At 69.8% G+C, this 228,955-nt stretch carries 213 protein-coding genes and 3 pseudogenes (2 of these 216 cut by a window edge); 125 read left to right on the top strand and 91 right to left on the bottom strand.

The features are described 5' to 3' along the window. The 3 genes from dxr to ispG all read left to right on the top strand — a co-directional run. Positions 1-341, top strand: the 3' end of a protein-coding gene (gene dxr / locus HCT63_RS09500; RefSeq protein WP_243842965.1) for a 1-deoxy-D-xylulose-5-phosphate reductoisomerase. The gene continues 904 nt to the left of window position 1, outside the view; the window shows 341 of its 1,245 coding nt (coding positions 905-1,245); its start codon lies beyond the left edge, outside the window; the stop codon is at positions 339-341. Beyond that, positions 338-1,639, top strand: a complete 1,302-nt coding sequence (locus HCT63_RS09495) for a M50 family metallopeptidase (protein ID WP_167003517.1) — start codon at positions 338-340, stop codon at positions 1,637-1,639. Before dxr ends, HCT63_RS09495 begins: the two co-directional genes overlap by 4 nt. Positions 1,640-1,701: 62 nt before the next feature. Further along, positions 1,702-2,850 carry a flavodoxin-dependent (E)-4-hydroxy-3-methylbut-2-enyl-diphosphate synthase gene (ispG, locus tag HCT63_RS09490; protein WP_167003516.1) on the top strand — a complete coding sequence of 383 codons (1,149 nt, stop codon included), beginning with the start codon at positions 1,702-1,704 and terminating at the stop codon, positions 2,848-2,850. Here the strand turns inward: ispG and HCT63_RS09485 are convergent. Next, positions 2,847-3,359: a DinB family protein gene (locus tag HCT63_RS09485; protein ID WP_167003514.1), complete on the bottom strand. Its 513-nt coding sequence runs from the start codon at positions 3,357-3,359 to the stop codon at positions 2,847-2,849. The genes ispG and HCT63_RS09485 overlap by 4 nt on opposite strands. Positions 3,360-3,445: 86 nt before the next feature. Here HCT63_RS09485 and HCT63_RS09480 point away from each other — a divergent pair, with 86 nt between their 5' ends. The 6 genes from HCT63_RS09480 to HCT63_RS09455 all read left to right on the top strand — a co-directional run bounded on the left by HCT63_RS09480 (position 3,446) and on the right by HCT63_RS09455 (position 8,510). After that, positions 3,446-4,288 carry a GNAT family N-acetyltransferase gene (locus tag HCT63_RS09480; RefSeq protein ID WP_167003512.1) on the top strand — a complete coding sequence of 281 codons (843 nt, stop codon included), beginning with the start codon at positions 3,446-3,448 and terminating at the stop codon, positions 4,286-4,288. Then, positions 4,288-4,863, top strand: coding sequence for a hypothetical protein (locus tag HCT63_RS09475; RefSeq protein WP_167003510.1), 576 nt, complete (start codon positions 4,288-4,290; stop codon positions 4,861-4,863). The genes HCT63_RS09480 and HCT63_RS09475 overlap by 1 nt, the downstream gene beginning before the upstream one ends. A 124-nt stretch (positions 4,864-4,987) precedes the next feature. Then, a complete protein-coding gene (locus HCT63_RS09470) occupies positions 4,988-5,563 on the top strand; it encodes a hypothetical protein (RefSeq protein ID WP_167003508.1) in 576 nt (191 codons plus the stop codon). Beyond that, positions 5,560-6,126: a hypothetical protein gene (locus tag HCT63_RS09465; RefSeq protein ID WP_167003506.1), complete on the top strand. Its 567-nt coding sequence runs from the start codon at positions 5,560-5,562 to the stop codon at positions 6,124-6,126. Before HCT63_RS09470 ends, HCT63_RS09465 begins: the two co-directional genes overlap by 4 nt. Positions 6,127-6,134: 8 nt before the next feature. Beyond that, positions 6,135-6,686 (top strand): hypothetical protein, encoded by a 552-nt coding sequence (locus HCT63_RS09460; RefSeq protein ID WP_167003504.1) that lies wholly within the window; start codon positions 6,135-6,137, stop codon positions 6,684-6,686. Between the two features lie 63 nt (positions 6,687-6,749). Then, complete coding sequence (locus tag HCT63_RS09455) at positions 6,750-8,510, top strand: proline--tRNA ligase (protein WP_167003502.1); 1,761 nt, start codon at positions 6,750-6,752, stop codon at positions 8,508-8,510. A gap of 75 nt (positions 8,511-8,585) precedes the next feature. Here HCT63_RS09455 and HCT63_RS09450 read toward each other — a convergent pair whose 3' ends face one another. Genes HCT63_RS09450 through HCT63_RS09440 form a run of 3 tightly spaced genes read right to left on the bottom strand, consistent with a single transcriptional unit; the run spans position 8,586 to position 10,781 of the window. Continuing rightward, positions 8,586-9,731, bottom strand: a complete 1,146-nt coding sequence (locus HCT63_RS09450; RefSeq protein ID WP_167003500.1) for a GNAT family N-acetyltransferase — start codon at positions 9,729-9,731, stop codon at positions 8,586-8,588. 52 nt (positions 9,732-9,783) lie between these two features. Continuing rightward, positions 9,784-10,230 carry a ferritin-like domain-containing protein gene (locus HCT63_RS09445; protein ID WP_167003498.1) on the bottom strand — a complete coding sequence of 149 codons (447 nt, stop codon included), beginning with the start codon at positions 10,228-10,230 and terminating at the stop codon, positions 9,784-9,786. Further along, positions 10,227-10,781, bottom strand: coding sequence for a hypothetical protein (locus HCT63_RS09440; RefSeq protein WP_167003496.1), 555 nt, complete (start codon positions 10,779-10,781; stop codon positions 10,227-10,229). The genes HCT63_RS09445 and HCT63_RS09440 overlap by 4 nt, the downstream gene beginning before the upstream one ends. A 155-nt stretch (positions 10,782-10,936) precedes the next feature. On the opposite strand from HCT63_RS09440, the gene rimP reads away from it, so the two are divergent. From rimP to HCT63_RS09385, 11 genes and pseudogenes are all read left to right on the top strand, one after another. After that, positions 10,937-11,395, top strand: a complete 459-nt coding sequence (gene rimP, locus HCT63_RS09435; protein WP_167003494.1) for a ribosome maturation factor RimP — start codon at positions 10,937-10,939, stop codon at positions 11,393-11,395. Further along, positions 11,395-12,393: a transcription termination factor NusA gene (nusA, locus tag HCT63_RS09430; RefSeq protein ID WP_167003492.1), complete on the top strand. Its 999-nt coding sequence runs from the start codon at positions 11,395-11,397 to the stop codon at positions 12,391-12,393. Before rimP ends, nusA begins: the two co-directional genes overlap by 1 nt. Positions 12,394-12,474: 81 nt before the next feature. Beyond that, entirely contained in the window at positions 12,475-12,837 is a 363-nt protein-coding gene (locus HCT63_RS20695) for a YlxR family protein (RefSeq protein WP_167003490.1), read from the top strand. Between the two features lie 115 nt (positions 12,838-12,952). Then, positions 12,953-15,928 (top strand): translation initiation factor IF-2, encoded by a 2,976-nt coding sequence (infB, locus tag HCT63_RS09420; protein WP_167003488.1) that lies wholly within the window; start codon positions 12,953-12,955, stop codon positions 15,926-15,928. A gap of 87 nt (positions 15,929-16,015) precedes the next feature. Continuing rightward, the gene (gene rbfA, locus HCT63_RS09415; protein WP_167004896.1) at positions 16,016-16,465 is read left to right on the top strand and encodes a 30S ribosome-binding factor RbfA; all 450 of its coding nucleotides are present in this window, start codon (positions 16,016-16,018) and stop codon (positions 16,463-16,465) included. Further along, positions 16,462-17,352 (top strand): tRNA pseudouridine(55) synthase TruB, encoded by an 891-nt coding sequence (gene truB / locus HCT63_RS09410; protein ID WP_167003486.1) that lies wholly within the window; start codon positions 16,462-16,464, stop codon positions 17,350-17,352. Before rbfA ends, truB begins: the two co-directional genes overlap by 4 nt. A 34-nt stretch (positions 17,353-17,386) precedes the next feature. Further along, complete coding sequence (locus HCT63_RS09405) at positions 17,387-18,619, top strand: phospholipase D-like domain-containing protein (protein WP_167003484.1); 1,233 nt, start codon at positions 17,387-17,389, stop codon at positions 18,617-18,619. Positions 18,620-18,768: 149 nt separating this feature from the next. Beyond that, positions 18,769-18,924, top strand: coding sequence for a hypothetical protein (locus HCT63_RS09400; RefSeq protein ID WP_167003482.1), 156 nt, complete (start codon positions 18,769-18,771; stop codon positions 18,922-18,924). A 198-nt stretch (positions 18,925-19,122) separates the two neighbouring features. Further along, positions 19,123-19,419, top strand: a pseudogene (locus HCT63_RS09395) (serine/threonine protein kinase); the annotation flags it as partial. A 117-nt stretch (positions 19,420-19,536) separates the two neighbouring features. Next, complete coding sequence (locus HCT63_RS09390; RefSeq protein ID WP_167003480.1) at positions 19,537-19,719, top strand: hypothetical protein; 183 nt, start codon at positions 19,537-19,539, stop codon at positions 19,717-19,719. A 65-nt stretch (positions 19,720-19,784) separates the two neighbouring features. Continuing rightward, a complete protein-coding gene (locus HCT63_RS09385; protein WP_243842962.1) occupies positions 19,785-20,744 on the top strand; it encodes a bifunctional riboflavin kinase/FAD synthetase in 960 nt (319 codons plus the stop codon). A gap of 13 nt (positions 20,745-20,757) precedes the next feature. Here the strand turns inward: HCT63_RS09385 and HCT63_RS09380 are convergent, their stop codons facing one another. Both HCT63_RS09380 and HCT63_RS09375 read right to left on the bottom strand, forming a co-directional pair. Continuing rightward, positions 20,758-22,347, bottom strand: coding sequence for a multicopper oxidase domain-containing protein (locus HCT63_RS09380; RefSeq protein ID WP_208322352.1), 1,590 nt, complete (start codon positions 22,345-22,347; stop codon positions 20,758-20,760). Positions 22,348-22,454: 107 nt separating this feature from the next. Then, positions 22,455-22,661, bottom strand: coding sequence for a hypothetical protein (locus HCT63_RS09375; protein WP_167003476.1), 207 nt, complete (start codon positions 22,659-22,661; stop codon positions 22,455-22,457). 214 nt (positions 22,662-22,875) lie between these two features. Between HCT63_RS09375 and rpsO the strand changes: the two genes are divergently transcribed. The 3 genes from rpsO (at position 22,876) to HCT63_RS09360 (ending at position 27,017) form a co-directional block, all read left to right on the top strand. Beyond that, a complete protein-coding gene (rpsO, locus tag HCT63_RS09370) occupies positions 22,876-23,139 on the top strand; it encodes a 30S ribosomal protein S15 (RefSeq protein ID WP_167004890.1) in 264 nt (87 codons plus the stop codon). Between the two features lie 324 nt (positions 23,140-23,463). Further along, positions 23,464-25,695 carry a polyribonucleotide nucleotidyltransferase gene (locus HCT63_RS09365; RefSeq protein WP_167003474.1) on the top strand — a complete coding sequence of 744 codons (2,232 nt, stop codon included), beginning with the start codon at positions 23,464-23,466 and terminating at the stop codon, positions 25,693-25,695. Then, positions 25,692-27,017 carry a pitrilysin family protein gene (locus HCT63_RS09360; protein ID WP_167003472.1) on the top strand — a complete coding sequence of 442 codons (1,326 nt, stop codon included), beginning with the start codon at positions 25,692-25,694 and terminating at the stop codon, positions 27,015-27,017. The genes HCT63_RS09365 and HCT63_RS09360 overlap by 4 nt, the downstream gene beginning before the upstream one ends. 77 nt (positions 27,018-27,094) lie before the next feature. On the opposite strand, the gene HCT63_RS09355 is transcribed toward HCT63_RS09360, so the two are convergent. Then, the gene (locus HCT63_RS09355) at positions 27,095-27,508 is read right to left on the bottom strand and encodes a TIGR03667 family PPOX class F420-dependent oxidoreductase (protein WP_167003470.1); all 414 of its coding nucleotides are present in this window, start codon (positions 27,506-27,508) and stop codon (positions 27,095-27,097) included. Between the two features lie 132 nt (positions 27,509-27,640). Here HCT63_RS09355 and HCT63_RS09350 point away from each other — a divergent pair, with 132 nt between their 5' ends. The 10 genes from HCT63_RS09350 to HCT63_RS09305 all read left to right on the top strand — a co-directional run bounded on the left by HCT63_RS09350 (position 27,641) and on the right by HCT63_RS09305 (position 38,983). Continuing rightward, the gene (locus HCT63_RS09350; protein ID WP_167003468.1) at positions 27,641-28,339 is read left to right on the top strand and encodes a response regulator transcription factor; all 699 of its coding nucleotides are present in this window, start codon (positions 27,641-27,643) and stop codon (positions 28,337-28,339) included. 50 nt (positions 28,340-28,389) lie between these two features. Then, the gene (locus HCT63_RS09345; protein ID WP_167003466.1) at positions 28,390-29,871 is read left to right on the top strand and encodes a HAMP domain-containing sensor histidine kinase; all 1,482 of its coding nucleotides are present in this window, start codon (positions 28,390-28,392) and stop codon (positions 29,869-29,871) included. 34 nt (positions 29,872-29,905) lie between these two features. Continuing rightward, positions 29,906-30,493, top strand: a complete 588-nt coding sequence (locus tag HCT63_RS09340) for a hypothetical protein (RefSeq protein ID WP_167003464.1) — start codon at positions 29,906-29,908, stop codon at positions 30,491-30,493. After that, positions 30,490-31,548 (top strand): peptidoglycan-binding protein, encoded by a 1,059-nt coding sequence (locus tag HCT63_RS09335; RefSeq protein WP_167003462.1) that lies wholly within the window; start codon positions 30,490-30,492, stop codon positions 31,546-31,548. Before HCT63_RS09340 ends, HCT63_RS09335 begins: the two co-directional genes overlap by 4 nt. Continuing rightward, positions 31,545-32,228, top strand: a complete 684-nt coding sequence (locus HCT63_RS09330) for an ABC transporter ATP-binding protein (RefSeq protein ID WP_167003460.1) — start codon at positions 31,545-31,547, stop codon at positions 32,226-32,228. Before HCT63_RS09335 ends, HCT63_RS09330 begins: the two co-directional genes overlap by 4 nt. Next, positions 32,225-33,421 carry an ABC transporter permease gene (locus tag HCT63_RS09325; protein WP_167003458.1) on the top strand — a complete coding sequence of 399 codons (1,197 nt, stop codon included), beginning with the start codon at positions 32,225-32,227 and terminating at the stop codon, positions 33,419-33,421. Before HCT63_RS09330 ends, HCT63_RS09325 begins: the two co-directional genes overlap by 4 nt. A 44-nt stretch (positions 33,422-33,465) precedes the next feature. Continuing rightward, a complete protein-coding gene (locus HCT63_RS09320) occupies positions 33,466-36,183 on the top strand; it encodes an HAD-IC family P-type ATPase (RefSeq protein WP_167003456.1) in 2,718 nt (905 codons plus the stop codon). After that, positions 36,180-37,412: a kynureninase gene (gene kynU / locus HCT63_RS09315; protein WP_167003454.1), complete on the top strand. Its 1,233-nt coding sequence runs from the start codon at positions 36,180-36,182 to the stop codon at positions 37,410-37,412. The genes HCT63_RS09320 and kynU overlap by 4 nt, the downstream gene beginning before the upstream one ends. 61 nt (positions 37,413-37,473) lie before the next feature. Then, positions 37,474-38,568 carry an acyl-CoA desaturase gene (locus HCT63_RS09310; RefSeq protein ID WP_167003452.1) on the top strand — a complete coding sequence of 365 codons (1,095 nt, stop codon included), beginning with the start codon at positions 37,474-37,476 and terminating at the stop codon, positions 38,566-38,568. A gap of 100 nt (positions 38,569-38,668) precedes the next feature. Continuing rightward, on the top strand, positions 38,669-38,983 hold the full coding sequence (locus HCT63_RS09305) for a hypothetical protein (RefSeq protein WP_167003450.1): 315 nt from the start codon (positions 38,669-38,671) through the stop codon (positions 38,981-38,983). 84 nt (positions 38,984-39,067) lie between these two features. Here HCT63_RS09305 and HCT63_RS09300 read toward each other — a convergent pair whose 3' ends face one another. Further along, complete coding sequence (locus HCT63_RS09300) at positions 39,068-39,271, bottom strand: cold-shock protein (protein ID WP_139106883.1); 204 nt, start codon at positions 39,269-39,271, stop codon at positions 39,068-39,070. Between the two features lie 155 nt (positions 39,272-39,426). Further along, positions 39,427-40,479, bottom strand: coding sequence for an NYN domain-containing protein (locus tag HCT63_RS09295; protein WP_167003448.1), 1,053 nt, complete (start codon positions 40,477-40,479; stop codon positions 39,427-39,429). Between the two features lie 79 nt (positions 40,480-40,558). Here HCT63_RS09295 and dapB point away from each other — a divergent pair, with 79 nt between their 5' ends. Next, complete coding sequence (gene dapB, locus HCT63_RS09290) at positions 40,559-41,311, top strand: 4-hydroxy-tetrahydrodipicolinate reductase (RefSeq protein WP_167003447.1); 753 nt, start codon at positions 40,559-40,561, stop codon at positions 41,309-41,311. 97 nt (positions 41,312-41,408) lie between these two features. Here the strand turns inward: dapB and HCT63_RS09285 are convergent, their stop codons facing one another. Genes HCT63_RS09285 through HCT63_RS09270 form a run of 4 tightly spaced genes read right to left on the bottom strand, consistent with a single transcriptional unit; the run spans position 41,409 to position 43,653 of the window. Continuing rightward, the gene (locus HCT63_RS09285; RefSeq protein ID WP_167003445.1) at positions 41,409-41,708 is read right to left on the bottom strand and encodes an AzlD domain-containing protein; all 300 of its coding nucleotides are present in this window, start codon (positions 41,706-41,708) and stop codon (positions 41,409-41,411) included. Then, positions 41,705-42,466 (bottom strand): AzlC family ABC transporter permease, encoded by a 762-nt coding sequence (locus HCT63_RS09280; protein WP_167003443.1) that lies wholly within the window; start codon positions 42,464-42,466, stop codon positions 41,705-41,707. The genes HCT63_RS09285 and HCT63_RS09280 overlap by 4 nt, the downstream gene beginning before the upstream one ends. Continuing rightward, positions 42,456-43,100, bottom strand: coding sequence for a DUF2461 domain-containing protein (locus tag HCT63_RS09275; protein ID WP_243842961.1), 645 nt, complete (start codon positions 43,098-43,100; stop codon positions 42,456-42,458). Before HCT63_RS09275 ends, HCT63_RS09280 begins: the two co-directional genes overlap by 11 nt. Then, the gene (locus tag HCT63_RS09270; RefSeq protein ID WP_167003441.1) at positions 43,093-43,653 is read right to left on the bottom strand and encodes a GNAT family N-acetyltransferase; all 561 of its coding nucleotides are present in this window, start codon (positions 43,651-43,653) and stop codon (positions 43,093-43,095) included. Before HCT63_RS09270 ends, HCT63_RS09275 begins: the two co-directional genes overlap by 8 nt. A gap of 38 nt (positions 43,654-43,691) precedes the next feature. On the opposite strand from HCT63_RS09270, the gene HCT63_RS09265 reads away from it, so the two are divergent. The 13 genes from HCT63_RS09265 to HCT63_RS09205 all read left to right on the top strand — a co-directional run bounded on the left by HCT63_RS09265 (position 43,692) and on the right by HCT63_RS09205 (position 61,178). Further along, a complete protein-coding gene (locus HCT63_RS09265) occupies positions 43,692-44,504 on the top strand; it encodes a thymidylate synthase (protein WP_167003439.1) in 813 nt (270 codons plus the stop codon). Then, positions 44,501-45,004 carry a dihydrofolate reductase gene (locus tag HCT63_RS09260; RefSeq protein ID WP_167003437.1) on the top strand — a complete coding sequence of 168 codons (504 nt, stop codon included), beginning with the start codon at positions 44,501-44,503 and terminating at the stop codon, positions 45,002-45,004. Before HCT63_RS09265 ends, HCT63_RS09260 begins: the two co-directional genes overlap by 4 nt. Positions 45,005-45,183: 179 nt before the next feature. Next, positions 45,184-46,101 carry a 4-hydroxy-tetrahydrodipicolinate synthase gene (gene dapA / locus HCT63_RS09255; RefSeq protein ID WP_167003435.1) on the top strand — a complete coding sequence of 306 codons (918 nt, stop codon included), beginning with the start codon at positions 45,184-45,186 and terminating at the stop codon, positions 46,099-46,101. 3 nt (positions 46,102-46,104) lie between these two features. Continuing rightward, the gene (locus tag HCT63_RS09250; RefSeq protein ID WP_167003433.1) at positions 46,105-47,796 is read left to right on the top strand and encodes a ribonuclease J; all 1,692 of its coding nucleotides are present in this window, start codon (positions 46,105-46,107) and stop codon (positions 47,794-47,796) included. Between the two features lie 228 nt (positions 47,797-48,024). Next, positions 48,025-49,404, top strand: a complete 1,380-nt coding sequence (locus HCT63_RS09245; RefSeq protein WP_167003431.1) for an MFS transporter — start codon at positions 48,025-48,027, stop codon at positions 49,402-49,404. Continuing rightward, entirely contained in the window at positions 49,401-51,509 is a 2,109-nt protein-coding gene (locus HCT63_RS09240) for a molybdopterin oxidoreductase family protein (protein ID WP_279587731.1), read from the top strand. The genes HCT63_RS09245 and HCT63_RS09240 overlap by 4 nt, the downstream gene beginning before the upstream one ends. Continuing rightward, positions 51,506-53,137, top strand: coding sequence for an FAD-dependent oxidoreductase (locus HCT63_RS09235; RefSeq protein ID WP_208322351.1), 1,632 nt, complete (start codon positions 51,506-51,508; stop codon positions 53,135-53,137). The genes HCT63_RS09240 and HCT63_RS09235 overlap by 4 nt, the downstream gene beginning before the upstream one ends. A 46-nt stretch (positions 53,138-53,183) precedes the next feature. Then, complete coding sequence (gene nirB, locus HCT63_RS09230) at positions 53,184-55,778, top strand: nitrite reductase large subunit NirB (RefSeq protein ID WP_167003429.1); 2,595 nt, start codon at positions 53,184-53,186, stop codon at positions 55,776-55,778. Further along, positions 55,775-56,260: a nitrite reductase small subunit NirD gene (gene nirD / locus HCT63_RS09225; RefSeq protein ID WP_243842960.1), complete on the top strand. Its 486-nt coding sequence runs from the start codon at positions 55,775-55,777 to the stop codon at positions 56,258-56,260. Before nirB ends, nirD begins: the two co-directional genes overlap by 4 nt. Next, positions 56,257-57,381 carry a uroporphyrinogen-III synthase gene (locus tag HCT63_RS09220; protein ID WP_167003426.1) on the top strand — a complete coding sequence of 375 codons (1,125 nt, stop codon included), beginning with the start codon at positions 56,257-56,259 and terminating at the stop codon, positions 57,379-57,381. The genes nirD and HCT63_RS09220 overlap by 4 nt, the downstream gene beginning before the upstream one ends. Next, a complete protein-coding gene (locus HCT63_RS09215; protein WP_167003424.1) occupies positions 57,378-58,082 on the top strand; it encodes a CbiX/SirB N-terminal domain-containing protein in 705 nt (234 codons plus the stop codon). Before HCT63_RS09220 ends, HCT63_RS09215 begins: the two co-directional genes overlap by 4 nt. A gap of 366 nt (positions 58,083-58,448) precedes the next feature. Further along, positions 58,449-59,900 (top strand): basic amino acid/polyamine antiporter, encoded by a 1,452-nt coding sequence (locus tag HCT63_RS09210; protein ID WP_167003422.1) that lies wholly within the window; start codon positions 58,449-58,451, stop codon positions 59,898-59,900. A 21-nt stretch (positions 59,901-59,921) separates the two neighbouring features. Then, the gene (locus HCT63_RS09205) at positions 59,922-61,178 is read left to right on the top strand and encodes an arginine deiminase (protein ID WP_167003420.1); all 1,257 of its coding nucleotides are present in this window, start codon (positions 59,922-59,924) and stop codon (positions 61,176-61,178) included. Between the two features lie 31 nt (positions 61,179-61,209). Here HCT63_RS09205 and HCT63_RS09200 read toward each other — a convergent pair whose 3' ends face one another. Both HCT63_RS09200 and HCT63_RS09195 read right to left on the bottom strand, forming a co-directional pair. Continuing rightward, positions 61,210-62,085 carry an RNA polymerase sigma-70 factor gene (locus tag HCT63_RS09200; RefSeq protein ID WP_167003418.1) on the bottom strand — a complete coding sequence of 292 codons (876 nt, stop codon included), beginning with the start codon at positions 62,083-62,085 and terminating at the stop codon, positions 61,210-61,212. Next, positions 62,082-62,669, bottom strand: coding sequence for a carboxymuconolactone decarboxylase family protein (locus HCT63_RS09195; RefSeq protein WP_167003416.1), 588 nt, complete (start codon positions 62,667-62,669; stop codon positions 62,082-62,084). Before HCT63_RS09195 ends, HCT63_RS09200 begins: the two co-directional genes overlap by 4 nt. 160 nt (positions 62,670-62,829) lie before the next feature. On the opposite strand from HCT63_RS09195, the gene HCT63_RS09190 reads away from it, so the two are divergent. From HCT63_RS09190 to HCT63_RS09170, 5 genes are all read left to right on the top strand, one after another. Then, positions 62,830-65,364, top strand: coding sequence for a DNA translocase FtsK (locus tag HCT63_RS09190; RefSeq protein WP_167003414.1), 2,535 nt, complete (start codon positions 62,830-62,832; stop codon positions 65,362-65,364). A 1-nt stretch (position 65,365) separates the two neighbouring features. After that, entirely contained in the window at positions 65,366-66,997 is a 1,632-nt protein-coding gene (locus HCT63_RS09185) for a helix-turn-helix domain-containing protein (RefSeq protein ID WP_167003412.1), read from the top strand. Positions 66,998-67,076: 79 nt separating this feature from the next. Then, entirely contained in the window at positions 67,077-67,709 is a 633-nt protein-coding gene (gene pgsA, locus HCT63_RS09180) for a CDP-diacylglycerol--glycerol-3-phosphate 3-phosphatidyltransferase (RefSeq protein WP_167003410.1), read from the top strand. Beyond that, a complete protein-coding gene (locus HCT63_RS09175; RefSeq protein WP_167003408.1) occupies positions 67,706-68,203 on the top strand; it encodes a CinA family protein in 498 nt (165 codons plus the stop codon). Before pgsA ends, HCT63_RS09175 begins: the two co-directional genes overlap by 4 nt. Positions 68,204-68,302: 99 nt before the next feature. Beyond that, positions 68,303-68,599, top strand: a complete 297-nt coding sequence (locus HCT63_RS09170; RefSeq protein ID WP_167003406.1) for a helix-turn-helix transcriptional regulator — start codon at positions 68,303-68,305, stop codon at positions 68,597-68,599. A gap of 249 nt (positions 68,600-68,848) precedes the next feature. On the opposite strand, the gene HCT63_RS09165 is transcribed toward HCT63_RS09170, so the two are convergent. After that, positions 68,849-69,670, bottom strand: coding sequence for an Fpg/Nei family DNA glycosylase (locus HCT63_RS09165; protein WP_167003404.1), 822 nt, complete (start codon positions 69,668-69,670; stop codon positions 68,849-68,851). Positions 69,671-69,673: 3 nt separating this feature from the next. Further along, complete coding sequence (locus tag HCT63_RS09160) at positions 69,674-74,305, bottom strand: ATP-dependent helicase (protein WP_167003402.1); 4,632 nt, start codon at positions 74,303-74,305, stop codon at positions 69,674-69,676. Positions 74,306-74,496: 191 nt separating this feature from the next. On the opposite strand from HCT63_RS09160, the gene HCT63_RS09155 reads away from it, so the two are divergent. The 3 genes from HCT63_RS09155 to HCT63_RS09145 are packed head-to-tail and all read left to right on the top strand — an operon-like array spanning position 74,497 to position 77,050. Next, positions 74,497-75,411: an ABC transporter ATP-binding protein gene (locus tag HCT63_RS09155; RefSeq protein ID WP_167004875.1), complete on the top strand. Its 915-nt coding sequence runs from the start codon at positions 74,497-74,499 to the stop codon at positions 75,409-75,411. Beyond that, positions 75,408-76,238: an ABC transporter permease gene (locus HCT63_RS09150; protein ID WP_167003400.1), complete on the top strand. Its 831-nt coding sequence runs from the start codon at positions 75,408-75,410 to the stop codon at positions 76,236-76,238. The genes HCT63_RS09155 and HCT63_RS09150 overlap by 4 nt, the downstream gene beginning before the upstream one ends. Next, complete coding sequence (locus HCT63_RS09145) at positions 76,238-77,050, top strand: ABC transporter permease (protein ID WP_167003398.1); 813 nt, start codon at positions 76,238-76,240, stop codon at positions 77,048-77,050. Before HCT63_RS09150 ends, HCT63_RS09145 begins: the two co-directional genes overlap by 1 nt. Positions 77,051-77,062: 12 nt before the next feature. Here the strand turns inward: HCT63_RS09145 and HCT63_RS09140 are convergent, their stop codons facing one another. Next, positions 77,063-77,884: a TetR/AcrR family transcriptional regulator gene (locus tag HCT63_RS09140; RefSeq protein WP_167003396.1), complete on the bottom strand. Its 822-nt coding sequence runs from the start codon at positions 77,882-77,884 to the stop codon at positions 77,063-77,065. Positions 77,885-77,974: 90 nt separating this feature from the next. Between HCT63_RS09140 and HCT63_RS09135 the strand changes: the two genes are divergently transcribed. From HCT63_RS09135 to HCT63_RS09110, 6 genes are all read left to right on the top strand, one after another. Further along, on the top strand, positions 77,975-80,152 hold the full coding sequence (locus tag HCT63_RS09135; protein ID WP_167003394.1) for an MMPL family transporter: 2,178 nt from the start codon (positions 77,975-77,977) through the stop codon (positions 80,150-80,152). Next, positions 80,149-80,343, top strand: a complete 195-nt coding sequence (locus tag HCT63_RS09130) for a DUF3046 domain-containing protein (protein ID WP_167003392.1) — start codon at positions 80,149-80,151, stop codon at positions 80,341-80,343. The genes HCT63_RS09135 and HCT63_RS09130 overlap by 4 nt, the downstream gene beginning before the upstream one ends. 109 nt (positions 80,344-80,452) lie before the next feature. Continuing rightward, positions 80,453-82,705, top strand: coding sequence for a catalase (locus HCT63_RS09125; protein WP_167003390.1), 2,253 nt, complete (start codon positions 80,453-80,455; stop codon positions 82,703-82,705). Positions 82,706-82,919: 214 nt separating this feature from the next. Beyond that, the gene (gene recA, locus HCT63_RS09120; protein ID WP_167003388.1) at positions 82,920-84,014 is read left to right on the top strand and encodes a recombinase RecA; all 1,095 of its coding nucleotides are present in this window, start codon (positions 82,920-82,922) and stop codon (positions 84,012-84,014) included. A 2-nt stretch (positions 84,015-84,016) separates the two neighbouring features. Further along, positions 84,017-84,604 (top strand): regulatory protein RecX, encoded by a 588-nt coding sequence (locus HCT63_RS09115; protein WP_167003387.1) that lies wholly within the window; start codon positions 84,017-84,019, stop codon positions 84,602-84,604. A gap of 27 nt (positions 84,605-84,631) precedes the next feature. Continuing rightward, on the top strand, positions 84,632-85,570 hold the full coding sequence (locus HCT63_RS09110) for a M28 family peptidase (protein ID WP_167003385.1): 939 nt from the start codon (positions 84,632-84,634) through the stop codon (positions 85,568-85,570). A 30-nt stretch (positions 85,571-85,600) separates the two neighbouring features. On the opposite strand, the gene HCT63_RS09105 is transcribed toward HCT63_RS09110, so the two are convergent. Continuing rightward, positions 85,601-87,034: a CapA family protein gene (locus HCT63_RS09105; RefSeq protein ID WP_208322350.1), complete on the bottom strand. Its 1,434-nt coding sequence runs from the start codon at positions 87,032-87,034 to the stop codon at positions 85,601-85,603. A gap of 35 nt (positions 87,035-87,069) precedes the next feature. On the opposite strand from HCT63_RS09105, the gene HCT63_RS09095 reads away from it, so the two are divergent. From HCT63_RS09095 to HCT63_RS09085, 3 genes are read left to right on the top strand one after another with little or no spacing between them, the layout of a single operon-like run. Continuing rightward, the gene (locus HCT63_RS09095) at positions 87,070-87,615 is read left to right on the top strand and encodes a GNAT family N-acetyltransferase (RefSeq protein WP_167003381.1); all 546 of its coding nucleotides are present in this window, start codon (positions 87,070-87,072) and stop codon (positions 87,613-87,615) included. A 22-nt stretch (positions 87,616-87,637) separates the two neighbouring features. Further along, positions 87,638-88,102, top strand: a complete 465-nt coding sequence (locus HCT63_RS09090; RefSeq protein ID WP_167003379.1) for a hotdog fold domain-containing protein — start codon at positions 87,638-87,640, stop codon at positions 88,100-88,102. 34 nt (positions 88,103-88,136) lie between these two features. Next, entirely contained in the window at positions 88,137-88,439 is a 303-nt protein-coding gene (locus tag HCT63_RS09085) for a hypothetical protein (protein WP_167003378.1), read from the top strand. Positions 88,440-88,457: 18 nt separating this feature from the next. Here HCT63_RS09085 and HCT63_RS09080 read toward each other — a convergent pair whose 3' ends face one another. From HCT63_RS09080 to HCT63_RS09065, 4 genes are all read right to left on the bottom strand, one after another. Further along, positions 88,458-89,378, bottom strand: a complete 921-nt coding sequence (locus HCT63_RS09080; RefSeq protein ID WP_167003376.1) for an amino acid ABC transporter permease — start codon at positions 89,376-89,378, stop codon at positions 88,458-88,460. Beyond that, complete coding sequence (locus HCT63_RS09075; RefSeq protein ID WP_167003374.1) at positions 89,375-90,022, bottom strand: amino acid ABC transporter permease; 648 nt, start codon at positions 90,020-90,022, stop codon at positions 89,375-89,377. The genes HCT63_RS09080 and HCT63_RS09075 overlap by 4 nt, the downstream gene beginning before the upstream one ends. Before the next feature lie 79 nt (positions 90,023-90,101). After that, the gene (locus HCT63_RS09070; protein WP_167003372.1) at positions 90,102-91,004 is read right to left on the bottom strand and encodes a glutamate ABC transporter substrate-binding protein; all 903 of its coding nucleotides are present in this window, start codon (positions 91,002-91,004) and stop codon (positions 90,102-90,104) included. 118 nt (positions 91,005-91,122) lie between these two features. Next, positions 91,123-91,851: an amino acid ABC transporter ATP-binding protein gene (locus tag HCT63_RS09065; RefSeq protein WP_167004872.1), complete on the bottom strand. Its 729-nt coding sequence runs from the start codon at positions 91,849-91,851 to the stop codon at positions 91,123-91,125. Between the two features lie 207 nt (positions 91,852-92,058). Here HCT63_RS09065 and miaB point away from each other — a divergent pair, with 207 nt between their 5' ends. Then, positions 92,059-93,558 carry a tRNA (N6-isopentenyl adenosine(37)-C2)-methylthiotransferase MiaB gene (miaB, locus tag HCT63_RS09060; RefSeq protein WP_167003370.1) on the top strand — a complete coding sequence of 500 codons (1,500 nt, stop codon included), beginning with the start codon at positions 92,059-92,061 and terminating at the stop codon, positions 93,556-93,558. 3 nt (positions 93,559-93,561) lie between these two features. Here miaB and HCT63_RS09055 read toward each other — a convergent pair whose 3' ends face one another. Continuing rightward, complete coding sequence (locus HCT63_RS09055) at positions 93,562-93,780, bottom strand: antitoxin (RefSeq protein ID WP_167003368.1); 219 nt, start codon at positions 93,778-93,780, stop codon at positions 93,562-93,564. Positions 93,781-93,826: 46 nt separating this feature from the next. Then, positions 93,827-94,297: an NUDIX domain-containing protein gene (locus HCT63_RS09050; protein WP_167003366.1), complete on the bottom strand. Its 471-nt coding sequence runs from the start codon at positions 94,295-94,297 to the stop codon at positions 93,827-93,829. 48 nt (positions 94,298-94,345) lie between these two features. On the opposite strand from HCT63_RS09050, the gene HCT63_RS09045 reads away from it, so the two are divergent. Then, on the top strand, positions 94,346-95,032 hold the full coding sequence (locus HCT63_RS09045; protein ID WP_167003364.1) for a hypothetical protein: 687 nt from the start codon (positions 94,346-94,348) through the stop codon (positions 95,030-95,032). A 23-nt stretch (positions 95,033-95,055) separates the two neighbouring features. Here the strand turns inward: HCT63_RS09045 and HCT63_RS09040 are convergent, their stop codons facing one another. Beyond that, positions 95,056-96,192 carry a methyltransferase domain-containing protein gene (locus HCT63_RS09040; RefSeq protein ID WP_167003362.1) on the bottom strand — a complete coding sequence of 379 codons (1,137 nt, stop codon included), beginning with the start codon at positions 96,190-96,192 and terminating at the stop codon, positions 95,056-95,058. Positions 96,193-96,519: 327 nt separating this feature from the next. Continuing rightward, entirely contained in the window at positions 96,520-96,804 is a 285-nt protein-coding gene (locus HCT63_RS09035; RefSeq protein ID WP_167003360.1) for an antitoxin, read from the bottom strand. Positions 96,805-96,869: 65 nt separating this feature from the next. Between HCT63_RS09035 and miaA the strand changes: the two genes are divergently transcribed. Further along, the gene (gene miaA, locus HCT63_RS09030; RefSeq protein WP_182397092.1) at positions 96,870-97,784 is read left to right on the top strand and encodes a tRNA (adenosine(37)-N6)-dimethylallyltransferase MiaA; all 915 of its coding nucleotides are present in this window, start codon (positions 96,870-96,872) and stop codon (positions 97,782-97,784) included. Here the strand turns inward: miaA and HCT63_RS09025 are convergent. From HCT63_RS09025 to HCT63_RS09015, 3 genes are read right to left on the bottom strand one after another with little or no spacing between them, the layout of a single operon-like run. After that, a complete protein-coding gene (locus tag HCT63_RS09025; protein WP_167004869.1) occupies positions 97,781-98,236 on the bottom strand; it encodes an SRPBCC family protein in 456 nt (151 codons plus the stop codon). The genes miaA and HCT63_RS09025 overlap by 4 nt on opposite strands. Then, positions 98,233-98,874 (bottom strand): TetR family transcriptional regulator, encoded by a 642-nt coding sequence (locus HCT63_RS09020; RefSeq protein WP_167003357.1) that lies wholly within the window; start codon positions 98,872-98,874, stop codon positions 98,233-98,235. The genes HCT63_RS09025 and HCT63_RS09020 overlap by 4 nt, the downstream gene beginning before the upstream one ends. Before the next feature lie 23 nt (positions 98,875-98,897). Then, entirely contained in the window at positions 98,898-99,473 is a 576-nt protein-coding gene (locus tag HCT63_RS09015; protein WP_167003355.1) for a TetR/AcrR family transcriptional regulator, read from the bottom strand. A gap of 205 nt (positions 99,474-99,678) precedes the next feature. Between HCT63_RS09015 and dapF the strand changes: the two genes are divergently transcribed. Together dapF and hflX are read left to right on the top strand one after the other, a co-directional pair. Further along, entirely contained in the window at positions 99,679-100,503 is an 825-nt protein-coding gene (gene dapF, locus HCT63_RS09010; RefSeq protein WP_167003352.1) for a diaminopimelate epimerase, read from the top strand. A 31-nt stretch (positions 100,504-100,534) separates the two neighbouring features. Continuing rightward, positions 100,535-101,941 carry a GTPase HflX gene (gene hflX / locus HCT63_RS09005; protein WP_167003350.1) on the top strand — a complete coding sequence of 469 codons (1,407 nt, stop codon included), beginning with the start codon at positions 100,535-100,537 and terminating at the stop codon, positions 101,939-101,941. A gap of 86 nt (positions 101,942-102,027) precedes the next feature. On the opposite strand, the gene HCT63_RS09000 is transcribed toward hflX, so the two are convergent. Genes HCT63_RS09000 through HCT63_RS08980 form a run of 5 tightly spaced genes read right to left on the bottom strand, consistent with a single transcriptional unit; the run spans position 102,028 to position 106,936 of the window. Next, positions 102,028-103,353 (bottom strand): ABC transporter substrate-binding protein, encoded by a 1,326-nt coding sequence (locus tag HCT63_RS09000; RefSeq protein ID WP_167003348.1) that lies wholly within the window; start codon positions 103,351-103,353, stop codon positions 102,028-102,030. 5 nt (positions 103,354-103,358) lie between these two features. Beyond that, positions 103,359-104,447 carry a branched-chain amino acid ABC transporter permease gene (locus HCT63_RS08995; RefSeq protein WP_167003346.1) on the bottom strand — a complete coding sequence of 363 codons (1,089 nt, stop codon included), beginning with the start codon at positions 104,445-104,447 and terminating at the stop codon, positions 103,359-103,361. Further along, positions 104,447-105,337 carry a branched-chain amino acid ABC transporter permease gene (locus HCT63_RS08990; protein WP_243842958.1) on the bottom strand — a complete coding sequence of 297 codons (891 nt, stop codon included), beginning with the start codon at positions 105,335-105,337 and terminating at the stop codon, positions 104,447-104,449. The genes HCT63_RS08995 and HCT63_RS08990 overlap by 1 nt, the downstream gene beginning before the upstream one ends. Positions 105,338-105,347: 10 nt before the next feature. Continuing rightward, positions 105,348-106,067, bottom strand: coding sequence for an ABC transporter ATP-binding protein (locus HCT63_RS08985; RefSeq protein WP_243842957.1), 720 nt, complete (start codon positions 106,065-106,067; stop codon positions 105,348-105,350). Between the two features lie 2 nt (positions 106,068-106,069). Then, positions 106,070-106,936, bottom strand: coding sequence for an ABC transporter ATP-binding protein (locus HCT63_RS08980; RefSeq protein ID WP_167003344.1), 867 nt, complete (start codon positions 106,934-106,936; stop codon positions 106,070-106,072). A 346-nt stretch (positions 106,937-107,282) separates the two neighbouring features. On the opposite strand from HCT63_RS08980, the gene HCT63_RS08975 reads away from it, so the two are divergent. Beyond that, complete coding sequence (locus HCT63_RS08975; protein WP_167004860.1) at positions 107,283-109,190, top strand: ATP-dependent DNA helicase; 1,908 nt, start codon at positions 107,283-107,285, stop codon at positions 109,188-109,190. Positions 109,191-109,304: 114 nt separating this feature from the next. Here HCT63_RS08975 and lexA read toward each other — a convergent pair whose 3' ends face one another. Then, positions 109,305-110,018: a transcriptional repressor LexA gene (lexA, locus tag HCT63_RS08970; protein ID WP_167003342.1), complete on the bottom strand. Its 714-nt coding sequence runs from the start codon at positions 110,016-110,018 to the stop codon at positions 109,305-109,307. A gap of 129 nt (positions 110,019-110,147) precedes the next feature. Here lexA and HCT63_RS08965 point away from each other — a divergent pair, with 129 nt between their 5' ends. After that, entirely contained in the window at positions 110,148-110,711 is a 564-nt protein-coding gene (locus HCT63_RS08965; RefSeq protein ID WP_167003340.1) for a LysM domain-containing protein, read from the top strand. Between the two features lie 37 nt (positions 110,712-110,748). Here HCT63_RS08965 and HCT63_RS08960 read toward each other — a convergent pair whose 3' ends face one another. From HCT63_RS08960 to HCT63_RS08940, 5 genes are all read right to left on the bottom strand, one after another. Continuing rightward, positions 110,749-111,570, bottom strand: a complete 822-nt coding sequence (locus HCT63_RS08960) for a serine hydrolase (RefSeq protein ID WP_167003338.1) — start codon at positions 111,568-111,570, stop codon at positions 110,749-110,751. Beyond that, positions 111,567-111,887: a SelT/SelW/SelH family protein gene (locus tag HCT63_RS08955; RefSeq protein ID WP_167003336.1), complete on the bottom strand. Its 321-nt coding sequence runs from the start codon at positions 111,885-111,887 to the stop codon at positions 111,567-111,569. The genes HCT63_RS08960 and HCT63_RS08955 overlap by 4 nt, the downstream gene beginning before the upstream one ends. Continuing rightward, on the bottom strand, positions 111,884-112,969 hold the full coding sequence (locus HCT63_RS08950; RefSeq protein ID WP_243842956.1) for a beta-eliminating lyase-related protein: 1,086 nt from the start codon (positions 112,967-112,969) through the stop codon (positions 111,884-111,886). The genes HCT63_RS08955 and HCT63_RS08950 overlap by 4 nt, the downstream gene beginning before the upstream one ends. A gap of 91 nt (positions 112,970-113,060) precedes the next feature. Further along, positions 113,061-113,537, bottom strand: a complete 477-nt coding sequence (locus tag HCT63_RS08945) for an SRPBCC domain-containing protein (protein ID WP_167003334.1) — start codon at positions 113,535-113,537, stop codon at positions 113,061-113,063. Positions 113,538-113,566: 29 nt separating this feature from the next. Continuing rightward, positions 113,567-113,905, bottom strand: coding sequence for a metalloregulator ArsR/SmtB family transcription factor (locus HCT63_RS08940; protein ID WP_167003332.1), 339 nt, complete (start codon positions 113,903-113,905; stop codon positions 113,567-113,569). A gap of 156 nt (positions 113,906-114,061) precedes the next feature. Between HCT63_RS08940 and HCT63_RS08935 the strand changes: the two genes are divergently transcribed. Together HCT63_RS08935 and HCT63_RS08930 are read left to right on the top strand one after the other, a co-directional pair. Beyond that, on the top strand, positions 114,062-114,391 hold the full coding sequence (locus HCT63_RS08935) for a DUF1330 domain-containing protein (protein ID WP_167003330.1): 330 nt from the start codon (positions 114,062-114,064) through the stop codon (positions 114,389-114,391). A gap of 81 nt (positions 114,392-114,472) precedes the next feature. Beyond that, positions 114,473-115,723, top strand: coding sequence for a hypothetical protein (locus HCT63_RS08930; protein ID WP_167003328.1), 1,251 nt, complete (start codon positions 114,473-114,475; stop codon positions 115,721-115,723). A gap of 81 nt (positions 115,724-115,804) precedes the next feature. Here the strand turns inward: HCT63_RS08930 and HCT63_RS08925 are convergent, their stop codons facing one another. Continuing rightward, complete coding sequence (locus HCT63_RS08925) at positions 115,805-116,782, bottom strand: winged helix-turn-helix domain-containing protein (protein ID WP_167003326.1); 978 nt, start codon at positions 116,780-116,782, stop codon at positions 115,805-115,807. 202 nt (positions 116,783-116,984) lie between these two features. On the opposite strand from HCT63_RS08925, the gene HCT63_RS08920 reads away from it, so the two are divergent. From HCT63_RS08920 to HCT63_RS08905, 4 genes are all read left to right on the top strand, one after another. After that, entirely contained in the window at positions 116,985-118,088 is a 1,104-nt protein-coding gene (locus HCT63_RS08920) for a hypothetical protein (RefSeq protein ID WP_167003324.1), read from the top strand. A gap of 58 nt (positions 118,089-118,146) precedes the next feature. Beyond that, a complete protein-coding gene (locus tag HCT63_RS08915; RefSeq protein ID WP_167003322.1) occupies positions 118,147-118,794 on the top strand; it encodes a potassium channel family protein in 648 nt (215 codons plus the stop codon). Positions 118,795-118,863: 69 nt separating this feature from the next. Continuing rightward, the gene (locus tag HCT63_RS08910) at positions 118,864-120,108 is read left to right on the top strand and encodes a hypothetical protein (RefSeq protein WP_167003320.1); all 1,245 of its coding nucleotides are present in this window, start codon (positions 118,864-118,866) and stop codon (positions 120,106-120,108) included. A 12-nt stretch (positions 120,109-120,120) separates the two neighbouring features. Beyond that, positions 120,121-121,350, top strand: a complete 1,230-nt coding sequence (locus HCT63_RS08905; RefSeq protein WP_167003318.1) for a hypothetical protein — start codon at positions 120,121-120,123, stop codon at positions 121,348-121,350. Positions 121,351-121,393: 43 nt separating this feature from the next. Here the strand turns inward: HCT63_RS08905 and HCT63_RS20440 are convergent, their stop codons facing one another. The 4 genes and pseudogenes from HCT63_RS20440 to HCT63_RS08890 form a co-directional block, all read right to left on the bottom strand. Next, positions 121,394-121,516 carry a hypothetical protein gene (locus HCT63_RS20440; protein ID WP_243843006.1) on the bottom strand — a complete coding sequence of 41 codons (123 nt, stop codon included), beginning with the start codon at positions 121,514-121,516 and terminating at the stop codon, positions 121,394-121,396. A 280-nt stretch (positions 121,517-121,796) separates the two neighbouring features. Beyond that, positions 121,797-121,889 (bottom strand): annotated as a pseudogene (locus HCT63_RS20435) (maltose acetyltransferase domain-containing protein); the annotation flags it as partial. A gap of 67 nt (positions 121,890-121,956) precedes the next feature. Next, positions 121,957-122,742, bottom strand: coding sequence for a hypothetical protein (locus HCT63_RS08895; RefSeq protein ID WP_167003316.1), 786 nt, complete (start codon positions 122,740-122,742; stop codon positions 121,957-121,959). Then, the gene (locus tag HCT63_RS08890) at positions 122,739-123,305 is read right to left on the bottom strand and encodes a DUF6318 family protein (RefSeq protein WP_167003314.1); all 567 of its coding nucleotides are present in this window, start codon (positions 123,303-123,305) and stop codon (positions 122,739-122,741) included. The genes HCT63_RS08895 and HCT63_RS08890 overlap by 4 nt, the downstream gene beginning before the upstream one ends. Before the next feature lie 83 nt (positions 123,306-123,388). On the opposite strand from HCT63_RS08890, the gene HCT63_RS08885 reads away from it, so the two are divergent. Beyond that, entirely contained in the window at positions 123,389-123,796 is a 408-nt protein-coding gene (locus tag HCT63_RS08885; RefSeq protein WP_167003312.1) for an MmcQ/YjbR family DNA-binding protein, read from the top strand. On the opposite strand, the gene HCT63_RS08880 is transcribed toward HCT63_RS08885, so the two are convergent. Beyond that, positions 123,789-124,448 carry a DUF6318 family protein gene (locus HCT63_RS08880; protein WP_167003310.1) on the bottom strand — a complete coding sequence of 220 codons (660 nt, stop codon included), beginning with the start codon at positions 124,446-124,448 and terminating at the stop codon, positions 123,789-123,791. The genes HCT63_RS08885 and HCT63_RS08880 overlap by 8 nt on opposite strands. Before the next feature lie 114 nt (positions 124,449-124,562). Here HCT63_RS08880 and HCT63_RS08875 point away from each other — a divergent pair, with 114 nt between their 5' ends. Continuing rightward, positions 124,563-125,297 (top strand): M50 family metallopeptidase, encoded by a 735-nt coding sequence (locus HCT63_RS08875; protein WP_167003308.1) that lies wholly within the window; start codon positions 124,563-124,565, stop codon positions 125,295-125,297. A 7-nt stretch (positions 125,298-125,304) separates the two neighbouring features. Here the strand turns inward: HCT63_RS08875 and HCT63_RS08870 are convergent, their stop codons facing one another. Together HCT63_RS08870 and HCT63_RS08865 are read right to left on the bottom strand one after the other, a co-directional pair. Continuing rightward, positions 125,305-126,171 carry an NAD(P)-binding domain-containing protein gene (locus tag HCT63_RS08870; RefSeq protein ID WP_243842955.1) on the bottom strand — a complete coding sequence of 289 codons (867 nt, stop codon included), beginning with the start codon at positions 126,169-126,171 and terminating at the stop codon, positions 125,305-125,307. Beyond that, the gene (locus HCT63_RS08865) at positions 126,168-127,061 is read right to left on the bottom strand and encodes an NAD(P)-binding domain-containing protein (protein WP_167003306.1); all 894 of its coding nucleotides are present in this window, start codon (positions 127,059-127,061) and stop codon (positions 126,168-126,170) included. The genes HCT63_RS08870 and HCT63_RS08865 overlap by 4 nt, the downstream gene beginning before the upstream one ends. Before the next feature lie 99 nt (positions 127,062-127,160). Between HCT63_RS08865 and HCT63_RS08860 the strand changes: the two genes are divergently transcribed. From HCT63_RS08860 to HCT63_RS08840, 5 genes are all read left to right on the top strand, one after another. Further along, complete coding sequence (locus HCT63_RS08860; RefSeq protein ID WP_167003304.1) at positions 127,161-127,535, top strand: helix-turn-helix domain-containing protein; 375 nt, start codon at positions 127,161-127,163, stop codon at positions 127,533-127,535. Positions 127,536-127,702: 167 nt separating this feature from the next. Further along, positions 127,703-127,975 carry a DUF6343 family protein gene (locus HCT63_RS08855; protein WP_167003302.1) on the top strand — a complete coding sequence of 91 codons (273 nt, stop codon included), beginning with the start codon at positions 127,703-127,705 and terminating at the stop codon, positions 127,973-127,975. Between the two features lie 233 nt (positions 127,976-128,208). After that, positions 128,209-128,697, top strand: a complete 489-nt coding sequence (nrdR, locus tag HCT63_RS08850; protein ID WP_139104932.1) for a transcriptional regulator NrdR — start codon at positions 128,209-128,211, stop codon at positions 128,695-128,697. 49 nt (positions 128,698-128,746) lie between these two features. Continuing rightward, positions 128,747-131,746: a vitamin B12-dependent ribonucleotide reductase gene (locus HCT63_RS08845; RefSeq protein ID WP_167003300.1), complete on the top strand. Its 3,000-nt coding sequence runs from the start codon at positions 128,747-128,749 to the stop codon at positions 131,744-131,746. A gap of 344 nt (positions 131,747-132,090) precedes the next feature. Beyond that, positions 132,091-132,303 carry a DUF2188 domain-containing protein gene (locus HCT63_RS08840; protein ID WP_167003298.1) on the top strand — a complete coding sequence of 71 codons (213 nt, stop codon included), beginning with the start codon at positions 132,091-132,093 and terminating at the stop codon, positions 132,301-132,303. Between the two features lie 615 nt (positions 132,304-132,918). Here the strand turns inward: HCT63_RS08840 and HCT63_RS08835 are convergent. The 3 genes and pseudogenes from HCT63_RS08835 to HCT63_RS08825 form a co-directional block, all read right to left on the bottom strand. Beyond that, a complete protein-coding gene (locus HCT63_RS08835) occupies positions 132,919-134,046 on the bottom strand; it encodes a DUF262 domain-containing protein (protein ID WP_167003296.1) in 1,128 nt (375 codons plus the stop codon). Next, positions 134,043-135,137: an adenine-specific methyltransferase EcoRI family protein gene (locus HCT63_RS08830; RefSeq protein ID WP_167003294.1), complete on the bottom strand. Its 1,095-nt coding sequence runs from the start codon at positions 135,135-135,137 to the stop codon at positions 134,043-134,045. The genes HCT63_RS08835 and HCT63_RS08830 overlap by 4 nt, the downstream gene beginning before the upstream one ends. 270 nt (positions 135,138-135,407) lie before the next feature. Beyond that, positions 135,408-136,572: pseudogene (locus tag HCT63_RS08825) on the bottom strand (IS3 family transposase). A gap of 88 nt (positions 136,573-136,660) precedes the next feature. Here HCT63_RS08825 and HCT63_RS08820 point away from each other — a divergent pair. Continuing rightward, positions 136,661-137,542 (top strand): AAA family ATPase, encoded by an 882-nt coding sequence (locus tag HCT63_RS08820; RefSeq protein WP_167003292.1) that lies wholly within the window; start codon positions 136,661-136,663, stop codon positions 137,540-137,542. A gap of 159 nt (positions 137,543-137,701) precedes the next feature. Beyond that, positions 137,702-138,415, top strand: a complete 714-nt coding sequence (locus HCT63_RS08815) for a TOPRIM nucleotidyl transferase/hydrolase domain-containing protein (protein ID WP_167003290.1) — start codon at positions 137,702-137,704, stop codon at positions 138,413-138,415. On the opposite strand, the gene HCT63_RS08810 is transcribed toward HCT63_RS08815, so the two are convergent. Next, on the bottom strand, positions 138,368-140,497 hold the full coding sequence (locus tag HCT63_RS08810) for a DUF3427 domain-containing protein (RefSeq protein ID WP_208322349.1): 2,130 nt from the start codon (positions 140,495-140,497) through the stop codon (positions 138,368-138,370). The two genes, HCT63_RS08815 and HCT63_RS08810, sit on opposite strands and share 48 nt — an antisense overlap. Positions 140,498-140,991: 494 nt before the next feature. On the opposite strand from HCT63_RS08810, the gene HCT63_RS08805 reads away from it, so the two are divergent. Beyond that, positions 140,992-142,077 carry a hypothetical protein gene (locus HCT63_RS08805; RefSeq protein ID WP_167003288.1) on the top strand — a complete coding sequence of 362 codons (1,086 nt, stop codon included), beginning with the start codon at positions 140,992-140,994 and terminating at the stop codon, positions 142,075-142,077. A gap of 23 nt (positions 142,078-142,100) precedes the next feature. On the opposite strand, the gene HCT63_RS08800 is transcribed toward HCT63_RS08805, so the two are convergent. Further along, on the bottom strand, positions 142,101-143,351 hold the full coding sequence (locus HCT63_RS08800) for an exonuclease domain-containing protein (protein WP_208322348.1): 1,251 nt from the start codon (positions 143,349-143,351) through the stop codon (positions 142,101-142,103). 349 nt (positions 143,352-143,700) lie between these two features. Between HCT63_RS08800 and HCT63_RS08795 the strand changes: the two genes are divergently transcribed. The 3 genes from HCT63_RS08795 to HCT63_RS08785 all read left to right on the top strand — a co-directional run bounded on the left by HCT63_RS08795 (position 143,701) and on the right by HCT63_RS08785 (position 145,113). Then, positions 143,701-143,970, top strand: coding sequence for a prevent-host-death protein (locus HCT63_RS08795; RefSeq protein WP_167003284.1), 270 nt, complete (start codon positions 143,701-143,703; stop codon positions 143,968-143,970). Beyond that, positions 143,927-144,391, top strand: a complete 465-nt coding sequence (locus tag HCT63_RS08790; RefSeq protein ID WP_243842954.1) for a type II toxin-antitoxin system VapC family toxin — start codon at positions 143,927-143,929, stop codon at positions 144,389-144,391. Before HCT63_RS08795 ends, HCT63_RS08790 begins: the two co-directional genes overlap by 44 nt. A gap of 533 nt (positions 144,392-144,924) precedes the next feature. After that, the gene (locus HCT63_RS08785) at positions 144,925-145,113 is read left to right on the top strand and encodes a hypothetical protein (RefSeq protein ID WP_167003282.1); all 189 of its coding nucleotides are present in this window, start codon (positions 144,925-144,927) and stop codon (positions 145,111-145,113) included. Here HCT63_RS08785 and HCT63_RS08780 read toward each other — a convergent pair. Continuing rightward, complete coding sequence (locus tag HCT63_RS08780) at positions 145,110-145,649, bottom strand: CGNR zinc finger domain-containing protein (protein ID WP_167003280.1); 540 nt, start codon at positions 145,647-145,649, stop codon at positions 145,110-145,112. The genes HCT63_RS08785 and HCT63_RS08780 overlap by 4 nt on opposite strands. Before the next feature lie 26 nt (positions 145,650-145,675). Here HCT63_RS08780 and HCT63_RS08775 point away from each other — a divergent pair, with 26 nt between their 5' ends. Genes HCT63_RS08775 through HCT63_RS08765 form a run of 3 tightly spaced genes read left to right on the top strand, consistent with a single transcriptional unit; the run spans position 145,676 to position 148,778 of the window. After that, the gene (locus tag HCT63_RS08775; RefSeq protein WP_167003278.1) at positions 145,676-145,870 is read left to right on the top strand and encodes a hypothetical protein; all 195 of its coding nucleotides are present in this window, start codon (positions 145,676-145,678) and stop codon (positions 145,868-145,870) included. 51 nt (positions 145,871-145,921) lie between these two features. After that, positions 145,922-146,848, top strand: a complete 927-nt coding sequence (locus tag HCT63_RS08770) for a MurR/RpiR family transcriptional regulator (RefSeq protein WP_167003276.1) — start codon at positions 145,922-145,924, stop codon at positions 146,846-146,848. A gap of 13 nt (positions 146,849-146,861) precedes the next feature. Beyond that, complete coding sequence (locus tag HCT63_RS08765; protein ID WP_167003274.1) at positions 146,862-148,778, top strand: hypothetical protein; 1,917 nt, start codon at positions 146,862-146,864, stop codon at positions 148,776-148,778. Here the strand turns inward: HCT63_RS08765 and HCT63_RS08760 are convergent. Beyond that, the gene (locus HCT63_RS08760) at positions 148,775-149,140 is read right to left on the bottom strand and encodes a cupin domain-containing protein (protein ID WP_167003272.1); all 366 of its coding nucleotides are present in this window, start codon (positions 149,138-149,140) and stop codon (positions 148,775-148,777) included. The genes HCT63_RS08765 and HCT63_RS08760 overlap by 4 nt on opposite strands. Positions 149,141-149,181: 41 nt before the next feature. Next, on the bottom strand, positions 149,182-151,263 hold the full coding sequence (locus HCT63_RS08755) for a hypothetical protein (RefSeq protein WP_167003270.1): 2,082 nt from the start codon (positions 151,261-151,263) through the stop codon (positions 149,182-149,184). Between the two features lie 148 nt (positions 151,264-151,411). Here HCT63_RS08755 and HCT63_RS08750 point away from each other — a divergent pair, with 148 nt between their 5' ends. Further along, the gene (locus HCT63_RS08750) at positions 151,412-151,996 is read left to right on the top strand and encodes a GNAT family N-acetyltransferase (RefSeq protein WP_167003268.1); all 585 of its coding nucleotides are present in this window, start codon (positions 151,412-151,414) and stop codon (positions 151,994-151,996) included. A 6-nt stretch (positions 151,997-152,002) separates the two neighbouring features. Here the strand turns inward: HCT63_RS08750 and HCT63_RS08745 are convergent, their stop codons facing one another. After that, complete coding sequence (locus tag HCT63_RS08745) at positions 152,003-152,680, bottom strand: hypothetical protein (RefSeq protein WP_167003266.1); 678 nt, start codon at positions 152,678-152,680, stop codon at positions 152,003-152,005. 508 nt (positions 152,681-153,188) lie between these two features. Here HCT63_RS08745 and HCT63_RS08740 point away from each other — a divergent pair. The 4 genes from HCT63_RS08740 (at position 153,189) to HCT63_RS08725 (ending at position 158,767) form a co-directional block, all read left to right on the top strand. Continuing rightward, positions 153,189-153,524 carry a helix-turn-helix domain-containing protein gene (locus tag HCT63_RS08740; protein ID WP_167003265.1) on the top strand — a complete coding sequence of 112 codons (336 nt, stop codon included), beginning with the start codon at positions 153,189-153,191 and terminating at the stop codon, positions 153,522-153,524. Then, positions 153,511-154,767: a type II toxin-antitoxin system HipA family toxin gene (locus tag HCT63_RS08735; protein WP_167003263.1), complete on the top strand. Its 1,257-nt coding sequence runs from the start codon at positions 153,511-153,513 to the stop codon at positions 154,765-154,767. Before HCT63_RS08740 ends, HCT63_RS08735 begins: the two co-directional genes overlap by 14 nt. A gap of 137 nt (positions 154,768-154,904) precedes the next feature. Then, positions 154,905-157,520, top strand: a complete 2,616-nt coding sequence (locus HCT63_RS08730; protein WP_167003260.1) for a LamG domain-containing protein — start codon at positions 154,905-154,907, stop codon at positions 157,518-157,520. Next, on the top strand, positions 157,517-158,767 hold the full coding sequence (locus HCT63_RS08725) for a hypothetical protein (protein WP_167003258.1): 1,251 nt from the start codon (positions 157,517-157,519) through the stop codon (positions 158,765-158,767). The genes HCT63_RS08730 and HCT63_RS08725 overlap by 4 nt, the downstream gene beginning before the upstream one ends. A 12-nt stretch (positions 158,768-158,779) precedes the next feature. On the opposite strand, the gene HCT63_RS08720 is transcribed toward HCT63_RS08725, so the two are convergent. Both HCT63_RS08720 and HCT63_RS08715 read right to left on the bottom strand, forming a co-directional pair. Beyond that, positions 158,780-159,535, bottom strand: coding sequence for a hypothetical protein (locus tag HCT63_RS08720; RefSeq protein ID WP_167003256.1), 756 nt, complete (start codon positions 159,533-159,535; stop codon positions 158,780-158,782). Positions 159,536-159,641: 106 nt separating this feature from the next. Beyond that, positions 159,642-160,199 carry a sigma-70 family RNA polymerase sigma factor gene (locus tag HCT63_RS08715; RefSeq protein ID WP_167003254.1) on the bottom strand — a complete coding sequence of 186 codons (558 nt, stop codon included), beginning with the start codon at positions 160,197-160,199 and terminating at the stop codon, positions 159,642-159,644. Between HCT63_RS08715 and HCT63_RS08710 the strand changes: the two genes are divergently transcribed. From HCT63_RS08710 to ppk2, 3 genes are all read left to right on the top strand, one after another. Then, entirely contained in the window at positions 160,198-161,127 is a 930-nt protein-coding gene (locus tag HCT63_RS08710) for a serine/threonine-protein kinase (protein ID WP_243842953.1), read from the top strand. The two genes, HCT63_RS08715 and HCT63_RS08710, sit on opposite strands and share 2 nt — an antisense overlap. Before the next feature lie 95 nt (positions 161,128-161,222). After that, the gene (locus HCT63_RS08705) at positions 161,223-162,494 is read left to right on the top strand and encodes a DUF4143 domain-containing protein (RefSeq protein ID WP_167003251.1); all 1,272 of its coding nucleotides are present in this window, start codon (positions 161,223-161,225) and stop codon (positions 162,492-162,494) included. A gap of 42 nt (positions 162,495-162,536) precedes the next feature. After that, a complete protein-coding gene (ppk2, locus tag HCT63_RS08700) occupies positions 162,537-163,358 on the top strand; it encodes a polyphosphate kinase 2 (RefSeq protein ID WP_167003249.1) in 822 nt (273 codons plus the stop codon). 30 nt (positions 163,359-163,388) lie between these two features. On the opposite strand, the gene HCT63_RS08695 is transcribed toward ppk2, so the two are convergent. From HCT63_RS08695 to HCT63_RS08685, 3 genes are all read right to left on the bottom strand, one after another. Then, positions 163,389-164,321, bottom strand: coding sequence for a hypothetical protein (locus HCT63_RS08695; protein WP_167003247.1), 933 nt, complete (start codon positions 164,319-164,321; stop codon positions 163,389-163,391). Beyond that, entirely contained in the window at positions 164,318-164,656 is a 339-nt protein-coding gene (locus HCT63_RS08690) for a PadR family transcriptional regulator (protein WP_167003245.1), read from the bottom strand. The genes HCT63_RS08695 and HCT63_RS08690 overlap by 4 nt, the downstream gene beginning before the upstream one ends. Before the next feature lie 96 nt (positions 164,657-164,752). Beyond that, entirely contained in the window at positions 164,753-168,175 is a 3,423-nt protein-coding gene (locus HCT63_RS08685; RefSeq protein WP_167003243.1) for a helicase-related protein, read from the bottom strand. 135 nt (positions 168,176-168,310) lie between these two features. Between HCT63_RS08685 and HCT63_RS08680 the strand changes: the two genes are divergently transcribed. Next, positions 168,311-170,977 (top strand): DEAD/DEAH box helicase, encoded by a 2,667-nt coding sequence (locus tag HCT63_RS08680; RefSeq protein WP_167003241.1) that lies wholly within the window; start codon positions 168,311-168,313, stop codon positions 170,975-170,977. 52 nt (positions 170,978-171,029) lie between these two features. On the opposite strand, the gene HCT63_RS08675 is transcribed toward HCT63_RS08680, so the two are convergent. From HCT63_RS08675 to HCT63_RS08660, 4 genes are all read right to left on the bottom strand, one after another. Then, a complete protein-coding gene (locus HCT63_RS08675) occupies positions 171,030-174,113 on the bottom strand; it encodes a M14 family zinc carboxypeptidase (RefSeq protein WP_167003239.1) in 3,084 nt (1,027 codons plus the stop codon). Between the two features lie 107 nt (positions 174,114-174,220). Continuing rightward, entirely contained in the window at positions 174,221-174,649 is a 429-nt protein-coding gene (locus HCT63_RS08670; RefSeq protein WP_167003237.1) for a TA system VapC family ribonuclease toxin, read from the bottom strand. Continuing rightward, the gene (locus HCT63_RS08665) at positions 174,646-174,879 is read right to left on the bottom strand and encodes a CopG family transcriptional regulator (RefSeq protein WP_167003234.1); all 234 of its coding nucleotides are present in this window, start codon (positions 174,877-174,879) and stop codon (positions 174,646-174,648) included. Before HCT63_RS08665 ends, HCT63_RS08670 begins: the two co-directional genes overlap by 4 nt. 18 nt (positions 174,880-174,897) lie before the next feature. After that, positions 174,898-175,929, bottom strand: a complete 1,032-nt coding sequence (locus HCT63_RS08660) for a hypothetical protein (RefSeq protein WP_167003232.1) — start codon at positions 175,927-175,929, stop codon at positions 174,898-174,900. 75 nt (positions 175,930-176,004) lie between these two features. On the opposite strand from HCT63_RS08660, the gene HCT63_RS08655 reads away from it, so the two are divergent. The 3 genes from HCT63_RS08655 to HCT63_RS08645 all read left to right on the top strand — a co-directional run bounded on the left by HCT63_RS08655 (position 176,005) and on the right by HCT63_RS08645 (position 179,413). Next, positions 176,005-177,108: an NAD(P)H-binding protein gene (locus tag HCT63_RS08655; RefSeq protein WP_167003230.1), complete on the top strand. Its 1,104-nt coding sequence runs from the start codon at positions 176,005-176,007 to the stop codon at positions 177,106-177,108. A gap of 115 nt (positions 177,109-177,223) precedes the next feature. Beyond that, on the top strand, positions 177,224-178,654 hold the full coding sequence (locus HCT63_RS08650; protein ID WP_167003228.1) for an MFS transporter: 1,431 nt from the start codon (positions 177,224-177,226) through the stop codon (positions 178,652-178,654). A 9-nt stretch (positions 178,655-178,663) separates the two neighbouring features. Beyond that, the gene (locus HCT63_RS08645; protein ID WP_167003226.1) at positions 178,664-179,413 is read left to right on the top strand and encodes a hypothetical protein; all 750 of its coding nucleotides are present in this window, start codon (positions 178,664-178,666) and stop codon (positions 179,411-179,413) included. Positions 179,414-179,439: 26 nt separating this feature from the next. Here the strand turns inward: HCT63_RS08645 and HCT63_RS08640 are convergent, their stop codons facing one another. Together HCT63_RS08640 and HCT63_RS08635 are read right to left on the bottom strand one after the other, a co-directional pair. Beyond that, entirely contained in the window at positions 179,440-179,595 is a 156-nt protein-coding gene (locus tag HCT63_RS08640) for a hypothetical protein (RefSeq protein ID WP_167003224.1), read from the bottom strand. Positions 179,596-179,602: 7 nt separating this feature from the next. Next, the gene (locus tag HCT63_RS08635; RefSeq protein WP_167003222.1) at positions 179,603-180,295 is read right to left on the bottom strand and encodes a phosphotransferase; all 693 of its coding nucleotides are present in this window, start codon (positions 180,293-180,295) and stop codon (positions 179,603-179,605) included. 117 nt (positions 180,296-180,412) lie between these two features. On the opposite strand from HCT63_RS08635, the gene HCT63_RS08630 reads away from it, so the two are divergent. Continuing rightward, positions 180,413-180,694, top strand: coding sequence for a hypothetical protein (locus tag HCT63_RS08630; RefSeq protein ID WP_167003220.1), 282 nt, complete (start codon positions 180,413-180,415; stop codon positions 180,692-180,694). Between the two features lie 171 nt (positions 180,695-180,865). Further along, the gene (locus HCT63_RS08625; protein ID WP_167003218.1) at positions 180,866-185,575 is read left to right on the top strand and encodes a family 78 glycoside hydrolase catalytic domain; all 4,710 of its coding nucleotides are present in this window, start codon (positions 180,866-180,868) and stop codon (positions 185,573-185,575) included. Positions 185,576-185,598: 23 nt separating this feature from the next. Here the strand turns inward: HCT63_RS08625 and HCT63_RS08620 are convergent, their stop codons facing one another. The 4 genes from HCT63_RS08620 to HCT63_RS08605 are packed head-to-tail and all read right to left on the bottom strand — an operon-like array spanning position 185,599 to position 189,913. Continuing rightward, positions 185,599-186,570 (bottom strand): SIS domain-containing protein, encoded by a 972-nt coding sequence (locus HCT63_RS08620; RefSeq protein ID WP_167003217.1) that lies wholly within the window; start codon positions 186,568-186,570, stop codon positions 185,599-185,601. After that, a complete protein-coding gene (locus tag HCT63_RS08615) occupies positions 186,570-187,937 on the bottom strand; it encodes a hypothetical protein (RefSeq protein WP_208322347.1) in 1,368 nt (455 codons plus the stop codon). The genes HCT63_RS08620 and HCT63_RS08615 overlap by 1 nt, the downstream gene beginning before the upstream one ends. Then, positions 187,906-189,279, bottom strand: a complete 1,374-nt coding sequence (locus HCT63_RS08610; RefSeq protein WP_167003215.1) for a nucleotide disphospho-sugar-binding domain-containing protein — start codon at positions 189,277-189,279, stop codon at positions 187,906-187,908. Before HCT63_RS08610 ends, HCT63_RS08615 begins: the two co-directional genes overlap by 32 nt. Next, complete coding sequence (locus HCT63_RS08605) at positions 189,272-189,913, bottom strand: TetR/AcrR family transcriptional regulator (protein ID WP_167003213.1); 642 nt, start codon at positions 189,911-189,913, stop codon at positions 189,272-189,274. The genes HCT63_RS08610 and HCT63_RS08605 overlap by 8 nt, the downstream gene beginning before the upstream one ends. 200 nt (positions 189,914-190,113) lie before the next feature. On the opposite strand from HCT63_RS08605, the gene HCT63_RS08600 reads away from it, so the two are divergent. The 7 genes from HCT63_RS08600 (at position 190,114) to HCT63_RS08570 (ending at position 198,012) form a co-directional block, all read left to right on the top strand. Then, a complete protein-coding gene (locus HCT63_RS08600) occupies positions 190,114-191,229 on the top strand; it encodes a spermidine/putrescine ABC transporter substrate-binding protein (protein WP_167003211.1) in 1,116 nt (371 codons plus the stop codon). Continuing rightward, the gene (locus HCT63_RS08595) at positions 191,229-192,128 is read left to right on the top strand and encodes an ABC transporter permease (protein ID WP_208322346.1); all 900 of its coding nucleotides are present in this window, start codon (positions 191,229-191,231) and stop codon (positions 192,126-192,128) included. Before HCT63_RS08600 ends, HCT63_RS08595 begins: the two co-directional genes overlap by 1 nt. Further along, positions 192,125-192,901: an ABC transporter permease gene (locus HCT63_RS08590; protein ID WP_167003209.1), complete on the top strand. Its 777-nt coding sequence runs from the start codon at positions 192,125-192,127 to the stop codon at positions 192,899-192,901. Before HCT63_RS08595 ends, HCT63_RS08590 begins: the two co-directional genes overlap by 4 nt. Next, on the top strand, positions 192,894-193,991 hold the full coding sequence (locus HCT63_RS08585) for an ABC transporter ATP-binding protein (RefSeq protein WP_167003207.1): 1,098 nt from the start codon (positions 192,894-192,896) through the stop codon (positions 193,989-193,991). The genes HCT63_RS08590 and HCT63_RS08585 overlap by 8 nt, the downstream gene beginning before the upstream one ends. Beyond that, positions 193,988-195,382, top strand: coding sequence for an FAD-dependent oxidoreductase (locus tag HCT63_RS08580; RefSeq protein ID WP_167003205.1), 1,395 nt, complete (start codon positions 193,988-193,990; stop codon positions 195,380-195,382). Before HCT63_RS08585 ends, HCT63_RS08580 begins: the two co-directional genes overlap by 4 nt. 11 nt (positions 195,383-195,393) lie before the next feature. Continuing rightward, positions 195,394-196,857, top strand: coding sequence for an aminobutyraldehyde dehydrogenase (locus HCT63_RS08575; RefSeq protein WP_167003203.1), 1,464 nt, complete (start codon positions 195,394-195,396; stop codon positions 196,855-196,857). 417 nt (positions 196,858-197,274) lie between these two features. Then, the gene (locus tag HCT63_RS08570; protein WP_167003201.1) at positions 197,275-198,012 is read left to right on the top strand and encodes a D-Ala-D-Ala carboxypeptidase family metallohydrolase; all 738 of its coding nucleotides are present in this window, start codon (positions 197,275-197,277) and stop codon (positions 198,010-198,012) included. Here the strand turns inward: HCT63_RS08570 and HCT63_RS08565 are convergent. Continuing rightward, a complete protein-coding gene (locus HCT63_RS08565; RefSeq protein ID WP_167003199.1) occupies positions 197,996-198,535 on the bottom strand; it encodes a hypothetical protein in 540 nt (179 codons plus the stop codon). The genes HCT63_RS08570 and HCT63_RS08565 overlap by 17 nt on opposite strands. A gap of 229 nt (positions 198,536-198,764) precedes the next feature. On the opposite strand from HCT63_RS08565, the gene HCT63_RS08560 reads away from it, so the two are divergent. The 3 genes from HCT63_RS08560 to HCT63_RS08550 all read left to right on the top strand — a co-directional run bounded on the left by HCT63_RS08560 (position 198,765) and on the right by HCT63_RS08550 (position 204,761). Continuing rightward, positions 198,765-200,729, top strand: a complete 1,965-nt coding sequence (locus HCT63_RS08560; RefSeq protein WP_167003197.1) for a TetM/TetW/TetO/TetS family tetracycline resistance ribosomal protection protein — start codon at positions 198,765-198,767, stop codon at positions 200,727-200,729. Positions 200,730-201,005: 276 nt separating this feature from the next. After that, complete coding sequence (locus HCT63_RS08555) at positions 201,006-202,199, top strand: epoxide hydrolase family protein (protein ID WP_167003195.1); 1,194 nt, start codon at positions 201,006-201,008, stop codon at positions 202,197-202,199. Between the two features lie 99 nt (positions 202,200-202,298). Then, positions 202,299-204,761: a DUF6351 family protein gene (locus HCT63_RS08550; RefSeq protein WP_167003193.1), complete on the top strand. Its 2,463-nt coding sequence runs from the start codon at positions 202,299-202,301 to the stop codon at positions 204,759-204,761. A 3-nt stretch (positions 204,762-204,764) separates the two neighbouring features. Here the strand turns inward: HCT63_RS08550 and HCT63_RS08545 are convergent, their stop codons facing one another. Together HCT63_RS08545 and HCT63_RS08540 are read right to left on the bottom strand one after the other, a co-directional pair. Beyond that, positions 204,765-205,157 (bottom strand): PIN domain-containing protein, encoded by a 393-nt coding sequence (locus HCT63_RS08545; RefSeq protein ID WP_167003191.1) that lies wholly within the window; start codon positions 205,155-205,157, stop codon positions 204,765-204,767. Further along, positions 205,151-205,435, bottom strand: coding sequence for a type II toxin-antitoxin system prevent-host-death family antitoxin (locus HCT63_RS08540; RefSeq protein WP_167003189.1), 285 nt, complete (start codon positions 205,433-205,435; stop codon positions 205,151-205,153). The genes HCT63_RS08545 and HCT63_RS08540 overlap by 7 nt, the downstream gene beginning before the upstream one ends. Before the next feature lie 116 nt (positions 205,436-205,551). On the opposite strand from HCT63_RS08540, the gene HCT63_RS08535 reads away from it, so the two are divergent. Next, the gene (locus tag HCT63_RS08535) at positions 205,552-206,322 is read left to right on the top strand and encodes a hypothetical protein (protein ID WP_167003187.1); all 771 of its coding nucleotides are present in this window, start codon (positions 205,552-205,554) and stop codon (positions 206,320-206,322) included. Here HCT63_RS08535 and HCT63_RS08530 read toward each other — a convergent pair whose 3' ends face one another. From HCT63_RS08530 to HCT63_RS08495, 8 genes are read right to left on the bottom strand one after another with little or no spacing between them, the layout of a single operon-like run. Next, positions 206,323-206,886: a hypothetical protein gene (locus HCT63_RS08530; RefSeq protein ID WP_167003185.1), complete on the bottom strand. Its 564-nt coding sequence runs from the start codon at positions 206,884-206,886 to the stop codon at positions 206,323-206,325. It lies immediately after the preceding gene. Between the two features lie 53 nt (positions 206,887-206,939). Further along, positions 206,940-208,121 (bottom strand): heparan-alpha-glucosaminide N-acetyltransferase domain-containing protein, encoded by a 1,182-nt coding sequence (locus tag HCT63_RS08525; protein ID WP_167003183.1) that lies wholly within the window; start codon positions 208,119-208,121, stop codon positions 206,940-206,942. Between the two features lie 4 nt (positions 208,122-208,125). Continuing rightward, positions 208,126-208,863: a glucosamine-6-phosphate deaminase gene (locus HCT63_RS08520; protein WP_243842952.1), complete on the bottom strand. Its 738-nt coding sequence runs from the start codon at positions 208,861-208,863 to the stop codon at positions 208,126-208,128. Further along, a complete protein-coding gene (locus HCT63_RS08515; RefSeq protein ID WP_167003181.1) occupies positions 208,860-211,673 on the bottom strand; it encodes a sugar-binding protein in 2,814 nt (937 codons plus the stop codon). Before HCT63_RS08515 ends, HCT63_RS08520 begins: the two co-directional genes overlap by 4 nt. Positions 211,674-211,718: 45 nt before the next feature. Next, positions 211,719-212,528 carry a carbohydrate ABC transporter permease gene (locus tag HCT63_RS08510; protein WP_167003179.1) on the bottom strand — a complete coding sequence of 270 codons (810 nt, stop codon included), beginning with the start codon at positions 212,526-212,528 and terminating at the stop codon, positions 211,719-211,721. Beyond that, the gene (locus HCT63_RS08505) at positions 212,525-213,427 is read right to left on the bottom strand and encodes a sugar ABC transporter permease (protein ID WP_167003177.1); all 903 of its coding nucleotides are present in this window, start codon (positions 213,425-213,427) and stop codon (positions 212,525-212,527) included. Before HCT63_RS08505 ends, HCT63_RS08510 begins: the two co-directional genes overlap by 4 nt. Further along, on the bottom strand, positions 213,424-214,797 hold the full coding sequence (locus tag HCT63_RS08500) for an extracellular solute-binding protein (RefSeq protein ID WP_167003175.1): 1,374 nt from the start codon (positions 214,795-214,797) through the stop codon (positions 213,424-213,426). Before HCT63_RS08500 ends, HCT63_RS08505 begins: the two co-directional genes overlap by 4 nt. 15 nt (positions 214,798-214,812) lie before the next feature. Beyond that, a complete protein-coding gene (locus HCT63_RS08495) occupies positions 214,813-215,931 on the bottom strand; it encodes a PfkB family carbohydrate kinase (RefSeq protein ID WP_167003173.1) in 1,119 nt (372 codons plus the stop codon). 89 nt (positions 215,932-216,020) lie between these two features. Here HCT63_RS08495 and HCT63_RS08490 point away from each other — a divergent pair, with 89 nt between their 5' ends. The 3 genes from HCT63_RS08490 to HCT63_RS20430 all read left to right on the top strand — a co-directional run bounded on the left by HCT63_RS08490 (position 216,021) and on the right by HCT63_RS20430 (position 218,412). Further along, on the top strand, positions 216,021-216,800 hold the full coding sequence (locus tag HCT63_RS08490; protein WP_167003171.1) for a DeoR/GlpR family DNA-binding transcription regulator: 780 nt from the start codon (positions 216,021-216,023) through the stop codon (positions 216,798-216,800). After that, on the top strand, positions 216,797-218,134 hold the full coding sequence (locus tag HCT63_RS08485; RefSeq protein WP_208322345.1) for a 6-phospho-beta-glucosidase: 1,338 nt from the start codon (positions 216,797-216,799) through the stop codon (positions 218,132-218,134). Before HCT63_RS08490 ends, HCT63_RS08485 begins: the two co-directional genes overlap by 4 nt. A gap of 134 nt (positions 218,135-218,268) precedes the next feature. Then, positions 218,269-218,412 carry a hypothetical protein gene (locus tag HCT63_RS20430; RefSeq protein ID WP_243842951.1) on the top strand — a complete coding sequence of 48 codons (144 nt, stop codon included), beginning with the start codon at positions 218,269-218,271 and terminating at the stop codon, positions 218,410-218,412. A gap of 131 nt (positions 218,413-218,543) precedes the next feature. On the opposite strand, the gene HCT63_RS08475 is transcribed toward HCT63_RS20430, so the two are convergent. The 3 genes from HCT63_RS08475 to HCT63_RS08465 form a co-directional block, all read right to left on the bottom strand. Further along, a complete protein-coding gene (locus HCT63_RS08475) occupies positions 218,544-219,668 on the bottom strand; it encodes a sulfite oxidase (RefSeq protein ID WP_167003167.1) in 1,125 nt (374 codons plus the stop codon). A 77-nt stretch (positions 219,669-219,745) separates the two neighbouring features. Continuing rightward, positions 219,746-220,393, bottom strand: a complete 648-nt coding sequence (locus HCT63_RS08470) for an NADPH-dependent F420 reductase (RefSeq protein WP_167003165.1) — start codon at positions 220,391-220,393, stop codon at positions 219,746-219,748. Between the two features lie 47 nt (positions 220,394-220,440). Then, positions 220,441-220,791: a hypothetical protein gene (locus HCT63_RS08465; protein WP_167003163.1), complete on the bottom strand. Its 351-nt coding sequence runs from the start codon at positions 220,789-220,791 to the stop codon at positions 220,441-220,443. 743 nt (positions 220,792-221,534) lie between these two features. Here HCT63_RS08465 and HCT63_RS08460 point away from each other — a divergent pair. Next, a complete protein-coding gene (locus HCT63_RS08460; protein ID WP_167003161.1) occupies positions 221,535-222,281 on the top strand; it encodes an ABC transporter permease in 747 nt (248 codons plus the stop codon). A gap of 6 nt (positions 222,282-222,287) precedes the next feature. Here HCT63_RS08460 and HCT63_RS08455 read toward each other — a convergent pair whose 3' ends face one another. Both HCT63_RS08455 and HCT63_RS08450 read right to left on the bottom strand, forming a co-directional pair. Further along, positions 222,288-222,773: a nucleoside deaminase gene (locus HCT63_RS08455; protein ID WP_167003159.1), complete on the bottom strand. Its 486-nt coding sequence runs from the start codon at positions 222,771-222,773 to the stop codon at positions 222,288-222,290. Between the two features lie 26 nt (positions 222,774-222,799). After that, entirely contained in the window at positions 222,800-223,162 is a 363-nt protein-coding gene (locus tag HCT63_RS08450; RefSeq protein WP_167003157.1) for a hypothetical protein, read from the bottom strand. Positions 223,163-223,332: 170 nt separating this feature from the next. On the opposite strand from HCT63_RS08450, the gene HCT63_RS08445 reads away from it, so the two are divergent. From HCT63_RS08445 to HCT63_RS08435, 3 genes are all read left to right on the top strand, one after another. Further along, positions 223,333-223,485 carry a hypothetical protein gene (locus tag HCT63_RS08445; protein WP_167003156.1) on the top strand — a complete coding sequence of 51 codons (153 nt, stop codon included), beginning with the start codon at positions 223,333-223,335 and terminating at the stop codon, positions 223,483-223,485. 83 nt (positions 223,486-223,568) lie between these two features. Next, entirely contained in the window at positions 223,569-224,075 is a 507-nt protein-coding gene (locus tag HCT63_RS08440) for an NAD(P)H-dependent oxidoreductase (protein ID WP_167003154.1), read from the top strand. A gap of 53 nt (positions 224,076-224,128) precedes the next feature. Further along, on the top strand, positions 224,129-226,060 hold the full coding sequence (locus tag HCT63_RS08435) for a CocE/NonD family hydrolase (protein WP_167003152.1): 1,932 nt from the start codon (positions 224,129-224,131) through the stop codon (positions 226,058-226,060). Between the two features lie 200 nt (positions 226,061-226,260). Here the strand turns inward: HCT63_RS08435 and HCT63_RS08430 are convergent, their stop codons facing one another. Together HCT63_RS08430 and HCT63_RS08425 are read right to left on the bottom strand one after the other, a co-directional pair. Beyond that, a complete protein-coding gene (locus HCT63_RS08430) occupies positions 226,261-226,848 on the bottom strand; it encodes a Rho termination factor N-terminal domain-containing protein (RefSeq protein ID WP_167003150.1) in 588 nt (195 codons plus the stop codon). Between the two features lie 31 nt (positions 226,849-226,879). After that, positions 226,880-228,955, bottom strand: the 3' portion of a protein-coding gene (locus tag HCT63_RS08425) for an elongation factor G-like protein EF-G2 (protein ID WP_167003148.1). 57 nt of this gene lie beyond the right edge of the window; the window shows 2,076 of its 2,133 coding nt (coding positions 58-2,133); its start codon lies off the right edge, out of view; its stop codon occupies positions 226,880-226,882.

Raw genomic sequence — 228,955 nt, 5'->3', positions numbered from 1 at the left:
GGACGAAGGCCTCGCAGTGGGACTTCGCCGCGCTGGACGACGACGCGTTCCCCGCCGTACGCCTCGCCCGTCGTGCCGGGACCGCCGGAGGCACCGCCCCTGCGGTCTACAACGCCGCCAACGAGGCGTGCGTCGCCTCGTTCCTCGCCGGAGAGCTGCCGTTCCTCGGGATCGTGGACACCGTCGGCGCCGTTCTCGACGAACACCTCACCGCCGCGCGCGTACTCTCGGAAGAGGAGCCGCTGACCGTCGACGACGTCCTGGCGGCCGACACGACTGCCCGTACGAGAACCCACGAGCTGATCGCGGGCCACCAGAGTGCCGCAAAGGAGCGCCGATGACGGAGGTGCTGCTCTATACCCTTGGTGTCGTCGCCGTGGTCATCGGCCTCGCGGTCTCGATCGCGCTCCACGAGGTCGGGCACATGCTCCCGGCCAAGAAGTTCGGCGCCAAGGTCACCCAGTACTTCGTCGGCTTCGGCCGCACGGTCTGGTCCACCCGTAAGGGCGAGACCGAGTACGGCGTGAAGGCGATCCCGCTCGGCGGCTTCGTGAAGATCGTCGGCATGCTCCCGCCGCACCCTGGCGACGGCCCCGGGCAGGTCCGCCAGTCCAACACCGGGATGTTCACCCAACTCATCTCCGACGCCCGCTCGGCGGAGTACGAGCACGTGACGCCGGAGGACGAGCCGCGCCTGTTCTACCGCCTGCCGTGGTGGAAGAAGGCGATCGTGATGGTCGGCGGCCCGGCCGTCAACCTCGTCATCGCGTTCGTGCTGTTCGCCGCCGTCTTCATGACGATCGGCGCGAGCACCGTCAACACCACCGTGTCGGCGGTGTCGGACTGTGCGATCCCGTCGAGCGAGGCCGGACGCACCTGCACCACCTCCGACCCGGTCGCGCCAGCGAAGCAGGCCGGTCTCGAGGTCGGCGACGAGATCACGTCCTTCAACGGCACTCCGGTCACGAGCTGGGACCAGCTCTCGCGCGCGATCCGGGCCAACGGCAATGCACCGGCGACCATCGGGTTCGCGCGCGACGGCACCGACCGTACGGTCACCGTCAACACGTCCGTCCAGGCACGGACGTCGCTGGACGATCCCGACAAGGTCGAGGACGTCGGCTTCCTGGGCGTTTCGCCGACGCCGACGTACGAGCGCGAAGGCCTCGGCTATGTCGTCACCACGATGGGCGACATGACGGTCAACACCGTCAAGGCGATCGGGTCGCTGCCCGAGAAGATGGTCGAGGTCACCAAGGCCGCGTTCGGCGCCGAGCGCGCGGACGACACGCCGATGAGCCCGGTCGGTGCGAGCCGTGTGGCCGGCGAGGTGACGTCGGCCGAAGGCACCACGTGGACCGACCGCGTCCACTTCGTCGCCCTGCTGCTGGCGAGCATCAACCTCTTCATCGGCATCTTCAACCTGATCCCGCTCCTCCCGCTCGACGGCGGCCACATCGCCGGGGCGCTGTGGGAGGGGCTGCGCAACGCGATCGCGAGGCTGCGGCGCAAGCCGATCCCGGGGCCGGTCGACGTCGCCAAGATGCTCCCCGTCGCGTACGCCATGGGTGCCGTCCTCCTGGTGATGGGCATCATCCTGGTCTACGTCGACATCGTGAACCCCGTACGCCTGACCTGACCGTCGCACCACCTGATCTCGATCCGCACCGTTCGATCCGTACCGAGGAGACCTGGAACCGCATGGACGTCAACCTGGGAATGCCGGCCGCCCCGCCGCCGGTGCTCCGGCCCCGCCGACCCAGCCGAAAGATCAAGGTCGGCAAGGTCGAGGTCGGCGGAGACGCCCCGATCTCGGTGCAGTCCATGACGACGACGCCGACGGTCGACGTCAACGCGACCCTCCAGCAGATCGCCGAGCTCACCGCTGCCGGCTGCGACATCGTGCGTGTGGCGTGCCCGAGCCAGGACGACGCCGAGGCGCTGCCCGACATCGCGCGCAAGTCGCAGATCCCCGTGATCGCCGACATCCACTTCCAGCCGAAGTACGTCTTCTCCGCGATCGAGGCCGGCTGCGCCGCGGTGCGCGTCAACCCGGGCAACATCCGCAAGTTCGACGACCAGGTCAAGCAGATCGCGCAGGCCGCGAAGGACCACGGCACGTCGATCCGGATCGGCGTCAACGCGGGCTCGCTCGACAAGCGGCTGCTGGAGAAGTACGGCAAGCCGACCCCGGAGGCGCTCGTCGAGTCGGCCGTGTGGGAGGCGTCGCTGTTCGAGGAGCACGACTTCCACGACTTCAAGATCTCGGTGAAGCACAACGACCCGGTCGTGATGGTGCGGGCGTACGAGCTGCTCGCCGAGAAGGGCGACTGGCCGCTGCACCTCGGCGTCACCGAGGCGGGGCCGGCGTTCCAGGGCACGATCAAGTCCGCGACCGCGTTCGGTGCGCTGCTGAGCCAAGGGATCGGTGACACGATCCGCGTCTCGCTGTCGGCGCCGCCGGTCGAGGAGGTCAAGGTCGGCATCCAGATCCTCCAGGCGCTCAACCTGCGTCCCCGCAAGCTCGAGATCGTGTCGTGCCCGTCGTGCGGCCGCGCCCAGGTGGACGTCTACACGCTGGCCGAGGAGGTCACCGCCGGCCTCGAGGGCATGGAGGTGCCGCTGCGCGTCGCCGTCATGGGCTGCGTCGTGAACGGTCCGGGCGAGGCGCGCGAGGCCGACCTCGGGGTCGCCTCCGGCAACGGGAAGGGCCAGATCTTCGTCAAGGGCGAGGTCATCAAGACCGTGCCGGAGTCGAAGATCGTCGAGACGCTCATCGAAGAGGCGATGCGGATCGCCGAGGAGATGGAGCCGGTCGAGGGCGCGTCGCCCGAGGTCGCCGTCTCCTAGGCTTCGGTGCCCGCCCCGGCGAGCTCGGCGACAATGTCGAGGTGCCCGGCGTGGCGCGCATACTCCTGGACCAGGTGCAGCAGGATCCATGCAAGGTTCGGAGGGTCCTCCGAGAACCGTCCACCGAGCTGCGCGACGTCTTCCAACGAGGCATCCGACGTGATCTCACGGGATCGGGCGGTCCGTGCGACGAAGCGGCGACGCAGCTCCTCGTACGACGTGTCGTCTGCTACCGACCATCCGCCCTCCGGCGTGGCGTCGCCCCACGGGTCGGCGACCTGCTCGGCGAGGAACCCCCACTCCAGCCAGCGGCGTTCGACGTGCGTGAGGTGGGTGAGCAGCCCGATCGGCGTCCACCCCGACGGGACTCGCGTACGCCGCCGCTCGTCGTCGCTCATCGCGTCGAGCGTGAGCAGCACGGCGTCGCGCAGATGGTCGAGCTGCCCTTCCAGGAGCCGGAGGGGGTCACGCAGGGCCTGCGGAGGCTCGCCGAGCGGTGTGTCAGGCATCTCCAGACCGTACGTCGTCCGCGGACCATGGCCCGTGCGTGGGTAGCCGGATAGGCTCACCACACGGACCGGCGGGAGGAGGACGCATGCTGAGCACCACGACGGGTGTTCGCGTGCTGTACGAGGACGATCTCCCGCTCCTGCAGACGCTCATCGACCGTGACCCGATAGTCAACCTGTTCGTCGACCACCGCGCGACGACGACACGTCTCCAGGCGCGTTGGCTGGGCGGTGAGGTCTGGGGCTATTTCGAGGACGGCACGCTCGTCTCCGCCTGCCACGTCGGCGCCAACCTCGTCCCGGTGGAGGCGACCGGCCGCGCGGTCGACGCGTTCGCCTACCGAGCCGAGAGCCACGGCCGACTGTCGTCGTCGATCGTCGGTCCCCGTGACGCCGTCGTCCGGCTGTGGGACCACCTCGCACCCGAGTGGGGGCCGGCGCGCTCCCTGCGGCTCGATCAGCCGTTCCTGGAGATCGCCGGGCCACCGGCGGTGACGCCTGACCCGCGGCTGCGCCCGGTGCTCATCGACGAGATCGACCTCCTTTATCCGGCGAGCGTCGCGATGTTCACCGAGGAGGTCGGCGAGAGCCCCGAGCTGCCCGGACGCAACAGCTACCGCGCGCGCGTCACGCAGCTGGTCAGCCGCGGCTGGGCGTACGCGATCATCGAGGACGGCGAGGTGCTCTTCAAGGCCGAGGTGGGGTCGGCGACCGCACGCGGCTGCCAGGTCCAAGGGGTGTACGTGTCGCCCGAGCACCGCGGCAAGGGGCTCGGTACGGCAGGGATGGCCGCTGTCGTCGAGCGCGCGCAGCGTGAGGTCGCGCCGGTCGTGTCGTTGTACGTGAACGACTACAACATCCCCGCACGGCGGGTGTACGAGCGCGTCGGCTTCGTCCAGACCACGACCTTCGCGTCGGTGCTGTTCTGATGCGCGCCGGACGTACGGCGGTGACGCTCGCGATCGCCGTCCTGCTCACGCTCGGCCTCGTCGCCGCACCCGCGCAGGCGGCAGTACGCGACGTGCCCGACGCCCGCGGCGACGCGCTCAGCGCCCTCGACATCTCGTCCCTTCGCGTGCGCAACGCCGAGCACCGGGTCACGGTCGCGCTGCGCATCCCGCGGCTCGAGCGTCGGCGGTTGGGCGGGTTCACGGTCTTCGTGGGCCGCAAGGTCGCGGGGCGCCCCGAGTACGCAGCGTCCAAGGTGCGGCGTGGCTCCGGCTGGGACACGACGTGGCAGCGTCTCGACGACGAGCGGCGGAGCTGCAAGGGCTTGCGGATGCAGGTCAAGCCGCGTCGCGTCGTCGTCTCGATCCCTCAACGGTGCCTCGACGCCAACCGCTCCGCCGTGCGCGTGCAGGTCGCGGTGTTCACCCGCGCCTACCTTCGCGGCGACGTCCCCGACGAGGTGCTGCTCGACCCGTCCCCGGGTCCGACGCTGCCGATCGACGGGGTGCCGAAGGTCCGCGGCACGAAGATGACGCGCTGGGTCGCCTACCGCTGACAGTGACGGCCTCGTACGGGGCCTACTCACCCGAGATCTCGATCGCGTCACAGCGAGCAGACAGCCGTTCTGCCTGACCCTGTGGCGGGCTACGCTGCGGCCACCATCAACGCAGGAGCACCCCATGATCCGTACCCTCCGGGCCCTCGCTGCCGCCGGCGCCGCCGCAGCCCTCGTCGTCACCGCGACCGCCTCGCCCGCCGCTGCGAAGACCCGCAGCTTCACCGACAACAAGGACGACGCGACCTCTGCCCTCGACATCACCAAGGTGAAGGTCACCAACAAGAAGAGCGCCGTCGTCGTGCGCCTGTCGGTGCCGGGGCTTCGCAAGTCGAAGGTGGGCGGCGTCATGGTCGGCGTCCGCACCAAGGCCAAGGGCCGCCCCGAGTTCGTGTCGATGAAGATGCGCATGGAGGGTGCCGGCTGGATGCCGCTCATGCTCATGGACGAGGACTCCGAGGAGCTCGCCGTCGCGTGCAAGGGCGATCGTGTCCGCTTCAACAAGAAGTCGATCACCGTCCGCCTCCCGCAGCGCTGCCTGGGCGCCAACACGAAGGCCGTGAAGGTCGTTGCCGCCGTCTTCGGGCGCGACGACGAGATCCTCCTCGAGGAGGAGCCCGAGGAGGGTCCGGAGGCGCAGATCGACGTCTACCCGAGCCTGACCTCCGAGCGCATGTCGCCCTGGGTGCGCTACCGATGAGGCGCACTCTCCGTACGCTCGCGGTCGGTGCGGCGGTGTCGACGCTCGTCGTCGGCGCGGCCGCCTCACCGGCGGTGGCGAAGACACGCTCCTTCAAGGACGCGCGGGGCGACGCGACGGCCGCGGTCGATATGACCAAGATCAAGGTCGCCAACAAGAAGCGCGCTCTTGTCGTCCGCATCACCGTCCCCGAGCTCAAGAAGTCCGAGCTGGAGGCAGTCACCGTCACGATCGTGACGAAGGCCCGCGCTCGCCCGCTGTTCATCTCCAGCAAGGCGCGCTATCCCGACGGCCCATGGTCGTCGTTGGCCCTCATCAGCTTCCAGGACGAGTCGACCGTACGGTGCCGCGGTGACCGCATCCGTTTCGGTGCGCGCGCGATCACCGTGCGCATCCCGCAGCGCTGCCTCGACCGCAACCGCAAGCCCGTGCGCGTCAGTGTCTCGCTGGTCTCACGCCAGAACGACGGTGTCAGCTCGCCCCAGCCCGGGCCCGACACCTATGCCGACGGCTACCCGTCGCTCGTTTCGCCCAAGCAGCCGCCCTGGGTCCGCTACCGGTGAGCCGCGGGATGCGTGTGCTCGCGGTCGGGATGGCTGCATCGGCGCTCGTCGTCGGTGCAGCCGCCTCACCGGCGGCAGCCAAGACGCGCGGCTTCTCCGACACACGTGGTGACGCGACCTCTGCCCTCGACATCACGAAGGTGAAGGTCGCCAACAAGAAGCACGCGGTCGTCGTCCGGCTGTCGGTGCCAGGCCTGAAGAACTCACAGCTCGGCCTGGTCTCGGTCACCGTCAAGCCCCGGCACCGCCCGATGTTCGCGGTGACCAGGGCCCGCTTCGACGGCCGGTGGCACCGCGCCTCCCTCGTACGCCGCGATGTCGGCGCCGTGGTCCGGTGCAGGGGGGACCAGGTCGCTTTCGGAAGGCGGTCGATCACGGTCCGCATCCCGCACCGTTGCCTCGGCGGCTCCAACACGGCGGTCCGCGTCCGGGCCGAAGTCGTGGAGCGCGAGGACGAGCTGACACGCGGCCCGGCGCCCGCCTCGGCGGCCGTGTTGGGCGGGTCCGACACCTTCCCCGACGCCCGCCACGGGTTGTCCGCGTGGGTCCGCCGCGGCTGATCCGTCTCGTGCCCGGTCGCTAGGCTGGGCACCGCACACCCACCCCGAACCAGGAGTACGCCCGTGGTCACCCGCATGTCTCGTCTCTTCCTCCGTACCCTTCGCGAGGACCCGGCGGACGCGGAGGTCCCGTCGCACCGTCTCCTGGTTCGAGCGGGGTACGTGCGTCGCGCGGCTCCCGGCATCTATTCGTGGCTCCCGCTCGGTCTGCGGGTGCTGCGCAAGGTCGAGGGGATCGTCCGCGAGGAGATGAACCGCATCGGCGCCCAGGAGGTGTCGTTCCCCGCGCTGCTCCCCAGGGAGCCGTACGAGGCGACGGGGCGCTGGCAGGAGTACGGACCGAACCTGTTCCGCCTCAAGGACCGGCGCGACGTCGACATGCTGCTCGGCCCCACCCATGAGGAGATGTTCACGCTCCTCGTGAAGGACCTCTACTCGTCCTACAAGGACCTGCCGCTCGCGCTCTACCAGATCCAGACGAAGTACCGCGACGAGGCGCGACCCCGCGCGGGCCTGCTGCGCGGGCGCGAGTTCATCATGAAGGACTCCTACTCCTTCGACGTCGACGACGACGGCCTCAAGCGTGCGTACGAAGAGCACCGCGAGGCCTACATCCGGATCTTCGACCGGCTCGGTCTCGACTACGTCATCGTCCAGGCCGTCTCCGGAGCGATGGGCGGCTCGGCGAGCGAGGAGTTCCTCGCGACCGCCGTCAACGGCGAGGACACCTACGTCCGCTCGCCGGGGGGATACGCGGCGAACGTCGAGGCGGTGACCACCGTTGCGCCGGAGCCGCTGAGCGACGAGCAGATCGCGTCGCTCCCCGCGGCCCACGTCGAGGACACCCCGGACACGCCCACGATCGAGACCCTGGTGGCGCTGGCGAACGCGCGCTTCCCGCGCGACGACCGTCCTTGGACCGCGGCCGACACCCTCAAGAACGTCGTCCTCTGGGTCCGCCAGCCCGACGGTTCCCGCGAGGTCCTCGTCGTCGGGCTCCCCGGCGACCGCGAGGTCGACCTCAAGCGGCTCGAGGCCCAGGTCGCCCCGGGTGAGATCGACGCGTTCGAGGACGGCGACTTCGCCAAGCAGCCCGCACTGGTCCGCGGCTACATCGGCCCGCAGACGCTCGGGGAGGAGTCCGACTCCGGCATCCGCTATCTCGTCGACCCTCGCGTCGCGCGCGGCACGGCGTGGCTGACCGGCGCCGACGAGCCCGGCAAGCACGTCTTCGACCTCGTGTGCGGACGAGACTTCACGCCCGACGGCACGATCGAGGCCGCCGAGGTCCGCCCCGGCGATCCCGCTCCGGACGGCTCGGGTCCGCTCGAGCTCGCGCGCGGCATCGAGATGGGCCACATCTTCCAGCTCGGCCGCAAGTATGCCGACGCGCTCGGGCTGAAGGTGCTCGACGAGAACGGCAAGCTCGTCACGGTCACCATGGGCTCGTACGGCATCGGCGTCTCGCGCGCGGTCGCGGCCATCATCGAGAACAGCCATGACGAGTCCGGCATCGTGTGGCCCGCCGAGGTCGCCCCGTACGACGTGCACGTCGTCGCCACCGGCAAGGACACCGAGGTCTTCGACACCGCGGCGCGTCTTGCCGGGGAGCTTGAGGCCGCTGGGGTCGAGGTGCTGTACGACGACCGTCCCAAGGTCTCGCCCGGCGTGAAGTTCAAGGATGCCGAGCTCATCGGTGTCCCGACGATCGTCGTGGTCGGCCGTGGGCTCGCCGAGGGTGTCGTCGAGGTCAAGGACCGCAAGACCGGCGTCCGCGAGAATGTCCCGCTGGACCTCGTCGTCGAGCAGCTCGCCTCGCGCTGACGCCTGTCGTGGGCACTGTGCGGTCCATCGGTGCCACATCCTGGCACTGATGGACCGCGCTCCTGCGCCCTTGCCTCAGAAGTCGATGAGGGGGTTGACACGCTCGAGCACGAGCATGTCGGCGAACGTGCCGTTGCGCCGCACCTGACCGGCCCGCTCGGTCCCCGACATCTCGAACCCGCATGCTCTCGCCACCGCGAGCGAGTCGCGGTTGAGCTCGTCGACGCGCACGTACGCCCGAAGCGCTCCCATCCCGCCCATGTCGCGCGGCGTGAACGCGTGCGCGACGAGGGTCTCGGTCGCCGCCTGCGCATACCCGTGCCCTCGGGCGTCCGGGTGCAGCCAGTAGCCGATCTCGACGCTCGTGTCGGTACGGCGCGGGATGCCCACCGCTCCGAGCAGGAGGTCGGTCCGCGGGTCGGCGACCGCCCACGAGAAGGACGAACCGGTCGCCGCCGCGTCGGTCACCAGCGCGCGGAACGCCGCGGCGTCCTCGAGCCGGTACGGGGTGGGGAACGTCGGCATCCAGCGCTGGACGGCCGGGTCGTTGCCGCCTTCGACGATCCGTGCGTCGTCGTCCGCGCGCAGCGGTCGTACGACCACGTCCTCACCCTCCAGCGTCGGCAGCGACCACCAGTGGCCGAGCGGTGCCCGCTCGTCGTCGCGGTGCAGCGTCGCCACCCAGGCGTCCTGGTAGCCGCCGTGCTCCGCGAGCCAGCGGTGCACCGTGCCGCCGAAGGTGAACCCGCAGCGCCACGCGAGCTTGCGCGACCCCCAGTTGCCGCGTACCGCCCACCAGATGACCGTCTGGGTCGCGAGCGTGTCGAACGCGTAGTCGAGGAGCAGGTCGAGCGCCTGGGTCATCACGCCGAGGCCACGTACGGCGGGGTGGGCGACGAAGCCGACGTCAGCCCTGCCGGACCCGAGGTCGCGCAACGAGACGGTGCCTGCGTAGCGCCGGCGCCCGTCGGGGTGGGTGGCCACGACCGCGAACGCCCGCTCGGACCCCGTACGCCATCCCTGCGGGACGGTCGTCGTCAGGAACTCGAGGCCCATCGCCGCGTCGTACCCGCGGGGGATCATCGTCCACGCCACGCTCTGCGGGTCGAGGCACTGCTCGACGAGGGCGTCGAGGTCGTCCTCGCGGTGGGCGCGCAGCTCCACGTCGCCGTCCCGCAGCACGGGGACGTCGTCAGGGAAGGCCGCTGTCGGGAAGGTCATGGACCGCACCTTCGCACACCGGTCCGCGGACGTCTCGTCGGTTTTGCCCGGCTCAGGAGACGCCGGGGAGCGCGCTGGGCTGCCCGCCCCACGCGAGCAGCGTCGTGGCCGACTCCGTGAGCGCGGTGGCCGCGTAGGTGCGTGCCGCGCCCGTCGTCACCCCGACCACCACGAGCCAACTGCGGCACAGCCCGGCCTCGACCGCCTGCGCGACGCGCCGGGCGCCCGCCGCGTTGTCGACCGCGCCGGTCTCGTACGCGGGCTGTGCCTCCACGGGCGTCTGACCGTCGCGGACCAGGCGCGCCATCACGTCGTCGCGGCGCTTGCGGTGCAGGGCGAACGCGGACGCGGCCTGGCGCTGCACGGCAGAGCCCTCCGCGAGCCGACCCGCGATCAGCCCGTACGCGTAGACCGCGGCGTGCTCGCCGGCGAGGGCGTTCTGCCAGGCATCCGTCGGATCGGTCTCGACGCCGGCGCCATGGTCGCCGTCGCGCCTCACGCGGCGCCTCGCTGACGGCGAAGGACCACCACGTCCTGGGCGTAGCCGGCCGCCAGCGCGCCGAGGAGGCGCGCGACCCCGCCGTCGACCGCCGTGCCGCAGTCGCCGCTGCGGGCGGTCTCGGCGGTGCGGGTCTGGGTGATCAGCGCGCTCATCGCGGCCGCCGGACGGGGCGGGACAGCGGGTGAGGTGGGTTCTGGTGCGGTGGCGCCCGGGGATGGCGGGGTGTCGGTCGCAGGGGAGGAGTCGTCGCCGAGGGCCTCGTCGAGTGCAGCGAGGCGCTCCTCGCTGCGTGCGACCAACGCGGCGAGCGACCCGGCGAGCCCTGCGTGGGCCGCCGCGGTCGCGCGGACCGCGGCGAGGAGGGCTTCCTGTTCGTCGCGCGCGGAGACCAGGCGCTCGCGGTCCGGGTGGACCTCGGCGGCGGGATCCTCCGGCTTACGGTCGAGCCACGAGCACCCTGCGACGGCCGACAGCGCCACCGCGCCGGAGCCGAGCAGGAGCGTTCGGCGGCCGACCCCGTGGCGGGGCGCCGCACCGAGAATGGTCACGCCCTCACGCTATCGGAGGCGCCGTGAACACGGTCCTGCGCGACCCGGGTCGGCCGCCGCGTGACGTTCTCGGCGACGCCCTAGACTTGTCCCTGGCTCGGAAGCGCCCCGTGCGTACGACGTACGCGCGGTACAACAGAAAACGGAGGCGTGCCATGGCAACGACACCGGTCCCCGACACCCTCCGGCAGGCGCTGGACGAGGTCGTGACCTCGCGCGGCTTGGACCTCGACGCCGTCGAGCTCACTGGGGGGCGAGTCCTGCGCGTCGTCGTCGACGCCGAGAACGCCCTGAACCTCGACGACATCGCCGAGGTCACCCGGGCCGTCTCGACGGCCCTCGACGACAACAACGACCTGGGGTCGGCTCCGTACACGCTGGAGGTCTCCACGCGTGGCACGAGCCGCCCGCTGACCCTGCCTCGCCACTGGTCGCGCAACGTCGACCGCTGGGTCAAGGTGACGCCTGCAGAGGGCGACGTGTTCGAGGGCCGCATCCTCTCCGCCGACGATGCGGGTGCTGTGATCCGCACCGAGACTGGGGAGCGGGACGTGGCGTACGAGGACGTGAAGAAGGCAAAGATCGAGCCCGAGCTGAAGCGGAAGGACGTCTGATGGACATCGACATGGCGGTGCTGCGCACTCTGGAGCACGAGAAGGACCTGCCTCTCGGCGTCGTCGTGACGGCGATCGAGCAGGCGCTCCTGGTCGCGTACCACCGCACGCCGGGTGCCCGCAGCAACGCGCGGGTCGAGCTCGACCGCCGGTCCGGCCACGTGGTGGTCTGGGCGCGCGACCGGGTGGAGACCGAGGACGGCTTCACCCTCACCGAGGAGTTCGAAGACACCCCCGACGACTTCGGACGGATCGCGGCGACGACTGCCAAGCAGATCATCCTGCAGCGGCTGCGCGACGCCGAGGACGAGCAGCGCTTCGGGGAGTTCGCCGCACGCGAGGGCGACATCGTGTCCGGCGTGATCCAGCAGGGCCGCGAGCCCGGTGACGTCCTCGTCGATCTGGGTCGTGTCGAGGCGCTGCTGCCGGTCGCCGAGCGCGTGCCGGGGGAGTCGTACGAGCACGGCGAGCGGATCAAGGCGCTAGTGACCAGCGTGCGCCGTGGACCGCGTGGTCCGCAGGTCCAGGTCTCGCGCACCCATCCCAACCTCGTCAAGAAGCTGTTCGCCCTCGAGGTCCCCGAGATCGAGGACGGCACTGTCGAGATCGCCGGGATCGCCCGGGAGGCCGGTCACCGGACCAAGATCGCCGTACGCTCGACCGCGCCGGGCGTGAACGCGAAGGGTGCCTCGATCGGTCCGATGGGCCAGCGGGTCCGCAACGTGATGTCCGAGCTGCACGGAGAGAAGATCGACATCGTCGACTTCTCCGAGGAGCCAACCGAGTACATCGCGCACGCGCTCTCGCCGGCGCAGGTGAGCTCGGTCACGGTCGTGGACCCGGACGCCAAGGCGGCCCGGGTGATCGTGCCCGACTTCCAGCTGTCGCTGGCGATCGGCAAGGAGGGGCAGAACGCCCGCCTCGCCGCGCGTCTGACCGGCTGGCGCATCGACATCCGGCCTGACACCGAGGTCGTGCAGGACTCGGCGAGGCGCTGAGAGGTGTCGTCCGCCCTGCTGCGACGGATGTCGAGCAGGGTGGGCGACAGCGCCAGGAGCGACCCGCTAGACTGACAGACGGTGAATCACTCGACTCCAGCCGGTGGCGCGTCACACGACGAGGCTCCGGAGGCTCCGGTACGTGTACGGCCCGTTCGTACGTGCATCGGCTGCCGGGAGCGAGGCGACAAATCCGATCTGGTTCGGGTCGTGGCGATCCACGGCGAGGCGATTACCTTCGTCACGCCTGATCTTCGCGGCGCAGCACCGGGACGTGGGGCGCACCTGCACCTCGACGTCGCGTGCCTCGAACGAGCGACGCAGCGCAAGGCGTTCGCACGGGCCCTCCGCCTGGAGGGGCCGTTGGACATCGGACCGCTCGACGCCTACGTACGAGGATCGACCAGGCAGACGCAGCCGGCACCGTCAACAGGCGGTGCGTAGACAGAAGTGGAGCACACGCTCATGAGCAGTCGATGATTTCCGTTCGATGAGCATGCACATCAACTAGCGGTCTGCGCCCTTTCAGGGGCTCGGATCGCCCCTGAAGAGGAGAACAGTGGCCAAGGTCCGAGTCCACGAACTCGCCAAGGAGTTCGGCGTCACCAGCAAGGACGTGCTGTCAGCGCTGAACGACATGGGCGAGTACGTACGTTCCGCGTCGTCCACGATCGAGGCGCCGGTCATCCGCCGGCTCACCGAGAAGTACGGCGACCAGTTCCGCGCCCAGGGCGCGAAGAAGACGTCGAGGAAGCCCGCGGGGGCTGCACAGTCTGCCGCGCCCGCTGACGCCGCGCCCGCTGAGGGCACAGCGACGGCAACCCCGACCCCGGGTGCGCCGATGCCCGGGCCCCGCAAGAAGCCGGCGCCCCCCAAGGCAGAGCCCGTCCCCGAGCCGGAGCCCGCTCCGGAGCCGGTGGCGGCAGCGCCGGAGGCACCCGTGGCGGAGTCCGCACCGCAGGCCCCGCCCACGGAGGCGCCTGCGCCGAAGCCGTCCGGACCCCGTCCGGCACCACGCCCCGCGCCTCGCCCCGAGACGCCCGCCGCACGCTCGGACGCTCCGCGTCCGGGTGCGTCGGGTCCGCGTCCGGGTGGGGCGGGCCGTCCCGGCCCGCGTCCAGGCGGCGCCGGCGGCGGTCGCCCCGGTGGTGGCCCTCGCCCGGGCAACAACCCGTTCTCGTCGACCCAAGGCATGCAGCGCCCGGGTCGCGGTGGCGACGGTGCCCCTCGCGACGGTGGCGCCCGTGACGGCGGCACCCGTGAGGGTGCTCCGCGCGACGGCCAGCGCGAGGGCGCTCCTCGTCCCGGCATGCCGCCGCGTCCGCCTGCCTCTCGTGAGGGTGGCGCACCCGCGCCCCGTCCGGGCATGCCGCGCCCCAACCCGGCGATGATGCCCAAGCAGAGCTCCATCGGTCCCGCACGCGGCGGTCCCGGTGGTGGCGGTCGTGGTCGCGGTGGCGCCCCGGCAGGTGCCGGTCGTCCCGGTGGCGGCGGTGGCCGTCCCGGCGGTGGCGGTGCAGGTGCCGGTGCCGGTGGCGGCGGTCCTCGTCCCGGTGGTTTCGCTGGCGGCGGTGGCCGTCCCGGTCCGGGTCGCGGTGGCCGCGGTGGCACGCAGGGCGCGTTCGGTCGCCCGGGCGGTCCCGCTCGCCGCGGACGCAAGAGCAAGCGCGCGAAGCGTCAAGAGTTCGACCAGATGCAGGCACCGGCCGTCGGTGGCGTCCGCGTCCGCAAGGGCGACGGTCAGGCCATCCGCCTGCCGCGTGGTGCGTCGCTGACCGACTTCGCCGAGAAGATCGGCGTCGACGCGGCCTCGCTCGTCCAGGTGCTGTTCGCGCTGGGCGAGATGGTGACCGCGACGCAGTCGGTCAACGACGAGGTCCTGCAGATCCTCGGCGACGAGCTCAACTACGACGTCCAGGTCGTCTCGCCCGAAGACGAGGACCGCGAGCTGCTCGAGTCGTTCCAGATCGAGTTCGGCTCGGACGAGGGTGACGAGGATGACCTCGCCGCGCGTCCGCCGGTGGTCACCGTCATGGGTCACGTCGACCACGGCAAGACCAAGCTGCTCGACGCCATCCGTCAGGCCAACGTGGTCGACAAGGAGGCCGGTGGGATCACCCAGCACATCGGTGCCTACCAGGTGGCGACGGACGTCGACGGCACCGAGCGTCGCATCACCTTCATCGACACCCCGGGTCACGAGGCGTTCACCGCCATGCGAGCCCGTGGTGCCCAGGCGACCGACATCGCGGTGCTGGTGGTCGCGGCCGACGACGGCGTGATGCCGCAGACGGTCGAGGCGCTCAACCACGCCAAGGCGGCCAACGTGCCGATCGTGGTCGCGGTCAACAAGATCGACAAGCCCGACGCGGACCCGACCAAGGTGCGCGGCCAGCTCACCGAGTACGGACTCGTGCCCGAGGAGTACGGCGGCGACACGATGTTCGTCGACGTCTCGGCCAAGTCGCAGCTCAACATCGGCGGGCTCCTCGAGTCCATCGTGCTGACCGCCGACGCCTCGCTCGACCTGCGGGCCAACCCGCACCAGGCGGCGGAGGGCATCGCGATCGAGGCACACCTCGACCGTGGACGCGGTCCGGTCGCCACGGTGCTGGTCCAGCGCGGCACGCTCAAGGTCGGCGACTCGATGGTCGCGGGTCCTGCCCACGGCCGCGTGCGCGCCATGCTCGACGAGCACGGCGACAACGTCGACCAGGCTGACCCCTCCCGTCCCGTCCTCGTGCTCGGCCTCACGGCCGTGCCGGGCGCCGGTGACAACTTCATGGTCGTCCCCGACGACCGGATGGCCCGGCAGATCGCCGAGAAGCGCGAGGCGCGCGAGCGCAACGCCGCTCTCGCGCAGCGTGCCGGCCGCCGGACGCTCGAGGACTTCATGCAGCACATGGAGAAGGGCGAGACCGACGAGCTGCTCCTCATCCTCAAGGGTGACGGTTCAGGTTCGGTCGAGGCGCTCGAGGACGCACTCAGCAAGATCGACGTCGGCGAAGACGTCGCGCTGCGGGTCATCGACCGCGGTGTCGGTGCGATCACCGAGACCAACGTCATGCTCGCTGCCGCGTCGAACGCCGTCATCATCGGCTTCAACGTCCGTCCGCAGGGCAAGGCCACCGAGGTCGCTGACCGCGAGGGTGTCGAGATCCGCTACTACTCGGTCATCTACCAGGCGATCGAGGAGATCGAGGCTGCCCTCAAGGGCATGCTCAAGCCGGAGTTCGAGGAGGCCCAGCTGGGCCGTGCGGAGATCCGCGAGATCTTCCGCTCCTCCAAGATCGGCAACATCGCAGGCTGCATGGTCATCTCCGGGTCGATCAAGCGGAACTCCAAGGCGCGTTTGCTGCGTGACGGCGCGGTCGTCGCGGACAACCTCGACCTCGCGAGCCTGCGGCGTGAGAGGGATGACGTCACCGAGGTCCGCGAGGGCTTCGAATGCGGTCTGACGCTCAAGGGATTCAACGACATCAAGATCGGCGACATCGTCGAGACGTTCGAGATGCGGGAGATTCCGCGGAGCTGAGACCGTACGGTCAACGCTGAGTGAGACGGGGTGCCGCACGCGTGCGGCACCCCGTCTCCACGTAAGAAGGAGTAAGTCGTGGGAAGCATGCGGGTCAACAAGGTGGCCGACCGGATCAAGGTCGTCGTCGCCGAGATGCTCGACCGCCGGATCAAGGACCCCCGGCTGGGGTTCGTCACGGTGACGGACGTTCGGGTCACGGGCGATACCCAGCACGCGACCGTGTTCTACACCGTGATGGGTGACGCGGAGGAGCTCGAGGGCACCGCCGTGGCGCTCGAGAGCGCCAAGGGGCTGATCCGATCCGAGGTCGGCAAGCAGCTCGGCATGCGCCACACGCCGTCGCTGGAGTTCGTCCGTGACGCCGTCCCGGAGAACGCACGCCAGATCGAGGACCTTCTGGGCCGTGCGCGCGAGCGTGACGCCAGGGTCGCGGAGAAGGCCGCGCGTGCGCAGTACGCCGGCGACCCCGACCCGTACAAGGTCAAGGACGCCGACGAGCTCGACGAGTCCGACGACCTCGACGGCAGGGAGTGAGCACCGAGGCGACGCCGAGCGGTCTGGTCGTCGTCGATAAGCCTGCTGGCTGGACGTCGCACGACGTCGTCGGGCGGGTCCGCCGGCTCGCCGGCACCCGCAAGGTCGGCCACGCGGGGACGCTCGATCCGATGGCGACCGGGGTGCTCGTGCTCGGCGTCAACCGGGCGACGCGCCTGCTCGGACACCTCGCCGGCCACGACAAGGACTACGAGGCCACGATCCGGCTGGGCGAGTCGACGACGACCGACGACGCGGACGGCGAGCTCGTGACACGCGTGGACGCGTCCGGGCTGACCCTCGCGCAGGTGTGTGAGGCGGCGCTCGCCCTGACCGGCGACATCGCCCAGGTGCCGTCGTCGGTGTCGGCGATCAAGGTCGACGGCAAGCGGGCATACGCGCGTGTCCGAGCGGGGGAGAAGGTCGAGCTCGCCGCGCGACCGGTCACTGTCTCGCAGTTCGCGCTTGCCGGCCTGCGCCCTGCACCCGAGGGCGCGGTCGACGTCGAGGCCGTCGTGACGTGCTCGAGCGGGACGTACGTGCGGGCGCTCGCGCGCGACCTCGGCGCTGCGCTCGGCGTCGGGGGCCACCTCACGCGGCTGCGTCGTACGCGAGTCGGCGGGGTCTCCCTCGATGTCGCCCGTACGCTCGACGAGCTCGCAGAGGAGTTCACGGTGCTGGGCCTCGACGACGCGGCACGCGCGTCGTTCCCGAGCGTCGACCTCGGTGAGCAGGAGGCAGCGGAGGTGCGCTTCGGGCGACCGCTGCGGGAGTTCACGCTCGGCGCGGACGGCCCGGTCGCGGTTTTCGCACCTGACGGCGCGTTCTTGGCGCTTTACGAGCAGCGCGGCGCCGACGCACGTCCGGTCGCGGTCTTCGTCGGCTGAGCCGGCGGCAGTCCCAGCACCTACGCTTGTCCCCATGTCGACGCTGCTCTCGGTGGTCCTCTGGGTGGTCCTGATCTGGTTCGTCCTGATCGTCCTGGTCGCCGCGGTGCTGATGACGGTCGACGCGCGCCGCAAGCGGCGTAAGGAGGATGACGCGGTCACGTTCCCGCGGCTGCCGCCGATCTCGGAGAAGGTCGGCGAGTCGACGTTGACGGTCTTCACCTACGGACGTGACCTGTTTGACGCGATGCTCGCCGAGATCCGAGGCGCCCGTCAGGAGATCCTCCTCGAGTCGTACATCTGGAAGGGCGACGAGGTCGGTGAGGAGTTCAAGCAGGCGGTGATCGCGGCCGCTGAGCGCGGTGTCAAGGTCCACGTCATCTTCGACTCGTTCGCGAACTTCGTGGTGAAGCGTTCGTTCAAGCGCTTCCCGGCCTCGGTGAACGTGCTGCGCTACCCGTTCTTCAACCCGTGGATCCTCGTGCTGCGGCTGCGCAAGACGGGCCGTGACCACCGCAAGATCCTGGTGGTCGACCGCAAGGTGGGGTTCGTCGGCGGATACAACATCGGCTCCGACTACGCGACGAAGTGGCGTGACACCCACCTGCGTCTTGAGGGGCCGCTGACGTGGGAGCTCAACAACGCGTTCGTCGACTTCTGGAACCTCCACCGCGACCGGGGGACGTCCGACCTGCCCGACCCCGGCGCCGTGCAGTGGGAGCCTCGCGTACGGGCGCACCGCAACTCTCCGATCCACCTGTCCTTCCCCATCCGCAACATGTATCTCGACGCGATCGACCGGGCGAGCCGCTCGATTGCGATCACGCAGGCCTACTTCATCCCTGACCGGGACATCCTTGCCGCGCTCCTGCGCGCGGCGCAGCGTGGCGTCGATGTCCGCGTGCTGGTCCCGGAGGTCTCGAACCACGTGCTCGCCGACTGGCTGTCGCGCGGCTTCTACACGCAGCTGCTGAAGGGCGGGGTCAGGATCCTGCTCTTCCAGGGGGCGATGGTCCACGCGAAGACTGCGACGATCGACGGGCGCTGGTCGACCATCGGCACGGCCAACATCGACCGGCTCAGCCTCACCGGCAACTACGAGGTCAACGCCGAGATCGTCGACGAAGGAGTCGCCGCCCTCATGGACGAGGTCTTCGCCAACGACTCCACTGCCACGCGCGAGCTCACCCTCGAGGAGTGGGCGACCCGCCGGTGGGGCGCGAGGTTCAGCGAGGCCGTCCTGGTCCCCTTGCGCCCGCTTCTCTGACCGTCTGGTCCGGTGAACGCGGCATAAGAGGGCTCTCACGGCAGCCTCATAGCGGTCTCACCGCGGGTCGGCATCGTCTCAGATAGCTGCGGGGCGGAGGCAATGCGTACGAGGCCTACCTCGCGTTCGACGAGATCCTGCACGCCCCGGTGGTCGTCAAGGTCGTACGGCCCGACCAGACCGATGACCCCACCACCCTTCGCGGGCTGGAGCGCGAGGCCGACACGCTCGCCGATCTGGCCCATCCCGCGATCGTGCGCCGGTTCGGCGTCCGGCGCGACGGCCCGCGGCACGGCCGTACCTGATCCTCGAGAACCTCGACGGCCCGCGCCTCTCCTCGCTCGTACGCAAGCACGGCGCACTGCCGGTCCAGCAGCTGCTGCCGCTCGGGCTCGAGCTGGCGTCGGCACTGCACTACCTGCGCGTACGCGACGTGGTGCACCTCGACGTCAAGCCCAGCAGCGTCATCATGGGCGCCCCCGCACGGCTACGTCGTCGGGACCGACGACTACCTCGCGCCCGAGCAGGCCGATCCGCAGGGGTACGGTGTGCCGTCGCCCGCCAGCGACGTGTGGGGCCTCGGCGCGACGCTCTACCTCGGCGCGTGCGGCTACGGGCCGTACGAGATCGGGCACCGCGACGACGCCCTCGAGGTCCGCTATCGCCAGCTGGTGAGTCGGCCGCGGCCGATGCCCTACTTCGTGCCGGTCGACGTGGCCGAGGTCATCGACACCTGCATGGCGCCGGGCCCGGACGACCGCCCGGAGCCGCGCGAGGTCGCAGCGCGACCACCCCGGTGATGCTCTGCCGTACGGAGAAGCCTGTGGTCGCGCTCAGTCGTGTTCGCCGGCGTCGTCATCGGTCGGCGACGGGGCCGACGTTGCGGTGGCCGTCGGGGCCGTGGGGGAGGTTGGACTTTGGGTGACCGGACCGGGTCGGTGTCCGCAGGCGACGGGCTGGGGGTGCTCATCGCGGCCATCGCCGCCGTCCCTCCGACGATGGCGATCAGCACACCCAGGAGTGCGAGGGCGATCTTGGTCGACAACGTCATGGCGTTCACCGTCCTTGCTCAGCATCGCAAGAACATGAAGCGAGGATGAGAGGACTCTCATCCTGTCGGGGGGACGAGCGCGAGCCCGTCGGTCGTCCGTGGCACAGTTGCCCTGTGAATGTCTGGCGAGCGATCGAGGGCGCGCGTACTCAACCGCGCACCGAGCCCAGTGTGGTGTGCGTCGGAGTCTTCGACGGCGTCCACGTCGGACACCGGCACGTGCTGGCCCGCGCCCGCGAGCGCGCGGCCGAGCTGTCCCCGGGCACCCCGCTGGAGGTGGTGGCGGTGACCTTCGACCCGCACCCGACGGCAGTGTTCGCGCCCGACCGTGCGCCCGACCTGCTCACGACGGTCGAGCAGCGCGTCGCCCTGCTCCAGGAGGCGGGCGCCGACGAGGTCCGTGTGCTGGGCTTCGGCACCGAGATGGCCTCGTGGAGTCCTGAGGAGTTCGTCGAGCGCATCCTGATCGGTCAGTTGCGGGTGGCGGGAGTCGTCGTCGGCGCCAACTTCACGTACGGGCGCAAGGCGGCCGGCGACGTGGACACCCTCATCAAGAGCGGCGTCGCTCACGGCTTCGTGGCCGAAGGCGTCGGGCTCGACGGAGACAGCGAGACGGTCTACTCCTCGACGTACGTCCGTGCGCTGGTCGCGGAGGGCGACGTCGCCGAGGCGGCGCGCGTGCTGCGACGCCCCCACAGCGTCCGCGGCACGGTTATCGAGGGGGACAAGCGGGGGCGCCAGATGGGCTTCCCCACCGCGAACGTCCTCCCGCCCGTCGGTTGCGCCGTGCCCGCCGACGGCGTGTACGCCGGGTGGCTCCGCCGCTACGACACCGGTGACGTGCTGTCGGCGGCGATCAGCGTCGGCACCAACCCGACGTTCGACGGCAACCAGCGTCGGGTCGAGTCGTACGTGCTGGACCGCGACGATCTCGAGCTCTACGGGGTCGACGTCTCGGTGTCCTTCGTCTCGCGGGTCCGCGGCCAGATCCGCTTCGACGACGTGGAGTCGCTCATCGGCCGGATGCATCGAGACGTCCGCGACGTGCGAGAGGCCCTCGGCACCTCGAGGTGAGGGTGCCTTTCTGTCAGTGCCGGTGGGTGGTCGACGGGGCGACGGGGTCGCCTTCGGCACTGTCGGAACCCTGACCTGGCGGAACGACGAGGAACTGGCCCATCGCGCCGGAGTCCTCGTGGCGCAGCAGGTGGCAGTGGAACATGTACGGCGAGTCGCCCGGGCCGTCGGCTCCGGAGGGCAGGTCGAAGCGGATCGCGATCCGCACCGGCTCGCCCGGCCGTACGTTCACCGTGTCCTTCCACCCACGCTGATCGGGCGCCGGGTCACGGCGGCCGACGTCGAGCACCCGGAACTGGACGTCGTGCACGTGGAAGTTGTGCGGGCTCCCGTCGCGCGCCGACAGCTCCCAGATCTCGGTCGATCCCGCCTCGACCCGGGCGTCGACGCGGTTCATGTCCATCTTTCGGCCGTTGACCTCCAACGCGCTGATGGTGAAGCTCCGGGTGCGTACCGCGTCGTCGGGGTCGACGTCCGGTGCGGCGGCGAGTCGGCGGGGGAGAGGCGCGGACGAGGTCAGCGTGTCGGCGGCGCGCAGCTCGAGGATGTCGAGCTCGTCGTCGTCCCCGGCGAGCCGGTTGCCGGAACCGCGGTCGTCAGGGAGCGGGGCGCTGCGCAGGACGGTGCGCTCGCCCGGTGTCATCGTGACGACGATCTCCGCCCGCTCCCCGGGCGTGAGCACCACCTCGCGGAGCGCGACGGGCTTCTCGACGAGCCCGCCGTCGGTCCCGACGAGCGCGAACTCCCGCCGGTCGGAGAAGGTGAACGTGTACGTCCGGGCGCTCGAGGCGTTGAGGATCCGGTAGCGGGTGCGCTCGGCGGTGACCTCGTCGTACGGCCCCGGCGTCCCGTTGACGAGGGTCGTGTCGCCGAGCAGCCCGACGGGGCTCAGGAACGAGCCGTTCTCGTCCAGCGTGCCGTCGTCCTCGAACCGGACGTCCTGGACGATCAGCGGGACGTCGTCGATGCCGTACTCGTGGGGGAGCACCTGCGCGACGGGGGCGTCCGTACCCACGGCGTCGTCGAGGAGGAACATCCCCGCCAGCCCTCGTCGTACGTGCGCGGCGGTCTGGCCGTGGGGGTGCGGGTGGTACCAGAGGGTCGCCGCCGGCTGGTCGATCGTCCAGTGCGGCTTCCAGGTCGTTCCCGGCTCGATCGACTGGTGCGGGCCGCCGTCCATCGCTGGCGGGAGGTGCATCCCGTGCCAGTGGACGGTGCTCGCCTCGCTGACGCCGTTGGTCACCTCGACGCGGACCTTCTCCCCACGCGCGGCGCGTAGCGTCGGCCCGAGGTAGTCCCCGTCGAACCCCCACGTCGGCGTCGGTCGCCCCGCCCCGAGGTCGGACTCGCCCTGCTGCATCCGCAGCGCGAAGACGCGGGTCCCGTTGGCGTCGACCCGCGACGGGGCGAGCGGCGGGACCGCGAGCGGGCGGTCGAAGGCTACCTCGCCGATGGTGTCGACCTTCGCGGTCACCAGAGCCACCGCGATGAAGACGCCGAACCCACCGACGGCCAGGACGACCAGCGAGACCACGGCCACGAGCGCGAGCACGAGGGGCCGGCGACGGCGCGGGCGGGCGGGAGCTGCAGATCCTGAGGACACGCTCCTAGGTTGGGCCCACCAGGGCGTACGGAGCAAAGGCTTCGGAGCGATCTCAGGGTTCGTTCCGGGGCGACCCCGACCCGGTACGGTGGGTCGTGACGGTCACCTCACCCGCGCTCGGTGTCGTCGTCGAGCACGACCTCCCACGCCTGGTCGATCTGGTCGGCCTCGTTCGCCTCGGCATCCGGATCGACCTCGTCGACGTCGATGCCGGGCTGCGGGTCGACGTCGGGGTCGGGTGTGAGACGTTCGTCGGGCTGGTCCTCGTCGAGCGGCGCCTCGGCGTCGTAGGATTCGGTCTCGAACTCGGACATGCGTCCCCCTCGTTCGGTCGGTACCTCCGATCGTGCGCGCCCGGGGGAGCAGGGGCAAGCGCAGATTAGGGATGCTACGGGGCCGCTGATATCCTGGACGCTGCCGTCAGAACGGCCACGGATCCAGAGTGCCCGGGTGAACCTGCCCCGGCGCGCCGTGCAACGACCACAAGGAGACCGCGTGAGCGCGACCAAGACGTACACCCCTGCCGAGATCAAGGACGTCGACCGCAAGGACATCATCGCGGAGTTCGCGACGACTGAGGGCGACACCGGTTCTCCGGAGGTCCAGGTGGCACTCCTCACGGCGCGCATCGCGCACCTGACGGAGCACCTCAAGACGCACAAGCACGACCACCACAGCCGGCGCGGCCTGCTGCTGATGGTCGGCCAGCGCCGTCGCCTCCTGAACTACCTCCAGAAGAACGACATCGCGCGCTACCGCGGCCTCATCGAGCGCCTCGGCCTGCGTCGATGATCTCGGCGACGAGCGGCCCCTCCGCCACGGACGGGCCGTTCGTCGCATGCACGAGGGGTCCGGGCTCAGGCAGACTGGGCTCAAGGACATCCTCGACCTGACAACTTCATATCGCACCACCTCACAGACGGAGCAGCGCCCGGGTCGACGCTCGGTCCTCGGTAGTGGCTCGCGGATGGCGGCGTACGAGACGCTCGCACTTCGCGGACCTCGATCGAAGACCGGCGCCCATCGGAGCCGGCGCACCCACGAAGGTGCGCACGACCCGCTCGCGTGACTGCTCCGCGAGACCCACGCGCGGATGCGCGTGAGAAAGGGGTACCCATGACGGGACCCGAGATTCACTCCACGACTGCTGTGATCGACAACGGTCGGTTCGGCAAGCGGGAGATCCGCTTCGAGACCGGTGTGCTGGCTCGCCAGGCCGCCGGTGCAGTGACTGCCTTCCTCGACGACGACACGATGCTGCTGTCGACGACCACGGCGGGCAAGCACCCCAAGGACCACTTCGACTTCTTCCCTCTGACGGTCGACGTCGAGGAGCGGATGTACGCCGCGGGCCGCATCCCCGGCTCGTTCTTCCGCCGCGAGGGCCGGCCCAGCGAGGACGCGATCCTCACGTGCCGCCTGATCGACCGCCCGCTGCGCCCGACCTTCAAGAAGGGTCTGCGCAACGAGGTCCAGGTCGTCATCACCGTCCTCTCGCTCAACCCTGACGTCGCCTACGACGTCCTCGCGATCAACGCCGCGTCGGCGTCGACACAGATCTCCGGCCTGCCCTTCTCGGGCCCGATCGGCGGCGTCCGCGTCGCGCTGATCGACGGCCAGTGGGTCGCCTTCCCGAAGCACTCCGAGCTCGAGAACGCCGTGTTCGACATGGTCGTCGCGGGCCGGATCGCGGGCGACGACGTCGCGATCATGATGGTCGAGGCCGAGTCAACCGACGTCACGTGGGACCTCGTCCGCGGTGGCGCCAAGGCGCCGACCGAGGAGGTCGTGGCCGAGGGCCTCGAGGCCGCCAAGCCGTTCATCCGCACGCTGTGCGAGGCACAGGCCGCGCTCGCCGCGTCCGCCGCCAAGCCGGTGCAGGAGTTCCCGGTCTTCCTCGACTACCAGGACGACGTGCACGACGCCGTCGAGGCAGCGGCTTCCGACGACCTGCGCGAGGCCCTCACGATCGCCGGCAAGGCGGAGCGTGAGGAGCGTCTCGACGCGATCAAGGCCGACGTGCTCGACAAGCTCGGCGAGCAGTTCGAGGGTCGCGAGAAGGAGATCGGTGCGGCTGTCCGCGCGGTCACCAAGAAGCTCGTGCGCGAGCGTGTGCTCACCGACAAGGTTCGCATGGACGGACGCGGCCTGGCCGACATCCGTACGCTGCACGCCGAGGTCGGCACGATCCCGCGCGTCCACGGCTCGGCGCTGTTCGAGCGCGGCGAGACCCAGATCTTGGGTGTCACCACGCTCAACATGCTGACGATGGAGCAGAAGCTCGACACGCTCTCGCCCGAGCGTGCGCGCCGCTACCTGCACAACTACAACTTCCCGCCGTACTCGACCGGTGAGACCGGCCGGGTCGGCTCGCCGAAGCGTCGCGAGATCGGTCACGGCGCGCTCGCTGGCCGCGCTCTCATGCCGGTGCTGCCGACGCGCGAGGAGTTCCCGTACGCGATCCGTCAGGTCTCCGAGGCGCTGAGCTCCAACGGCTCGACCTCGATGGGCTCGGTCTGCGCCTCGACGATGTCGCTGCTCAACGCCGGTGTGCCGCTGCGCGCCCCGGTCGCGGGCATCGCCATGGGCCTGATCTCGGGTGAGGTCGACGGCTCGACCGAGTACGTCACCCTGACCGACATCCTCGGCGCCGAGGATGCCTACGGCGACATGGACTTCAAGGTCGCCGGCACCCGCGAGTTCGTCACCGCGCTGCAGCTCGACACCAAGCTCGACGGCATCCCGGCGTCGGTCCTGGCGGGCGCGCTGACCCAGGCGCGTGACGCCCGGTTCACGATCCTCGACGTCATGAACGAGGCCATCGCGGCTCCGGACGAGATGTCGCTGTACGCGCCGCGGATCATCACGATCCACATCCCGGTCGACAAGATCGGCGAGGTGATCGGCCCCAAGGGCAAGGTCATCAACCAGATCCAGGACGACACCGGCGCTCAGATCACGCTCGAGGACGACGGCACCGTCTATGTCGGTGCGGAGTCGGGCGAGGCCGCCGAGGCGGCTCGTGCGGCGATCAACGCGATCGCCAACCCGACGATGCCCGAGGTCGGCGAGCGCTACCTCGGCACGGTCGTCAAGACGACCAACTTCGGCGCCTTCGTGTCGCTGATGCCGGGCAAGGACGGCCTGCTGCACATCAGCAAGCTGCGCGATCTCAACGACGGCAAGCGCGTCGAGAACGTCGACGACGTCGTCAAGGTCGGCCAGAAGGTCATGGTCGCGATCGCCGAGATCGACGACCGCGGCAAGCTGTCGCTGACTCCGGTGGTCGAGGAGACCGAGACCGCCGAGGTCGCGGGCGACGAGGCCGAGGCAGACACCGACAAGTGACCGTCCCGCTCGACCCGGCACAGGCCCCGGGAACCACACGCACCCTCCTCACCGAAGGCGGCCTCGTCCGCCGTACGGTGCTCGCGGGCGGGCTGCGCGTGGTGACCGAGGCCATGCCGGGCGTGCGGACGGCCACCATCGGCATCTGGGTCGGGGTCGGGTCTCGCGACGAGACCCCGACCCTGTCCGGTGCCTCCCACTTCCTCGAGCACCTGCTGTTCAAGGGGACCCGGCGCCGCTCCGCGCTGGAGATCTCCGCGGCGCTCGATGCCGTCGGTGGCGAGATGAACGCGTTCACCGGCAAGGAGTACACGTGCTACCACGCGCGGGTACTCGACGACGACCTCCCGCTCGCGGTCGACGTCCTCGCCGACATGGTCACCGACTCGGTGATCGCAGCCGAGGACGTCGAGGCAGAGCGTGACGTGATCCTCGAAGAGATCGCGATGAACGAGGACGACCCTGACGACGTCGTCCACAACCTCGCGTCGTCCCTCGCATGGGGTACGACGCCGCTGGGCCGCCCCGTCGCGGGCGACCCGCACTCGATCCGCACGCTGTCGCGCGAGCAGATCGTCCGCTACTACCGGCGCCGCTATCGTCCGTCCGCGATGGTCGTCTCGGTCGCCGGCAACGTCGACCACGACCGTGTCGTGGCCCAGGTAGCCGACGCGTTCGGTCCTTTCCTGGCCGCTGCGGGCGACGCCGAGCCGGTGACGCCTCGTGTGCGCGCCACGAAGACACGCTTCCGTCGGGCTCGTGGGCTCGTGACCCGTCCGACCGAGCAGGCCAACGTCGTCGCCGCGCTCCCGGGCCTGGCCCGGGGAGACCAGCGGCGGCACGCTCTGGGCGTGCTCAACGCCGTGCTCGGTGGCGGCATGTCGTCGCGCCTGTTCCAGGAGATCCGAGAGAAGCGCGGACTCGCGTACTCGGTCTACTCGTTCGGCTCCAGCTATGCGGACGCCGGCATGCTCGGCGTCTACGCCGGCTGCGCGCCCGGCAAGCTGCGCGACGTCCTCAAGGTCGTACGGGACGAGCTCGGGACCTACGCCGAGCGCGGACCGTCGGCCGACGAGCTCGAGCGCGGCAAGGGCCAGCTGAAGGGCAGTGTCGTCCTCGGCCTGGAGGATCCGGCGTCCCGGATGTCGCGGATCGGCAAGGCCGACCTCCTCAACGGCGAGCTCGCGAGCCTCGACGAGCTCCTGGCCAACATCGACGCCGTCACGCTCGACGACACCCGCGAGGTCGCCCGGCTGTTCGCCGGCAAGCCCGCGCTCGCCGTCGTCGGACCGTTCGAGTCCCTCGACGCGCTCGACGTCTGAGCCGATCCGCCGCGGGTCAGCGCTGGGGCTGCGTGTCCGGCGCGACGACGCGGCCGTCGGCGAGCTCCGTACGCGGTCTACCAGTGGCGCAGACGAGAGGGCGTCACGTGGATCGGCACCGCGTACGACGCCGCGAACGACTCGGGTGTGAAGCCGAGGCCGGAGATCTGCTGGTCGTACTTGGCCACGTAGGCCTCCCACGCCGCGTCGGGCATCGCGTCCTGGGCGGTGCCCGCGCCGTTGAGGACGACCACGTCGCCGCCCGTACGGTCGCTGTTGAGGTTGAGCGCGACGTGGGGGTTCGCGGCGAGGTGGTCGATCTTCGCCCCCTCGGGTTGGCTGCGGATCCAGACCTCGCCGTCGAACCAGACGAACCACACGGGCGTCGGTGTCGGCTCGCCGGACGCGTTCACCGTCGTCAGCCAGAGCACGTAGTCCTCGGTCAACCGGTCGACGACCGCTGCGGGGATCGTCGTCGGATCGAACGTCATGGGGTCCCCCTGTTCGTCCCGGCGCGTGCCGGAGTCCTGCCTCGACCGTAGCGCGGCGCGGCACCTCAGGTCTTCAGCGAATCTTCAGGTGGTTCCGAGGCGCACGTGAGGTTCGTCGGTGATGCTCAGCCCATGGCCGGGACGCGCGCGCGGATTCTCGTCGTCGACGACGAGCCCAACATCACGACGCTCCTGAGCTCGACGCTGCGTCTCGTCGACCTCGACGTACGCCAGGCGCACAGCGGACGTGAGGCCCTCGCCTCGGTGGACTCGTACGACCCGCACCTCGTGCTGCTCGACGTCATGCTGCCGGACCTGGACGGTCTCGAGGTCGCTCGGCGGCTGCGCGCCGCTGAGCGGACGACGCCCATCCTGTTCCTCACCGCACGCGGCGGCGTGGACGACCGGGTCGCGGGCCTCACGGCCGGGGGCGACGACTACGTGGCCAAGCCGTTCAGCCTCGAGGAGGTCGTGCTTCGGGTGCGTGCGATCCTGCGGCGCAGCGGTCCTGCGGAAGGCGGTCACAGTGCCGTCGTCGCGTACGCCGACCTGACGCTCGACGAGGACGCGCACGAGGTCCGCCGTGCGGGACGCCTCGTGGACCTGTCGCCGACGGAGTTCAAGCTGCTGCGCTTCCTGCTCACCAACGCCGGCCACGTGATGAGCAAGGCGCAGATCCTCGACCGGGTGTGGAGCTACGAGTTCGACGGCAGCGGCGCGATCGTCGAGTCGTACGTCTACACCCTGCGCAAGAAGCTGGACGCGCTCGGCCCTCCGCTGATCCAGACCGTGCGCGGCGTGGGGTACACCGTGCGGGAGCGCCGCTCGTGACCGAGGGGGCCCGCCTCCGGCCGTGGGGGTCGTGGACTGTCCGTGCCCGGATGACGTCGCTGGTCGTCGTGGCCGCGGGGGTCGCGCTGGTGACGGTCACCCTGATCGGCACGGCGCTGCTCCGCGGCTACCTCACCGAACGCGTGGACGATCAGGCGGAGCGCATGTCGGGCGGCGGCCAGCTCATGATCCGGCAGGAGGCCTCGGGCGAACCGCCGACAGGCGGCGCGGGGAGGACGCTCACCACGCAGGTGGATGCCCTCGTGGGGGAGACGCTACGCATCGTCCGTGTCGACGCCGACGGCAGCGAGACCTCGCTCCTGGGCACCGCCGACGGGGGCGGGCCGGAGCTGCCCTCGCTCACGGCGCTGGCCGATCGCGCCGGTGGTGCGACGTTCACCGTGGACGATGTCGACGGCGGCGCAGGCTGGCGCGTGGCGGTCTCGTCCGAACCGAGCCGCGGATACCTGGCGGTCGCGGCCTCCCTCTCCGACGTCGAGGCCACGGTCAGCCGGATGCTGTGGATCGGTCTCGCCGTGAGCCTGTTCGCGATGGTCCTCATCGCCGGTGCGGCGCTGGCCGTCGTCCGCATCGGGCTCCGTCCGCTGACACGGATGGAGACGACGGCGGCCTCGATCGCCGGTGGTGTGCTCGAGGCGCGCGTCCACGACACCGATCCGCACACGGAGCCCGGGCGGCTCGGGATCGCGCTCAACACGATGCTCGGACGCCTGCACGGGGCGCTGACGGCCCGGGAGGCCTCCGAGCGGAGGCTGCGGGGGTTCGTCGCCGACGCCTCGCACGAGCTGCGGACCCCGTTGACGTCCATCCGCGGGTTCGCCGAGCTCTACCGTCACGGGGGAGCGCCCCCCGGCCCCGAGCTCGACGCGACCATGCGCCGGATCGAGGACGAGGCGGCTCGGATGGGGTCGCTCGTCGACGACATGCTGCTGCTCGCCGCGCTCGACGAACAACGCGTGCTCGCGCGCGGACGGGTCGAGCTCGGGCGGATCGCTGCCGACGTGGTCCGCGACGCACGGGTGCGCTGTCCTGGTCGTGTCCTCCGTCTGGAGCTCGTGAAGGGGGAGGAGGCAGGGCCGGTCGTGACCGGGGACGAGGCCCGGCTCCGCCAGGTGGCGACGAACCTGGTCGCCAATGCGCTCGAGCACACGCCGTCCGACGCACGGGTCGTCGTCCGAGCCGGCTATGCAGCGGGCGGTCCACCGAGCCGGGTGCAGTCCGTCGTCGGCGCGCCGCCGGTCGGCCGGCACGCCTACCTCGAGGTCGCCGACGACGGTCCCGGCGTCCCGCCCGAGCACGCCGCGAAGATCTTCGACCGGCTCTACCGTCCTGACCGGAGCCGTGCCCGGGGGACAGGTGGTGGTGCGGGGCTCGGACTGTCGATCGTCGCTGCCCTCGCCAGCGCCCACGCGGGTGCGGTCGTGCTCCGGCGGTCGACGCCGCACGGCGCGACGTTCCGGGTCGTCCTGCCGCTGCCCGCACACTCTGAGGGGACCTCGAGGTTGTCCTGAGGGAGTGCCGAGCCCACGGGACCAGGCTCGCGGCATGCACATCACAGCACCGTCCTCCGAGCGAGGACCTCACACACCATGGCTCCTGGCCGTTCCTCTCGCCCTCATACTCCTTCTCCTCACCGCCTGCGGGTCGTCTGCGGGCGGGTCGGGGGTTCCGTCGGCCGGCGGCTCGTCGTCGCCGACCGCGACCTCGAAGGAGTCCGACGACGACAAGACCGACGACGAGAAGGCGCTCGAGTTCGCCGCGTGCATGCGCGAGAACGGCGTCCCCATGGAGGATCCGAAGCCTGGCGAGGACGGCCAGGGCCCGAAGATCACGCTCAGGAGCCAGAAGGGCAGCGGCCCCACCCAGGCGACGGTCGAGAAGGCGATGGAGGAGTGCCGCGCGCTCATGCCGGGCGACGGGAAGACCCGCAAGCCGACCGAGGAGGAGCTCGAGCAGATGCGCGCGTTCGCGGCGTGCATGCGCGAGCACGGCGTCGATATGTCGGACCCGAAGGCCGACGGCGGCCCGATGCTCCAGGGCTTCAAGGACGACGAGAAGACCCGCAAGGCGATGGAGGCCTGTGCGACGCTGCAGCCCGGGGCCCGCGACGAGGTCGAGGGGTCCACGGCATGAGGCGCCTCGCCCGTGTGGCCGTCGCGGCAGGAGCGGGGCTCGGGATCGCGGGTGCGACGGCCGCCGCGGTCGGGTACGGCGGCGCCGACCCGGAGCCGGAGAGTGCGCAGCCGTCGACCCCAGCGACTGCCGAGGTCGTCCGTACGACGCTGTCCGCCACGCAGTCGCTGGCCGGAACCCTCGGGTACGGGACCGCGACGACGGTCTCGGCGCGGGGGAGCGGGACGCTGACCTGGCTCCGGGGGACCGGCAGGACAGTGGAGCGGGGGGAGCGCCTGTTCGAGGTCGATGCCCGGCCCGTCGTGCTCCTGTACGGCACGGTGCCGGCATACCGGCCGCTGTCCGACGGTGTCGAGGGGGAGGACGTCGAGCAGCTCGAGCGCAACCTCGCCGCCCTCGGATACAGCGGCTTCACCGTCGACGAGGAGTTCACCGAGGCGACCGCCGACGCGGTCGAGCGGTGGCAGGAAGATCTCGGCATCGACGAGACCGGTCGCGTCGAGCCTGGCGACGTCGTGGTCGCCGCGGGTGCCGTCCGCGTCGCGAGCCATTCGCTGGCGGTCGGCGATCTGGCCACCGGCCCAGTGCTCACCACCACCAGCAGGCGGCGATCGGTCGCGGTCGATCTCGACGCGGCCGACCAGGACGAGGTCCGTGAGAGGGACGCGGTCTCGGTCACGCTCCCCGACGGCACGACCGTCGCAGGTCGTGTCAGCGACGTCGGCACCGTGGCGACGGCCGAGCAGGATCCGCAGGGTGGGGAGGAGACCACGACCGTCCCCGTGACCGTACGGATCGGCAAGCATAAGGCGCTCGGCCGTCTCGACGCGGCCCCCGTCGAGGTGACGATCGTGACGGAGGAGCGCGAGGACGTCCTCGCGGCACCGGTGAACGCCCTCGTCGCGCTCGCGGAGGGCGGCTACGGCCTGGAGGTGGTCGCCGACGACGGCACCACCTCGTACGTCGCCGTGGAGGTCGGTCTGTTCGCCGACGGGCAGGTCGAGGTGTCCGGCGAGGGCCTCGCAGAGGGGACGAACGTGGTGGTCCCGTCATGAGTCCCTGGATCGTGGAGACGCAGGATGTGGGCAAGACGTACGCCGGCGGGGTGACCGCGCTGAGGGACGTGTCCGTGAGGGTGGCCCGGGGCGAGCTCGTCGCGCTCGTCGGGCCCTCGGGCTCGGGGAAGTCGACGATGCTGCACCTGCTGGGGACCCTGGACCGGCCGAGCACAGGCACGGTCGTGATCGACGGGCACGACGTCTCCCGCCTGTCCGACAGCGCGTTGTCGGCGCTGCGGGCCCGGCGGATCGGGTTCGTCTTCCAGCAGTTCCACCTCGCGCCCGGCGTCGCCGCTCTGGACAACGTCGCCGACGGGTTGCTCTATCTCGGTGTCGGCCAACGGGAACGACGGCGCCGGGCCACCGAGACACTGGCGCGCGTCGGGCTCGAGCATCGAGTAGGGCACCGCCCACACGAGCTGTCGGGCGGCGAGCGGCAGCGAGTGGCGATCGCCCGGGCGGTCGTGGCCGAGCCCGCGCTCCTGTTGGCCGACGAACCGACGGGCAACCTGGACTCCGCGTCGGGACGCGCCGTGATGGGGCTGCTGCGCGAGCTCCACGCAGCCGGAACCACGGTCGTCGTGATCACGCACGACCGCGAGATCGCCGCAAGCGTCCCGCGGCAGGTGGAGATGCGCGACGGGCGTGTCGTATCCCGTACGGCGGTTGCACGATGAGCGGGCTCGCGCCCGCGCGGATGCGGATCCGCGACGTCGTCCGGGTCGGTGCCTCCGGCCTGGTCACACGCCCGCTGCGGGTCGTCCTGAGTGCGCTGGGGATCGCGATCGGCATCGCGTCGATGCTCGCGGTCGTCGGCATCTCCACCTCGAGCCGGGCCGAGCTCGACCGTCAGCTCGACGCGCTGGGGACGAACCTCCTAACCGTCGCGCCGGGGGAGACGCTGTTCGGCGACGCCTCGCACCTGCCCGACGACGCGGTCGCGATGGTCGACCGGATCGCTCCGGTCACGTCGACCTCGGCGACCGCCGTCCTCGCGGCGAACGTCTATCGCTCCGACCTCGTCCCCGACGCGGAGTCCGGCGGGATCTCCGTACGGGCTGCGCGGACCGACCTCCTCGACACCACAGGCACCTCCGTGGCGGCGGGGGCGTGGCTGAACGCGGCGACCGCGCGCTATCCGGCCGTCGTGCTCGGAAGCTCGGCGGCGCAGCGCCTCGGGGTGAGCCGTCCGGGCACGGGCGTTCAGGTGTGGCTCGGAGGGCAGTGGTTCACCGTCGTCGGAGTCCTCGCGTCGTCGGCGCTCACGCCCGAGCTCGACATGTCGGCGCTGGTCGGGTGGCACGTCGCCGAGGAGCGGCTCGACTTCGACGGCTACCCGACGACGATCTACACCCGCGCGGACGACGCGTACGTGGCCGAGGTGCGCGCGGTCCTCGCGGCGACGGCGAACCCGCAGAACCCGAACGAGGTCGAGGTGTCGCGTCCGTCGGAAGCCCTGGCAGCCAAGCAGGCGACCGACGACACCCTGGGCGGGCTGCTCCTCGGACTCGGTGGCGTCGCCCTGCTCGTCGGGGGTGTCGGGGTGGCGAACACGATGGTGATCTCCGTCCTCGAACGGCGGGCGGAGATCGGGCTGCGGAGGTCGATGGGGGCGACACGCGGCCAGATCCGTACCCAGTTCCTGGCCGAGTCGCAGATCCTGTGCCTGCTGGGAGGCGTCGGTGGACTCCTGATCGGGGTCGGGGTCACGACGGCGTACGCGGCCTCGCAGGACTGGGTCACCGTCGTACCGGTCTGGGCGACGGCCGGCGGGCTGGCCGCGACGTTGCTCATCGGCGCGGTGGCCGGCCTCTACCCGGCGGTCCGTGCCGCGCGGATGTCGCCGACGGAGGCGCTCGCGACGCCGTGACCCCTGCGAGTGCGGGCGAAGACCGGGCAGGGTTCGATGGACCCATGCAGGAGGTCACCGAACAGCCGCCGGTCTGGGCCAGTCCGGTCGACGAGGTCCTCACGCGACTCGACACGTCGCGAGAGGGGCTCACGCACGACGAGGCGCGGCAACGACTCGCGGAGGTGGGACCCAACCGGCTCCCACCTCCGGAGCCGACTCCGTGGTGGAAGCGGGTGCTCGCGCAGTTCCAGGACACGCTGATCTACATCCTGCTCGCGTCCGCCGCGGCCAAGGCGGCGCTCGGGGACTGGGTCGACTTCACCGTGATCCTCGCCGTCGCCGTGATCAACGCCGCGATCGGCCTGATCCAGGAGGGCCGGGCCGAGAAGGCGCTCGCCGGGATCCGGACCATGCTCAGCGTCCAGGCCGACGTCCGCCGCGACGGCGCCTGGGAGCGGGTGGACGCCGATGCGCTCGTCCCCGGTGACGTCGTACGGCTGCGTGGCGGCGACAAGGTGCCTGCGGACCTGCGGCTCGTCGCCGCGTCTAACCTGCAGGCGGAGGAGTCCGCGCTGACGGGGGAGTCCGTGCCGTCGAGCAAGGACGCGGACGTCGTCGCGTCCGATGCCGGCGTCGGCGACCGTTCGGACATGGTGTTCTCCGGGACGCTGATCACCCAGGGCAGCGCGCGCGGCGTGGTCACGGCGACGGGGCAGGGCACCGAGGTCGGCAAGATCCAGACGCTCGTCGACGAGGTCGAGCCGCTGGAGACCCCGCTCAGCCGCCAGCTCGACGCGTTCGGCAAGGCGCTCGCGCTCCTGATCGCGGTCATGGCGGTCATCATGGTCGTGGTCGGCCGGGTCGTGCACGACTTCGCAGGGGAGGAGCTGGTGTCGGCGACGATCGGGTTCGCCGTGGCTGCGGTGCCCGAGGGGCTGCCCGCACTGGTGACGATCATCCTCGCGCTCGGCGTGCAGCAGATGGCGCGCGAGCGCGCGATCACCCGCAAGCTGCCCGCGGTCGAGGCACTGGGCTCGGTGACGACGATCTGCTCGGACAAGACCGGCACGCTCACCAAGAACGAGATGACGGTACGCACCGTCGTGACGCGCGCACAGTCGTACGAGGTGACCGGGATCGGCTACGCGCCCGACGGCGAGATCCGCGACGGCGACGGAGTCGCCACGCTCGCCGACCACGCGGACCTCGGTTCGCTGGTCACCGTGATGGCCCGCTGCAACGACGCGGTCGTCCGTCGCGACGAGGACGACCGGTGGGGGCTCGTCGGCGTCCCGACCGACGGCGCCCTGCGGACGCTCGCGCTCAAGGGCGGCTTCGACGCCGACGGCTGGTCGCGGGTCGACGTCGTCCCGTTCGACTCGCAGACAAAGTACATGGCGACGCTCGACCGCGACCCCGAGGGAGCGGCGGTGCTCCTCGTGAAGGGCGCCCCCGACCGCATCCTCGACCGGTCCGCGCACCAGAGGGCGGCCGACGGCACCCGCGAGGCGCTCGACCGGCGCTGGTGGGAGGAGCACATCGACGCTCTCGGAGCGCAGGGCCTGCGCGTCCTCGCCGCCGCCGTCGGGCCGCCGCCCGCCGAGACCCGCATCACGGACGACGACGTCAGCGAGGGGCTCGAGTTCGTCGGGCTCGTCGGCATCGTGGACCCGCCGCGCTCCGAGGCCATCGACGCCATCAAGAAGTGCCGACGCGCGGGGATCAGGGTGAAGATGATCACCGGCGACCACGCCGGGACCGCGCTTGCGATCGGGCGGGAGATGGGACTGGTCCGCGGCGAGGGGGTCGGCGTGCTCACGGGTGCCGACCTCGAGGCGATGACCACCGAGCAGCTGCGCGAGGTCGTCCGGGAGGTCGACGTCTATGCGCGGACGAGCCCGGAGCACAAGATCCGCATCGTCTCGGCGCTGCAGTTCCACCGCGAGGTCGTCGCGATGACCGGCGACGGGGTCAACGACGCTCCTGCACTGACGCAGGCGGACGTCGGCGTCGCGATGGGCATCAAGGGCACGGAAGCGACCAAGGAGGCCGCCGACGTCGTCCTCGCCGACGACAACTTCGCGACGATCGAGCTGGCGGTGGAGGAGGGGCGCCGGATCTACGACAACGTCCGCAAGTCCGTGCTCTTCCTGCTGCCGACCAACGGGGCGCAGGCGCTGGTGATGCTGATCGCCGTGCTCTTCGGCATGACGCTGCCCCTCGAGCCCGTTCAGGTGCTCTGGATCAACATGGTCACGGCCGTCACGCTGTCGCTCGCCCTTGCGTACGAGAAGGCCGAGCCGGGCGTGATGGACCGGGCACCACGCGACCCCGGTGCCTCCGTGGTCGATCTCGCGTACGGGTGGCGGATCATCGTGGTCTCGGTCCTGATCGGCGGCGCGACCCTGCTGGTCTTCACGAGCACGCACGACGCGGGCCTGCGGCTCGACGAGGCGCGGACGGCGGCAGTGACGATGCTCGCGCTCGGCCAGCTGGCGTACCTGTTCAACAGCCGCTACCTCGACCGCTCGAGCCTCACGCCCGCCGTGCTCCGTGGCAACAAGGCCGTCTGGATCGCCTCGGCGGCGATGGTGATCTCCCAGCTCGGCTTCGTCTACCTGCCATTCATGAACACCTGGTTCGGCTCGGCGCCGATCGGGCTGGACATCTGGGCCTACACCGCCGTGCTCGCCATCGCGGTCTTCCTCCTCGTCGAGGTGGGCAAGGCGGTGGACCGGGCGCGCGGAACACACGCGGCGCATGGTGAGATCAGGGCATGACCCTCACGTACGACGACGCGGTTGCAATGGACCTCGCCGACCCGCTGGCGGCGTTCCGCGATGAGTTCCTGCGCGGTGACGACCCCGTCGCCTACCTCGACGGCAACTCGCTCGGCCGGCCGCCGCGCCGGACGTTGGAGCGGGTCGAAGACGTCCTGCGCCGCCAGTGGGGGGAGGGACTGATCCGTAGCTGGGAGGACGGCTGGCTGGAGCTTCCCGAGCAGGTCGGTGACCGCCTGGCGGCCGCATGCCTCGGTGCTGCCGCTGGGCAGACGGTCATCGCCGAGTCGACGTCGGTCAACCTCTACAAGGCGATCCACGCGGCGTGCGGGCTGCGCGAGGGGCGGGACGAGATCGTCGCGACGGACGCCGACTTCCCGACCGATCGCTTTCTGGTCGAGTCCGTCGCGGGTGCCCGGGGGATGACGGTCCGCTGGCTGAGCCCGGATGTCGTCGAGGGTGTCACCGCCGACCAGCTGGCAGCGGTGCTCTCGGAGCGGACGGCGGTGGTCCTGCTGAGTCACGTCGACTACCGCTCGGGCGTGCTGCTCGACATGGCGGCGGTCACCGAGCAGATCCACGCGGCCGGTGCGGTCGTGATCTGGGACCTCTGCCACTCCGCCGGCGTGATCCCGCTCGCCCTCGACGCGGTCGGGGCGGACCTCGCGGTCGGCTGCACCTACAAGTACCTCAACGCAGGTCCCGGTGCGCCCGCCTTCGTCTACGTGGCCGAGCGCCACTTGAGTGCCGTGCGTCAGCCGATCACGGGGTGGTGGAGCAGCAAGGACCGCTTCGCGATGGGCCCGTCGTACGAGGCTGACCCGTCGATCCGCGCGATGCTGTCCGGCACCGCGTACGTCCCGGGGATCGTCGCCGTGGATGCGTCGGTGTCGCTGGTCGCCGAGGCCGGGATCGACGCGATCCGGGAGAAGGCCGTCGCGCTCACCGAGCACTGCGTCGCGCTGGTCGACGCGTGGCTGGTGCCGCACGGCTTCACCGTCGCGTCGCCGCGCGAGCCGGCGCGGCGCGGGGGCCACGTGACGGTGCAGGGGCCGCGCGCACGCGAGGTCGCCGACGCGATGTACGCGGCCAAGGTGATCCCCGACTTCCGCAACCCCGACATGATCCGGCTCGGGCTCTCGCCGCTGACCACCTCGTACGCGGAGCTGTGGACCGCGCTCGACGTCACGCGTCAGATCGTGGAGGGTGACCGACAGCTCTCCGTGTAGATTGGAGGGATGTGCTCGAGTGATTCTCCCTGGACCTCTGAGAGTTCGTGGAGAGGCAGCCATGGCTGACCGACCGACCACCGCCCTCGACCAGCAAGAGCCTGGAGCCCCGCGCCGAGCCGAGAACTTCGTGAGCGCATACGCGACGCTGCTCAACGACGTCCGCGACCGCGGGCTGCTGCGACGGCGTCCTGTCTACTACCTCACCCGGATCGGGTTCGCGGTCGCCGCGTTCGCCGCCGTCTGGGTCGGCGTCGTCCTCTTGGGCAACTCCTGGTGGCAGCTCGCGCTCGCCGCCGTCCTCGGGCTGGTCGTCACGCAGTTCGGCTTCCTCGGGCACGACGCCGCACACCGCCAGCTCTTCACGTCGGGCCGGGCCAACGCCTGGGCGGCGCGCATCCTCGCGGGAGCCTTCGCTGGACTGAGCTATGGATGGTGGCGCGGCAAGCACAACAAGCACCACGCAGCGCCCAACCAAGAAGGGCGAGACCCTGACATCGCTCCCGGCGCGATCGCGTTCACGCGAGACATCGTCGAGAGTCGCACGGGCTTCGCCGGCTGGTTCGCCCGGCGCCAGGGGTGGTTCTTCTTCCCGCTCCTGACACTCGAAGGCCTCAACCTCCACACCGCCAGCATCCGTACGCTCGTCGAGCGGACCACGTTGCCGTGGCGCCGGCTGGAGCTCGCGATGGTCAGCACGCGACTCGTCGCGTACGTCGCGCTGCTCTTCGTCCTGCTTCCTCCGGGCAAGGCAGTGGCGTTCTTCGCGGTGCAGATGGCGGTCTTCGGGGTGTGCCTCGGGAGCGCATTCGCGCCGAACCACAAGGGCATGCCGATCGTCCCGGCGACCATGAAGATCGACTTCCTTCGCCGGCAGGTCCTGATGTCGCGCAACATCCGTGGCAGCTGGTTCGTCGACGCCGCGATGGGCGGCCTGAACTACCAGATCGAGCACCACCTGTTCCCGAGCATGCCGCGGCCCAACCTGCGCCGGGCGCGGCCCATCGTCCGGGAGCACTGCCTGCGCCACGGCATCCCGTACACAGAGGAGAGCCTGATCGGGTCGTACCGGATCGTGATCGGCTACCTCAACAACGTCGGCCTGCGGGCACGAAGCCCGTTCGACTGCCCGCTTGCTGCCGAGATGGGCCGATGAAGGCCTGGAGGGATATTCATCCCGTGGCGTACAGTCGGGGTTACCGGTTCGACGCGCTCACCCGGGCGCGGCGCCGGCGAGTGGAGAGTCGGTGCCCCCGATGAACGACCATCCTGATCCGGTCGGATCAGCCCCGAGCCGGTCGCGACGTCGACCGCGTGACCTCAGCCGGATGGGCCTGAGCGACAACCGCCCTGAGCGCCCCCGCATCATCGCGTGGAAGCCGGGCGAGGGGCGCAGCTGTGCCCCCATCCTGGCTGCCCTGAGGGCGGAGGGGATCGACACCTGGATCGGGTCTCGTCGAGAGCCCGTGGGCAACTTCGAGGTCGCCTGCCTGCAGGACGACGTCGAGCGGATCCGCGCGATCATCGCTGCCGTCGATCCTGACGCGGCTCCGCTGACCGTCGGCCGCTGACGCGGGTCATCCGCAGACGCGAAAGCCCCCGCCTCCCGTGAGGGAGGCGGGGGCTTCGTCAAACGCGGCTGAGCCGCGTCAGAGTCAGAGCGGGCGGATGTTGGCCGCCTGCAGGCCCTTCTGGCCCTGCTCGACGTCGAACTCCACCTTCTGGCCCTCATCGAGCGAGCGGAAGCCCGAGGCTGCGATCGCGCTGAAGTGCGCGAACAGGTCCTCGCCGCCGCCGTCGGGAGCGATGAAGCCGAAGCCCTTGTCAGCGTTGAACCACTTAACGGTGCCTGTAGCCATGATGTTTCTCCTCTGGTCGTGCGCACGCGACGTTCGCGTGCGACTGGTGTCGCGATCACCTCAACCTGGGAGAAGAACGAGAGGCCTCGATAAACGAGGGTCTTGCATTCGAATCTGCGGCGTGACGGTATTGCAACTACTGACGACCGTACCACCTAGTGCGAAGCTTTCGGACTCAGGCGTACCAGGCGCGCCGTGGAGCTCTCGTCGAGCTCGGCGAGATCGCCCCGTGACCGTACGAAGTCCGAGAACGAGCGGAACCCGAGCGCCTTCTCGTTGAACGACGGGTCCATCCGCTTCATCTGGCTCTTGACCGCCGAGCTGTGCAGCCAGTCGGCGTCGTCCTTCTCGTGGCCCAAACGCAAGGCACGCTCCAGCAGCCGGGTCGCGACCTTCTGGGCGTCCTCCGGCTCCGGCTCGTGCTCTGCACGGTCGTCAAACCCGGGCTCGGCGAAGAGCGGGACCGTGGCCGTGGGCTTGCGTGAGTCGCGCTTGGCGCCCGTCCCGCTCGGCTCCGTCTCCGCGGCCGAGACGTCGTCCGAGGCGGTGTCCGGCTTGGCAGGACGCTCACCCGAGCGCCTCCGCGAGGGGGAGCGGGCCGACTTCTTCGCTGCCGGCTCCGGCTCGGGGGCCGGCTCGACGCCGGGCAGCGCGTCGTACGTCACCATCTCGTCGCACGCCGCCGCGAGGGACTTGCTGGTGGAGCCGGCGACGCCGACACCGACGACGTACCGGCCGAGCCGCCGGCACCGCTGCGCGAGCGCGATGTAGTCGGAATCACCTGCGACGATCACCACATGCGTGAGGTCGGGCAGCCGGAACATGTCCTCGACCGCGTCGACGGCGAGCCTGATGTCGGCGCCGTTCTTGCCGTACGCGGCCGCCGGGAACAGCTGGACCAGGTCGACGGCGCGGCTGACGAGCTGGCCGCGATACTCGGCGTTGACCGGCGCGGACCAGTCCGCATAGGCGCGGGTCAGGACGAGCGTCCCGAACGACGAGGCGAAGTCGATGATCGCGCCGACGTCGACCGTGGCGCGGGCGAGCTTCTCGGCGACGTCGGGGTCGGCGTCACGCTCGGTCGTCGAGAACGCGCGCGCCTTGTCCCTCTGGAACTGGTTGCGTCCGTTCACCTGGTCGTACCGCGAGATCACGATGTTGTCGAAGTCGAGGTACACGGCGACGCGTGTGTCGCCAGGGTCAGCCATGACTGCTCTTCTCGGTAGGGGCACTGGGCTGTCTCCAGTCTGCCGGACCGGCCGCGCACGCGGGTGGGATGATCGGCGCATGAGCGAGACCAAGGTCGGGGTGCTGGGTGCCCGAGGGCGCATGGGGTCGGAGTCCGTACGAGCGATCGAAGCGGCCGAGGGGCTCACCCTCGCCGCGGCGATCGATGCCGCCGACCCGTTGGACCTCCTCGTCGACGCGGGTGTCGAGGTCGTCGTGGACTTCACCAGCCCGGCCGTCGTGATGGACAACCTGCGCTTCTGCGTCGCCAACGGCATCCACTCCGTCGTCGGGACGTCAGGGTTCGACGACGCGCGCCTTGCCGAGGTCCGCGAGCTCGCGGCGCAGTCGCCCGAGGTCGGGGTGCTCATCGTGCCGAACTTCTCGATCGGGGCCGTGCTAATGATGCGGTTCGCGCAGATCGCCGCGCCGTACTTCGAGTCAGTCGAGATCGTCGAGCTGCACCACCCTGACAAGGTCGACGCGCCGTCCGGCACGGCGACACGGACGGCCGAGCTCGTCGCCGAGGCGCGTCGGGCCGCGGGGTCGGCGCCGGTGCCCGACGCGACGACGGCCGACCCGCTCGGGGCGCGGGGCGCGGTGGTGGACGGCATCCACGTGCACGCCGTACGGGCGCGTGGGCTCGTCGCCCACCAGGAGGTGCTCTTCGGTGATCCCGGCGAGACGCTGACGATCCGCCACGACTCGGTGCACCGCGAGTCGTTCATGCCGGGCGTCGTCGCCGGAGTGCGTGGCGTCGCCGCGCACCCGGGGGTCACCGTCGGGCTCGACGGCATCCTCGGCCTCGCCTGACGGCACACCCCGGATCCGTCCGCGTTGTGAAAGCAACCTGACCGAATTCGGGACGCGATTCGGTCAGGTTGCTTTCACAACGCGGACGCGGACGGCGTCAGAGCAGGCGTACGAGGGCGGCCGCGAGGGCGGCTGCGCCCACGACGACGAGGAACGGCGCCCGTACGACCAGGAGCAGCACCGCGACACCGAGCCCGACCACCCGTGCGTCCAGCACGAGCGACTGCCCGTCGCCGAACACCTGCACCGCGATCAGCGCACCGAGCAGCCCGACCGGGATGAGCGCCGCGACACGGACGGTCAGCGGATGCTCGAGGGCACGGTCGGGTATGGAGAGCCCGGCGAGCTTGAGTCCGTAGCACGCGAGCGACGCCGCGATGATGGCCCACCAGATCACGACTCGCCCCTCTCGTGGTGATCGTGGTGGTGCGGCTCCTCGGGGTGCTCGAGCGCGTCGGTGATCTCGGCGTCGGTGCTGCGACGGGTGATCCAGATCCCGAGGGCGACGGCGACGGCACCGCCGATGATGATCGGCGCGCCTGCGGGGGAGAGCGGCACCGTGCCGATGGCCACGAGCGCGCCGACGATCGCGACCGTGCGCTGCGGCCACGCCGTCAGCCGGGGCCACAGCAGCGCCAGGAACGCGGCGCCCACGGCGGCATCGAGCCCGTACGTCCGGGGGTCCCCGAGAGCGTTTCCGGCGAGGGCGCCGACGAACGTCATGAGGTTCCAGAGGATGAAGATCGAGACGCCCGTGACGTAGAAGCCGATCCGAGCGTGCCGGTCGGTCGTGCGGGCGACACCCATCGCGGTGGACTCGTCGATGACGATCTGCGCCGAGAGCAGTCGCCGCCAGCCGTGCACCCGCAGCCGCGGCGCCAGTCCGAGCCCGTAGAAGCTGTTGCGGCTGCCGAGGAGGACCGCGGTGACCGCGCCGGTGAACGGGTTGCCGCCCGAGGCCACCACACCCGCGAACGCGAACTGTGACGCCCCGCTGAACATCAGCAGCGACAGCACGCACGTCTGGAGGACCGTCAGCCCCGAGGCCGTCCCGATCGCGCCGAAGCTGATCCCGTAAGCACCCGTGGCCAGGCCGACCCCGAGCGAGTCGATGACGACGCTGCGGTCGCTGGGCGCGGACGCCTCAGCCGACATGTCGTGCGTGCCAGTCCAGGAGCGGGGTCAATGCCCGCCAGTCATCGGCGACCCGCGTGGCGAGTCCGGGGGTGCCCATCCACTCGGGCGTGCCGTACCAGCGCATGAGCGTGAGCGTGTTGTGCCGCAGGAGCTCGATGCGGGGATGCTCCGCGGACCAGCCGCGCGGCTGGGTCTTGACGCGGTCGCCGCCGAGCTCGAACCCGTCGGCGGTGAGCCGGCCGAGCAGCCGCTCGAGCTCGGCACCCTTGCGCGTGTCGTCGACCGCCGTACGGAAGCGGTGCTTGCGCTCGGCGGTCGCGTCGTACCAGCCGGCTCCGACCCGCAGCCCCGACGCGTCGATCTGGACGTAGTAGCCGTTGGCCGGCTCGGTCGCGACGAAGGCGCCCTGATGGGTCTTGTAAGGGGTCTTGTCGGCGCTGAACCGCACGTCACGGTACGGCCGGAACACCTTGGCCGCACCGAACTCGTCGGCGAGCGCGGCGGTGAGTGCCAGCATCGGGCGCCGCACCAGCGTGTCGTAGTCGTCCTTGTGGGCGGTCCAGAACGTGCGGGAGTTGTCGTTCTCGAGGTCCTCGTAGAAGTCGGCGGCGGCGACGGTGAAGCCGACCGGCACGTGGTCGGTGTCAGTCACCGTCCTCGTCACCGCCCAGCATCGTGTGCAGGCGGACCTGCTTGAGGAGAACGACCCCGTCGCCCACCGGGTCGACCTCGCGGTGCGCGCCGTCAGGCGCCCAGCCGGTGCCGGTGACGAACCCGCGCATCGCGTCGTCGGAGGCGTCGAGCCACATCGTCGCCCGGACGAACCGGTCGGCACGCAGCGTGTCGGCGCAGGCCTGCAGGAGCCGTGAGCCGTGGCCGGCGCCGCGGTGGGCGGGGGAGACGGTCAGCTCGCTGACCTCGCCGTCGGCGACCGGGTCGGCATCGTCGTCGCTCGAGGGCCCCGTGACGGCGAACCCGCGTACGGTGCTGTGCTCGAGCGCGACGAGGACCCGGTTGCGGGCGTCGCCGGGCTTGTCGAGCGAGGCGACCCACTTCTCCTCGAACAGGGCGGGGACGATCTGCGCGACGATCTCCGGCGGCAGCACCGGGCCGTACCGCTCGCGCCACGCGTCGGCCTGTAGGGAGGCGATCGCGGGGGCGTCGGCGCGCCACGCGACCCGGACACTGGTGTCGGCGGTAGTCACTGCTCGATTGTGTCAGGTCGGTGTCGTAGCGTGAGAACGTGCGCGCCTACCTCGACCTCGTTCAACGGATCCTCGACGACGGCGTCCGCAAGGACGACCGTACGGGCACCGGCACGCTCAGCGTGTTCGGCCACCAGATGCGGTTCGACCTGCGTGAAGGCTTCCCGCTGGTCACCACCAAGAAGGTCCACGTGAAGTCCGTCGTGGCCGAGCTCCTGTGGTTCATCGCGGGCAGCACCAACACCGCCTATCTCAAAGAGAACGGCGTCTCGATCTGGGACGAGTGGGCAGACGAGCAGGGTGAGCTGGGCCCGATCTACGGCTACCAGTGGCGCTCGTGGCCGGCTCCGGGCGGGCGGCACGTCGACCAGCTCCAGGGCGTGATCGACGCCCTCGTCGGCGATCCCGACTCGCGTCGCCACATCGTGAGCGCCTGGAACGTCGCCGACCTGCCCGACATGGCGCTGGCGCCGTGCCACACGATGTTCCAGTTCTACGTCGCGCCGGGGGAGGACGGCGGGCCCGGTCGCCTGTCGTGCCAGCTCTACCAGCGCTCGGGTGACGTGTTCCTCGGCGTCCCGTTCAACATCGCCTCGTACGCCCTGCTGACCCACATGGTGGCTCAGGTGACCGGGCTCGAGGTGGGCGACTTCGTCCACACGCTCGGCGACGCGCACCTCTATCTCAACCACCTCGACCAGGCCCGCGAGCAGCTGTCGCGCGAGCCTCGGCCGCTCCCGCAGCTCGAGCTCGACCCCGGTGTCACCTCGATCGACGGCTTCACGCTCGACTCGGTCAAGCTCGCCGGCTACGACCCTCACCCGGGCATCAAGGCGCCCATCGCCGTATGACCCCTCGCGATCTGGGCGCGCAGCGCCACGCCCGCATCACGCTCGTCGCCGCCGTCGGCACCAACGGCGTCATCGGGCGCGACGGCGACCTGCCGTGGCCACGCACCGGCGACCTCAAGCAGTTCAAGGCCCTTACGACCGGCCACGTGCTCGTGATGGGGCGCAAGACCTACGACTCGATCGGGCGCCCGCTGCCCGACCGCACGTCCGTCGTCATCACCCGCCGTACGGGCTGGAAGGGGCCGGACGACGTGGTCGTCAGCAACGACGTCGACGGGGCTCTCGACCTCGCCGCTCAGCTCGGCGGCGAGGTGTTCGTCATCGGCGGCGAGCAGATCTACAGGCAGACGCTCGACCAGGCCGACCGGATGGTGCTGACCCTCGTCGACGCGGCCCCCGAGGGAGACGCATGGTTCCCTGAGGTCGACTGGTCGCAGTGGCGCGAGGTCGACGCCATCCCCTACGACGGCTACCGGATCGTGACGTACGAGCGGGTGTGACACAGGTCACAATACGTGGCTCGTGATCGGCCGTAACGCCGTTCTGGCTTCGGGCGATGTTCTGAGTGTCCCGGTGCTGCCCGGGCCCCCGAACGGGCAGCACCGGGACATTCCATGTCCGGGTTCGCTGGTTTGACCGGCCCCACAGTCCGTCCCGCCCAAGCGGTAGCGTGGGACATATGACCTCTCCGCTCGCCAGACCTGAGGCCCCGTTCGGCCGGGTGCTGACCGCCATGGTGACGCCGTTCACCCCGGACGGCGCCCTCGACCTCGACGCCGCCAAGAAGTTGGCGACCTACCTCGTCGACGAAGGCTCCGACGGCATCGTGGTGAGCGGGACGACCGGCGAGTCGCCCACCACCAACCCCGAAGAGGACGGCCGCCTGCTGGCCGCGGTCCTCGAGGCGGTCGGTGACCGCGCCTCCGTCGTCGCCGGCGTCGGCAACAACGACACGCAGGCGTCGGCGCGGCTGGCCCGCCAGGCTGCCGAGCTGGGTGCCCACGGCATGCTGCTCGTGTCGCCCTACTACAACAAGCCGCCGCAGGCCGGCCTCGTTCGCCACTTCACGACCGTGGCCGATGCGGGCGAAGGCGTCCCGGTGATGCTTTACGACATCCCGGGCCGTGCCGTCGTCCGCATCGCGCCCGAGACCTACGCGGAGATCGCGCAGCACGAGGCGATCGTCGCGGTCAAGGACGCGGTCGGCGATCTCGCCTCCGGGGTGCGCCTCATGCGCGAGACCGGTCTCGCCTGGTATTCCGGCGACGACCCGCTCAACCTCGCCTGGCTCGCGTACGGCGCCGCCGGTGTCGTCTCGGTCGTCAGCCACGTCGCTGCCTCGCAGTACGCCTCGATGGTGAGGGCGGTCGATGACGGCCGCCTCGTCGACGCCCGTACGATCAACGACGAGCTCCTCGACGTCGTCGCCACGATCATGTCGCCGACCTCGCAGGGCGCGATCATGGCCAAGGCGGCGATGCAGCTGCTCGGTGTGATCCAGAACCGCACGACCCGCTCCCCGTACGTGGACGCGACCGACGAGCAGGTGGCGACGCTGGCCCAGGTGCTCCGTGACGCCACTCTGCTGAAGGACTGATCGATGAGCCATCCCCATCCCGAGCTCGGCGCCCCGCCGGAGCTGCCCGCCGACGGCCTGCGCGTGATCGCGCTCGGTGGCCTCGGAGAGATCGGGCGCAACATGACCGTCTTCGAGCACGCCGGCAAGCTGCTCGTCGTCGACTGCGGCGTCCTGTTCCCCGAGGACCACCAGCCCGGCGTCGACCTGATCCTCCCCGACTTCGCGCCGATCCGGGACCGCCTCGACGACATCGTCGCGATCGTGCTGACCCACGGCCACGAGGATCACATCGGCGGCGTCCCCTACCTTCTCCGTGAGCGCAGCAACATTCCTCTGGTCGGCTCCAAGCTCACGCTGGCGCTCGTCGACTCCAAGCTCCGCGAGCACCGGATCAAGGACGTGCCGAAGCACGTCGTCGCCGAGGACGAGACGCTCTCGATGGAGCCGTTCGACCTCGAGTTCGTGGCGGTCAACCACTCGATCCCCGACGCGCTCGCCGTCGCCATCCGTACGGCCGCCGGCCTGGTGATCCACACCGGCGACTTCAAGATGGACCAGCTCCCGCTCGACGGGCGCATCACCGACCTGCGGGCGTTCGCGAGGCTCGGTGAGGAGGGGGTGGACCTGTTCCTCACCGACTCGACGAATGCTGACGTGCAGGGGTTCACCACCACCGAGCGCGACATCTCGCCGGTGCTCGACCGCGTCTTCGCGCAGAGCCAGCAGCGGATCATCACGGCGTGCTTCGCCTCGCACGTGCACCGCGTCCAGCAGATCCTCGACGCCGCGGTGAAGCACGGACGCAAGGTCGCCTACATCGGCCGGTCGATGATCCGCAACATGCAGATTGCGCGCGACCTCGGCTACCTCCACGTGCCGGACGGCGTGATCGTCGACGGGCGCAAGGTCTCCGAGTACCGCCCCGAGGAGCTCGTTCTCGTCTCGACGGGGTCGCAGGGCGAGCCGATGGCCGCGTTGTCGCGCATCGCCGCGAACTCGCACGACTCGGTCCGCATCGAGCCCGGTGACACCGTCGTGCTCGCGAGCTCGCTGATCCCCGGCAACGAGAACGCGGTCTACCGCGTGATCGACGGACTGATCCGGCTCGGCGCGAACGTGGTCCACAAGGGCAACGCGCTCGTGCACGTCTCCGGTCACGCGTCCGCAGGCGAGCTGCTCTACTGCTACAACATCGTCAAGCCGAGCAACGTCATGCCGGTGCACGGCGAGATGCGTCACCTCCACGCCAACGCGGCGCTGGCGCGTGCGACGGGCGTCGAGCCCGACCGCGTCGTGATCGCGGAGGACGGCTTCGTGGTCGACCTCATCGACGGACGGGCGCGGGTCACCGGCAAGGTCGACTGTGGCTACGTCTACGTCGACGGCTCGTCGGTCGGCGACATCACCGAGTCCGAGCTCAAGGATCGCCGGATCCTCGGCGAGGAGGGCTTCATCTCGGTCATGGTCGTCATCGACTCGTCGACCGGCAAGCTGGTCAGCGGCCCGGAGATCCAGGCGCGGGGGTTCGCCGAGGACGACTCGGTGTTCCAGGCGATCGTGCCCCAGATCGAGCAGGCGCTCGCGAGCGCCGTTGCCGACGGGACGTACGACACCCACCAGCTCCAGCAGATCATCCGCCGTACGGTCGGCCGCTGGGTCTCGGGCGCGCACCGGCGTCGCCCGATGATCGTGCCCGTGGTCCTGGAGGCCTGAGCCTCCGCTCTCTGACGTCATACGTTCCGTGGTCCAGGGGCCACGGAACGTATGACGTTGCGGGGGAGCGTCACGTCGCGGGCGCCTCACACGGGGGCGTACGAGGCTGTGCGAGGACGGTTACGGACCCGCCACCCGCAGGGCAACGGGCCGGAAACACGGCGTTCGTAGCGTCCTGGGTACGGTGTCCGGCATCCGGCCGGGCCCCTCCGCCTCCAGGAGCCCGTCATGGCGCTGCCCACCCTCGGCACCGAGCCGAGCACCACGCCCGCGAGCACGACGACCTCCCCGGTACGCCGTCGTACCGGCCGCTGGATCGACCACTGGGACCCTGAGGACGCGGAGTTCTGGGAGGGTACGGGGCGCCCGGTCGCCCGCCGGAACCTGATCGTCTCGATCCTCGCCGAGCACCTCGGGTTCTCCGTGTGGATGCTCTGGAGCATCGTCGCGGTGAACCTCAACGCCGCCGGCTTCTCGCTCACGAACTCGCAGCTGCTGTGGCTCGTCGCCGTGCCGAGTCTCGTGGGGGCGACGCTGCGCCTCCCGTACACGTTCGCGGTCGGGCTCTTCGGGGGCCGCAACTTCACGATTGTCTCGGCGCTGCTGCTGCTGATCCCGACGACCGGGCTCGCGATCGTCGTCCAGCGGCCCGACACCCCGTTCTGGGTCCTGCTGCTGGTTGCGTCCACGGCGGGCTTCGGCGGCGGCAACTTCGCGTCGTCGATGACGAACATCTCGTACTTCTACCCCGAGAAGGAGAAGGGCTGGGCCCTCGGGCTCAACGCGGCCGGCGGCAACATCGGCGTCGCGGTCGTCCAGGCGCCCTTCGTCGTCACAGCGGTCGTCACCGCCGGCGGAGGGCTCGTGCTCTGGCGGGCCGGTCTGATGTGGGTCCCGCTGATCTTGCTCGCCGCGTTCCTCGCGTGGAAGGCGATGGACAACCTCAGCACCGCCCAAGCCGACTTCTCGACCTCCGCGGCGGCTGCGAAGCGCCCGCACACCTGGGTGATGGCCTTCCTCTACATCGGCACGTTCGGCTCGTTCATGGGGTACGCGGCGGCGTTCCCAATGCTCATCAAGATGGAGTTCGCCGACGTGAACCCGACGTCCTGGGCGTTTCTCGGCGCGCTCGTCGGGTCGCTGGCCCGGCCGTTCGGCGGGCGCCTGTCCGACCGGGTCGGCGGTGCGGCCGTGACGGCGGCGAGCTTCGTGGTGATGGGCGTCGGCGTGCTCGCCGCGATCTTCGCGCTGCGGGCCGGTTCCTTCGCGTTCTTCCTGGCCTCGTTCCTGGTGCTGTTCGTCGCGACCGGCGTCAGCAACGGCTCGACGTACCGGATGATCCCTGCGATCTTCCGCGCGACCGCCACCGAAGGAGCGGAGGGCACGCTGCGGGCCAAGCGCGAGGCGGCGGCCGCGATCGGCATCATCTCGGCGGTCGGCGCGTTCGGCGGGTTCTTCGTCCCGCGCGTCTACTCGTGGGCGTCTGAGGCGACGGGCTCGATCGAGCCGGCGATGTTCGTGTACGTGGGGGTGTACGCGGCGATGCTCGCCGTCACGTGGTGCGCCTACCTGCGGCCGGGAGCCGCGATGGCGAAGGCACACGTGTGACCAGCACCGCTGCGTCAACAGACACCCACTGCCCGTACTGCGCACTCCAGTGCGCGATGCGGCTGGCTCCCGAGGCGAGCGGCGACCTGGCCGCCTCGCCTCGGGAGTTCCCGACCAACCGGGGCGGGATGTGCCAGAAGGGCTGGACGAGCGCTGACCTCCTCCGTACGCCCGACCGGATCACCGCACCGCTGCGTCGTACCGCCGACGGCCGCTACGAGGAGGTCTCCTGGGACGACGCGCTCGACGAGATCGCGGCACGCGTGACCGCACTCCAGCAGGCCCACGGACGGGACGCGATCGCGGTCTTCGGTGGGGGAGGGCTGACCAACGAGAAGGCCTACGCGCTCGGCAAGTTCGCCCGCACGGTGCTGCGGACGCGGTTCATCGACTACAACGGCCGCTTCTGCATGTCGTCGGCGGCCGCAGCCGGCAACCGCGCCTTCGGGATCGATCGCGGCCTTCCGTTCCCGCTGGAGGACCTCAACGCTGCCGACGCGGTGCTGCTGCTCGGGAGCAACCTCGCGGACACGATGCCGCCGGCGGTGCAGCACCTGTCCCATGCACGTGCGCAAGGTGGGCTCGTCGTCGTCGACCCGCGGCGCAGTGCGACCGCACGCCTGACCGACGACGGTGCCGGAGAGCACCTCGCGCTCGTCCCCGGGACGGACCTGACGCTGCTCCTCGGGCTGACCCATGTCGTGCTCGCCGAGGGTCTCGCGGACGCGGCGTATCTGGACGACCGTACGAACGGCCTCGACGACGTCCGGCGCAGCGTCGCCGCGTGGTGGCCGGAGCGCGTCGCGTCGGCCACCGGCATCGACGAGGGGCGCCTGCGCCGGATCGCGCGGCGCCTCGCGGCGGCCGCCCCGTGCCACGGCGGCGCAGGCGCGTACGTGCTGACCGGACGCGGCGCCGAGCAGCACACGGACGGTACGGACACGGTGACCGCGGCGATCAACCTCGCGCTGTGCCTCGGCCTGCCGGCGCGGGTCGGGAGCGGGTACGGCTGCATCACGGGGCAGGGGAACGGCCAGGGTGGGCGCGAGCACGGGCAGAAGTCGGATCAGCTGCCCGGTTACCGGATGATCGACGACCCTGCGGCGCGGGCGCACGTGGCCGAGGTCTGGGGCGTCGACCCCGACTCGCTGCCGGGCAAGGGCGTGCCTGCCGTCGAGCTGCTGATGGGCCTCGGCACGGATGACGGCCCGAGGGCGCTGTTCGTCCACGGGTCCAACCTCGTGGTCAGCGCCCCCGACGCGCGGACTGTGACCGACCGGCTGCGGGCGCTCGACCTGCTGGTGGTCTGCGACTTCGTGCCGTCGGAGACCGCGATGCTGGCCGACTTCGTGCTGCCGACGACGCAGTGGGCGGAGGAGGAGGGCACGATGACGAGCCTCGAGGGCCGGGTGATCCGTCGCCGGGCCGCCGTGACGCCACCGCCGGGGGTGCGCAGCGAGCTCGAGATCCTGGCCGGGTTGGGGGCGCGGCTCGGGGCCACGGTGTCGCTGCCGACCGACCCGCGCGAGGTGTACGACGAGCTACGGCGCGCGTCGGCCGGGGGGCGTGCCGACTACGCCGGCATCTCGTACGACCGGTTGGACGCGGGCGAGGCGCTGTTCTGGCCGTGCCCCGATGAGGCCCATCCGGGCACGCCGCGGCTGTTCGCGGACGGCTTCGCCCATGTGGACGGCCGGGCACGGATGGTGGCGGTCGAGCCGACTGGGCGGGTGGACGACCTGACGCGCGCCGCTCCGCTGTTCCTCGTGACCGGGCGGGTGCTCCAGCACTACCAGTCCGGCGCCCAGACCCGCCGCGTCGCGCGCCTGCGGGACGCGGCGCCCGCGGCGTACGTCGAGCTCCATCCGCTGCTCGCCGCGCGGCTCGGCATCGAGGGCGTGGAGGAGATCCGGGTGACGTCGAGTCGCGGCTCGATGGTCGCGCAGGCGCGGATCAGCGCGGACATCCGGCCGGACACGGTGTTCGCCCCGTTCCACTTCGCGGGGCTCGAGCGGGTCAACAGTGTCACCAGCGCGGCCACCGACCCGATCTCGGGGATGCCGGAGTTCAAGGTGTCCGCCGTGACCGTCGAGGCAGCACAGTGACGCGCGAGCGGGTGGTGGTCGTCGGGGCCGGCATGGTCGGCACCCGATTCGCCGAGGAGCTCGCACGCGCCGACCGCGAGGGACGGTTCGACGTGCTGGTGCTGGGGGAGGAGGAGTACGAGCCGTACAACCGGATCCTGCTCACCGAGCTCGTCGCCGGGCGCGCGGAGCTCGCGAGCCTCGTGCTGCCGCGGCCGGCCGGGGTGACCGTACGGCTCGGCGCGCGGGTGGACGGGATCGACCGTGGCGCCCGTACGGTGTGGGTGGACGGCGAGCCCATCCCGTACGACCACCTCGTCCTGGCGACCGGCGCGCGGGCGCGGGTGCTGCGCGTCCCGGGCCTCGACGGCGCTCCGGGCGACCCGCTGCCCGGTGGCGTCTTCGCGCTGCGCTCGGTCGACGACGCCCGCGGCATCACCGCCGCCGCGCTCAACGCCCGGCGTGCCGTCGTCGTCGGGGGCGGTCCGCTCGGTGTCGAGGTCGCCTGCGGGATGCGGCTGCGGGGAGTCGCGGTGGAGGTGATCTCGTTCGCGGGGCACCTCCTCGACCGCGACCTCGACCCCGCGCCCGGCCGGCTGCTCGCCGACGCGGTCTCCGACCTCGGCATCACGTTCCACGGCAACGCCGCGCTCGCGGGCGTGACCTGCGCTCCTCCACGATTTGACGGGTTGTCCCCCCAATCGGTGCCCTCAACCGGTGGAGAACCCGTCAAATCGTGGAGGGGACGAGGCGGCCACGTGGAGGCGGTGGTGCTCGACGACGGTCGTACGCTCGCGGCTGACCTCGTCGTCCTCGCGGCCGGGGCTGTCCCCGAGACCGCCCTCGCGGGTGCCGCCGGACTCGAGGTCGCCCACGGGATCGTCGTCGGCGACGACCTGACGACCACATACGACCCGGCGATCCACGCGATCGGCGACTGCGCGCAGACGCCGTCGGGGGTCTCAGGGCTCGTCGCACCCGGGTGGGAGCAGGCCCGCGCACTCGCTCGGCGGCTCACCGACGGCGGCACCGCGGCCGACCCTGCACCCGTGGTCGTCGACGGCGCCGCCATGCGCCTCAAGGCGGCCGGGCTCAGCCTCGTCGCGATGGGGCGGAAGGCGTCTTGCGCCGACGGGGCGCGGGTGCTGACGATGAGCGACCCGTACGCGCGCCGCTACGTGGAGGTCGTCCTCGACGGCGACGAGCTGGTCGGGATGACCTGCCTCGGAGCCGCCGAGCTCGCAGCGTCGCTGAGCGTCCAGTACGGGCGGCCGGGCGTCGTCCCGCTCGACCCGCTGCAGCTCCTCGCGCCGAGCGCCGGGCAGGCCGACGCCGCCGCCGGGTCGCCCACCACGATGCCGGGCAGCACGACGGTGTGCCGCTGCAACGGCGTGACCAAGCGTGACCTGGTCGCGGCGTGGGACGGCGGGGCGTGCTCCGTCGACGCGCTCGCGGCCACCACGCGCGCGACCACCGGCTGCGGGGGCTGCGTGTCGCTCGTGCGTGGGATCGCGGACTGGCTGGTGGTCTCGACAGGCTCGACCGCCGGTGAGGGCGGCTCGACCGGCGGTGAGGGCGTCTCGACCGGCGGTGAGGGCGGCTCACAGACCGCCACGCCCTCGCGTGAGCCCGTTGTGAAGGGTGCGTAACCCGATGAGTCAGGACCCGAAACACCCCGTTCCTACGGTGATCGACATGGGCTCCGCCACCGACTCCGCCACACGCAAGCGCCTCGTCGTCGTCGGTGCCGGCATGGTCGCGCACCGCCTGGTGGAGGCGCTCGTCGGTCGCGGCGGTGCCGACACCTGGACCATCGACGTCTTCGGCGAGGAGAGCCGGCCCCCGTACGACCGGGTGGCGCTGACGTCGTTCTTCTCCGACCGCGACCCCGACGACCTCGTCCTCGGCGACCCGTCGCTGTGGGCGACCGACGGCATCCGGCTCCACCGCGGTGTGAGGGTGACTGCGGTGGACAAGGACGCCCGTACGGTCACCGCCCGCGGCCGGGCGTACCCGTACGACGCGCTGGTGCTCGCAACCGGCTCGTACGCGATGGTGCCGCCGGTCGAGGGCAAGGACACCCCCGGGTGCTTCGTCTATCGCACGGTCGACGACGTCGCTGAGCTGCGTGCGTACGTCAACGAGCTCGCCGCGCGCCTCGACCGGCCCGTACGCGGCGCCGTCGTCGGCGGCGGGCTCCTCGGCCTCGAGGCCGCGGGCGCGCTCCGGGCGCTCGGTGCGGACTCCACGGTCGTCGAGTTCGCGCCGTGGCTGATGCCGATGCAGGTCGACGAGGCCGGCGGACGGACGCTGCGACGGATCATCGAGCAGCTGGGGGTCGAGGTCCGCACCTCGACGGCGACCTCACGTATCCGAGTCGGCCGCAGCGGCACCGTTCGAGCGATGGACTTCGCCGACGGGGGAGGCAGCATCGACGCCGACGTCGTCGTGTTCGCCACCGGCGTCCGCCCACGGGACGAGCTTGCCCGGGCGATGGGTCTCGCGATCGGCGAGCGCGGGGGAGTGGCGTGCGACGACGCGTGCCGTACGGACGACCCGCACGTGTTCGCGATCGGTGAGGTCGCGCACATCGGAGGTCGCACGTGGGGTCTCGTTGGCCCTGGCTACGCGATGGCCGAGGTGGTCGCGGACCGGCTGCTCGGCGGGGACGCGACGTTCACCGGCGGCGACCTCTCGACCAAGCTCAAGCTGCTCGGCGTCGACGTCGCGAGCTTCGGCGACGCGTTCGCGGGCACAGAGGGCAGCCTCGAGGTCGTGTACGCGGACCCGGTCGGCGGCGTCTACAAGAAGCTCGTGATGTCCGACGACGCCAAGACGCTGCTCGGCGGCATCCTCGTCGGCGACGCGGAGGCGTACGCGTCGCTGCGGCCGATGGTCGGCAGCGAGCTCGGGGGCGACCCGACGGCGTGGCTGGTGCCGGACGGCGTGACGCCGGTGTCCGGTGGGTCGCTGCCCGACGCTGCGGCGGTGTGCTCGTGCAACAACGTGACCGCGGGAGCGATCCGGTGCGCGGTGCGGGGGGAGGCCAATGGTGAGCCCTGCCACGACCTCGGCACGCTCAAGGGCTGCACGAAGGCCGGTACGAGCTGCGGATCGTGCCTTCCGCTCGTCAAGAAGCTGCTCGACGAGGAGTTGACCGCCGCCGGCATCGCGACCTCGAACGCGCTGTGCGAGCACTTCGCGATGAGCCGTGCGCAGCTCTTCGACGTCGTACGGGTCACCGGCATCCGTACGTTCTCCGAGCTCGTCGCCGCCCACGGCACCGGGCGTGGCTGCGACATCTGCCGTCCCGTCGTGGCGTCGATCCTCGCCTCGCTGGAGACCGGGCACGTCCTCGACGGCGAGGCGGCGGCGCTGCAGGACACCAACGACCACGTGATGGCCAACATGCAGAAGGACGGGACGTACTCCGTCGTCCCGCGCATCCCCGGCGGCGAGGTAACGCCCGAGGGACTGATCGCGATCGGGCAGGTCGCCGCGGACTTCGGGCTCTACACGAAGATCACCGGCGGCCAGCGGATCGACCTGTTCGGCGCGCGGATCGAGCAGCTCCCGGCGATCTGGACGCGGCTCGTCGACGCCGGGTTCGAGTCCGGCCACGCGTACGGCAAGTCGCTGCGCACCGTGAAGTCGTGCGTCGGCTCGACGTGGTGCCGCTTCGGCGTGCAGGACTCCGTCGGACTCGCGATCGCTCTCGAGCTGCGCTACCGCGGGCTGCGTTCGCCGCACAAGATCAAGCTCGGCGTCTCCGGCTGCGCCCGCGAGTGTGCCGAGGCGCGCGGCAAGGACGTGGGCGTGATCGCGACCGAGAAGGGCTGGAACGTCTACGTGGGCGGCAACGGCGGCTTCACCCCAAGGCACGCGCAGCTGTTCGCCGAGGACCTCTCGACCGAGGAGCTCGTACGGACGGTCGACCGGATCCTCATGTACTACATCCGCACCGCCGACCGGCTCCAGCGGACCGCCCCGTGGCTCGAGTCGGTCGAGGGCGGCCTGGATCACGTACGATCGGTGGTGCTCGACGACAGTCTCGGGATCGCCGCCGATCTCGACGCAGCGATGGCGGTGCACGTCGAGAAGTACGAGGACGAGTGGGCAGCGACGCTCGCCGATCCCGACAAGCTGCGCAAGTTCGCCAGTTTCGTCAACAGCCCCGACACCCCCGACCCAGACCTGGTCTACGTCGCCGAGCGCGGTCAACGCCGACCCGCCAATGCGCAGGAGCGCGCGACGCTGATCACCGGGACGACGCTGGAGGTTCGCTCGTGAGTGCTGCGTCTCTGACCGAGCGCGAGGTCGCGACGTGGGTACGCGTCTGCGCGCTCGACGCGCTGTTCCCCGACCGCGGAGCGGCCGCGCTGGTCGACGGCCGGCAGGTCGCGCTTTTCCGGCTGGCGGGTGAGCCCGACGTCGTGCGCGCGATCGGGCACCGCGACCCGTACAGCGGGGCGAACGTGATGGCGCGCGGTCTGGTCGGCACGGTCGGCGACGTCCCGGTGGTGGTCTCGCCGATGCACAAGCAGCGGTTCCGGTTCGACGACGGCACCGCGGTCGAGGACCCGGCGGTCTCGGTCGGCGTCTGGGCGACCCGTGTCGTCGACGGCGTCGTCGAGGTCGCCGCCACCCCGCTGCTCGAGCCGCGGCCGTCGTCGCTCGAGCCGCTTTCGTCGCTCGAGCTTGTCGAGACCACGCCTGTCGGGGTTTCGACTGGCTCAACCGTCGGTTCGTCCGCGGCCCCGCCGGCGCCATGACGCCTCTCGGTGCGGTCCTCTCCGGGACATCAGTCCTCGTCACCGCGCAGCGCCGTGCGGACGACCTGGCGATGGCGCTGGGCCGCAGGGGCGCCGTCGTCTCGGTCGCTTCGGCGCTGGGCGTGGAGTCGCAGATCGACGAGGACACCCTGCTGGAACGCACCCGCGAGCTCGTCGCGGATTCGGCGGACGTCGTCGTCGTGACGACCGGCATCGGGTTCCGCTCGTGGCTGGACACCGCCGAAGCCGCCGGACTGGGGGAGGCGCTGGTCGTCGCGCTCTCCCGTACGCGGCTGGTCGCGCGTGGCCCGAAGGCGCGCGGCGCGCTTCAGGCCGCCGGGCTCGTCCCCGACTGGGTCGCGGAGTCCGAGACGTCGGCCGAGATCGCGGACTTCCTCTGCACCGAAGGTGTTGCCGGCCAGCGGATCGTCGTGCAGCACCACGGTGCCGGCGACGACGGCCTCGAGGAGCGGCTACGCGCTGCGGGCGGGGAGCCGGTGGGGCTCGTCGTCTATCGCTGGGGTCCGCCGCCGGACCCCGATGCCGTCGTCGCCTCCGTACGCGACGCGGCCGCGGGAGCGTACGACGCCGTGGTCTTCACGTCCGCCCCGGGCGCTGCCGCATGGATCACGGCGGCGCGAGCGGCGGGTGTCCTGGAGGATGTCATCGCGCTCGGCCGTTCCGGCGTGCTGACCTCGGCGGCTGTCGGCCCGGTCACCGCGGAGCCGCTTCGTGTGGCGGGGCTCGACCCGATCATCCCGGACCGTGGGCGCCTCGGGTCCCTCGTACGCACGCTCATCATGCACCTCGGGGACGACCACGAAGCGACCCAGACCGCGGCTGGCGCGCTCCGGCTTCGCGCGCGGGCAGCGACGCTCGACCACGACGTCGTCGGCGTCTCACCCAGTGGGCTCGCGGTGCTGCGTTCGCTGGTCGCGGTGCCGGGTGCGGTCGTCTCACGCGAGGCGTTGCTGCGCGTGCTGCCGGGATGCTCGACCGACCCGCACACCGCCGAGGTCGCCGTCGCGAGACTGCGGGAGGCGTTCGGTGGGCGTCCGGTCGTGGAGACCGTGGTGAAGCGCGGCTACCGGATCAACCTCGATCAGGGAGGGCGGGCATGACGACGCTGGTGGCGTGCAGCCACGGCACGCGTGACCGCGCAGGGCAGGCAGCGATCGCGGGGCTCGTCGACGCGGTCGCCGGTGCGCTGCCGGGGCTCGCGGTCGCGCCGACGTTTGTCGACGTGCAGCACCCGCAGGTCGCGGAGGTCGTCACGGATACCGGTGGACCGACCGTCGTGGTTCCGTTGCTGCTGTCGTCGGGGTACCACGTCCACGTCGACATCGCCGCAGCCGTCGCGGAACGTGAGGACGTCGTGGCGGCGCCTGCGCTCGGTCCGGACCCGGTGCTCGCGGGGTTGCTCGCGAAACGCCTACGTCAGGCGGGCATGGGGACGAGCGACCGCGTCGTGCTCGCCGCCGCTGCCTCGTCGGACCCGCTGGCGCGCCGTGACACCGAGCGGGCGGCGGCGCTGCTTGCGACGGCGCTCGGCCGCCCTGTCGCGCTGGGGCACGTCGGCGCCGGTCGCGACACGGTGGCTGCCGTCGTGGCGGAGGAGCGTCGGCGGTACCCGTACGCGCGCGTCGCCGTCGCCTCGTACCTCCTCGCGCCCGGCTGGTTCCGTGACCGCCTCGACGAGGTCGGTGCCGATCTGGTGAGCGCCCCGCTGCTCGACGGCGCCGAGCCCGATGCGCGACTCACGGGCCTCGTCGTACGCCGCTTCCTCGACGCCCGCCCGCAGGCGTACGCACACGCGGCGTGACGCGGTCCGGGCGGCGTGAGGTCGTTGGTGTGATCGTGCCCGGGAACCTGTACGAGTTCGCTCGTGCACGTGTCGACGAATGGGACCCTGCTGGACCCGAGGATCGCGACCCAGAGGGTTCCCCGTTGACGCACGGGGGCAGGTGGCGGATCTGTCAGTCCATGGGCGCTACGTCGACCTGGTGACGCTGGAGATCTCGGCGCGGCTGTGGGCCGAACGCGTCACCGTCTCGCTGGATCCGTCGGTGGAGTGACCTTCAGTCGTGGTCGCGCATCCGCCCAGCCCGCCGCCGCCACGTGCGCTTGCCGTGCGGCGCAGCGCCCGCACCCCTAGCCTCACCCCTGACAACACGAGTCAGGGAGAGCCATGAGCGCGACTGACGCAGAGGCACCGTCGACGGCCAACAAGATGAGCCTCCCGACGCTCACCGCGATGGTGGTCGGCGGCATGGTCGGCGCGGGCGTGTTCTCGCTGCCGGCGCGGTTCGGCGTCGCGACGGGCATCCTCGGGTCGCTCATCGCGTGGGCGATCGCGGGTGCGGGCATGCTGATGCTGGCCTTCGTCTTCCAGAACCTCGCGATCCGCAAACCCAACCTCGACTCTGGTGTGTTCATCTACGCCAAGGCAGGGTTTGGCGACTATGCGGGTTTCAACTCCGCGATCGGGTTCTGGGCGAGTGCGGTCGCGGGCAACACGTTCTACTGGGTGTTCATCACCGCCACGCTCGGCGCGTTCTTCGACGGCTTCGGCGACGGCGACACGCTCCTCGCGGTGACGCTGGGGACGGCGGGCGTGTGGTGCTTCCACTACCTGATCGCCCGCGGGGTGCGCGACGCGGCGATCATCAACCGGATCGTCACCGTCTTCAAGATCCTCCCGATCATCGTGTTCATCATCGTGCTGTTCGCGAACTTCGACGCGGGCGTGTTCGCCGACAACTGGACCGCGTACGGCTACGGCGACCTCGGCAACCTCGACGAGCAGGTCCGCAACACGATGATCATCACGACGTTCGTGTTCATCGGGATCGAGGGCGCGAGCGTCTACTCGCGCTACGCCAAGAAGCGCTCCGACGTCGGACGCGCGACGGTGCTCGGGTTCCTCAGCGTGCTGTCGCTGTTCGCGCTCGTCACGCTGTCCAGCTATTCGGTGATGCCGCAGCCGGAGCTCGCCGACACCCGCCAGCCCTCGATGGTCGGCGTCTTCGAGTCGGTCGTGGGCAACTGGGGCGAGGTCTTCATCAGCGCCGCGGTCATCGTGTCGGTGCTCGGGGCCTATCTCGCGTGGACCCTGATGGCCGCCGAGGTCATGTACATCCCGGCACGCAACGACGACTTCCCGCGGTTCCTCGGCCAGGAGAACGAGAAGGGCACCCCCATCACGGCGCTCGTTGTGACGTCGCTCGGCGTCCAGGCACTCCTCGCGCTCACCCTCGTCATCGAGGACGCGCTCAACTTCATGCTCGACCTGAGCACGAGCCTCGCGCTGCTGCCGTACCTCCTCGCCGCCGCGTACGCCCTCAAGCTCGGCCTGACGGGCGGGGCGTACGAGGGTGTCTCCGCCCGCACACGTCGTACGGAGACGATCGTCGCCGGTATCGCCACGGCGTACACGCTGTTCCTCTTCGACGCCGCCGGGCTCGAGTTCCTCCTGCTGTCGACGCTGATCCTCGCTCCGGCGACGCTCCTGTACGTCAAGGCGCGCACCGAGAACGGGCGCCGCCTGTTCACCCCCACCGAGATCGCGCTGTTCGTCCTCATCGTCGTCGGAGCGATCGCCGCTGTCACCGCGCTCTGGACCGGCCGCATCACCCTCTGACCTCCTCAGAAAGGCACCGCCATGACCGAAACGGCCCCCGCAGGCTCGTACGGAGTCCACTCCGAGGTCGGCCGGCTCCGCAAGGTGCTCGTCTGTCGTCCCGGGCTCGCGCACCGGCGGCTCACCCCGACGAACGCCGACGACCTGCTCTTCGACGACGTGATGTGGGTCGAGAACGCGCAGCGCGACCACGCCGACTTCGTCAACAAGCTCACGAACCGTGGCGTCGAGGTCGTCGAGCTGCACGACCTGCTCGCGCAGACGGTCGCCGTCCCCGAGGCACGTGACTGGCTGCTCGACCGCAAGATCGTCGCGAACGAGGTCGGGCTGGGGCTCCTCGACGGCACCCGGTCGTACCTCGAGACGCTCACCCCGGCGGCCCTCGCCGAGCTGCTGATCGGCGGCATGGCGACGGTGGACCTGCCCGAGGACTACCGGACCTCGTACCTGGCGATGGCGCGCGAGTCGACCGGCGTCCAGGAGTATCTGATGCCGCCACTGCCCAACACGCTCTACACCCGTGACACGACGTGCTGGCTGTACGGAGGAGTGACGCTCAACCCGTTGTTCTGGCCGGCACGGCACGACGAGACGCTGCTGATGAAGGCGATCTACGGGTTCCACCCGGACTTCGTCGGCTCGACCGTCTGGTGGGGTGACCCGGAGCTCGACTGGGGGCAGGCGACGTTCGAGGGCGGCGACATCATGCCCGTCGGCAACGGCGTCGTGCTCATGGGCATGAGCGAGCGCACCTCGCGGCACGCGATCACGCAGGTGGCGCAGGCGCTGTTCGCGCAGGGCGCGGCCGAGCGCGTCGTGGTCGCGGGGATGCCGAAGCTGCGCGCCGCGATGCACCTCGACACCGTCTTCACGTTCGCCGACCGCGACGTCGTCACGCTGTACCCGCGGATCATGGACGCCGTCCACACGTTCTCGCTCTTTCCGAGCGACACCGAGCCTGGCGTCGAGGTCGTCGACGAGGGGGAGGGGCGGTTCGTCGAGGTCGTCGCGCAGTCGCTCGGGCTGCCGGAGCTGCGGGTGATCGAGACCGGGGGCGACGTGTATGCGTCGGAGCGCCAGCAGTGGGACTCCGGCAACAACGCCGTCGCGCTCGAGCCCGGGGTCGTGTTCACGTACGACCGCAACACGGAGACCAATGCGCTGCTGCGCAAGGCCGGGGTCGAGGTCATCACGATCGTCGGCGCCGAGCTCGGGCGCGGGCGCGGGGGCGGGCACTGCATGACGTGCCCGATCGTGCGCGATCCGGTGGCCTTCTGACCGTACGGGCGGTGGTGGGCGGGGCGCTGGCTCAGCGCGTCAGCGCGGCCTCCTCGCCGAGTCGGCCGAGCTTGTGCGGGTTCGCGACGGCGTAGAGGCGCGTGATCCGGCCGTCCTCGACCACCACGCTGACCACGCCGGCGGCCGCGCCATCGAGATCGACCCGCGCCGCAGGTGCACCGTTGAGCCACGTCGGCGACATCGTGTACGCGGCCTGCTGCCGCGAGAACGCCATCAGCAGACGCGCCACACGGTCGGCGCCGACGATCGGCCGCTTGGCTGCGGGGGCGAGCCCGCCTCCGTCGCCCACCGCGACGACGTCGGGTGCGAGCACGTCCATCAGTGCTTGCAGGTCTCCTCCGCTCAGCGCCGCCATGAACTGCTGGACGACCGCCTCCTGTTGCCCCCGGTCCACCGTCGCGCGCGGGCGCCGCTCGGCGACCCGCGTACGGGCACGGTGCGCGATCTGCCGCACCGCAGCCGGAGACTTGTCGACGGCCTCCGCGATCTCGTCGTACGGGGCCTCGAACACCTCGCGCAGCACGAACACGGCCCGCTCGGTCGGCGCGAGCGTCTCGAGCACGGTGAGCATCGCGAACGACACGCTCTCGGCGAGCTCGACGTCGTCGGCCACGTCGGGGCTGGTCAGCAGCGGCTCGGGGAGCCACTGGCCGACGTAGTCCTCCCGGCGCCGCGACACTGTGCGCATCCGGTTGAGCGACTGGCGGGTCACGATCCGGACGAGGAAGGCGCGCGGGTCGCGGACCTCGGCCCGTGCGGACGCGTCGAGCCCGGCCCACCTCAGCCACGTGTCCTGGACGACATCCTCGGCGTCCGCAGCGGAGCCGAGCATCTCGTACGCGACCGTGAACAGGAGGCTGCGGTGGGCCACGAACGGGTCGGTCATGCCGGCGACGTTACGCCGCTCGGGGTCGCGAGCGGTGCCAGACCGCAGGCGGCCGCGTAGCCCTGACCTTCGATGCCGAGCGCGACGTTGCCGCGGGCCATCTGGTTGGCGATCGCGATCCAGGTCGTCAGCTCGACGAGCGCCGGCGCGCCGAGCTGGTCGAGCAGCCGTGCGGACAGCGCGTCCGTCACGGTCGGCGGCGTCTGCGACATCGCCTCGGCGTACTCCAGGACGTCACGCTCGAGCGACGTGAACACGTCGGACTCGCGCCACCGCGGCACCTCGCGGGCCTTGTCGACGTCGAGTCCCTCGTGGTGCGACTGGAAATAGCCGAGGTCCAGACAGAACGAGCAGCCGATCAGTGAGGCGACAGCCATGTGGGCGTATGACTTGAGGCTCTTGTCGCACTTGTCCCACTTCGCGGTCTTCGTGCTGAGGGAGAGGCTGGCCTTGAGGACCGGCGGGTTGTTCCAGAGCACGCCGAGCCCTTCGGGGAGGTCACCGAACATCTTGCGGCTGAACCTCTTCACGGCGGCGCCGTACAGGCCGGTGATCTCGGTTGGCGGTACGCGGGTGGTGGTCATGTTTCCTCCTCGGTGGGGTGGTCTTGGCATGAAGACACCGCCCGACGTCGACGTGTGACAGCCGGCCGCGCGCCCGCCGACGGACGGCCCGTACGGAACGGCGGGGACGCCCGGCGTGGGATACCGCAGAACGGCGTGGCGCGCCCTTAGGCTCGCCAGCATGGCGAGCCGTACGTCTTCCCCACCGCGAGGGTCGTCCAAGAAGAAGAGCTCGCGGTCGTCCGGAGGCCAGGACCGACGTCCGCAGCAGCGCGGCCGTGGCTCGACCAAGCGTCAGCCGCCGGCCCCGCCGCCGAGGACCGGCCCTGGTCCGTTCGTCCGTGCCCTCAGCGTGATCGGGCGCGGCATCGGTGCCCTCTGGATGGGCCTCGCCCGCATGACCGGGGCAGTCATCCGCAGCATCGGCACGGCCGCACGCGACCTCGACCCGGAACACCGCCGCGACGGGATCGGTCTCGCGCTCATCGGGCTCGGCGTGGTCGTCGTCGGGGCCGTGTGGTTCCAGGTCGACAGCCCGGTCACCGTTGCCGTCGCCGAGGCCGTCTCCAACAGCGTCGGCCTGCTCGCCTGGACCGTGCCGCTGGCGCTGTTCGTGGTCGGCGCCCGGACGATGCGCGACCCGGAGGCCAACGGTCCGCTCGGCCGCCAGGTGATTGGCTGGGCGGCCCTCGCCGGTGGCACGCTCGGGATCGTCTCGATCGCCAACGGCATCCCCAAGCCGTCCGAGGCGGGTGGCGACGGCATCCGCGATGCGGGTGGCGCGATCGGCTTCGGCGTCTCCAAGCTGCTCGACGACCTGCTCCGCACGTCGTACGTGACCGTTCCTCTGCTGGTCCTGCTGGCGTTCTTCGGTCTGCTGGTCGTCACAGGCACGCCCGTCTACCGCATCCCCGACCGCATCCGCGGCGCACGCGACCTGCTCCTCGGCCGCCGTCACGTCGAGCCCGATGCCGCCCCCGCCGGGCCCGCCCGCAAGCGCGCGCCGCGCGGCGGTGCCGGCAGCGACGTCCCGTACGACAACCCGCTCGTCGTCGGCGCCGACGACGAGCCGACCATCGACACCGGGGCCCGCAAGGGCAAGGCCAAGGCCAAGAACGCGCCGAGCCCCGACGACGACACCGTCGGCGTGGAGGTCCCCGCGGCGGCTGCCCCGCCCGACGACGAGCCGGTCGAGCTGCCGCCGATGACGCCGCTGCCGGCACGCGCCGAGCAGCTCGCGCTGTCCGGCGACATCGTCTACACCCTCCCGGCCAACGACATGCTCCGCGAGGGCACCCCGCACAAGGCGCGCACCGCGGCCTCCGACGCCGTCGTCGCTCGGCTCACGACCGTGCTCGAGGAGTTCGCCGTCGATGCCGAGGTCACCGGCTACACGCGAGGCCCGACGGTCACCCGGTACGAGATCGAGCTGGGCCAGGGCGTCAAGGTCGAGAAGATCACCGCGCTCGCCAAGAACATCTCGTACGCCGTCGCCTCCAACGAGGTGCGCATCCTCTCGCCGATCCCCGGCAAGTCAGCGATCGGCATCGAGATCCCCAACACCGACAAGGAGACCGTCTCCCTCGGCGACGTGCTCCGCTCCAACCGGGCGCGCAGCGACCACCACCCGATGGTCGTGGGCCTCGGCAAGGACGTCGAGGGTGGGTTCGTCGTCGCCAACATGGCGAAGATGCCGCACCTCCTCGTCGCTGGCGCCACCGGCTCGGGCAAGTCGAGCTTCATCAACTCGATGATCTCGTCGGTGCTCATGCGCTCGACGCCCGACGAGGTGCGGATGATCCTCGTCGACCCCAAGCGCGTGGAGCTCACCGCGTACGAGGGCATCCCGCACCTCATCACGCAGATCATCACCAACCCCAAGAAGGCCGCCGAGGCGTTGCAGTGGGTCGTGCGCGAGATGGACCTGCGCTACGACGATCTGGCCAACTTCGGGTTCCGCCACATCGACGACTTCAACAAGGCCGTACGCGAGGGTTCGGTGAAGGTCCCTCCAGGCAGCGAGCGCGTCCTGGCCCCGTATCCGTACCTGCTCGTCGTCGTCGACGAGCTCGCCGACCTCATGATGGTCGCGCCGCGCGACGTGGAGGACTCGATCGTCCGCATCACGCAGCTCGCGCGTGCGGCAGGCATCCACCTCGTGCTCGCGACGCAGCGGCCGTCGGTCGACGTCGTCACGGGCCTGATCAAGGCGAACGTGCCGAGCCGGCTCGCGTTCGCGACGTCGTCGCTGGCCGACAGCCGCGTCATCCTCGACCAGCCCGGTGCCGAGAAGCTCGTCGGTGGCGGTGACGGACTCTTCCTGCCGATGGGCGCCAACAAGGCGGTGCGCATGCAGGGCGCCTGGATCACCGAGAAGGAGATCCGCGAGGTCGTCCAGCACTGCAAGGACCAGCTGCAGCCGGTCTATCGCGAGGACGTCACCGCGCCGCAGGCCACCAAGCGCGATCTCGACGACGACATCGGCGACGACCTCGATCTGGTGCTGCAGGCCGTCGAGCTGGTCGTCAACACGCAGTTCGGATCGACCTCGATGCTGCAGCGCAAGCTGCGGGTCGGCTTCGCGAAGGCTGGCCGTCTGATGGACATCCTCGAGTCACGGGGCATCGTCGGCCCCAGCGAGGGCTCGAAGGCGCGTGACGTCCTGATCAAGCCGGACGACCTGGACGAGGTCCTGGAGACGCTGCGGGGAGAGTGACATGACGGATCGGCTGGAGCAGGGACGAACGCCCGACCCCGCAGGTACGGGGGCGGGAGAAGTGCTGGAGGTACGCCGCAGCGCCGGCGTGCTGGCCCTCGTCGCGGTGGGTGCGGGTGTGCTCGCGATCGCGTACGCCGTGCGCGCCGCCGAAGGGTCGATGCTGCTCTGGCTGGTCGCGGGACTGCTCGCGGGCGGCGGCCTGCTCGCCGGGCGCGGCTGGTTCGACGCCCGGAGCCCGCTGCTGGTCGCGGACTCGCTCGGGGTTCGGGTCCGGCACGGTGACGCGTGGCGGGGCTTCCCGTGGGCGGACGTCGACCACATCGTGCTCGCGGAGCCGCGCGGCCTGCTCGCGGACGGCGCGATCGACGTGGTCGCCTCCGACGGCACGGCGTTCGTGGTGCCGCTCGGGCTGGCCGTACGGGCGAGCAGCGAGGACGTGGCCGCCGCCCTGCGGCAGCTGTCGGGCGACGACGAGATCGTGGTCGAGCCGGACCCGGATCCGCAGGACGGACCCGATCCCGCCGCCCCCGTCCCTCCCGTCCCCGATTCGATCCCTCCCGTCCCCGATCCCGCCCCTCCCGTCCCCGATTCGGTCGATTCTCCACCGAATGACGAGCCGGATCCGGTGGAGAATCGACCGAATCGGGGACGAGAGGGCGGCCCTGATCTTGTCGAACCCACCGTCAGCGCCCCTGCCCGGATCGACCTCGGCCTGGTCCAGAGCGTGGGCAGCTCCGCGCTCGCCCCGGGATACAAGGTCGTCACCGCCCTGCGTGCCAGCCGTGGCCGCCCCGAGCTGGTCATCGATGCCCCGGCGGCACGCGTTGCCCCTCCGCTCGTGGTCGACGAGCCAGCGCCCGAGTCCGAGCCGGAAGACGCGGAGTCTGAGACCGTGCAGACCGTTCCCGGCCTCGGCGACCTCCTCCGTACCGCTCGCGAGAGCGCGGGAGTCTCGATCGACGGGCTTGCTGAGCGCACCCGTATCCGCCCTCACGTGATCGAAGCCCTCGAGGCTGACGACGTGTCGGCCTGCGGGGGCGACTTCTATGCCCGCGGGCACCTCCGCTCACTCGCCCGCGCCCTCGGCGCCGACCCCGCGCCGTGGATCGCCCGCTACGACGCCTCGTACGCCCAGGCCCCGATCCCGGCTCGTGCCGTCTTCGAGGCCGAGCGTGCGACGGGCTCGCAGACCATCCGCGTCGCCCGCGGCGGCCGGAGCTGGCTCGCCGTGACTGTCGTCGTCCTCGTGCTCGCGATCATCTGGGGGATCGGGCAGCTCGTCGTCGGCAACGGGGACGATGCCGGCGCCCCCGCGGCCGTCCCGACCGAGGTCGCGCCGCCGCCTACCGACCCGTCGTCGCTGGCCGGTCTCGGTGCCCCGACCACGAACCATCTCCTCATCCGTGGCAAGGAGAAGAAGCCCACCAAGATCACCGTCACCGACGGGACGGGCGCGACGATCTGGACGGGCGACATCGCCAAGGGGGAGTTCAAGCGCGTCAGCGTCGTCGGGCCCGCCAAGGTGTCCGTCGGCAGGGCCGACGCCGCCACGGTGGCGGTGAACGGTGGCAAGGCGCGGCGCGTCGCAGACGGCTCCGAGAAGGCGTCGACCACGGTCGGTGATTCTTGAGGGTGGCGATAGGCTGGACGGAGGTCATAGGGCAGGGGCACCAGACGACCTGCACCCCCGTCCCAGCCCGAGGAGAGAGATGAACGACTCATCGACGCCCGCTGCCACGCAGGCGCCGAGCAACTACAACATCGCGAACGCGTTGACCGTCCTACGGATCGCGTTCGTGCCGTTGTTCGGGTGGCTCCTCCTCATCGACGGAGGAGACGACACCGGTCTTCGTCTGGCGGCCTTTGCGGTCTTCGTTGTCGCGATGGCCACCGACCGCATCGACGGCAACCTCGCACGCAGCCGCGGCCTCATCACCGACTTCGGCAAGATCGCCGACCCGATCGCTGACAAGGCGCTCACGGGCATGGCGTTCGTCGGGCTCTCGATCATCGGCGCTCTGCCGTGGTGGGTCACGATCCTCGTCCTCGTCCGCGAGTGGGGCATCACCGTGATGCGCTTCGGCGTCATCCGGTATGGCGTCATGCCCGCCTCACGCGGTGGCAAGCTCAAGACCGTCCTTCAGGCCGTCGCGCTCGCCGCGTACGTCTTCCCGATCGAGGCGCTGCTGCCCGACTGGATGATGTGGTTCGCCTACCTGACGATGGGTGCGGCCGTTGCGGTGACGATCGTGACCGGTTTCGACTACATCGCTCAGGCCGTACGCATGGTGCGCGAGTCCAAGGCGAAGGACGCTCCCGAGCAGGTCGCCGGCCGCCCGTGACCGCGCCGGCTGGTGCTGATCCTGCCGCGCTGATCGCCGAGCTCCGCCGGCGTACGGAGTCGCTCGCGCTCGCAGAGTCGCTGACCGGGGGAGCGCTGTGCGCACGCCTGGTGGATGTCTCCGGGGCGTCGGACGTCGTGCGCGGGGCCGTCGTTGCGTACGCGGCAGACCTCAAGGCCACACTGTTGGGTGTGGATGGACGGCTCCTCGAGGAGCGCGGCACCGTCGATCCGGGAGTCGCCGAGGCGATGGCGCAGGGTGTGCGTGACCGCCTCGGTGCCACGTACGGGCTCGCGACGACTGGCGTCGCCGGCCCGGGCCCGGCCGAGGGCAAACCCGCAGGCACCGTGTTCGTCGCGGTCGCCTGGCCGGGAGGAGTGCGAAGCCTGGGTCTGGCGCTCGACGGTGACCGCGGCGCCGTGCGGAGCGCGTCCGTCGACGGCGCGCTGGCGCTGCTCGCCACCGTGCTCGGCGAGGGGCGAAACGCCCGCTGACGTGAGCACGTTGCCGGTGTGCGACCGGGAGCGCATAGAGTGGTGGGAAGAACACGGCTCGACGAGGAGTTGTACCAAGTCTGAGAGCGGAGGTGTGAGATGACGGTGCTTCGACGTTTGATCGGCGAGGTCCTGCGGGCTCGCCGGATGGCCAAGGGCCTGACGCTGCGCGACGTCTCCGCTGCTGCTCGGGTGAGCCTGGGCTACATCTCCGAGGTCGAGCGCGGCCAGAAGGAGCCCAGCTCCGAGCTCCTCGCCGCTCTCTGCGACGCCCTCGACGTGCCGATGTCGCAGGTCCTGCGCGACGTGAGCGCGCTCATGGAGATCCAGGAGCAGTCGACGATCGACGCCTCGATCGCGCTGGCGCCTGAGTCCGACTCCGTCGGCGTCCGCTGAGCTCGGCTGCCTCGGAGCACCTGGCCTCTGCGCAGTCAGCCTTGGCAACTGCGCGGTGCGCCGATCCCGCCTCGCGTCCGTCGACGGTGACCGTCGAACGTATCGCATACGCCGGCCCGCTACTCTCGCCGGACCTCCTGGTCAATTCGTCGCTCTCGGCTGACCGCTGATGGTGCGGCTGTCGCCCTCTGCGTCCGCGTTGTGAAAGCAACCTGACCGTTTCCGCCGGTCAGTTCGGTCAGATTGCCTTCACAACGCGGACGCGACGACGACGGAGGTGGGGGAGGGCTGGCAGTGCGGGCACCAGTACGTGACGCGCTCCTCGACGCCGTGGGTCTGCGTCACGACAGGGGTGCGCCGCTCGATGCGTGTGCCGCAGCGGCGACACGGCTCGCCGCCCCGCCCGTACACCCACGTGCGCTGACCACGCCGGTCGATGCCCGTGGTGACGATCGCGGGGTAGTCGCGGTTCGCGAGGAGCATGCGCCGCGCCGTCGTGACCGTACGGGCGAGGTCGGGGTCGTCGCCGACCGTGGTGTCGGGGTGGAGCCCGCGGACATACAGGATCTCGTTGCGGAAGATGTTGCCGACACCCGCGAGGTTGCTCTGGTCGAGCAGCGCCTCGCCGAGGTTGCGTCCCGGGTCGGAGACCACCCGACGCAGCGCCTCGGCGGCGTCGAACTCCGGATCGAGCAGATCGGGGCCGAGTCGCGCGCGGACCGCGTCGGCCTGCTCGAGCGACAGCAGCTCGACCGTCGGCAGCAGGAAGCCGACGGCCTGGACACGCTCGGTCGCGAGCACCACCCGCGCCTCGTGCGCCGGTCGAGACCAACGGGCACCAGCGTCGTACGTCCGCCACGAGCCGTCCATGCCGAGCCGCGTGTGGAGCGAGACGTCGCCGATCTTGGCGAAGAGGTGCTTGCCGCGGCTCGACACGCCGTGCACCGTCTCGCCGGCGAGGTCGGCGGTCGCGAGCTGCGGGACGCGGAAGTCGGTCCGTACGAGGGTGGCGCCACGCAGCGCCTTGTCGAGCCGGCGTGCCGTACGCCAGACGGCGTCGCCCTCGGGCACCCGTCAGCCCCGGATCCGCAGGCCGCGGGGGGTCGCGTGGAACCCGGCGCGGGCGAGCGCGTCGCCGAGGGCCGTGCCGAGCACTGCCTCGCCATCGGCCTTCTCGACGGTCAGGCGGCCGAGGGCCCCGTCGCGTACGGCGGTCGCGAGCGCGTCGATCGCGGGCTCCAGCCGAGCAGCGCCCTCCGGATCGTCGAGGTCATCGAAGGTGAGCAGCGTCCGGCCTCCGCGCTCGACGTACAGCGACAGTGCTCCGTCGACGAGCACCACGAGTGCTCCGGCCTTGCGCCCGGGCCGGTGCCCGCCGCCGGTCTCGGGCCAACCGAGCGCGGCCCCGTACGGGTTGGCGGGGTCGGTCGCAGCGAGCGTCACGGCGCGGCGCTCGGCGTCCTGGCCGGGTTCGCGGGCGTACGAGCGCAGGCGGTCGACGGCGCCGGCGGTGGCGAACTGTGCCGCCCCGAGCCCTTCGACGAAGTAGCCGCGACGCGCGCGCCCGGCCTCTTCGAACCCGCTCAGCACCTTGTAGACCGCGGCGAACCCACCCGTCACGCGTTCGCTGACGGCGGTCCCGCGCGTGACGATCCCGTGGCGCTCGAGGAGCTGCTCGGCTGTCGCGTGGGCGCGGAGGGTCGGGTTGTCCTCGGGGCGGGGGATGAGCGCCCAGCGGCCGCCGGCGGTCGGCGGGCCCGTACGGGAGGGCATCGTCGGTCGCGCGAACGACGGTGAGCGGCGGCCGCGAATGCGTGGAGCGCTTCGGGCGGTGCGATGGGCCGTACGGCCGGCGCCGATCAGCGTGCGCAGCGGCGCGAGGGTGTCGTTGGTGAGGTAGCCGGCCCAGACGAGGTCCCAGAGCGCGTCCGCGAGCTCGGTGTCGTCGACGCGAGCCGGCTCGGTGCCGGAGCCCAATGCTCCCGCGGCGACCGCGTCGGCGAGCTGGCGGAAGAAGTAGGCCCCCCCGGTCTGGACGACCCCCAGCACGGCTTCCTGGAGCGCGCTGAGCTCGAGCTCGGACGGCGCGGCGAGCGTGAGCGGCGCGGTGTCCGCGAGGTGGAGCGAGATCCAACCGTCGTTGCCGGGCAGTGCGCCGACCCCGGACCAGACGACCTCGCCGGCCGTGGTGAGCTCGTCGAGCATCGCGGGGGAGTAGTCGAGCACGCGTGAGCGCAGGACCAGCGGCTCGAGCGCAGACGCGGGGACCGACGATCCGGCGAGCTGCTCGATTGCGGTCACGAGCCCGTCGACGCCGCGCAGACGCCCACCGACGTGCTGCCAGGCGGGCAGGAAGCGGCCCAGCGTCTCGGGAGAGACCGGCTCGACCTCCTTGCGCAGCGCCGCGAGCGAGCGCCGCCGCAGCCGCCGCAGGACCTCCGCGTCACACCACTCCGATCCGCCGGCGCCGGGCGTGAACTCGCCCTCGGTCACGCGCCCGTGGCCGGCGAGGCGGCGCAGCGTCTCGGACACGACGGCCACTCCGAGGCCGAACCGCGAGGCGACGTCGCTGGCGACGAACGGCCCGTGCGTACGGGCATAGCGCGCCACGAGGTCGCCCAGCGGGTCGTCGACGGGCTCGACGAAAGCATTCGGCACTCCCATCGGGACAGGCGTGCCGAGGGCGTCGCGCAGTCGCCCCGCATCCTCGACGGCGACCCACCACTGGGCGCCCTCGCCGACGCTGGACGGTGCCGCGACCCGGATCACGCGGCGCGCTTCGGCCAGCGACACCAGCCATGCCGATGCCTCGGACGGCTCGGTGCAGCGCTCAGCGACCTCCTCGGACGTCATCGGCCCGAGGACGCGGAGCAGGTCGGCGACCCCCTCGGCGCCACGGGCGCGCCGGTCCGGCACGAGCCGTTGGAGCTCGGCCTCGATCTGCGCGATCACCTCGGCGTCGAGCAGGTCGCGCAGCTCGGCACGGCCCAGCAGCTCCGACAGCAGCGATGAGTCGAGCGAGAGGGCCGCGGCACGACGCTCGGCCAGCGGGCTGTCGCCCTCGTACAGGAACGCGGCGACGTAGCCGAACATCAGCGACTTCGCGAACGGTGACGGCTCCTGCGTCGCGACGTCGACGAGGCGCAGCTGACGGCTTTCGAGGTCGCGCATCATCTGCACCAGCGACGGCACGTCGTACACGTCCTGCAGCACCTCGCGTACGGTCTCGAGCACGATCGGGAACGTCGGGTAGCGGCGCGCGACCTCGAGCAGCTGGGCGGCACGCTGGCGCTGCTGCCAGAGAGGGCTGCGGCGTCCGGGATCACGGCGGGGCAGCAGCAGCGCCCGCGCGGCGCACTCGCGGAACCGCGCGGCGAACAGTGCCGAGCCGCCGACCTCCTCGGTGACCAGGTCCTCGATCTCGTCCGGCGTGAACGCGAACAGCTCGCCGCCGGGCGGCTCGGCATCGGTCTCGGGAAGGCGTACGACGATGCCGTCGTCGCTGGCCATGCTCGCGGAGTCGAGGCCGTATCGTTCGCGCACGCGCGCCCCCACCGCGAGCGCCCACGGGGCGTGTACCGCAAGGCCGAGCGGGGAGTGCAGGACCAGACGCCAGTCGCCGAGCTCGTCGCGGAACCGCTCGACGACCAGCAGCGTGTCGTCGGGGACGCGTCCGGTCGCCTGCTTCTGCTCGTCGACGAGGGCGAACAGGTTGTCGATCGCGTATCGGTCGAGCCCCGCGGCCTCGCAGCGTGTCCGGGCCTGGTCGCGGGCGCCGGTCGCCATCGCGCGGGTGAATGCGCCGAGCGCGCGGCCGAGCTCGATGGGCCGCCCGGGGTTGTCGCCGCGCCAGAACGGGAGCCGCCCGGGCTGACCATACGCGGGGGAGACCAGAACTCGGTCGTGCGTGATGTCCTCGATGCGCCAGCTCGTGGCGCCGAGGGCGAACACGTCGCCGACGCGCGACTCGTACACCATCTCCTCGTCGAGCTCGCCGACGCGCGCACTGCCACGGGCGGTGGACTCGGCACCGACGAGGTAGACGCCGAACAGCCCGCGATCGGGGATCGTGCCGCCCGAGGTCACCGCGAGACGCTGGGCGCCGGGGCGGCCGGTGAGCGTGCCGGCGACGCGGTCCCACACGATGCGCGGGCGCAGCTCGGCGAACTCGTCCGACGGGTAGCGGCCGGCGAGCAGGTCGAGCGTGGCGTCGTACGCCGAGCGGGGGAGTGTCGCGTACGGGGCCGCACGGCGGACCGTCTCGTAGAGCTCGTCCACGTCGAGCACGTCGAGCGCGCACGCGGCCACGACCTGCTGGGCGAGGACGTCGAGCGGGTTGGTCGGGACGGACAGCTCCTCGATGGCTCCCGAGACCATCCGCTCGATCGTGACCGTGGCTTGGAGGAGGTCGCTGCGGTGCTTGGGGAAGACGACGCCGCGCGAGACCTCGCCGACCTGGTGGCCGGCACGTCCGACGCGCTGCAGGCCGCTCGCGACCGACGGCGGCGACTCGACCTGGACGACGAGGTCGACCGCGCCCATGTCGATGCCGAGCTCGAGGCTGGAGGTCGCGACCACGCACGGGAGACGGCCGGTCTTGAGATCGTCCTCGATGAGGGCGCGCTGCTCCTTGCTGACGGACCCGTGGTGGGCGGCTGCCAAGATCGGCGGCGCGACCGTGGGCGCCGGGCTGGCCGCCGTCACCGACGCACCAGCTTGGGCCATTGTCTGCGCGGGAGTACGCGGTGCCGGGTCGACGCCCTGCCTCGCGGCGTGGATCTCGTTGAGGCGGGCGGTCAGCCGCTCGGCGAGTCGGCGCGAGTTGGCGAAGACGATCGACGAGCGAGCCTGCTCGACGAGGTCGACGACCCGCTCCTCGACGTGGGGCCAGATCGAGGCCTGGTCGCGGGGATCGGGGTCGTCGCCGTCGTCTGTGCCCGTACGTGTGGGGAGCGCGGTCATGTCTTCGACGGGGACGACGACCGAGAGGTCCCAGCGCTTCTGCGACTCCGGCGCGACCACGCGCACCGGGGCGGCGCCGCCGAGGAAGCGCGCGACCTCGGTGTGCGGGCGTACGGTCGCCGACAGGCCGATGCGTTGCGCGGGTCGGTCGAGGAGCGCATCGAGGCGCTCGAGGCTGAGCGCGAGGTGGGCGCCGCGCTTGGTGCCGGCGACCGCGTGGACCTCGTCGACGATCACCGCCTGGACACCGCGCAGCGTCTCGCGGGCGGCGGAGGTGAGGACGAGGAACAGCGACTCCGGCGTCGTGATGAGGATGTCGGGAGGACGGGTCGAGAGCGTACGGCGTTCGGCGGGCGTCGTGTCTCCGGAGCGGACGCCGACCGTGACGTCGCGAGGCGCGGCCGACTCGCCGGTGGCCGCGAGGCGCTTGGCGGTCTGGGTGATGCCGACCAGGGGGGAGCGCAGGTTGCGTTCGACGTCGACGGCGAGGGCCTTGAGCGGCGAGACGTACAGGACGCGCGTGCGCTGCTTGGGTTCGTCGGACTCCGGGCCGGTGATGAGCTGGTCGAGCGCCCACAGGAACGCCGACAGCGTCTTGCCGGATCCGGTCGGCGCGACCACGAGGGCGTTGCTGCCCTGGGCGATCGCGTCCCACGCGCCGGCCTGTGCGGGGGTCGGGGCCGGGAACGCGCCGCGGAACCACGCCGCGGTCGCGGGCGAGAAGCGGTCGAGCACATCGGGCACCCGTCCATCCTGCCTCGCGGGGCTGACACGTTCAGGTGGCCCGCCCCGCGATTTGACGCGTTGCCCACCGAATGCGCCCCGCGAACGGTGGGCAAGGCGTCAAATCGTGGGGCGGACGGGGCGCCGGGCGCGCCGATATCGACAAGACAACTGTCAGCAGACATCCCTAAGGTCGAACGGTGACGGAGGCGATGATCGAGGCGCACGGGCTGCGCAAGGCGTACGGGGACCTCGAGGCGGTCAAGGGCATCGACGTGGTGGTCGGGCGCGGCGAGGCCTTCGGCTTCCTCGGCCCGAACGGTGCCGGCAAGTCCTCGACGATGCGGATGATCGCGGCGGTCTCGCCGACCAGCGGAGGCACGCTGCGCATCCTCGGACGCGACCCGGCGACGGACGGGTCCGAGATCCGCGCCCGGATCGGCGTCTGCCCGCAGGAGGACTCGCTCGACACCGACCTCACCGTCTACGAGAACCTCGTCGTCTACACGCGCTACTTCGGGTTCTCGCGGTCGTACGCCCGGGCCAAGGCCGACGAGCTGCTCGCGTTCGTCAAGCTCACCGACAAGCGCCACCAGATGGTCGACGACCTCTCCGGCGGCATGAAGCGGCGCCTCACGATCGCGCGCTCGCTCGTCAACAACCCCGAGATGCTGCTGCTCGACGAGCCGACGACCGGGCTCGACCCGCAGGCTCGCCACGTCGTCTGGGACCAGCTCTACCGGCTCAAGCAGACCGGCGTGACGCTGGTGCTCACGACGCACTACATGGATGAGGCCGAGCAGCTGTGCGACCGGCTCGTGGTCATGGACGACGGCCAGATCGTCGCCGAAGGCGCCCCGCACGAGCTGATCGCGCGCTACTCGACGCGCGAGGTCGTCGAACTGCGGATGGGCGTCGGCGAGAATGAGGCCGCCGCCCAGCAGGTCGCCGATCTCGGCGAGCGCGTAGAGGTGCTGCCCGACCGTGTGCTGATCTACACCGCCGACGGCGAGAAGGCCGCCGAGGCAGCCGTGGACCGAGGGCTGCAACCCCGTTCGACCCTCGTACGGCGCTCGACCCTGGAGGACGTCTTCCTCCGCCTGACAGGACGGGCGCTGGACGCATGAGCACTGCCCCGGCGATCTCGGAGGTGCTGCACGACCGACCGCGCGGCGACGGCGGTCGATGGGCCGCCGTACGCCGCCAGGTCCCGTACTACCTGACCGTGCTCCGCCGTACCTGGCGCGGCTCGATCTTCTCGTACGCGGTCCTGCCGGTGATCATGCTGGCGTCGTTCGGCCTGGGGCTCGGCAGCTTCGTCAATGACGACGCGGCGCTCGGCGGGGTCGACTACCTCGACTTCATCGCGCCGGGCATCCTCGCGACGTCCGCGCTGACGGCGGCGGCGGGGGAGGCGCTTTACCCGGTGTATGCGATGTTCACCTGGACCAAGATGGCGTACGCGATGTCGTCGACGCCGCTCGGTGCGGTCGACGTCGTCAACGGCGTGACGGCGTACGTGACGTTCCGCGTGGCCACGGCGACGGTCGCCCTGACGATCGTGCTCGGCCTCTTCGGCACGCTCGCGTCGGTCGGCGGCGCGTTGCTGCTCGTCCTGGCAGGCACGCTCGTCGGTGCGGCGCACGGGGCGGTCTTCATCGGGTACGCGGCCTGGACCGGCTCCGACAGCGCGCTGACGCTGATGTTCCGGCTCGGCGTGATCCCGATGACGATGTTCTCCGGCGCGTTCTTTCCGATCGACCAGCTGCCGGAGGTCGTTCAGGTGATCGCTCACGTCCTCCCTGCGTGGCACGGCGTGGAGCTCGCGCGGATGTGCAGCACCGACACGCTGACGCCGATGGCTCTCGTGCACGTCGCGTACCTCGTGGTCGTCGGTCTCGCCGGCTGGTGGTGGGCGCGACGGGCGTTCGGACGACGTCTAGGGAGCCAGTGATGAGCACGACGACGGTGCCGACCGAGGCGCAACGCCGCGAGGCGCAGCGGCGGACCGGTTCGGGCCGGTTGGTCGGCCGCAACATCCTGGTCTACCGACGGGCGCCGCTGGTGTTCGCGTCGGGGTTCCTGGAGCCGCTGATCTATCTGCTGTCCATCGGGGTCGGCGTCGCGGCGCTGGTCGGGGACGTGACCCTCGACAACGGCCAGGAGGTCCCCTACACGGTCTTCGTCGCGCCGGCGATGCTCGCGACGCAGGCGATGAACGGGGCGCTGTTCGACGCGACGTTCGGGGTCTTCTTCCGACTCAAGTACGAGCACCTGTACGACGCCGTGCTCGCGACGCCGATGCGGCCGGTGGACGTCGCGGTGGGTGAGGTGACCTGGGCGACGCTTCGCGGGGCCGGCTACTCCGCGGCGTTCGTCGTGATCATGGCGGTGATGGGGCTGACCGAGTCGTGGTGGGCCCTGCTGGCCCTGCCGGCAGCGCTGCTGGTCGCGTTCGCGTTCGCCGCCTGCGGCATGGCGCTGTCCACGTACATGCGCTCGTGGCAGGACTTCGAGCTGATCCAGGTGGCGGTGATGCCGATGTTCTTGCTGTCGGCGACGTTCTACCCGCTGTCGGCGTATCCGGGGTGGCTTCAGCAGGTGGTTCAGGTGACGCCGCTCTACCAGGCGGTGGACCTCATCCGTTCGCTCACGACCGGGCACGTAACGCCGGGGTTATGGCTGCCGGTCGTGTACTTCCTCGTCTTCGGCGCGCTCGGGCTGCGTGTCGCCTCGCAGCGGGTGGGCACGCTGATCCTGCGCTGAGCCGCCTGGGGCTCAGGGTGCGGGCTCGGCTTCGAGCACGTCGCTGACGACACGCTGGAGGTCGGTACGCCGCGCCTGCAGGCCGAGGATCTCGGCGCAGTCGTTCATCATGTCGCGGTAGAGCGCGCCGGTGGCGACGACCTCCTTGTCGATGTGCCCGAACACCTCCAACGCCGTCGTCCCGTACAGGCGAGACCACGCGCGGACGAAGGCCCACGTCGCTTCGGTGGGGACGTCGGTATTGAGCTTCGACGTCAGCGACGTCGTGAAGCTCTCCTCGGCGGGAGCGGGGACCGGGCCGGTCGCCGGATAGCCCTGGCGCTCCCAGATCTCGACGACGAGCCGCCCGAAGAAGTTGCCGAAGCGATGCGCCGCCGCCGTGCACTCCGCTCCGACCACCGTGGCGCCGGACGGCGGCTCGACGGGGCCTCCGAGCAGGTCCGCGCCGAGGTCGACGGACTTGGCGCCGCTCGTGATCGGATTCGCGAAGGTCAGCCCGAACTCCTGAGGGTTCTGCAGCGACCACTGCCGGAACGCGGTAGAGCCGGCGACGACCTGGGCCGCCGGGTCGCCCTCGTACGGGGCGGCGGTCGCCTCGAGCGTGGCGAGCAGGTCGTCGTACACCTGCGCGGCGACGCGCAACGTGAGGTCCTCGAGGCTGCTCACGTAGCGGTAGAGCGCCGGCGCGGTCATCCCCATCGTCTGCGCCACCGCGCGCAACGAGATCTCGTGCGTCTCGACGAGGAGCGCGCGTGCTGTGCGCACGATCTCGTCGAGGGTCGCCTGGCGCTGCTGGTCGCGGCGTGTGGGCCGACCCCTTGACATCGCGTCCATCCGCTCAGCATAGTGAACAGTGTTAGCGGTGAACGCTGTTAACAGTAGTGAACGCCATTCACTGTGTGGTGAAGATGACGGGGGATTCCGATGGAACGGTGGGGACGCTTCGTCGCACGACGAGCGGGATGGGTGCTCGGCCTGGGACTGCTGGTGGTCGTGGCCGCGGGGGCGTACGGCACAGGGGTGTTCGGCGCTCTCAGCGACGGTGGGTTCGACGATCCCGGCAGCGAGTCGTACCGCGCCTCCGAGCTGATCGACGAGACCGTCGGGCGCCACGGTGCCGACGTCGTCGCGGTCTACGAGAGCAAGGACATGACGGTCGACGCGGCACCGTTCCGCGAGGCGGTCGCCGACGTCGTTGCGGGGCTGCCCGCCGAGGCCGTCGAAGAGGTCGTCGCGTACGGCCCGCCGGGGACCGAGTCGCTGGTCTCGCGCGACCGGCACGCGACGAGTGTCCTGATCACCCTGACCGGCGAGGACCAGGACGCGCTGCTCGAGGCGTACGACGAGGTCCGGCCCGCGCTCGACGGCGCCGCTGTCGACGACGGGACGCTCGACCTCGCGGTCGCGGGTCAGTGGGCGGTCTTCGACGACGTCAACACGATCGTCTCCGAAGACATCGCCCGCGCCGAGATGCTGTCGATGCCGCTCGTGCTCGTGCTCAGCCTGATCGTCTTCGGGTCGGTCGTGGCCGCACTCATGCCGGTCGGCATCGGGGCCGTCGCGGTGCTCGGTGCCCTCGCAGTCGTGCGGCTGCTGACCACCGTCACCGACGTGTCGGTCTTCGCGATCAACATCATCACGCTGCTCGGACTGGGGCTCGCGATCGACTACGCGCTGTTCGTGGTGAGCCGGTTCCGCGACGAGCTGGCCGTACGCGACTCCTCCGACCGCGCGCAGGTGCATGACGCCGTCGGCGCGACGATGCGTACCGCTGGCCGTACGGTCCTCTTCTCCGGACTGACCGTCGCCACGGCGATGTCCGCGCTGCTGGTCTTCCCGCAGACGTTCCTGCGCTCGATGGCGTACGGCGGGGTGGCCGCCGTGGTCGTCGCGATGGCCGCGGCGTTGACGCTGCTCCCGGCGACGCTCGCGCTGCTCGGCAGGCGCATCGAGGCCGGCGCGATGCCGTGGCGACGTCGGGCGCGGCGTCCGTCCCAGGGCTGGGCGCGCTTCGCCCGCACGGTCATGCGCAGGCCGATCGTGAGCCTCGCGCTGGTCACCGCCTTCCTCTTGCTGCTCGCGAGCCCGTTCCTGTCGGCGTCGTGGGGGAGCGTCGATCACCGGGCGCTGCCGGCGGACGCACCGTCGCGGATCGCCACGGAGAGGCTCGAGGACGGCTTCGGCGGACCGACGAGCGACGCGCAGGTGTTCCTCGCCACCGACGACCGGGCCGACGTGGCGTCGTACGTCACCGACCTACGCACCGTGGACGGCGTGGCAGACGCACGTACGGTCGCCGCCGCCGACGGCGGCACACTCGTCGACGTCACGTGGTCTGGCACCTCGCAGAGCCAGTCGTCCCAGGACCTCGTACGAGATCTGCGTGCGGTCGACGCGCCCGCGGACGCGTACGTGGGTGGCACGACGGCGCAGACGGTCGACATGCTCGACGAGATCGGTGACCGGCTCCCGCTGATGATCGGGCTGATCGTGGCGGCGATGCTGGTGCTGCTGTTCGTCGCGTTCGGATCGGTGGTGCTCCCGATCAAGGCTGTCTTGGTCAACATCGTGTCGATCACGGCGGCGTTCGGGGTGGTGACGTGGATCTTCGCCGACGGCAACCTTGAGGGACTGCTCGGCTACACGTCGTCGGGCTACCTCGACGGGACGCAGCCGATCTTGATGTTCGCGATCCTGTTCGGGTTGTCGATGGACTACGAGGTGTTCCTGCTGTCGCGGATCCGCGAGCAGTGGGACGTCACCGGTGACAACGAGGTCGCGGTCGCGACGGGCGTCCAGAAGACCGGTCGGATCATCACCAGCGCGGCGCTGCTGCTCGCGGTCGTGATCGGCGCGTTCGCGACGTCGGGGATCGTGTTCATGAAGATGATCGGCGTCGGGATGCTCGTGGCGCTGCTGATCGACGCCACGCTCGTCCGGCTCGTCATGGTGCCCGCGACGATGAAGCTCCTCGGCCGCGCGAACTGGTGGGCGCCGGGCCCGCTGCGCCGGTGGTGGGAGCGGTACGGCCTGCGCGAGGGCGGCGCGGCGCCGGCGGCCGGCGGGGTCGGCAAGGAGCGCACCCGCATACTGGCCGAGTGAGGCACAGCGAGCTCTGGGAGCGCATGGAAAAGCACCTCGGTGGCGGGTACGCCCCGGTGTGGGCCGACCACCAGGTGCTGGCCGAGCTCGGCGGGCGGACCGTCACCGAGGCGCTCGACGCCGGGGTCGCCCCCAAGACGGTCTGGCGTGCCGTCTGGGCGGCGTTGCAGCTGCCGCCGGCCGAGCGCTGACGTCGCCTCGAGATCGGAGATCGCCGGCGGTCGGTGGTGTGCAGGGACCCCGCGCGGGTACCGGCCCCTCGTACGACCGGTAAGCCGTTCCGATCAACGAGGAGAGACGATGGATCTCAAACAGCTGGCCAAAGAGACCTTCGATCGGGTCGTCCACGGCCTCACCGGAGATGCAGAGCGTGCGATCCCGGGCGCTCCGGGTGTGGCGCCGCCGAGTCTCGCCGAGCCGACGGAACCGCGTGAGCCGCTGCCGCCGAAGCCCGACCAGTCCGCGCCCGCGACCCGTACCGCCACCGGCGTGGAGACTGGTGCGCCGCTGACCGCCCGGGCGCAGCAGGAGACCTTCCTGACGACGTCGGCAGGGGTTCGCCTACGCGACACCGACCACTCCCTCAAGGCAGGTGAGCGGGGCCCGACACTGCTTCAGGACCACCACCTGCGCGAGAAGATCACCCACTTCGACCACGAGCGCATCCCCGAGCGGGTGGTGCACGCCCGAGGCGCCGGGGCGCACGGCGTGTTCGTGGGCTACGGCACCGCCGACGCCGTCTGCAGGGCGACGTTCCTGCGCGAAGGCGTGGAGACGCCGACGTTCGTGCGCTTCTCGACCGTGCTGGGCTCCCGCGGCTCGGCGGACACGGTCCGCGACACGCGCGGCTTCGCGACGAAGTTCTACACCGACGAGGGCAACTTCGACCTCGTCGGCAACAACATCCCGGTGTTCTTCATCCAGGACGGCATCAAGTTCCCCGACGTCATCCACGCCGGCAAGCCCCACCCGGACCGGGAGATCCCGCAGGCGCAGAGCGCCCACGACACCTTCTGGGACTTCGTCTCGCTGCACACCGAGGCGCAGCACCACACGATGTGGAACATGTCCGACCGCGGCATCCCGCGCTCCTACCGGATGATGGAGGGGTTCGGCGTTCACACCTTCCGCGTGGAGAACGCCGCTGGGGAGACCTCGCTGGTGAAGTTCCACTGGAAGCCGCGGCTCGGCGTGCACTCGCTGACCTGGGAAGAGGCCCAGATCGCCGCCGGCGTCGACCCGGACTTCCACCGGCGTGACCTGTACGACGCGATCGAGGCGGGTGCCTTCCCCGCATGGGAGTTGGGCCTGCAGGTCTTCCCGGACAACCCAGAGCAGATGTTCGACGGCATCGACCTTCTCGACCCGACGAAGATCGTGCCCGAGGAGCTGGCTCCCGTGCAGCCGGTGGGCCTGATGGTGCTCACTGCGAACCCGACGAACTTCTTCGCCGAGACCGAGCAGGTGGCCTTCCACGTCGGGCACCTGGTCCCCGGGATCGACGCGACGGATGATCCGCTGGTGCAGGCGCGCCTGTTCTCGTACGTCGACACGCAGCTGACGCGGCTCGGGGGGCCGAACTTCAACCAGCTCCCCGTGAACCGGCCGCACACCGAGGTCAACGACATGCTCCGCGACGGCTTCCACCAGCACGCCGTGCACGCGGGGGTGGCGCCGTACCGGCCCAACTCGCTCGATGGTGGCTGTCCGTTCCATGCCGGCGCCGACGTCGAAGGGGCCTTCGAGCATCTCGCGGTGCGCGTGGCCGAAGGCACGAAGGTACGGGCACAGCCTGCCTCGTACGACGACCACTTCAGCCAGGTGCGGCTCTTCTGGAAGAGCATGACGCCGGTGGAGCAGGAGCACATCATCCGCGCCTACACGTTCGAGCTGGGCAAGTGCTACGAGCAGACGATCAAGGAACGTCAGCTGGAGTGCCTGGCGAACATCGACCCGGTGCTCTGCGCCGAGGTCGCCACGGGTCTGGGCCTGCCTGCACCGTCGCCGACGATCGAGCTGGCCGAGCCCGTGCCGAGCCCCGCGCTCTCGCAGGTGGGCGAGACGTGGCCGTCGGACGGACGTATCGTCGGCATCGTTGTCGACCCGGACGGTGACCTGTCCGGCGTCGACGCGATCAGCACGACGATCTTCGAGGCCGGCATGATGCCGCTCGTGATCGCTCCGCACGGCGGGACGGTCGGCGACGGGATCACCGTGCAGCGGACCTTCGCGACGGCGCGGTCGGTGGAGTTCGACGCCGTTCTCCTCGCCGGCGCGCCGGTTCCGGCGCCGGACGCGCTGCCGCTGCGCGACGAGAAGGCGGGTGCGGCCGGGACGACCACGATCGACCCGCGCGTGGTGCTGCTGGTAGAGGAGTGCTTCCGACAGGCCAAGGCCATCGGGGCGTGGGGCGCCGGCGCGGCCGTGCTGGACGCCCTGGGAGCCGACGGCCTCGGCATCGTCCGAGGCGAGAACGGGGCTGAGGTGCTCGCCGGTGTCCAGGAGGCCATGGCGCTGCACCGGGCGTGGGACCGCTTCGCGCCCGCAGTCTGAGCGCTCAGCCGCCCCCTGGGGATCGACGCGACTACCGACACGCGACACGCGCGTGTCGGTAGTCGCATCGAACAGGTGTTCGGACTAGAGTCGTCCCACAGGTCGACGCAGAGACCCGGCATCCACAGGCGCCCGTACGAGCCGTACGAGTGTCAGTGCCGGTCTCTAACGTCGTAGATGACCGGCGGACACGAATGTTGAAGGGACCACGCTGATGGCTGCTGACCCCGGCAAGGGCGCACCGAAGGACCGCGACAAGGCACTCGACGCGGCGATGGCGCAGATCGAGCGCTCGCACGGCAAGGGATCGGTGATGCGCCTCGGTGAGCGTGGCAAGATCCCGATCGAGGTCATCCCCACCGGGGCGATCTCGCTCGACATCGCCCTCGGCATCGGCGGGCTCCCGCGCGGCCGCATCGTCGAGATCTACGGGCCGGAGTCCTCCGGCAAGACGACGGTCGCGCTCCACGCCGTGGCCAACGCGCAGCGCGCCGGCGGCATCGCGGCGTTCATCGACGCCGAGCACGCGCTCGACCCCGACTATGCCAAGGCTCTGGGCGTCGACACCGACGCGCTGCTGATCTCCCAGCCTGACTCCGGTGAGCAGGCGCTCGAGATCGCCGACATGCTGATCCGCTCCGGGGCGCTCGACATCATCGTCATCGACTCGGTGGCCGCACTCGTGCCGCGCGCCGAGATCGAGGGCGAGATGGGTGACAGCCATGTCGGTCTGCAGGCCCGCCTCATGAGCCAGGCGCTGCGCAAGCTCACCGGTGCGATCCACGGCGCCGGCACGACCGCGATCTTTATCAACCAGCTCCGCGAGAAGATCGGCGTGATGTTCGGCTCGCCCGAGACGACGACGGGCGGCAAGGCGCTCAAGTTCTACGCCTCCGTCCGCCTCGACGTCCGACGCATCGAGACGCTCAAGGACGGCACCGACATGGTCGGCAACCGCACGCGCTGCAAGGTCGTCAAGAACAAGATGGCCCCGCCGTTCAAGCAGGCCGAGTTCGACATCATGTACGGCCAGGGCATCAGCCGCGAGGGCAGTCTCCTCGATGTCGGTGTCGAGGCGGGCTTCGTCCGCAAGGCCGGCGCTTGGTACACCTACGAGGGCGATCAACTCGGCCAGGGCAAGGAGAACGCGCGCAACTTCCTGCGCGACAACCCCGACCTCGCCAACGAGCTCGAGAAGAAGATCATGGAGCACCTCGGCATCGGTGCCGTCGTGGACGAGCCGGCCGATGTCGTCGCTGATGCCAAGGGCGGCAAGAAGGCCGGCAAGGTCGTCGAGGTCGACTTCTGAGCATGGCCCGCAGGCAGGGTGCGGGGTCTCGTCGCCGACGAGGCCCCGGCCGCGACGTCGAGCCGGAGGTCGATCGTGATCTCGGGCCGGAGCCGGACCACGAGGCGATCGCCCGCAAGATCCTGCTCGACCGCCTCGCCGAGCGACCGCGCTCACGCTCCGAGCTTGCGACCCAGCTCGGGCGGCGCAACGTCCCGGACGAGATCGCGGAGCGGATGCTCGACCGGTTCGAGGCGGTCGGGCTTGTCGACGACGAGGAGTTCGCGCAGCTGTGGGTGCGGTCGCGCCAGCAGATACGTGGGCTCTCCGGGCGCGCGCTCGCGCTCGAGCTGCGCCGCAAGGGCGTCGACGACGAGATCGTGCGCGACACCATCGACGCGATCGATCCCGCCTCCGAGGAGGAGGTCGCGCGGGCGCTGGTCCGCAAAAAGCTCCGCTCGCTCCGCAACGTCGACGAGCAGGTGAAGGTCCGCCGGCTGGTCGGTGTCCTCGGACGCAAGGGATATGGTCCCGGACTGGCTTACCGCATCGTCCGCGAGGAGATCGGCGCTGAGGTCGACCCGTTCGACGCCGGCGACTGGGACGACTGAGGCGCTGCGTGGTGCCACCATGGGGCCATGCACAGCGTCGTCGCAGGTGCGGCGCTCCTGCTGCTGAGCGCGTGCAGCGGGGGCGTGGACGACGGCGCTCGGACGACCTCCGAACCGCCGCCCCCGTCCGTCGAGACCTCGCCACCTCCGTCGGTCGAGCCCGTCGAGACCTCGCCGACGGTCGACGTCGCCTCGATGCGGACCGCGATCCGCCACCTCGCCGTACGGATCGGGCCGCGCCTCGCGACCTCTCCCGCCTTCCACGAGGCCGCCGACTGGTTCCGTGCTGAGCTGAGCGGCCTCGGCTACACCATCACCGACGAGTCCTTCCGCGTGCCGGCAGGCGACTCGTGGGGCGTACCGGTCGAGGCGGGACGTTCGCTCAACGTCATCGCGGACCCGCCCGGCTTCGAGCCGTCCCGGCCGCACTTGGTCGTCGGCGCGCACCTCGACACCGTCGCGGTCTCGCCAGGCGCTGAGGACAACGCGTCGGGCGTCGCCGTCGTCCGCGAGCTTGCACGCCTCGCCATGGAGAACGGGACCCGCCTCCCGGTGCGGTTTGTCGCGTTCGGAGCGGAGGAGCCGCGCGGACCTGGCGATGCCCTCCACCACTTCGGGTCGCAGCACCGCGTTGTGCAGATGTCGGCGGCCGAGCGCCGCGCCACAAGGGCGATGGTGTCGCTCGACCGCGTGGGAGTGCGCGGACGATCCGTCCCGGTGTGCGACGGCGGCACGAGCACCGGCCGCGTCGTGCGCGCGCTGGTCGACGCCGCAGGCGGCATCCCGACGACCACGTGCGAAGACCGTGCGAGCGACCACTGGTCGTACGAGAAGGCTGACGTCCCCGCTGCACGGCTCGGGAGCATCCCGTACGCCGGCTACCACTCCGAGGGCGACCGGCCGAACGCCGTTGACGACCTGCAGCTGCGCCGCGTCGCCTCGATCACCTGGCGCTGGCTCCGCTGAGCTCCCGCGGACTCGACCGGCGGAGGGCAGTCAGGGGAGTGCGTAAGGACCGCGGCTGGTCTCCCACGCGGTGGCGAGGATGCGCTCTGCCCGACCTCCTCGTACGGGACGCGGGGTGAAGTCGTCGCCGATCACGTACGGGACGAGCTGGGCGCCCTTGACGACGCCGTCCCACAGCACGAGCTCGAGGACGGCCCCCTCACGCGTGCGCTGCTGGAGGTCCATGTCGAACACGAAGTTGCCGAGCGAGTGTGCGACAAGCGTGTCACCGACCTGCTCGAGCCCTTGCAGCCAGTGTGGATGGCCGCCGACGACCACGTCCGCGCCGGCCTGCGCGAGCACGCGAGCGACGCGGCGCTGGGATGGCTCGGGCACGTTCGTGTACTGCGTGCCCCAGTGCGTCAACACGATGACGATGTCGACCTTGCGGGCAAGCGCCCTTACCTGCCGTGCGAGGCGCGCGAGGCGTTCCTCGTCCATCGGCCCGGTACGAGGCGGCATGTCGAGCCGGCTTGTCCCCGCAGACGACCCCGTCGCGGCGGGGCTCTCGCCGATCGAGTCGACCGCGAGGAAACCCACCGACGTGTCGCCACGCTCGACGACCAGCGGACGCTCGGCCTCCGCGCGGTTCCTGCCCGCACCGACGTACGGGAGGCCACCCTCGCGGAGCAGCCGGAACGTGTCGCGCATCGCCGCCGCGCCGAAGTCGCCGACGTGGTTGTTGGCGAGCCCGATCACGTCGAACCCGGCCGCCCGCAACGCGCCCCGCACGTTCGGGTCCGCGCCGAACGAGTCACCGCCCTGCGTCGGTGAGCCGCGCTGCGACAGCGTGGACTCGAGGTTGCCCACGGTGATGTCGGCGGCCGCGAGCCGCTTCAGGAACGGGCGGAACACCGTCGTCGGGCCGCCGGCCTCGCGCAGATGAGCCCCGACCCTGCGACCGAGCATGAGGTCGCCGGTGATCGCGAGCGTCACGATGTCCGGATCGGGCGGAGCGACCTCGCTGCGCAAAGGGTAGGCGGCAGGGTCGCGCAGCGGGTCGACACTGCCCACCCGGACGGGGCGGACGGTCTCGTCGACCGCCGACACAGGCACGTAGCCGATGAGGTTCGGGTCGCGCCTCACTCGCGCAACGACGGCGGCGGCATCGCCGAGACGCTGAGCGGCTGGGACGTCGGAGCGGTCGGTGAGCAGGCGCAGGCCGGACAGGGAGCCCGAGCCGAGAAGCCGTACAGCGCCGTCGGCGGACAGCACACGCAAGGGGGAGTGGTGGTGGGTGACGAGGATGCGGGGGGTCTCGGGGGTCTCGACAGGCTCGACCGGCGGGGTGGGCTCGACCGGCGGGGTCTCGACACGCTCGACCGGCGGGGTGGGCTCGACCGGCGGGGTCTCGACAGGCTCGACCGGCGAGGGCGTGCAGCCGGCGAGCACGAGGCCGGCGACGAGGAGCGCGGTGCGTCCCATGGTCCCGAGGGTAGACGCGCCACTAATCTCGGACCATGCCCTCGATCGTCTTCCGTCCGATGGACGAGAGCGACCTCGGCCTGCTGGTCGGCTGGCGGCACGAGCCGCACGTGCTCGCGTGGTTCCGCGACCCGCCGGCTGATGTCCCCGACGCGCGGAAGTGGTACGGCGCGCGCTTGAGTGGCGACGATCCGACCCGGATGTGGGTGGTCGAGGTCGACGGTGCGCCGGTCGGTTCCTTGCAGGACTACCCGGTCGCCGCCGACGACGACCTGGCCGTACGGGTGCAGCTGCCGGGGTCCGTTGGGTTCGACTACCTGATCGGAGATCCGCGCGAGGTTGGGCGCGGGCTCGGGACGCAGGTGCTCGCGGCGTACCTGCGTGACGTCGTGCTCCCCGGCCACCGTGATGCACGGTGGTTCGTCGCCTGCCCGGATGCGCGCAATGCAGCGTCCTTGCGGGTGCTCGACAAGCTCGGATTCGCGCAGCGGCAGTGGATCCAGATGCCGGGGGAGGAGTACGCCCAGATCGTGTGCCGTGCTTCGAGGGATCACGTCGCTGGACCAGTTACCGATGAGTAACAAACCTGCTAGTGTCCCGACCATGAACCAGACGCTCGCCCTCTACACGCGCATCTCGTCCCTCCCGCTGGGCGACCGGCTGTTCGGTCTCGCCTTCTCGCTGAAGGCGCCCTACTTCCGTACGGTCCGCCCGCGGGTGCGCGAGATGCGTGCCCACCGCGCCGAGCTCGTCGTGCCGAAGCGCTGGGGCGTCCAGAACCACATCGGCACCGTCCACGCCATCGCCGTGTGCAACGGGCTCGAGGCCGCGATGGGGCTGCTCGCAGAGGCGACCGTGCCCGAGGGCTACCGGTGGCTTCCGAAGGGGATGGACGTCTCGTACCTCGCGAAGTCGACCAGCGACCTCGTCTGCGTCGCCGAGACCACCGACGCCGACTGGGCGAACGCGCCCGAGGTCGACGTGACCGTCTACGCCACCCGCGACGACGGCACGCGCGTCGTCGAGGGCGTTATCCACCTCTGGGTCACACCGAAGCCGTCGAAGTGAACCCGCGCTCGGCCGCGGGTGCGACACTGTGCCCGTGACCAGCGAGACCAACGCCTTCAGCACCCTGTCCGTACGCCGCGTCGACGGCAGCCGTGAGCTGCACCCATACGCCAGGGTCCTCGGCCTGCGCGGCGGCTACCTGTTCCTGGAGGAGGGGGTGCTCACCGATCGCTCGGGCAACGGCATCCGCACCGCCGCGGTGCACGCGATCCCGCTCGCCGAGATCGCCGCCGTCGACGTGGAGACCCACGCCGACGGCGACGAGAACAGCGAGACCACCATCGGGCTCGAGTCGGCAGGCATGCTCAACTTCGACGGCAGCGTATACGTGCGCTGAGCGGGTCTCGACTGGCACTCAGCCGGTCGTGCCGCCGACGCCGGAGCCGCCCATCGTCGCGGTCTGACGCGCAGCCTCGACCTGGGCCTGCGCCAACCGTTCCTGCTCGCCGAGTACGCCCACCGCGCTGACGTCGAGCCTGCGGCCGCCGGTGTAGCGGCGCTCGACCCAGCGCCCGAGCCAGTCGAGCAGCAGGTTGATGACCAGGTAGATCACCAGCAGCACCAGCGCGGTCGCGAGGTAGTTGCCGAACTGGCGCCAGATCTGCCGCCCGACCGTGGTCAGGCCCGGGGCGAGGATGACGAAGCCGAGCGAGGTGTCCTTGAGGGCGACGATGCACTGGCTGATGATCGACGGCAGCATGATCTTGACGGCCTGCGGCATGAGGATGGACCCCATCACCTGGTACTTGCGCATGCCCAGCGCGTACGCGGCCTCCGCCTGCCCCTTGGGGACGGCGTTGATGCCGGCGCGGAACACCTCGGCGAGCACGGAGCCGTTGTAGAGCACCAGCCCGATTACGAGCGCTTGGAACGAGCGGTCGAGCTGGAGTGAGTAGAGCGACCAGAGGAAGACGATGAGGATCAGCAGCGGCACGGCGCGGAAGAACTCGACGATGAGCCAGCACGGCCAGCGGACGAAGCGGTGCTCCGACAGCTTCCCGATCCCGAAGATGACGCCGAAGATCAGGGCACCGATGATGGCGAAGACGGCCGCTCTCAACGTGTCGAGCAGCCCACCCCAGAGGATCTCGAGGAAGGCCGGGGTGACGAAGGGCTCCCAGACCCCCTCGTACTCGAGCTGACCGTTGTCGGCGAGCGTGTTGACGACCACGTAGCCGAGCACGATGAGGCCGATGACGGTGAGGGCGCCGATGATGCGGTACAGGCGCCGCGCGCGGGGGCCCGGGGTGTCGTAAAGGACGGTGCTCTGGCTCATCGCTCTGCCCTCCAGCGTCGCTCGAGCAGGGCGGCCCCGAGAGAGATCGCCTCGACGATGATGATGTAGCCAAGGGCGATCCCGATGAAGATCGTCCAGCGGTCGGCGGCGTAGTCGTTGATGAGGCCCTTCATCCGGAACGCCGCCTCGGCGATGCCGAACGACATCGCGAGCGAGGTGTTCTTGGTGAGGGCGATGAAGACGCTGGCCAGCGGCGGGACCACGTTGCGGAACGCCTGCGGGAGGACCACCTGCGTCATCGACTGGCCGAACGTGAAGCCCAGGGAGCGCGACGCCTCGGCCTGCCCGAGGGGGATGCCGTTGATGCCGGACCGTAGCGACTCAGCGACGAACGCGGCCGTGTAGAGACCCATCGCGAGGACGATCTTCCAGTAGAAGCTCGGGTTGATCCCGAGCTGCGGAAGGCCGTAATAGGTGATCAGCAGCAGCACCAGGAGCGGGCTGTTGCGGAAGATCGCCACGTAGACCGCGCCCGTACGGCGCAGCACCGGTACGGGGCTGACGCGGAACATCGCGATGACGGTGCCGACGACGAGCGCGAGCGCGCCCGCGCCGACGAGCAGCTGCAGCGTTTTGAGGAAGCCTTCGAGAATGATGTCCCAGTTCTCGGTCAAAGCGTCCACGTGTCACCTCCTCACGAGGTCGAGGGTTGGACAGGACTGGTGACGGGGCCGGCCGGAGCCGACCCCGTCACCGTCGAGATCACGGGCAGGGATCGAGAGTCGGGGTCTCCGGCAGGTCGATGCCACCCTTGCCCAGGGTGTCGTCGAACGCTGCCTCCCACTCGCCGTCCTCGAACGCGCCCTCGAGCGTCGTGTTGATGAAGTCGCACATGCCGGCCTGGTCCTTGTTGTAGCCGATGCCGTAGCGCTCCTCCGAGAAGGGCTCACCGACGACCTTGAGGGCGTCGGGATCCTCAGCGGCGTAGCCGGCGAGGATCGCACCATCGGTGGTCACGGCGTCGACCGAGCCGGTCTTGAGCTGCTCGACACACTCCGAGTACGTGTCGAAGCCGGCCGGCGTCGCGCCGTACTCCTCCTCGACCGTCTTGATCGAGGTCGAGCCGGTGACCGAGCAGACCTTCTTGCCGGACAGGTCGTCCGGGCCGTTGATCGAGTCGTCATCGGCCGCGACGAGCAGCTGCTGGCCGGTCACGTAGTACGGGCCTGCCTGGCCGACGACCTGGCGACGCTCGTCGGTGATCGAGTACGAGGCGATGACGAAGTCGACCGTGCTGTTCTGGAGGAACGGCTCACGGTTGTCCGAGATCGTCTCGACCCACTCGATCTTGTCGGCGGGGATGCCGAGCTGGGCGGCGAGGATCTTGCCCATGTTGGGGTCGAACCCGACCGGCGTGTCCGACGTGGCCGACTTGAAGCCGATGCCCGGCTGGTCGTACTTCACGCCGATCTTCACGGTGCCGGCGTCCGCGAGCTCCGCCATGCGGGTGCCGTCGTCGAACGTCACGTCCTCGGCGACCTCGGGGGTGAACCCGCCGTTGCCGCCGTCACTGCTGTCGCCGTCGTCGCCGGCATCGCCGCACCCGGCGAGCGTGAGCGCTGCTGCGGCGGCGATCACCGCGATCTTGGTCCTACGGATCTTCATGACTTCTCCCTTGCTAGCGGCGCCCGTGCGGCACCCGTCGTACGTTTCCTGAACTGGTCGTAGCGGTGTCGGACTGGTCATGCATCGGAGTCGAGCACAGGCCCCGAGGCCCGCCGGCTCAGTGCTTGAGGATCTTCGCGAGGAAGTCCTTGGCACGGTCGGTCTTCGGGTTGTCGAAGAACTCCTGCGGAGTCTCCTCCTCGAGGATCTGCCCGTCGGCCATGAAGACGACGCGGTCGGCGGCCGTACGAGCGAAGCCCATCTCGTGGGTGACGACGATCATCGTCATGCCACCCTTGGCCAGCGCGACCATCGTGTCGAGGACTTCCTTGATCATCTCCGGATCAAGGGCGGAGGTGGGCTCGTCGAAGAGCATGACCTTCGGGTCCATGGCCAGGGCGCGGGCGATCGCGACGCGCTGCTGCTGCCCACCTGAGAGCTGGGCAGGGTACTTGTTGGCCTGCGACTCGACGCCGACCCGCGTCAGGAGCTCCATCGCGCGCTTCTCGGCGTCGGCCTTCGACTTCTTGCGAACCTTGACCGGCCCGAGCATCACGTTCTCGAGGACCGTCTTGTGTGCGAAGAGGTTGAACGACTGGAACACCATGCCGACGTCGGCGCGCAGCTGGGCGAGCATGCGGCCCTCCGCAGGCAGCTCGGAGCCGTCGATCGCGATCGTTCCCTCGTCGATCGGCTCGAGGCGGTTGATCGCGCGGCACAGCGTCGACTTGCCCGAACCGGACGGGCCGATCACCACCACGACCTCGCCAGGAGTCACGTGAAGGTTGATGTCCTTGAGGACGTGGAGGTCTCCGAACCACTTCTGGACGTCGTCCATGGCGACCATGTAGGTGTCCGTGGCGGTAGTGGATCCGCTGGATGATGGCACGCCAGCGGCCGAGTCGTACGAGTCATCCGACATGTGAGAAAGGTACGGTGAGCGCTGCGATGCGGCCAACTCGTCGTCCCTCAGGCCTCTCGGTTGTTGTCAGAACGTGACCCCTTGCCAGGAGAGTGTCGGGAGCCACGGCGGGCCCCGTACCCTGGGAGGGCTATGCCTAAGACGTATGAGGTGCGCACCTACGGGTGCCAGATGAACGTGCACGACTCCGAGCGCCTGTCGGGCCTGCTCGAGGACGCCGGCTATGTCGCCGCACCGCCCGTCGGCGGGGCCGAGAAGCCCGCCGACGTCGTCGTGTTCAACACGTGCGCGGTCCGTGAGAACGCCGACAACCGCCTGTACGGCACGCTCGGCCACATCGCCAGCATCAAGCGCGAGAACCCGGGCATGCAGATCGCCGTCGGCGGCTGCCTCGCCCAGAAGGACCGCGACACCATCACGAAGCGCGCCCCGTACGTGGACGTGGTCTTCGGCACCCACAACATCGGCTCCCTGCCGGCGCTGCTCGACCGCGCGCGGGTCCAGGAGGAGAGCCAGGTCGAGATCCTCGAGTCGCTCGAGGTGTTTCCGTCGACGCTGCCGACCAAGCGCGAGTCGGTGTTCGCCGCGTGGGTCTCGATCAGCGTCGGGTGCAACAACACGTGCACCTTCTGCATCGTCCCGAGCCTGCGCGGCAAAGAGAAGGACCGTCGGCCGGGCGAGATCCTCGCCGAGATCGAGGCGCTCGTCGCCGAGGGCGTCGTCGAGGTCACGCTGCTCGGCCAGAACGTCAACTCGTACGGGGTGGAGTTCGGCGACCGGTTCGCGTTCGGCAAGCTGCTGCGCGCATGCGGCGAGATCGAGGGCCTGCAGCGGGTCCGCTTCACCTCCCCGCACCCCGCCGCGTTCACCGACGACGTCATCGAGGCGATGGCCGAGACGCCGAACGTCATGCCCCAGCTGCACATGCCGCTGCAGTCCGGGTCCGACCGTGTGCTGAAGGCGATGCGCCGGTCGTACCGCAAGGACCGCTTCCTCGGCATCATCGAGCGCGTGCGCGCCGCGATGCCCGACGCCGCGATCACCACCGACATCATCGTCGGCTTCCCGGGGGAGACCGAGGAGGACTTCCTCGAGACGCTGGACGTCGTCCGTCAGGCGCGGTTCAGCTCCGCGTACACGTTCCAGTACTCACCGCGCCCCGGCACGCCAGCCGCGACCATGGACGCGCAGCTGCCCAAGGCTGTCGTGCAGGAGCGGTACGACCGGCTGGTCGCGCTCGTCAACGAGATCGCGTGGGACGAGAACAAGGCGCTCGTCGGGACGACCGTCGAGCTGCTCGTCGCCGACACGAGCGCGGGCAAGGGCGGCAAGAAGGACGAGGCCACCCACCGTCTCACCGGACGCTCGCGCGACAACCGGCTCGTGCACTTCTCGAGGCCGGACAGTGTCGAGGTGCGGCCGGGTGACGTCGTGGAGGTCGTCCTCACGAAGGCGGCGCCCCACCACCTGATGGCTGATGGGACGCCGGTCGCGGTGCGCCGGACGCGTGCGGGCGACGCGTGGGAGGCCCGCAACACCGCACCCGTCGCGGTGGGTGTCGGGCTCGGCATGCCGAGCATCGGCGCGCCGGCTCCGCTGCCTGTCAGCGACGGGCCGGCCTGCGCCTGCTGACCGTCAGGTCGTCGGGTCGCCGTCGATCTTGTCGACCCCGTCCTTGAGCGCGTCGGCGCCCTTGTCGATCTTGTCGTCGTGCTTGCCACCGGTCTTGTCGCTGGCGAGGTCGGCGGCCTTGTCGATGCCCTGGTCGATCTTGTCGCCGTGCTCCTTGATCAGGTCCTGAGCCTTGTCCTTCAGGCCGTCGGCGTTGTCCTTGAACTTGTCGAGCAGTCCCATGGGTCCCCCGGGTACGTAGTGTGGTGATCTGCTCAAATCTTAGGCGTCACCGTGCGGCGTGCGACGTCAGCGTGAGGATCGGTGGCACCGGGCCGCGGAGGTAGGTCTCGATCACCACGATCTCGTGCTCGACCCCGGGCTGGGGGAGGTCGCGCAGCCTGAACCACCGCTGGTCAGCAGCCTTCTCGGGCTCCACGATGCGGGGCTCTCCGTCCCAGGCGCGCGCGATCCAGAAGAAGTCGACCCGCTGCTCGAGCGCGGGGCCGCCCTCGACCCACCGGTGCAGCGTCGTCAGCGGTTCCAACGCGTCGGGGGCGATCGAGACACCGGCCTCCTCGTACGCCTCGCGCTGAGCCGCCGTCCGTACGGACTCGTCCGCGTCGACGTGGCCGGCGATCATCGCCCAGCACCCGTCGCGGAAGCCGGTGTTCTGCCGCAGGTGCAGCAGGATCTCCTCCTCACCCAGCGGGCCACGGAGCAGCATCACGTACGAGGCGGGGACGAGCGCGTGTCTCATGCACAGCACTCTAGGCGGCGTGTCCGGCGGTCGCGTTAGCCTCGTGACGTGCTCGTCGCCGTCGCCGTGGTCCCGCAGACACCGTTGCTCGTCCCCGAGATCGCCGCCGGCGCGGCGGGAGAGCTGGAGCCGCTGCGCGCCGCCGCGATCGAGGCCGTGCGCGAGGCGGCGGGGGTGGCCGACAGGGTCATGGTCGTGGCGCCCGGGCCTGGGGAGGAGGCATACGACTCGGTGGTCGCGGACTTCTCGGCGTTCGGGTACGAGTGCCTCGATACGGGCGCCAGCGACGTCCGGCCTGGGTCCGCGCTGCCGCTGGGGGAGTGGTTGCTCTCCGCGGCGGGCGTCACGCTTCCGCGTACCTTCCGCGAGACCACGGGCACCGCGATCGACCTCGGCGGCCACGTCCGTACGGCGTTGCTCGTCCTCGCCGATGGCACCGCGAAGCGAGAAGAATCGGCTCCGGGCCACGTGGATGTGCGGTCACTCGCCTTCGACGCGGTGATCGGTACGGCGCTGGCCGGCGTCGATCTCGACGCCCTCGCCTCGCTGGACCCCGCTCTCGCCGACGCACTGTGGGCGAGTGGCGCCCCGGCGTTCCGAGCGCTCGCCGCGACCGTGCGTGCCGACGCGGCGGAAGGATGGGCGGCGCGACTCCGCTATGACGGGGCGCCGTACGGCGTCGCCTACTGGGTCGCCGTCTGGAGCCGAAAGGACGTATGGAGCCGCCCCGCTTGATCACGTACTTGCTGGCGGCGGGCTTACCGCCCGAGCGGCCCCGGAACACCACGTGGGGGACTTTGCACTAACCGGTAGACGCGGAACATATCGTTCTCGATCGCCAGCACTGCGACGTCGGCGAAGCCTGCCTCGCGGGCGTAGCCGCGGAGCACGTCCAGCCGCATCACCGTCCCTGTGGCGCGGGTTGGGCGGTGTGACATCCCGTCGGGGAGGCAGACGAGGACCGAGTAGCCGTACATCAGCTGCTCGACGGGGTCCCCGGGACCGCTGAACGCGTCGGGCACTCGCTCGTCTACGACCAGCACCCACCCGTCCGGAGCGGCCATCGCGTGCATGCTCGCCAGCACGGACACCGGGTCTGGCATGTCGTGGATGCACTCGAAGGCTGTCACCAGCGTGTAGTCGTACGCCCCATCGACGGATCCCGCGTCAGCGTGGTGGAAGCCCACCCGTTCGGAGACGTCATGGGCGACGGCGTTCCTTCGCGCGGCCGCGACTGAGTCGGCGTCCAGGTCGAAGCCGTCGACGGTGCTCGCGGGATAGCCGGAGGCGATGCCGATCGTGGACCAGCCGTCGCCGCAGCCGATGTCCGCGACACGCGCGCCGTCGGTAAGGCGCGCGTGGAGCTCTGGCAGCGACGGCAGCCACACCTGTGGGAGTGAGGTGAGGAACAGCGCACGGTTGGCATCGGCCTGGCCGCGCCGCATGCGCGGGCCGTAGTCGCGCCACGCGACCCCGCCACCGCTGCGATAGGCGTCGACGAGCTCGGGCAACCGGGCGCCGGCGGCAGCGACGATCTGGGTGACGGGAGTGAGGTATGACTCGAGCGACCGGTCGCACAGCACCTCGCGCTGCGCGGCGCTGAGCCCGTACGTGCGGGTGTCGCCGTCGTCGGAGGGAGCGGCGACCGCAATGAGGCCCGCGACTGCTTGCTGCTCGAGCCATTCGCGGGCGTATCGTGCATCGATCCCTGCGAGGGAGGCCAGTTGCGAGGGGCGGAGCGGACCGTGCTCGGACAGGAGGTCGTACAGGTTGAGCCTGTCGCCGAGGGCGATTGTCAGGCAGTCCATCGCGCCGAGAACGGATGCGAAGATCCGCCCGGCGAACGCGTCGGTCGCTCCGCCGTCGGCTGCAGTCCCGCCTGTCGCTTGGCCCATGCCTCAGGGTCCGGTGGCGCCCGGGGCACGGTCAATCCACATTGTCTGATGTGACCTGGACAACATCGTCGCGGGCCTGCTCGTCGGGTCACCTACCACCCCCGCGCCGGCCGTACCCCCACCTGGGATCCGCACGGCGGTCGACTTCCCTGAGCGCACCGTCACCGGCGCGGCGGGCAACACGATGCTCGCCGATCGCCACGGACGTGCGATGCAGCTGCGTGCGGGTGAGCGACGCGCGGGGCTGTACTGCGCCGATGCTGGCTCGCGTGTCGAAGCCGAGCCGCACCGTCACCAGGCGCTGACCGCGAGCGGACCGACGCCTCGTCAGGTGCCGGTGGGCGAGGGTGGGGTCGTCCCCGTCCCTGGTCCGTCGCCCGGGTCCTTGTCGAGCTTGTGGATCTGCTCCTTCGCGACGGCGTGGGCCTTGTCGATCTTGTCGTCGTACTTGCCCTTGCTCAGTTCCTTGGCCTTGTCGCGCACCGTCACGAGCGCGTCGTCAATCTTGTCGCCGTTCTCGGTGACGAGCGTGCTCGCGCGCTCCTTCATCTCACGGGCCAGGTCCTCGCTGGAGTCCTTGAACTTCTCGAAGGCCTCGTCGAACTTGCTCATGCCGATCTCTTCCTGCCGTGGCCGGATGCGGTGTGATGTGTGTGTTCGAATCTACGTCAGTCAGAATGGTCGCCGTGAGCCCTCCCGTCGTCGCAGTGGTCGGTCCGACCGCCGCCGGCAAGTCCGACCTCGCCGTCGCACTCGCGCAACGTGTCAGGGGCGAGGTGGTGAACGTCGACGCCTACCAGATCTACCGCGGCATGGACGTCGGTACGGCCAAGCTGGCGGAGGCCGAGCGGGGTGGGGTCCCGCACCACCTCCTCGACATCCTGGACGTCACCGAGCCGGCGACGGTCGCTGAGTTCCAACGGTGGGCGCGTGCCGCGTTGGAAGAGGTACGGGGGCGGGGTGTTACTCCGGTGCTCGTCGGCGGCTCCGCGCTGTATGTCCGCGCCGTGCTGGACGCGTTCGAGTTTCCCGGCACAGACCCGGCCGTACGGGCGCGGCTCGAGGCCGAGCTGCGCGAGCAGGGTCCTGAGGAGATGCACCGGCGGCTCGCCGCGCTCGACCCCGACGCCGCGACCAGCATCCTCGTTTCCAACGGTCGCCGGATCGTACGTGCGCTGGAGGTCGTCGAGATCACCGGTCGTCCGTTCGCCGCAACGCTGCCGGCCCACACCGCGTACTACGACGACGTGCGACTCCTCGGCATCGACGTCCCACGCGACGTGCTCGACGAGCGGATCGCCCGGCGCGTGGACCTGATGTGGGAAGCCGGTCTCGTCGACGAGGTGCGCAGGCTCGTGGCCGAGGGGTTGGCCGGCGGGCGCACCGCGAGCCGCGCGCTCGGCTACTCCCAGGTGCTCGCCTTTCTCGACGGCACGATGACCGAGGACGAGGCCCGCGAGGCGACCGTGCGGGGGACGCGGAAGTTCGCGAGGCGGCAGGACTCGTGGTTCCGCAAGGACCCGCGGATCGTCTGGCTGCCGTACGACGCGCCGGACCTCGTTGACCAGGCGCTCGCGGTAGTGGGGGGCTAACGGGCCTCGCGCGCGAGACGGCGACGCAGACGGCCCAGCGCGTGTGCGTACGACAGGCGCAGCAGTGGTGTCGCGACTCGCCAGAGCAGCGGCGCGAACGGACCACCGGGGACGCGGACCACCTCAGACCATCCGAAGTCGGTGCCCGTGCCCGTCGCGTCGGGGCTGCAGACGAATGTCCCGGTGCCGGACACGACCCGCCCGAGGTGCTCGACGTCGCAGCGGTGTGGTGGGTCCCACGAGGTCACGCGCATCGGGTCGTCGAAGCCGAACGGTCCGAGCCCCGTGCGGGCGACAATCAGGTCGCCGTCGGTACGGACCCGGGTTGCCGGGATCCACTCGCTCTGGCGCTCCCATGCCGTCACGTACTCCCACACCGCCTGGACGGGTGCGTCCACGTGCAGCGTCCCCGCGAGGTGACCCGTGCCGTCGGAGCGTACGGTCACGGTCATGTCGGTGGCTCCGACCGCCATCCGGCATACCCCAGGACGATCAGTCGCATCTGACGGCGCGCCTCGGTCTCGATCTGCTCGAGCACCTCGGGCCGGTCCGGCGACTCGATGATCTGCTCCGCCGTCGACACCATGATGTTGACGAACAGCTGTGACGCCGTCCGCACGTCCGCGTCGTTCCACGTGTCGAGGTGCGGGAACGTCCGCAGGTCGATGGCCAGCTCGCTCACGTACAGGCGCAGCTCGTCACGGATGCGGTGGCGGACCGCCGGTACCCCGCCGAACCGCTCGCGGGCGACGAACGCGAAGTGCGACCGGTGCAGTTGGACCTGCTCGACGATGATCGATGCCGAGGCGGTGATCACGTCGGCGTACGTCTGGGGGTCCTGGCGTGCAAGGCGCATCATGCCGCGCAGGGTGTCGAACGACTGGTCCACGAGGGCCAGGCCGAGCTCCTCCATAGTGGCGAAGTGTCGGTAGAACGCGGTCGGGACGACGCCAGCACGCCGCGCGACCTGTCGCAGGCTGACCCCGGCGAATCCGTGCTCGTCGGTGAGCTCGAGCGCGGCGTCGAGGAGAGCCTGCCGGGTGCGCTCCTTCTGCTCGTGACGCGTGACGGCGTCGTCGGAGTCGTGCACCGGGGCACCTTATCGCGACGACGTCACGCGACGATGAGACTTCGCACGACGTCCTTGAGCACGTGGACCGCATCGTCGTCCCACACCGCCTCATCGGTCAGCAAGAGCGCACGCAGACCGCTGATGACGGCGATCAGCAGCGTCGCCTGGTGCTTCACGTCGCGCTCCGTTCGGCGCCCGCCCTCTCGCTCGATCGCGTTCAGCGTCTTCTCCACGTCGACGCGCAGCCACATGCTCCGCTCCACGAGCAGGTCCTCCATCTCCACCCAAGCCTGAGGCCCGTAAGCCTCGGCGTGCGTCAAGAACCACCCGATGATCGCGTCTCGCTCGGTCGACACCGGCGGGAGGATCTGGCGAAGCACCGCGAGGAGTTTGGCATCGGCCGAGACGAGCGAGGGGTCGACGTCAGCCAGACCGAAATCGACAGGGTTGAGCCGACGGCCGACCGCCGAGAACAGCTCGGCCTGGGTAGCGAAGTAGTGGCGGAGCGTTCCGACGGCGATCTCGGCGCGCGCCGCGACAGCGCGGACAGTGAGCGCTTTCCAACCACCCTCGGCGACCATCTGGCTGGCGATGTCGACGATATCGGCGCGATTCATCGTGGCGTCACGTCCTCTGGGGTCGGCGGGAGAGGAGCAGGGTCCGTCCAAAAGTCACGTACGGCGTACGCGTACAGCGTGCGCCTGTTTTGGTCAGACCCCTCCGTCATCCCCAGCGCGCGCCGGCGGCGGCGTCGGTCCACAGGGATGCGTGTGCAGGGACGGCGTTCCGCGGGGCCAGAGGCGGGGCACCTAGACTTGCGGGGTGAGGACCTTCGCGTGGCTCAAGGGCCACGGCACCGAGAACGACTTCGTGATCCTGCCCGACCCGGACGGGACGGTGCATGGTGTGCTCGACGCGTCGTTCGTGGCCGCGCTGTGCGACCGGCGCCGGGGGATCGGTGCTGACGGTGTGCTGCGTGCCGTGCGCGCGACGGATGCCGACGCAGAGTGGTTCATGGATTACCGCAACGCGGACGGGTCGATCGCGGAGATGTGCGGCAACGGGGTGCGGGTGTTCGCCCATTACCTCGCCGACGCTGGACTCGTCGATCCGTCCCACCCGGTGCCGGTGGCCACCCGCGACGGCATCAAGGTCGTGACGTACGCGCCCGACGGGACGATCGCTGCCGACATGGGCACGCCTCGTCTGCTGGGCGAGTCGAAGGTCGTGGCCGAGGGGGTCGCTCGGACAGCGCGGCATGTCGATGTCGGCAACCCGCACGCGGTCGCGTTCGTCGGCGAGCTCGATGAGGCAGGGACGCTGCTGGCGGAGCCCGAATATGACGCCTCTGTCTATCCCGAAGGTGTCAACATCGAGTTCGTCGCCCGACGCGGCCCGCGGCACGTGGCGATGCGGGTGCACGAGCGCGGAGCGGGGGAGACCCGCTCCTGCGGCACGGGTGCGGTGGCTGCCGCCCTGGCGAGCGCCTCGGCCGACGGCGCCGATCCCGTACGGGATGGAGAGGTGACGTACCGGGTGGACGTGCCCGGTGGCACGCTACGCGTGACCTGGCGGGCTGACGGGCACGCTGTTCTCGCCGGTCCGGCACTCATAATCGCTCGCGGCGATCTGACGTGGCTGGGATGATCGACCGCACTGCCGACGTTGCAAGGAACAGATGACTGCACACGAACGTACCGAGACAGACCACGCCGAGACCCACGACGGCGACCAGTTCGACCTTGCCGACCGCAACTCGTTGCGCCGGATCGCCGGGCTGTCGACCGAGCTCGAGGACATCAGCGAGGTCGAATACAGGCAGCTGCGCCTCGAGCGCGTCGTCCTGGTCGGGGTGTGGACCGACGGTTCCGCGACCGACGCCGAGAACTCGCTCGCCGAGCTCAAGCTCCTGGCCGAGACCGCCGGGTCCGAGGTCCTGGACGGACTGGTCCAGCGGCGTCAGCGTCCTGACCCGGCGACCTACATCGGCCGAGGCAAAGTTGACGAGCTCGCCGAGATCGTGCGCGTGACCGGCGCCGACACGGTGATCTGCGATGGCGAGCTCGCCCCGAGCCAGCTGCGCAACCTGGAGGACAAGACCAAGGTCAAGGTGGTCGACCGTACCGCCCTGATCCTCGACATCTTCGCCCAGCACGCCAAGTCGCGTGAGGGGCGCGCCCAGGTCGAGCTGGCGCAGCTGCAGTACATGAAGCAGCGCTTGCGCGGCTGGGGTGGCAACCTCTCGCGCCAGGCCGGTGGACGTGTCGGCGGCGACGGCGGCGGCATCGGCTCGCGTGGTCCTGGTGAGACCAAGATCGAGACCGACCGGCGTCGCATCAACGACCGCATCGCCAAACTCCGCCGCGAGATGGGCGAGATGCGCAAGACCCGCGACACCAAGCGGGCGAACCGCCAACGCCACCAGGTGCCGGCCGTCGTGATCGCCGGCTACACCAACGCCGGCAAGTCGAGCCTGCTCAACCGCCTGACGCGGGCGGGCGTCCTCGTCGAGGACGCGTTGTTCGCAACGCTCGACCCGACGACGCGTCGTACGGAGACCTCCGACGGCCGCGAGTACACGCTGTCGGACACCGTCGGATTCGTCCGCCACCTCCCTCACCAGCTGGTCGAGGCGTTCCGCTCGACGCTGGAGGAGGTCGCTGACGCCGACCTCGTCCTGCACGTCGTCGACGGGTCGCACCCCGATCCCGAGGGCCAGATCAACGCGGTGCGCGAGGTGTTTGCCGACATCGACGCCCTCGGAGTGCCCGAGATCATCGTCATCAACAAGGCCGACGCCGCCGACCCGCTGGTCCTGTCGCGCCTCCTTGCACGCGAGCCGCACGCCGTCGTGGTGTCGGCCCGCACCGGCGAGGGCATCGACGAGCTGCTCAGTGCGGTCGAGGTCGACCTGCCGACGCCCGCGGCGAAGGTCGACGTCGTGCTGCCGTACGAGCGCGGAGACCTGCTCAACCAGATCCACCTGCACGGCGAGATCGACTCGCTCGAGCACACGCCCGACGGCACCCACGTCGTCGCCCGCGTGCACGACGAGCTCGCCGGCGCACTGGCCCAGTACGCCTGACACGCGACGGGCGCCGACCCACCCGCAGGTGAGTCGGCGCCCGTACGGTCGGGGCTAGTCCTTCCCAGGGCTAGTCCTTCCCAGGGCTAGTCCTTCCCAGGAATGCCGGACGACGGCGGGGTGCTGGCGTCTCCGGTGTACTCCTCGATCGGCGCGTCACCGACGTCGGTCTGGAGGACCGGGGTCTTGTCGGCGGTCGTGCCGTTCGCCTGGATCTCGACGAGCTTCAGGCCGCCGATGCCCGCGTGGCGGTCCTCGGAGTAGCGGAACGGCACGTAGTTCGGGCCACCGAGGTCCGCACCGTCCTGCTCGAAGGTCTCCACGATGGACTCACGGCTGAGGTCGTCGCCCGTGCGCTGCAGCGCATCGACGAGCGTGAACGCCTGTGACATGCCGTACACCTTGTAGTTGGTCAGCGGCGAGCCGTCGCCGTACTCGTCCCAGACCTTCTGCCACAGCTTCGTCCAGTCGCTGTCGGGCTCGGAGGCCTGCGGCATGTAGGTGGTCGTGTAGACACCGGCCAGCGGGCTCGCGCCCTTGATAGCGCCCTGCGAGAACTCCTCGAGGAGCGATCCGACGAGCCCGGAGTCGGAGCCGACGTTGGTGTAGAACCAGGTCGGCTTGAAGTTGAGCTTCATCGACACCAGCTGCGACAGCGCGGTGTAGGACGGGACGTTGAACCCCACGACGACGTCCGCGCCCGACTTCTGCAGCTCGGCGATCTGCGGGCCGACATCGGTGTTGCCGGGGACGTACTTCACCTGGGCGACGATCTGGTCGTCGATGAACTGCTCGAGGCCGCGGGTGCCGTCCTCGCCGAGCTCGTCGTCCTGACCGAAGATGCCGACCTTGGCGTCGGGCATGTTCTCGGCGATGTACTGGCCGATGACCTTGCCCTCGGACTCGTAGTCGGGCTGCCACCCGAACGTCATCGGCAGCTCCTCGGCGTTGTCCCACAGGAGCGATCCGGACGACACCGTCAGGTCGGGAACGCCCTCGGCGTTGAGGAAGTTCGTGACCGCCTGGTGGGTCGGGGTGCCGAGTCCCCCCACGATCGCGAACACCTCGTCCTTGAGGACCAGCTCGTTGACGACCTCGGACGTCTTGGCCGGGTTGTAGCCGTCGTCCTTGGCGATGAACTCGATGTCACGGCCGCTGACGCCGCCGTTGGCGTTGACGAAGTCGTAGTAGGCCTTGTGACCGAGCGGGATCTCGCTGTAGCCGGGCGCTGCGACACCCGTGAGCGGGAAATGACCGCCGATCTTGATCGAGTCCTCGGTGAGGCCGACATCGGTCGAGCCGCCGTCGTCATCACCGCCACCGCACGCGGCGACGACCAGTGCGGAGGCGGCGAGCGCCGCCCCGAGTACGAGTCGGCGACTCCTGCGCGCCGGCTTGGGCTGATGAGCCATGGATCTCATCCCTTCTGGGTGGGTGTTGCGGGGTGGAGACGGCGCAGGCGTGCTCGCCGCCATGCCGTCATGAAGGTCCCCATCACTCCTCCAGGTGCGAGGAGCATCACGAGGACGAGGACGATGCCGTAGATCAACGGCGACATCTGAGCGGCCTGGGTGTCCGACAGGCCGCCCGGCCCGGTCGACATCGAGGTCACCCACGGCGGCAGGAAGACCAGCACCGCAGCGCCGATGAACGCTCCGGTGATGCTGCCGAGCCCGCCGATCACCGCAGCGGTGAGCAGCGAGAGCGAGAGGACGATGGTGAACGCGCTCGGTGCCGCGAGGCGGACCACGATCGCCATCACGGCGCCGGCCAGCCCGGCGTACGCCGCGCTGATGACGAACGCCTGCACGCGGGTACGGCCGAGGTTGATGCCGGCAATCTCCGCCGCGACCTCCTGGTCGCGGACCGCTCGCCAGTGGCGCCCGATCTTGGAGCGGCGCAGGTTGAGGGCGAAGAAGAGGGCGACGACCAGGCAGAACAGGCCGAGGTAGGCGACGTACTTCGACGACGTGGCGAACTCGCCCGACACTGTGTCGATGAACGACACGAACCACTCGGGCGGCCGCGGTGAGGCGACGGTCAGACCGACCTCTCCGTTGAACGTGCCCTTGAAGTAGAGCGCGACGCTCGGAAGGGCGACGGCCAGCGCGAGCGTGGCACCGGCGAGGTACGGCCCGTGGAGCCGCGCCGCGCCAATGCCGACGACGAACCCGACGACCGAGGTCACGACGACCGCGGTCAGCGCGACGACGGGGAACGGGAGCGGAGTCTCGGTGTCGAGCATGAGCGCCGTCGTGTAGGCGCCGACGGCCATCAACGCCCCGTGGCCGAGCGAGATCTGACCGTTCAGTCCCGTGAGGGCGGTCAGGCCGATCGCCGCGATGGCGTAGTAGGTGAGCGAGGAGAGCTGGGTGTTCGTGTAGCGGTCGGTGGACTCCAGCAGGAGAACGCCGAGGAGCAGGACGGCGACGCTGATCAGCAGGCTGCGCGTGAGGTTGAGATCGAGCAGGCGCTTTGCGGGCCTCGTGGCGGCATCGGTCGTCATCAGACCCTCCTGGCCTTCGTGCTGGAGAAGAGACCCCCGGGCTTGAGCAGCAGGACGACGATCAAGAGGACGAACGCGGCCATCGTGACGAGTCCGGAGGCCACGTACCCGGAGACGACGGAGTTGACCACGCCGAGCAGGAGGCCACCGACGACGGCGCCGACCGGGCTGTCGAGCCCGCCGATGACCGCGGCGATGAACCCGAACGCGATCAACGTCTCCATGTAGCTCGGATAGATGAAGGTGCCCGTCGCCACGAGGATCCCGGCGACCGACCCGACGAGACCGGCCAGCGCCCACCCGAAGGTGAGCAGGTGCGAGACCTTGATCCCGAGGATGCGTGAGACCTCGCCGTCGAAGGCCGCCGCGCGCATCGTGAGCCCGAGCTGCGTCTTCTGGAACAGCAGCGTGAGTCCGACGACGACGACACCGACCGTGCAGACGACGAAGATGCTGGTCGGCGTGAGCGCGAGGTTGAGGTCGCCGGCCTGGAACCCGGCCATGCCGAAGGGCGACGGGAACGACTGGTAGTCGGACCCGAACAGGATCGCGGCCAGCGCCTGGATCGCCACGTACAGACCGAGGGTAGCGATGACGATGTTGAGCTCCATGCCGCCCTCGAGCGGTCGGATGACGACCCGCTCGAGCAGGGCGCCGATCACGAAGCCGGCGGCGAGCGCGCCCGCGAATGCAGCCCAGTAGGGAAAGTCCTGGTTGAGCAGCGCCAGGGCGATGTACGTGGTGAACATCGCCTGCGAGCCCTGAGCGAAGTTGATGATCCGGGTCGACCGGAAGATCAGCACGAGGGCGAGCGCGAACGCGGCGATCACGATGCCCTGGGTGAGTCCGTTGAGCAGGACGTTGACGAGCTTTTGGATGTCGTCGGTCATGGTCTCCTCCTCAGAACCCGAGGTATGAGTGACGGAGCGCGGCGTCGTTGCGCAGGACCTCGGCGGACTCGGTCACGACGACCTTGCCGAGGTTGAGCACGACACCGGTGTGCGCGATGGACAGGGCGCTGCGGGCGTTCTGCTCGACGAGGAGCACCGTGAGGCCGGAGTCGGCGACCAGGCGGCGGATCAGGTCGAAGATCTGCGCCACGATCCGCGGAGCGAGGCCCAGCGAGGGCTCGTCGAGGAGCAGCAGCGTCGGCCGCGACAGCAGGGCACGTGCGATGACGAGCATCTGACGCTCGCCGCCGGACAGCGTGTGCGCCTGCGCGCTGCGGCGGTCGCCGAGCACGGGGAACAGCTGATAGGCGTCGTCGAGCGAGCGGACCGGAGCCGGCACGTCGTCCGGACGTTTGGCTGCGCCGCGGGCGCCGAGGCGAAGGTTCTCCTCCACGGTGAGCTCGGCGATGACGCCGCGGCCCTCGGGGACGTGGGCCATCCCGCGGTGCACCATCGACTCGACGGGCGCGCCGGTGATGTCGGTGTTGTCGAGCGTGATCGTCCCCGATGTCGGGCGGACGAGCCCGGACACGGTCCGCAGCAGCGAGGTCTTGCCGGCACCGTTGGCGCCGAGCACCGCCGTGATGCGTCCGGTCTCGACCGTCATGTCGACGGCGTCGAGAGCACGGACCGGCCCGTACGTGGTGGTGAGGTTGGCGATCGTGAGCACGGTCAGCCCTCCTTCGTCACGGCGGCAGCCGGTCCGGCATCGAGCGAGGTCGTGTCGATCTCGCTGCCGCCCGTCACCTCGGCGCCGAGGTAGGCGGCGATGACCAACGGGTCGTCGCGGACCTCCGCAGGCGTGCCGCGCGCGATCACCTGACCGAAGTCGAGGACGGTGATCGTGTCGCAGATACGCATGACGAGATCCATGTGGTGCTCGACGAGGAGCACGGACATGCGGTCCGTGAGGCGGCGTACGAGATCGCCGAGCTCGTCCATCTCGCCCTCGGACAGACCAGCGGCGGGCTCGTCGAGCAGGAGGAGGCGCGGCTCGGCCACGAGGGCACGGGCCAGCGCGACCTTCTTCTGGTCGGGGTACGGCAGCATGCCCGGATAGCGCGGCGCGAGGTGCGCGGCTCCCAGGTCGGCCAGCGCCTGCATCGCGCGCTCGCGCAGCGCCTGCTCGTCGCGGCGCCCTCGAGGGAGTCCGAAGGCCGCCGACACGAACCCGCTGCTGGACCGGACGGCAGCACCGGTCATCACGTTCTCGAGCGCGCTCATGCCCGTGAACAGCCCGACGCCCTGCAGCGTACGGGCGATGCCGAGGCCTGCCAGGTCGTGGGCGCGGAGATTCTCCAGGCGTGAGCCTTCCCAGGTGAGCGACCCCTCGTCGGGGCGGACGAAGCCGCAGCAGACGTTGAAGAACGTCGTCTTGCCAGCGCCGTTCGGGCCGATCACTCCGTGGACCTGGCCGGGCTCGACCCGTACGCCGACGTCGTCGAGAGCGACGAGGCCGCCGAAGCGGACGGTCACGCCTTCGGCCACGAACGCGCCGTGCGGCGGCGGGTCGGGAGTGGGCTCGACGGGAGGGGTCATGCGCGTCCTTCCGAGAGGGGGCGGTGTCATCCGGGCAGGGAGGTGTGATCCAGACCACATGACGTCGTGACGCCGAACGCTACCGACCTGAGTGGGGTAAGCAAGCGCTTAGTCCGAGCGGGCCCTCAATCGTTACCGGATGGTGACTCGCCGTCGCGGCGTACGAGCCTGTGAGTCGCCGCCACGGGACGTCCGCGCGGCTCGGTAGGCTGCGTCGGTGACCTCGTCGATCTCGGAACACCCCGCAGCGCCCGACGCCGATCCCGAGCGACGCGCGCAGGTCGGCGCCGTCCTCCATGCAGCCGTCGAGGCCGTGGGTGGCACTGAACGACCGGGGCAGGTCCAGATGGCCGAAGCGGTCGCCGGCGCCTTCGCGCGCGGCGAGCACCTGCTGGTGCAGGCCGGGACGGGCACCGGCAAGTCGCTCGGCTACCTCGTGCCGAGCCTGCTGCACGACCGCCGTGTCGTCGTGGCGACCGCGACCCTCAACCTCCAGCACCAGCTCGTCGAGCGCGACATCCCGGCGCTGCTCGACGGTGCCCGGACCGTTCTCTCAAGCACGCCGAAGCACGCGGTCGTCAAGGGCCGCGGCAACTACGCTTGCCTCCACCGCATCCGCGAGGGCGCGCCCGACGAGCAGGGCGTCCTGATCGAGGCGCCGTCGGGCTCGCTCGGTGAGGAGGTCGTGACCCTGCGGGCATGGGCCGAGGAGGAGACCGACCGGAGCGGCGTGGGCGACCGGGACTCGGCGCCCTCGCACACCGAGCGGGCGTGGCGCCAGGTGAGCGTCCACGCGCGGGAGTGCCTCGGCGCCGCCCGCTGCCCGTACGCGCAGGAGTGCTTCGCCGAGCGGGCGCGCGACGACGCCGCCGATGCCGACCTGGTCGTCACCAACCACGCGCTCCTCGCGATCGACGCGATCGACGGAGTTCCGATGCTCCCCGAGTACGACACCGTCGTCGTGGACGAGGCCCACGAGCTGGTCGCCCGAGTCACCCAGGCCTCGACGGCCGAGCTGTCGCCTCCGATGGTCGAGCGGGCCGCGCGCCGCGCCCGGGCCTTCGTCCGCGGGCGGGAGGCCGATGACCTCGAGGACGCGACCGACGCGCTGCGCGACGCTCTCGAGGTGACCCCGCCGGGTCGCATCGCGTCACCGACCGACCAGCTCGCGGACGCGCTGGCCCTCGTACGAGACACCGCGCGCGCGTGCCACTCTGCGATCCCGAAGGAGTCGCAGGAGGGCGAGACCGATGCGGCTCGCCAGCAGGTCAAGGGGCTCGTCGACGAGGTCCGCAAGGTCGCCGAACGCATGGCGGCGGCCTCCGAGGCCGACGTGCTGTGGCTCGCCGAGCGTGAGGGCTCGCGTGGCGGCAACGAGCTGCGTATCGCGCCCGTCGACGTGGCACTGACGTTGCGCGACAAGCTGTTCGGCGAGAACACGGTCGTGCTCACCAGCGCGACGCTCAAGCTGGGTGGCGGCTTCGACTCCGTGGCACGATCGGTCGGGCTGTGGGCGACGGAGCAGGTCGGGGTCGGCCCCGCGGACAAGGCCGAGTCCGACGAACGCGACTTCGCATGGGACGCGGTCGACGTGGGCTCGCCGTTCGACTACGCGAAGCAGGCGATGCTCTACGTCGCGCGCCACCTGCCGCCGCCGGGGCGCGACGGGATGGCCGACGCGACCGCGGACGAGATCGTCGACCTCGTCCGTGCGGCAGGCGGGCGTACGCTCGGGCTCTTCTCGTCACGGCGGGCCGCCGAGGCGGCGACCGAGGTCGTCCGCGAGCGGCTGCCGGAGATCGAGGTGCTGTGCCAAGGAGACGCGCAGCTGCCCGAGCTGGCGCGCCGGTTCACCGAAGACCCGCACACGTGCCTCTTCGGCACGTTGAGCCTGTGGCAGGGCATCGATCTGCCTGGCACGACGTGTCAGCTCGTGATCATCGACCGGATCCCGTTCCCTCGACCCGACGACCCGCTGATGAGCGCGCGCCAGCGCCTCGTCGAACGCCAGGGCGGCAACGGCTTCATGGCGGTGGCCGCGACCCACGCCGCGCTCCTGCTGGCTCAAGGGGCCGGACGGCTCATCCGCCGCTCCGACGACCGCGGCGTCGTCGCGGTGCTCGACTCCCGCCTGGCCAAGGCGCGGTACGGGTCGTTCCTCGCGTCCTCGATGCCGCCGATGTGGCGGACGGTCGATCGCGGGCAGATCTTGGGAGCGCTCAAGCGGCTCGACGCGGCCGCGTCCGCCAACTGACGTACGGGTGCCGGCTCGCCGGCGAGCGCGGGAGGGGGCGTCGCGGGGCGGGTCCGGACACACATGTGGGCGCGAGACCGAGGGGATCTCGCGCCCACCACACGACACGTGGGGTCAGACGCGTCGCATGACCGTGGTGACCTTGCCGAGGATCGTGGCGTCGGTGCCGTCGATCGGGTCGTACGCCGGGTTGTGGGGGAGGAGCCAGATCTCGCCGTCTTTGCGCTGCAGTGTCTTGACGGTCGCCTCGCCGTCGAGGAGGGCAGCGACGATCTCGCCGTTCTCGGCGGTCGGCTGCTGACGGACGACCACGTAATCGCCGTCGCAGATCGCGGCATCGACCATCGAGTCTCCGCGGACCTCGAGCATGAACAAGGTGCCCTCGCCGACGAGCGTGCGGGGGAGCGGCATGATCTCCTCGACGCGCTCCTCGGCCAGGATCGGCCCACCGGCGGCGATCCGGCCGACCATCGGCACGTACGCTGGCGCGGGGCGCGCGTCGCCGGACGCGGTGTCGTCGAAGCCGAAGTCGAGTGCGTCGCCGATCGAGCGGCGGGCCGCGAGGACGTCGGGAAGGAAGACCTCGATCGCGCGCGGGCGGTTGGGGTCGCGGCGGACGAAGCCGTTGCGCTCGAGGACCTTGAGCTGGTGAGCGACCGAGGAGACGCTCGCGAGACCCACCGCAGCGCCGATCTCGCGCATGCTGGGCGGGTAGCCCTTCTGCTCGATCGACTCGCGGATGATCTCGAGCACGCGGCGCTGGCGGGGAGTCAGCCCGCTCGCGTCCGGTGGGCCGTCGGGGAGCTCGGAAACCTCGGCTTTGGTCATGTACTGACCCTAGTACCGGGCGGCGGTTCGATCAAACATATGTTCGACCGTCGCGTGTCGTACGACACTCGAAAGTTTGTTCGAGCGGGTCCTTCACATCTGTCGGTGCGTGTGGTTAGGTTCGTACACATGTTCGATCGAACGCGTGTTCGGCTCCGGCTACGGATCCACCAGCTGGTCAGCCGTCTCGCCGCCGTCGGGCAGGCCGTACGAGTCCGAGACCAGGAGGACACGATGAGCACCGTCCCCAGCACCTGCGACCGCACCGTGATCACCCTCGACACGCCGCTGACCCGAGCGGTGGCGCGTCACCCCGCAGGCAAGGGGAGGCCGGCGGCGCACACGGCGCCGACGCGACCCACGGCACGTCCGGAGCGTCGTGCCGCCCCGCGCAAGCCGTCGTACCGGCTGACGCGTCGGGGGCGTTTCGTGGTGTTCGTCGCGGCGATGGTCGCCTTCGGCGGGCTCACCGTCGGGTTGGGCACGCAGGTCATCGCGACCTCGGAGGCGGGCGAGCCTGTCCCGAGCCGGGTGGTGACCGTGCAGCCGGGCGAGACCGTCTGGGACCTCGCGGCCGAGGCCAACCCTCGGGGCGACATCCGCGAGACCGTCCAAGACATCGCTGACCTCAACTCGCTCGCGAGCGCGGGCGAGATCGTGGCCGGCGCGACGATCTACGTGCCTCTCTACTGAGAGCGACGGTCTTCGTTGCGATCGTGTCGCAGAGCGCTCAGGCGTGACCGTCGATGACGGCGCGCAGCCAGAGCCCGACCGCGCGCATGTCGTCCAGCACGCGGTCGCGCACGGACGGCTCGGCGTCGTCGTCCCACTCCGCGATCACCGCGTACGCGAGGGTGCGTGCCGGGCTGGACACAAGCCCGACGTCGCCCCGTACGGTCTCGATCGTGCCGGTCTTGTTCCAGAGGACGACGCCGCGGTCCGGACCGGCGTGGGCGAGCGGGTCGAGGCCGAAGGCGCTGGCGACCATGGACAGGTCGGTGTTCGCGCCGAGCCATCCGCTGACCATCTCGCTGATGGTGGGCGACAGGATCTCGCGGCGATGGAGGCGTGCGCAGAAGTGCGCGAGGTCTGCCGCGCACCCGACCGAGAGCGTCGGGGGGTGCTCGGGGCCGCGATCGTTGCGAACCCGGTCGAGGAGCCGACTGCGCTCCATGCCGATCCGCGTCGCCGTCTGTGTGATGGCCTCGAGGCCGAGCCGTCGCAGCAGCACGTTGGTGGCGAGGTTGTCGCTGACCGCGCCCACGAGCGTGCACGCGTCCGCGACGGGCAGGGTGTCCGTCCGCAGGAGGTGCCACAGGCCGGAGTCGGCGACCCCGTCCTCGTCCGTACGGGTGAGCGGCTCGTCCGGGTCGAGCCGCTCGGTCGCGATCTGGTGGGCGGCCTCGACGAGCAGGACGAGCTTGCCGATGCTGGCCGTCGGGAGGATGAGGTCGGGTTCGAAGGACGCGAGCACGTGGTCGTCGTCGGCGTCGCGCACCTCGACCGACCACCGGACGTCGTCGCGCAGCTGCGGGAGGGGTGGGACGGTCACGCGTCCGCCCCGGGTGCGTCGGTCGTACGGTCGGCGTGCCCGAGCGGCCGGTCCGGATCGATGCGGTCGCGCACCCGGCGCTTGAGCTCGGCGGCGTCCGGGAACCCGCCGTCGTCCTTGCGGTCCCACACGAGGTCGCCGTCGACGGCCACGCGGAAGACGCCGCCCGTCCCGGGGACGAGCGCGACCTCAGCGAGCTCGGTGCCGAACGTGCTCAGGAGCTCCTGCGCCATCCACCCTGCACGCAGCAGCCACTGGCACTGCGTGCAGTAGGTGATCTCGACGCGCGGGGTCTCGACAGGCTCGGCCGTCGTCATCCGAAGGCCTTGCGCAGCGCACCGAGGAACGCGTCGACGTCCTCGTCGGTCGTGTCCCAGGAGCACATCCACCGAGACTCGACGAAGTCCGGGTGCGCGCCGGGGCGCCAGTCGTAGAACGGGTGCTCAGCGCGTACGGCGTCCGCGACCGCGCGGGGGAGCGTCGGGAACACCACGTTCGCCTGCGTCGGGTTGGCGACGTGGAGCAGCGGTGCGCCGGTCTCATGCGTACGGCCGTCGCGTGCGAGCTCGGACGCGAGCGTGTCGACGCCCTCGCGAAGGCGCGTCGCGCGCGCGTTCGAGGCGGACGCGTTCGCGAGCCACAGGTCGTCCGCAGGGTCGAGGAGGGCGGCGAGCTGCGCGGAGACGTACCGCATCTTCGAGGCCAGCTGCATCGACATCTTGCGGACGAACTCGATGCCCGCGACCGCCTCGTGGTTGAGGACGACGACCGCCTCGCCGAGCAGGATCCCGTTCTTGGTGCCGCCGAACGAGAGCACGTCGATGCCGAGGTCGGTGGTGATCTCGCGGAGGGAGAGTCCGAGGTGCGCGGCGGCGTTCGCGAGCCGGGACCCGTCGACGTGGACGCGCATCCCGTACGAGTGGGCGGTCTCGACGAGTCCACGCACCTCGTCGACGGAGTAGACGGTGCCGAGCTCAGTCGACTGGGTCAGCGATACGGCCAGCGGCTGCGGGCGGTGCGGGTCGCCGAGGTTGAGCGTGTACGGAGCGAACGACTCGGGCCGCATCTTGCCGTCGGGCGCCTCGACCGTGAGGAGCTTGATGCCGGCCACGCGCTCGGGGGCGCCGTTCTCGTCGGTGTGCAGGTGAGCGACGTCGGTGACGATCGCCGAGCCCCATCGGGGGAGTGCCGCCGCGAGCGAGACGACGTTGGCGCCGGTGCCGTTGAAGACGGGGTACGCGACGGCGTGGTCGCCGAAGTGGTGCCGTACGACCTCGGCGAGGCGCTCGGTCCACGGGTCGGCGCCGTACGAGACGGCGTGACCGTCGTTCGCCGCGGCGACGGCCTCGAGGATCGCAGGATGAGCGGGGGCGTAGTTGTCTGATGCGAACGCTGCCACGCCGGTCAGCCTATGCGTTCCCTCCCTCCGGACGTCATACGGATCGTGGGTCGAAACCCACGATCCGTATGACGTCCGGGCCGGCAGGGGGTCACGACTCGGCGAGATGCTTGTCGAGACGGACGAAGCCCTCCTCCATGCCTCCCTCCATGCCGGACTCGACCATGCCGTCGCGGTCCTCGACCGACGTGAATGCGGTGACGTTGTCGATGCGCGTACGGCCGTCTCCGAGGTCGGTGAAGCGCATCGTCTCGAGCGAGACGTGGCCCGGGACGCCGTCGAACTCGAACGTCCGGGTGATGCCGTTCTCGACGGACGGCTCTCCGTGATAGACCCCGCGGAACCCGTACTCGGTGCCGTCGGTGTCCTTCTGGACCCACTGCCAGCGCCCACCGTCGCGGACCTCGTTGACCGGGATCTCGGTCGTGAGGCGGTCCGGGCCGAGCCAGTTCTTCTGCATGTCGTCGTCGGTGAACGCGTGGTACAGACGCTCGGGCGTCGTGGCGAACGTGCGGGTGATGGTGATCGTGGTCGTGCCGGGTGCGGCGGTGACCTCGAGGTCGGACATGGTTCCCCCTTGGGGTGGTCGGTGATCGGTCAGGAGCCGTCGGACGAGGTGTCGGCCTCGGCGAGGAGCGTCTCCAGCCGGGCGAAGCTGTCTTCCCAGTACGCCCGGTAGTCCGCGAGCCAGTCGGTGGCCTCGCGCAGCGGCGCCGCCTCGAGATGGCTGATCCGCATCGTCCCCTGCTGCGTCCGGGACACGAGCCCCGCACGCTCGAGGACCTTGAGGTGTCGCGACACCGCGGGCTGCGACATCGCGAACATCGCCGTGAGCTCGTTCACGCTGGCGTCATCCTGAGCCAGTCGGGCCAGGATGGCGCGCCGTGTCGGGTCCGCGAGGGCCCCGAACACCGCGTCGAGCTCGTCGTCCGTCATGTTCTATAACCGATCTGTTGTATAACTGGATTGTTTTAGAATGCGCCTCTGAGCACGGCCTGTCAACCCCTCGAAACCATGACCTCCGAGGTCATCGACTTCGCGCATCCCGGCACGTGAGGCTGGGGTGACAGCACACAAGGAGAGGAGCATTTGATGACTGCGTACGCGATCGCCCACATGCGCGAGGTCTCGATGGGGCCGGAGATCGTCGAGTACCTGGAGCGCATCGACGAGACCCTGGCGCCCTTCGGGGGTCGGTTCGTCGTGCACGGCGGCACGGTGACCGAGGTGGAAGGCTCCTGGCCCGGCAACGTGATCATCATCGGCTTCCCGGACCGGGCGCACGTGACGGCCTGGTACACGTCGCCCGCCTATCAGGCGATCCTGCCGCTGCGTATCGAGAACGGGGTGTCGGACGTGATCGTCGTGGACGGTGTCGACGAGCACCACAAGGCGACGGACATCCTGACCGCTGGTACGTAACCAACCAGGCGTGACGAAGACAAAACGGACTGGCCGTGAACCCTGCGGTCCTCAAGGTGGACTGCGAAGGGGGAAACTTCCATGAACAGAACCATCCGTGTGACCGGCGCTCTGGCCGGCACCGCACTTGTAGCGGGGGTGCTGGTCGCCAGTGGCCCGAGCGCCTCCGCCGACAACGTCAGCGTCCCGCCCGTACGGACCATCAAGGGCGCCACCAACACCGAGCTGAACCAGCCGCTCGGGATGTACGTCCGAGGCGGCCACATCCATATCAGCAACTTCGGCGGGGGCTCTGTGAGCGTCTTCGCCGCCAACGCCAACGGTGACGTACCGCCGCTGAGGCACATCGCCGGCGCTGCGTCGGGGCTGTCGTCGCCGCGCCATGTCGCGGCCGACAGCGCCGGGTTCACCTGGGTCGCGAACTCGACGGCGACAGCCGCCAACCGCGTCCTCGCGTTCGGTCCGGCCGCCGACGGGAACGTCGCACCGGACTCGAAGTTCGACCCGGGGTTCGTCCCGTTCGGCATCGCGATCGACAAGAACAACAAGGTGAACGTCTCCGACAACGTGAGCACGATCAAGGTGTTCCCGCTCTCCGCGACTGGCACACCGGCTGCGGAGCGCACCATCACGAGCACCCGGCTGACCAACGCGCGTGGCCTCGCGGTCGACAGCGTGAACCGTCTGTGGGTGGCGAACGGTGGCGGCGACTCCGTCGTCGCGTTCTCGCCGGGCGCGACGGGCAACGCGACGCCGGCGCGAGTGATCAAGGGCCCGAAGACGCAGATCCAGTTCGCCACGGACGTCGCGACCGACTCGTCTGGGCGGGTGTACGTCGCCGACCACCAGGCGCACGACATCAAGGTCTTCGCCGCCAACGCGAACGGTGACGTCGCGCCGATCAAGACGCTCGGCGGACCCGCGGCGGCGCTGACGCTGCCCGCTGGGGTGTCGATCGCGTCTAACGGCACGATCGTCGTGTCCGACTACGACGGCAACGACGTCTCGTCGTTCGCCTCGCTCTTCCGGAAGGCCGCCAAGGTCCCAGGTAAGCCGCGGGCCGTGAAGGTCGCCGGCAAGCGTGGCGCGAAGACCCGCAAGGTCTCGTGGAGGGCGCCGGCGAACAACGGCGGGGCCAAGATCACCGGCTACCGGCTCGTCGTCAAGAAGGGCGGCAAGACCCTGCTGCGGAAGAACTTCGGTCCGAGCAAGCGGTCGTACAAGATCAAGCGCGCCAAGCTGCGCAACGGCAAGAACACCGTCTACATCAAGGCGAAGAACAGCAAGGGCTTCGGCAAGAACGCCAAGAAGTCGTTCCGCGTCCGCAAGTGAGGTAACACTCAGGTGGGGCAGGTCTTCGTGACCTGCCCCACCGGCGTGCCCGCCTGAGAACCTGCCCGACCCGGCGCGACGTCACCGGGTCGGGCGCATCAGCTCGACGCCGAGCTGGGTGACGGTGTGGAGCACGGTCTCCGCATCGCGGCGGCTGCTGATCAGACCGGCCTCGCGCAGGGTACGGGTGTGATAGCTGACCGTGCCGGCCGATACCCCTGCTCGGCGGGCGATCTCCCCGTTGGTGGCACCAGCCATGCACGCCGCGAGCACCGACGCGCGGCTGCCCCCGATGAGGGCCTCCAGGGCCTGCTCCGGGTGCGCGGCGACGTGGTCCGCGGCGGTGCGGAGGAGGGGGTAGACGAGCACCTGAGGCAGTGCCGGGTCGGAGAGGGTCACCGGTCGCTGCCAGCAGAAGTACGAGGGCACGAGATGGAGTCCGCGCCCGTCGAGGTAGACGTCGCGATCGTCGACGTGGTCGAGGACCTGGAGGACCGGCGGACGCCACTGGAGCGACGGGCCGAGGCCACAGAGAAGCCCGTCCACGCCACCGTCGAGGGAGTGACGGATGCGCACCGACCGCTCGCTGTCGAAGACGTCCTGCATCTGTCCGGCGACCGGCTCGATCACGGCCTGGTGGTAGGCGCGCAGTGTCGTGGTCAGGTGGCGACGGTTCTCGAGGCCGGTGAGTGCGCGGAGCGGCGAATGGCCGCGCCTGCGTGTGTCGAGGCGCGCGATCTCGTCCGCGACGCGACGTTCGGGCGCGGCGAGGATCGCCTCGAGCGCTGCGTCGAGGCCGGCCGCGCCCTCACCCGGCGTCAGGAAGTCGGGGAAGTAGCGGGCCCGGGGGAACAGCGGCAGCAGCAGCGTCCGGACGGCACGACCGAGGGACGTACCGCGCAGCGTGCGCATGACGTCCGCGTGCCAGCGTCCGTGCGCACGGCGTCCGTGGCCGGTCTGGAGGCGGTGCAGGCTCGAGGCGACCTCCCACATCGGGTCGGGTGCGTCGGCCAGTCGTGTGCGCGCGAGGTCAAGCTCGCTGAAATGAATGCGGAGCACTGGAATCCCCCTGTCCAGGACTTCCCCAGGCTTGCAGACCTTGCGGTCGACGCGGTTCCGCTTTTCAAGCGTCGTCGAAAAGCCTTCCGCGCTCCCACGCGAAGGTGTGATGCTCGTCCCTTATCTCGGGACGGGCCGGTCACAAAAGAACCGCGCTCGGTGTCGATCCCTCGTACGGACCTACGAACAGGGGAGAACGCGCATGAACCGCACACGTCTTGTCGGTGCCGTGGCCGGCGCCGCGCTCGCTGGCGGGGTGCTTGCTGCCGCTCCGGCGGAGGCGGCCGCAGCTGCCGAGCCTGTCGACGTCCGACCAGAACGCACGATCATCGGCACGCGGGGTGGAGTGAATCCGTGGGACATCCTGCTCACCGCGAGTGGACGCGTCTACGCGTCGGACTATCACCGGCACCGGGTTGTCGTGTACGGGGCCAGAGCGCGAGGAAACGCCAAGCCGCTTTACCGGCTGCAGGGCCCACGGACCAGGATCGTGAACCCAGGGGGACTGTCGCGCGACGCCAAGGGGCGGCTGCACGTCTTCAGCGACAGGCGCATCCTTGTGTTCGCCAAGAACGCCCGCGGCAACGTACGCCCGGTCCGCCAGATGCGCCCGCGTCCCAACCCCATCCCTGACAAGGCGCGCGGAGCGTACGCCACCGAGCGGAACGTCGACGGTCGGCTTTGGGTCGGCTGGGGCGAGGAAGGCTTCATCGAGGTCTTCGCGCCGGGTGCGGGCAAGGACGCCAAGCCTGAGCGAAAGATCACCGTGGACCGGCCCGGACTGTGGGAGCCGGAGATGCTGCGCTTCGACCGCGCAGGTCGGGTGTACGTCGGAACCCACACGGGTGAGGTCGACGTCCTCTCGCCGAACGCGAACGGCGTCACCAAGCCGCTCTTCACCCTCAGCAACGCGCGTCAGTCGCACATCGACGGGATGTCCATGATCCGGTCTGGCAAGCTCGCCGTGTCCGACGGACGCAAGATCGTGGCCTATCCGCGTCTCCTCGCGCCCACGCGGCCGTGGAAGGTCCGGCGGGTGACCGTGGCTCGCTCCGCTGGGGCGGCGAAGCGTGTGGTCCGGTGGCGCAAGCCGGTCGCGGACGGTGGAGCCTCAATCACGCGGTACAAGGTCACGGTCATGCGCGGCGACCGGGTCGTGAAGGTTGCCGTGGTGAAGGGCTCACGACGGTCGTACGTGCTGGCGCGGCGCGATCTGCCCGCCGGGGAGAACACCGTGCGTGTGCGGGCGAAGAACCGCAAGGGGTACGGACCGGTGGCTCAGGCCACCTTCACGGTGCGGAAGTAGCTCGTGGACGACGCGATGGTCCTGCGCACAGACACGTTGAGCCCTAGGCTCACGTGTCGTGGAGGACCAGCGTGTGCCACGAGGAGACCGGTACGGGATCTTGCTGATCCTGCTCGCCGTTGTGGTGCTGCTCGTGCCGGTCGAGAACACGCTGCTGAGACCTGTGGTGGCTGCCCTGCTCGGGGCGGTGCTGTTGTTCGCACAGCGGACGTCGGGGGCACGGCGGCTGGTGATCCTCGTGTCGATGGTCCTCGTCGTGCTGAGCGTGGTGGCGAGCGCGGTTTCGCAGATCGCGGAGGACCGCGAGGCGACGATGGCGTACTCGGCGATCGTCGTGATCCTCTGCCTGGGCACGATCGCGACGATCGCCGCCCACCTCATCCGCGATCCGTCGCTCGACGTGCACATCGTGCTCGGGGTCATCGTCGTCTATCTGCTGCTCGGCTACGCGTTCTCCGGCGTGTACGCGTTCATGGGGGCGCGAGACGGCGTGTTCTTCGCCCAGACCGACGCCATCCACAGCTCGGTCGACTTCTTCTACTTCAGCTTCATCACGATCACCACGACCGGGTTCGGCGATCTCACGCCGCTGACGGACACCGGCAAGATGATCGCCGCCTTCGAGGCGCTCATCGGGCAGGTCTACCTCGTGACCGTGGTCGCGCTCGCGGTGTCGGGCGTGACGAACCGCCGCCGCGCCGCCTGACTCGCGCTCCTCCCGCCGGGTGAGCGAAGCCTCGACACGCACATCCACATCCACACGGACGGAGCACGCATGCTCACACGACGAATCCTCGCTGCGGCAACCGCAGCGATGACAGCGGGCGGCCTCGTGCTCGCCGGCGCTGGACCAGGCATGGCGGCGGAGGATCCGCCGAGCCGTACGATCGCCGGCGACCGGGCGAAGGTCCGCAGCCCTGCGGGGCTCGCGGTCGGGCCGGACGGCACGACGTACGTGCTGCGGGCGACGAACCCGACGACCGTCCGTGTCTTCGGGCCCGGTGCACGCGGGAACGCCCGGCCGGTGCGGGTGCAGAAGCCCACCGTGTACCTCGATATCCTTGATCCGCTCGCGACCGATTCAGCGGGCCGCCTCTACGCCCTGTCAGGGGGGCCGCGGGACGTCGACACCATCGTCAAGGTCTACCCGCGCGGCGCGACCTCGCGCAAGCCGCTGCGGACGCTGGAGCTCCTGGACGACAAGACCTCGATCGCCGTCTCCCCGTCCGGAGAGATCGCGACCAACCTCGGTGGCGACAGCGAGGTCCAGATCTACTCGCGGACTGCCCGCGGCCGCGCGACACCCACCCGGGTGATCGACGTGTCGGCGGAGACGTCGGCGGGTTCGCTCGATCTGGCCCTCGGCGGCGACGGCCGTCTCTGGGTGGCGGGCGCGACGCCCAACACCCTGTTGTCGTACGCACCGGGAGCGCGGGGGAACGTCGCTCCGGACCGTCGCGTCGCCGGTCCTCGGACCGGGCTCGGTGCTGGAGCGGCGCTCGACGTCGATGCGGCCGGACGGGTCTACGTCACCCAGTACTCGGGATCCATCCCACGGATCAGCGTGTTCGCGCCGTCGGCGAACGGCGATGCGGCGCCGCTGCGCGTGCTCACGGTTCCCCCGAAGACACGGCCGCGGTACCAGCGCGGCGACGACGTGGGTCCGCGCGGCGACATCGTCGTCCCCGTGGGTGCCGACGCCGTCCGGATCTACCGGACGATGTTCCCGACACGTGCCTCGAAGGTGCGCGCAGTGCGTGTGACCGGGAAGTCTGCGGCCGCGAAGCGGACGGTGCGGTGGAAGAAGCCGTCGTACGACGGTGGCCGCGCGGTGCGGTCGTACAAGGTCGTGATCCGCAAGGGCACCAAGGTCCTGCGGACGAAGACGCTCGGCCCGAGGAAGCGGTCGTACGTCGTGAACAAGAAGTCGTTGCGCCGCGGCAAGCTCACGGTGACAGTGCGGGCGAAGACCTCCATGGGCTGGAGCCCGAAGGTGGTGCGCCCGTTCAGGGTGCGATAGGGGGAACGACAGATGGTGACGAAACGATCGATCGCCGTAGCGGGGAGCATCGCGCTCGTCGCCGGCGGCGTGACGGTGGCTGGCGCGGGGTCCGCGAGCGCGGACACGGTGGACTATGGCCCGAGCCGGGTGATCGGCGGGCCACGGTCGCTGACGGACCACGCCCAGGGCCTCGCGATCGCGCCCGACGGCACGACCTATTTCGGGTCCGCGGGCGACGACTCCGTGAGCGTGTTCGGGCCACGCGCGGACGGGAACGTCCTCCCGCTGCGGATCTGGTTCGCCGGGGGCCATCATGCCGAGACCACGATCGACGTGGCGACCGATGCCATGGGGAACATGTACACCCTGACGAATGTCGAGGGAGATGCGTCATGGGTCCTGGTGTATCGGCCTCGGTACACGCCGACGACGCCGATGAGGAGAGTCTGGCCCCGGAGGCCGACGACCTCGCTCAAGGTGTCGGCTCGGGGCGCGACGGTTGGCGCGACGCCGACGTCGATCGACGTCTTCGCTCCGGGTGCCACCGAGGTCGGCCCGGTGCGTGTCCTCTCGGGACCGCGAACCGGTCTCGCCGCGGGAGGCGTGAGGGACGTCGCCATGGACGGGCGTGGCTGGATCTGGGCGGCGACCGCCGACGCGGTACTCGGATTCGCACCGAGCGCCAACGGTGATGTCGCGCCGGCTGCGCGGATCGCGGGATCCCGTACGGGGCTGTCGTCGCCGCGCCACATCGGGGTCGACGCGGCGAACCGGTTGTACGTGACGGACGCGACACGCCGGAGCATCAGCGCGTTCGCGCCGACGGCGAACGGCAACGTCCGTCCGCTGCGGGTGCTGCGCGGCAAGAAGGCGAGCATCAACCCGCGTGAGGCCGCCGTCGCCCTGAACGGCCGGATCGTCACGACCCGGGGGTCACGTGCGATCCAGGTGTTCTCGACGATGTTCCCGAAGCGGCCCTCGGCAGTGCGCTCGGTGCGGGTGACCGGGAAGACGCGCGCGGCGAAGCGGAAGGTGCGCTGGGCGAAGCCTGCCGACAACGGCGGCGGTGCGGTCCAGTCGTACAAGCTGGTGTTCCGCAAGGGCTCGAAGATCGTCAAGTCGGTGACGCTGAAGCCCGGGCGGCGGTCCTACACGGTGAAGAAGTCGGCGTTGCGCCGAGGCAAGCTCACTGTCACGGTCCGCGCGAAGAACATCAGCGGCTGGAGCCCGAAGGTCGTCAAGAGGTTCCGGGTGCGCTGACGCCTCCTGGGACTCGGGGCGCCGGGCGCGGGTCGTGCGTGAGTCAGAGCTCGCGGATGATCCGCGCAGGCGTGCCGGCAGCGAGGACCCCCGCCGGCAGGTCGCGCGTGACGATCGAGCCGGCGGCGACCACGGTGTTCTCGCCGATGGTGACCCCGGGGCACACGATGACGCCGCCGCCGAGCCAGACGTTGTCGCGGGAGGACGATCGGTTCGGCCGACTCCCACTTGTCGCGCCGCGGGCCAGGCTCGAGCGGGTGCGTTGCGGTGAGCAGCTGGACGTACGGACCGATCTGCACGTCGTCGCCGATCGTGACGGTCGCGACGTTGAGGATCACGAGGCCGAAGTAGTCGACGTGCAACGGCGGCCGGATGGCGCTGTCCTCCCCGAACCCGCCGAGCAGCTCGGTCAGGAGCTCGCATCGCCGCTCGCGGCCGGTCGGGTCGGCGGTGTTGATCGCGTGGGTGAGGCGCTGGGCACGCTCGTTCTCGCGGATGAGGTCGGGGTCGTCCGCGATGTAGAGCTCGCCGGCGAGCATCCGGTCGCGCATCGAGGGCTCGTCATGCCGACCACGGTATGAGGCCTGCCGGCACGCTGCGGTGTCGTCACTCGACGAGCACGGGGGTGGCTTCTCGGGTGACGAGTGTGGCGGCGGGACCTGCGGTCGTGACGGTCTGCTCGAGGGACTGTGTCGGACCACCGTCGACGCTGTAGGAGATCGAGAAGGTGACGTCGACGCGCGGGCGGTGGGTGCGGTCGGCCTTCGTGTATTGATGGGTGACGTCCATCGCCGGGTACGGGCGGCCGGGGGTCGTGGTGGTCTTGGAAGCGCCGTCGCCGAAGTGCCATGCGTAGCGTGTCGGTTTCGCCGTGATGTGGACGCGTTGCTCGAGGATCGTCACCGTCCGGTCGAACTGAGGTGCGGTCGTCGAGAAGACCGTGTCGAGGTTCACCAACGTGCGGTCGGACGGCTGGATCGCGATCTGCGCCTTGGGGAGCGGGAGACGCCGGACTTCGCGGAGCACATCGCCGGGCGTGACCTCAGGAAGCACGTCGACCTCAGGAGTGTTGCCGCGGCACTCGGAACGCACGATTGACCACGCACCACCCGGCGGACGCGAGTACAAGTTCCACATGATCTCGTCTGGCGGGCATCCATACGCGAGGCTGCAGGTCGCGTCAGTCCCGCCATTCGGTGAGCACATCGGCTGCCAGCGATACTCAATGCTCGGCGCTGTTGGGGGCGGGTTCGAAGATCCGGGCGGCGGGATTTGTTCGGTCTCCTTGTCGTCTTCCATGAAGACTTCATCCCGATCATCATCTGGTGTTGGGACCGGCGGGCTGGCGCCGACCACGAGAGCGATCGATAGAACAGCCGCAGCGATTGTCATCTGGGCACCTTCGCCTGCTCAGTGAGATGGATTACTTTCCAACCGTCAGCTGTGTCCCTGATGCGGAAGAGATGCATGCGTCTCTTCGGGGACACTTCTGTCCATGGCGCGTCTGCGCGTCTCTTATATCGGTAGGACGTTGTCGTGACGTCTGTCGTAACGACGAAGTAGTCCCGTTCCTTCTGGCTGGTGGTCACGGTGGGTGACCACGGGAGGTCCTCGTAGTCACCTCCGGCTTCGTGAAGTCGTTTGTCGTATCCAGCCATCGCAACGCAGGTGTCGCATTCGTCAGTGGAGGCATTAAGGAGGATCTCGCTGTTGCCGGTCGTGGCGGAGTAGCGCATGGCGGCGTAGAAGTACTTCACAAAGGCGGCGGCGCCGTCGGCGCTGTGTTTGGTCGCCTCGGGCGGGATCGTCGGTGCGGAAGGTGTGGGGGAGGGCGATGCGCTGGCGGTGGTCGGCGGTGCCGATGTGGGGTCGCCGCCAGCCGGCTCCTCACCCGTACACGCGGTGACCGACAGCAGAGCGACGGCCGCGGCCAGCGCCGTACCCAGGCGAGTCATGCCGCAAAACGTAGTGGCAACCCAGGTCCTGCGGAAGGCTCCGTTGCACGTCCTGTGGACGAAAGGCTGGTTGACTCTCCTGCATGGCTCACCCGGTGATGTTCAGTGACGACGACCCCGGCCTGGCAGAGCTGCGCACGATCTGCCTCGCCTATCCGGGAGCGGACGAGCACGTGTCGCACGGCCGTCCGACGTTCCGGTGCGGCAAGATCTTCGCCGCGTTCGGTGGCTCCGAGAAGGTGCGCCCCGGCGAGCACCGACAGGTACGCAGTGCGCTGCTCGTCAAGGTGGACGAGTCGGAGATCCCGGCGCTCGACGAGGACGAGCGGTTCTTCGTCCCTGCGTACTACGGCCCGTTCGGCTGGCGAGCACTCGACCTCGAGGATCCCGACGTCGACTGGGACGAGGTCGCCGAGCTCGTCGACGCCTCGTACCGGCTCATCGCACCGAAGCGTCGCATCGCCGAGCTCGACGCGCGCGAGGTCAGCTGAGCAACGGCGAGAACCGCGGGCGGTGCGGGGCCTTCATCGGGAAGTCGGTGTCGTAACCGTCCGGCATCAGAGCCGCCTGGTCGCTGAGGAAGATCATCCGCCACCGGCCGTCGTACCGCCTCGCCCGGAGCAGGTGGTGGTGCTCGGTCTTGCGGACACGGTTCGGTTTGGCGTCGGCGCTGCGGCGGTAGGTGTAAGCGTCCGCCTCGATGTCGGCGGCGGCCACCTTGTAGTCCTGCTCGTCCATGGCGTGCGTGTAGTAGGGGTCCCACCAGAATCCGGTGATGCCCCCGTCCGTCTTGTACGCGCGGTCGATCTGGTCGGCGACGTTGTCGCAGCCGCGGCACTCGGCCGCCGAGGCCTGGCGCAAGGGCCGCGTGTCGCCGGTGCGGGCGGCGTGGTTGATGAGGCGGTAGTAGTGCTCGAAGAAGACCTGTGCCGCCGCCGCGGTGAACTCGTCCGCGGCGCGCGAGAGCGTCGGGACGAGGACGGCCGGCTCGGCCAGCTCGGTCGATGCGCGGGCAACGGTGGTCGTCGGGGTAGGCGTCTGCGCGGAGGCCGGCCGTTCCTGCGGCCCGCACCCGGCGGCGTACAAGGAGACGACGAGGACAGCGAGGACGAGGGTGAACGACGAGCGAAGTCGAAGAGGCATGCGCGGCAGGCTAGGGTGACTCGCCGGTGTGGCGTCGCCCCTCGACACCGCACCTGTGGACAACGTGGGACTGGGGACACGGCCCGGTTGTTCAGAACACCTAGGGTTCATGGCGTGACCTTCGACGATCTCGGCACGCGGCTCGCCACCGTGGACCCCGCCACGTACACGACAGCGGACCTCACGGTGTGGGCGTTCGCGCTGGTGGTCGCCATCCTCGCTCTCACCGCTCCGGCCTGGCGTCGTACGAGCGTCGTCGTCACCGTCGCGCACGAGCTCGGACACGCCCTCGGTGGCGTGTTCGCGGGCCGCAAGCTGACCGCGTTGCGCGTACGGCTCGACGCGTCGGGCGTCACCCACACCCGCGGCAAGGCGCAGGGGTTCGGGATGGTGGTGTGTGCGTGGGCCGGCTATCCGGCTCCGGCGATCGCCGGACTGATCGCGGTGCTCGTTGCGGTCAAGGGCTGGGCGGCGCCGGGGCTGTTCGGGCTCGCAGTGCTGTTCGCGGTGTGCCTGCTGTGGGCGCGCAGCGCGTTCACCGTCCTCGTCCTGGTCGGCTGTGTGGCGGCGTCGGCAGCGCTGTGGTGGTGGGCGCCGCCGGTCGTGCAGAGCGGTGCGGCGGTGGGCGTCGGCGCGTTCCTCGTCCTTGGTGGTCTGCGCTCGGTCGTCGACACGTGGCGCAGCCGCCACTGGCACCGCAGCCGCGGCGAGTCGGACGCCGTGGCGCTCGAGACCCTCACGCGAGTCCCGGCGTCAGTGTGGCTGGCGTCGTTCTGGCTCGCCACGACTGCGTGCGCCGGGGGAGTGGCGTGGATGCTTGCCACCACCATCGGCCGCGTTATCAGTTGAGTCAGTGTCAGCGCGCCTTGATCACCTCGAAGATGCTCGTCCAGTTGTCCGCGCCGTGCCCGGCGGCGATCGCCCGCTCGTAGTGCGACAGCACCGCCTGAGGCAGCGCGGTGTCGACCCCGGCGGACTCGCTCGCGCCGAGGATGTGCGCCGCGGTCGCGCCCATCATCGTGGCCGTGCTCAGGCGACCCGGGTGAATCCCGTCGTCGAACGCGGCCGCGCCGTCCTCACTGAGCCCGGTCATGTCGGCGATGCCCGCGAGGGTGGCGAGGGCGTCGGGCAGGAACTCGGCAGCACCCACACCCGCCGTCCTGACGAGCGCGACCGCGTGCGCGATCCCCGACAGCGCGGTGAGGAAGACGTCGAGCTGCGCCTGGTAGAGCAGCTGCGCCGCGCCAGGATCCTCGCCGACGTAGCGAGGCTCGCCGAGCAGCGCGAGCACCTTCTCGTACGGCGTGAAGGCGTCGGCTGGCCCGCTGTAGTAGACGTACGCGTCCTCGCCGCCGAGCATCGGTGGCGGCGCCATGACGCCGCCGACGAGGAAGGCCGCGCCGTGCGCGTCCGCCCACCGGGCCGCCTCGCGCGTGACGTCGGGAGTGTCCGAGCTGAGGTTCACGAGTGTGCGCCCGGCGATCGCTTCGGGGTCGCGCCCGAGGATGTCGTCCATCGCCGCGTAGTCGGTCAGACTCAGCACGACGAGCTCGCTCGCGGCGAGCGCCTCCGACGGCGTCTGCGCACGGACGGCGCCCGCGGCGACGAGGTCGTCCGCCCGCGAGGCCGTACGGTTCCAGACCGTCACGTCGTGGCCGGCCGCGAGGAAGATCCGCACCATCGCCTGCCCCATCGGTCCGAGCCCGATGACCGTCACCTTCATCGCGCCGCTCGCGTCGTTGCGGGGCGGGCGATGCTCTCGTACACCCGCGCGAACCCGTCCTTGCCGTGCCCCGCGTCGATCTGTCGCCGGATCAGCCCCTGGACGGCCGCGACGACGTCGGGCGCGACACCAGCGTCGGCACTCGCCTGGACCATGTCCGACAGGTCGGAGAAGTCGAGGCTCTGCTGCCCGGCCACGCCGTAGTCGCCGCCGTCGACCACCGCGGCGTAGTCACGGAACGCCGGCACCATCGCCGACACGAACGGGACCGCGCTCTCGGCGAACGCGCTGGCCGAGATCCCGGCTGTCGCGACCATCGCCGCGCCGTGGAAGAACCCGGCGAACATCGCGTACATGCCGGCGAGCAGCGCGAGGTCGTACAGCGCTGCCGCTCCGGCATCCTCGCCGAGGTACGGGCTCTCGCCCCACGTCTCGAGGACGCCGCGCCACTCCTCGTACGCGGCCGGGGATCCGCTGTAGAGGACGAGGGAGCCCTCCCCACCGATCATCGGCGGCGTGGCCATGACGCCGCCGTCGAGGTACGCCGCGCCGTGGCTGTCGGCCCAGGCGGCGAGCGCGCGCGACTGCTCGGGCGTGGTGGTCGTGACGTTCACGACCGTACGGCCGGCGAGTGCGTCGGCGACCGGGTCAAGGACCTCGCGTACGGACGCGGCGTCGAGCAGGCACACGACAACCAGCGACGAGGCGGTCACGGCGTCTCGTACGGACGAGGCTTCGGTCGTGCGGGCAGAGTCGAGGTCGTCGGCGCGGCCCGGCGTACGGTTCCAGACCGTCGTGGGGTGGCCCGCGGCGGCGACGGTGGTCGCGAGGGCGCGGCCCATCGAACCGAGGCCGAGTACGGTCACGGGTGAGTGGGTGGTGGGTGTCATGCCGTCCACGATCGCGGCCGGCGGCGGTCCGCGGAAGAACGCACTTCATTGTGCGGTTCTCACCTTCAGGTAACCGACCACTGACCGACGGGGGACCCGATGACTGGCAGCACGGTGGAGGCAGCGAAGCCCGACACACGGCGACGGGGCCCGTACGTCTGCGGGCTGGACGCCGCGATGGACGTCGTCAGCGGGAAGTGGAAGGCCCTCATCCTGTGGGAGCTGGAGGCGTACGGCACGCGCCGGTTCGCGGAGATCCACCGCGGGCTGCCGGGCGTGAGCCACAAGGTCCTCACGCAGCAGCTGCGCGAGATGGAGGCCGATGGCCTGCTGCGCCGCGAGGTGTTCCCCGAGGTGCCGCCGCGGGTCGAGTACTCGCTGACCGAGCACGGGGTCTCCCTCAACGCCGCGCTCGAGTCGCTGGGGGGCTGGGGAGTGGGGCGGATCGCGCGCCTCGAAGCGGCCGCCGACTGAGCAAGAGGGGTCCGCTCAAAACTCTCGTACACCGTACGCGTACAGCGTACGAGTGATCGCGCCAACGACCCTGTCCACGCAGGTCAGCCCGCCCGTACGAGGTGCGGGTCAGGGGATGGATCGGCGTGCTCGCGGTGTTGTACAGGTAACAGCGAAGGAGGTCCGTCATGAGCTCACACTCCCGCTCCGGACCGCACCTGAGGCGTACCGGCGCTGAGCCCAAGGAGGCCCTCAGTGCGTACGGGATGCGCCTCGGCCTGTCCCTCGGAGGTCTCGTCGTCTTCACCGCGCTCGCGCTGTGGGCCCTGCTGGCGCCGGACGCCACCGACACCCTGGTCGTCCTGGGCGTCGCGAGCGCCGTGATCGCGGTCGTCGCCCTCGCGGACGTGGTGCTGGTCGTACGCGGCATGCGGCGCTCTCGGCCGCGGCACCGCGGGTGAGACCCGCGACACGCCGCGCCGTACGCCCAAAACCGTCTCTGACCTGCGAGGACAGAAATGTCGGCGCGACACGTGAGACTGAGTTGCATGGGCTGGGTCGGACGCGTACGGTAGCCACTACATCTAGTACTTACACGGATGTAGTTATCCACATCTAGTCCACAAGGGCCAGTGGCGAACCCCACAGGAAACCGTGGTTCTCCACATTTCCGTCCACAGCGAGAGGAGCCGAGATGCACTGCCCGTACTGCCGGCACACCGACACCCGGGTCCTCGACAGCCGCGTCGCCGACGACGGGGGAGCGATCCGCCGCCGCCGGAGCTGCACCGCGTGCAACAAGCGCTTCACGACCGTCGAGCAGATTCAGCTCACGGTGTGCAAGCGCTCGGGTGCCACGGAGCCGTTCTCGCGCGACAAGGCCGTGAGTGGAGTGCGCAAAGCGTGCAAGGGCCGCCCTGTGGACGAGGACGACCTGGCGCGACTCGGCCAGCAGGTCGAGCACGCGCTGCGTGCTGCCGGGGGAGCAGAGGTGAGCTCGCACGAGGTGGGGCTCGCCGTGCTCGAGCCCCTCAAGGCGCTCGACAAGGTCGCCTACCTGCGGTTCGCCAGCGTCTACAAGAACTTCACGGACGTGTCGGACTTCGCGGACGAGATCGCGACGCTGATGGCGGCCGACGCCGACAACGAGTTCGCCGCGGAGCAGCGCTCCGCCGGTAGCTGAGACTCAACACCACATTTCACGGGGCAACATGGGGGAGAAGGGGCATCACATGACGGAGACGGTCAGTGGACCGAGCGGGGCTGCGCGGGGGCGCAAGACCACCAAGCGTGCAGGCAAGGGCCTCACGATCAACCGGGTCTACACCACGGAGGGCGTGCACCCGTACGACGAGGTGACGTGGGAGCGTCGCGATGTCGTTCAGACCAACTGGAAGACCGGAGCGACGGTCTTCGAGCAGCGCGGGGTGGAGTTCCCCGACTTCTGGAGCGTCAACGCGTCGACGATCGTGACCACGAAGTACTTCCGTGGCGCGGTCGGCACCGACACGCGTGAGCAGTCGCTCAAGCAGCTGCTCGACCGCGTCGTGCTGACGTACGTGAAGGCCGGCAAGGACAACGGCTACTTCGCGACGGACGCCGATGCCGAGGTCTTCGAGCACGAGCTCACGTACATGCTTCTTCACCAGGTCTTCAGCTTCAACAGCCCGGTGTGGTTCAACGTCGGCACGTCGAGCCCGCAGCAGGTCAGCGCCTGCTTCATCCTCGCGGTCGACGACTCGATGGACTCGATCCTCAACTGGTACAAGGAAGAGGGTCTGATCTTCAAGGGCGGCTCCGGTGCCGGCCTCAACCTGTCGCGGATCCGCTCGAGCAAGGAGCTGCTGCACTCCTCGGGCGGTACGGCCTCGGGTCCGGTGTCGTTCATGCGCGGCGCCGACGCGTCTGCGGGGACGATCAAGTCGGGCGGCGCGACGCGTCGTGCGGCCAAGATGGTCGTGCTCGACGTCGACCACCCCGACATCGAGGAGTTCGTGCAGACGAAGGCGCGCGAGGAGGACAAGATCCGCGTCCTTCGTGACGCCGGCTTTGACATGGACCTCGGCGGGCAGGACATCTCGTCTGTCCAGTACCAGAACGCCAACAACTCGGTCCGCGTGACCGACGAGTTCATGCAGGCGGTCGAGGAGGGTTCGGAGTTCGGGCTGCGTGCGCGGACGACCGGCGAGGTCATTGAGACCATCGACGCCAAGAAGCTCTTCAAGGACATCGCGCAGGCCGCGTGGGAGTGTGCCGACCCGGGCATCCAGTACGACTCGACGATCAACGACTGGCACACCACGCCGGAGACTGGTCGCATCACCGCGTCGAACCCGTGCTCGGAGTACATGCACCTCGACAACTCGTCGTGCAACCTGGCCTCGCTCAACCTGCTCAAGTTCCTGCAGGACGACGGCTCGTTCGACGTCGCCACGTTCGTGAAGGCGACCGAGCTGATCATCACCGCGATGGACATCTCGATCACCTTCGCCGACTTCCCGACCGAGGCGATCGGCGACACGACGCGCAAGTTCCGTCAGCTCGGCATCGGTTACGCCAACCTCGGTGCGCTCCTCATGGCGTCGGGCCTCGCGTACGACTCCGACGGCGGTCGCGCGTTCGCCTCGGCGATCACGTCGCTGATGACCGGCACCTCCTACCGTCGTTCGGCGGAGCTCGCCGGCATCGTCGGTCCGTACGAGGGCTACAAGCAGAACGCCGAGCCGCACGCCCGCGTGATGCGCAAGCACCAGGCCGCCAACGACGCGGTCCGCACGATGCACGCGATGGACATCGCCGTGCACCGTGAGGCCACGAAGCAGTGGGCCAAGGGCATCGAGATCGGCACGAAGCAGGGCTGGCGCAACGCGCAGGCGTCGGTGCTGGCTCCGACCGGCACGATCGGCTTCATGATGGACTGCGACACGACCGGCATCGAGCCGGACTTCTCGCTGGTCAAGTTCAAGAAGCTCGTCGGTGGCGGCTCGATGCAGATCGTCAACCAGACGATCCCGGTCGCGCTCAAGAAGCTCGGCTACACCAACGAGACGATCGAGGCGATCGTCGAGTACATCGCCGAGCACGGCCACGTCATCGACGCGCCGGGCCTGAAGACCGAGCACTACGAGGTCTTCGACTGCGCGATGGGTGAGCGGTCCATCAAGCCGATGGGTCACGTCCGCATGATGGCGGCGGCGCAGCCGTTCCTGTCGGGTGCGATCTCGAAGACGGTCAACATGCCGGAGACGGCGACTGTCGAGGAGATCGGTGACATCTACTTCCAGGGTTGGAAGTTGGGTCTGAAGGCGCTCGCGGTCTACCGCGACAACTGCAAGGTCGGCCAGCCGCTCTCGTCCGGCAAGGGCGAGAACAAGGGCAAGGACTCGAACAAGACCTCCTCCTCGGTGGTTGAGCCTGTCGAAACCAAGGAAACCATCCGCGAAGTCATCGTCGAAAAGCCCATCCGCAAGCGCCTCCCCAAGACGCGGCCGTCGCTGACGACCTCCTTCACGGTCGGCGGTGCCGAGGGCTACATGACCTCCGGCTCCTACCCGGACGACGGCCTCGGTGAGGTGTTCCTCAAGCTCGGCAAGCAGGGCTCGACCCTGGCCGGCGTGATGGATGCCTTCTCGATCGCGGTGTCGATCGGTCTCCAGTACGGGGTGCCGCTCGAGACGTACGTCCAGAAGTTCACGAACCTCAAGTTCGAGCCGGCCGGTCTGACCGACGACCCGGACGTGCGGATGGCGCAGTCGATCATGGACTACATCTTCCGCAGGCTCGCGCTGGACTACCTGCCGTTCGAGGTGCGCTCGCAGATGGGCATTCACTCGGCCGACGAGCGCCAGCGCCAGCTCGACACGGGGTCGTATGCCCCGATCGAGGAGGAGGTCTCCGAGCCCGAGTCGCTCAAGACCAAGGATCCGCTGGTTGAGCAGGGCGACGAAGGAGCCCGTGTCGAAACCACCTCGCCGGTTGAGCCTGTCGAAACCAAGGCCGAAACCAAGGGAGAACTCGCCCGCGAGTCCCAGGTCGACGCCGCCGACGCGGAGATCGTCGCCGAGTCAGCCCGCCCCGCCCCGAAGCAGGCGCACACCAGCGCCGAGCTGTTGCAGGTCATCTCCGGGACCGAGGTCGACGCACCTCTGTGCTTCACCTGCGGTACGAAGATGCGCCCCGCGGGCTCGTGCCACGTGTGCGAGGGCTGCGGAGCGACGAGCGGTTGCAGCTGAAACAGGGCCAAATCCGCGTCGGATGCAACAGGCCCGCTGCGGTTCCGGTTCGCGCCGGAGCCGCAGCGGGCCTCGCGTGTTGGGTCGCCACGTGCGGTAGCGACGTGTCGCCCACTCGCACGTCATTAGTGTCGGGCATATCGCCGAATCTTGTTGGTGACATCCGGAACAAATGGAGCAATCGTTCGTCGAGTCGCCTCCGCTGCAACGGAGACGCCCTCTTCCTCTTCATCCGAGATCAATGACCGTCGGCGCCAGTGTCGGAACAGGCGCGGTGGTCATCGCGGAGCAAATCGGCAGAGGGATGGACCCGGTGCCCGCCACTCGGATTCGAGCGAACCGAGATGGAGGAACCTGGTTGGGACGTTAAGGCGCCCCGTGCGAGCCGAGCTAGCGCCCACACCGATACGCAGAAGCAGGCACAGGACCTCGCGCGGGCGATCGCCGGGAATGCAGGAGGTGGCGAAGTCTGCATCCGCGGCCGCGACGGGAAAGTTCGCGACTCCGACACCGTCCGGCCGGGCAATGACCCGATTCCGCCGCGAGACAAGAGGTGAGGTAGCCGTGGCTAACGCATGGCCCGAACTGGAGCCACGGGTCCGAGAGGGGCTCAGTGCCGGTCCGGGCGGTGATCTGAGCGCCGACCCCGGTGTGGAGCAGCCACGGGCCCTGGTGGAGCAGGTTGAGGTCTGAGCGCCGGGCCTGGTGGCGTCATATCCGCCGGACGGTGGAGATCTGAGTCTGGGCCTGTTGGAGGGCTCAGCAGCGGTCCCCGTCGGAGGCCCGTCGTCAGGACCGCGGTCATCGGAAGCATTCCGTCAATCCAAGTCTTCATACCGATCGTTCGTGAGCGCGGCTTCGGTTGGGCGGCGGACAAGCTGGCTCGGGCTCATAGCCGTAAGTTGTAGCGAGTCGATCAAAGTAGCGAGCGTGAGCGACCTGAACCGACATCAATCCCAGACGAACCGGGGGTTCACTACATTCCCAACGACTTTTGTCGGTCTTCGTCTCTTTTCTGCCAATCAAACGATCGGCAGATCGGATCAGAGACTTGCCACACCGTTGATCTGACAGACCCGAACTGAAGTACCCCCGCTGGAGATAAGGGTGGACCGCGTCGTCGAAAAATGCTTCAGAATGCACATGTGTTCCCGGGTGTCATGGGATCGCCTTTAGAGATCACCTTTGCTGCGGTTGCAGGCGATGCAGAGCATCTGGCAGTTATCGGGGGTGGTTTTTCCGCCCTTGCTCCACGGCACGATATGGTCGGCATCCATGTCGTTGATGTCAAAAGCCATCTGGCCGTCGCTATTGCCGACAGTCTTGCATTTCGTGCCGTTGGTGCATCGGCCCTTCTGTCGGGTGAAGGCTCCGCGGCGGGCGGTATTGTCGAACTGGCGGAGGCTAAGGTGTTTCTCGTTGCGGGTGAGGACGTAGGTATAGATCCCCTTCTTCGCCTTGACCTCGTCGTCGGCCATCAGGTCGTTGATCTCGGCTTCGAGAGCATCGGTGTCCACCGGACCCTTGCCGAACTGGTCGTAGAGCGGGCCCCAGGGGATGCCCTTCATCTCCTTGCGGTAGACGACGAAGGTGTCCTCGACCCAGTTGATGACATTGCGGAAGTAGGTCCACAGCGCGTTGGCGTTCTGGTCATGCTGGTGCGCCGACATGTAGTGCTCGATCGTGCCATCGCTGATCCACTTCAGGGCGGTTTCGAGGTAGTCCTGGCGGATCGGGGCGCCCGTGAGGTACTTCTCTCCTAAACCATAGGCGGCGCCACCGGTCTTGGAGAAGATCACCTTGGCGTGAGTAAGCCACGGGCCGGTGTACACGGCGTTGAGCAGTTCCTGGTCGGTGAGCTTCTCGCCGGCGATGTTGATGATACGGAACCAGTCGAGCTTCTCCGAGTCGGTGCCTTCGCAGTGATAGACCATCAGTTCGTAGTCCAGGAAGCGACTGCGCTCGTCGTTGGTGAGGTTGTGGAAGGCCTTACGGTTGCCGCCGACGTCGACGGAGAAGTCGCCGGCAGCGTACTGACAGACCGAGAGCGTGCGCTGTTGGCCGTCGAGGACCTCGAAGCCGCCGTCTTCTTTGGCGACCCAGTAGAAGACATTGAGAGGAAAGCCCTTGAATACGGTGTCGACCACTGCATCGCGCTGCTTGTCGTTATACACGAACTCCCGCTGGTAGGGAGGCCTGACGTCGAGTTGACCGTCGTAGGCAACGACTCCTGCCTCGGCGTCGTCCCGGTAGCCGTCGACAATCTCGCGGATTACAGTCTGGTGCAACTCGATCTTCACGATGCAGCTCCGATGCGCTTGATGACGATGCGTTCGTAGAGGCGTCGATGCGTGCCGTCGCCGGTGGGGATGTAAAAGCGCATTCCGCCCTGCTCGTAAGTGCCCTTCTTCGCAAAGTCAGCGATTGGCCTGCCTAGCCACTTGCTGTTGCCGATGATCTCGAACTGGTCGGGGTTGTACTTGTCCAGGAAAGTAATGGGAACACCCATCTCCCCGTCGTAGTCGAACGGGATCTCGGTAACCCTGCTCACCTCGATAGCGGGGTAGTTCGTGTAGGTCGGGTACTCCTCTGGGGAGTACCGCTTGTAAAGGGGCAGTTCATCGTGACGCTTCGTGGTGTCGAGGTTTGTGAACCAGTAGGCGCGCCCCATACTGAAGTACTTGACGCCGTCGACGATCTTCTTGCGGGACTCGGTCTTGATCTCGTAGTCCTCAGGGACCCGGAACCACTTGGTGCCGCCGTTGTTATAACCGAACCACAGGTTGTTGGCCAGGATCTGCTCGAAGATCTCGCGGTAGGTGATGAAGTTCTGGTCCCCCAGGACGAGGAACTGCGTCTCGTGCTCGGCCAGCAGTGTGATGAATGGCTTGATGAGGCTCCAGGGTGGGTTGGTCACCACCACGTCGGCTTCGTCGAGGAGAGCGACGCACTCAGGACTGGCGAAGTCGCCGTCGCCCTGGAGCGGGGTGACGACGTTGCCGTCGTGGCGGAGTAAGTCCTCGATGTCGAGAAGGTCGATCGCGCCGTCGTCGTTGCGGTCGGGCACCTCGGTGATTTCGACCTTGAAAACCTTGCGGATGGGTCGTGTGTGACGAAGTCCCTCGAGCTCGAACAGTGGCAGCTGCTCGCCGGTGATCGGTGACCCGGCGTAGCTGGTGGCGATGAGCTTCTTGAGGTCGAGATGGTTGAAGTTCATCGCGAAGTACTTGAAGAAGTTCGACTCATAGGGATCGTCGCAGTTGCAAAAGACCACCTTGCCACGGAGCTGGTCGCGGTAGTGCCGCAGCTCTGCTTCTACATCCCTGAGTGCGGTGTAGAACTCGTCCGCCGAGTTGCGGTTTCTCGCGCTGAGTGTTTCGTTTCCTGCCATGACTACCTCTCGTCGTCCGCGACGGAACTCTATCGAGGCCCACCGACAACCTCCCTGAGCCCAGGAGCGTCGGGCCCTGTACGTGTTCCGCGGGTTGCTGCGTGCTTACGCGCTGCTGCAGATCCAATACTGGGGCACTCGCGGTCGTCGTCGCCCACGCGATTATCGCGTTACAGGGGCAACGGCTCCGGCGCGATCTCGCTGAGATGGCGGTCTAGGGCAGGGCGTTCGTGATGATTTGGGACTGCACGATCAGGTGACAGTGGTTAGTCACGCAGCCTGAGTGGCTGGCGTGGTCATGATTGTCTCGAACTCGATTGGGGTCAATGGACCGAGCCGGCCTTGCCGGCGGCGTCGGTGGTAGGTCCGTTCGATCCAGTTCACGATCGCGATCCTCAGGTCTTCATAGGTCGCCCAGGCACGGCGGTCGAGGACGTTCTTCTGTAGCAGGGCGAAGAACGTTTCCATCGCAGCGTTGTCGACGCATGCGCCGACCGACCCATCGATCCAACCATGTCGTGACGGCCCAGGGCAGGCACGAACTTCCTGCTCCTGAATTGCGATCCTCGGGCGGTGCGGACCGCACAACCGGCCACGTCACCACGCCGAGCAACAGCGTTGTTCAACGCTGCCACGGCCATCTGCGACTTCATCGGGGAGTCAATGGAGTACCCGACGATCCGGTTGGAAGAGGCGTCCTTGAACGCACAGACGTACAACCTCCCTTCACTCGTCCAGTGTTCGGCGACGTCGCCGATCCAGAGCCGATTCGGAGCCCCTGCGGTGAACTGGCGCCGGGTCCGCCCCTTGTCGTCGACCACGGCACACAGGTCGCCGTGAACCGGCGGACCGGCCCTTTTCACACCGCTCGTCTTCTTCCCGAACGCCGACCACCAGCCGTTGCTCGAGCAGATCTTCCACGCCGTCCGGGGCGTCATCGCTACGCCGGCGTCGCGGGCCTCATCGACCAGAAACCGGTAGCCGAATTCGGGGTCGTCACGGTGGGCGTCGAACAGCGCGTTGGCGCGGTAGGCCTCATCGAGTTCCGCAGTGGTGACCGGGGTTCGCGAGCCAACGGTAGTAGGGCTGGCGGGCGATGTTGAGCACCCGACACGTCACCGTGACGGGGATTCCGTCAGTGGCCAGGTCACGGACGAGCGGGTAGCTCATTTTCCCGGCAGATGAGCCTGAGAGAAGTACGCCGCGGCGGCCCCATGAGCACCTCTACTTCTTGTTCGAGGGTCTTGATCCGCCTCTTCGCTTCACGCAGCTCGGCCGACTGGACTTCGACGTCGGCCTTCTTCATCCACGCGTACAACGTCGTGAAGTGGATCCCGAAGTCTTTGGCGATCTGGGAGAGCTCGACACCGGGCTCATGGTTCCTGGCGACGCGGACCACGTCGTCGCGGAACTCCCTGGGGTACGGCTTCGTCACGGCGAACATTCCTTCCAGCCCAACCACCTGGTTAGGCCACTCGGTTGTCACCTATCCGTGCCGCAGACCCGTCGCTACCATTCCAGGTATGCCATCCCGAACTGAATCGCCGCTCGAGGGTGCGCCGATCGGCGCTCCCGTTCGTCTCGTTTCCCTGACTACCAGCGGGTTCCGCGTCTTTGTCGAACCGTGCCGGGTTACGTTTACAGATGGCATCACGGTGCTGGCCGGACCTAACGGCGCCGGAAAGTCCACCGTTTTGGACGTGCTTGGCATGGCGTTCGCTCGAGAGACGCCGTTCGACCTCAACGAGTTTCCCAGCTTTGAGGCCGTGCTCGAATTCGATGACGGCTCTGACATCCGTGTGACGGGTGCACAAGGAAAGGTCGTCCTGGAGGAGAGGGCGTCAGTGCCAGTAGGTTTGCCGAAAGGCGTCTCGCAATCGACTATCCCCGAGTTGAAGGCGTTCGGCGCCACAGGATCGAACAAATCGCAATTGGTCGAGTCGGCAAAAGCGATTCTTTCTAGCCTTTCCGATGACATGCTGGAGAAGGCCTGGATCCCAATCACGGATGATACCTCGAATCGGCTTCCACGGCTCGTGAGATTTGATTCCGAGTCGGCTGAGGACCTCTCGCGGACGGTAGACGAGTTGATCAGACTGGAGTTTCAGCATTACGCGAATGAGGACGACGCTCGGCGACACATAACGGCGCTACGTACCGGCTTCGCGGCGCGCGCGAACGAGTCGATTGCGTCGATCCGTAAGGCCGTCGTGGATGGTTGTGGCGAACTGGTTGCTGGCATTGAAGTGGATCCAGGAATTGAGATCGACCGACCCCGGTTCACGGTGAGCGTTACGGTCCACACCGCCGACGGCGAGGCGAGAACATCGGGCGCATTCAGTCTCGACCAGCGCCGCCGGATGTCGTTGACGGCGCACCATGCACTCGCTGACCTGCTAGAGTAGGGTACCCGGAGGGCAGGCGACGTCATTGTTTATGACGAGCCGGATGCGCATCTGGATTGCGCTGCGCAGGAACGGCTCTGCCTAGCGATGGGGGAGCAAGCGCGAATTGAGGGCGTCCAGGTCCTGCTGGCGACTCACTCCGCGCAGATTATCAATGGCGTGGACTCCACTGCACTGGTTCACCTCCGTCCGGCGACGAAGTCGGCACGAGGGAACTCTGCCGTCTCCTTTGCCGAGTTCGGCGACGATGGCGAAAACGATCCCATGCATGATCTCGCCACGAGCCTCAGCAATCACGAGTTGCTTCACGCGCGTGTTGTCGTTGTAGCTGAGGGCGATACCGAACAGGTGGTGATCCCGTTACTCTACCGGCGGATTCACGGGCGCAGCGCCGCCATCGACCGGGTGCACGTCATTTCGCGGAGAGGTGGCAGCGAGGCGGTGAGGATGGCCGATATGCTCGCGCACCAGCTCCATCGCGAAACTGTGCTCACGCTCGACGCGGACCAGGCCGAAACCAAGGACGTTCGAGCCGCCCTTAAACTCGTTGGCGACGTAGAGAAGCATTTCCTCGGCGTTCGCGAGCTCGAAGATTGTTTCGACGACACTGCGTGGTCGGCTGGGATCATCGCCTACGCCGAAAAGCACCAGTTGCCGTCTGACCACTGGCATCCTGATCGCATCGGCAAGATTCGAACCGAAGCTGCGCTGCGCGGCAAAGGCCTCAGCAAGGCACTCAACGATGTTCTTTATCCGGAGTGGGATCACTCTCCGCGCAAACAGGAGCTCGCAAGACTTGTTGCTGAAAGGGCAGAGTTGAGCTCGCTACACGACACCCTGATCAGGCTGATGCACGCGATCAAGCGGCCCTAGGAGCGAACTGCGGGCGTTATTCTCTGCCGGCATACGCCACCGCACTGACGGCGGCTTCGTGGCCTCGCCTTCACAAGATGGACACGACGCGCGACGGCGCGGAGATGTTACCGCGCCACCGCTGACGCCCGCACGTAAAGGTCTGCCGGCATGGCCCGCCGCAGCCGCCACGTGATCGCCATGGGCCTCTCGCCGGTGTGGTCGGCGTAGTCGACCTGGCCGAGGCACGTGTATGGCGCGCCGGTGCCGAAGTCGTCCTCCTGCGCGTCGCGGAGAAGAGCACGACGTGGCTCCCGCGTTCGCCGTGCTCGCGGTAGGGTCGCGCTGACCGGTCGGGCCGTCGGCGGCGGTCGAGTTCTGTGACTCCCAGTGGAACTGGTCGGCGGCGAACGCGAAGTCCCGATACATCGTGTTCGGTGAGAAGTGGGCCTCGGTCTTGTGCAGCGTCACGAGTAGCAGGTCTGTGCGGGTCGCCTCTGTCCTCGCGACTCCGGTCATGTGCGAGCTTGGCTTGCGATCGAGGGTCGCGTAGTCGAACCCGGCGAGGATCTCCTCGCGCCGATACCGCGCATGACTGGCCAGCGGAAGGTGCTGCAGCCCTTCGCCCAGCGACTTCACGACGTGCCGCGCGCGATCTTCGCTGAGGGCGACGGGCTGCTGCATCTCAGCGCACACGGCGGGATGCTGACGAAGCTGCGCCAGCGCGGTGTCGTACGAGTTGAGCGGCATCCGAGGCGGCCATACGGCGAAGATCAGCATCCGCGCGAGCCGTTTCTCCCGGTCCGGAAGGTCTTCGTACGACGGTCCGTCCGCGGCGAGCAGCATCCGGTACGCGGCGGCGCGCTCGGCGTCGTCGACGTGCAGGACCGAGCGGCGCACCCGTCGCAGCAGCATGTCCTCCTCCGGTCCGGCCGGGGGCGTGGGCAGGTTCGCGGCACGCCGGAGCGGGGTCCAGGTCTGCTTGCGTCCGTAGATGTCGGGGAGGTCGAGCCCCGACTCCGCGAGGACCTGCGCGAGCGTGGCCTCGCCGACCGAGCGCACCTCGCGGGCGAGGTCTTTGGTGCTGAGGCGCAGCTGGCTGCGAACGTTGTCGAGCACGATCCTCTGTGCCACGCGGTCGAGGACGATCTGCGATCCCGAGGGCAGGTAGGGGAAGCCCTGCTCGATCTCGCGCTCGAGGCGCCGGCGGCTGGTGCCGGTGAGCGAGTGGTAGTGCTGGTCGAACCGGAACTCCTTGCGCTGGTTGCCGATGAAGTCCAGCACCATGAGCACCGCCTTGCCGCGCGCGCGACGCAGACCGCGGCCGAGCTGCTGAAGGAAGATCGTTGAGCTCGCGGTCGGACGCAGCATGAGGATCGTGTCGACCTCAGGGATGTCGAGGCCTTCGTTATAGAGGTCGGCGGCGAACAAGCAGTTGACGTCGCGCGACCGCAGCCGGCTGAGCGCGCCCGACCGCTCGTCGCGCGTCGAATCACCCGACACCGCGAGTGAGGGGATGCCGGCGGTATTGAACTTCGCCGCCATGTACTCGGCATGCCGCACTGAGACGCAGAACCCGATTGCCCGCATGTCCCAGACATCGGTGACCTTGTCCTGAAGCTCCCGCAGCACCTTTGCCGTACGGGCATCGTTGCCGGTGTAGACGCGATCGAGTCCCTCGGTGTCGTACGACCCGCGCTTCCACTCGAGGCCCGACAGGTCCACGTCGTCGGCGACACCGAAGTAGTGGAACGGCACAAGCAAGTCCTGCTCGAGCGCGTCCCACAGGCGCAGCTCGTACGCGGCGCGGCCGCCGAACAGATCGCGTACGTCGAAGCCGTCGCCGCGCTCGGGGGTTGCCGTGAGCCCGAGCAGTTCTTGCGGCTGAAGGTGGTCGAGCAGCTTGGTGTACGAGCTCGCGCGGGCGTGGTGGAACTCGTCGATGACGACAACGTCGAACTGCGTGGGGTCGATGCGCTCCACCCCGTACGCGCCGAGCGCCTGGACGGAGGCGAACACGTGCCGCCAGCGCTCGGGGCGTGCACCATCGACGTACATCTCGCCGAAAGCGCCGTCGGAGAGGTCCTCCAGCAGGTGTTCCACCTCGACGTGTCGATTGTAAGAAGTGGGCAGGTTCTGCTCAGTCACGCTCTCATTCCGTCCTTCGCGAGCCGGCCACTTGGGGAAGGCGATGTCTCCGCTCGCTGCATTCTCCAGTAAACCGGCCGTCGTTACTCGGAAACTCTGTGGCGCACGATGGTGGAAGGAGAACCGAACGATGACCGAGTGAGCAAGTACCAGCCGCTATGAGCACCTCGCTCGTCGGACCGGCATCGCGCGCATGACTTTCGATGAGATCGCCGATCTGGTCGGTGGACTCCCGAATTCGGCGTACGAGTATTCGGCGTGGTGGGGGGAACGGTCCGCGGAGCCATGCTCACGCCAGCTCGTGGAACGATGCTGGGTATGACGCGCGTCCGAATCTGGGCAAGCGTTGCGTGGAGTTCCTGCCACGCTGACGCTTGTGACCGCGAGCGAAGTTCCGCGGTCTGCGACTCGTGAGCGCAGCAGTCGTGTCGAGCGGCGAGAATGGACGGATGACGTCCGACGGACTGTTTCATATCGACGCGCGAGGCGATCTTGTCTCGATGGCTGTCACACCCTACGAGGCTGAGGACGTGCTTCAGCAGCTCTTGGAATCGCACCCGGATCTCCTCGCGGGCGGACAGATGTACCCGGATGCAGCGCGGCGATGGGCGCTGATCAAGCGAGAATACGGGGTGCCGGATCGTGACGATGCAGGCGATCGCTGGAGCATCGATCACCTCTTCGTTGACCAAGATGGGGTGCCTACGTTGGTGGAGGTCAAGCGGTCCACAGACACCCGGATCCGACGCGAAGTTGTCGGGCAGATGCTGGACTACGCCGCGAACGGAGTCCGCTACTGGCCCGTGGATCGGCTCCAGTTCGCATTCGAGGAAACGCAGCGAGCTGGTCAGCACGACCCGGCTGACGTGATCACCGCCCTCTGTGGCGACCCCAACGCCAGCGTCGAGGAGTTCTTCGGGTGGGTTGGAGACAACCTCCGAGGTGGGCGTATCCGCATGATCTTCGTCGCGGACGTGATTCCCGACGAGCTCAGGCGCGTCACCGAGTTTCTGAACGAGCAGATGAATCCGGCCGAGGTCTTTGCGGTAGAGGTGAAGCAGTACCGCGCGCTCGGCTACGAGGGCACGGTGATCGTGCCAGCCGTCTATGGGCGGACCGCCGGCGCGAGCCGGAAGACGGATCGACGCAGTGCGGGGAGTCTCGAGGAGCGACTGGCGGCTTCGGATGACGCCACGCGCGCAGTCGTCGAGCGGTTGCGTGAGCTCGCCGAACACGATGAGCATTTCTTTCTGAAGACAACTCCAGGTGGGTTCCATCTGCGCCGTTCCAGCGACCAAGTCACGGTTGCCAGCGTGTGGATTGGATATCGGGCGCTGGACGTACCCGTCGAGAATGCCCGCAGGGCGGGTCGGGGAGACGTGGACGTCATGCTCGAGTCACTCCAGGAGCTGACAGCGAAGCCGTTGAGCCCGCGAGAGCCGAGCATTCCCTCAGCAGACGCCCTTGCCCACTGGGACTCCATTCAGATGGTGATCGAGGCTCTGGCGTCCGGTGCTCTCCAAGCACGTCCGTGATCCTGTCCGCTCGGCGCCGGTCCTCACACCCCTGCCCGCTCCACCACCCCCATCGCGGGTGCCTTCTCGAACTCCTCGAGCGACACCACTCGAATCCCGTACCCGCGTGCCTTCTTTGCCTTGCCCGACAGGCTGTCGACGTCAGCGGCGATGACCAGCGTGACCTTCTTCGTCACCGCGTGGTGGACGCGGAGTCCGACGGCGGTCGCACGCTCCATCCAGACGCTGCGCGGTTCGTCGAACTCGCCGGTGAACACGACCAGGTCATCGAGGGTCAGGCTCAGCTCGGACGTCGTCGCACCACCTGTTGCCCGCACGAGCGCCTCTGCGTCCGTGCCCGCCGGCAGCTCGAGCAGCGTCACGATCGTCGCGAGGTCGGCACGTTCGTCGTCGGTCAGTACGTGGTCGGCGAGCGCAACTCGAGCAAGCGCGTTGACGTAGTCGCGGTGGAGGCGATCGGTGTCCGCGGCGGTGAGTCCGAGCGAACCTGCGAGCGCGCCGAGTGCGGCGATCTCGTCAGCGCTGAGGTAGCGGTCGGCGAGGGCGGCGTCGAGCACCGCGAGGTACGGGTCCGCGACCGCGGAGCCCGAGACGCGTGGCAGGTAGTCGACGATCCCCGCAACGAGGCCACCGCCACCACCACCGCCGGGAATGCTCATCGACCGCGTCGCGCGTGAAGCGGTCGAGAACGCTTGCGGCGCAAGCTGCGGCCACGGCACGGTGATGGCTCGTTCAGCGATCGAGCTCCAGGGGTACGGAGGCTGGGTGCGCTGGAGGAAATGGCTCAGGAGATCGGCAGTGGCGCGGGCGTCCGCGCTGGCAGAGTGCCAACCCCCGAGCGGGATGCCGGCGGCGGCGCAGCACTCAGCGAGCGAGCGGCCGGCGCCGGGGAGGTATGACGCGGCGAGGTTCATCGTGCATAGCCCGTGCGAGCGGTCGACCGGGAAGCCTGCGCCCAGGCGGGCGTACTCGGCATCGAGGAAAGTCAGGTCGAACGGAAGGTTGTGCGCCACGAGCGTACGGCCGCGCAGGAGCTCGATGAGGTGCGCTGCCAGATCCTCGAAGCGAGGGGCCCGGCGGGCATCGGCAGCGCGGATGCCGTGGATGCGCTGCGGGCCGAGGTCGCGATCAGGGTTCACGAGCGTCGACCACTCGTGCTCGATACGGCCGCCGCCGTCAACGAGGACGACGCCGATCTCGGCGATGCGGTGGTGGTACTTCGGGGATAGTCCTGTCGTCTCGGTGTCGATGACGGCGTACATCCTGGTGATCACTCCCGCTATGGCGCTGCGAGGTTGTGGCGGGAACCTATCGGGCTGCGATGGCGCGGGGGCGGGAATCCGAAATGTCGATACGGATCGATCGACAGTCGTCGTCATGAACGGATGCGGTGTCGACAACCCGGCAGACGAGGTCGCTGAGAGCGCGCGGTGCGATTGAGGTCTCCCTCTTGACTGGGGGACAGGCAGAAGCCCCATGTCCACAGGACTTGATCGTCCTCAGCGAGGCCCTATCCCGATGCTGGGCGTCCTGCCAGGCGTGATCCTGGGAGGCATGCCTGATCACAGAATGAGCGTCGAGAACCATGTAGCACCAGGTAGCACATGGTCCTACGATGGAGCCATGGTGTCTTCTGACGAGATCAGCCAGCGTGACCTCCGACTGCGATCGAAGGAGATCATGGACGCCCTTGAGAGCGGCAGGTCGTTCGTCGTGACAAGGAGCGGGCAGCAGATCGGCGAGCTCGTGCCGCTGCGATCCCGACGACGATTTGTGTCGCGTGACGACTTCGATCGGATGTCCGGTGCTGCGCCAGTGATGGATCTTGAGCGGTTCCGTGCCGATCAGCATGCAGCTGCTGAGCAGGGCGGACGCGACCCCTATGCCCACTGACCGCGAACGGGGCCTCCTTGACACGAACATCCTTGTGCTGCGCCGATTGATCGACCCGGGGGAGCTCCCGCTAGAGGTCGCGATCAGCGCCGTCACTCTGGCCGAGCTCTCCGCGGGCGTACACCTCGTGGCCGGTGATGACGCGGAGGCCCGTGCTGAACGGGCTCGACGCACCGACATCCTTCAGCGCGCGGAGTATGCCTTCGACCCGCTCCCGTTCGACGCCGAAGCTGCGCGCGCCTTCGGCAGGATCAGTGCAGCCGTCCGGGACGTCGGGAGAACCCCGCGCCGTCGAGTCGCCGACCTGATGATCGCCGCGGTCGCAGCAGCAGCCGACCTGCCCCTCTACACGACGAACCCCGACGACTTTGCCGGCCTCGACGGAATCGTCGATGTCATCGCGGTGACGCGACCCGAGTGAATCCTGTGGGATGCCGTCGACGACGAGCAGCATCGGTGATCGCCTACTTCGCGCCGCCCGGCTTCCGCGACACCAACGGGTAACGCACGCCTGAAGCCATCGAGAGCTTCGGATGCGAGAGCCGACTCAGGGTCCCACGGGGAAGGTCATCGTCATGCCCAGCTCGCGGGCCCGTGCGGCGATGCGGTCGCGGTGGTCACGCCAGCACGCACGAGCACGGCTGGCGCACGGAGTCCCGCCACGTAATCTCCGAAGGGAAGATCCACCACGTACGGTGCTCCGAGTGCGGCGTACGACGGTCGACCTCCTGCGCCACCCGGACGCACCGCCGACCGCGGTGAGCCGCGAGATGGGGTCCTGAGGAATGCCCCAAAAGCCAGCATATCGGCGTGCGCGTTTCAAGGCGTTGGTCCTTCGTAAGCAACGCGAGGTCTTGACCGTGGCGGTCGAGAGTAACTAGCGTCCGGCTTGCGAATATGAGAGTTTTCACCACGCAACTGGGGGTTGGCGTGACACGTCGCCGAGTGCTGATAATGACCGTTGTTGCGGTGGTGATTGCGGTGTTCGCCACGTGGCTCGTGCTGTTCCTCAGCCGGGGGGAGACGACGTCGGCTTATCGGTCCACCAACCTCCCTGATGAGGCGGACGGCATTGCTTTCATGGACGAGGCGATCGTTTATGACGACCTCGGGCGAATGACAGCAACTCTGAGGGGTGTTTAGGCCGTGAGTGCACGTGCGCGGTGGCGGCGTACGGCGGCGCGGTTGGCGCAGCGGACCGAGCAGTAGCGCTGGCGACCGTTGCGGGTGACGTCGACGACGACGTTGGTGCAGGGATCGTCCGGAGCGTCGCCGGCCTCGCAGCGGCTCAGCCGGTGCATGCCGCGCGTGGTCAGGTGCAGTGCGGTGCCGACGCTGATGACGGCCCGGAGAACGTGGGGGAGGGCGTCGTTGTCGTCGCGGTAGTGAAGGTGCCAGCCCTCGCCGTTGTGGTCGGTGAGTCTCGGGTACGCAGCGACGGTGGCCATCTGCGCGTTGAGCAGCCGGGCGCGTTCGGTCGGGTCGGTGGCGTCGACGATCGTCAGCCAGTCGTCGATGACGCGGCGGGTGACTGCATAGTCATGGGGTCCCACGGGGAACGTCATCGTCATGCCTAGCTCGCTGGCCCGTGCAGCGATGCCGTCGCGGTCGTCGGGCCAGTCGTTCGCGAGCGAAGCGGCCAGCAGCACCGCGTACTCGCCGTAAGGGTTGAGATGCATAAGACCATTACAGCACCGTTGACTTCATGAGTACATGCACAGAAGCCACGTCACGCGAGCAGGCCAGCACCCACGAGCACGGCTGGCGTACGGAGTCCCGCCACGTCACGTCCGAGGGGACAGTCCACTACGTACGGTGCTCCGAGTGCGGCGCACGGCGGGTCGATCTTCTGCGCCACCCGGACGCGGCGCCGGTTGCGACAAGCCGCGAGATCGCCTGATATGTCATATCGCTCTTGTGCACGGAGGATCCGCCCGCGATAGTTCTTGTCATGGCTGTGACCTCCGCCACAGACGCCCCGGCCCCCGACGGCGTCCTCGCGCGCATGCGTCTGCTCCTCCCGGGGCTTCCGGACTCCACGCGCCACACCGCGCAGAGGATCCTCGACGACCCGCGCAGTGCCGTCGCCGGCACGATCAACGACCTCGCGATCAGCGCGGGCACGTCCACCGGTGCCGTCTCTCGCCTGTGCCGCGCGCTCGGCCTCGATGGATACCCGGCGCTGCGCGTCAGCGTCATCACCGAGGCGGCCGCGACGGCGTACGGGAGCTGGAACGCCGACATCAGCCGCGAGATCGGACCGAACGACTCGCTCGCCGACGTCGCCCGCACGCTCGAGGCGGTCCAGGCCCGCGCCGTCCACACCACTCTCGCAGGCCTCGACCTCGACGCCGTCGCGACAGCCGCCGCAGCAATCGCCACCGCGACCCGCGTCCACGTCTACGCCGTCAGCGGCAGCGGCGTGATGGCGCGCGAGCTCGAGCTGCGCCTCAGCCGCATCGGCATCGCGTGCTGGACATACGCCGACGTCCACGACGGTCTGGTCGCCGCCGCCCAGCTCACCGACCGCGACGTCGCGATCGCCGTCTCGTACTCCGGCGAGACCGACGAGACCCTCGACATGCTCGCCACCGCCCGCGAGCACGGCGCCCGCACCGTCGCGATCACCGCCGGCCCGCGCTCGCGCCTGGCCACGCTGGCCGACCACCTCCTCGTGACCGTCGCCGAGGAGACCACCTTCCAGGACGGCCCGCTCGCGTCCCGGCACTCCGAGCTCGCCGTCGTCGAGATGCTCTACCTCGCCGTCGGCCAGCACGACTACGACCGCACCGTCCAGCTCCTGTCCGAGACCGAGCGCGCTGTCCGCCCTCGCCGCCCCGAACGCCGTACCCGCCGCACCAGTCCCGAGCCACGCTGACCCAGGAGGACGCATGACCCCCCAGCACGACGAACCTGACAACGGCCTCAGCCGCAAGTCCTTCCTCGCACTGGGAGGAGCGCTGGTCGCCGCCGGCGTCGCCAACCCGTTCGGGGGCGGCGCCGCCAGTGCCGCGACGGCCAAGACAGGCGCCGCCGCAGCGGCCACAACGACCGCAGCCGCAGCCGCAGCCAGCGCCACCACCGGCGGCCCGCTCATGAACGACGGCCGCTTCCCGATCGGCCTCTTCTGGCCCCCGCCGCCCACCCAGACCACGGTCGCGCGCTACCGCGAGATCGCCGAGGCGGGCTTCACGTACGTCCACGGCGGCAACTACTCCAACTCCGACGTCCAGATCACCACGCACATGCTCCGCATCGCCGACGAAGCCGGCCTCAAGGTGCTCGTCGAGGACCCCGACATCAAGTGGCTCCTCAAGAACATGAACGTCGGCGACCCCGCCGCGCCGAACACGATCAGCGAGGCCGAGCTGCGTCAGCGGATCACCGCAGCGGTCAACCGGTACGCCCCGTCGTGGCGGGCCGTCGGTGGTCGCCTGCACATCTCGAGCGGCAGCGGCGACGGGTCGATCGGCTGGGTCGCGGACGGCGCCAGCTGGAGCGACTACACCTTCGCGTTCGACACCGAACCCCTCCGTACGGGCGCGGGCGGGTACGCGCAGGCCGGCTGGGCGTTCCGGATCCAGGACGAGCGCAACGCGTACGTGTGGCTGCTCTCGACCCAGGGCTCCGACGGCAAGGCGGTGCTCAAGAAGGCGGTCTTCGTCAACGGCAACCCGACGGTCACGCAGGTCTCCCTGCCGTACCAGCTCGAGCCCGGCAAGACCCATCACGTCGAGACGACGCTGAGCGGCGCGACGATCACCACGCGCATCGACGGCGTGCTCGTCGACACGACGACGGACACCCGGTTCACCTCCGGCTCGGCCGGATTCCGCGAGGCCGGGCCCGAGTCGGCGTACTTCGACAACGTCGTCATCACCGGCGCCGGGGGAGCGGAGCTGTTCAGCGAGACCTTCGACGAAGGGCTCAGCGCGTGGCGACTGCCGTCCGGATCCGGATACGCGTCGTTCGCGGGCATGCACCTGTACGACGAGCCGAGCGTCGGCCAGCTCCCGCTCATGGCGAAGGCCGTCGCGATGGCCAACGAGGCCTACCCGGACGCGCTCTCGTACGTGAACATGCTTCCCGGCTTCGGGGCCGGGTACGAGCAGGCCGCGCGCGACCTCGACTCGCCCGTGCTCTCGTTCGACCGCTACCCGATCCTGGCCAGCGGCGAGGACCTCGGCTACTTCGAGAACTGGGCGCAGGTCCGCGCCGCCGCGCTCAAGCACGGGCGCGACTCGTGGGTCTACATCCAGAGCGTCGGCTATGCGAACCACGCGATCCCGACGAAGGCCGACATCCTCTGGCAGATCTCGATCAGCCTCGCGTACGGGTGCAAGGGCATCCAGTACTTCACGTACTGGACCCCAGACCCCGCGCGCGGCGAAGCGTTCACGACCGGGCTGATCACGGTCGAGGGCAAGCGCACGCCGCTGTACCGCTACTCCAAGGACATCAACCGCGACGTCCTCGCACCGCTCGGCAAGCAGATGCTCGGCCTCACGTCGACCGCCGTCCAGCTCGCGGGGGTCGCGGCTCCGCCCGCCGGGCTCGACCCGTTCGCGGCGGACGGGCTCGTCTCCGCGGTCAGCGGCGACCCGGTGGTGCTGGGTCGCTTCGTCGACGGCGACGACCGCCTGCACACGCTGGTCGCGAACTACTCCCGCCACGAGCGGGCGCGCGTACGGCTCACGCTGCCGGCGCCCGCCGAGGCGTACGACCCGCGCCGCGACCGCTGGGAGCGCGAGCGCGACGGTGCCCTGACGCTCGACGCGGGGGAGTCGGTCCTGCTGCGGGCGCGCTAAGCCAGCTCGCGCAGCTCCGAGGTCATCTCGCCGCCGGCGTCCCCGGTGTTGACGGTGCCCTTCGGCTCGATGAGCACCGCTTCCACCTCGGCGCCGGCGATCGGGCAGTGCTCGACGCCCTTCGGGACGACGTAGACGTCGCCGGGACCAAGCGTCACGTCACCGTCGCGGAGCTGGATCGTCAGGTCGCCGCTGATCACGAGGAACAGCTCGTCGGTGTCGGGGTGGGTGTGCCACACGAACTCGCCCTGGAGCTTCACGACCTTCACGTCGTAGTCGTTGATGCTCGCGAGCCGGTGCGGCTGCCACGGATGGGTGATTGTCGCGAGTGCCGCCTGCAGGTTCTGTACGCCTTCACTCATGGGCCGATCGTACGAGGCTCACGGCAGCGGGCGCTTCTTTGTCAGGACACTCCGTCGGCACGGTAGATCGGCTCGAACGCAGGGGTCCCGTCGGCCCTCGAGCCGTTGTGCTTGAGGATGCACGCGATCCCGGTGCCTGGCCGATACAACACCAGGTGGTCGAGCTTGCCGGTGCTGGCGCCGTCGAAGGCGATGATCTGATCGTCGATCGAGGTGAGCTCGTATCCACCGATGCCGGGATCGTGATCGCCCTGCTGATAGACCGCCGTGAACTCGAGGCTTCCTTCGCTGTTCATGCCGGTGCACTTGACGATGAAGAGGATGCCCTTGTACGAGGGGCTCGTGCCGGGCCGGTACATCACCAGGTGGTCGGCCTTCCCGGAGCCGTCGAAGTCGAAGGCGATCACCTGGTCGGTGGTCTCCGACAGGTCGAAGCCGCCGATCCCGCTTCTCCCGATGTAGACCGGGGTGAACTCGAGGCCACCCGACACCTTCTCGCCGTCGTACCTCAGGACGAAGGCGATGCCGGTGCCTGGCCGATACAGCAGCAGGTGGTCGAGGTTGCCAGTGCTGGCACCGTCGAAGGCGATGATCCGATCTCTGCCGGAGGTCAGGTCGAAGCCGCCGATGCCGGAACCGCCCTGAGGTTGCTGAAAGAGCGCCGCGAACTGCAAGGTCCCGTCCGCGCCTGTGCCGTCGCGCTCGACGACGTAGACGGCGCCCTTGCCGGGCCGGTAGAGCACCAGGTGGTCGAGCGTGCCCTTGCTGTCGAGGTCATAGGCGATCACCTGATCGCTGCTGGACGACAGATCGAAACCGGCGATCCCGTCGGTCGCGGAGTAGACGGGTGTGAACCTGGGCGTGCCGTCGGACTGAGCGCCGTCGTGCTTCAGAATCTGAGCAATGCCGGTGCCGGGCCGGTAGCAGAGCAGGTGATCGAGCTTGCCGGTGCTCGTGCCGTCGAAGGCGATGATCCGGTCCGCATACTCGGTCAGGTCGAAGCCGCCGATGCCGGAACCGCCCTGAGGCTGCTGATAGAGCGGCTTGAACCGCGCGTTGCCGTCGGGCCCCTTGCCGTCGCGCTCGACCAGGTAGAAAGCGCCCTTGCCAGGTCGGTAGAGCGCCAGGTGGTCGAGCTTGCCCGTGCCGCCAAAGTCGTGCGCGAACACGCGATCTGTCTTCGTCGTCAGATCGAAGCCGCCGATTCCTGCGAGACCGAGTCGTACGTTCATCACGTCCAGCACGCGCCGGATCGGGGTGCTGAGCCCTGCGGACCCGCCGCCTGCGAACAGCAGTCCGATCACGCGACCGTGGTCGTCGACCACGACCGATCCGGAGTCACCCGGACCTGCGAACGTCGGCGAGGGGTCGACCGCCGCGATGCTGATCTGGTCGGAGAGCGTCACCTTGCCCACACCGTGCCCGAAGTCGATCGTCGTGGAGGTGTGAAGGCCGTCGACTCTCCCGTGCGTCAAGCCGGTGGTGCGCCCCCGCTTGCGGACACTGAGGCCCAGAGTCGCGTCTGCGGTCCCCGTGAGGACCCCGATGTCCTGGACCTCGCAGACCCAGCTGGTGTACCAGCCCTGCAGATGGGCGACGGCGGCGTCGACGTTCTTGCCGAGCGTCCCTCGGAGGATCGGGCCGATGAAGCGAGCCGTGATGGGGTTGTCGACGAGACTCGGCTGGACGATCTGCCGAGACCGGGCGGGCTCGTGCCATCCCTCGTTCACGCAGAAGACGTGGTAGTTGCTCAGCGCCAACGCGTCGCCGGTGTCGTTGTCGACGACGATCGCGCCGAGGGTGCCGGCCCAGATCCCGTCGACGATCCTGTACGGCCCGACGCTGATGCCGCCCTTCACCGGGTTGTAGCTGCCGGTGTCGTCCAGCGGCTCGTAGCGACCCTCGATGACGTCGGTGGGGATGCCCTCGATCTCCGCGGGGATCCACTCGTCCTCGGGAACATCGTGCTTGTGCGCGACGTGGACCCGGATCACGATCTCGTCGGTGCGTTCCCCGTCGACGTACTTGTAACCGATGTCGACCGCGGTGACACCGGGCCTGCTCAGGAGCTCGTCTTCTGCGGCCCGCTTGATGGGCAGGATCTCTTGCACGCGGTCGGTCACGACGCGTCCCCCAACGATCGTTTGTGCCAGTGGATGTCCCGAGTGGCTGTCAGCGTGGCAGATGCGTCAGGTTCTGGCACAAAATGTCACGAGACTGCCGAAACTGCCTCAGGGGGAATGTCGTTGCTGCGCCCTACGCTCGGTGTCCATGAGCATCGAGGTCCGCCCGGCGACGTCGTACGAGGACGTGGCGACTCTGGTCGGGCCGAAGCGTCCCGACGCCAACGTGTGCTGGTGCCTCAGCTATCGCCTGACGACGTCCAAGGAGAACCGCGAGCTCGTCGGGCCCGCACGCGGCGCTCGCGTGGAGCAGCTCGTCCGCGAGGACCCGCCGCCGGGCGTCCTCGCGTACGACGGGGACGAGGTCGTCGGCTGGGCGGCCGTGCACCCGCGCGCCGACACGAGCTTTGCCCGCAACCGCAGGATCCCGCACGTCGACGACCTCGATGTCTGGTCGCTCTGGTGTGTGCGCGTCCGCCCGGGGCATCGCGGCCAGGGCATCGTGCACCACCTCGTCGAAGGGGCGGTGGAGTTCGCTCGCGCGTACGGGGCGCCGGTGCTCGAGGCCTATCCGGTCGACAACGGCGGCGCGAAGGTCGATCTGACGATGGCGTACGTCGGCACGCTCGCGGTGTTCGAGCGCGCAGGCTTCACGAAGGTCGCGGACACGGACTCCGTCCTCAACGGATTCCCGCGCGTCCTCGTACGCCGCGACCTGCGCGCGGACGGCTGAGGCGGGTCAGCCCTCGCGTGCAGCGACGAGTCGGTCGGTCGTCGCGCGCATCAGCTCTTGGAACGACTCGCCGGACGGCCCGCCGAGTCCTTCGGCGCTGACGCTCACGACGTCGTTGCCGATCCGCGCGACGCCGAACGTGATCTCCACCGGCAGATTGGTGGGCTGCTGCGTCCCGGTGAGGTAGACGGTGATCTGCGCGTCGATGTCCTTCGAGGCCGCCGTGTCGTCGGAGATGAGCGTGCCCTTGACGCCGGATCCGTTGTCGGCGCTGACCTCGAAGTCCGCGCACGACGCGAGCGCGTCGGCCGTCTCGTCGAACGAGGCCGCGACGTCGTCGTTCGGGTACGAGGTCGCGGTGCTGGTGATCGTGAGGACGTTGGCGCGGTTGAATCCGGCCTCGGCCCTCGGTGCCTCGTCGGCGTTCGCGAGGTCGAGCCCGGCGAGGCACTCGGCATCGTTGAGACTGGCGCGGGCGTCGTTCCCCCCGCCGTCGCCGCCGCTCGACAACGGGACGAAGCCCTCGGACAGATCGTCCAGCGTCACGAGCACAGACTCGAGCTGCTCCTCGCCCAACGTCGACGCCGCGTCCGATTCACTGGCACCGCATCCGGTGAGAAGGAGCGGAAGGGCCGCGAGGGGGAGGAGTACGCGGCCGACGCCGCCGGTTCGCCAATTCAGCACGCGGCGAGCGTACCGGCCGCGCATTTCATCGCGCGGTGAGGGAAAGGCGTGACATCACCACGCGGCGTCACTAACGTCGCGGAGACCGGTCTGTGCCCTGCGAACGAGAGGCCGCCCCTTGCGTCCCGCCGATGCTCCCGAGCTCGGGCACGTTCGCGGAGGCCGGGACGCAGGACACGGTGTTCGTCGGGCTGGCGAAGGACGCCGACAACTACCTGCTGTTCCGCTATCACAACCGCTTGAACCGAGCCGGCTGGGATCTCCGGGCCGACGGCCGACGTCGGGGGAGTGTTCGACTTCCGCGACCCGGCCGTACGCGCGCAGTTCCGCTACGCCGTCAGCGTCCGCCTCGACGACGGGACGATCACCCTCGACGGCGTCACCGCGAGAGGCACGCGCCGCACCTAGGGGAGCAGCGCCGCGTTGGAGATCATTCGCATCGGTGCGCGAAGCGCGTTAAAGTGACGTTTATAGCCTTAATCATCGCTTTAACGACTGTGGAGAAGTCATGACCAAGCGTACGCGGATGCTCGGGCGCCCGACCCTGCAAGCCGTCGAGGCCCTCGGCCACCAGGTAGCCGCAGCTCGTCGCCGTCGCGGCTGGACTGCGGCTGAGCTCGCCGAGCGCCTTGGTGTGTCTCCCGGAACTGTGCGCAAGATCGAGAGCGGCAATCCAACGGTCGCAGTCGGTCTGATGTTCGAGGCTGCCGTTCTGAGCGGAGTGGAGCTGTACGGAGTGCAGCCAGGAACGCTCGGCGAGGTCGTCGCACGAACGGCCGATCAGCTCGCGCTCCTGCCCCAGCGCGTGCGTACGCAGGAGGTCGAGTTCGATGACGACTTCTGAGCGCGTACCTCGGCAGGTCTTCGTGTGGGTGTGGCTGCCTGGCGCCACCGAGCCCGTCGTCGCCGGGCGGCTCGACCACGCCGGTGACCGCATCGTCTTCACCTACGGGCGGTCGTATCTCGAGCGTGCGGACGCCCTCTCGCTCTACCTCCCTGAGCTCCCGCTGCGCCGGGGCCCGATCGAGCCTGTCGGCGCGCTTCCGATCGCCGGCGCGATCCGTGACGCCGCGCCGGATGCTTGGGGAAGGCGGGTGATCCTCGCCGCTCGCACCGGTCGGCTCTCGGCCGCCAGTGACGTGGGGGAGCTCGACGAGTTCACCTACCTGCTCGACTCCGGGTCGAACAGGATCGGTGCGCTCGACTTCCAGCGGTCGGCGCGGTCGTACGAGGTGCGTGACGATCACGCGAGCCTTGCTGACCTGCAGGACGCAGCACAGCGCCTTGACGCCGGCGAGGTCCTTCCGCCTGACCTCGCCAGCGCGCTCGAGCATGGCACCTCTGTGGGTGGTGCGCGGCCGAAGGTCCTTGTCGACGACGGTGGACGCCAGCTGATCGCCAAGCTCTCGTCGTCGAGCGACGTCCTTCCGGTCGTCAAGGCCGAGGGGGCCGCGATGGAGCTCGCTCGCCGCGTGGGACTGTCCGCACCGCGCACCGAGGTCATCGAGTCACTTGGCCGTGATGTCCTGCTCGTCGAACGGTTCGACCGTACGGAGGTGCCGGGGCGGCGGAGGATGCTCGTGTCGGCGCTGACCATCCTTGGCCTGAGCGAGTTCGAGGGCCGGTACGCCACGTACCCGGACCTGGCATGGCAGATCCGTCAACGGTTCACGGACCCGGCAGCGACCCTGCGCGAGCTGTTCGGCCGGATCGTGTTCAACGTGTGCATCAGCAACATGGATGACCACGCGCGCAATCACGCCGCGTTCTGGGACGGCGAGAGGCTCACCCTGACCCCGGCGTACGACCTCGCGCCGATGGCCCGGACTGGTGCGACAGCCGCGCAGGCGATGGCGATCGACACCGAGGGACGGCGGGAGTCGAGGCTGCGGGTGTGCCTGGAAGCGGCGCCCATCTACCAGCTCACCCGGGCTCAGGCCGCCGACATCGTCGAGCGAACGGTCACGACGATCCGCGAGTCGTGGGATGACGTCGCCGACCTTGCGCGGCTGACTGCGGTAGAGAAGCGGGCGCTGTGGGAGAGGCAGTTCCTCAACCCGGCGATCTTCTTCGACGACGCCGGCTGATCTGCTCGTCGACGGCGTCCGGAGGCGGAAGGACATCAGTTCCCTCACGACACCCTCTGCGACCGCTTCGCGCAATTCCCCTCGTCGGCCGTCAGTTCTCCCTAGCCTGCATGGCACCGACGCACACAGGGGGATCCATGAAAGCGGTCAGCACGGCCGGCCAGAGGTTCATGCTGAACGCGCCCGTCAGCGGTGGCCCGTTCGCAGCGTTCACGGTGGAGTCGTGGGTGCGCCTCGCCCAGCTCGACGGGACGTACGGCGCCTATCCGATCGCGGTGATGACGAGCGGGTTCGCCAAGCTCGCGGTCGGCGTGCGTGCCGTCGCGGTAGGTGCGCGATGGACGGTGCTGGTGGGTGACATCAGCACCGATGCGCCCGTGGCCAACGCCGAGGTGGCGTTCGACGCCCCCGGCGGCACGATCGGGCGGGACGGGCACGGCTTCAGCGCCAGCAGGGAGGTGCCGGCGAACGACAGCTGGGTCCGCGTGTCGGTCGCCGTCGATGGCACCGTGATCGAGCTGTCCCTCGACGGGACGCTGGTCATCAGCCTGCCCACCACGATCGCGGGTGTGGGTCTGCCGATCAATGACATCGAGTTCAGCAGCGTCTTCGGGGACCACTTCTCAGCGACGTGCGATTTCGCCGGTGGCCGACTCTGGACGCGTCGCCTCACCCCGCAGGAGATCCGCCAGACGGCCAATCAGGACTCCGTGACGGATCACGATGTGCCCGCCGAATGGTTGGTCGACTCCGCCGTGCCCTGGATCGTCCGCAAAGGCCCGGCTGCTGACCAGGCGATCAATCTCTACCCGCCAGGGCTGGACCTGCGGACGGTGATCGTCGACGCTTCGGAGCTGGGTGACGTTCCGACCCTCAGCGAGCCCATCCCGGCGCCGCCCGCGCAGCCGCCGGCGCGGACGCCGCTGCCACCCGAGGTTCCGACCGTGCCGGTACCCGAGGGCGACGCCGACCGCATGACCATCTCGCAGAAGCTGCCCGACAACGTCGTCCACACCGGCCGTCGCGTCGTCGAGCTCGCGGTCCAACCGGCAACGGCGCCCAAGCAGGATGTCGCGCCGAGCACGAGCACGAGCACGAGCAAGCCTCTCGTCGCGCCCGCCAGCACACCCGGCCAGACGGGGCCACCCAACGTGATCTCTGGACCCTCGTCCTCAATAGGGTCAGGCCCGGGCGGAGGAGGAGGCGGCGGAGGAGGAGTGCTTCACCCACTCACGACCCACGACGACTACCGCCGCCAGGAGACGGATCGCCCCGCCCGTACGCAGATCGCGCTGCGGGACGACATCGTGCTCGCGCAGACGATCGGCTACCTCAACCCCAACTCCTTCCCCCTGATGGCCGGGTCGATGGACGGCGTCACCATGGCCGGTGTCAGGCTGGCGCTGAAGGGTGTGGACCCCGACAAGCTCGCCACAGCGATCCTGGACTCCAACAGCCAGCTCGTCGTCTATCCGAGCGCGGACGGGTCGTACCTCTGGCGTCTCGTCCCGCCAAGGACGGCGACCGAGCCGCGGCCCCGGCTGCTGTTCATCGAGACCTACAGCCTCACGAGCTTTCTCGGCCGGTACGGCGCCGGCCGCACCCTGAAGACGCTCACCCTGCTGCCGGGCGAGAAGGTGCGCATGCAGGTCCGCAGCTATCACCGCAAGTCCGTCACGTCCGCCCGAGCGTCGTCGGTGCTGGACTCCTCCAGCCGTGAGGCCGAGTCGGAGTTCGAACGTCTCGCGATGCAGGAGGACTCGACGAGCAGCGACATTGCCAGCAGCTTCGAGTACCACGCCGACATCGAGGCGAGGGGCGACGCGACGTGGGGGTGGGGGAGCGCGAGCGTCGACGTCTCCGGCGGCGTGAAAGGCAACAGCACCGCCGATCGGGAGACCTTCGCCAAGTCAACGGTCAACGCGCTCGACAAGCACACGTCACGCGCCTCGGCCGCCCGAGAGGTCTCCGTGACGACCGCGGATGAGGTCGCCGAGGAGTCGTGGGAGGAGGCCGACAACGAGCGGGTGCTCGAGAACATCAACCTGTCACGCACTCTCAACTACGTCTTCCGGCAGATGAACCAGGAGTACCTCACCGTCCTTCATCTGACCGACGTCAGAGTGGCGTACTTCGACGGGCTGCGAGAGTCCCGTGATGAGGTGCCGTTGCACCAGGCAGAGATCCTCATCGCCCGCCACAGCGACACCCTCGACCCCGCGAGCGCACGCGCCGAGGTCACGCGCGAAGTCAACGCGATCACCGGAACGAACAACCTGCAGAGCGACCAAGGCTTCATCCTCTCGAGCGCGGAGACGAGGGGAGATGCGTCGTCCCGCCACTACCGCGTGAACCTCGCGCACACCAGCGCGGTCACCATCGATGGCGAGCCGGCCGGGTTCACCGTTCCCGGCATCGTGCTGTCGACGAACCGAACGGTGATGCGCACCGACGGTGTCATGGTCGACGCCTACATCGGCACGGGCAACGCGCTCGACACCTACTCGACGGTCCTGCAGGAGCAGGAAGCCCGCCGCGTCACGCTGGAGAACGACCAGACGGAGGCGATCACCGCCATCCTGAGGTCGGCCGGCGGCGCGCAGGCCAGCGAACTCGACGGCTACACGAAGCTCGTCGAGGCCGTCGCCCGGTTCCGCAACGGATTCCCGTCACCGCCGCTGCAGATCGCGAACCCACAGCTCGGGGTGCTCTCGGCGCCGCACAACGGCCGGCAGGCGCAGGCACCGTCGTGAGAGCGGTCGACCGCCCCGTGCAGACGGTGAAGCGCACGCCCAAGATGAGCTATGACGTGTACGGCGCGACGCTCGTCCGGACGTTCGGCGCCTACTGTGTCGCCTGCGAGGCGCCTCTCCCGTCCGGCGTCCAGGTCGAGCACCGCGTCGCCAAGCAGGCGAACACCAACGCCGCCGCGGCGGAGTTCGAGACGTTCGAGATCCAGTACGTCGTCGCGTGCGGGGCGTGCAACGTGCGCAAGTCGGCCAAGGTCAAGACGACGACCGGTCTCGGCGCCTACCTGTGGCCGGATGCTGTGAACACGTTCAGTGCGTTCCGGTTCGACGGCGACGGCCAGACCTCCGCCTACCAGGGCCTGGACGCCTTCAAGCAGGACCTCTTCTCCCAGACCAAGATCACCCTGAAGGTCGACAGCGAGCTCGAGGACGCCCTCACCACCCCCGGGTTCGCCGACCGTGCGGACGCCACCATCGGTCTCTGGGGACTCAATGCTCGGACCACCACCAGTGCCTTCAGTCGCGAACTCGCTGCCGACATGCGCGTCGCGAGCCGCAAGAACGCCTTCGCCGCGGCAGCGGCCGTCGAGGCCGGCACACCCGTGATCGCGGGGAACGATCCGTCCTTCCCGGCACCCGTCGCCTACGCGATCATCAGCACCGGGTACTGGACGATCTGGACGCACTGCTTCTTGCGGAAGGGGCGAGCCGACCTCGTTCAACGTATGTTCACCGACCCGATGCTCAAGGTCGCGTTCCCCAATGCTGCCAGCTGCGTCACGTTCGGCGACAACGTCCTCACGCTCACGCCTCACGCGGAGCCGCAGGCACTGGAGGACTTCCGGAACGGCAAGGCGTACAACACGATCGGTTACGTCACGAGCCTCGGGACGGAGGGGTCGGAGACCCGCAAGTACCTCGGCGGCCCCCCCGCTCGCATCGGCGCGCGCGGTGGGTCGAACAAGCGGGATCGTGACGACGACGATGACAACTCCGACACCCGCGAACGTCCCCTCAAGCGGGCGCGCCACGAGCCTGAGAGTGCTTCCTCGTACGACGAGCCGTCGAAGTTCGACGACTCCTCGGACGAGTCGAGCGACAACATGGACCTCGAAGACGGCTCGAGCGACGACAGCGACTCTGATGACGGCGACCGCCAGCGGATCACATCGTCCCCGGCGATCCGCACGACGGCGCTCAAGAACGGCGGGAAGGTCACCCGGCACAAGGCCGGGACGACGCGTCGGTAGGCCGTCGCGTCGCTAGTCGCCGGCGATCCTCGCTGCTTCCTTGGCCAGCAGCTCGACCTTCTTCTCGCCGACCGCGTCGTTGACCTCGAGCACACCGACGCGCTTGCCGACGTTGAACACGGCGTAGCCACCGGCCACCGAGTCGGAGTCGAACGCCGGGAAGTACCAGATCATGTGGTGCGGCTCGGAGGACACGAGCACCGGGTCGCCGTACCCGAAGTCGCCGCCCTGGATCGCCTCGCACTCATCGACCAGCGTCACGATCGTCTCCGCCGCCTGAGCCGCGAGGTTCGGGGTGTCCGTCTCCGCGAGCTGCTCGATGACGTACCGGCCACCGGCACCGACGAGCTTCGCGTCGATGCGCGTGACGTCGTCGCCGATGGCGTCACCTAGCTCGAGGTCGCCGGTGCATGGCCCGAGCGGCAGGAACGAAGTCTGCTCCTGGGTAAACGAGTGGCGGGTCACGTCGTAGTAGAGGCGCTCGCGGATGACGTTCTCCTCGCTCAGGGCGTCGGTCGTGGCCGGGTCTGCGGCCGTTGTGGTGGGGGACGTCGAGGGATCCGCGCTCGCGGGTGCCGTGGTCGCAGTGGTGGCGGCGGTCGTGGTGCTGGCGGTCGGCGCCGAGGTCGAGGTCGGCGCCGGGCTCGTGGCCGACGGCAGCTGCGTGCTCGGGTCAGCGTCGCTGCTCACCTGGACGACGGCGGCCGCGCCGCCGACTCCGGTCAGGACTGCGGCGGCGGCGGCGATGACGGCGTAGTCGATCCTCATGAGCGTTCCTCCTGCTGTGGGGGCGCTTCTTGCGCCCCTTCACTCCCTCTGATGCAGGCGCCAGCACTTTTGTTGGCGAGGGCGGCCAAGAATTTCTCCGCCGTGTTCACAGCGTCGTCCGAAGTGCCGCGCGCATGAACGTCCGCGCCGCGTGGATGCGGTCCCGTACGGTGCCGACCGACGTGCCCGTGAGGGTGGCGATCTCGGCGTACGGCAGCGCGCCGAGGTCGCGCAGCACGAACGGCTCCACGACCTGCGGCTTGCTCTGCTCCAGCTGGTCGAGCGCCTCCATGAGGTCGAGCCGCGTCCCTGCGATGACGCTGGTCGTCCGCGGATCGGCGGTCTCGGGAAGGTCCGGTACGCCGCGGTTGCTCGCGCCCTGTCGCATGCGCCGGTACGTCATCCGCGCGCTGTTCGAGGCGATCACGGTGACCCAGCCCGCGAACGAGCCCGTGCCCGTATAGCCCGCGATGTTCTGCGCGATCGCGACGAGCGCGTCCTGCGCCGCATCCTCGGCGTCCTCGGTGTGCGGCAGGAAGCGCGAGCAGCGCCGTACGACCATCGGGCGGACGAGCGCGAGCAGCTCCTCGAGCGCATCGGGATCGCCCGAACGCGCCCGCGCGACCAGGTCGTCCGGCACCTGGCCGGGGGAGTGGGAGCTCATGGACCACTATCTTGGCGGCATGAAGCAGCTCGGGCGCTATCGCCTGGTGCGTGTCCTCGGCTCAGGTGCGTTCGCGACCGTCTGGCTCGGCGAGGACCCCAACCTCGAAGCACACGTCGCCGTCAAGGTGCTCGCGGACAACTGGGTGCACAACGCCGACGTGCGCGAGCGGTTCCTCACCGAGGCGCGACTGCTGCGGCGTGTGGACGACCCGCGTGTGGTGCGGGTGTTCGACATCGGGGTCAGCGACGATCGGCCGTACATCGTGATGGAGTACGTCCCCGGTGGCACGCTCGCCGACCGGATGGACGGGCTGGACAGCCGCCAGGCACTCGCGTACGGGGTCGAGGCCGCGCGTGCACTCCACGTGCTCCACGAGGCCGGGGTCGTGCATCGCGACGTCAAGCCGAGCAACCTGCTCGTCGACGACCGTACGACGCCGCCGCGCCTCCTCGTCTCCGACCTGGGGAGCGCCAAGGTGCTCGCCGAGGCGTCCGGGCTCACTGTCACCACCGGCACGCCGCTCTACATGGCGCCCGAGCAGGCTCACCAGAGCGACGGCTTCGACGCGCGCGCCGACGTCTATGCGGTCGCCGCCGTGACCTACCACCTGCTCAGCGGGCGGCCCCCGTACGACGACTCCACCGCAGCGGCCGTCGTGGCCCGTCGGCCCGACACCAAGCCCGCGCCGATCGCGGCGGCCGTGGATCTGCCTGCCGAGCTCGACCCGCTGCTGGCGCGTGCGCTGAGCTGGGAGCCGAGCAAGCGACCCGCGTCGGCCGCCGCCCTCGCCGATGCGCTCGAGCGGATCGCGTCCGAGGACCGGCCCACGCGCGTACGACGCGAGGTGCCGACGATCCTCGTGCTCGTGCTGTGCGTCGTCCTCTTCTTGGCGGCCTTCGCGATCACCTACCTGCTCATGCGCTGACCACGGGGGTGGAATGCGCCCACGCGCGACCATTTGTCAGAGAGAGGGGCGTCCAAATGTTAAGTAGAAACCTGCCCATCTGTTAGGTTCGGGCAATGGCATACCGTCGCCGGATCCTCGATGACGTGCTCGATGAGCTCCTCCCTCAATTGGCCGCGATTGCGATCGAAGGTGCTAAGGGGGTGGGTAAGACCGCGACCGCCGGCGAGCGTGCATCGACTGTCCTGTCGCTCGATGACCCGCGGCAGCGGGAGGTGCTCACCGCGAACCTCGACCGCATCACGCAGGTGCCTCCACCAGTCCTCCTCGATGAGTGGCAGCTTCTCCCCGCGGTCTGGGACAGGGTGCGCCGGGCAGTGGATGACGACAGTTCTGGGGGGCAGTACCTCCTTGCAGGGTCCGCGGGTGTGGGGCCTGGTATTCGCCTCCACTCAGGGGCCGGGCGGATCGTGAGTCTCGCGATGCGCCCGATGGCGTTCAGTGAGCGAGGGCTCGTCGAGCCTGTGGTCTCGCTCGGCGACCTTCTTACTGGTCGTCGACCAGACCTCGGCGGCGACGTCGATGTCGACCTTCCTGCCTATGTCGATGAGATCCTGCGGTCCGGCTTTCCCGGCATTCGCGACCTCTCGGGAAGGGCGCTGGGGGTCCAGCTCGACAGCTACGTGACCCGTGTCGTCGAACGCGAGTTGCCGGAGAACGGTGTCAACGTTCGTCGCCCCCATACGTTGCGCGCGTGGCTTGCCGCGTACGCGGCCGCTACCAGCACGGACGCCGCCTATTCGGCCATCCTCGACGCCGCGACGGCAGGTGATCACGACAAGCCCGCCCGTCAGACGGTCGACGCCTATCGCGATCACCTGCAGCGACTTTTCGTCCTCGACCCTGTCCCCGCGTGGCTCCCCGTGTTCGCCCCGCTCAAGCGGCTTACCCGTACGCCCAAGCACCATCTTGTCGACCCGGCCCTCGCGGCCCGGCTCGTTGGCGTTGGCAAGGAGGCCCTGCTTCGCGGCGACGGCAGTCGAGCGTCAGCGTCGACGGGCACCTGGCTTGGTGCGCTGTTCGAGTCGCTTGTGACGCAGAGCGTGCGGGTCTACGCCGCAGCAAACAACGCAGGCGTCGGCCACCTCCGAACGAAGAGCACAGATCGCGAGGTCGACCTCATCGTCGAGGGGGAAGACCGGCGAGTGGTGGCCATCGAAGTCAAACTCGCTCCGACGGTCGACGACAGAGACGTATGCCATCTCCACTGGCTCGGTGCGCAACTCGGCGAGCGGGTTGCCGATCGGATCGTCGTGACGACCGGACCTTACGCGTACCGCCGGGCTGACGGCATCGGAGTGGTTCCGCTGGCGCTTCTCGGACCCTAGTGACACCCGGCCGGATCGCGCCCGCGGCGTTATCGTCCCGTCATGAGCGCCGCAGCGAAGCAGCCCAAGCTCCCGACGAAGGTGTACGAGGCAGAGCTCGCGCGCTTGCAGATCGAGCTGGTCAAGCTCCAGGAGTGGGTGAGGACCACCGGGGCGCGCATCGTGGTGCTCTTCGAGGGCCGAGACGCTGCCGGCAAGGGCGGCACGATCAAGCGCATCACCGAGAACCTCAACCCGCGCATCGCCCGCATTGCTGCGCTTCCCGCGCCGACCGAGCGCGAGAAGACGCAGTGGTACTTCCAGCGCTACGTCCCGCACCTCCCCGCGGGCGGGGAGATCGCACTGTTCGACCGCTCCTGGTACAACCGCGCGGGTGTCGAGCACGTCATGGGCTACTGCACCAACGAGCAGTACGCGCTGTTCATGCGCCAGGCACCGGAGTTCGAGCAGATGCTGATCGAGGACGGGATCCTGCTGCGCAAGTACTGGTTCTCGGTGTCCGACGCGGAGCAGCTCAAGCGGTTCCGGTCGCGGGCCGGCGATCCGATCCGGCGCTGGAAGCTGAGTCCGACCGACATCGAGTCGGTCAACCGCTGGGAGGAGTACTCGCGGGCGAAGGACGAGATGATGGCCTACACCGACACGGTGACGAGCCCGTGGTTCGTGGTCGAGTCCGACAGCAAGAAGCGGGCCCGGCTGAACATGATCGCGCACCTGCTCTCGACCGTCCCATACACGGAGGTCGAGCCTCCCCACATCAAGATCCCCGGCCGCCCAGCGGCGACCGGCTCGTACGAGCGTCCGTCACGCGACCTGTCGACGTACGTCCCGGACCACGTCGCCGAGCTGCTTCGCGAGGGGTGAGCCGGAGGCAGCGGTTCGGTCGCTGTCGCCTCAGCGACTGGCGCGCCGCGCCTTGAGGACGCCGTCGATGACGTCCCACGCGGTGACGACGAGCACGCCGACGAGGATCCCCTGCGTCACCTGGTCGAGTGTCGAGGCATTCCACCCCAGACGCTCGACCAGCTCGGGGTTGAGGAAGTCACCGCTCTTCAGTACGGGCACCGTCACTGCGGCGAAGGCCACGCCGAGCGCCGCGTTGACGCCTGCCGCGGTCCAGGTCCACCCCTTGACGTGGACCCAGAGGGTGAACAGGATCTCGAGCGCGATCAGGCCGAGCACGATCGGGATCCACGACCCCCACAGCATGGGATCGAGGACAGCGATGCTCTCGCCGTCGATACGGACCGGCGAGCTGGTCTGCTGCCCGATCAGCAGGAACGCCATGACTGCCAGGTACACGAGGCTCGCGATCGTCTCCGCGTACGGCCGGCCGGAACGGGCCGTGGCCGGGAGCTTGTCCACGGTCCAGCGCTCGGTCACCTCGCCCTCACCGACGCCCGACCACTCCAGGACGGCGAAGACAGCCGTGACCCAGAACGCGATCTGGATGGCGGCGCTGATCATGACGCCGACCGCCCCGATCAGCGTCGTGGCGATGTTGTCGTCGGACGCGACACCGCTGATGATGTGCACCGTGCCGACGATGGGGAGGACGATCACGAGCACCAGGACGAGGAGGCGCAGCCACGGCATGAAGTACCGCGGCCCGATCAGTCGCGGCTCGCGGCCGGTGTACTTCACCGCGACGAGCAACGGGTCGCCCATCTCCTCCAGCACCTCGCGCTCGACGGCGGCGGAGTCACCGCGCGCGGCGACCGTGTCGGCGATGCGCTCACGAAGCTCGTCCCCGACATCGCGACGGGTCTGCCCCGGGAGCCACCGCGTGGCGGCGTGGACGTACCTGTCGGTCAACGTGGTGGTCATCGGGTTCCTCCGGTGGTGAAGCGCGCGAGCGCAGCGTCAATGTCGTGCCATGCGGCGGTGAGTGTCTTGGCGAGCTGGTCGCCGTCGGTGCTGGTGCGGTAGAACTTGCGCGGCCTCGCCTCGTCGGTGTTCCACTCGCTGGTGAGCAGGCCCTGCTTCTCCAGGCGGCGCAGCAGGGGATAGAGCGTGTTGCCGTCGACCGTGATGCCCGCGTCGTTGAGCGACTCGAGCAGGCCGTAGCCGTAGCCGGGTTCACGCAGGGAGACCAGGCTTGCGAGCACTACCGTGCCGCGCCGCAGTTCCTGCAGATGCTGTTGGATCAGGTCGTCGTCCACATCACGCACTATACAGTACGGCGCACTGTATGCGCATCTCGTACACCGTTCGCCGGTCGAGGCGGGTCTACGCGAGGGGGCGCATGCGAGGAGACCTCAGTGCGGCTCTCGGCCCTTCGCCCACATCTTGTCCCAGCTCGCCCGGTGCCCTGTGGCCTCGAAGCCGCCGAGGTCCACCCCGGCGAACGGGTCGTCGAGATAGCGGACGTCGTCGTACGCGGCACCGCGCGGATCGACGCGGACCATCGCCAGCCGATAGCGAGGGGCCGCGTTCTTGCCGGTCACGACCTCGTTGTGCGTGACGAAGAAGTCGTCGGCGCCGGCGATGCGGGCCTTGACCTCGATGCGGAGCGTCTCGCCGTTTGGCTCGGTGCTGAGCACGTCGTAGCCGGGGTTGTTGAACGCCTGCTCCTCCGGCGCCCGCCCCAGGCGCTCCTCGCACGCGAGGACGATATCGACACCGCGCCGCTCGACCTCCTTGGTGGCGACCGCGTGCATCGGCGCGTCACCCGGCAACGCGTCGTCGACCGACACGAGGGGCAGGACGAGCGCGGCGGTGACGATCCGCGGCGGCTTCGTCGACATCGACGCCTGCTTGTCGAGGGTCGCGAGGCGGCGTTCGAGCCTCACCTCGAGCTCGCGCGCCTTCCGACGCAGACGCTCGGGCGACTCCGTACTCCTCCCGCCGCCACGCTTGCTCGCGGACGCGGCGGCCGCATCGCGGACGAGCCGGTCGCACTCGCTGCTCAGCCGACCGGTGACGAGCGTCCGGGCACGCGCGAGCTCGCGTGAGCGTACGGGCTGGACCTCGGCGAGGTAGGCCGGCAGCTGGTGCGCGATGATCCAGCTCATCGCCTTGGCCTCGGCGTCCGCGAGCCACGGCCATGTGCGGGCGTCAGCGGTCTGAGGGCCAGGCGGCGCGGCGAGGCAGTCGAGGTACGGCGCGGGTCCGGCCGGTGTCACGACACCCTGCTCGTCGGCGTACGCGTATCCGAACCGCTTGGCGACCGAGCTGCCGGTGGCGTCGACGACCTCCTCGATCACCCCGACGAGCAGCTGCGGTCGGTCGAGCGTCGCCGACACGAGGACCGTCCCGCGCTCGAGGCATCCGCGCAGCAGCGCGATCGCCTCGTCCATCACCGCGTCGTGGAGCGCATGACCCGGAGCCAGGAGCTCGGCACGATCATGCCCGGCCGCCTCGACGGAGGCGAGGTCGAACGTGACGCGGTGATAGCGCGACGAGACCGGGCCGCGCCCCCTGCTCCGGATCTGCGCGGGGACGTGCGCGATCTCGTACCGGCCGGTCTCCCGTCGCGCGAGTCGCCCGCCCAGGCGAGTGAACGCTCCCTTGAACGCCAGCTCGATGTAGTACGGCTGGAGGCGGCGCGCGTGGGCCTCGTCCATCTGTCGTCTCATGGCAGCGAGGTCGGCCTCCGACATCGAGTCGTGCGCGAGCGCGTGCTCCGAGAGGAGCTCTCTGATCCCGTCGGCGACTCGGTGGTCGATGACCTCGTCCATGCTCGCGCGCACGGCGGGGTCCTCGCCGTACCGGACCGCCTCCATGAGGAGATCGCGCAGCGGTGTCTCGTCGAACGCGCCGCCGAGGATGTCGTAGACCTTGCCGCCGTACGCGGCGCGCTGTTCGTCGATCTTCTCGAGCAGCCGCTGGAAGACCTGGCCCTCTCGGGTATTGCTGGCGACCAGGTTCCAGAGGTGGCAGACCTCCGTCTGGCCGATGCGGTGGATGCGTCCGAAGCGCTGCTCGAGGCGGTTGGGGTTCCACGGGAGGTCGTAGTTGACCATCAGGTGCGCGGCGTGGAGGTTCAGCCCCTCCCCAGCGGCATCGGTCGCGAGGAGGATCTGAGCCTGCGGGTTGGTGGTGAACTCCTCGGTGATGCGCCTGCGATCGGATCGTGGCACGCCGCCGTGGATGGCGAGCACCGCGTCCGGCCTGCCGAGGAGCGACGTGATGCGCCGATTGAGGTAGTCGAGAGTGTCGCGGTGCTCGGAGAAGATGATGAGCTTGCGCGGACGACCGCCCGGACCGGAGGTGAGGGCCTCCGCCTCGAGGATCGTGCGCAGTTCGGTCCACTTGCGGTCGGTGCCGGCGTCGCGCACCCGCCTGGCCGCCTGCGTCAGCGCGGCGAGCTCGACCAGCTCCGCATCAAGCTCGCGCACCGTACGGGACGCCGTCGCGGCATCGACCAGCTCGTCCTCGAGCTCCTCGAGCTCGGCGGCCGCATACTCCTCGTCGTCGGAGAAGTCCGGCGGGTCCGCGAGCTCGGCCTCCCACGCGTCGACACCGGCGAGGATCTCCTCCTTGCGGCGTTCGAGGCGCGCGGTGCGGCGTACGAGGGAGCCGTAAATCGCCTCGGAGCTCGACGCGAGCCGTCGCTGCAACACCGTGAGTGCGAAGCCGACGGTGTTGCGGCGCTTGCCGTCCAGCCGGTCGGCGCGGTTCATCCCGTCGCGCACGTAGGCGGTGACGGCTTCGTACAGGTCGAGCTCGAGCGCGGTCAGTGCGTACGGGACGGTCTGCGCGATGCGTTCGGGGAAGAGCCGCCTACCGTCGAAGGTGAGCAGGTCCTCCTTGACCATGCGGCGCATGACGTCGGTGGTGTCGGAGGAGTGCAGGTCCTGCTGGTACTTGCCCTCGAACCGGTCACGGTCGAGCAGCGTCAAGAAGAGCTGGAAGTCCTCCTCCTTGCCGGAGTGGGGCGTCGCCGTCATCAGGAGGAAGTGTCGTGTCGCGCTCGCGAGGCGCTCGCCGAGGAGGAACCGCTTGGTCTTGCGGACCTTGCCGCCGAAGTAGTGGGCGGCCATGCGGTGCGCCTCGTCGACGACCACCAGGTCCCACTCGGCGTCGGCGAGCTGGGCCTGGAGCGCCTCATTGCGCGTGAGGTGGTCCATCCGGGCGATGAGCAGCGGGTGCCGCGCGAACACGTTGCCGGACCCGACCGCGTCGACCGCTTGGGGGGTGAGGAGGTCGAACCGCAGGCCGAACTTGACGAAGAGCTCGTCCTGCCACTGCTCGACGAGCCCGCCCGGCGCCACGATGAGACACCGACGGACGTCGTCGCGGAGCAGGAGCTCCTTGATGTAGAGGCCCGCCATGATCGTCTTGCCGGCGCCGGGGTCGTCGGCGAGCAGGAAGCGCAGCGGCGTGCGGGGGAGCAGCTCGCCGTACACCGCGCGGATCTGGTGGGGGAGCGGCTGCACATCGCTGGTCGCGACCGCGAGCATGGGGTCGTGCAATCCGGCGAGCGTGATGCGCTGCGCCTCGGCGACGAGCGCGAAGTCGTCGGCCGGGGCGTCGAACGGGCGACCGCCGGAGTCCGCCGAGCCCAGGGCCGCCTCGTCATCGCGGAAGAGCACGCGTTGCGAGAGGGCACCGGAGACGCTCTTGTAGGTGACCTCGAGCGCGTCGCCGCCGTGCCACTGGGCAGCGAGAACGAGCACGGCTTCACCAGGCACCAGACCGGCGATGCGCACGCCGGCGATGACCTCTTCGAGCGTCAAGGTCGAATTCCTCCCGAGATGGATTGCGGCCCGACTCTAGCGACGGTCGCTGACAGGATCGCGCGTGTCGGGGCGTCGGGGTGCGTCACTAGCCTTGCGTGGGGAACCCGCCGATGCTCAAGCCCGTGAGAGGTCATGAACCGAGACGAACGCAAGCAGCTGCGCACCCTCGCGAGCGAGGTCGAGGGCTGGACGGCAGCTGCGCAGGCGGTCACGGCGCAACGCGAGGACGACGAGGCGCGGGTGCGCGAGCTCGTCCGCGCGTTGCGAGCGCGCGCCGTCACGGTCGCGTACGACGGTCGTGCCGCGTGGCGCGTCGTTCCGCTGGGTCGCGACGATGCTCCGCTGCTGGAGCTGCTCGCTCATCGGGCGAACCTGCCGGCGCTGGAGGCTGCCGACCGCACGATGATCCAGGAGCTGGACGGGGGCCGCGAGATCGTCGAGACGGTCGCCGCGCTCGTCTCGTCCCGACGCTTCTTCGCCGGCCGTGAGCGCAAGGCAGAAGCGGCGGCGTCCGCAGATCAGCTCCGGGCACTGCACGCGTGGGGGACGGGCAGCGACGTCGCCGAGCGGCTCGCGCGGCTCGCGCGCTCATCCGGGCGGTACGACGCGACCAGCCTCGCCGCACCCGACCTGCTCGAGCCCGCGTTCGGCCTGGTCGGCGCGCTCTCCGACCTCGGTCATTCACCCGAGATGCTGCCCGGCGCGGCGCTGCACCGCCTCCCCGGAGCGGTCGACGCGCTCACGTCTGCGGTCCAGGCCGAGGCCGCGTACCGGGACGCGGCGAAGGACGCCGGCGAGGCCGTACGCAAGGCCGACGTCCATCGGCTGCTGTCCGACATGTCCGTCGAGGGGCTCAAGGAGGCGACCCGCGACCGGCTCCGGCTCGGGCCGCTGCGCGACGCCCGGATCACGACCGTCCAGCAGGTGCTCTCCGCGGGCCGGCTCGTCGAGACGCTCCCCGGTCTCGGCCCGACCACGGGCATGCAGATCGTCGGCGCCGCCCGCACGATCTGGCAGATCACGTACGACGAGACGCCGGTGCGCATCGACGTGGTCCGCAGACACTCCGAGACGACCCGGCTGCTGCACCACCTCGCGAACTGGGACTCCGCACGGCGGACGAGGGGCGCGTCCGCAGACCTCGTCCGCAGCCAAGAGCTCGCTGCGTTGGCCGACGCGATGGGCGAGCACGTGAGTCACGTCCTCGTCTTCGGGATCGCGGGGCGAGAGGCGGCCGAGCTGCTCGCCGGTGCCGACCGGGTCGTACGACGGGCGGCGCTGATCGCGAACGGCGACGGCGGCTCCGCGCACGCGATGCCGTCGGACGATCCCTGGGACGACTTCCTCGCGCGTCCTGCGGACTACTTCGCGATGCTCGGCGAGCTCGGCTTCCTGCTCGAGGACGACGAGAAGACGCACGGCGACCTTCCCGACGAGATCATCGAGGCCGTGCGCGCGCTCGAGCTGAGAGGCGACGACCTTGACGCGTCGCTGCGCGGCTACCAGAGCTTCGCGGCGCGGTTCGCGCTGGTGCAGCGCAAGGTGATCATCGGCGACGAGATGGGCCTCGGCAAGACGGTCGAGTCATTGGCCGTGCTCGCCCACCTCCGCAGCACGGGAGCCGCCACGCACTTCCTCGTGGTCTGCCCCGCCGCCGTCGTCACCAACTGGACCCGCGAGGTCACGAGCAAGTCGACGCTGACGGCATACCGGGTCCACGGCCCGGGACGTGACGAGGGCGCCCAGGCCTGGGTACGCGGAGGCGGCGTCGCTGTCACGACGTACGAGACGCTCGGTCGCCTCGATCCCTACCTGGAGCAGGTCGACGAGATCGGGTGCGTCATCGTCGACGAGGCGCACTACATCAAGAACCCGGATGCGCAACGGTCACAGCGGACCGCCGCGCTGCTCGACCGCAGCGAGCGCGCCGTCCTCCTGACCGGGACACCGCTGGAGAACCGCGTCGAGGAGTTCCGCAACCTGGTCGGCTACGTCCGTCCCGATCTCGTCGTCCATGCGAACGAGCTCGCGCCCCACCGGTTCCGGCGTCAGGTCGCGCCCGCGTACCTGCGGCGCAACCAGGAGGACGTCCTCGACGAGCTGCCCAAGCTCGTCGAGGTCGACGAGTGGCTCCCGATGACGCGCGACGACGAGCGGACCTACCGCGCCGCGGTCGTCGAGGGCAACTTCATGGCGATGCGGCAGGCGGCGATGCTCGGGCAGGACAGCCAGAAGATGGAGCGGCTGTGCGACGTCGTCGAAGAGGCCGAGGCGAACGACCGCCGCGTGATCGTCTTCTCGCACTTCCGTGAGGTCCTCGCACGCGTGGCACGTGAGCTTCCGGGTCCCGTCTTCGGTCCGTTGACGGGGTCGGTGCCCGCGGCCGCGCGCCAGGACATGGTCGACAAGTTCGCCGCCGCCGGCAACGGCGCGGTCCTGGTCGCGCAGATCGTGGCCGGCGGCGTCGGGCTCAACATCCAGGCGGCCTCGGTCGTCGTCATCTGCGAGCCGCAGCTCAAGCCGACGACCGAGGCCCAGGCAGTGGCGCGTGCTCATCGGATGGGACAGCTGAAGTCCGTCCAGGTGCACCGGCTGCTGTCGGAGGACGGGGTGGATCGCCGCATCACCGAGATCCTGGCCCAGAAGCGGAGGCTGTTCGACGAGTTCGCGCGGGTGAGCGACACCGCGGAGAGTGCGCCGGAGGCGGTCGACATCTCGGAGGCCGAGCTGGCGCGCGAGGTCGTCGCCGCCGAGCGGGTCCGGTTGCTGACACGAGACACCGGTGAACAGGGGCAATGACGAGGGGCCGGCCACCCTCCGGTGACCGGCCCCTCAGCTCAGTGCAGCGAGATCACCGCCGCACCTTGATCGTCACCACCTTCTTGGCCGAGGTGAGGTTGGCGTTGCCCAGGTAGGTCACGGTCACCCGCGTGGTGCCGTGGGACAGGCGCGGCAGCGTGATCGCGCCCTTGCCCTCGGCGTTGATCTGGACGGCGTAGGACCTCCTGCCCACCGTGACGACGGCCGCGCCGGTGGCGTTGACGCCCTTGGGCTCGACCCTGAGGGCGAGCCTCGCGCGCGTTCTCGTCGTGACGTGCTGGGGCGACACCGCAACCGACAGGGCTGCGGTGGCCTTCGTCACCTTGAGCGCCACGGGCGGCGAGGTGCTCGCCGCCAGCTCGGCACTGCCCCCGTACGTGGCGGTCAGCAGGTGGTTGCCGACCGACCCGATCGCCGCCAGCCGGACCTTCGCACGGCCGTCCGCATCGATCTCCGCCGACCCGGCGGCTTCGCCGTCGACATAGACGGTGACGACGCCCGACGGGGTCGGCTGGTCGCCGGCTCCCGGTGCCGTGACGTGGATCGCGGCGGTGACCCCGGTCTTCCCCGCGACGACCGTCGTACGGTTGAGCGTCAACGCGGTCGCCGACGCGGGCAGGGGCTCCTCGTACCCGATCTCGGCGATCCAGGTCCGGTAGTTGCCCTCGCGTCCCGGGATGAAGTGCCGCTCGACGTTGCCGCGGCTGTCGACGGTGATCCAGCGGATCTCCGCCCCTTCGTCGACCTTGATCCGCTCGCCGCCCTCGCGCAGGCCGGCCGCGGCGTACATGGTCGACCTCAGGTTCGGAACCGTGCCGTCGGTCGTGTAGAAGACGCTCGCCGGCTCGTTGGTGGCGAACTCGACGTTGACCTTGCCCTCGACGGTGCTGGAGGTCACCTTCACCTCGCTGACCGGCGTCACCGTGTCGGTTTCGTGGTCACGCGCGATCCGCAGCATCTCGATCAGACCGTTGGAGAACTCCATCGCCTCCTGGTGCGCACCCGGTCCGGTCGGCGTCTCGGCCTCGAACGGCGGCTGGAACGTCGAGCCGACCTCGAAGTCCCAGGCAAAGATGCCGTACTTGTACCAGAGCATGTCGCCGGAGTTGCCCGCCGCCGAGTAGAGCGTGTCGACCACGCGCCCGGTCCGTGCCGGTGTCACCGACATGCCCCGGTGCCGCTTGATCGCGGTGAGGATGCGCGACGACGCACCTTGGAAGAGCGACTCCTCCTCCAAGGTGGGCTCCGGAGCGGTGACCCGCCCCGGCACCTGGTAGGCGGCCGGCGACCACATGAAGTAGTTGCCGGAGCTGTGCACGTTCATCGACCACTTGATGTTGGGCCGTGCGGCGACCCAGTCGACGTTGCGCGCCTCGGGCTCGCTCAGCTCCGCCGGACCGGCGAACGTCCCGCTGGTGCAGCTCGGCGACGCTCCCGAGTAGCCGTCGAACAGGCTGTACTCGTCGTAGTTGCGGTTGACGTCGACGCCCCATGAGTCGCGGGAGTTGGCGTCGACGTTGCCGCCCGCCGCGCAGTGGTTGACCATGTTCTTGCGCTGCGAGCTGAAGTCGTAGAACGAGTAGTGACCGCCGTCGGGGTTGACCGACGGGAGCACCCAGATCTCGAGGTTGTCGACCAGATCCTTGGTCGCCGGGTGCGACGCGTAGTTGCGCAGCAGCCGCTCGGCGGTCTCGATCGTGACCAGCGGCGGCACCCACTCGCGCGCATGCTCCTGCGCGTAGTAGAAGACGCCCGGCTTCGAGCCGTCCCGCACCTTGCCGATCTTGATCGCGTACACCGGGTGCTGCGCGCGGGAGACGGTCGCCGGCGCATCGAGCCCGTCGGTGAGGGTGGTCGCCGCGGTTGCCGGCACGATGCCGTCGCCGACGTTGCCGCGGTAGGTGTACGCCGACACGAGGGCGCTCGCAGAGGCGTCGGCGTTGAGGGCGGCGGCGACCTGCGCGGCCGTGCTCGTGGCCGCACCGCCGGAGTCGGTCGCCGAGGTGACCGTGATCGCCTTGTCGGAGACGGAGACCGTCAGCGGCTGGTCGGGCGTGGCCGGGTGCTCGACCGCGACGGTGATGCCGTTGCCGCCCTCGGACCCGTACGCCTTCGAGTCGACGCCGATACGCCGCGGGTGGTCCGCAGCCGCCGTGCCTGCGGGGATGACGGCCTGAGCCAGGCGCCGGTAGCCATTGGTCTGGTGCGGCAGCTCGACGATCTCGGCCAGGTCGGGGAAGTCCGTCGCCAGCTGCTTGATCCGGTCGTACAGCTGGGTCGGATCGAGGTACGAGCTGACGAAGTCCTCCTGGTAGCCCGCGCCCTTGAACGGGTCGGGCTCGTCGCCCGTGGGCAGCCAGTCGGTCACCTTGGCGATCGCCACGTCACCGGTCGGGCTGGTGATCCGGATCCGGTCTGGACGCGTCGTCACCGCCTGCTCGCCCGTCGTCGGGCTCGCCCCGCGGTGGTAGAGGTAGACGTCGGCGTCGACGAAGCGGTTGATGGTCTGCGAGCCGCCGCTGCCGAAAGCCGTCCCCGGGCCACTGTCGCGCTCGACGGTGAGGGTGTCGGTGGCGTTCTGCCCGTTGGCCCACTTAGCCTCGACCGAGAGCACGGGGACGCCGAACGCGGTGAAGTACTGCGCGCGCGTGATCTTCACGTCGGAGACGTCCGGGTGGGTCGCCTCGTCCGCGAACGCCGTGTTCTCGGCCTTGGCCGCGGCGACCGTCGCGTCGCGCTCGGCGAGCGCGGTCTCGGTGTCCTTCTCGGTGTAGAGGACCCCGCCTGCCTCGAAGCCGGCCTTCTCCAGCGCCTCGAGCTCGTGGGGTGTGACGATGGCGCGGACCTCGAGGCCGTCCGGGCGCTGCTCGACGCCGTGGTCGAGGTCGACGCCGGTCGCCACGAGCCGGTCGAGCTCAGCGGTGCCCGGCACGGTGATCTCGACGACCGAGGGCACCTCGTCGGGGAGGCGTTCGAGGGTGACGGTGTCGGGTGCGGGCGGGGACGGATCGGCGAAAGCCGCCGGTACGGTCGTGCTGGCGGCGATCAGGCTCGGCACCGTGAGCGCGAGCGCGACAGCGGTGACCTTCCTGCGCAGGGGTGAGGATCTTGGCATGGGGGCGACATCCTTTTTCTGGAGGTGAAGAAGGCGGATGGCGACACCGTAGAGTGAAATGGATCACACTGCCCGTCGTAGGCCGCGAGGGCCGTTCGAGGGGTCGCTCAGAGCACGACGAGGTGGTCGTTCGTCGCGCCGGGCACCGCGGACACCGGGATCGCGCGGTCGAACGTCACGAACCTCCCGCGGTGTGCGACCGCGGTCGCGAGGAGGTAGAGGTCGGTGACCTGGCGCGGCCCGTGGATCCGACGTGGGTCGACGAACGTCTCGTCGAGCAGGCTGCGGTCGCTGGGCCAGAACTCGTGGTGCTCGGTGCTGCACGCCCGGGCCAGCATCTGGATCGCCTGCGCGACCGGGACCGGGCTCGGGTATTGCGGCTGGCCGACCACGCGGACGAACCCGTTCTGGGTCAGCGGGCAGGACGCCCAGCCCTGTGTGATCTCGGCCGTCAGCCAGTCACGGGCACGGGCGTGATCGGCGTGGTCGCGGTCGAACAGAGCGAGCAGCACGTTGACGTCGAGGAGCGCCCTCACTCGCCGATCTCCTCGCGCAGCTCGTCCACCAGCGCGTTGGAGACGACGGGGCCTCGGTGCGGCAGGGGAGAGAAGCCGAAGAAGCCCTCGTCGGGCTTCATGTCGACCGAACGGGTGAGCGACTCGCGGACGAGGTCTGAGACGACTGCGCCGGCGCTGCGTCCCTCGCGCCGCGCCCGCTCCTTGACCGCGCGAAGCACGTCGTCGTCGATGTCAAGAGTGGTGCGCACGCACATGATGCTAACGCATCACCTGCGACCGAAGGGGTCGCTCTCGCCCGGCCACCATCGCTCAACCGGGCCGAGGTCCTCGGCGAACGGCGTGCGCCAGGCGAGATGCCCGAGGATCGCGATCACGTACTGGTCGAACGACATGCCGTACGTCGTCGCGCGCGACCTGAGCTCGGCATGGAGGCCGTCGGGCATCCCCTGCACCGAGAAGCTGACGTTCTCGCCCTGTCGGATGGCGGCGTGCTCGCGCCAGAGGAAGCGGTCCTGGTCGCGGTCGAGCGGGTCGTACATGAGCTCGGCGAGGGGAGGGAGCGGGTCGCAGAAGAGGGACGGGTCCTCGAGCTTGGCCTGTGCGATCGCGCGCAGAAGGTCCGCGGGACGCGCATCCAGGCCGCGCTCTTCGAACCCCCACCACTCCTGCTTGCGGTAGTGGTCGGCCAGCAGCTCGGAGATCCGCGCGATGTGGTCGGGGGACACCTCAGGCTCGTCCACCCGTCCTGCGACGACGGCTCCGCCGGTCCAGCGGAGGCCAACGAGCCCGTACGGCGGGATCGTCGGGAGCCATCCGGACGGGCCGACGAGCGTCTCGTCTCCGAACGGGGACGTGGAGACCGGCAGAGGTCGCCCGTGCTCGTGCTCCTCGCGCACGATCATCTCGATCGGGAGGAGTGAGGTGCCCCCGCGGACATCGACGCGCTCCGTGGTGGTGGCGCGCACCCGCTGGGTGAAGACGCATCCGTCGAGCACGGAGGCGAGATGGCTCACCGTCCCGTCGGGATGGCCGACCAGCATCAAGGTCTCGGTGACCGCGTTGAGCACGTCGGCGTCGCGGATCGTGAGGTCAGGACGGCGGCGTCGCACGTCGACGGTGAGCTGGCCGACCGGGGTCCGTGGCGCGAACCGCACCATCTCGGCCAGCTCGTCGCCGAGGTCGTGGAGGAACCGGGCGAATGCGCCGGTGTCGGCGTTGTTGGGGATCGTTATGCATGCAGGGTGTGTCCGCCTGGGAGCCTCGGCTGGCGCTGTCCACAGGGGCCGTCCGGTGGCCATGACCTGGGTGTGGAGAAGCCGGATCTTCGGCCGAAGGGCTCCCCGAGATGCGCAATAAGATATACGATCTGCCCCATGGCCTACAGCACGATCACCTCCCTCGACGCGACCTCCGCTCAGCAGCGCAGTCACGAGCTGCGCACGCGTCTCCTCTCCAGCACCTCGGGCACCTATGCGACCGGCCCCACCGGCAGCGGCAACGGTGAGCGCGTCCTCGTGCTCGGCGGCACCGGATACATCGGCCGCGCGCTCGTGCCGGAGCTGGCCCGGCGCGGATACAAGCCTGCGGTGCTGGCACGCGACGCGGCGGTGAAGAACGATCCGGTCTTCCTCGACGCCGGCGCGGAGATCGTGTCCGGAGACGCCACGCGCCCCGAGGACGTCGAGAACGCCGTCGCGGCGGCGCCGACGGCCGTGGTCGTGTCGCTGCTCAGCGGTCGCCGCCCGAACGACGCCGAAGAGTGCAAGCTCGTCGACTACGACGCGGTCATGAACGGCATCCGTTCCGCCGTCGGCCACCAGGTGCAGCAGTTCATCCACGTCAGCGACTACGGCGCGTACCGGCCCGAGCTGATCCCGCAGGTCTACAAGCTGCAGGTCGAGGGCGAGCTCATGGGCCAGCACCACGGCGCGCTGCCGTGGACGATCGTGCGGCCGACGGCGTACTACCCCTACCTGTCGATGACGTTCGGCGACGTCAAGAACGGTCTGCCGTACCGGATCTTCGACCACGGCGAGTACAACGTCGTCAACCCGATCGCGCGTGAGGACCTCGCCGAGTTCCTCACCAACCAGGTGCTCTCGCCGGAGGCGCTCGGTCGCGTGCTCCCCGTCGGTGGACCCTGGCAGGCCGACAACGTGGTCACGCTCAAGGACGCCGGCCAGATGATGTTCGACGTCACCGGACGCGACCCGCAGTGGGACGTCGTGCCCATGACGACCTGGGACAAGAAGATCGCGCGCCTGCAGCGCATCGGCAAGTACAGCAAGAAGGTCGCGCCGGTCGCGTACTACCTCGAGGCCGCAAAGTACTGGTCGGTCGTCGATCACGTCGCCCCGGCGTACGGGACGCGCACGCTGCGCGAGTTCATGGAGAAGCTCAAGGACCGGGAGTTCCCGACCGGCAGCTTCCGCGAGCGGATGAAGAGCGGCACGGCTGTGATGCCGACCGACATCTGAGTCGCCTCCCGTCGCTAAAGGGTCGCGCCTCACCCTCCTAAGTTGGACAGCGCAGTACGAGTTGGTGTATGCCTGGAGTATCTCGTACTTGCGTGTCCAACTTAGGAGGAGTGTCATGGCGACCTCCGCACACCCGTCCGACGGCCCGACGGGCCAGGCTTCGACCCCGTACCCGCAGCGCTGGCTCGCGCTCGCCCTGCTGGGCATCGCGCAGTTCATGCTCATCCTCGACGTCACCGTCGTGGCGATCGCGCTGCCGCACATGGGTGCCGACGTGGGCCTCAGTCGCGAGGAGCTGACCTGGGTCGTCAGCGCGTACACCCTGACCTTCGGCGGGCTGATGCTCCTCGGAGGGCGTCTCGCCGACCTCATCGGGCCCAAGGCGCTCGTCTTCGCCGGGCTCGCCGTGTTCACGATCGCGTCGCTGGTCACCGGCGCCGCGGAGGAGGCGGGGACCGTCCTCGCGGGCCGTGTCGGCCAGGGGCTCGGTGCGGCGATGCTCTCGCCCGCTGCCCTCTCGGCGGTCGTGCGCATGTTCGACGGCGACGAGCGCAACCGTGCCCTGGGGATCTGGTCCGCCCTCGGCGGAGGCGGCGCCGCGGTCGGTGTCCTCGTCGGTGGTGTGCTGACCGCCGGCCCGGGCTGGCCGTGGGTGTTCTACGTGAACGTCCCGATCGGCGCGATCGTGCTCGTCGTCCTCGCGCGCGTGCTCCCCAGTCTGCCGCCGGCGGGCCTCGGCGCCTCCCGGCGACCGGACGTCCTCGGTGCGGTGCTCGTCACCGCGGCGACCGGCACCCTGATCTACGCGATGATCGACGCCGGGGACGACGGCTGGCTGGAGCCGCGGACGTTGACCCTCTTCGCCGTCTCCGTCGTGCTCTACCTGGCGTTCGGCCTCTGGCAGCGGATCGCCCCCTCACCTTTGATGGACCTGCACCTGCTCGCGCGCAGGCCGGTCAGCTCCGGCATCTTCGTCATCGCGATCACGACGGCCCTGATGGTGGCGGTGTTCTTCCTGGGCTCGTTCTACCTCCAGGGGCGCGCGGACCTCGGTCCGCTCGCGACGGGGCTGCTGTTCCTGCCCGTCGCGCTGGCGACCATGGCGGGAGCCCAGATCGGTGGCCGGCTCATCGGCCGTACGGGCGGACGCGCGCTCGGGGTCGGCGGGATGCTCCTCGCCGCCGCGGGTCTCGCCGTCCCGGTGCTCTGGACGACGACCGTCGGCGTGGTCGTCGGCATCAGCGTAAGCGCGGCTGGGCTCGGGACGCTGTTCGTGGTGGCGTCAGCCACGGCGCTCGGCATGGTGGCACCGCACGAGGCGGGCATCGCCTCCGGCATCGTCTCCACGTTCCACGAGTTCGGCGCGTCGCTCGGGGCGGCGGTCGTGTCGAGCGTCGCCGCCGCCAGCCTGGTCGACCAGACCGCCTCGGGATACACCGCGGCGTTCCTGGTCGCCGCCGTCGCCGCCGCCGTCTCGGCAGCGGTTGCCGGGCTTGTCCTGCCCGGGAGGGTGAAGACCGCCCCGGAGGAGGCTGTCGCCCGATAGGTTCCGGGCATGGAGAGTGCCGGGCGCGTCGTCGCCCTCAACCACGTAGGCATCAGCGTCGCGGACCTGGAGGCGGCACGCCGCTTCTGGATCGGCGGCCTGTCGGCGCACGAGCACGGGGCTTTCGGGTGGCCGGTCGGGACGGCCCCGGCGGACGAGTCGCTCGCGACCGAGGGCACGTCGGCCGAGGTGATCCTGCTTCGTACGGACGCCGCGTTCATGGAGCTCTTCGCGTTCGCGTCGCCGACCCCTGGCGTACGGAGTCCGGGATCGCCCGGCGTCAAGGGCCTCGTCTGGGCGGCGGTCGACCCTGACGCGACGTACGCGCAGGCGGTCGACGCCGGCGGTACCCCGTCGGGCGCGCGCCGCGTACGGTGCCCGGACGGCACGCCGGTGACGGTGGTCGCCAGCGACGGGCCGACGGGTCTCGTCGGTGTCCTCGTCCAGGTCCCCGACGCCGAGGCGCACGCACTTCCGACGGTTCCCGGCCCTGTCGCCGTCGAGGTGTTGGGAGGCGCCGACGAGCCGCGGGCCCGCCCGGTCGACCTCGGCGTCAACCACCTCTGCCTCGACGTCACGGACATCGACGGCGTACGGCAGAAGGTCGCCGGGACGACGTGGCACCACGACGTCACCGAGTCCAGCGGTGGCATCGCGGCCGTCTGCTACGGCACGACGAGCGACGGTGTCCTCGTCGAGCTCCTGGAGTCGCGCACGCCGGACGCGTTCCTGTCACGCACCCGGCTCGCGTACCCGTAGGGCTCGCCGCTGGTCCCGCGCGCGCCTCAGTCGCGCCCGCCCCGCCAGGCCGCGACGACGGCGGTGATCCCGGCAAGGCCGGGGAGCACGACGGTGACCGTCCCGAGCCAGACCGGGACGACGGTCTCGTAGGCCTCGCCGCCCAGCGTGGCGACCGTCAACCCGACGCAGGTGGCGACCACGAACAGTTCAGGACGACAGGTGCGCAGTGTCGCGGCGATAGAGCGCCGCGTCGTCGTGGAGGAAGGCGTCGCCCAGCCGTTCGGCTGCTGCCGCAGTGAGGTCGGCGAGCTCGAGCAGCCGTGCCGGAACCATCGCCGAGACCTCGTCCGCCTCCAGGGCCGGGTCGTACAGGCGCGCTAGCTTTTCAAGTCGCCGACGCCGCTGGCGGTCGGTGAACCCATCGCCCAAGTCGGCGGTCGAGAGCGGCACGATCCGGTACGCGAGGTAGGCGAGATCCCATACCCGCGGGCCCGGCGACGCGAAGTCCCAGTCGATGGCGCCGATGGCGCGGCCCTCGTCGAACACGAGGTTGTACGGCGCGAAGTCGTTGTGGCAGATGACCTCCGCGGGTTGGCGCACGGGGGACCGCCACGGTCCCGACCTCGGTGCGCTCGCCGACGCGTCGTGAGCCCTACGAAGGAGCTCCACCGTCGACTCGAGCGCAAGGTCTCCCCACACCCAGTCCGGCATGGGGTAGGCGGGGACGGTGCCTTCGAGGTAGGTGAGCCGTTCCCGCCCGTCCGGCATGATCTCGAGGGGCTCCGGGACCCCCGCCAGGCCGGCCGCGTTGAGCGTTCTCAGGAGCGCGTGGACCGCCTCCGACCACGCACCCGCCGGGCGTACGACCGTGCCGCCCTCCCGGGTCACGTGGCTCCTCATGACCGCAGGGTAGCCGCCGTCCGTACCGGCGGGTTGTCCACCCAGCGGACACTCGCTTGAACGCGGGCGCATCGCGACGAACGGTGGGAGGACCTGTTCACCACGGAAGGAGAGCTCATGCTCACCCTCACCGAGAACGCCAGCGACATCGTCACGACCCTGGTCAACAAGCAGGTCCCCTCCGAGAACGGGGGTCTCCGCATCAGCGGACCGGGTGCGGAGGGCTTCGCCATCGCCGCCGTACTGGCAGGCGAGCCTGGTGACACGCTCGTCGAGTCGGGTGAGGCCAAGGTCTACCTCGAGGACGGCGCCTCTGCGGTGCTGGACGACAAGATCCTCGACGCCCAGGTCACGCCGGACGGCAACGTGCAGTTCCAGATCGCGGAGCAACCGCGCTAGAGGACGAAGGGCCGCCCGCACTCGACTCGGGTCGAGGGCGGGCGGCCTCTGCTGTCCAATGGTCGGAGCCCCGTCGCGCGTGTTGGCCGCAACCGGTCACTTCTGTTGTCCGCGTCATATCAGGTGTGGTTACGTTCCCTCGTTGAATCGTTTTAATTCCTGAGGAGAATCGTGCCGAAGCCCGCGTCGGAACGCCGACCGCTCGATCGGGGTCGTGTCGCTGCGGCTCTCGTCGTGGTGCTTGCCCTGCTCTTTCCCGCGCTGAACGCCGCCCCCGCGGTCGGAGCAGCACCGACCGCGTCGCCGAAGGGCGTGAAGCTCGTCGACCTCGAGGTCGAGAAGAAGCCGACGCCGATCGGACTCGATGTCGAGAAGCCGAGGTTCAGCTGGGTGATCTCGACGAAGCAACGCGACGTCAGGCAGACGTCGTACCGCCTGAGGCTCGCCACCACGGAGAAGGGCCTCACCGGCAACCGGACGAGCTGGGACAGCGGCACCGTACGGTCGCAGGAGTCGGCGAACGTCGCGTACGCCGGTCCGGTCCTCGACCCGGCGACCCGCTACCACTGGCGCGTCGACGTCGTGACGAGCGCGGGCAAGGCCGGCGCGACGAGCACGTTCCGCACCGGACTGCTCGGAGAGACAGACTGGGCCGGCAGCGCGTGGATCGGCAACGAGCGCGTGGCGGAGACCGACTCGCTCGACCCGAGGGGCGCCTCGTGGATCTGGACCCCGGAGGCAACCACCCCGGTCGCGCCCGCGGAGCCCCGCGCGTTCCGCTCCACGTGGGACGCGCCGGAGGGCAAGACGGCGATCAGCGCCGAGATCCTCCTCACCGCCGACGACCTGTTCCGCGTCTGGCTCAACGGCTCGCTCCTCGGTGAGACCAGCGGCGCGGAGAACGAGTGGCAGCAGTCGCACCTCTACAAGGTCGCGCTGCGGCCGGATCGCAACGTCCTCGCCGTGCGCACCGACAACGGGCCCGGATCGCCCGCCGGCCTGATCGCCAAGATCCGGACGACGTGGTCCGACGGCTCGACGACGGTCACGACCACCGACACCTCCTGGAAGGCGAGCAAGCAGGTCACGGACGGATTCCAGGAACCCGGTTTCGATGACAGTGCGTGGGCGCCGGCTGTGGTCCAGGCCGCGTACGGCAGCGGCCCGTGGGGGAGCGGCGTCCGCCCGCCTGCGAAGAAGACCGCTCCTGCACCGCTCCTGCGCAAGGAGTTCTCCGTCGGCAAGAACCTCACTGCGGCGACGCTCTTCGTCGCGGCGGGCGGCTATGCCGACGTCAGCGTGAACGGTGCGCCGATCAGCAAGGATGTACTGTCGCCGGGGTTCACCGACTTCGACGACCGCGCACAGTACGTCGGCACCGACTTGACCGACCAGCTCCAGCCCGGCAAGAACGCGCTGGGCGTCGAGCTCGGTCGCGGCTTCTACGGGATGACCGGCGGCAACGTCTGGCGGTGGGAGTCGCCGCCGTGGCACGACGAGCCCGTCACCCGTGCGGTCCTGCGGCTCGAGTACGCGGACGGGACCACCAAGAACGTGGTGACCGACGACTCCTGGACGATCCACGACGGCCCGACGGTCTTCGACGACCTCTTCGCCGGCGAGACGTACGACGCGCGCCTGGTGCAGGACGGGTTCGACGAGGTCGGGTTCGACGACGCGGCATGGAAGCATGCGAGCGAGGTCGACGGACCGAAGGGCACGCTGGTCAACCAGCGGCAGCAGCCGATCCGTGTCACTGAGTCGCTGCCTGCCGAAGAGATCACGGAGCCTGCCGACGGCGTGTACGTCGTGAAGTTCCCCCGGGTCCTCGCCGGATGGGTCGAGCTCACCGCCAAGGGCGCCGCAGGCACGACGATCAAGGCGCAGTACGGCGAGAAGCTCAAGGCCGACGGCCGACCGAACTTCTCCAACAACGGAGGCTTCCAGTCCGGCTTCCAGACCGACCGCTTCATCTTGGCCGGCACAGGGGAGAAGGAGTCGTGGGAGTCGCAGTTCTCCTACAAGGGCTTCCAGTACGTCGAGGTCACCGGGTGGCCGGGCGACGAAGCACCGCCGCTCAGCGCGTTCTCGGCCAAGGCGGTGCACACCGACGCCGCGGAGACCGGATCGTTCGAGAGCTCCAGCCGGATCATGAACGACGTGCACCGTGCTGTCGTCGACACGCTCAAGAACAACATCCACGGGATCCCGACCGACACCCCGATGTTCGAGAAGAACGGGTGGACCGGTGACGCGGCCGTCGGCGCCGAGATGTTCATGATGAACCTCGACGTCCACGAGCTCTTCGCCAAGTGGACGACCGACATGAACGACACCCGCGACGCCGAGGGCGCGCCGATGGTGATCGCGCCGAGCTCCGGCAGCTGGGGGGAGTGGGGCGTCGCGCCGCCGTGGCACTCCGCGTACGTGATGATCCCGTGGTGGCTCTATCAGTACGGCGGAGACACCCGCACGCTCACCCACTACTACGACGGCATGAAGAAGTACGTCGACCTCGAGTTCGGTCGCTCCGCGGACGGGCTCGTGACCAATCCCCGCCTGGGTGACTGGGTGAGCCCTGAGGCGAGCCCAGCCGGTGGCAACGCACCCGAGGACACGCGGGTCTCGGGTACGGCGTACCTGTACGCGATGCTGACGTCGATGGAGCGCTCGGCCCGGTTCCTCGGCAAGGACGCCGATGCCGACGCCTTCGCGAAGAACGCCGCCGTCGTGAAGAAGACCTTCAACGACCGCTTCCTCGACCGCGCCGCCGGCTCTTACCGCGGCAACGGCGACCGCGGCTACCGACAGACGCACAACGTGCTCGCGCTCGCGTTCGGGCTGGCCCCGGACGAGGCGACCGCGAAGACGGCCGCGGCAAGCATCGTCGCTGACGTCAAGGACAAGGGCATGCACCTCAACACGGGTGTGCTCGGCACGAAGTACCTCTTGCCGGTCCTCACCGACCACGGTTACGCCGACATCGCGTACGAGCTCGCCACGCAGACGACGTATCCCAGCTGGGGCTTCATGACCGAGAACGGCGGCACGTCGATGTGGGAGCACTGGGCGCTCGACGCCCGCTCCCGCGGCCACTACTTCCTCGGCACGGTCGACGACTGGTACTACCACGACGTGGCGGGCATCAGCCCGTCGGAGGAGACCGGCTACCGCAACGTCTCCATCGCCCCGGCGGTCACCGACAAGATGGACTGGGCACGCGCCTCGACCAAGACGCCGTACGGTCCGGTCAGCAACAGCTGGCGGCGCAGCGGCGACCGCCTCACGATGGATGTCGACGTGCCGGTCGGCTCCACCGCGACCGTGCGCATCCCTGCCGCGAACGCGCTCGCCGTCACCGAGGGAGGGCGTGCGGTCGCCGACGCCGAGGGTGTCCATGACGTGTCGTACGCCGGCGGCGACGTCGTCGTCGAGGTCGGCTCCGGCTCGTACGCGTTCGTCTCCGACGATCAGGCCGGCCTCGTCGGGGACGTGAAGGACCGCATCGGGGAGCTGCGGACGAGCCTGCGCGACGTCAGTGGTGGGCGTGCGGCGATGCTCGCGCTTGCCCGCGTCGCGGCGTCCGGCGCGGACGCCTCCGCCACGGCGGCTCTTGCGCATGCCCGTCAGGACCGCGACGAGAAGGCGGCCGACGCGCTCGTCCTCGCGCACCACGCCCTGAAGCCGCTCGACCACCTGATCGCCTCGGCGGGTCTGTCGGACAGCGACGAGCAGAAGGTACGCGCGGCGCTCGAGGGCGCGCGCGGCGCCACATCCGTCGCCGTGGCGGACCTGCTCGAGCTGTCGTTCCGCGCGACGGCACCGGACACCGCCGTACGACCCGGTGACGACGTCGCCGTGACAGTGACGGCGAGCAACGGCGGGCGGCGTCAGTCGAGCGACATCACCGCCTCTGCTGTCGAGCTGCCTGACGGGTGGGCAGCCGGGAAGCCGGTGACGCTCGCGAAGAAGCTCGCCCCGGGCGAGCAGAAGAGCACGGACCTCACCGTCACCGTCGACGAGGAGCAGAAGCCGGCCTCGGTCACGGCGTCGGCACGGGTCGGCTTCGTGGTCTCCGGCGCACACCTGGCGGTCTCGAAGCGCTTCACGGTCGGTGTCGCCTCTCCGGTCGCGCTGGACGAAGTCGTCGTGACGCCGAGCGAGGTCCGCCCCGGTGGGGAGGCAACGGTGACCACGCGCGTCCGCAACCTGGGCCGGGTGCCCGTCACCGGCTCGGTCGAGGTCGGGGTCCCGAAGGGCTGGACCGTGCCGGAGCCCGTGGACGTCGAGGTGGCAGCGGGTGGCGAGGAGACGGTGTCGCTGTCCGTGGCTGTTCCCCGCGACACCGAGCGGGCCCGCGCCCAGCACTCGCTCGACGTGGCGTTCACCCGCGACGGCGAGAAGCTCGCCACCGGCAGCGGGACGGCGGTGGTCGTGATCGATCCGTCGGTCGCGGATGCGATCGACCACGTCGACCTCGGGGCGGCGTCCTCGGAGCAGGCGCACGGTCTGACGGCATCCAGCTCGTCCGGAACGAGCAACGAGGCAGGGCTGACGCGGCGGTACGCGGGTCACCTCACGCCGTTCTCGCACTTCGCGTTCGACCTCGAGATCGAGCCCGGCAAACCGTTCGTGCTCCGCGCGGTCGAGACGTACGACCGAGCGCAGACCAAGCGCTACAAGGTCTACGTCGACGGCGAGGAAGTACTGCTGCGGACGCACCAGCGCACCGTGGGCGCCGGCACCGAGACGCACGAGGTCGTCGTGCCGGCAGCGCTGGCCGCGGCGGACGGGACCGTGCGTGTGAAGTTCGAGAACCAGGACGACCCGGCGTACTACGACCCCTCGATCGCCGACGTCTGGTCGCGACCGCTCGGGTAGGGCGGCGCGGCGCAGGCCTACACCTAGGCCTGCGCCTGCGCTTGCCACCGCCGTGCGGCGACGAGCTCCATCACGAGCGTCTCGCTCAGCAGCCGCACGTCGTCGTCCTCGTCGCCACGGAAGCGCACGGCCACGGTGGCCGTCGGGAGGTCCTCGCCGACGGACACGATCGTCGTGCCCCGGGGGTCGGTCCACTCGCGTACGCCGTCGATCCAGCGGGAGCCGCCGAACAGGACGAGCCGGTAGTCGGTGTTCTTCGTCAGATAGACGTCGACGTGCGCCCAGTCGCCGGTCTCGCAGCCGATCGCCGCGAGACGCGGGCCTTCACGCAGCATGAGCGCCGACTGCTGCGCCGAGCTGAGCCGCCGTGCCGGTGCCGCGAGGTGCGTGCCGTCGGGGCCGAGCGCCGCCTCCGTCACCGCAGGCAGCCACGCGGACTCGCGGTCGAGCAGGTCTGCCGAGGCGTCGGCAGCAGCACGGACGGTCGCGGCCGGCATCACGGTGCCGCTCAGCCCCGCCTCGAGCGCGAGGAACAGCGCGAGCGTGTGCTGGAACGACCGGCACGCGACACCGCCGTGCTCCGGGCCGGCCAGCATCGGGACAACGACGTCCGCGCGCTCGGCCAGTGCCGACGACTCGACGTTGGTCACGCCCACCACCCGGGCGCCGGAGTCTGCGATGCGGTCGAGCGCGTCGAGGGTCTCCCGCGACCCGCCGGAGGCCGACACCGCGACCACGGTCGTCCCAGGCCCCGTACGGGGAAGCAGGTCGCTGCTCGCCAGCTCGGCGACGGCGCGGACCCCCCGTGCGCGCAGCCGTGCCGCGGCGACGCTCGACGCGTAGTGCGAGGACCCCATGCCCACGAAGACGAGGTCGGCCGACCGCGCGTCGAGGCCGACCGCCGCCCACGGGTCGTCGCGCTCCAGCGCAGCGGCGAGCTCGGCCAGTCGCGCGGGCTTCTCCGCGAGGTCGGCGGCGAACGCGTCGGGGTTCATCAGGCAGGACCATCCTTCTCGGCGGCAACAACGGTGAAGTCTTCGTAGCGGTCACGCACGGCGCGGTCGGGCACGTAGCGCCAGTGCGGGAGGTGCCGTCCCGCGTACACGTACTCGCGGCACACCTGTCGCATTCTCATGGGCACGAGCAGGCGCTCGTCGAGGAGGTCCCCGCGTCCGGCCGCATCGAGGGTCGCGCGGTAGGAGGACAGGAACGCCTCGACCGCCGTCGTACGCCAGCGTTGGACTGCCGCCGGGTCGACGCCGGGCGTGCGGTGCCGCACCACGTACGCGACGTGGTCAAGGCTCTGCGCCATCCCGGCGACGTCGACCGCCGCGGGCTGCGGTGCGAGGCGTTCGGCTGGAGTCGCGACGGGGTTCCCGTCGAAGTCGGTCACGCGGTACGCCCCATCGGTGCCGTGCAGGACCTGACCGACGTGGAGGTCGCCGTGGATCGGGACGAGAGGGGTGCCGGCGGCGTGAGCGAGCGCGCCGAGGTCGCTCCGCAGTGCGTCAGCGTGGCGCTCAAGGCGCACGCGCTCTGCGCCGTCCATGAGGGCCAGCGCGTCGTCCAGGGTCGCGAGGGCCTCGGCGTGCCACGCCGCGGCGTGCTCGGCATCGGCAACCGGGGGAGAGGAGTCAGCAAGCCCAAGGTGCATCGCCGCGACGATCCCGCCGAGGGCAGCGCCGGGTGCGGTCGCGGAGTCGTGGAGCGAGGTGGCGCCGGACGCGTAGGCGACGGCGTCCTGGACCGCCCACTGCCATCCGTCGCGTGCGTCGGGCACAAGCGCGGTCACCATCGCGACCAGGCTGGGCGGGCTCTCGGGATCAGGCTGCCACTGCACCATGCCCCACGGCGTCGGCATCGCGTCGAACCCGGCCTCGACCAGCCGTGCGACCCTTACGGGCGCCGGGTCTGCGTCGTCGCTGACGCGGACGACCCACTTCACGACGGCCCCGCCGTCCGGCCCGTGGACGATGACCGACTCGTTGCTCTGGTCGACGTCGATCACTCGCTCCGCGGTGACGGGATGCCCGTCCCACCGGGTGAGGGAGAACGCGCCGTCGGACCCACGGCCGAGCGCCTCGACCAGCGCGAGCGCCGCACCGTCCCCGGGCACCGCCCGCCGGACGCGGTCGCCGTCGAGGACGAGCGGCGCCGCGTACCTGCGACTGTCCGCGTCCTCCACCACGGTCAGCGTGACCGTCGCCGACAGCGAGGTCGCGGCGACCAGCGCGAGCGGGCCGCGGACCCGGCCCGCCTCCGCCGCGTGTCGCGCGGGGAGGACGTCGACCGGGTCCGCGGCCCGGACGGCTGCGGCGAGGTCGTCGATGTCAGGACTCCACGGCCGACGACTCCAGCGCATCGGCCAGCGTCGGGTCGGCAACGCGGCCGACGTGGTCCAGCCCGACCTTCTCGATCAGGTCCGCTCCCTTGCGCAGGCCGTCGCGCTCACGGATCCGCGCGCCGATCGTCTCCATCCGCGCACGCAGCTCGGTGTCGGCGAGCAGCGCCTCGACCGCGTCGACCAGCTCGGCGTCCTCGAAGCCGTACGTGTCGAGCCGTCGGCCGAAGCCGAGCTCGTCCACGCGCTGCGCGTTGTCGTACTGGTCCCAGAACAGCGGCAGCACGATCATCGGTTTGCCGAAGTGCAGCGTCTCGGTCGTGGTGTTGTTGCCGCCGTGCGTGATGACGAGGTCGACCTGCGGGATGACCTTGGTCTGCGGCACCATCTGCGCGCCGACCATCGTCTCCGGCAGCGTCAGCTCGTCGGCGCGCGGGCCCTTGCTCACGATGAAGCGGTGCCGGGTGGTCCCGAGGACGTCGACCAGCCGCTGCATGAGGCCGAGGTCGGCACCACCGAGCGAGCCGAGCGAGAGATAGATCAGCGCGGAGTCGTCGGGACGGTCGGCGACCTCGGTCGGCACGACGTAGTCCTCGTCGGTCTCGCGCACGCTGGAGTCGATCCGTGCCCACGTCTCGTCAAGCGGACGCACCGCGTCGTAGTCGGCCTCCTCGGGGAACACGTACAGGTTCAGCGTGTCGGAGGTGTGCAGGAACTCCAGGTCGGGCAGCGGGGGAGTGCCCTGCTCCTGGACCCAGGTGTTGAACGCCTCCCACATCTCGCGATGGGTCTCCTTGAAGCGCTTGTCGTACGCGTCCCACTCGGCGCGGTCGGCGATCGGGTAGCCGGCGAACAGCGGCGGCAGGTCGGCGCTGCCACGCACCTCCAGCGGGTTGCACGAGACGATGCGGACGAACGGAGCGTCAGAGGTCATCAGCGCCGGGAAGGTGACGACGTTGTCCTCGACGATGACGTCGGGCTGGTGCTCGGCGATGATCGCGCGCAACTGCGGCTCGCAGTAGACCGCGCCGTCGATGAGCGCCTGGTAGGTCGGCGCGACGAACGACTCGAGCTGCTCGACGGTGGGCTTGCGGAACTCCGGCGCGGTCTCGGCGATGAAGTCCGTCCAGAACTTGCCCGCGTCCTCCTCCTCGGCCTCGTCGGCTCCCTCGGCGGGCGCAGCGAGATCGACCAGCGCCTCGACGAAGCCGAGCGGCTCGAGCTTGCCCTTCCACGACGCCTCGGCCGCGAACACGACCTTGTGGCCGCGTCCGAGCAGGATGTCGCCGAGACCGACGCACTGGTTCGTCGGGCCGTACGCCGACTCGGGCATGAACAGGATCGTCAGGGCGCGGTCAGTCATCGGTGGGGGTCCCTTCGTCGTCAGGAGCAGCCTTGGTGATGAGCAGGTTGCCGGTGGCCAGCCTGGCGTAGTCGAGGAGCAGCTCGCACGCGACCTCGTGGTCGATCGTCGGGTGCCCGGCCATCATGCGGTAGCCGTACGCATCCTCGAGCGCGACGAGGTTGCGCCCGATCGTCAGCGAGTCCTGGCGCAACTCGAACGCGCCACGGGCGGCGCCGGTCTCGAGGATCACCTGGTACATCGCGACCTGGCGGTCGTACAGGGAGGTCAGCAGCGCGCCGTACACGGGATGACGCCGCGCAGCGCCGCCGAGCTCGCAGAAGAGCCGCACCGCGTCGTCGTCGGCGTCGCTCGGCAGACCCGAACGGATCGTCCGGACCAGCTTCTCAGCGGGGTCCTCGATCGCCGCGAGCGTCCGCATGCGCTCGTCGTAGAAGCGCTCGGTGCCGGCGCGGTTCGCCTCCAGGATCAGGGACTGGACGTCCGGATAGTGGTACAGCACGGCACCGGACGTGAGGCCGGCCTGCTTGGCGATCTCGGTGAGCTTGACGTCGGCGCCGTGCGCGATGACCGCTTGCTGGGTCGCGCGGATGAGTGCGGCACGCCGGTCTTTCTGGCCCTGGGTCTTCGCCATCGGGCCCCCTTTGCGTCGTCATGCGAGTGGTGATTGTGCGCTAGCCTCCCATTGCTAGGCCGAAATTTGAAGACTTCTTCAGTGACGAATTTGTTTCGACCGTTGCTCTCGTGTTTCAGGGTCTTGTCAAGTACTCAATAGAGGTGCAAATGTGTCCCCCACCCGCACCAGGCGGGAAACTCGCACACCTGGAGCCAACCATGAAGGCATTCGCGTCCACCAGCCGCCGCGCGCTGGCCGCCGCGGCCGGCATCGCCCTCGTCGCCGCACTTGCGGCGTGTGGCGGGTCCGACGGGGACGACTCCGCGGCCGCAGACCTCGACCCCGACGCCGACCTCAGCAAGCAGTCGATCGTCGTGTCCAACTGGGCTGACTACATGCCCGAGGACGTCGCGACGAAGTTCGAGGAGGCGACGGGCGCCTCCATGGAAGTCACCAACCACGCCACGAACGAAGAGATCATGGCGAAGCTGACGGCCGGTTCAGACTCCGGCATCGACGTCGCGTTCGTCTCCGGGCAGTTCGCGCAGGCGCTCGCCGCCCAGGGGCTGGTGGAGCCGATCCACGACGAGCTGATCCCGAACCTCAAGAACCTTGCCGAGCCGGCGACCACCATGGCGTACGACAAGGGCAACGAGATCTCCGTCCCGTACACCTGGGGCACCACGGGCATCTGCTATCGCTCCGACCTTGTGAAGGAGGCGCCGACCAGCTGGAACGACCTGCTCGAGCCAGAGGACGCCTACAAGGGCAAGGTCACGATGATGGCCACCGACCGCTGGCTGATGCTCCCGGCGCAGAAGGCCCTCGGCTTCTCGGCGAACACCACCGACGAGGACGAGATGGCGCAGGTCAAGGACAAGCTCGTCGCCGCCAAGAAGAACCTGCTCGCCTACGACGACACCACGTTCTACGAGCGGCTCATCTCCGGCGAGGCCGTGATGGTGCAGGCGTGGGACGGCTGGTGCAACTACGGCACGACCGAGAACAAGGACATCACGTTCACCGTGCCCGAGGAGGGCAGCGACCTCTGGGTCGACACGATGGTCGTGCTGAAGACCTCCAAGAACAAGGAGGCCGCGCACGCGTTCATCAACTACCTCCTGGAGCCGGAGAACGGTGCGTGGGCAGCGGAGAACATCCTCTACAACGTCCCGAACCAGAAGGCGATGGACCTGCTCCCCGCCGAGCTGAAGGCGCAGTACCCGCCGCTCCAGGTCACCGCTGACGAGCTCCTCAAGGGTGAGTCGCTGACCGATCTCGGCGAGGCCGCGACGCTCTACTCCCAGCTCGTCACCGAGATCACGTCGAGCTAGTGACCGATCTGATCACCAGCACTCCCACCGGGAGGGGCGCCGGCGAGCGCTCCTCCCGGTGGGAGCGCGTCACCCTCCTCGTCCCCGGGCTGGGCTATGTCACGGCGTTCATGGCCGTGCCGGTCCTGCTCGTGCTCAGCTATGTGTTCTTCCAGCGCGGTCGCTTCGGTGGCGTCGTGTACGAGTTCACGTGGGACAACTTCAGCCGCGCGCTCTCACCGACCTACCGGGCCGTGCTCGTCGACTCGGTCGTGATCGCGGGCTCCGCGACGATCCTCGCGCTGCTGATCGGCTACCCGGTCGCGTACGCGATCGCCCAGCTCCCCGCGCGGTGGCGCAACGTCGCTCTCGTGCTGGTCGTCATCCCGTTCTGGACGAACTTCCTCGTCCGGACGTACGCCTGGATCGTGCTGCTGAGCTCTGAAGGACTCGTCAATCGAGGCCTTGAGAGCCTGGGGGTGATCGAGGACCCGATCACGCTGCTCTACACCCGTGGGGCGGTCGTCGTCGGTCTCGTCTACGCCTACCTGCCTCTGATGATCCTGCCGTTGTACGCATCGATCTCGAAGCTCGACCCCGAGCTGCGCGAGGCGGCGACGAACCTCGGCGCGAGCCGGTTCCGCGTGTTCCGTACGATCACCTGGCCGCTGACCCTGCCCGGTGCGCTGACCGGCTGCATCTTCGTCTTCGTGCCGAGCCTGGGCAACTTCGTCGTGCCCGAGCTGCTCGGCGGCGGCAAGTTCGTGATGGTCGGCAACGTCGTGCGCGACCAGTTCCTCAAGGCCCGCGACTGGCCGTTCGGCGCGACGCTCGCGCTGGTCCTCATCGTGGTGCTGGTCGTGCTGTTCTTCGTGCAGTCGCGGGTCAGCCGCCGCGTCTCGACGGGAGGCCCCTCATGAAGGCACTGGGGTGGCTGCGCCTGCCGTTGGCGCTGTGCATGCTCTTCCTCTACCTGCCGATCGCCGTCCTCGTCGTCATGTCGTTCAACGGCGGGCGCTCGGCGTTCTCGATGGACGGGTTCAGCCTGCGCTGGTACGGCGAGCTGGCCGGCAACTCCGCCCTGCTGGAGGCGCTGGGCAACAGCCTCGTCGTCGCCGCCGGAGCGACCGCTATCGCCGTCGTGCTCGGGACCACGCTCGCGGTCGGCCTCGCGCGCTACACCCGGTCGTCCGCCCTCGACGCGTACGCGATGTCGCCCGCGATCATGCCCGACCTCGTGCTGGCGATCGGGCTGCTGTCGTTCTACTCGTTGATCTCCATGACGCTGGGGCTCTTCTCGGTCATGCTGGCCCACGCCGTGTTCGGCATGGCGTTCGTCGTGGCGGTCGTCCGCGCACGCCTCGCCCAGGCCGACCCGTCGCTCGAGGAGGCCTCGCGCGACCTCGGCGCGGGGGCGCTCACCACATTCCGCCGCGTGACCCTGCCGACGATCGCGCCCGCGGTCGTGGCCGGTGCCTTGCTGACGTTCACGCTGTCGCTCGACGAGTTCGTCATCGCGTTCTTCACCAACGGCCCGACCACCCCGACCCTGCCGATCTCGATCTACTCGATGGTCCGCTTCGGCGTGACTCCCGAGATCAACGCGCTCGCCACCGTGCTGCTGCTCGTCAGCCTCACGGTCGTGATCGCGTCCGCCCGACTGAGCCGACGTACGGAGGCCACCGATGAGTGAGACGCACGTGACGACCCCGAGCACCGCGAAGGCGTCACCGTCGCGCGCGCCGCTGGTCGAGCTGCGCCACGTGACGCGCCGCTTCGGTGACGTGACCGCGCTGGACGACGTGAGCCTCACGATCGCCGAGAACGAGTTCTTCGCGCTGCTCGGTCCGTCCGGCTGCGGCAAGACGACGCTGCTGCGCGCGATCGCGGGCTTCGAGCACCCTGACAGCGGCGAGATGCGCCTCGGTGGCGAGGATCTCGTGGCGCTGCCCCCGCACCGGCGCCCGCTCAACCTGATGTTCCAGTCGTACGCGCTGTTCCCGCACATGAGTGTCGAGCGCAACGTCGCGTACGGGCTGGAGCAGGAGAAGCTGTCGAAGGGTGAGATCCGTCAGCGGGTCGGCGAGGTGCTGGAGACGGTCGGCCTGTCGGCGATGGCCTCCCGCAAGCCGCACCAGCTCTCCGGCGGCCAGCGCCAGCGGGTCGCCCTCGCGCGCGCCGTCGTGAAGCGCCCCAAGCTGCTGCTCCTCGACGAGCCGCTGTCGGCGCTCGACCGCAAGGTCCGGTCGCAGATGCAGCTCGAGCTCAAGCGCCTCCAGCAGGAGGTGGGCATCACGTTCGTCGTCGTGACGCACGACCAGGAAGAGGCGATGTCGATGGCCGACCGCCTCGCCGTCCTCGCGCACGGACGCGTGCAGCAGGTCGCGACCCCGGTCGAGATCTATCGCCGTCCGGCCAACCTGTTTGTCGCGGACTTCATCGGAGACGGCAACCGCTTCGCCGGGCGCGTCGTCGACGGCGGGATCCACGTCGACAGCGTCGGGCTCCTCCCGGGGCACCTCGTCGGTGACGTCTCCGGCGACGCCCACCTCGTCGTACGGCCGGAGGAGACACGCATCGGAGAGCCAGGAGCCGGGCTCCTCGACGGCCGGGTCGTCGAGACCCAGTTCTACGGCGGGGTGTCGACGGTCGCGGTCGACGTCCCGGACCACGCTGATCCCGTGCTCTGCGCGATCAGCGGCGTCTCCACGGTCGAGCGCGGGGCCGAGGTCTCGCTCACGTGGACCGCCGACGCTGCTGTCGTGGTCGGAGGGAGTCTGTGACGCGCGCCGCCCGAATCCTCGCGGATGCCTGCCCGCGCCCGTACTGGACCGACCGCACCCGTCCGTCCGGCGACGCCGATCCGCTCGTCGGCACCGCGCGGGCCGACCTCGCCGTCATCGGCGGCGGACTCACCGGTCTGTGGACCGCGATCCTCGCCAAGGAGGAGGACCCGTCTCGTGACGTCGTCGTCCTCGAGGCAGGGCGGATAGGCGCCGGCGCCTCCGGCCGCAACGGCGGGTTCGTCTCGGACTCCCTCACCCACGGGCTCGCTCACGGCACGGCCATGTGGCCCGACGAGCTCGATGAGCTGGTCCGGCTCGGCCGCGACAACGTCGAGGAGATCGCGGCCTTCCTTGCCCGTGAGGGCATCGACGCCGACCTGCGGCTGTGCGGCAAGACGGTCGTCGCGACGCGACCGCACGAGGTCGAGGCCCTCGCCGCCTCGTTCGCGACCCATCAGGAGCACGGCGAGGACGTGACCCTCCTGTCCGCCGACGAGGTGCGCAAGGACGTCGACTCGCCGACCTACCTCGCGGGCATGCGCGTGCGCAGCGGCGGTGGTCTCGTCGACCCCGTACGCCTGCTGCACGGGCTGGCCGAGGCGGCACGGCGCCGCGGCGTCCGCCTCCACGAGCGCTCGGTCGTCACGGGGATGAGCCGCCGTGGCGACGGAGTCACGGTGACCCTCGAAGGCGGTGTCGCGCACGCGCGCCAGGTCGTCGTCGCCACGAATGCGTTCCCGCCGCTGCTGCGCCGCATCCGCGCCTACACGATCCCGGTCTGGGACCACGTGATCGTCACCGAGCCGCTGTCCGACGCGCAGCTGTCCGCGATCGGGTGGTCGGACAACCAGGGGATGACCGACGCAGGCAACCAGTTCCATTACTACCGTCGTACGCCTGACGACCGGATCCTGTTCGGCGGCTACGACGCGATCTACTACTACGGCGCCCGGACGGACGCGGGCCTCGCCCAGCGCGACGCCTCGCACGAGCTGCTGGTGAACCACCTGTACGACACGTTCCCGATGCTCGACGGTCTCGGGGTCACGCACCGCTGGGCAGGGATCATCGACACGTCCACCCGCTTCACGCCGGTCTTCGGCACGGCGTACGCCGGCCGGCTGGCCTACGCAGTGGGCTACACCGGGCTCGGCGTCGCCTCGTCGCGGTTCGGGGCGCAGGTCGCGCTCGACCTGCTCGCACGCCGCCGTACGGAGCGCACCCGGCTCGCCGCGATCACCGGTCGGCCGATCCCGTTCCCGCCCGAGCCGCTGCGCTACCCGATCGTCCAGGTCATGCGGCACCAGCTCGCCCGCGAGGACACGACCGGCAAGCGTCCCGCGATGCTGCGTGTGCTCGACAAGTTCGGAGTGGGGTTCAACAGCTGATGGAGGAGACGATGGAGCCAGTGTCCGGAGCGTTCGTCGACGGGGTCGCCCGCGCCTCGACCGGAGACGAGGTCGTGCTCGTCGACCCGGCGACGGGCGAGGAGACCGTACGGTTCGCGCAGGCGTCGCTCGCCGATGTCGAGGCGGCGGTCGCCGCGGCATCCGCGGCCTTCGGCGCCTGGTCGCGCCGTACGGCGGGGGATCGCGCGCGGGTTCTGCTCCGGCTCGCCGACCTCCTGGAGGCGAACGCCGACGCGCTCACCGCACTCGAGGTCGCCGACTCCGGCAAGCCGACCGCCGTCTTCGCAGACGGTGAGCTCCCGTTCGCGGCCGACAACCTGCGCTTCTTCGCGGGGTCGGCGCGGTCGCTCGAGGGCAGCGGTGCCGGCGTGCTGAGCGAGGGCTACACGTCGATGCTGATCCGCCGGCCGGTCGGCGTCGTGGGCGCCGTCGCCCCGTGGAACTTCCCGCTCGTGATGGCGATCTGGAAGCTCGGTCCCGCGCTCGCGGCCGGCAACACGATGGTCCTCAAGCCTGCGCCGACCACGCCCCGCAGCACGCTCCTGCTCGCGCAGCTCGCGGCCGACGCCGGCCTGCCCGCCGGCGTGCTCAACGTCGTGACGGGCGGGGCTGACATCGGAGAGGCGCTCGTCGCGCACCCCGACGTCGCGATGGTCTCGATCACCGGATCGAGCCGCGCCGGTCGCGCCGTGATGGGCGCGGCGGCCCCGCAGACGAAGCGCGTCCACCTCGAGCTCGGCGGCAAGGCGCCCGCGCTCGTCTTTGCCGATGCGGACGTCGACGCCGCCGCGCAGGGCCTCGCGATGGCGGCGACGTACAACTCGGGCCAGGACTGCACTGCCGCGACGCGCCTCTACGTCCAGCGGCCCGCGTACGACGCCGTCGTCGAGGCCGTCGCCCAGCGTATGGGCGCGATCCGCGTCGGCGACCCGCGTGACGGCGCCACCGACATCGGCCCGCTGGTCTCGCGCGAGCACCGCGACCGCGTGCACGGGTTCGTGGAGCGTGCCGTCGAGGCGGGCGCCAAGGTGGCGTGCGGGGGAGTCGTGCCCGACGGTCCTGGTGCGTACTACCCGCCGACGCTCGTCACCGGCGCCGACCAGAGCTCCGAGATCGTCCAGGACGAGGTCTTCGGGCCGGTCCTGGTCGCGCTGCCGTTCGACACCGAGGAGGACGCGATCGCGCTCGCGAACGACAGCGCGTACGGGCTCGCCTCGTCGGTGTGGACCGCGGACGTCGCCCGCGCGCTGCGCGTCACGCACTCCCTCGAGGCGGGCGTGACCTGGGTGAACGACCACCTCCCGATCGCGTCGGAGGCGCCGCACGGTGGAGTCAAGGGCAGCGGGTTCGGCAAGGACATGAGCCACGAGGCCGTCCTCGAGTACACGATCACGCAGCACGTGATGGTCAAGCACGCGGTCGTCGAGGCGCACGACTCGTTCCGTCCGGCCTAGCGGGGCGTCGGGGGTACCCCCGACGCACCCGCGCTCCGCTACACCTCTGCGGTCAGGTCCTCGCATGGCCGCGAGCCCGATCTGCTGCACGACGGGGTTGCCGAGCCGCTGCGTCTCGACACCGAACTCCGTGGCGACCTCCTGGGCGAGCTGATCGTACTCGCCAGGTTGTACGAGGCCGTCGACCTGACCACGTCCGTGCTCCCGCGCCGCAGATCGCCGAGCCCGACCGAGACCCGGATGTCGTCGGCCGCGGCCTCGTCGATCAACGGTTGGAGAGCACGGCTCAGACCGGGGAGGTCGCAGCCCTTCGGCCCGTGACCCAGCGAGTTACGCCACGGATCTCGGGTTGCCGACGCGGTGAACTCTCGGCATGATCTCCGGAATCACACGTCGACCGACCCCCGGAGGCACCTCGTGAACCGAAAGATCCGTCGCGTCATCGCGGCACTCTCCCTGCTCATCGCTACCAGCGTCCTCGGGGTGGTGGGCACGGCGTCGCCGGCCGCCGCCGACGCTTGCTACACCTGGTCCCGCGCGCTGTCCCAGGGCGCGACCGGCGAAGACGTCCGCCAGCTCCAGATCCGCGTCTCCGGCTATCCCGGTTACGGCGCCGTGCTCTCCCTCGACGGCAGCTACGGCCCCGCGACGTCGGCGGCGGTCACCCGCTTCCAGCAGGCGTACGGCCTCACCGCTGACGGCAACGCCGGCCCGCAGACGTACGCGAAGCTGTACGCCCTGCAGGACGACGACTGCACGCCTGTCAACTTCACCTACGGCGAGCTCAACCGCTGCAACAGCACCTGGGCCGGCGGCGCGGTGTCTACCGCTACGGCGAAGGCGAACGCGCTCGTCACGATGTGGAAGCTCCAGGCGCTCCGGCACGCGCTCGGCGACCGCGCGCTCGGCGTCAACAGCGGTTTCCGAAGCACCTCGTGCAACAGCGCCGTCGGAGGCGCCTCGAACAGCCGCCACCTGTACGGCGACGCCGCCGACCTCGCGGCGGGATCGCAGGGCTTCTGCACGATCGCGAGTCAGGCGCGTTACCACGGTTTCAACCAGATCCTCGGTCCCGGCTACCCCGATCACAACGACCACATCCACGTCGCCAGCCCGGCCTCGCGGTTCTGGTCGGCCCCTACCTGCGGGATCTGATCGCGAGCGGGGTGAGGCCGGCGAGGACGAGCGCCGCGCCCACGGAAAGGAGGTCGAGGTCGAAACCGAGGAGCAGGAACCCGCCGAGCGTCAGCAGAGGCGAGACGATCGACACCCCCCGCAGTGGGCGTACGGCCATCGCCACCAGCGTGATCAGGCCGAGCGGGAAGAGGAGAGGGCCGGCCGCCTGAAGCGGATCCGGCAGCGGCGCGGCGTCCTTGAAGGAGGGCAGGAGGTCGCCGACGATCACCCACGCGAAGCAGGCCACGCCGAGGAGGCCTGCGGTGGCTGCCGCGTTCGCCACCACGCGTGAGCCGCCGAGACGAGTGACCTCGCCCCGCAGCGCCACGACGAGGACCCCGAAGAACGCGAAGCTTGCCAGGAAGAGGAGGTGGCCGACGTCCCAGGCGAGGCCGGGGCCGTGGTCGCCGTCCGCGCCGTCGATCAGGCGCAGCACGCCGTACAGGAAGAGCAGGACTGGAGCGGCGATCGCCGCGACGCGGAGGGCGGGGGTGCTCGGCATGGGTTCACTCTCCGCCGCCGGCGGTCTGCCCCGCATCGGGGGAGATCCGGATTCCTCCGACCACACTTCCTTAGGGGTCGACCCCGGCGACAGAGAAACCGTTCGACCCCGGCATGTTGCGCGTGCGACGGTGAGACCGAACCCGTACGACGACCAGTGAGAGGAACCACGAGCATGCCTGCAGCGACCACGCCCCGGACCCTTTTCCGTCCCACCGTGGAGCTGACCCTTGACCTCGTCCTCACTCACCCTCGGAGTCGTCGCGCATGTTGATGCCGGCAAGACCAGCCTGACCGAGCGACTCCTGTACGACGCCGGTGCCGTTGCTGCCCTCGGCAGCGTCGACGCCGGCACCACGCGCACCGACGCCTCGGACCTGGAGCGCCGGCGCGGGATCACGATCCGCGCCTCGGTCGCGACCCTCGCGTTCGGTGACCTCGTCGTCACGATCGTGGACACGCCAGGACACCCTGACTTCGTCGCCGAGGTCGAGCGGTCGCTGGCGGTGCTCGATGCCGCAGTGCTCGTCGTCTCCGCCGTCGAGGGGGTGCAGCCGCAGACCGTCGTCCTCTGGCGGGCGTTGCGGCGGCTGGAAGTGCCGACACTCCTGTTCGTCAACAAGGTCGACCGGTCCGGGGCGGATCTCGACCGCGCGGTCTCGCAGGTACGCCGTCGGCTGACGCCGGAGGTCGTCGTCCTGTCGCGCGTGCGGGGGACAGGGCTGCGTGAGGTCGAGGTCGAGGCGGTGCCGGCGGGGGACGCACAGGTCGTCGAGGCGGCAGCGTCGGTCGACGACGGCGTCCTCGCGACGTGGGTCGACGGCGCGACCCCCGCCCTTGGCGACGTCGCACGCGCGCTGCGCGAGGGCGTACGACGAGGCGCTCTGACGCCCGTGCTCGCCGGCTCGGCGCTCACCGGTGCCGGCATCGAACCGCTGCGTCACGCGATCACCCGGCTGCTCCCGTCGGCGGCGGCGCCGGACGGCCCGAGTTCCGGCACCGTGTTCGCGATCGACCGCGACGAACGGGGACGGCGTGCCTGGGTGCGGTGGTGGTCCGGTGCACTCCGCCTCCGCGAAAAGGTCGCTCCGGACGGGCGGCGTCCCGCGTCCGTCACTGAGATCGCGGTGAGTCGACCTGGGGGACTGCGGATCTCCGACGCGGTGGAGGCGGGCGAGATCGCCGCCGTACGAGGTCTCGACGTCCGGATCGGCGACGTGCTGGGGAGCGCGGCGGGACGGGCGTCGTACGCGTTCGCGCCGCCGACCCTGCAGACCGTCGTGGAACCGTGCGACCCGACGCAGCGGATCGCGATGTTCCAAGGGCTCGCCGAGCTCGCGGACGAGGACCCGCTCATCGGCCTGCGCATCGACGGCGAAGAGGGGGAGGCGGTCGTCCGCCTGCACGGTGAGGTGCAGAAGGAGGTCGTCGCCGCGCTCCTCGAGGAGCGGTACGGGGTGCGGGTCCGCTTCTCGGAGACCTCGGTGGTGTGCCTCGAGCGCGTGGTCGGGACAGGGGAGGCGCTGGACGTGATCGGGGTGGACGCCAACCCCTACCTGGCGACGATCGGTCTACGGGTCGAGCCGGGCACACGGGGGAGTGGCGTGGTGTTCTCACCGGGTGTCGAGCGCGGCAATCTGCCGCCGGCGTTCATCGCCGCGACCGAGGAGGGCGTGCGCGCCGCACTCCGCCAGGGGCTCGCCGGGTGGGAGGTGACGGACTGCGTGGTCACGATGACGCGGTCGGGCTACTCCCCACGTCAGAGCCACGCGCACGAGGCGTTCAACAAGGCGATGTCGAGCGTCGGCGCCGACTTTCGTAGTCTCGCGCCGGTGGTGCTCATGGCGGCGCTCGAGCGTGCCGGGACGCACGTGTGCCACCCGATCGACCGGTACGAGATCGACCTGCCGGACGACACGCTCGGCGCGGTCCTGTCGCTGATCGGCCGGCTCGGCGGGAAGACGACCGGATCGACACCCAAGGACGGCTTCACCGTGCTCACCGGTCACCTCCCCTCCGCGGCGGTGCCGGCGCTCGCGCAGCGCCTTCCCGATCTGAGTGGCGGGGAGGCGGCCCTGAGTGCGGAGCTGGTTCACCACGCCGTCGTTCCCGCCGGGACGGCGGCGCCGACGCGGCGGCGTACCGGACCGGACCCTCGCGACCGAGAGGGATGGTTTCGCGACGTACGACGGTAGAGATGTCACGCTGACCCTCTTTACGTCGAGATCACCAGCCGCCCGGGCTACAGCTACGGCGCGATCGGAGCAGTACGTCGTCGACACGGGCCACCTCGTCGGCTGGGCGGCTGGAAGTCGACGCTGCTGGACCTGACCGGTCCCGGGCGCGTCTACCTGCAGACCCGGAGCCAGGACGCGTTCCTCGGCTGGCTGATCCCGAAGCTGCCGAGGGACACCAGCTCGAGCTGACTTCTCGGTCCGGCTCAGCGGCCGATGAGGCCGTACGGTCGAACGATGACGACCACAACAGACACCTCGGGGTCGGCAGCACTGATCCCTTTCACGATCGACATTCCGCAGGCACAGCTCGACGACCTCGCGCAACGCCTCGCGCGGACGCGGTTCACGACACCGCTCCCTGGCGACAGCTGGGCGACCGGTGTCCCCACCTCATACCTGCGCGACCTCGTCGCGACCTGGCGCGACGACTACGACTGGCGTGCGCAGGAGTCCGCGCTCAACGCGTACCCGCAGTTCCTCACCGACATCGAGGGCCAGCGCATCCACTTCCTGCACGTGCGCTCACGCGAGGCGGACGCGCTCCCGCTCCTGCTCACCCACGGCTGGCCGGGCTCGGTGGTCGAGTTCCTCGACGTCGTCGGGCCTCTGACCGACCCTGTCGCGTACGGGGGTGACGCCGCGCAGGCGTTCGACGTCGTGATCCCGAGCCTGCCCGGCTTCGGCTTCTCCGGCCCTGTACACGACGAGGGCTGGAACGAGGCGCGGATCGCGCGCGTGTGGGCCGAGCTGATGCGACGCCTCGACTACGACCGGTACGGCGTGCAGGGCGGAGACATTGGTGCGGGCGTCGCGCCTGCGGTGGCGCGCGAGACCGGCAGCGACGGCACGCCCGGCAGCACGGTCGTCGGCGTGCACCTCAACGGCAACATCGGTGCGCCGACGTACGAGCTCGGTGAGGACGAGCTCGCGAGCCTGACCGACCTCGAGCGCGATCGCGTCCGTCGCACCGGGGAGTTCATGCAGGAGCAGTTCGGCTACATCGCCATCCAGTCGACGCGGCCGGCGGCACTCGCCGCGGGCCTGGCGGACTCGCCCGTGGGGCAGCTCGCGTGGATCGTCGACAAGCTCCGCGAGTGGACGTACCCCCGCGAGGTGCTGCCGGACGAGATCCTCGGCACGGACCGGCTCCTCACCAACGTGATGCTCTACTGGCTCACCGACACGGCGGCGTCGTCGGCGTACGTCGGCTACGTGAGCGCGCAGAGCTGGGGCGAGGCGCTCCCGGCGACCGGAGTGCCCACGGGCGTGATCGTCTTCGCCGGCGATGTCGGGATCCGTCGATTCGCCGAGAAGGAGCACGCGATCACCCGATGGGTCGACGTGGACCGCGGCGGTCACTTCGCGGCGTGGGAGGAGCCGGTGGCGTTCGTCGAGGACGTTCGCGCCTTCTTCTCCGACCTGCGCTGAGCGCTGACGAGGATCTCCATGGCGCTCGCCAATGTGAGGTGGATCACACTAATGTGACCGCCAGCGGGCGACGACGGCGTCGCCGGAGGAGGGGCAGAGATGTCGAGCTTCGTCGTACGCCGCGTGGTCGCGGCCGCCACCACGCTGGCCGTGGCCGCGCTGGGTCTGGTCGCTGCGCAGACTGCGAACGCGGACGGTGGGCATGGCAAGAGGCATGGTGACCGCCTCACGATCACGGTGCTCTCGGGAGAGCCGGACCAGGTGACCGGAGGCGATGCGCTGCTCGAGGTCACCCTGCCGAAGAGGGTGCGACCGCGTGACGTGCGCGTGACGCTCAACGGCGACGACGTGACCTCCGCCTTCGACGCCTCGGCCGACGGCACGCTCGTCGGGCTGGTGGAGGGGTTGGAGCTGGGGAAGAACCGGGTGAGGGTTTCGACAGGCTCAACCAGCGGGACGCTCACGCTCGTCAACCACCCGACCAGCGGCCCGATCTTCTCCGGTCCCCAGCAGCAGCCGTTCGTCTGCACGACCGCGCGTGGCCGCTTCGACGGGCGGATGATCCTGGGTCAGCCGATCGTCGACAACCAGGACCAGTTCGGCATCCCGGTGGCCGCTGAGGGCGAGGACGGCAGCTATCCGCAGGACAGCCGCGGCTATCCGACGGCGGACGCGGACATCGTGGGATGGAGCGGTGACTGCGCGGCCGAGACCCGCTACGGCTACGTCTACCGCTCGACGACCGACAACCGCTTCCACTGGCTCGACGATCCGGCGAGCCCGCCGGCCGACACGGCGACGACCACCACCATGGACGGCAAGACGGTGCCGTTCATCGTGCGCTGGGAACGCGGCACGATCAACCGGTTCGTCTACAGCGTCGCGATGCTCGCGCCTGTCGGTGAGGCCGATCCGACGCAGCCCGACGACTCGCTGTGGAACAAGCGGCTCGTCTTCAGCTTCCAGGGCGGCGTCGCCATCGGGCACACGCAGGGCACGACCAGCGAAGGCGCGATGCTGCCAGCCGATCTGCTCAAGCTCGGCTATGGCGTGATGTGGTCCAGCGCCACGCGCACGAGCACGCACTACAACCTGCAGGTCGGCGGCGAGACCGCGCTGATGCTCAAGGAGCACACGGTCGAGACCCACGGCGTCCCCGACTACACGGTCGCGGTCGGCGGCTCCGGTGGCGCGATCCAGCAGTACGTCTACGCGCAGAACCACCCGGGACTCATCGACGCCGCGATCGCGCAGTACTCGTATCCCGACATGGTCACGCAGGTCATCCATGTCGGGGACTGCGAGCTGCTCGAGCACTACTTCGACGCGACCGACCGGGCGAACCCCAAGTGGAAGGACCCTGAGGTCCGGCAGGCGATCATCGGGCTCAACGGCACCAGCTTTCCGAAGAACCTCTCGGCGGGCGAGACCGCGCAGTGGAACCAGCTGTACGCCGCCTACCAGGCGCTCGGCTACCAGGTCATGACGCGTGACCCGGCCTCGCCCGCGCCGGCACTGATGGAGTGCAAGCCGGGCTGGTTCGGGCTCACGCCGCTCGCGATGAACCCGACATTCACCGACGTCGAGGACCTCGACAAGCTCGCGCAGGGCGCCGACGGCGTCGAGTGGACGCACTGGGGCGACCTGGTGAACATCTACGGCACCGACGACGAGGGCTTCGCGCGGGTCCCGTGGGACAACGTCGGCGTGCAGTACGGCCTCAAGGCGCTGACCGACGGCGTGATCACCCCTGCGGAGTTCCTTGACCTCAACGCAAAGGTCGGCAGCTGGAAGGACTCGGCCGACATGGTCGAGGAGGGGTTCCCGTTCGTCGGGTCGTTCAGTCCTCAGAACTTCGACCCGTGGAGCGCGCGCAACATGCAGCTCAGTCCGGACGGCGGCGTGACTCCGGCGCCACGTCGGGCGGGTGACCGTGACGCGATGCGCGCGGCGTACACGTCCGGCATGCAGTTCGAGGGTGACATCGACATCCCGGTGATCGACTGGCGTCCATACCTTGAGGACGACCTCGACATGCACAACACGCAGCAGTCGTTCGCCGCTCGGCAGCGGATGCTGAACGCGGACGGCGACGCGTCCAACCAGGTCGTGTGGTTCACCGACGCGCGGCCGAGCCAGCAGTTCGACCAGACGCCGATGGCGTTCGCGGTGATGGACCAGTGGATGCGCAACATCGACGCGCACCCCAAGCGCGGCGTCGCGGGCAACAAGCCGGCGCAGGCGGTCGACTCGTGCTTCGCGACGGACGGCTCGTTGATCGCGTCCGGGCGGCGGGTGTGGGACGGCGTGCTCGACACGCGGGCGGCGGGGGACTGCACGCAGAAGTTCCCGATCTACTCCTCGTCACGGCGTGTCGCCGGCGGGCCGTACGAGGGCGGCATCTGGAAGTGCGCGCTGCAGCCGGTGGGGGCGGCGATCGCCAAGGGCCTGTACGGGGCGTGGCGGCCGACCGCTGCGGAGCGGGTGCGACTCGCGCAGGTCTTCCCCGGTGGTGTCTGCGACTTCCGCAAGGGAGACCAGGGCAAGCCCCGCCGCTGGTGACGCTCAGGGGTGGACGACGTCGATCTCGGTGATGCCGCGGGCGAAGTCGTGTCGGTTGTTCGTGACGAAGCGGTCTGCCCCCGCGGAGATCGCGGTCGCGAGGTGGAGGGCGTCCGGAGTCTTCAGGCGGTGCCGGACGCGGAGCGCGGCAGCCATCACGGCGACGTCGTGGGTCACGGGAAGCAGCGCCAGGCGACCGAGGATCGCCAGCAGCCTGGGGCGCTCGGCGAGACGGTCGCCGGCCAACGTCAGGGTCTCCGTGAGGAGAAGGGTCGAGCCCACCCCCGCGGGTGAGTCGGCGGCCGCGTCGTGGATCGCGTCGAGCAGTAGGTCTCCGCGGTCGTCGCCGGCCGCCGCGTAGATCACGATGTCGGCGTCGAAGGCCGCGGTCACCACGCGTCTCGGTCCTCGCGCATCGCGCGTACGAGCGCATCAGCGTCCGCCTCGCCGGTCGGATCGGGGAGTGGCGCGTGCCTCGAGGCATCGAGCTCGACGGCGATGGCATCGGCCGCGGCGAAGAGGTGGTCGACGCGCGCGGTCCGTGACTCGTGGGGCGGGGCGAGCCGTGCGACAGCCCGCCCGTGACGGGTGATCGTGATCTCCTCGCCCGCCTCGACCCGGTCGAGGAGCGCAGCGAGCTGCGCGCGGGCCTCGCTCATGGACATCGTCGTCATGGGCGTCAGTGTACAGAGATGTACAGACATGTCGGAGCCTCGTGAACTACGCGGTTGGCACGCGGCGATCCGGGCCTGGCAGTATTCGACAACCCCCTCACCCAAGGAACCTCTGCATGCCCAAGACCCACGCCGCTGTCACCATGTCGAGCCCCGTCCTGATCGAGCGCATGGTGAAGCGGTGCCACACTCAGGACGACTTCCCGGTCGAACGTGGATCGTCGCTGGCCGCCGACGACATCGCGAGCAATCCCTATCCCACGAGCCGCGTTCTGCGGATGTCGCTGACCGCGGGGATCGACCACCTCCATGCCGCGAAGGTGCTCGTCGTGGACCAGAAGGTCCCGCACACGGCAGCGACGTGGTCGCTCGCGCGCGGCGCCCTGGAGAACCTGGCCACCGCCTTCTGGATCCTCAGGCCCGACCGCCGTGACGACCGGATCGAGCGCACCCTGCAGTGGCACGCCCAGGACGTCATCGACTCGGACGACGCCACACGACACCTTGACGTCCCGAGCATGGCGTCAGTCGACGCCCGCCTGGGCGAGCTCGACGCGGTCGCGCACCGTCGCCTTCTCGCACCCGAGCGCGTCCGCCGCGGCTACACCGGCACCGAAGCCATCGCGTATGCGGACGAGAACCTTCCGCAGCCCACCCTCGGGGTTCGGCGTCCCTGGCAGCTCAGCTCGGGTTTCGCCCACGGACGGCCGTGGGCGCCTGTCGGGGCGTCGGCGCTCGAGACGTCGGGCAGTGCGCGACCGGACCTGCTCGACGCCGGTGCGACGAGCATGCCCAGCAGTGTCCTGTTCCCGTACCTCGCGGCGGTTCAGCTTCTCGAGGCCTTCCTCCGGCTCTACGAGGTGCGCGCCAACAGACCGCTCGTGTAGTCAGCCGCAGGAGTCGCAGATGCCCGTCGCCGGGACCGCCATGAAGCACCGCGGGCAGACGACGACGGGCCGCTCGACCTTGCGGACCGCCGGCCCGCGCCGCACGGTCCGCGACGCCAGCGCGACCCGCGGCGACCGCGTCGGCCGCCCACCGTCGGCGGGGAGCGTCGCTCCGAACCGCTGGTAGCAGGCGAACCGCTGCTCGGCTGCGTGCCGATCGGCGTCGGCGACCGGGGCGCCGCTCACTCGCGCGACCATCATCCGGTAGCCGTCGACCGCTCGCCCGTCCTCCCGTACGCACAGTGCTGCGAGGATCGGCTCTCCTTGCGCGTGAGAGGCGGTCGCCACGTCTTCGAGGACCGGACCGAGCCAGGTCTCGGAGAGCGCGCGGGTCTTCACCCCGGTCCGGTGCTGCACCTCGACGGCAAGCTCTTGGTCGCTGATGTCGCCGCCGTACTCGCGTGCCTTCTCCACCAGGATCTCGCGGGCGCTCTTGGTCCAGAGGTGCTTGGCGGTCTCGTGGGCGACCGGCTGTCCATCGCCGATACGGAAGGTGTCAGTCACGAAGGGATCGTACGGGGCGGGTCTGGACGTTCTGCGCGTCGGGACCCGTCGGGTCACCTTTGCGTGGCATGCTCGCGGACCCTTCGTCGGGCGCCGTTCGCGGCGACGGCGGCCACCGCCTCCAGCGGCCCGCGCCCGACGTACCGGCGCCACGGGATCGCGATCGCGGCCGCGAGCACCGTGTGGACGAGGAACGCGTCGTCGATCGTCTCCGGCAGGACGGTCGCGACGAGGACGACGTGCAGCGAATACAGCGTGAACGTCATGCTGCCGATGGCGGCGACCGGCCACAGGGCGCGTCCGACCGCGTGCTCGAGCAGCAGCATGAGCCCGAGCACGGCGAGAGCGCACCCGAGCGTGTGCAGGAGGTCAGGGGGCGCACCCGAGTGCGGTGAAGCGATCCCGAGCCACTCCCACGAGGTCGTCGGGGTCGTCCCGAAGAAGCCGACGTGAAGGATGTCGTCATCGATCGGGCCCGTCGTGAAGTGCCGACCCGTACCGGCCGCCTCGAGCTCGGCGAGCCCGCCGCCTGCGAGCCACCACGCCGAGCCCGCGTACGAGAGCACGGCCAGGGCCGTACCGCCGACAGCGAGCCACACCGCGACACCCACCCGCCGCAGGGGCAGCCGGCCGACACCCATGCCGACCAGCAGGTAGGCGGTCCAGGTCAGCACCGGGTAGTAGCCGGTGAGCAGCAGGCTCGACGCGGTGCCGACCGGATCGGTGAGCAGCGTCCCGACGTTCGGAACCCCGGAGTCCAGAGGCGTCTCGATGCCGAGGCGGAGCCACTGGCTGAGCACGGGCCCAACGAACGCCCAGGTCAGGCCGAGACCGATCAGCCACCCGGCCCTCAACCGGAGGAACGGCAGTGCGACGACGAAGAGCACCCCGTAGTAGCAGAGGATCACCGCGAGACCGGAGTCGAACGCCCCGAGGACCAGCCCCACGACGAAGATCACTGCGGCCCGCGCGGTGGTCGCGGCCGCCGCGGTCGCCCACCCACGACCGTGGGGTGGCGATGTGCCGCCGCTGGCGAGCGCGATGCTCACACCGGCCAGCACCGCGAAGAGCGCCGAGGCGCGTCCTGCGGCGAGGACGTGCGCGAGAGACGTCTGACCGTCGGGTCCGATGTGCGGTTCGACGTGGGTCGAGATCATCCCGATCAGCGCGACGGCCCGGGCGGCGTCGACGCCCAGCAGCCGTCGCCGCGAGAGGATCGTCGACCGCTCGGGCACGCGTTCAGCGTACGGCTGCGGCGGCCTCGCGATCGGTGACGACGTACGCGTCGGGGTGTCGCTGCAGCACCGAAGCGGGACATGCGGGATCCACCGGACCGTGCAGCGCGGCGTGGACAGCCTCCGCCTTGCGTTCGCCGAGCGCGATCAGCACCAGACGCCGCGCCTGCATGAGGGTCGCGAGCCCCTGGGTGATCGCGTGGGTTGGGACGTCGGCGGGGGAGTCGAAGAACCGCGCGTTGTCCCGTCGTGTCGACTCGGTCAGCCGCACGACGCGGGTCTGCGAGTCCAGCGACGAGCCCGGTTCGTTGAACCCGAGGTGACCGTTGCGGCCGATCCCGAGGACCTGCACCGCGACGGACGCCGCCACGACCTCGCGCCCGTACCGCTCGGCCTCCTGCTCCGGATCGGCCGCCTGGCCGTCCGGACCCCGGACGTCGAGCCCGAGCGCGTCGGCGACCTCGCGTCTGATCACCGAGGCGTACGTGTTCGGGTCGCCGGCGGGGAGGCCGAGGTACTCGTCGAGCAGGAAGCCGCGCCGCGCGACCGGGGAGGCCGTCGCGCCTAAACGTACCCGGCGGACGATCTCCTGGTACGCGCCGAGGGGTGACGAGCCGGTCGCGAGACCGACGGCGCTGTCGGTCTCGAGCACGTCGAGGATGAGGTCTGCGGCCGTGTCCGCCACCTGGCCCGCGTCGTCGCGGACCAGGTGGCGGACGGTCGATCCGGGTGGTGTCGTCACCGCACCCGCACTGACGAGCTCGCGGTCCCCGTACGGCGGTCGGGGTCGAACCCGAGCAGCACGGACGACGGTGTCTCCGTCACCGGGATCCGGATCTGATGCCGACCTGGTCGCAGGGCGACCTCGACGGAACCGACCAGCTGCGTGTCGTCACCGGTGACCGCGAACAGGTGCGCGGTGCCGCGCTTGTCGACGTCGACGGTCACCACGACCGCGTCACCGCGCTGCGTCGCCCGACGCACGCGCGCGGTCGACCGCGGGGCGAGCGTCGGGAGCCCCGACAGCCCGACGCCGGAGCGTACGGCCTGCTCGATCGACTGCGGCGAGTCGAGGCTGTCGAGCCCCGGGAAGTCCAGCTTCGGCGGCACGCTCTCCACCTCCGGCGGCGCGCCACCCCCGAGCTCGACACGACCCCATCGGTACGGGTCGCCCTGGACCCCGCCCCACGTCGACCACCCGACGCGGGTCTGGCCGGCCTTGTCCTGGGTGTCGGAGTCGTAGACGAACATGTTGAAGCCCATCCGGTCGGGATCGACCGTCGCCGGCAGCGCGGCGAGCGGGATCTTCATCTCGATGACGTAGCCCGTGTACGGCGCGCCGACCGCCGAGGCCATCTCGAACCCGGGCGCGACGTTGCCCGGATCGAGCGTCGTCTCGTCGGAGCCGCCCTCGCCGGACATCGGGAAGGCGCCGATCGGGCCCTGGGTGTGGTCGGCATCGCGCGCGGCGCACGACTGGCCCTCGGCGGTGAACGGGAGTGCCCCGATCTTGAAGGTGGTCGAGGTGTTCTCCGACGACCCGTCGGGATCGATGGCGACCTCGAGCGAGTCGACGCGCCAGTGGCGCTTGCAGTCCGACGCCGCGAGCACGGCGCTCTTGACGTCGTCGGTCACCTCGGCGGCGACGTAGAGGTCGTCGCCCGACCGCGTGACGTAGCCGGTCGCGCTGCAGTCCGCCGGAGACGTGCACGCCTCCCCCTCCCAGCGCCGCGAGAGGTCGATCGTGGCCGCATACTCACCGGCGCCGACGGTGCCGTCCAGCGTCGGCGCCGCCGTCTCGCCGACCTGCGTCGTCGGGACCAGCTCGAGCGCCGCCGTCGTGGTCGACGACCCGGAGCTGCTCGTCGTCGTGATCGTGTAACCGTAGTCACCGCCGACGCCGCCCTCGTTCGACGTGGGCAGCGTGTCGTCGGTGTTGGTGACCTCGAGGTCGAGGCGCTGTGTCGCACCTGGCGCGAGTCCCTCGTACGAGATCGTGTCGTCGGCCGCCGCGAAGCCGTCCGGCAGGTCCACCGTGACCGTTCCGGACTCAGCGGCGTCGCTGTGGTTCGTGACGTCGATGCCGACCGTACGTGTGCCGCCGCTGGGCAGCGTCAGCACCGGCGTGACGAGCCCGCGCAGCTGCGGAAGCCCGACCGTAGGAGCCCACTCCTCGAACTCGGCGACCTGCGGCAGGAGCTGCTGGGTCCCGGACACGCTCGGCGTCACCGAGAGCTTCTGGTTGGTAGAGCCGGCGCCCGCGCCTGAGCGCACGTCGAGCCCGACCAGTGCCCGGGTGTTCGCCGTGGCCCCGCTCGGTGCGGTCACCGTGATCGTGCGGGTGACCGTCGTCCCACGAGGAACCGTGCCGAACGACATCGAGGTCGTCCCGCTCCACCCCTGCGGCAGCGTCACCGCACCGGCGGCACGGACGAGCCGTGTGCGCTTCGGCGCGGTGAGCCGCGCCTCGAGCGTCACCGACTGGCCGGGCACGACGTCGACGTCCTCGCCGGTGAGCTCGAGGCCAGTCCCGAGCGGAAGTCCGCCGCGAGCCTGGCGCGTCGCACCCTGCAGCATCGTCGCGGGGGAGGCTGCGGCGGCCGACTGGTCGCCGCGCGTGAACGGCACGCGCGAGGCCACCTGGGTGAAGTAGTCGCACCCGATCGCCTCGGGGTCGGTGCTGGGATCGGGGAACCCGGCCCAGCCCTGCGAGGCGTACTTGCGCTGCGCCTCGCGCTCGACGAGCGCCCACGTCTTGCCGCTGGCCGCGCGCTCCCCGGCCCAGACCCCGTACACGTCGTCGGTGGGATCGGTCGGGGTGAACGCGCGCGGGCACGAGGAACCGACCTGGCCGCTGCCGCGGGCGGAGTTCAAGAAGAGCTTCGCCGGAGCGTACGGGCGCAGTCCCTCCTTGGTGATCTGCGAGCGGAAGCGCGACGGGTCGCCGGCCACGGCGTACGCCTCCGCGGCGAGCCGCGCGGCCTCTTGGTGACCGCCGTGGTTGCCGGGGGTCGGGGCAGGGGTCATCGTCACGACGACCTCGGGCCGGGTCTCGCGGACGATCCGGACGAGCCGTTCGAGGGAGTCCTCCGCGTCCCACGCCTGCTGGTGCAGGGGAGCGCTGACGGAGTAGTAGAAGTCAACCTTGTCGAGGTTGAACACGTCGCGGACGCCGGCCGTACCGACGGCGGCGCGCTCCTCGCGCTCACGGATAAGGCCGAGGGCCGGGCCCTCCTCGGGGCCGACGGCATTGCCGCCGCCCTCGCCGCGGGTGATCGTCACGACGCCGACGCGGCTGCCGTACCGCTCGCCCCATTCGCCGAACGTCGACAGCCGCCCCGACTCGTCGTCAGGGTGCGCGCCGACGAAGAGCACGTCGAGGTCGGTGGCCTTCGTGGCCGTCGTCTCGGGGGACGGCGCTGCTGCTGCCGGCCCGGTGACGAGGCCGGCACCGAGGAGCGCGGCTGCTGCCGAGGTCGTGGCGAGCCTTCGCCATCGTGGTGGTGGAGCGGCACCGGTGGAGTTGGACGTCTGCTGCGTGCGCTGGACCATGAGTCCCCCTTGGTTCTCGGATCGATCGACGGTCAACCACGTGGTTCAGCCCTTCACCGCCCCCTCGGTCATGCCGCGGATGAAGTGACGCTGGGCGATCAGGAAGAGCACGAGCATCGGCAGGGCGACGATCAGTGCGGCTGCTGCGAGGAGCGACGGCGATCCGGTGTACTGCCCGCTGAAGAAGGTCAGCCCGAGCGGCGCGGTCCGGAGGTCCTCGTTGCTGGGGATCATCACCAGCGGGAGCAAGAACTCGTTCCAGGTCCACATCGAGAACAGCACGACCATCGTCACGACCGCGGGACGCCCCATCGGCAGGAGCACCGACCAGAACGTCCGGAAGTGCCCGGCGCCGTCGAGCCGCGCCGCCTCGACCAGGTCACGCGATGTCCCTCGGAAGTACGCCCGCATCCAGAAGGTGCCGAACGCGAGCGACTGCGCGACCTGCGGAAAGATCAGCGCCTGGTACGTGTTGATCTGGTCCAGGTCGCGCAGCTGGTAGTAGAGCGGGACGACGATCGCCTCGTTCGGCACCATCAGGCCGAGGAGCAGCACGTAGAACAGGACGGACGAGCCGCGAAAGCGCATCGTCCCGAAGGCGTAGCCGAGCATGCACGACAGCGCCGTCGCGAGCACGACCACGCACACCGTGACGATCACGCTCGAGCGCATGTACGTCGAGAAGTGCCCCTCGTCCCACGCGGTGGCGAGGTTGCTCCAGACGATGCCGGACTCGTTGGGGTTGTCGGAGACGAACGCCGACGCGACGATCATCGCGATCGGGAAGAGGGCGACGACTGAGCCGAGCGCCAGGACGACGATCGTGACGCTGCGCTCGAGCCGCGAGGTCTTCATCGGTTCTCACGCTCCGGGATCCGGTTCACGAGGACGGTGAGCAGCATGATGAACGCCGCCAGCAGCAGCGCGATCGTCACACCGGTGCCGACGTCGCCCTGCCGCATCGACTTCATGTAGACCTCGTACGCCGGGACGGCGGTCGCGCCGCCCGGTCCGCCGGAGGTCATCAGATAGACGAGGTCGAACGTCCGCAGCGCGGCGACCATCGTCAGCGTCAGGGCGACGGCGAGCTCGTTGCGCAGGGACGGCAGGCTGATGGCGAAGGTCTCGCGGAAGAAGCCGGCGCCGTCGAGGCGGGCGGCGTCGTAGACCGCGCGGTCCATCCGTGACAGCCCTGCGAGGAAGAGCACGGTGCACAGGCCGGTGCCGAGCCACGTGCCGACGAGCCCGATCGCGACCAGCGCGGTGCTCGGGTCGCCGAGCCAGCCGCGTGCGAGCCCGTCGAGACCCACCGCGCGCAGCGCTTCGTTGAGCGGGCCGTCCGGCGCGAGAATCCGCTTCCACGCGACGGCGACGACGGTCAGCGCGATCACCTGCGGGACGAACACGACGGCCTGGAAGATCCCGCGCCCGCGCACTGTCGACCGGACGAGCAACGAGGCCGCCAGGAGTCCCAACGTCACCGGGATCACCGAGAAGAACACAAGCAGCACGAGCGCGTGCCCGAACGGCGCGCGCAGCGCCGGGTCGGTGAGCACGTCGACGTAGTTCTGCAGCCCCACCCAGGTGCCGGAGGAGAGCCCGTCCCACGCGAAGAACGACAGCCACACCGCGTAGGCGAGCGGCGCCAGCAGGAAGAGCGCGAGCACCACGAACCCCGGCAGGAGATAGAGATAGGCGACGTTGCGCGGCTCTCCTGGGGGTCCGTGGCGCCGTCGCGCGCCCTGGCTCGTCACTCGTTCTGGTCCGTGAAGTCCGTGTAGTTCTTCTCGAGGGCGTCGAGGAACGCGGCGGTGTCCGTCGAGCCGGCGCTGAGCTTCTGGAGCTCCTGGCCGAGCAGGTCGCTCATGTCCGGCGTCGCCCAGTCCAGGTACGGCACGAGGGAGTCCTCTGCGGTCACCTGGTTCCAGGCCTCCACGACCTCCTTGCCGACACCGGTCGCGCTGGCTGCGTCGCCGTCGATGACCGGGAGCCCGCCGTTCTCCTGGATCACCTTCATCGCGTCGGCGTTGGTGAGGAAGTCGAGGTATGCCGCGGCCGCGTCGGCGTGCTCGCTGGCCTCGGTGATTGCGAACGGGAGGCCCGTGCCGCCGGTCACGGCCAGCTCGCCGACCGGGCCGACCGGCGGCAGCGCGAAGCCGAGATTGTCGCCCATCGCAGCCTCGAGGTCTGCTTGGTACCAGGTGCCGCCGATCATGAACACGCCCTGGCCCTTGGCGAAGTTGCGCCACGCGGTGTCGTTGGGCACGGCGTTGAAGTCGGGCGTCAGGTAGCCCGCGTCGACCCAGGACTTGAACAGGTCGGCGCCGTCGACGTTCTCCTCTGTGGTCCACGAGGCTCCCTCGCGGCCGTACCCGAGCGCACGGGTGTCGTCGCGCGGCACGTACTGGTTCATCGCGACGGCGTAGTCGTGGATCGCCGGCCACGCCTCGGCGTTGCCGAGCTGGACCGGCAGCTCGCCGGCGGCCTTTGCGGCCTTCATCGCGGCCTCGAGCTCGTCGAGCGTCTTCGGGGCCTCGATGCCGAGGTCGCCGAGCTTCTGCTTGTTGACCCACAGGCCGACCATTTCGCCGACCTGCGCCATCCCGAAGAGCGAACCCTCACCGAAGGTCTTGCCGTCCTTGCTGTACGAGGCCGTGCTGCGCACCGACTCGGGGAAGCGCTCGTCCCAGCCGTAGACCTCGGCGTACCCGTCGAGCGACTGCAGCAGCCCAGCGGAGACGAACTGTCCCATGTCGGCGCGGCCGTTGTTGACCTGGACGACATCTGGCGGGTCGTCGTTGGTGATCGCGAGGCGGACGGTCTTCTGGAGGTCGTCGAAGGACTTCGAGGTGCGCTTGATCGTGACGTTCGGGTACTTCTTCTCGAACGCCGCGTTGAGGGTCTCGATCTGCTTCGCCTGCCCACCGCGCACCTCCTGGTCCCAGACGTCCAGGGTGAGGTCGCCCATCGCGGCGACGTCGGTCGAGATGTCGTCGGGCTTGGCCTCCTTGCCCTCGTCGTCACCGCCTCCGCCGCCGGGCGTGCATGCAGACAGGGCGAGCACGGCGCTCGCGGCCGCGACGGCGGCGGTGAGCACCGACTTCTTGACGGCACGGACGGTCATGGCGGCTCCTGGGTGTCATTCGCCCCGGGGGGCGGTGCGGAAATCTCGGGTCCGAGGCTCGGACGGGGTGTGGCTCGGGTGGTCATGGGTGTCCCCGACGAAGCCGATGGTGGCGACGGCTCGGCCGTACGTGCGGTGCTCGACGGTCGTCAGCACGTCGTCGAGGAAGGCGTAGTCGCGCGCCAGCCAGGAGCCGGGCTCGAGGGCTTCCCACCACTCACAGATGGCGCCCCAGCCTGGCGCGGCCAGCGCACCACCGAAGTCGCGTACCGACAGTGCGGCGCAGAGGTTGGCGAAGCGCAGGCGCTGCAGCAACGGCCACTCGCGGAGGGTGGCGGCGACGAGCCCTGCGAGGAAGACGTCGCCGGCCCCGGTCGGGTCGAGCGCGGGCACGGTGAGCGCCGGCGCCCACGCGGTCTCGCCGGTGGTGGCGTCGGCAGCGTACGAGCCCGAGCTGCCCGCGGTCACGACGGCAAGCGGGACCCAGTCACGGATCCGCTCGAGCGCGGCGCCGGGGGAGTCGGTGCCGGTGTAGGTCATCGCCTCGACGGCGTTGGGGACGAAGGCATAGCACCCGTCGAGCCGTTCGCGCAGCGACGTCGCGTCCCAGAGGCCGGTCGGGTCCCAGCCCACGTCGGCGAAGATGCGCGTGCCGCGCTGGGCGGAGGCGTCGAGCCAGTCAGGCCGCTCATCGCCCACGTCAGCGAACGCGGCACGCGCCGTCGGCAGGACGTGGGGGACCGCGAGGTCGGCCCGCGGGGGCTTGTGCGCATGGGTGATCATCGCGCGGTCCTTGTCATAGGCGAGCGAGACCGTGACCGGCGAGTGCCAGTGGGGCCACCGGTGCGACGCGGACAGGTCGATCGCCTCGTCGTCCTCGAGCGTGCCCCACAGGTAGTCGCCGTACATGTCGTCACCGAACGCCGCGGCCAGCGAGGTTCGCAGCCCGAGGCGAGAGGCGGCGACGGCGAGCGTCGCGACGCCGCCCGGGCTCGAGCCCATCCCCGAGGTCATGACCTCCCGTCCTCCGACTGGCGCTTCCTGCAGACCGGTGAAGATGATGTCGAGGAACACCGGGCCGGTCACGAAGAAGTCACACGCCAGGTCGTCGGTCTCAGGGCTGTCGTGGGCCATTCCGTGAGTGTCGCTCAAATGCGCAGGATCGCGCAAGAGGTGAGCGTGGATGCGTATCCGTGCGCGGATCTGCCTGTTATGGTCACCGTGTGCGTGCAAATCTCCGACACGAGCGGCTCCTCGATCTCCTCGAGACCAGCGGTCCCGTCGACGTCGCCACGCTCGCGCGCGTGCTCGACGTCAGCGACGCGACCATCCGCCGGGACCTGTCCGCGCTGGCGCACGCCGGCCAGCTCCGTCGCCTCCGTGGCGGGGCCGCTCCGACGCTCGACCGTGAGGCACCCTTCGAGCGGGTCGCGACGCAGAACCCGCTCGAGAAGCGGGCCATCGCCGAGCACGCGGTGACCCTGGTCCCCGACGACGCGGTCGTGGTCTTGGACATCGGCACGACGACGAGCCTGGTCGCCCGGCTGCTGCGTGGACGCCGGGTCAGCGTGATCACGTCCAGCCTCGCCGTGTACGACGAGCTGCGCGACGACCCCGTCGTCGACCTCATGCTGCTCGGTGGTCTGGTCCGTACGAACTACCACTCGATGGTCGGGTTCCTCACCGAGCAGGCGATCGCCCAGGTCCAGGCCGATGTCCTCTTCCTCGGCACGAGCGGGGTCCGGCGCGACGGGTCGGTCTTCGACACCACGGCCGTCGAGGTCCCTGTCAAGAAGGCGATGCTCCAGGTCGCCGACCGGGTCGTGCTCCTCGCCGACCACACCAAGCTCCCCGGGGGTGGATACGCCCGGGTGTGCGGGCCCGACCAGTACGACGTGCTGGTGACGGACCGCCCCGTCGACGACGAGACCGCACGGGTGATGAAAGATGCCGCCGTCGACGTCCACGTCGCCCGCCCGTACGACACCCAGGAGGACTCGTGAGGCTCACCATCGTCGGTGGCGGAGGGTTCCGGGTGCCGCTCGTCTATCGCGCGCTGGCCTCGGACGAGCACACCTCGCGTGTCGACGAGCTCGTCCTCCACGACACCGACGGTGTCCGGCTGCAGCGCGTCGCGGCGGTGCTGTCGGAGATCGCGGGCGAGTACGCCCGTCCGCCGCGGGTGCGCCTCACGACGGACCTGGTCGACGCGGTGTCCGGTGCGGACTTCGTGTTCTCGGCGATGCGGGTCGGCGGCCTGGCGGGGCGCGTCTGCGACGAGCGCTCCGCTCTCGATGTCGGCGTCCTCGGTCAGGAGACGACCGGTGCCGGGGGCGTCTGCTACGGCCTTCGGACCATCCCCGTCGCGCTGGCGCTCGCAGAGACGGTGCGCCGCGCGGCGCCGGAGGCGTACGTCATCAACTTCACCAACCCCGCCGGCATGGTCACCGAGGCGATGTCCGCGGTGCTCGGGCGCCGGGTGATCGGGATCTGCGACTCGCCGGTCGGTCTCTTCAAGCGGGTGGCACGCCTCCTGGAGATCCCGCGGGAGCAGATCACGTTCGACTATGCAGGGCTGAACCACCTCGGGTGGCTGCACCGCGCGGTCGTCGACGGCGTCGACCTCCTGCCGGGGCTGCTCGCCGACCCCAGCCGGTTGACGCAGATCGAGGAGGGCCGTCTCTTCGGCCCGCAGTGGCTGGCGTCGTTGGGCACGGTCCCCAACGAATACCTCTGGTACTGGTACTACACCGCCGACGCCGTCGCGTCGATCGAGAGGGCCGGTGTGACGCGCGGCGAGTATCTGCGGGAGCAGCAGGGGCGCTTCTATGCCGGGGAGGGGGACGCCTTCGCGCACTGGGAGCGCACGCGGCTCGACCGCGAGGAGACCTACATGGCCGAAGGACGCGCGAGCACCGACGCCGGCGCGCGCGACGACGAGGACCTCGACGGAGGTGGGTACGACCGGGTGGCGCTGGCACTCATGGCGGCGATCTCGGCCGACGAGGGGGCCGAGCTCGTGCTCAACGTCCCCAATGACGGGACCCTCGACGCGGTCGACGCGGACGCGATCGTCGAGGTGCCGTGCACCGTCGGTGCCGACGGTCCGCGTCCCGTCGCGGTGTCACAGCTGCTCCCGCACGAGCGTGGACTCGTCTCGACCGTGAAGGACGTGGAACGGACGACGATCGAGGCCGCGACCTCCGGTTCGCGTTCGGCCGCCCTGAAAGCGCTCGCGTTGCACCCGCTCGTGGACTCCGTGACCCACGCTCGTCAGATCCTCGACCGCGAGCTCGCGGCGCTGCCCGAGCTCAGCCGCGTGCTGATCAACCCCTGAGTCGCGTCCAGGTCGAGAACGGCACCGACGGCGGCAGGGTGCTTCACCGGGCAAGACCGCGACGGGTGCGAGCAGCGTCAGCTATCCGCTCGGGATCTTCGGAGCGTGGGTGTGGTTCTGGCAGCGGGATCTCGGTGTTCTTGTGCACCAACCTCGGCAACGGGCCGGCAGGCACGCAGACCTGTCCGCAGGAGGGCACGGTCACCGGCACGATCGTCGCTGCCGACGTCGTCGGTCCTGCCTCGCAAGGGATCGCGCCGGTGAGCTCGCCGAGCTGATCGCGGCGATCCGCGCCGGCACCGCGTACGTCAACGTGCACTCGGACGGCTACCCGAACGGTGAGATCCGTGCGCAGCTCCCGGGCAAGAAGCACGCGCACTCCCACCACCACTGAGTCATCGCCCTGACGTCAGGAGACCTCCGGAGGGACCCTGACCACGACCGGCACGCGCTGGACGTGGGTGTTCGCCATGCCCTGGCGGTTCCAGCGCTGCGCGAGCGGCTGCGTACGGCCGTCCGCGTCGGTCGCGCGCACGCACAGCTCGACGTACCCCGGTGTCGCGTGCCAGAGCGCCGACCAGCGCTGCCACGCATACGGCTCCGTGGGCGGGTCGACCTCGGCATCGCGCCAGGTTGCGCCGCCGTCCGTGCTGACCTCGACACGCGTCACCGGTGCGAAGCCGGACCACGCGCGCCCGCTGAGTTCGTGCGTGCCCGCGTCGACGACCCGCGTCCGGGTCTGGAAGTCGGGGAACCCCGGTGGTCGTACGAGGGCGCGCGGCTCGATCCGCGTCACCGGATCGCCAAGGTCGTCGGCCGTCTGCTTGATCCGGTATGCGGTCGCGTTCTGGAACCCCTCGAACGCGTGGTCGAGCACGGTGATCCGTACGAGCCACTTCACCTGGGCCATCCCGTACCAGCCCGGGACAACGAGGCGGGCGGGTGCGCCGTGCTGCGGCGGCAGGGGCGCGCCGTTCATCGTCGTCGCGACGAACGCCTCGCCGTGTGCGACCTCCTCGACCGTCAGCGCCCGCTGGTAGTCCTGCTCGACACCGCGCTCGACGCCGTGGTCCGCACCGGTGAAGACGACCGACGCGGCGCCGGGAAGGAGCCCAGCCAGATCGAGCACGGCGTCGAGCGCGACCCCCGACCAGCGCGCGGTGCCGACCGCCTCGTCGAGCCACGGCTGGCTGATTGGCCGCGGTGACGTCCGGGCGCGCCCGTTGCCGGCGCACTCGAGGGTGACACGGCGTCGTACCGGGCTGCTCGGTACGAGCCGAGTGAGGCCTTCGAGGTCGAGGCTCAGGGGGTGCGCGACGTGGCCGTCGACCTCGAGCCGCCAGGTCGTCGGGTCGATCAACGGGATGTCGTAGTGCACCAGCACGTAGTGAAGCCCCGGCGGGGTCACGTCGAGGTCGAGCATCTCGAGCGGCATGCCGTGGTTGCGGGTCGCGAGCCGGAGCTCGTCGAGCGAGATGGCGTCGTCCTCCGCGAGACGGGCGGGTGGACTCGTGCGGGCGTCGATGCTGGTCATGGCGGGCCCCCTTCCCGCCGTCGTACCACCGACGTGCGTCCGCCGTCCACGCCGATGCACCTTCAATGCGCCGGCGGTCACATGTCGCGGTAGCGCTTGGCCTCGGCGATCTTGGCCTTCAGCTCGTCAGCGGTGAACGGCGCGACGTACGCGGGGGTGTCGCGCTGCGTGCGCCAGCCCTCCGACAACGGGCCAAGGTCGACGACGTCGAATCCCGTACGGTCGATGAACGCCGCGACGGTCGCCTTGGCCTCGGCATCGTCCCCGGCGATCGCCAGGGCGCGGCGGCCCTCGGTGCCGGACGGCTTGGCGTGCTCGCTGATGTGCATCCACGCGATGTGGTTGAACGCCTTGACGACCTTCGACTCCGGCAGGTGCTGCTGGAGGAGCTCGGAGACGGTCGTCGACTCGTCGTCGAGTGCAGCGAACTGGCCGTCGCGCTGGGGGTAGTAGTTGTTGGTGTCGATGACGACCTTGCCGGCCAACGGTTCGACGGGGATGGTCGCGATTGCGGAGAGCGGGGTCGCGACGACGGCCAGGTCCGCAGCCTCTGCCGCGTCCTGGGGCGTGCCGGCGCGCGCCTGGGGCCCGAGCTCGTCGACCAGCTCCTTGAGCGTCTCGGGGCCGCGCGAGTTGCTGAGGACGACGTCGTAGCCCTGCGCGATCGCCGCGCGCGCGACCTGGCTGCCGATGTGGCCTGAACCGATGAGTCCGATGGTGGTCATGAGAGCGGGCAACTCGCGTTCCGGGCGCCGTATTCCGGCGCTGCGTGTCAGGACGCGAGGTGCAGGCGACGGCCGGTCGGTCCGTTGCCTCGAACGATACGCACGGCGCCTCCGGCGGCCTTCGTGCGGGCGACGTCGAAGAGCACCTTGACGGTCTCGGTCGCGTGCGGGCCGACGACGACCTCCTCGTCCGGCCACAGGGCGGGGACGGCGGGCTCGTGCTGGCTGCCGTCTGCGGCAAGGAACACGGCCGGCACCCGTGACACGGCGACCGGGATGTCGTCGCGGTTGGTCACCTCGACATCCGCCACCACGAACACGTGGTTGGGGCTGGGGCGCCGTCCGTCGACGGTGCGGCGCACCATTGACCCGGCCACGCTGAGGTCGATGCCGTACACGCTCGTGCTCCTTCGCTGTCGACCACGGCACCCGTCGGACCGGGTGCTGCTCCTTCACTTCTACAACGTCCGGTCGGAGTCGGCATGACGCGGGTCGGGAGTGTGAATCTGGTCATACCGGTCGAATGGGTATGTCAGGGTACAAGGAACTGGAACCCCGCATCATTCGCAACCCCGGGCTGACCTGCACCGAAGCTCCACACGACGAGCTCGCCGGTGTCGCACGAGATCCGCGCGGTCTGGCGATCGGGGTTGTGGGCGACAGCCGCGACGCCGTTTCTCGTTGCGATCGGACACGAGCCGGTCCTGGGGGAGTGGGGTGTGGAACGTCACACACTAGGCGGCGCCGGTGCCCGTACAGCGGGCCGTTCTTCTCCGCCGACGACGGCGGTACGTGCACGCATGGGGACTCCTCGACGGACGCGGTCGGATGCCGGCCCCGAGATGCCGGTGAAGTCATTGTGGCGTCCGAGGGGGTCGCCCAGCGGTCCTCATGGTCGGGCCTGACGGCGAGAACGACCCGCTGACCCCCTCCGCGCCGATCCCGTTCCCCGACCCCGAGAAGAACCCGTACTTCCGGACAACCGAGCGGCTCGCGCTGCCCGACGGCACGGTCGTGAGCCCGGCTCCGGCGGCGCGGGGTGCCCGCCGACGAGCTCGCGCCGGGCGCCGACGTCAGCGACCTCCTGGAGGCGTCCGTGCGCTTCGACGCCTGAAGCGGTCCGCAGGTCTAGCGTGGCGTCGTGGATCTTGTCCGGTACGGCGTCGTCCTCGTGCTGCTGACCGCCGTCACGCTCGTCGTGATGACGTGGGCCGGAGTGCGGCTGCGCACCGACGCGGTCGTTGCGACGGTCCGCGGGCTCGTCCAGCTCAGCCTGATCTCGCTCGTGATCGCGTGGGCGTTCCGTCACCCCACGGCCGCCGCGGCGCTGCTGGTCGTCATGCTGGCCGCAGCGGCGTTGACGTCGACGCGACGGATCGGGCTCGGGTACGGGGTCTATCCGACGGCGTTGGGCGCGATCGCCTGCGGCGCGACCGTGACGGTGGCTCCGGTGATGGCGCTCGACATCCTCCCGGGCGGCGCCGAGATGGTGGTGCCCTTCGCCGCGCAGGTGATCGGTGGCGCGATGGTTGCCGCATCGCTGTCCGGCCAGCGGCTGCGCGACGACGTCACCGACCGCTGGGGCGAGGTCGAGGCCGGTCTCGCGATCGGGCTGACCCCGCGACAGTCGGTGTCGGAGTTCGGGCCTCGCGCGGTCGCGCGGGCGCTGACGCCGGGCCTCGACCAGACCCGGGCCGCCGGCCTGGTCACGTTGCCGGGTGCCTACGTCGGCCTGCTGCTCGGCGGCGCCACTCCGTACGAGGCCGCGCTCGTGCAGACCCTGGTCCTTGTCGGCCTGCTCGCCGCTCAGAGCATCTCGGCCGCGACCACCGTGCTGGGCTTGTCCGGCCGGCTCGGGGAACGACGCCCGGAGGCTGCCACTGCCTGAGCCCGTTCAGGTGCGCCGAAAGCACCGCTCGTACAGTGCCTCGACCTCGCCGGCGAGCTCGGGCACCGGGCCTTCGACCGGGAGCTCGGGAGCGACCGTGGTGATCGGCAGCGGCGCGACCGGTGAAGGCGGGACACCCCAGCTCGCGAGGAGCTCGGCCAGCCGGGTGCCCGCGACGACGAACACGATCCGTTGGAGCCCCGCCCATGCGTGGGCGCCCGCGCACATCGCGCAGTGTTCGCCGGAGGTGTAGACCGTGCAGCCCGCACGTGTCTCCGGTGAGAGCTGCGCGGCGGCCCACTGGGCGATCGCCAGCTCAGGGTGGCGCGTGTGGTCGCCGTCCTTCTCGCGGTTGTGGTCCTCGAAGAGGACGTGGCCGCTCGCGTCGACGAGGACCGAGCCGAACGGTTCGTTGCCCTCGGCAAGGCCGGTCGCGGCGAGCTCGACACAGCGTCGCAGGTGCTGGAGGTCGTCGTCGGAGAGTGCGCTCATCGCCCTAGTCTCACCCGTCGTCGGGTTCAGGCGACGACCGCCATGAGGACTGCGCCGACGGCCATGAGGAAGACAGCCACGCCGGCAGCGAGGATCGGCGCCGTCCACGCGGTGAGCCCGCCGCGGATGCGCGCCACGATGCGCCACACCGCGACGGCCCACAGAATCGTCAGCGCACCCACCAACGTCCAGGCGACGAACCGTGGCCCGACCGGGGCGTGGGCGCAGCGGCCGGACGTGTCGCCGAGGCACGGGCTCGACCCGAGGCCGAGCCACGCGGCGATTCCGCCGAGCACCACGACCAGCGCCGAGAAGCCGACGAGAAGCACTGCTGTCGCTGTGAGGTCGGCTGCGCGGATCGCGGGCGAGGTCGACGGCTCCGAGGTCATGCGGGCCACGATGTCATGGGAGTGGCCGGTTCCGGCCACTGGCTGGATTTCATTCGGGATTACAGCAGCCGACGTGCCAGACCGACCCAGCCAGTCCTCTCTCAGCCGCCGGATCGGCTGGCCAGGCGTCGAGCAGACCTTCGCCGACCCGGCGAGCCGGTAATGCCGGGGTGAACTACGTCGAGGTCGAGGTCGCGACCACGCTGTTCAACCGGATGCGCACGGCGCAGCCCGACGTCTTCGGCGCGGCCGGCCGCGTACGGACGGGGCTGGTCGGTCCGGTGCGCCTGCTGCCGTACGGCGAGGTCACGCTCGAGGCCTGAGGAGCAGCGCGAGGCAGTGGCCTTACACCATAAGGACGCTCTAGTTTGGTTGGCCTGAACGTCCCCAAGAAGGAGGCACGTCCGTGCAGGTCGCTGTGGTCACCGGAAACCCGAAGGTCGGATCGCGCACGCTCGACGCGGCGATCGTGCTCGCGAGCAGGCTGGCCGGGCGAGCACCGGACCACGTCGTGGACGTCGCGACGCTCGGGCCGGGGCTCCTCGGCTGGGGTGACCCGGCCGTCGAGGCGGCCGTCGACACGGTGGCGTCGAGCGACCTGGTCGTCGTCGCGAGCCCGACGTTCAAGGCGACGTACAGCGGGATCTTGAAGGTCTTCCTCGACCAGTTCGCCACCGGGTCGGGGCTGGCCGGCGTGGTGGCGGTGCCCCTCATGCTGGGCGCCGGACCCGCCCACGCGCTCGCGCCCGAGCTGCTCCTGCGGCCGGTCCTGGTGGAGCTGGGCGCCACCGTCGTGGCGCCGGGGACCTATCTCCAGGAGAGCCGGTACGACGACCCGTCGGCGTTCGACACGTACGTCGCACGATGGGCGCCGTCGGTCCTCGCGCTCGCCGACTCGGCTGTCCGCGCGTGACGGGCTGATTTCAGGGGGTGCGCTCCGCGCCGGCGCCCGCCAGACTGCGGCACATGCACCAGGCGAACGTGGCGCGGCGCGCGCGCACCTCACGGACGGGCATCGGCCTCCTCCTCACCCTCACGCTCACCGGTACGGCGCTGGTCGCCGGGACCGCGACCACGGCGTTCGCTGCTCCGGCGGCCAAGCCGTACGTCCTCCAGGGCGGCGTCTCCGCCCCTGTCTACGACTACGCGGACGCGATCCGCGAGACCGTCTGGGTGATCGCGCCCGACTTCGACGGCGATGGCGAGAAGGACAAGATCGCTGCCGACATCGTGCGGCCGCGTGAGCTCGACACCAGGGGCGTGGACGTCCCGATCGTCATGGACGCGAGCCCGTACTACACGAGCCTGTGCCGCGGCAACGAGTCGGAGTGCAAGACCTTCGACGCCGAGGGCAACCTCGAGAAGTTCCCGCTCTTCTACGACAACTACTTCGTGCCGCGCGGCTACGCGTACGTCGCTGCCGACGTCGCCGGCACGTCGCGCTCGAACGGCTGCGTCGACACCGGCGGGAAGTCCGACATCGGTTCGATCAAGGCCGTCGTCGAGTGGCTCAACGGCAACGCCGAGGCCGTCGACGCCGCCGGCAACCCGGTCGAGGCCGACTGGTCCAACGGCAAGACCGGCATGATCGGGAAGTCGTACGACGGCACGATCGCCAACGGCGTCGCGGCCACCGGCGTGAAGGGCCTGGAGACGATCGTGCCGATCAGCGCGATCAGCTCCTGGTACGACTACAGCCGCTCGCAGGGGCTCCCGTACAGCTGGAACTACTCGAGCGGACTCGCCGCCCGGGTCGCGACGAACCGCACGCAGCCCCAGGACTGCTCGGCGACGCTGCAGCGGATGAACGACGAGGACGCCGACGAGACCGGCGAGCACAACGCCTTCTGGGACGAGCGCAACTACCGCGACGCAGGTGCGCTGAACGCCGAGAAGGTGAAGGCGAGCGTCTTCATCTACCACGGGCTGCAGGACACCAACGTCAAGACGCGGCACTTCTCGACCTGGTGGGAGGAGCTCGGCAAGGCGGGGGTCATCCGCAAGATGTGGCTGAGCCGCGTCGGGCACGTAGACCCGTTCGACATCGACCGCGACGAGTGGGTCAGCACGCTACACCGCTGGTTCGACCACGAGCTGATGGGGATCAAGAACACGATCCTGCGTGAGCCGCGGGTGTCGGTGGAGACGAAGCCGAACCACTGGGTCGACTCGCACACGTGGCCGGCGCGACTCACGACCACGACGCTGCGCCCGCAGGCCGACGGTGGGCTGCGTCTGCTGCCGGCGAAGGGCTCGCAGACGTGGGTCAACTCCGCGAGCCAGCGTGAGAACGCTGCGGTCGCCGAAGGCGCCAACGCCAACCGCCTCCTGTACGCCACCAACCCGCTGCTCGCCGACGCCCGGATGAGCGGTTCGTTGGTCGCGAAGCTGAGGGTGACGTCCGAGGTGCCGACGGGTCAGGTGGGCGTCATGCTCGTCGACTACGGCGAGGCCGAGCGCGTCCTCACGACTGGCGACGGCGCGTCCACGACGACCACCGAGACATGCACGGGTGAGTCGACGCCGGCCGACGACGGGTGCTATTTCACGATGGCGCGCAACGTCGGCACGACACCGCTGCAGATCCTCGGTCGCGGGTGGGCGCGTCTCGACGGTGCGGGCACGCACGACGTGACGGTGACGCTCGATCCGGACGACGCGGTCGTCAAGAAGGGGCACCGCCTCGGCGTCGTCGTCGTGGGCGCGGCGAACGGCCGCGTACGGAACATCGACACGACCGCGTCGACGTACTCGCTGGATCTGACGAAGTCGAGCTTCGCTCTGCCGGGTCTGGCGCTGCCGCAGCCGACGTGGCCGGCGGGCTGGGACTGGCTGCCGAAGCGCAGCGACCTCGCACCGTCCGGCGAGCGCGCTCTCCCCGCCCTCCTCGACGACTGACCGTCCCGTCCCCGATTTGGGCGTTCAACCACCGAGTGCGGCATCCGATTCGGTAGCGAAATGCCCACATCGGGGACGGAGGCGGGTGGCCGGAAGCGGTCCCCGTCCCGTCGATCCCGTGGCGCTTGTGGGGCGCCGCACCCGTCGCCGGACGAGTCAGGCGCTGGCTACCACCGGCTCCAGCTGGCAGAGCTCGAGGTCTATCCGCCGAGTCGCGAGATGAGGTCGGACTTCGACATGCGGGAGTAGCCCTTCACCCCTCTGGTCTGCGCCGCCTTGCGGAGCTGGGCAACGGTCATGGAGGTGTACGAGCCGTCGCTCGCGGCGACGGTCGTCTTCGCGGTCGCCTTGGCTGGTGCCTTCTTGGCCGTCGCCCTCTTGGCTGGTGCCTTCTTGGCGGTCGCCCTCTTGGCTGGTGCCTTCTTGGCGGTCGCCCTCTTGGCTGGTGCCTTCTTGGCAGCCGACCTCTTCGCCGTCGACCTCTTCGCGGTCGACCTCTTGGCGGTCGACCTCTTCGCTGCCGGCGCAGTGCCGGCCGCGGAGTCCCGACGGACCGACGTGTGCAGGCGCTCGATCTCGTCGCGTGCTGCGTCGGCGCTCTCGGCGATCTGACGCTGAGCGGACTTCGTCGCCTTGCGGATCGTCTTCTTGGCATCGACCCGCGCCTTGTCGGCATCCTTGCGTGCCTTCTTGAGCCGACTCGTCGCGTCGTCGAGCGCCTTCTCCAGATCGGCGACGCGCTTGCGCACCTGGACCTCGACCTTGCTGGGCTTCGTGTTCTTCGCCACGGTTCCTCCTCGATGAGACGTCGGGGCACCGTCAGCGTAGGCGCGTTCCTGACCGTGCGCCCTCCGGCAGCACCTCATACTGCGCGAACGTCCGCGTGAACGACGCCGCCCCGGAGGCGAGCGACCGGAGGTCGACCGAGTACGTGAGCAGCTCCGTCGCAGGCACCGCTGCCCGGACGATGCTCCGTCCACTCTCCGACCCGGCATCGGTCGCCTGCACACGTCCGCGGCGTGACGAGAGGTCCTCGAGGATGGCGCCGAGGTGCTGGTCCGGGACGTCCACGGCGACCTCGTCCACCGGCTCCAGCAAGATCACCCGCGCGCTCGCAGCGGCATCCTTGAGCGCCATCGCGCCTGCGGCCTGGAAGGCAGCGTCCGAGGAGTCCACGCTGTGCGACTTGCCGCCGGTGAGGGTGACGCGCACGTCGACGACGGGGCACCCTTCGGCGAGGCCGCGCTCCAGCTGTGTGCGTACGCCCTTCTCGACGCTGGGGATGAACTGCCGCGGCACGGCGCCGCCGACCACCTTGTCGACGAACGAGAAGCCGCCCCCTCGGGGGAGCGGCTCCACCTCGATCTCGCAGACCGCGTACTGCCCGTGCCCGCCGGACTGCTTCACATGCCGTCCGTGCCCCTTTGCAGGTCCGGCGAACGTCTCGCGCAGCGCCACCCGTACGGGCTCGGTCTCGACGTCTGCACCGCCCTCGCGCAGCCGCGACAGCACGACGTCTGCATGGGACTCGCCCATGCACCACAGGACGAGCTGGCCGGTCTCCGCATTGCGCTCGAGGCGCAGCGTCGGGTCGGCGGCGACGAGGCGGGCGAGGTTGCGCGACAGGGTGTCCTCGTCCCGCCGGGTCTTGGCGACGACCGCGATCGGCAGCATCGGCTCGGGCATCGGCCACGGATGGATGAGCAGCGGGTCGTCGGGGGAGGAGAGCGTGTCCCCGGTCTCTGCCGAGCCCGCCTTGGTGATCGCGCAGATGTCGCCGGCGACCGCGTACGGCACCTCGGTGAGCGTGCCCCCGAGCGGTGAGTAGACGTGCGCGACGCGTTCGTCGTCGTCATGGTCCTCGTGCCCGCGGTCTGCCATGCCGTGGCCGGAGACGTGCACGGTGTCGTCCGGCCGGAGCGTCCCGGAGAACACCCTCAGCAGCGAGACGCGGCCGACGTACGCGTCGACCTCTGTATGGATGACCTCCGCGGCGAACGGCCCGCTCGGGTCGGGCGCAAGCGGGGCGTGGTTGCGGCCGCGCGGGTCGGTGGCGACCGGGAGCGGGCGCTCGCGTGGTGACGGGAACGCCCGGGGGAGCGCGTCGAGGAGGTCGGCGATGCCCACCCCCGTCAGCGACGAGACGAGGAAGACCGGGAAGAGGGTCCCGCGGGTGACGGCCGTCTCGAGGTCGCGGATGAGCACGTCGGCCTCGACAGGTTCGCCCGCGAGGTAGCGCTCCATGAGCGCCTCGTCCTCGCTCTCGGCGATCACCGCCTCGATGAGCGAGTCGCGGTCGGGTCGTACACGGTCGAGGTCGGCCTCGTCGGGCGTGACGAGTGTCCGTTTCCCGTCGGCGTAGACCGAACGGCGGAGGCTGATGAGCCCGATCAGGCCGTCAGGGTCCAGCTCGTAGACCGGGTGCACGCCCTCGCCGAGGTCCCCTCGTAGGCTCGCCAGCGCCGCATCGACGGCTGCGCGCTGGTGATCGATCCGAGCGATGACCAGCGCGCGAGGCATGCCGGCCGCCGCGCACTCGTCCCACACCGCGCGCGTCGCGACGTCGACTTCCTCGGTCGCCGAGACGACGAAGAGCGCGGAGTCGGCCGCGCGCATCCCCGCGCGCAGCTCACCGACGAAGTCGGCGTACCCGGGCGTGTCGACGAGGTTGACCTTCGTCGCCTCGTGCGCGAGCGGCGCGACCGAGAGCCCGACCGTACGGTGCTGGCGCACGGCCGCGGGGTCGTGGTCGCCGACGCTCGTCCCCGCATCGACGGACCCTGCGCGAGAGATCGTGCCGGACGCTGCCAGCAGTGCCTCGACGAGCGTCGTCTTGCCCGAGCCCGAAGGTCCGACGACGGCGATGTTGCGGATGTCACTCGGGTCGGTCGTCGT

Source organism: Mumia sp. ZJ430 (assembly GCF_011751845.1).
GTDB lineage: Bacteria > Actinomycetota > Actinomycetes > Propionibacteriales > Nocardioidaceae > Mumia.
Note: the sequence above shows the minus strand (reverse complement) of the source record. Positions and strands in the feature narration are given on the sequence as shown.

Coding starts and splice junctions, on each gene's coding strand:
- HCT63_RS09340 (WP_167003464.1), top strand. CDS start 29,906: ATGCACATCACAGCACCGTCCTCCGAGCGAGGACCTCACACACCATGG.
- rimP (WP_167003494.1), top strand. CDS start 10,937: ATGGCAACGACACCGGTCCCCGACACCCTCCGGCAGGCGCTGGACGAG.
- HCT63_RS08785 (WP_167003282.1), top strand. CDS start 144,925: ATGACCGTTGTTGCGGTGGTGATTGCGGTGTTCGCCACGTGGCTCGTG.
- HCT63_RS08540 (WP_167003189.1), bottom strand. CDS start 205,435: ATGACGACGATGTCCATGAGCGAGGCCCGCGCGCAGCTCGCTGCGCTC.
- HCT63_RS09050 (WP_167003366.1), bottom strand. CDS start 94,297: ATGAGACACGCGCTCGTCCCCGCCTCGTACGTGATGCTGCTCCGTGGC.
- HCT63_RS08750 (WP_167003268.1), top strand. CDS start 151,412: ATGAGCATCGAGGTCCGCCCGGCGACGTCGTACGAGGACGTGGCGACT.
- HCT63_RS09245 (WP_167003431.1), top strand. CDS start 48,025: ATGGCGCTGCCCACCCTCGGCACCGAGCCGAGCACCACGCCCGCGAGC.
- HCT63_RS09250 (WP_167003433.1), top strand. CDS start 46,105: ATGAGCCATCCCCATCCCGAGCTCGGCGCCCCGCCGGAGCTGCCCGCC.
- HCT63_RS09015 (WP_167003355.1), bottom strand. CDS start 99,473: ATGAATCGCGCCGATATCGTCGACATCGCCAGCCAGATGGTCGCCGAG.
- HCT63_RS09065 (WP_167004872.1), bottom strand. CDS start 91,851: ATGGTCGCCATGGACGACGTCCAGAAGTGGTTCGGAGACCTCCACGTC.
- HCT63_RS09200 (WP_167003418.1), bottom strand. CDS start 62,085: ATGACCGACCCGTTCGTGGCCCACCGCAGCCTCCTGTTCACGGTCGCG.
- HCT63_RS08565 (WP_167003199.1), bottom strand. CDS start 198,535: ATGCCGAGCACCCCCGCCCTCCGCGTCGCGGCGATCGCCGCTCCAGTC.
- HCT63_RS09280 (WP_167003443.1), bottom strand. CDS start 42,466: ATGTCGGCTGAGGCGTCCGCGCCCAGCGACCGCAGCGTCGTCATCGAC.
- ppk2 (WP_167003249.1), top strand. CDS start 162,537: ATGAGCGCCGCAGCGAAGCAGCCCAAGCTCCCGACGAAGGTGTACGAG.
- HCT63_RS09110 (WP_167003385.1), top strand. CDS start 84,632: ATGCACAGCGTCGTCGCAGGTGCGGCGCTCCTGCTGCTGAGCGCGTGC.
- HCT63_RS09170 (WP_167003406.1), top strand. CDS start 68,303: ATGACGGTGCTTCGACGTTTGATCGGCGAGGTCCTGCGGGCTCGCCGG.
- miaB (WP_167003370.1), top strand. CDS start 92,059: ATGCCTAAGACGTATGAGGTGCGCACCTACGGGTGCCAGATGAACGTG.
- HCT63_RS08575 (WP_167003203.1), top strand. CDS start 195,394: ATGGAGCCAGTGTCCGGAGCGTTCGTCGACGGGGTCGCCCGCGCCTCG.
- lexA (WP_167003342.1), bottom strand. CDS start 110,018: ATGACCAAAGCCGAGGTTTCCGAGCTCCCCGACGGCCCACCGGACGCG.
- HCT63_RS09335 (WP_167003462.1), top strand. CDS start 30,490: ATGAGGCGCCTCGCCCGTGTGGCCGTCGCGGCAGGAGCGGGGCTCGGG.
- HCT63_RS08615 (WP_208322347.1), bottom strand. CDS start 187,937: ATGCGCTGGAGTCGTCGGCCGTGGAGTCCTGACATCGACGACCTCGCC.
- HCT63_RS08735 (WP_167003263.1), top strand. CDS start 153,511: ATGACGACTTCTGAGCGCGTACCTCGGCAGGTCTTCGTGTGGGTGTGG.
- HCT63_RS09210 (WP_167003422.1), top strand. CDS start 58,449: ATGAGCGCGACTGACGCAGAGGCACCGTCGACGGCCAACAAGATGAGC.
- HCT63_RS08770 (WP_167003276.1), top strand. CDS start 145,922: ATGGCTGTGACCTCCGCCACAGACGCCCCGGCCCCCGACGGCGTCCTC.
- hflX (WP_167003350.1), top strand. CDS start 100,535: ATGACTGCACACGAACGTACCGAGACAGACCACGCCGAGACCCACGAC.
- HCT63_RS08705 (WP_167003251.1), top strand. CDS start 161,223: ATGGCATACCGTCGCCGGATCCTCGATGACGTGCTCGATGAGCTCCTC.
- HCT63_RS08500 (WP_167003175.1), bottom strand. CDS start 214,797: ATGACCGTCCGTGCCGTCAAGAAGTCGGTGCTCACCGCCGCCGTCGCG.
- HCT63_RS08895 (WP_167003316.1), bottom strand. CDS start 122,742: ATGACAATCGCTGCGGCTGTTCTATCGATCGCTCTCGTGGTCGGCGCC.
- HCT63_RS08730 (WP_167003260.1), top strand. CDS start 154,905: ATGAAAGCGGTCAGCACGGCCGGCCAGAGGTTCATGCTGAACGCGCCC.
- HCT63_RS09145 (WP_167003398.1), top strand. CDS start 76,238: ATGAGCACGACGACGGTGCCGACCGAGGCGCAACGCCGCGAGGCGCAG.
- rbfA (WP_167004896.1), top strand. CDS start 16,016: ATGCGGGTCAACAAGGTGGCCGACCGGATCAAGGTCGTCGTCGCCGAG.
- HCT63_RS08600 (WP_167003211.1), top strand. CDS start 190,114: ATGAAGGCATTCGCGTCCACCAGCCGCCGCGCGCTGGCCGCCGCGGCC.
- HCT63_RS09105 (WP_208322350.1), bottom strand. CDS start 87,034: ATGGGACGCACCGCGCTCCTCGTCGCCGGCCTCGTGCTCGCCGGCTGC.
- HCT63_RS08715 (WP_167003254.1), bottom strand. CDS start 160,199: ATGAGCTCCCACTCCCCCGGCCAGGTGCCGGACGACCTGGTCGCGCGG.
- HCT63_RS08885 (WP_167003312.1), top strand. CDS start 123,389: ATGGCTCACCCGGTGATGTTCAGTGACGACGACCCCGGCCTGGCAGAG.
- HCT63_RS09470 (WP_167003508.1), top strand. CDS start 4,988: ATGATCCGTACCCTCCGGGCCCTCGCTGCCGCCGGCGCCGCCGCAGCC.
- HCT63_RS08630 (WP_167003220.1), top strand. CDS start 180,413: ATGCTCACCCTCACCGAGAACGCCAGCGACATCGTCACGACCCTGGTC.
- HCT63_RS09330 (WP_167003460.1), top strand. CDS start 31,545: ATGAGTCCCTGGATCGTGGAGACGCAGGATGTGGGCAAGACGTACGCC.
- HCT63_RS08905 (WP_167003318.1), top strand. CDS start 120,121: ATGGTGACGAAACGATCGATCGCCGTAGCGGGGAGCATCGCGCTCGTC.
- HCT63_RS08590 (WP_167003209.1), top strand. CDS start 192,125: ATGAAGGCACTGGGGTGGCTGCGCCTGCCGTTGGCGCTGTGCATGCTC.
- HCT63_RS08740 (WP_167003265.1), top strand. CDS start 153,189: ATGACCAAGCGTACGCGGATGCTCGGGCGCCCGACCCTGCAAGCCGTC.
- HCT63_RS09025 (WP_167004869.1), bottom strand. CDS start 98,236: ATGACCGTGACCGTACGCTCCGACGGCACGGGTCACCTCGCGGGGACG.
- HCT63_RS08805 (WP_167003288.1), top strand. CDS start 140,992: ATGACGTCCGACGGACTGTTTCATATCGACGCGCGAGGCGATCTTGTC.
- HCT63_RS09135 (WP_167003394.1), top strand. CDS start 77,975: ATGGAACGGTGGGGACGCTTCGTCGCACGACGAGCGGGATGGGTGCTC.
- HCT63_RS08495 (WP_167003173.1), bottom strand. CDS start 215,931: ATGGCCCACGACAGCCCTGAGACCGACGACCTGGCGTGTGACTTCTTC.
- HCT63_RS08880 (WP_167003310.1), bottom strand. CDS start 124,448: ATGCCTCTTCGACTTCGCTCGTCGTTCACCCTCGTCCTCGCTGTCCTC.
- HCT63_RS08995 (WP_167003346.1), bottom strand. CDS start 104,447: ATGACGACCGATGCCGCCACGAGGCCCGCAAAGCGCCTGCTCGATCTC.
- dapA (WP_167003435.1), top strand. CDS start 45,184: ATGACCTCTCCGCTCGCCAGACCTGAGGCCCCGTTCGGCCGGGTGCTG.
- HCT63_RS08830 (WP_167003294.1), bottom strand. CDS start 135,137: ATGGCAGGAAACGAAACACTCAGCGCGAGAAACCGCAACTCGGCGGAC.
- HCT63_RS08920 (WP_167003324.1), top strand. CDS start 116,985: ATGAACCGCACACGTCTTGTCGGTGCCGTGGCCGGCGCCGCGCTCGCT.
- HCT63_RS09345 (WP_167003466.1), top strand. CDS start 28,390: ATGACGTCGCTGGTCGTCGTGGCCGCGGGGGTCGCGCTGGTGACGGTC.
- HCT63_RS08890 (WP_167003314.1), bottom strand. CDS start 123,305: ATGACTCGCCTGGGTACGGCGCTGGCCGCGGCCGTCGCTCTGCTGTCG.
- HCT63_RS09035 (WP_167003360.1), bottom strand. CDS start 96,804: ATGAGCAAGTTCGACGAGGCCTTCGAGAAGTTCAAGGACTCCAGCGAG.
- HCT63_RS08515 (WP_167003181.1), bottom strand. CDS start 211,673: ATGGTCCAGCGCACGCAGCAGACGTCCAACTCCACCGGTGCCGCTCCA.
- HCT63_RS09305 (WP_167003450.1), top strand. CDS start 38,669: ATGAACGACCATCCTGATCCGGTCGGATCAGCCCCGAGCCGGTCGCGA.
- HCT63_RS08435 (WP_167003152.1), top strand. CDS start 224,129: ATGCACCAGGCGAACGTGGCGCGGCGCGCGCGCACCTCACGGACGGGC.
- HCT63_RS08865 (WP_167003306.1), bottom strand. CDS start 127,061: ATGACACCCACCACCCACTCACCCGTGACCGTACTCGGCCTCGGTTCG.
- HCT63_RS09295 (WP_167003448.1), bottom strand. CDS start 40,479: ATGGCTGACCCTGGCGACACACGCGTCGCCGTGTACCTCGACTTCGAC.
- HCT63_RS08860 (WP_167003304.1), top strand. CDS start 127,161: ATGACTGGCAGCACGGTGGAGGCAGCGAAGCCCGACACACGGCGACGG.
- HCT63_RS08790 (WP_243842954.1), top strand. CDS start 143,927: ATGCAGCTGCTGAGCAGGGCGGACGCGACCCCTATGCCCACTGACCGC.
- HCT63_RS08660 (WP_167003232.1), bottom strand. CDS start 175,929: ATGGCCACCGGACGGCCCCTGTGGACAGCGCCAGCCGAGGCTCCCAGG.
- HCT63_RS08710 (WP_243842953.1), top strand. CDS start 160,198: ATGGACCACTATCTTGGCGGCATGAAGCAGCTCGGGCGCTATCGCCTG.
- HCT63_RS09070 (WP_167003372.1), bottom strand. CDS start 91,004: ATGAAGATCCGTAGGACCAAGATCGCGGTGATCGCCGCCGCAGCAGCG.
- HCT63_RS09125 (WP_167003390.1), top strand. CDS start 80,453: ATGGATCTCAAACAGCTGGCCAAAGAGACCTTCGATCGGGTCGTCCAC.
- HCT63_RS08955 (WP_167003336.1), bottom strand. CDS start 111,887: ATGACGACGGCCGAGCCTGTCGAGACCCCGCGCGTCGAGATCACCTAC.
- HCT63_RS09375 (WP_167003476.1), bottom strand. CDS start 22,661: ATGTCCGAGTTCGAGACCGAATCCTACGACGCCGAGGCGCCGCTCGAC.
- HCT63_RS09485 (WP_167003514.1), bottom strand. CDS start 3,359: ATGCCTGACACACCGCTCGGCGAGCCTCCGCAGGCCCTGCGTGACCCC.
- HCT63_RS08535 (WP_167003187.1), top strand. CDS start 205,552: ATGCCCAAGACCCACGCCGCTGTCACCATGTCGAGCCCCGTCCTGATC.
- HCT63_RS09310 (WP_167003452.1), top strand. CDS start 37,474: ATGGCTGACCGACCGACCACCGCCCTCGACCAGCAAGAGCCTGGAGCC.
- HCT63_RS09260 (WP_167003437.1), top strand. CDS start 44,501: ATGACCCCTCGCGATCTGGGCGCGCAGCGCCACGCCCGCATCACGCTC.
- HCT63_RS08555 (WP_167003195.1), top strand. CDS start 201,006: ATGACGACCACAACAGACACCTCGGGGTCGGCAGCACTGATCCCTTTC.
- HCT63_RS09115 (WP_167003387.1), top strand. CDS start 84,017: ATGGCCCGCAGGCAGGGTGCGGGGTCTCGTCGCCGACGAGGCCCCGGC.
- nrdR (WP_139104932.1), top strand. CDS start 128,209: ATGCACTGCCCGTACTGCCGGCACACCGACACCCGGGTCCTCGACAGC.
- HCT63_RS09350 (WP_167003468.1), top strand. CDS start 27,641: ATGGCCGGGACGCGCGCGCGGATTCTCGTCGTCGACGACGAGCCCAAC.
- HCT63_RS09460 (WP_167003504.1), top strand. CDS start 6,135: ATGCGTGTGCTCGCGGTCGGGATGGCTGCATCGGCGCTCGTCGTCGGT.
- HCT63_RS08775 (WP_167003278.1), top strand. CDS start 145,676: ATGAGTACATGCACAGAAGCCACGTCACGCGAGCAGGCCAGCACCCAC.
- HCT63_RS09495 (WP_167003517.1), top strand. CDS start 338: ATGACGGAGGTGCTGCTCTATACCCTTGGTGTCGTCGCCGTGGTCATC.
- HCT63_RS09205 (WP_167003420.1), top strand. CDS start 59,922: ATGACCGAAACGGCCCCCGCAGGCTCGTACGGAGTCCACTCCGAGGTC.
- HCT63_RS09450 (WP_167003500.1), bottom strand. CDS start 9,731: ATGACCTTCCCGACAGCGGCCTTCCCTGACGACGTCCCCGTGCTGCGG.
- HCT63_RS08585 (WP_167003207.1), top strand. CDS start 192,894: ATGAGTGAGACGCACGTGACGACCCCGAGCACCGCGAAGGCGTCACCG.
- HCT63_RS09465 (WP_167003506.1), top strand. CDS start 5,560: ATGAGGCGCACTCTCCGTACGCTCGCGGTCGGTGCGGCGGTGTCGACG.
- HCT63_RS08510 (WP_167003179.1), bottom strand. CDS start 212,528: ATGAAGACCTCGCGGCTCGAGCGCAGCGTCACGATCGTCGTCCTGGCG.
- HCT63_RS09475 (WP_167003510.1), top strand. CDS start 4,288: ATGCGCGCCGGACGTACGGCGGTGACGCTCGCGATCGCCGTCCTGCTC.
- HCT63_RS08605 (WP_167003213.1), bottom strand. CDS start 189,913: ATGGCGAAGACCCAGGGCCAGAAAGACCGGCGTGCCGCACTCATCCGC.
- miaA (WP_182397092.1), top strand. CDS start 96,870: ATGGTCGCCGTGAGCCCTCCCGTCGTCGCAGTGGTCGGTCCGACCGCC.
- HCT63_RS08840 (WP_167003298.1), top strand. CDS start 132,091: ATGGAGGAACCTGGTTGGGACGTTAAGGCGCCCCGTGCGAGCCGAGCT.
- HCT63_RS09155 (WP_167004875.1), top strand. CDS start 74,497: ATGATCGAGGCGCACGGGCTGCGCAAGGCGTACGGGGACCTCGAGGCG.
- HCT63_RS09190 (WP_167003414.1), top strand. CDS start 62,830: ATGGCGAGCCGTACGTCTTCCCCACCGCGAGGGTCGTCCAAGAAGAAG.
- dapB (WP_167003447.1), top strand. CDS start 40,559: ATGAGCGAGACCAAGGTCGGGGTGCTGGGTGCCCGAGGGCGCATGGGG.
- HCT63_RS08645 (WP_167003226.1), top strand. CDS start 178,664: ATGGAGAGTGCCGGGCGCGTCGTCGCCCTCAACCACGTAGGCATCAGC.
- HCT63_RS08620 (WP_167003217.1), bottom strand. CDS start 186,570: ATGAACCCCGACGCGTTCGCCGCCGACCTCGCGGAGAAGCCCGCGCGA.
- HCT63_RS08695 (WP_167003247.1), bottom strand. CDS start 164,321: ATGACCACCACGTTGACCGACAGGTACGTCCACGCCGCCACGCGGTGG.
- HCT63_RS09365 (WP_167003474.1), top strand. CDS start 23,464: ATGACGGGACCCGAGATTCACTCCACGACTGCTGTGATCGACAACGGT.
- HCT63_RS08450 (WP_167003157.1), bottom strand. CDS start 223,162: ATGACCTCGGAGCCGTCGACCTCGCCCGCGATCCGCGCAGCCGACCTC.
- HCT63_RS08980 (WP_167003344.1), bottom strand. CDS start 106,936: ATGACCCCTCCCGTCGAGCCCACTCCCGACCCGCCGCCGCACGGCGCG.
- HCT63_RS08990 (WP_243842958.1), bottom strand. CDS start 105,337: ATGACCGACGACATCCAAAAGCTCGTCAACGTCCTGCTCAACGGACTC.
- HCT63_RS09320 (WP_167003456.1), top strand. CDS start 33,466: ATGCAGGAGGTCACCGAACAGCCGCCGGTCTGGGCCAGTCCGGTCGAC.
- HCT63_RS09195 (WP_167003416.1), bottom strand. CDS start 62,669: ATGACCACCACCCGCGTACCGCCAACCGAGATCACCGGCCTGTACGGC.
- HCT63_RS08910 (WP_167003320.1), top strand. CDS start 118,864: ATGCTCACACGACGAATCCTCGCTGCGGCAACCGCAGCGATGACAGCG.
- HCT63_RS09095 (WP_167003381.1), top strand. CDS start 87,070: ATGCCCTCGATCGTCTTCCGTCCGATGGACGAGAGCGACCTCGGCCTG.
- HCT63_RS09300 (WP_139106883.1), bottom strand. CDS start 39,271: ATGGCTACAGGCACCGTTAAGTGGTTCAACGCTGACAAGGGCTTCGGC.
- HCT63_RS09090 (WP_167003379.1), top strand. CDS start 87,638: ATGAACCAGACGCTCGCCCTCTACACGCGCATCTCGTCCCTCCCGCTG.
- recA (WP_167003388.1), top strand. CDS start 82,920: ATGGCTGCTGACCCCGGCAAGGGCGCACCGAAGGACCGCGACAAGGCA.
- HCT63_RS08635 (WP_167003222.1), bottom strand. CDS start 180,295: ATGAGGAGCCACGTGACCCGGGAGGGCGGCACGGTCGTACGCCCGGCG.
- HCT63_RS08680 (WP_167003241.1), top strand. CDS start 168,311: ATGAACCGAGACGAACGCAAGCAGCTGCGCACCCTCGCGAGCGAGGTC.
- HCT63_RS08945 (WP_167003334.1), bottom strand. CDS start 113,537: ATGTCCGACCTCGAGGTCACCGCCGCACCCGGCACGACCACGATCACC.
- HCT63_RS09080 (WP_167003376.1), bottom strand. CDS start 89,378: ATGAGCCAGAGCACCGTCCTTTACGACACCCCGGGCCCCCGCGCGCGG.
- pgsA (WP_167003410.1), top strand. CDS start 67,077: ATGAACGACTCATCGACGCCCGCTGCCACGCAGGCGCCGAGCAACTAC.
- HCT63_RS08845 (WP_167003300.1), top strand. CDS start 128,747: ATGACGGAGACGGTCAGTGGACCGAGCGGGGCTGCGCGGGGGCGCAAG.
- HCT63_RS08675 (WP_167003239.1), bottom strand. CDS start 174,113: ATGCCAAGATCCTCACCCCTGCGCAGGAAGGTCACCGCTGTCGCGCTC.
- HCT63_RS08855 (WP_167003302.1), top strand. CDS start 127,703: ATGAGCTCACACTCCCGCTCCGGACCGCACCTGAGGCGTACCGGCGCT.
- HCT63_RS08470 (WP_167003165.1), bottom strand. CDS start 220,393: ATGACCACCATCGGACTCATCGGTTCAGGCCACATCGGCAGCCAGGTC.
- HCT63_RS08475 (WP_167003167.1), bottom strand. CDS start 219,668: ATGACCAGCATCGACGCCCGCACGAGTCCACCCGCCCGTCTCGCGGAG.
- HCT63_RS08610 (WP_167003215.1), bottom strand. CDS start 189,279: ATGACTGACCGCGCCCTGACGATCCTGTTCATGCCCGAGTCGGCGTAC.
- HCT63_RS09220 (WP_167003426.1), top strand. CDS start 56,257: ATGACGCCTCTCGGTGCGGTCCTCTCCGGGACATCAGTCCTCGTCACC.
- HCT63_RS09140 (WP_167003396.1), bottom strand. CDS start 77,884: ATGGACGCGATGTCAAGGGGTCGGCCCACACGCCGCGACCAGCAGCGC.
- HCT63_RS09215 (WP_167003424.1), top strand. CDS start 57,378: ATGACGACGCTGGTGGCGTGCAGCCACGGCACGCGTGACCGCGCAGGG.
- HCT63_RS09150 (WP_167003400.1), top strand. CDS start 75,408: ATGAGCACTGCCCCGGCGATCTCGGAGGTGCTGCACGACCGACCGCGC.
- HCT63_RS09325 (WP_167003458.1), top strand. CDS start 32,225: ATGAGCGGGCTCGCGCCCGCGCGGATGCGGATCCGCGACGTCGTCCGG.
- HCT63_RS08975 (WP_167004860.1), top strand. CDS start 107,283: ATGGCCGAAGCGGTCGCCGGCGCCTTCGCGCGCGGCGAGCACCTGCTG.
- HCT63_RS08965 (WP_167003340.1), top strand. CDS start 110,148: ATGTTCGATCGAACGCGTGTTCGGCTCCGGCTACGGATCCACCAGCTG.
- HCT63_RS08765 (WP_167003274.1), top strand. CDS start 146,862: ATGACCCCCCAGCACGACGAACCTGACAACGGCCTCAGCCGCAAGTCC.
- HCT63_RS08655 (WP_167003230.1), top strand. CDS start 176,005: ATGGCCTACAGCACGATCACCTCCCTCGACGCGACCTCCGCTCAGCAG.
- nirB (WP_167003429.1), top strand. CDS start 53,184: ATGGGCTCCGCCACCGACTCCGCCACACGCAAGCGCCTCGTCGTCGTC.
- HCT63_RS09040 (WP_167003362.1), bottom strand. CDS start 96,192: ATGGGCCAAGCGACAGGCGGGACTGCAGCCGACGGCGGAGCGACCGAC.
- HCT63_RS08795 (WP_167003284.1), top strand. CDS start 143,701: ATGGTGTCTTCTGACGAGATCAGCCAGCGTGACCTCCGACTGCGATCG.
- HCT63_RS08780 (WP_167003280.1), bottom strand. CDS start 145,649: ATGCATCTCAACCCTTACGGCGAGTACGCGGTGCTGCTGGCCGCTTCG.
- HCT63_RS09000 (WP_167003348.1), bottom strand. CDS start 103,353: ATGGCTCATCAGCCCAAGCCGGCGCGCAGGAGTCGCCGACTCGTACTC.
- HCT63_RS08930 (WP_167003328.1), top strand. CDS start 114,473: ATGAACAGAACCATCCGTGTGACCGGCGCTCTGGCCGGCACCGCACTT.
- HCT63_RS08455 (WP_167003159.1), bottom strand. CDS start 222,773: ATGAGCGCACTCTCCGACGACGACCTCCAGCACCTGCGACGCTGTGTC.
- HCT63_RS09480 (WP_167003512.1), top strand. CDS start 3,446: ATGCTGAGCACCACGACGGGTGTTCGCGTGCTGTACGAGGACGATCTC.
- HCT63_RS09405 (WP_167003484.1), top strand. CDS start 17,387: ATGTCGACGCTGCTCTCGGTGGTCCTCTGGGTGGTCCTGATCTGGTTC.
- HCT63_RS08935 (WP_167003330.1), top strand. CDS start 114,062: ATGACTGCGTACGCGATCGCCCACATGCGCGAGGTCTCGATGGGGCCG.
- HCT63_RS08820 (WP_167003292.1), top strand. CDS start 136,661: ATGCCATCCCGAACTGAATCGCCGCTCGAGGGTGCGCCGATCGGCGCT.
- kynU (WP_167003454.1), top strand. CDS start 36,180: ATGACCCTCACGTACGACGACGCGGTTGCAATGGACCTCGCCGACCCG.
- ispG (WP_167003516.1), top strand. CDS start 1,702: ATGGACGTCAACCTGGGAATGCCGGCCGCCCCGCCGCCGGTGCTCCGG.
- nusA (WP_167003492.1), top strand. CDS start 11,395: ATGGACATCGACATGGCGGTGCTGCGCACTCTGGAGCACGAGAAGGAC.
- HCT63_RS09185 (WP_167003412.1), top strand. CDS start 65,366: ATGACGGATCGGCTGGAGCAGGGACGAACGCCCGACCCCGCAGGTACG.
- HCT63_RS08650 (WP_167003228.1), top strand. CDS start 177,224: ATGGCGACCTCCGCACACCCGTCCGACGGCCCGACGGGCCAGGCTTCG.
- HCT63_RS08760 (WP_167003272.1), bottom strand. CDS start 149,140: ATGAGTGAAGGCGTACAGAACCTGCAGGCGGCACTCGCGACAATCACC.
- HCT63_RS08550 (WP_167003193.1), top strand. CDS start 202,299: ATGTCGAGCTTCGTCGTACGCCGCGTGGTCGCGGCCGCCACCACGCTG.
- HCT63_RS08870 (WP_243842955.1), bottom strand. CDS start 126,171: ATGAAGGTGACGGTCATCGGGCTCGGACCGATGGGGCAGGCGATGGTG.
- HCT63_RS09355 (WP_167003470.1), bottom strand. CDS start 27,508: ATGACGTTCGATCCGACGACGATCCCCGCAGCGGTCGTCGACCGGTTG.
- HCT63_RS08720 (WP_167003256.1), bottom strand. CDS start 159,535: ATGAGGATCGACTACGCCGTCATCGCCGCCGCCGCCGCAGTCCTGACC.
- HCT63_RS08940 (WP_167003332.1), bottom strand. CDS start 113,905: ATGACGGACGACGAGCTCGACGCGGTGTTCGGGGCCCTCGCGGACCCG.
- HCT63_RS09055 (WP_167003368.1), bottom strand. CDS start 93,780: ATGGGACTGCTCGACAAGTTCAAGGACAACGCCGACGGCCTGAAGGAC.